The organism is Leptospira yanagawae serovar Saopaulo str. Sao Paulo = ATCC 700523 (assembly GCF_000332475.2).
Classification (GTDB): Bacteria; Spirochaetota; Leptospiria; order Leptospirales; family Leptospiraceae; genus Leptospira_A; species Leptospira_A yanagawae.
Map to the genome: position 1 here is coordinate 1 of NZ_AOGX02000024.1, position 230,686 is coordinate 230,686.

Sequence of the window (230,686 nt, forward strand, 5' to 3'; positions counted from 1 at the left end):
ATTCCAAAAGGATTACAATGAAGAACGTCTCCATTCCTCTTTAAATTATTTGACTCCTTTAGAGTTCAAAGCGAAGTATGGAAATTGAGTTATGAGGATTTTACTAACTTAAGATTTGGTCCAACAAACGGGGGCAGGTCAGTAGCATCAACAATTACCTTTGAATTTTCAGGTAATGACCATAAAGTATCTTTGATGGATGCTTTATTCAAAAACGAAACTTGGTTAGGAAGTTCGATCCGTATGGTTTCGCCAATGTTTAAGTTTTCAGTTTCTACGGAAAAAGGATTTTTATAATTATTCTTTAAAATAAATATAAAACTAACACATAAACCAATTAAAACTCCGGTAAGCAAATCAGTAAAAATAATTGCTAAGATGGTTACAATAAATGGTAAAAATTGATAAAACCCTTTTTTGTAAATGGATTTGTAAACCGCGATATTTGTTAATTTAAATCCTGTTACAATCAAAATAACAGCTAATGAAGATAAGGGGATAAGATTAAAAGACGAACTTAAAAATACTACGCTGGAACCTAGTAGGATTCCATGAAAAATCGTTGAAATTTTCGTTTTTGCTCCTGCATAGATATTCACTGAACTTCTTACGATGACGGAAGTAATCGGAAGTCCTCCAATTAAACCTGATAAGGAATTTCCAATTCCTTGGGCGACGAGTTCTCTGTTGGGAGAGGCAAGTCTTTTGTGTGGGTCTATCCTTTCTACTGCATCTAAATTGAGTAAAGTTTCCAAAGTGGCAAAGGCAGCAATGGTAAAAGCATAATACCAGACATTTGAATTCACAATTTTTGAAAAATTTGGAAACACAAATATGGATTCCCAGTTTTGAATGTTGGGGATTGAAACCAAATGTTTTTCAGAAAGATACATTCCTGGAAAAAACAACAAAAAACCATGGTTCAGTAACACTCCGATTACGATGACAAGGATGGGGGAAGGTATGAACTTTAATCCCTTCCATTTCAATTTGTCATAAGTAACCATTAAAGTTAGAGAAACAAATGAAATGGTCAAAGCACCCCATGAAAAGTATTTATTCATATTCAAAAGTTCAGAAAATGTATTTTCGCCGTCTCGTTGGAAAAAAATAAAATCTTCTTCTGGGTCTATATCAAAACCCACTGCATGTGGGATTTGTTTTAAGATTAAGATGATTCCAATGGAGGCAAGTAATCCTTGGATCACATTGGAAGGAATGTAATTGGCAATGAATCCAGCTCTAAGGAATCCGAGTCCAATTTGGATGATACCAGATAAAAACACGGCTAATAAAAATGTTCTGTAGTCTCCTAATGCAGCCAAAGCCGCAAGAACCAATGTAACAAGTCCAGCTGCAGGCCCACTTACACTTGTATTGGAATGACTGATGGTTCCAACAACAATACCACCGATCACACCAGAGATCACTCCTGATAACAAAGGTGCGCCACTTGCAAGTGCGACTCCTAAACACAATGGAAGTGCGACTAAAAATACAACGAGGCCAGATGGAATGTCATTTCTGAGATTGGAAAACATATAAGTCAGGAAATCATAAATGTTTGGGAACTAGCTGTCAACACGAATGAATGGAATATTTGGTAAATGGTACAAATTGTCCAGCTCACTCTTTTGGTTTTTAGTTTTTTATAACCAAAGGATGACTTCATTGAGGTCTTCTTCATCAATCACATGACGAACTTGGTCTTCTGTTGTGAATGAAATCGATTGGACCTGAATTGAATTCCATAATTGGGAGAAAACGAATGGTCCAACCAAACATTTGTAAATCGAATTGGGTTGGATTTTTCTTTGAATGGAGCAAATAAGTTCTGGTGTTTTACTTTCATCAGGAATGAGCAATTGACGATTCGTGTCACTGGCAAAAAACAAAATTTGGAATTTTGATATATTACTGTTTGTTAGGTTTTCTGTTTTGATGAAAAGTTGTAATTCTTTTTTATCTTTGTTATGCCTAGGTTGAATGGAAACAAGAATCGGTAATCCCGCAGCTTTTAGATATTGCTTTCGTTCTTCCTGATTGGTCTTTGGATAGGAACTCCCACAGTTTCCGAAGGAAATACAGAAGGAAATACAGAACAGCCAATGAAAAAATGTGGAGAACGAATTTTGAAAATATCCTGTTTTGAGAATTGGATGCAAACTGGATTCAGAATTTCGATACCTGGATGGGACTCAATCCCTTTTTTCAGCACCCTTCTCTTCTCTCGTCTATTGAGAAACAAACTCAAAATCTCATTTTGGCCCTCCCAAGATTTATGAATTTACGGAAAGTGGAATCTGTCTAAATTTGGACGTAATAGAAAAATTTACACCTACACTCTAACAGGAGCTCTTCAATGACGTTGAGTCTAGACTTCTTTCGTTCCTCAATTGGAAAGAAGATCATAATGGCCATTACCGGATTTATCTGGTTTGGATTCGTGATCCTTCATATGGTCGGAAACCTTCAAGTTTTCCAAGGACCAGAAAAATTAAACACCTACGCAAAGTTTCTCAAAGATTTAGGTCCCCTTCTCTGGGTGGCGCGGATTGGACTCATCGTGGCCTTTATGGGTCATGTTTGCACTGCGATCCTCCTAAAATTGGAAAATAACTCTGCTAGACCCGTCTCTTATGCAAAGAACTCCACCATCCAAGCATCACTCGCATCGCGAACGATGGCTTACAGTGGATTGTTACTCTTAACCTTTCTCATTTACCATTTAGCACATTTCACGTTGGGGTATACCAACCCAGACCATTACTCTCACGAGTACATCTTAAAAAATGGAGATGTGGTGCATGATGTGTATGCGATGGTGATTCTTGGATTCCAAGACCCAACCATTTCCATATCCTACATCGTGTTTATGGTTTTCCTTGCCCTACATTTTTCCCATGCATTGGGTTCCATGTTACAAACGTTAGGCATCCTTGCACCAAAACACAATCCCACCATTCAAAAGATTTCCACAGGACTTGGTCTCCTCGTTTTTATTGGAAATTGTTCCATGCCACTCTCGATTTTACTCGGGTATGTGCGTTAAGGGGTTTTAGGAGAGAATATGAAATTAGATTCAAAAATACCATCGGGCCCATTGGAACAAAAATGGGACAAACACAAACAAGATATCAAATTAGTTAACCCAGCAAACAAACGGAAATACAAAGTGATCATTGTTGGAACGGGACTTGCGGGAGCTTCTGCTGCAGCCACTCTATCCGAACTTGGTTACCAAGTATCTGTATTCTGTTTCCAAGATAGCCCAAGACGCGCTCACTCGATTGCTGCCCAAGGTGGTATCAACGCAGCAAAGAACTACCAAAATGATGGTGACTCTGTTTACCGATTGTTTTATGATACGGTAAAAGGTGGAGACTTCCGAGCAAGAGAAGCAAACGTATATCGTTTGGCACAGGTTTCTACCAATATCATTGACCAATGCGTGGCACAAGGGGTTCCATTTGCTCGTGAGTATGGTGGAACTTTATCCAACCGTTCCTTCGGTGGTGCCCAAGTATCTCGTACATTTTATGCAAAAGGACAAACAGGACAACAGTTACTCCTTGGTGCTTACTCAGCCCTAGAAAAACAAATCTCTCGTGGTGCCGTAAAAATGTACCCAAGGACAGAGATGCTAGAGTTGGTCCTTGTGGATGGCCATGCAAAAGGAATCGTTGTCCGTGACTTAGTGACAGGTGAGATTTCTTCTCACGCAGGTGATGCAGTGATTTTGGCTTCTGGTGGGTACGGAAACGTTTTTTACCTTTCCACAAATGCAAAAGGATCCAATGTAACTGCTACTTACCGTGCTTACAAAAAAGGGGCAGCATTTGCAAACCCATGTTATACGCAAATCCACCCGACATGTATCCCTCAATCTGGTGACTACCAATCCAAACTGACACTGATGTCGGAATCCCTCCGAAATGATGGTCGGGTTTGGGTGCCAAAGAAAAAGGATGACCTTCGTGCTCCGCACGAAATCCCAGAAGACGAAAGAGATTATTACTTAGAAAGAAAATACCCTTCTTATGGAAACCTTGCCCCACGTGATATCTCCTCTCGTTCTGCCAAAGAAGCCTGCGACAATGGCCTTGGAGTTGGACCAAAAGTGGGAGACAAACGATTGGGTGTGTATCTGGACTTTTCAGATTCCATCAAACGATTGGGAGAAAAGGTAGTTGCGGACCGTTATGACAACCTCTTCCAAATGTATGAAAGGATCACGGGTGAGAACCCTTACAAAGTTCCAATGCGAATTTACCCTGCGGTTCACTATACGATGGGTGGACTTTGGGTGGATTACAATCTAATGTCGAATATCCCTGGCCTCCATGTCCTTGGGGAAGCAAACTTCTCTGACCATGGTGCGAATCGTTTAGGTGCTTCTGCCCTCATGCAAGGGCTTGCGGATGGTTATTTTGTGATCCCTTACACCATTGGTGATTATTTTGCCAAAGAAGGTGCAAAGAATATTTCTACTGACCGACCTGAGTTCAAAGAAGCAGAAGCCCGTGTTCGTGAAATGACAAACAAACTTCTAAACATCAATGGGAAAAAAACACCAGATGATTTCCATAGGGCACTTGGAAAGATCATGTGGGACCAGTGTGGTATGGCACGTAATGAAAAAGGCCTAAAGGATGCTTTGAAGAAAATCCCTGAACTCCGTGAAGAATTCTGGAAAAATGTAAAAGTAGCAGGCAAAGGGGAAGAACTCAACCAAGAGTTAGAAAAAGCCGGACGTGTTGCCGACTTTTTAGAGTTTGGCGAACTCATGTGCCTGGATGCCCTCACAAGGGAAGAATCTTGTGGTGGTCACTTCCGAGAAGAACACCAAACGGAAGATGGCGAAGCAAAACGGAACGATGAAAAATTCTGCCACGTATCAGCTTGGGAATACCAAGGAGAAGGAAAAACTCCTGTAGAACACCGAGAAAAACTTGAATACGAAAACATCCACCTAGCCGTAAGGAGCTACAAATAATGGATAATATGAAGTTACACCTTAAAGTTTGGAGACAAAAAGACAAAAACGACAAAGGTCGTATGGTCAGTTACGAAGCAAACAACGTGAATGAGCATATGTCTTTTTTAGAAATGCTCGACGTTGTCAATGATGACCTCATCAAAAAAGGGGAAGATCCGATTGCTTTCGATCATGACTGTCGGGAAGGGATTTGTGGATCATGTTCTATGGTGATCAATGGTGTTCCACATGGTCCTGAAAAAGGAACCACAACTTGCCAATTGCATATGCGTAAGTTCAAAGACGGTGATACTGTTGTGATTGAACCATGGCGAGCAAAAGCCTTTCCCGTGACAAAGGATTTGGTTGTGGACCGCTCGGCATTTGATCGTATCATCCAAGCAGGTGGTTACATTAATGTAAACACTGGGGGGGCACCGGACGGAAACGCACTTCCAATTCCAAAGGTAGATGCTGACCTGGCTATGGACGCTGCCACTTGTATTGGATGTGGGGCATGTGTCGCTGCGTGTAAAAATGCATCAGCGATGTTATTTGTTTCAGCGAAAGTATCCCACTTGGCTCTTTTACCACAAGGTGTGGTAGAGAAAAAAGAAAGGGTACGTAAAATGGTAAGTGCGATGGACAAGGAAGGATTTGGTAATTGTACAAACCAATACGAATGTGAAGCCGCATGTCCAAAAGAAATTTCGGTGAACTTCATCACTCGCCTTAACAGAGAATACATTTCGAGTTAAACCACGAAGTTTATTTTCAAAAATGAAAAACCCGGATGACTTCCGGGTTTTTTTTACTTATATTTGGAAAAGTTGGTTTTTCGTTTTTTGAAATGCCTTCATTGTTTCCAGTTCCTTGCTAAACAATTTTAAAACATATTCGGCTCGTTCTTTGTCTTCCCCTTTAAGTTGGTTTAAATAAAGGTTGGATTTTCCTTTGATTTCTTCAGCTGATAAAAAGTTTCGTTGGATGAGTGCCAATTGACCTTTCGTTAAAAAAGCATAAAATTTTTCAAGGGGGTGTTTTGATTCGTCTTTTAAGATTTTATCTAAAAGAGGTTCCACCAAATCATCATTATTTGGGTCTTCATCCATTAAATATAAATTTGCAAGACTTAAAAGTTTGCCTTCTTCTTTGTATTCTGCTACTTTTTTATCGGAATACAAATCTTCAAAATAAACAAATCGATTGGATTTCACTTGGCAAATGGTTGCCAATTGTTTTTGGAAATCACTGGTATCTATTTTGTTTTTTTCGACGTTAAAATTTGTGACCACTAGGAAAAGTAAATCGCCATCTTTTTCTATGTATCGAAAACCTATGATGAGTTCTTCCTCTTTATCATATCCTGGCAAATAAATTTGATTTGGATGGTCTTTGGATGCATGTGTGATCATAAAATCGACTACTGCTTCCATCTCACTAGGTGAAAAATCTAAGTTCAAATGGCGAAAGATTCTCACTTCCAGAATATGACTTAAGTAATAGGGATTTGTTTTTGTGGGATAAGGCACATTGTTAACGGAGACACGAAAACGAATGTCATGCCCTGGATTTTCCTGCGAAACAATGGGAAATGCAAAACTAATCGCAAAAAAAATAAGAGATAACAAAAAGAAACGATTCATAGGACCTCAAATTGTATCCATTAGAATAAGGAGTCATCGAGCAAAGTCAACAATTCCTTTTGGGGAATTGGAAGGTTTTCTAAAAGTTGAGTTTTGAATCGCACTAAAAATTGAACTTCCTTCCCACGTTTCTCCCTCCCGAAGAGTAAGGTCTCCAATCGAGTGAGAATCGCATTCTGCAAAAGGATTTGTTCCAGAGGACTCACAACAATGGGAATCGTTGTATCTAACTTTTTTGTCTTTGGATGAGCCGAATCTAATACCATTTCATTTCTTATGGATAACAAAGAATACAATCGAAATCGTTCGATGGCTTGGTATTGCATCGACAATTGGTCGTCATGGCCACCGAAACGTGTGAGGAGATTTTCTTCCAACAATCCAATAGAAAAACCAGAAAGTAAAATACGATTCCATAAATCATAATCTTCACAAGTTTTCAATTCTTCTCGAAACAATCCAATGTTTGCCAAAGTTTCCTTATGAGCAATGAAACTCGAACAAGTGACCATACACAGTTCCAGTGATTGTTCTAAAAACCTACCTTGTAGTTTTTTGTATTTTCCTTTGGGTTCGAGTAAGTTTCCTTTTTTATTCCAAATTTCATTGGTTTGTGAAAAGAAGAGTTTTGGATGATCCAAGTGGTATTGGATTTGTTTTTTAAGTTTTTCTTTGCACCATTCATCATCGGAATCGATAAAACAAATCCATTCCCCTTCACTCTTTTGGATTCCAAAATTCCGAGCTGCACTCACTCCCCTATGTTCTGTTTGGTGGATTTGGATGGATTTTTTGTATCTCCCAAAGGATATCATTTGGCGTTTCCAACTGGGAAGATTCGTCAGAAGATAAGTCCATGTTTCGTCTGTTGAGCCATCATCGATGACGTGAAGTTCCCAGTGGGGATAGGTTTGGTTTATCACTGATTGGAGGGAGCGATCTAACAAATGGCGTCTGTTATGCGTAGGAAGTACAATGGATACTAGTGGTAAATTCGGATTCATCATTCGAGTGAGTTCATTAAGACAAAATCTAAGTGTTGGATTTGGCCTCCTTGGTGGAGGTAAAAAAGAGGTAGGTTTTGGTATAAAATTGGCAAGTAGTCATTTTGGATTTGAAAAAAAGAATTTTTTAGGGCTGTATCTCCATTGTTTCGATCCTGCATCAAATTGGAGATCGATTTGGCACTATAAATGGGTTCAAGAATGATATCCGTTTTTTGATAAAATTCTCGGATCCAGTTTATGTGATCTTTGGATGTTTTAGCAAACCTTACACCCTTTAAAGTTCCAAAGTTCGAGTTTGCAGTTCCAAATTGGTTCCGATTTGCATTTTGGGAAGAAGTGTCTTTCGGGAATTCTAATATACTTTCTTTGGGGATCTTTTGGATTTTCGAATGGAGTTCCTTTTGTAGGGTTTCGATTTTCGAGATCCAAGAGGACTTACTTTCGCCGACCATCACACCAAGTACGAGAATGGACGAATCGTAAAAATAATCAAAGGCAGATACAAAACTTGCCCCCGATCCAATTTCTAAAACTAAAGTTGCCACCTTCGCATGACTATTGTTAACGTGATTGGATCGTTTATCTGCTTTTAATCCTGTATGAGTAACTTTTAAAATTTTATGGATCTCCGATTCTAATTCTTGCCAGAATGATCGAAGTCCAGTTGATTGCGCTGGGTGGATTCCAAATTCTTGTAAACAGAGTCCATCAAACGTTTTTGATCTTTTGAAAAATGATTCTTCTGCCTCTTTTCGATTCGCATAACAATGCATTGTATGGGAATGGAGATTCACCAATCTTTCGTTATAAGTCTTTAGCTTCGTATCTTTGGTATAGGAGATGGTTTCCATCTGAAAACCAAAATAGCGGAGAATGGTGGTAAAACTGGCTAAGTAATTCCCATGGATCGCACCCCAAAGGAGTACCTTTTTGATTTGATTCTTTTGTAAGGTTTCTACAATGCCAAGGACTTTCCTCCATTTGGTTCCAAATCCAAATGGAAGTAAGTCATCCCGAACCATCCAAATTTCAGAAAGTTTTGTGATCCGAATTGGTAAATTGGGAAATACGGGTGTTGGAATTGGTTAGTCCCCGGTTTTCAAAATGGAAAGGAAGGCCTCTTGTGGGATTTCGACGTTTCCAATTTGTTTCATTCGTTTTTTCCCTTCTTTTTGTTTTTCGAGGAGTTTTTTCTTTCGGGAAATATCTCCCCCATAACACTTCGCTGTTACGTTTTTACGTAGCGCTGAAATACTTTCACGAGCCACAACTTTGGATCCAATCGCTGCCTGCAATGGGATCATAAACTGGTGGCGTGGGATGAGGTCCTTTAGTTTTTCGATGATGACTCGACCCCTCTCCTCTGCTTTGGACTTGTGTACAATAGAGGAAAGGGCATCCACTGGTTCCCCATTGACAAGGATATCCATTCGTACAAGTTTTGAATCTCTATACCCTACTTCTTCATAGTCGAGAGACGCATAACCTTTGGTATACGATTTGAGTTTGTCATAAAATTCAAAAATCAATTCCGCAAGTGGAAGTTCATACGTTAACTGGAGTTTGTCTTTGGATAGGTAAACTGTATCCATATGGATCCCACGTTTCTCAATCACAAGAGACATGATATTTCCGACATAGGATTCTGGGGCAATGATGGTGGCTTTGACAAAAGGTTCTTCCGATTTTCCAATGAGGATGGGGTCAGGCCACTTACTTGGGTTATCCACTTCGATGAGATCCCCTTTGGTCGTGGTGATGCGAAATTTTACGGAAGGTGCTGTCGTAATGAGTGCTAAATTAAATTCGCGTTCCAAACGTTCCTGAACAATTTCCATATGGAGGAGACCAAGGTAACCCACACGAAATCCAAATCCAAGTGCTGCTGAATTTTCTCTCTCAAAGGTAAGTGCCGAATCGTTTAATTTTAGTTTTTCAATGGCATCCACTAAGGCATCAAAGTCTTCTCCGTTAATGGGAAAAAGACCAGCAAATACCATTGGTTTTGCATCCTTAAACCCTTTGACATCTTCTGCCGTTTGGCGGTTGGCATGAGTGATGGTATCCCCTGTTTTGGCATCACCCATCTTTTTCATACCGGCAACAACATACCCAACATCACCAGCCTGTATTTCTTCGCAAGCCACCATGGAAAGCCGGTTGATCCCAACTTCAGTCACAGTAAACTGGCGGCCAATGTTCATCATATGGATCACTTCCCCTTTGCGAAGCTTCCCATCGTATAACCTCACTTTGGCGACGACCCCCATATAGGTATCAAAAAAAGAATCATAGATAAGGGCTTTGAGTGGTGCCTCTACATCCCCTTTGGGAGGTGGCAATAGATAACAAATGGCTTCGAGTACTTCTTGAACATTTAGACCTGTTTTTGCCGAGATCGGAATGGCTTCTTCAGGATTGAGACCGAGAGATTCCTCAATCATCAATTTGCATTTATCGATGTCGGCTGATGGTAGATCAATTTTATTGATGACGGGGATGATCCGTAAGTCGAGGTCCATTGCCAGGTATAGGTTTGCTAACGTTTGTGCTTCTACCCCTTGGCTTGCATCGACGATTAGGAGGACCCCTTCACAGGCGGCAAGAGAACGGGACACTTCGTACGTAAAGTCCACGTGGCCCGGGGTATCAATTAAATTCAGGTGATAAATATTTCCGTCTTTGGCATGGTAATCAAAGGATGCATTATTTGCTTTGATGGTGATCCCACGTTCCCTTTCAATGTCCATGGAATCGAGGATTTGGTCTTTTTTGGTACGTTGGTCTGTCACAAGACCAATCTCAAGCAAACGATCCGCCAGAGTGGACTTCCCGTGGTCGACATGGGCAATGATGGAAAAATTGCGGGTGAATTTTTGGCGTTCGTTCACGGTTCCCTCTTCTTTTTAAGTCATTTTCCTGGAACGAGGCTCTTTGTCGAAAAAGTTTATTGTCAGAGGCTTAAATTTCCTAAGACTGGAAGGAAATTATCCCTTAGGAGAAACAATTCCCGATGTCCCAAAAAGATAGCATTCGTTCCGTCAGAGCCCGTGAAATAATGGATTCCAGAGGAAATCCAACCGTTGAAGTGGATGTCACTTTAGAAGACGGTTCTTTTGGTCGTGCGGCGGTTCCCTCTGGGGCATCCACTGGAGAACACGAAGCTGTGGAACTTCGTGATGGTGATAAAAAAAGATACTCTGGAAAAGGGGTACTCAAAGCTGTAGAAAATGTAAATTCCAAAATTTCGAAATCCATTCTAGGCCTTTCAGCAACGAACCAACTCCTCATCGATGGAACTATGATTTCCCTTGATGGAACTGCCAACAAATCAAAATTAGGTGCCAATGCACTTCTTGGGGTTTCCATGGCAGTGGCAAAAGCGGCAGCTGCCCATACTGGACTTCCACTTTACCGATATATCGGTGGGACTTTCGCTCGCGAACTACCAGTTCCCATGATGAACATCATCAATGGTGGGGCTCACGCGGACAATAACATCGATTTCCAAGAATTTATGATCCTCCCAGTTTCCGCTCCGAATTTCCGCGAAGCCCTTCGTATGGGTGCCGAAGTTTTCCATAGCTTAAAATCAGTATTAAAGGGCAAAGGCCTAAATACGGCTGTGGGTGACGAAGGTGGATTTGCTCCCAACCTAACAAGTAACAGTGAAGCAATTGAAGTTATCCTCACTGCCATTGAAAAAGCTGGTTATAAACCAGACCTTGATATCAAAATTGGTCTCGATTGTGCTGCCTCTGAATTCTATGATGAGAAAAAGAAAAAGTATGTTCTCAAAGCAGAGAAAAAACCAGAAAAGACTGCTGAAGAACTGGTAGAATACTACTCAAATTTAGTGTCCAAGTATCCGATCATTACCATGGAAGACGGTCTGGATGAAAACGATTGGACAGGCTGGAAAAAACTTTCCGAAAAACTAGGGAAAAAGATCCAACTTGTGGGGGATGATTTGTTCGTTACCAATATCAAAAAACTCGCACAAGGGATTGAAAAAGGAATCGGTAACTCCATCCTCATCAAAGTGAACCAAATTGGAACCCTGACAGAAACTCTCAGTGCCATCGAAATGGCGAAAAAAGCGCAGTACACGGCTGTTGTGTCCCACAGGTCTGGGGAAACAGAAGATGCGACCATTTCTCATATCGCGGTTGCGACCAATTCGGGTCAGATCAAAACGGGATCCTTAAGTAGAACGGATCGAATTGCAAAATACAACGAACTGCTTCGTATCGAAGAAGAACTTGGGAAAAATGCGACGTACAGTGGAGTGGGAACGTTTTACAACCTAAGATAATATGACAGCAACCAAAGCCTCTCTTCTCTTAACCTACGTATGTGCTTGCCTCTACCTTGGACTTTTGTCTGAGTCAGGGATGGCAGAGCGATTGCGTTTGGAAAAAGAACTCGTCACTCTCAATGCTGAGGTGGAGAGGCTTGTTGTCGAGAATCAGGGACTCGAAGAAAAGGAAAGGCGTCTGAAAAATGATGCCTATGCCTTGGAACAAGAAGCTCGTAAATACTACTTACTCTCCGAAACTGCCCATGTCTTAAAGTTTGAAGAGTTTCCAGAAAAAACTGTAACCAAACCGAAGGCAATTCCAACGTCCATCCGTGCAGCAGGCTTTGGAGGAGAGTGGAAAGAACCCCCGCTCTTTTTACTCCGTTTCTTTTTTATTTCTTTCAGTGTTTTCCTGATTCTAGGTGTGTACTACAAGCTGAAACGCTTGCCTCATACGTCTAACCAGAAAAGACTGAACTAATATGCCAGAAGAAGAAACACCAGAAAAAGAAATCACCGAAACCATCCAAGACCTCATTAGCGATAAAAACATGGGAAAGAAGTTCCTGGAAAAACGGAAAATCTTTCTCTGGGGTCCTGTGACTGACGAATCCTCCAAAGATCTTACAGCCAAACTCATGTATTTGGAAATGGTAGATCCAGGAAAACCAATTACCTTTTATATCAATAGCCCGGGTGGTGTCGTCACTTCAGGACTTGTTGTTTATGACACCATGCAAATGATCACTTCGCCTGTGCATACGGTTTGTATGGGAATGGCAGCGTCCATGGGTTCCATTTTACTCATTGGTGGGAAAAAAGGAAATCGATACATTTGGCCAAACGGTCGAGTGATGATCCACCAACCTTCCATCGGAGGGCAAATCCAAGCTCCTGCAACGGATTTACTCATCCATGCTCAGGATATTGTCAAAACAAAAGAAAAACTCAATCAGATGTTAGCTGACGCTTGTGGTAAAACCTACGAACAATTGGTGGAAGACACCGATCGAGATTATTATATGGATGCCGAACAAGCTCTTGCTTATGGCATCGTTGATAAAATCGTAAACAAAATTGACGTCGTCTAACAAAGAATTTAAACCAAGAAGATTTTTAGAAGGTCGTCACCTTCAAACTGTCTACAATGTGCTATTTCCTCCGGACAATGCTTTGGAGGATGAGTACTTTTCAGAAAGCATCCTCATTCCCACAAATGATGGGTCTGGGGATTTGCTTTGGTTAGAGCACAACCCTCCTCTCTCCCAAGTTCGTAAAAAAGTTACTCCCTGGAATGGATACTACATCATGCTTGTCCATGGAATGGAAGGAAGTTCCGAATCCCATTATATGGTCAGTGTTGGAAAAGAAGCACTTAACCGTGGTTATGGAGTCATTCGTATGAATTTACGTAACTGTGGTCGTGGTTTAGGTCTTGCAAAAAAGCCATATAATGCAGGTCAGTCGGAAGACATTGACGTAGTTTTGAAGTACATTTACAAACATTTTACAAAATCTATATTTGTCTCTGGTTTCTCTTTATCTGCAAATATCGTATTAAAATTTTTTGGTGAAAAAAGAGAACATTATGCGAAAGCATTTACAGCCACTTCCCCACCTCTCGACTTAAAACGAAGTTGCGATTTTATCGATTCTCGGGCAGGCAATTTTTACAGAGACCATTTTTTAGATACTATGAAAGAAAAGGTAACACTTGGAATTTATGATATCACAGAAAAACGAAAGGAACAGGTCTTAAAAAGTAAGTCCTTTTTTGATTTTGACGATTTTTTTACAGCACCTGTTTCTGGTTATGCGAATGTTCTTGAATATTATAATATTTGTTCGAGTGTTAAATATTTGTCTGGGATTAAAATTCCAGGACTGATTGTCCATGCGGATGATGATCCTGTTGTGCCTTCAGAAGTTTGGCATGAAATTCGATGGAAGTCTTATCCATTGATTCAAACAGTCCTTACCGAAAAAGGAGGGCATGTAGGATTTATCAGTGACCCTTCTCCAGAGAATCCTGAAGGAAGATGGTTACCGACAATCCTACTCGATTTTTTTGATTCCAAAATCAAATCCCATTCATAATTTAAATTAAATTTCAAGGACGGTGTGTGATGCGTGACCTATTAAAAGAATGTTTAGCGGAAGAATCGGGGTTTGTTGAATTACGTTACCACCACAAAGAAAGCCGTTCCTTTTTTGCAGAACGAGGACGAGTGGAATCCACTGCCCTTAGAAAACGTACAGGTGTTGGGGTTCGTGTCCTTGAGTCGGGAACATGGGGTTTTGCCTCTACAAGTGAAATCTCAAAGGCTTCGATCCAAAATGCCATTCACATTGCCAAGAAAGCTGCCAGGTTATCTTCTGCACTCCGTAAGGACAAAATTCCAAACCTTCCGAAAGCCAATTTTGCCGTAGGTGATTTTATAGGCAAAGGCATCGAAGACTTTCGTGGCCGATCTGTGGATGAAAAACTAAAAATGGTCCTTGATATTCAAAATGAAGCCAGTAAACAATCTACCAAATTACAATCAGTGGGTTGCGGGTATTCCGAAATTTATGAAGAAAAAGCCATTGTGACAACTGACGGAGCTGATAGTTTTTTTAGTTTGGTACGACCAGAGTTTCGTGTCTCTGCCGTAGCCAAAGACGAAGGGAAATTGGAATCTGGTTCCCATTCCATTGGGGTCACAGGTGGGTGGGATTGTCTCTTTCGAGCACAAACAGCCACTCAAATTTCGGAGGAAGCATGTAAAACGGCAGTCGATTTACTTTCGAGTGAATTGCCAGATGGTGGACTTTCTACTGTGATCCTTTCTCCATCCATTGTAGGACTTCTCGTTCATGAAGCCATCGGCCATACAGTAGAAGCTGATTTTGTTTTATCTGGTTCTGTCGCACAGGGAAAAATTGGGCACCGCGTTGGTTCCGACTTAGTGACATTATGCGATTCAGGATTTTCAGAATACTATGAAGGTGCGGGTGGAACAATTCCTGTCGACGATGAAGGAGTGATTCCAACAAATACCGTGATCATCAAAAACGGAATTTTAACTTCCTATTTACACAACAGAGAAACTGCCGAACGGTTTGGAGTGGCACCAACGGGTTCCGCAAGGGCTTGGGAGTATGGTGATGTTCCACTGATTCGCATGCGAAATACCTTTTTATTACCTGGAAATTCTAGTTTGGATGAGATGATCGCAAACACGAAAGACGGATACTATTTAGATGGGGCAAAAAATGGGCAAGCCGATGCGACAGGTGAATTTATGTTTGCCGTCCAAAAAGCCTACCGCATCCAAAATGGAAAAATCACCCATTTGCTAAAAGGAGTAACCGTTTCTGGGTTAGCCTTTGATGTATTACAAAATGTGGATATGGTTTCCAAAGAATTCAAATGGGATTTGGGTTCCGGGCACTGTGGGAAAGGACAACCGGCAAAAGTGGATGCGGGTGGACCATATGTTCGAACTAAAGTATTGCTCGGTGGTAAATAAATGGATCGTGGTGCGATAGAAAAACGTTTAAACGACCAAAAAGATTTACTTTCAAATTTAATCCAAAAGGCAAAGTCAAATGGTATCGAACAGGTAGAAATCTATTCGAGTTATGGATTTTCGGAAGATGTGAGTTTAGAAAAAAACGATTTAAATAACTGCACAGCAACGGAAGAAAATATGTTTGGGATCCGAGTGATCCATGAAGGAAACCAAGGGTTTCTCATTTCAAATCACATTCCAAGTTTGTATACTTCCATTGAAGAAGCCTTTCAATTGGCAAAAAGCCAATCCACTCCCGATCTTGATCTAAGCCTACCCGAAGCACGTCCGATACCAAACCAGTTTGACACCTATGATCCATCACTTGATTCTATGGGCATTGAAGATTTGGTTTCCTATGCAAAAGAGGCTCTTGGTTGGCGCAATGATCTTTATGGAAAAGTGAATATTGATTCAGGTGATTTTTCGTTAAGCAAAGGTTATAAGTTGATCGTTTCTTCAAAAGGAGTGATGGCCCATGAACTTGGGGCAGAACTCTCGGCATCTGTCATGGGTATGGGTGTTGATGGAGACCTAGTGGGAAGTTTTGATTATGATTCTGCAAGTGGATTCAACAAAGACCAATTCCAAACCCTTTGGAAAAAAGCTTTTTACAATTTTGGCGACAAATGTATGGGTGCCTTGTATGCAAAACCGACATCTAGTTTCCAAGGAAAGGTCCTCCTTCCACCTGATGCTGTGTATTCTTTTTTCCTTGGACTTTTTGTCGGTTCTTTAAACGGAACAAGCCTTCGAAAAGGGAAATCAAAAATGGAAGGGAAGTTAGGCGAAAAAGTGGCATCTTCCCTTCTCTCGATATTTGATGATCCAACTAATGTTGGTTTTATGGGTTCGACTGGTTTTGACCGAGAAGGAATGCCAACGAGTTATAAAAAAGTTCTAAGTGAAGGGGTTTTGGAATCCTATTTTTATAATACATACGAAGCAAAAAAAGCGGGCCTTCCTATATCGAATGGCTGTGCCACAGGTGGAGCACAAAGCCTTCCTGGTTGTGGACCAAAACAATTACAAATTGCACCCGGTACCTCTTCCAAGGACGAGTTTTTCAAACAACCAGGGAAAACATTATTTGTGAATCGAATTTCGGGGACAAAGGATGGAGCCTCTGGTGATTTTTCTGGAGTGGTCAAAGGTGGTTACTTGTTGGAAGGGGGAGAAAAAATCCCAGTTCGAGAAGTGCAAATCGTGGGCAATGCCTTTGACGCCTTACACCAAATCGAAGCCATTTCCAAGGAAGGTGAACTACTGGGTGAGTCTTCGTTTGTGCCGTACATGTTACTCGATGGATTTACCGTCACTGGGGTCACGGAAGATTAGATGCCACAAGAAATTTTAGAAAGACCTGCGGGTGCGTCCTTTTTTCTCATCCTTTCCTATGAGAATGAAGATACTTTTTTTGAACTGAAGAACCTCGCCGAAAAACGTTTTTCCAAGATTATGTATGAATCTGTGATACTGCCGAAATGGGTTTCTGATGAAACGGAACGAGAGTTTAGTTATCCAGGTCGTTACACCAAAGTATTGTCTTTCAAACAAAGAATCCACAGGGAAGAAATTGTAGAGAAAAAAAAGGAATGTTTGGAATTCCAATCTTTATTACAAAAAAAAGATTTGAGCACCCTTTTGATTCCTGGGTATGTAACTTCGCATAACATTGTCATTGCGAAATCAAAAGACGATTTCCATCGAATGTATTTATTCCAAGGTGTGTATGCGGAAACAGTTTACTACTTTTCCCGCGGGCAATTGACTCCCCTTCCCTATGCACAAAGTTATTTTAAAGAAAAAGATGTAATTTATTTTTTTAATACCTTACGAGAATCTTATGAGTTTAATAAATTTAAGTCTTAATCGGCTGAATTCTTGTAAACTGGGTATAACTTACTTCTTTGGTATTTTCATATTCTTTCACTTTAATGTTTTCCAATGCAAAGAAAAAGAATCTGTGAGTTTTCAATTTTGTGATAATTTTAACGAAGCCCTCGACTGCACGGAACCCAAAACCGAAAACGATATTGTGTTTTTAGACCAATCCAAGTTCAAAAAGGAAAATCCAAGTTTCGAAGATTTTGGTAATTTTTTATACTTCACTGCCAGGGAAACACCTGGAGTCCATTTGGAGTTTTCCACTCCTTGGAACGGGATGAAAGCAGATCTGTTCAAATCTGACTACCGTGCTTATTTGCTTTATGGCAGTTCCAAAGAGAAAATGGAAGGCAATCATCTAATGCCAAGTAAGGTGGTTTCGTTCCATTATTTAGGTGCCCTTTTGAAAGAGGAATTCCGCCATACCGGGATTGCATCCAAACCATTTCAAATCGACAAATTGGGTGAGATTAGACTTACGTATATCATTGAAATTCCTGGACAGAAACCCGTAGTAAAAGAAAGAACCTTACGTTTAAAATGGAAACCATAAACCTGGGTCCAAAGGTTTCCAGCGATTTTACCCGTTTACGATCAGAGTTAACTTCCAATCAAAGTCAAAATTAACAATCTACTTTTGAATGTACAAAGCATTTGGATCAAAGAAAAAATCCATTGGTGTGTAATCCAAATATAAAAGAGATAAAACTGAAAGTGAAATGGCACCAATCACAGGGATGAGAAGGTTGTCATCAATCAGACCTTTTGCCGTAGTATTGGAAAAAAATTCAGTGGCACAAGAAACAAGGACGGAAACAAACACAATGGCGATGGGAGTCCAAGTAAACCCGTGGTGGTCGTAAAGGGATAAAAAACTTTCGGGGTGTGACTTGGTGATGAGATAGAGGACAAGGACGGAAAACAAAAACGCAGGGATTAAAAAACCCAATACTCCTTCTAACGATTTTCCATTATAAAAACGATGTTTGCCATAACGACTGCCCACATAAGCCGCAAAAGGATCTCCAATCACCAAAAAAAGAATCGATAAAATCGCCACTTCCGCGGGAAAAAAACAAACAACAATTAGGTTTGCTAAAAAATAAGGAACTGTGCCGTTAAACCTTTGGCGTTCTGATTCCTTCATAAGAAATCCAAAATACCGATAAAAAAAAGCCTCAAATCCACTATGAGTGAGCCTCACAATTTCTAATAGAATCAAACAAATTAAAAAGATCCCGAGTGATGTGACGAGGATTGCCCTCGTGGCATATGCGAGTTCAAATGCTCCGTTAAAGGGATCCAAATACAAAGTTATGGGAATGATAAGGCCAAGGACATGCCAAATTTTGCGAAAAAAATTAAATCCTGAATTCATATTCTATTACCTACTGGGTCTTGATGCCATTTTAAATGCGGCTTCTTCATTATTTGCGATGGGGAATAAATTGCGAACACCGGCCATCAGAAAGGCTTGGCGAACACTTAACGGAAGATTGATGAGAATGATTTTGTGTTTTTGCAAAAAGGCTTCTTCGTTTAAGGTTTTAAAGGCGACGATTCCTTGGGTGGTGACCATATTCAGTTCTTCCAAATCTAAAATGACAGAACCATGTTTTAAGGAATTGGTGACCGATTTGATGCATTTTTCAGCGGTGAAGTTGTTTAGATTTCCCTGTAATTTGGTTACATAAACCGTATCAATTTTTTCAGTGGAAACTACTAAATCGTCTAAACTCATAAATTTTTCTAATTTTCTTATTTCATTCTTGCACTCTATTGCAAGTAAATAAAAGTTTTGGAAGGAAGTGCGATTTGAAGGTAACTGTTGCTCATCTTTACAAAAAACTGGAAGAACTCGACCGAGATGTGGTGGAATTAAAAAAACTCACAGATAGGTTAGCTACTGACAGAGAATATTCTCCCATTCTAAAAGAAACATTTTTATCTGAAATGACAAAATTGGAAGACCAAAAATCAGAAATTTTAGGACTTCGGGTAGAAAAAGCCACTGCAACTTCCAAACCTGGAAAATCGAATGCTGCTGTTATGGCACAAACTCCAAACGAAAAAACAAAACTGGAACCTCAGGTCCATGAGGAACCTAAAAAACCAGAACGCCCCGTTCGCAAATACTAATCAATTTTAAAGACTGTAAAAGACAAGGAACCCCAATGATTCGAAACAACCATATACACCGAGTGATATTACTTGGTTTGATTCTCCTACCCCTTCTCAATTGTTCCAAGGATTCAGAAATCCTTGCAACTTACGATGGTGGTACGGTGACACGAAGAGAGATGAATTTTGTAATTGAAGCCTCTAAACGTGGAAACTCGGAACCACAACCGATCAGTGCTGACATCCAAGCAAAAATTTTAGAAAGTATCGCTTTGGAAAAAATCCTCTTAAAAGATGCAATTTCTTCAAAAAAAGTAACCGAGGCTGATGTTGCAAAGATTGAATCCCTTGTGAAAGATTTTTTAAAACTCAATGTTTATATGCGTGAGTATGTTAAAAATGGATTAAAACAAAAACCTTTAGAATTTATCAACCTCCAACTAGCGCTTGTTCGCGGAGAAGATGAGACAGAAAATCTGAAAAATGCAAAAGATTTGGCGGATCGTCTGAATGGAATGTCAGACAAGGAAATTATTTCCGAAATTGCCAAAACAACTGATGATATGACAAGAAAACCAATTGGTGGAAAATTAGAACCGTTTTGTACAAACTGTGCAGAAACTCCATTGGAAGATATCCTAAATGAAGTGAGAATTGTGAAAGAAGGTAAGTTTATCGCCTATGCAAAAAAAGGTGAAGGTAGAGTGGCTTACGTTGTTCGTTCTCTTGGAACGGAAAAAGTACATCCAGAAAGACTTGGAAAATATTTTACCTCAGTATTTGATGCATTCAAATCGGAAGCAATTGAATATGGAAAAACTCATGATGATGCGGAAACAAAAGCTAGCATTGCCTATTTTACGGAAGGTGAATCAGCTGACAAAGCAAATCAATTTGCTTCCCATACCATGAAAGAATATGAACAAGGACTGTACCAAAAAGAACTGAAAAAAATCACAGAAGAAAGTGGAATCACTGTTGCAAATCTTCCTAGATTCACAGGTCCAGATGACGTTGATCCAAAACTGTTTACACCTGATTATGCATTATTTTCTTACAAAGATGGAAAGTCTTACACTTGGAAAGACCTAACTGCCGATTTTGAAGCAATTCCGTTCCAACTCAAACAAGAATACAAAACAGAAAAAGCAAAAACTTGGGATATGTTAAACCTATTCCAATCTACCATCCTCCAAGGGAAAATTGCAGAAACTTCAAAACGTGTCCAAGGAATTGAATCTGAAATTGGATACCTCATGCAATTGGATAAAATGAAGGTGAGTTTGGCATTAAAATCGCTACAAGATGAAATCAAAGCAATTCCTGTGACGGTAACTGAATCACAGATGCGTGATGCTTACGAAGCTGGCAAATTGTATGCCTACTCTGACCAAGACCCCAAAAATCCTCAAAACCGAATTCCTAAACCTTACGCCGCAGTTCGGGAAAGGATTAAATCGGAAATGGAAGGTGCACAACGAAATTCTTTCATTGAACAAAAGGTTTCAGGTCTCAAAACAACTTATAATTTAGTGATCGCTAGTGATCGACTAAAAGAAGTTACACTATAACCACCTCCAAGATTTGGAATAAGGCAAAATTTTTTTATTGAATTTTGCCATATTTGACATATTTTGACTGTCAGGGGGGATAAATGAACAATCACATTTATATGCTTCGAAAGAAGAGAGGCATCAAACAGTACGATATGGCAAGGGCTTTGGGGGTATCTCCGAGTTATCTTTCCAAAATTGAGACTGGTGCCCAAGATCCGACTGAAAAATTTAAGTCGTCTTGTGCCAAGTATCTCAAAACGTCCGTTGACAAACTCTTCAACGAAAGCGCTGTGGAAGACATCTACCCTGAGTTTTCCAATGGATTGAAAAACAAACTTTGGGCAGTCCGACGTGAGTTAGGAATCAAACAATATGATTTCGCAAAGAAATTAAAAGTTTCGACTCCGTTTCTGTCAAAAGTGGAACTTGGACTTTTAGAACCACCAGAAGATTTTAAGAATCTGGTATCAAAAGTTCTCAAAATGGAAAAAAACGAGCTTTTTTTAGGCTAAATTGAAAATAAACAAAGCAAGGTCCTAAGACCTTGCTTTTTCTCACCTCTACGGCAAAAAGATTTTGTCACATAATTCCAAAACCATTCAATAGTCCCAGATGAAAGAGAGACAAGCGGAACACCAAGAAGGTTGGGCCAGTCGAGTCGGTTTGATTTTAGCGGTAGCGAGTGGTGCCATTGGCCTTGGAAATTTTTTGCGTTTTCCAGGACAAGCGGCACAGAATGGTGGCGGAGCATTTATGGTTCCCTACATCATCAGTTTCCTCCTCCTTGGAATCCCCGTTTGTTTGGCAGAATGGACCATGGGAAGGATGGGTGGAAAACATGGCCACAGCACCCCTTTTATCTTCCGTGAATACTTAAAAGGATTTCCTCTCAAACTATCAGGTGCCATCGGTGTGATGATTCCTGTGATGATCTATGTATACTATGTATTCATCGAATCTTGGTGTTTGGCATATGCGTATTATTTTTTAACAGGCCAAATGTCTTTATCTGCTACCACAAGGGATGGTATGACAGAGATCGCTTCTCAATTTTTTATAACACTAACGGGAGCTGGACAAAACGGATCTAGTTTCCATTCGCCTATCATCATCTTCTTTTTGTTTTGTGTATTGTTCAATTTTTTACTAGTGTATCGCGGTTTGTCAAAGGGTTTAGAGACTTTTGCAAAGTTTGCAATGCCACTTATGGGGATTTGTGCCACCATCATTTTGGTCCGTGTCCTCACCATTCCTGGGATCGAGTCAGGACTTGCTGTGATGTGGAATCCTGATTGGACAAAACTTACGGAACCCAAGGTTTGGATAAGTGCAGCAGGACAAATTTTCTTTTCCTTATCCACAGGATTTGGAATTGCACTTGTGTTTTCGAGTTTTTTAAAGAAAAAAAATGATGTTGTTTTATCAAGTTTGTCTTCTGCATCACTCAATGAATTCGCAGAAGTCGTGTTTGGTGGTATGATTACCATTCCGGTTGCTTTTCTATTTTTGGGAATGCAGGTAACATCCTTTGGAACTTTTGGAATGGGATTTATCGCTTTGCCTTCTGTATTTGGAATGATGCCTGGTGGGAATTTTTTTGGTGGGCTATGGTTTTTGGTATTGTTCCTAGCTGCCATCACCTCTTCCGTTACAATGTTACAACCTGGGATTTTATTTTTAGAAGAAGGATTTCGTATTGGAAGGCGAAAGTCTTCTTTATTATTGTTTTTATTTACCTTTGTATTGTGTTTGCCAATTATTTACTTTAATAAGGATTTTGCGGCACTAGACATTGCCGATTTTTATATTGGAACCATTATGATTTACATATTGGCATCCATACAAATTTTTATTTTTGTTTTTAAGATTGGAGTGGAACGTGGGGCAACAGATGCAAATGAAGGAAGCCTAATCCCCTTCCCCAAACTCATCCAATTTGTTTTAAAATACATCACTCCTTGGTTTTTACTATTTATCTTTGTTTCATTCTGTTATATGAACCTACCGGAATATTTAGACAAAATGAATCCAGAGGTTATGGGTTTGCTTGCCGAAAACCAAGGGAAAAATGTAGACGATGCCAAAACAAAAGCAGTGGTTGCGAGGTCTGTAGTCATTTCTCTTTTTTTGATTTACGGATTTATCTATTTTCTTGTCGCAAAAGCACTTAAGAACCGCAAAGAAAAGGGAGCTCTCACCTAATGCCTACTTCTGAACTCAATTGGCAAGGAATTCTAATCATGTCAGTTTCTTTACTTTCGGTCACTAGCTTAACAGTTGTTTGTATCATACTTCTGTTTCGAAATAGGCATTAAATTTTGGACGTAAAAACAGTTTTTACCAAACAACTTCCAAAACTTTGGAAGGACTATGAAGTTCGTCGGGAACAGATGGAAATGTCCGAGTCCATCGAATCTGCTTTTCATACTGGGACCAATTGGGTGATTGAAGCAGGAACAGGTGTTGGAAAGTCACTTGCCTACCTCATTCCGAGTGCCCTATTTTCATTAGAAAACGAATGCACTGTTGTTGTTTCCACTGAAACAAAATCCCTACAAGACCAATTGCTCTACAAGGACATCCCTCTTGTTTCGGAAGCACTTGGGGTTCCGATCAATGCGATGGTAGCACTTGGTGCTAGTAATTACCTCTGCAAACGGAAATACAATCGAGTGATGGAACGAGGGGATTTTGGACCTGAAATGGAGTCTTCATTATCCTACTTTGTCAATTGGGAAAAACAAACGGAAAGTGGGATTCGTGCCGAGTTTGATGGATATCTTTCCAACTCGTTTTGGTCTTCCGTGGCTAGAGAGTCTGACAACTGTTTGGGGAGAAATTGTCCCAATTTCAGTTCTTCTTATTATTTTTTAGAAAAGGAAAAATGGAAAAAAGCGAATATCCTCATCGTCAACCACCATCTCCTTGCCAGTCACTTAGCCGGTGATTTTAAATTATTACCAACGTTTTCGCAACTTGTCATTGATGAAGCCCATGTATTTCCCGAAATTGTGGGAAAAGCATTTGGATCTGAAATTCGATATGAATTCATTTTAAATTTATTACATTACCTCTACTTCCCTGAAAAACGAACCGGACTTGTTTTGAAAATCAACTCTAATGATAAAATAATCAAGTTGGTTGAGGCAAGCATTGGTTATGCGAATGATTTCTTTCGGATGTTACTTTCTGCCATTCCACTCCAATTCAATCAATTTGCCAGTCGTCATACCGAACGGATCAAATTGGACAACGGTGCTTTGGAAGATACATTAGGAGATTTGGCTTCCGTATTAGAAGGATTATTGTCCAAATACAAAAAAGATAGTGAAGACCTGGAAGAAAAGGAATTGGCAATGGGACTTGAGATGGTCTCTGGGAATCTAAAAAAAGTTTCTTCATTCCTCAATGACTTTCGTTTGAAGTCCAATCCCAATTTGGTATTTTGGATCGAACCTCCACCACAATCGGTAAAAGATCCATTTTATTATTTATTTTCCCAACCGAAAAACACAGATGAAATTTTAGCCAATACTTTGTTTCCCAATATGGATTCGGTAGTCTTAACGTCTGCTACCCTTTCACCAACTGCTGGGAATTTCCAATACTTCCTAAAAGAAGTAGGGACAACGGAAGTAAAAACAAAAACTCTCCACTCCCCTTTCCAATACAATACCCATTCCCTACTGTTTGTGCCAAAACAAATTGCCGATCCAGTCTCTGATCCAAAACGAAATAAAACGGATCTCTCTTATTGGATCACAAGGTTATTAAAATTATCCGAAGGGGATGCTTTTGTATTATTCACCTCAAATAAATTACTTTCTGAATTGTATGAAGAAATTCGGAATTTAGTTCCTTATCCCATATTTGCACAAACAGAAATGGGACCTATCGCCGCCAAACGAGAGTTTCTTGCCAATGAGAACAGTGTATTATTTGGTGTTTCCAGTTTTTGGCAAGGTGTGGATATCAAAGGTGATAAACTAAGAAACGTGATTGTGACAAAACTACCCTTCCAAGTGCCAACAGAACCCGTTCTCCAGGCAAAAATGGAAGATATGGAAAAAAAAGGAAAAAGCCCTTTTTGGGAAATGCAGGTTCCTAAAACCTGTTTACTCCTAAGGCAAGGATTTGGACGTCTCATCCGATCTCAGACGGATACGGGAATGGTGAGTATCCTTGATCCTCGCATTCATACAAAATCCTACGGAAAAAACGTCTTGCAAAGTTTACCGAAAGGAGTTCCTCTCATAACGGAATTTAATGAATTAGAAAGAAAATTCCATTTATTGCCGAAATGAAAGGTATGAAACGTATTTCCCAGATCTCCATTCTCTTATCCCTCGTCGCATTCAGTGTTTCACTGGGATCCAAACCAATTGAAGATAAGGACATTTATGCATCAGTTGTCAATTGGACAGACCAGGTGATCGTTTCAAATGTAAAAGAAACCATTCCCAAAATTGTATTTGATGAAGATGATCCTGAATTTTCTGGAAAAAACACTGCCACGAGCCAAGGCAAAGCCCATTCGATGGCGAGGAAAAAAGCCAAGGAAAAGCTAAAAATAAGGCTTAGCCAGAGGTTAGAATCCATTCTCTTTAATGCTGATTATACGATGTTTGAATACACCCAAGTCAACCAACAAGCCCGCCTAAGACTCAATTCTTACATTGGTGCGGAAAAAGAAGAATATGATTTTCAGTTTGTGAAAAATGTTTTAGAAGCGAAAGCAAGCCTTCCCATCAAAGGTAAAGATGGAATCCTTGCTCACATTCCAATGGAATATGGTACAGAACGTGTTCCTGAATTCAGCGAAGAAGTGATCCCAGTAGAATTTTCTGGCCTTGTGGTAGATGCAAGGCATCTTTCCGTAAAACGTGCGTTATTTCCGAAAATCCAAACGGATCGTGGTTTAGATGTATATTCCCCACTTTATGTGAAGGATGCCTATGCGATTGAAACAGGTTATATTGTTTACCGTGCCGACCAAAATGGAAAAGCTTATGAAACCAAGGTTGGTAAAAATCCTTATTTCGTTTTGGCACTTTCCACAGCAGGCAAAAACCAAACCGATTTGATCATCCCAACTGATGAGGCAGCTAAATTTCTTAGCCACCCCGAGTCGAGAAAGAACATCACACGGTGCAGAGTTTTGATTTTAGTTTCTCAGTAAGAGATAAAAACATTTTTTCAGCTTTGCCATACTCACCATTGAATAAATACGCAAAACCCATATCTTCTAAATCTTTATGAGCAAGAGAACTGGATTTTTTTTCTAACTCAGCAATATTACGATACACTGAATCATACATTTTCCGTTTTTCTTCGAAACTAGGAAGATTTAATTTATTAGGAATATTCTCAAAAATAAGATTGGCTTCTTTATGGCGGTCCAAAAAGAGTAAAGCCATTCCCACCAGTTTGTGGATATCAGAATCATTCAAAAGTTTCATATTCTCACGAAACAGTTTGATCACTTCATCGTAACGTTTTAGGTAATAACTGCAAATTAATTCTTCTTTGAGAAAGGAAAGATCATTCCATTGTTTTTTATAACGAGAGAGGATGTTTTTGGCATCTTCATACGCTTCTTGTCGGAAATAAATTTTAATCGCAGTTTGGATGATTGAAAAACAAAGAGGATTTGATTGTGTTTGGAAGTATAAGTTTAAATTTTGTTTGGCTTCGCTGGATTTTCCCAATTCAAAATTTTGGATGGCATCCACAAGTGGAGCTAAATTGGAAATTCCTTTAGGTGCTTGGATGGTGGCGCGACCAGTGAGTTCGTAAAGAGCAAGATAACTTAAGTGTTGTACATAAAAATTGTCCGGATGGCGTTTGGCGAGGACCACAACATCTTCGTTGGAACCTACCTCGTATAAATCCCAAGCTTCTTTTTCGATGGATGTAGTGAATACTTGGGTTGCTTGTTGTGCCATAAGGTACCTCTCTTTCTTTAAAAGGATCGGTCTTATGGCATTTTTTCCCTAAAAAAAAATTAAGGTGTCAGGCGGTAAATCATCCTTGGGAAAGGGATGCATTCACGGATATGTGGCAAACCACATACCCAAGCAATCACTCGTTCTAAACCCATACCAAAGCCCGCATGTGGGACCGATCCATACTTTCTTAGGTCCAAATACCAAGAATAATCTTCTGGAGGGAGGCCTTCTTCTTGCAAACGTTCTACGATTTTTTCATAGGATTCTTCTCTTTCTGACCCACCAATGATTTCACCAATTCCATCAGGGGCAATTAGGTCAGCGGACAAAACTGTTTTTGGGTCGTTTGGGTTTTGTTTCATGTAAAAGGCTTTGATGGCCCTTGGGAAATTTTGAATGAAGATGGCAGTTCCATAATGGTTTGTGAGGATTTGTTCTCGTTCTGCATTGATGTCTTCGCCCCAGGTGATTGCCTCTCCCGCACTCTGCAGGATGTTGATGGCTTCCTTGTAGTCCACACGCGGGAATGGTTTTTCTAGGTAGTTCAGCAGGGGTTGTGGATCACGATCCAGAGTTTTTAGGTCTTCTCTTGTGCGCTCAATTGTGGTTTTGAGGACCGATTTCACAAATCGTTCTTGTAGGTCTAAATTTCCTTCTTGGCCAAGGAATGCGGTTTCTGCTTCTAACATCCAAAATTCAGTCAGGTGGCGTTTGGTTTTACTTTTTTCGGCCCGGAACGTGGGGCCAAAACAATACACTTTGGAATGCGCAAATGCTGCCGTTTCCAAATACAGCTGACCCGTTTGGGCAAGATACGCTTGTCCTAAGTCAAAGTATTCTGTGGAAAAAAGAGTCCCTGCCGATTCCCCGATGGAACCTGTTAAGATCGGTGTGTCGATCAGGGTATAACCATCGTTACGAAAGAATTCCCTGATGGCAAAGGACAATTCGGAGCGAACCCTTTGGATGGCAAGTTGTCGTTTGGAACGTAACCACAAATGCCGATGGTTGTGTAAAAAATCAGGGCCATGTTCTTTGGGAGTAATGGGATAATCTGAAGAACTTCCCACGATCTCGAAGGAAATGAGAAGTAGTTCTTTGCCACTGGGGGCCTTGGGGTTATCTTGCCAAGTTCCAGTGACAACCAAAGAGGTTTCTTGAGGGAGAGATTTGATTTGTTTGAACATCTCCTCACCTAATTTCTCTTTTTCACACACAACTTGGAAGATTTCCCCGTTGGTGCGAAGTTGTAAAAATTGGACATGGTTATTGCCGCGTAGGCCTTGGACCCAACCTTGTAAAGGAAGGGTTACTTTTGCGTCGGAGGTTTTGGTCTCTTTTGGATCTAAACTTGGAATCATGGATGGTTTTTTCTGTTTGCCAGTTCAATTTTCTCTGAAATTTTGAACTTACAGAATGAAATCTAGCATCCTATTAGACGGTAAAGCGATTTCCGAAAAAATCCGAAATCGAATCCAAGAAACATTAGCAAAAGCAAAAGCAGATGGTAAGGGAATTCCTACCCTTGCAACCATCCTTGTTGGGAATAACCCTGCTTCCGAAACCTACGTCAACATGAAGGTGAAAGCCTGTGAAAAAGTAGGAATGAATTCAAGATACATCCGCTTAAAAGAAGAAACAACAACGGAAGAACTATTAACGGAAATTCGAAAATTGAATGCCGATCCGTCCATCAATGGAATTTTATTACAACACCCTGTTCCTCACCAAATTGATGAAAGGAAAGCTTTTGATGAAATCGCATTAGAAAAAGATGTCGATGGTGTGACAACGATCTCATTTGGAAAATTGTCGATGGATAGCGAGGCATACTATCCGTGCACTCCGTACGGAATGGTTTTACTTTTGCAAGAATATGGAATTGATGTGACCGGAAAACATGCAGTGGTTGTCGGAAGGTCCCCTATTCTTGGAAAACCAATGGCCATCATGTTAACCAATTTGAATGCAACTGTCACACTTTGCCATTCTAAAACAAAAAACTTATCCGAACTCGTGAAACAAGCAGATATTGTTGTGGGAGCTGTTGGCAAACCAGAATTCATCCAAGCAGATTGGATAAAAGACGGTGCCATTATTTTGGATGCTGGTTATAATGTAGGGAATGTCGGTGACATTGAAGTTTCAAAAGCCAAGGATAAGTCTTCTTATTACACTCCAGTGCCAGGTGGTGTGGGGCCGATGACAATTTCAGTTTTACTTTTACAAACCATGTATAGTTTTTTAGGTCAATTTTCTCCGAAGTTGGATTCTCATGCCTCAAATCGTTAGTTTTGACGAATGTTTTCAAACAGTTCCAAAACTGGACCCACCCAGTGATTTAGATACATTTTGGAAAACTGGAATTACGGAACTTAAAAAAATTCCAATCAAAGCCACTTACAAAACAGTTTTGAAAGGGAGTTTTATCTGGGAATCGTTGAATGATATAAGTTTTCAAAGTATCGACAATCATGTGTTACATGGCAAACTTGCGATTCCTAGAAAACGTGGTGATAGGCCAGTTGTCGTTTATTTCCACGACTATCTTGCAACACCAGAAGAAATCCAAAAAGGCTATTCTGATTTGGGTGTGGCACAGCTTCACATCACCTTACGGGGTCATGGTGAAGAGATGGTCCAAATGCCGGTGGATCCTGTTACAGGAAAATCACCGATTGGATGGACTCCAAATTATTTTGCACATGGACTCGACCAAAAAGAAGAGTTTTATATGCGAAAATTGTATTTGGATGTAATTCGGACCATTGAGTTTTTAAGGTTAACAGATGGAATTGATGGTGATCAAATTATTTTACATGGAAAATCATTAGGTTCCGCATTGGCAGTGTTTGGTGCTGCATATTCGGATCGTATTAAAGGTCTTATCCTTGAGACTGCTTCATTTTGTTACATTGATAAAGAACAAATGGCACTCAAAGGTAACCCTTGGGTGCGAGAACTCACACCTTTTTTTGAAAAACGTGCGACAAAAAAAATCGATTATAAAAAAGAATTATCCTATTTTGATGCAATGAACTTTGCAAAAAAAATCAAAATCCCTGCCCTCTTTTCCTGTGGTATGGAAGACCAAATGTCTCATCCAAAATCTACTTTTGCATTGTTTAATCATATGAATTGTGATAAGCGGATGCAGTTGTACCCAACAGAGGGAAACGAAGCGGGAAAAGAGAAACAACCACAAGCAAACTTAGAGTTTGTGAAAGAAATTTTTGCATTATGACAACAATTCCTTTTTTCTTTCAGAATACGAAATCCGGAAAAAAAGAACCATTCCAACCGAAAGATGTGAATTATGTGACGATTTATTCTTGTGGACCAACGGTTTACAATTTTGCTCACATTGGAAACATAAGATCATTTTTGTTTGTCGATATTTTGCGGAGGTCTTTACTTCTCGGTGGTTACAAATTGAACCAATCGATGAACATTACTGACATCGATGATAAAATTATCGCGGAGTCAATCAAACGTAATATCAGCGTAGAAGAATTTACAAAACCTTGGACAGAAGCTTTTTTTCAAGACCTAGAAACATTAAATGTCCAAAAATTAGAACATTATCCGAAAGCAACTGAATCCATCGATGATATGGTTTCCCTTGTCGAAACATTACAATCCAATGGACTTGCTTACGAAAAAGAAGGAAATGTTTATTTTTCCATTCAGAAGTTTGAGAGATACGGTGAATTATCTAAAATAGATGTTTCAGGCATGAAATCTGGTGTCCGTTACGATGCAGATGAATACGAAAAGGATGATGTTCGAGATTTTGTTTTATGGAAAAATCAAAAATCTGAATCTGAAAAATGTTGGCATACAAAAATTGGTAACGGCCGACCTGGTTGGCATTTAGAATGTTCTGCCATGATTCGCAAAATTTATGGTTCAGGCATTGATATCCATACGGGTGGAATTGATTTACTTTTCCCACACCATGAAAACGAATTTGCCCAAACAACGGGTGCGTATCCCAAGGAAGAGTTTGTTGGGACTTGGCTTCATTGCGAACATTTGTTAGTTGATGGTGAAAAGATGTCAAAAAGTAAGGGTAATTTTTATACCTTACGGGATATCTTAGAAAAAGGATTTGAACCTCGGGTGATTCGATTCCATTTAATTTCAGCTCATTACCGAAGTAAATTGAACTTTTCTTTGGCAAAATTGGGCGAATCTAAAGTTGCCTTAGACAGAATCCAAAATACAATTTATCGAATATTGGAAACGTATTCCTTTTGGGATGAAATCCCTCCTACTTTTGAAGGAATCAATTTTTTGATTCCAGAAATCCAAAAATTGGACTTGGATTTTTTAAATGCACTTGCTGATGATTTAAATTTACCAAAGGCACTTGCGACTGTGTTTGAACTAGTTCGGATTGTGAACCAATCTTTGGACCAAACGAATTCAGAAAAACCAATCGCATTTTACAAGGAATGTCTTTCCCTTTTTGTAAAGATGAATGTACTGTTTGCGATTTTCCAATTTCAAAAACCGGAAGCGAAACCTTTGGATGGAATTTCTGAAGATTGGATATTAGAACAAATTGAGAAACGAAAATTGGCAAAACAAAACAAAGATTTTGCGATGGCAGATTCAATCCGAAAAGAGTTGGAAAACAAAGGTATCCTTCTCGCTGATACAAAAGAAGGAAAAACAACATGGAAAAAAGCCCAGTAGAAATACTTTTTGGGAAACGTAATTTTTTTGAATTTTTAGAATCCTTAGAACAAATGTCGCCCGAACGAGGGATTAAGACCATTCGAGAAGTGATTGTAAAAGATGGGATTGGTAATGAAGAAAAACAAAGGATCAAATCCTATTTACCAAATTCCATTAAGTTTACAACTGTTTCCAGTCGTGAATTGGGCAGAATCGCCCACGATAAAAACCACCAAGGTTATGTGATCATTCGAACAAAACAAAAGTCTTTTTCCTCTCTTGGTTTTGAACAATTCAAACAAAATATCAATCCAAATGAAGGTCCAATTCTTATTTTAGATCGTATCCAAGATCCTGGAAATATGGGAAATTTATTGCGAACAGCGGAATGTATGGGTGTAAAACACGTGTTAATGTCTGATCGCGACACGTCTCCGATTACACCAGTTGTTGAAAAAGTTTCGGCAGGGGCCATTCATCACATCCAAATTTACCGAGTTGCCAATTTGAAACATGGGATTGAATTCCTAAAAAAAAATGACTATTGGATTCTTGCAACAGACGAAGAAGGAGATGAGGATATTTGGGATACACTTCCCGACATTTCACAAATGGCTGTGATTATGGGAAATGAAGGTGAAGGTGTGAAACGAATTTTACTTGAAGATGCTGATTATGTTGCTAGAATTCCATTGTATGGAGCTGTTACCTCACTGAATGTTGTGGTAGCTTGCGGGATTACTTTGGATAGGCTACATCATGTTTCGCAATAAGCGATTCTGCATATTTCCAATCAATTTAATTGTTTTTTCTTTTGTTTTTCAAACTTGTATTTACGATTTTTACCGAAAAGAATTTGTTTCGGAAAAACAAAAAAATGATGAAGTTCTTTTATTAGCATTACTTGGTATCCTTCCCAACCCGAATCAAAAACTATTTGGATTTATTCCTGGAACTTCTAGAAATCTTTCCAATGCTCAATTTTTAAATGCAGAATGGTTTCCAAAATCAAACAAAAAGAAATTAGTTTTTGTCCATGGATGGAATCCTGCGGAACGTGATTCTGATCCCATTACCAATGACGAAAAAAAAATTCAAAATATTAAAAATACATTCTCCAACGGACTGGTTCACTTCCAAGAAGGAAGGGATTCTGCAAACTCTGAATTTGATTTATACCTTTATACCTATAGAACATCGAATAGCATTCTCGTGAATGGCAAGCAGTTCCATTCAACTTTACGATCCAATTTTTCTGACGCGGATTCTGTAACAATCGTTGCCCATTCGATGGGAGGTTTAGTCACACGTGTGGCTCTCGCAAAAGAAACTGGAACACTACCTTTTGTACGTTTGGTGGTCACACTGGCAAGCCCACAGTTCGGATCCCCATTTGCTTCTAAAAGTTTTTTGAATGCAAATGGTTTTGTGAATGAATTGGGCTCTTACCTAGTGGATACCCAAGGTGGACAAGAACTTGCATACACAAACAACGGCAATTTGCAAACGAATTTGTCAGGAGCAAGTAATGAGGTGTTGGATCTTCTCAATGAATCCTATTTAAATTCTGGACTGAATGTAAGGTTTATAAGTTTTGCGGGGATTTTATCCAATTGCACTGTAGGTGAAACTTTTTATTATAATACAGGTTGTACTTTATTAACCAATGCGGGATTTACAAGTTCAGATGGAATTGTGACAGCCAATAGCGCGAGGCTTGGAAATTTAAGTTACAAACAAATTAATGTAAATGACTGCGATCATTCAATGATGGCATTTCAGACTTTAAGTGTAGACGATATAAAAAGTAGGAATTTGTTTTCGTCAGTCATTTCTGAGATCCGAAACTTTCCTTAAGTTAGGATTTATTTTGAAATTCGATTTGATTCTGATTTTTGAATTGCAAAATACAAACCGAAAAGACCAATAAAAAAGAATAAAATTCCCCATAACAAATTTCCTTCTTTCCACAATAGACATTGGACCGAATACAAACCACCAAAAACAAATGATAAACCAGCTAGAGTCCCAAATAGTGATACAATCAATTGGTTATGGTAAATGGTTTGTTTGTAATTTGGATACTTTGCGAAAAAACCTTTCCATAAATAATATGGAGGTTTCGTCTTTTCATAAAAAGTAAAAAGGATATCAGGTTTTGTTTCTGGAAGTATATAACTGGATACAATGAGAACAAACGCAGAACTTATTGATGTATAAAGAATAGAATACGGAAAAGGAATTTGTAAATAATGTGAAAAAAAGAGATAAAAAATAGGAGATAAAATTAAGGCTAAAATTTCTGTCCAAGCTGAGATCCGCCAAAAAAACCAACGAAAGATCAATACAAATCCGATTCCGGAAGATGCTTCCAGTAAAAACACCCAAGCACCTTTGATTGTTTCCAAACCATAGACAGCCAAGATAAAGGAACATGCTGCTGTTAACAATTGGATGAAATAAGATAATTTGATCAAATGAGAATCCGATTGATTTTGCTTTTGCAATGGTTTATACAAATCGTTTACTAGATACGAAGCACCCCAATTCAAATGTGTTGCTAATGTAGATAAATAAGCAGCAAGGAATGCACTGAGCATAAGTCCCATCATACCACTTGGCATACCTTCCTTTAAAACCATTAAAAACCCTTTACCACTTTCTACATCTGTTAGATTTGGGTATAACACAAGTGATACGAGAGCAACTAAAATCCAAGGCCAAGGCCTTACGAAATAATGGGCAATCACAAACCACAAACTACCTTTAAGCGCTGCATTCTCATTTTTGGTAGCCAATATCCTTTGAGCGATATAACCTCCGCCACCAGGCTCTGAACCTGGATACCAACTAGACCACCATAAGACAGTTAGTAGGATTAAAAAATGATCCCAAGGTAAGGAACCATTTTCTCCTGTAGGAAAAAATAGAATTTTGTTTTCAGGTAATTTGTTTTTTAAAAGTTCCAAACTTCCAATTGCAGGAAGTTTGATTGCAAAATAGGCAAATAAAATACATCCAAACCAAGCTAGGAAAAATTGAAAGACATCGATATAAGAAATCCCTCGTAAACCAGCAATTGCAGTGTAAAACACACCAAAAACAAGTAAGGAGATGAGTATGTGTGATGCGTCATATCCTGGAAAAAAAACAGGGATAATTTTAAGCATCGCTAAGTTTACCCAACCAAGGATCACTAAGTTTAACAAAAAGCCGATAACGAAGGCTTTGAATCCTCTTAAAAAATTTGCTTCCTTTCCACTATAACGAATTTGAATTAATTCTAAGTCGGTACTGGCACCTGAACGTTTCCATAATTTGGAAAAGAAAAAAACCGTCACAAAACCACCAACAGCCATATACCACCAAATCCAATTTCCTGAAATTCCTTGGTTGCGTATAATTTCTGTTACAGCAAGGGGGGTGTCTGCGGCAAATGTTGTGGCAACCATTGCCGTGCTAGCAACAAACCAACTCAAACTCCCTTCTGCTTGGAAATACTCTTTTGTGGTTTGGTGTTTTGAACGAAACCGAATTAAAATGATAAAAATGACAAAGAATGGAAGGAGAAAAAAAACATAATCGAGTGGATGAAAGGAATTCATAATCTCACTTTGATTCCCATCTCTTTCATTGTTTGTTTTGTTTCTTGGATAGAAAATTCACCAAAATGAAAAATTGAAGCAGCAAGGACTGCATCAGCACCTCCACGTAAAATCACTTCTGCCATATGTTCCGGATTTCCCGCTCCACCAGATGCAATGATAGGAATCGATAAATGAGAAGTAAAAGCCTTCATTAAGTTGATATCAAATCCATCTTTTGTACCATCTTTGTCCATAGAGGTTAGTAAAATTTCTCCAGCACCCATTTCATAGGCTTCTCTTCCCCAATCCAATGCTTCTCTACCAGTTTCCTTTCTACCACCATTGAGATACACTTCGTATCGTTTTCGCTCTGGATGGAATTTCACATCGATCGCGCAAACAATGCATTGTGAGCCATAAATCTCGCTTGCATCTTTTAATAATTGAGGATTTTGAAATGCGCTAGTGTTAATGGAAACTTTATCAGCACCTTTGTTAAGGACCGCTTTGACATCCTCAATCGTTCGAATCCCGCCACCAACAGTAAAAGGGATAAAGAGTTTGTTAGCCACTTCTTCCACTAAATGCAAAAGGATGTCTCGTTTGTCAGAGGAAGCAGTGATGTCTAAAAAACAAAGTTCGTCCGCTTTATTTTCCTCATAGGCGATGGCACAAGAAACAGGATCTCCCGCATCGATAAGGTTTACAAACTGTACTCCTTTGACAACCCTTCCCCCTTTGATATCCAAACAAGGAATGACTCTTTTGGTCAATTCATCCATATTAGGAAATCTCTTTGGGTAACGGGGTTTTGCAAATTTCTAGTTTCGCAATTGATTTTGCAAAACTGAGAAGTGTCACTTCATCGAAGTGGGAAGTTGTCAACTGGATCCCAATTGGTAAACCATTGCTGTCGAGGCCTGCAGGGCAACTAATCGCGGGTACTCCACTTAAATTAACAGATGTTGTTAAGATATCTGCTTGGTACATTTGGATTGGGTCCTTTGTTTTTTCGCCAACCTTAAATGCTGTCGTAGGAGAAGTTGGTTGCAAAATAACATCCACTGATTTAAAAAATTCAGCATATTGTTTTCGAATGAGAACCCTTGCTTTTTGAGCCTTTCCATAATAGGCATCATAATAACCTGAACTGAGTGAAAATGTTCCAAGTAAAATTCTACGTTTCACTTCATTTCCAAATCCTGCGGTTCTAGAATCCGCATAGAGATCGTCCAATTTTCCAGACCCTTCTTTTCTTAATCCATATCGAATTCCATCAAAACGACTTAGGTTAGAGGAACATTCTGCTGTTGCAATGAGATAGTACACTGGAATTGCATACTTTAACAAAGAAAAGTCTAAGGGAACAAGTGTTGCGCCTTTTTCTTCCAATGATTTTAAAATCTCCAAATAACGTTTGTTAATATCATCTGAGAAATTAAAATCTTCGGTTTTCATAACTCCAATTTTTTTCCCTTTCCAATCCATTTCGGATACTAACTTTGATTCAAAAGGATTTACTTTAGCTGTGGTTTGGTCTTTTGGATCAAGACCAGAAAGAATTTCAAGTAAGTCAGAAATCCCGTCCATATCATTGGAAAATGGTCCAATTTGGTCCAAACTGGAGGCATAGGCAACAAGACCATAACGGCTCACTCTACCGTAGGTTGGTTTTAATCCCCATATTCCACAAAGCGAAGCAGGTTGGCGGATTGATCCTCCTGTATCAGAACCTAAGGAAACAGGTAACATGGATGCAGCAACGGCTGCCGCCGAACCACCGCTAGAGCCACCAGGGATCCTTTCTGGATCAAATGGATTTTTAGAAGTTTGGAAAGCACTGTTTTCCGTAGAGGAACCCATTGCAAATTCATCCATATTGAGTCTTGGAAAGAAAATAAAACCCTTTTGTTTTAGTTTTGAGATAACTGTCGCATCATATGGCGAAACAAAATTTTCTAAAATCTTTGATGAACAAGAGGTGATTTCACCTCTGATACAGATATTGTCTTTAATGCCAATAGGTATTCCATCAAATAGAGAGAGTTGTTTTCCTTCTTTTCTTCTATTGTCACTCTCTTCTGCTTGTCGTAAAATTTTAGTTTTGTCTACTGCAAGAAACGCTTTAATTTTTGAATCGGTATCTTCTATACGTTTGATGTATGCAGATACTAAATTTTTCGATGTCAGTGAACCATCATTTAATTTTTTTTTGATTTCAGAATACGTTAAATAAATTAAATCTTTCATGTTTCAATTACCTTGGGAACAACCACATAACCATTTTCATACGATGGTGCAATTTTGGCCAAATCATCTCGTTTGAGACCGTTTTCACTTTCATCTTTTCTTAGTTCGTAAAAAATTTGTTCGTAAATTTCATCATCACCCACATTGGAAGTGTCCAGGTTTTTGATTTCATCCACGTATTGCACAATACGAGAGAAGTCATTTAACATTCCTGAAATTTCGGATTCGTTAATATTGAGTTTTGCCAAATTCGCAATGTTTTTTAATTCTTTTTCATCCATATTGTTTCCTAATACGCATTCCTATCTATGATTGCTTTCAGTGGTGTGAGTAAAATGATTTTGATATCAAGTAATAACGACCAATTTTCTATATAAAAGATATCAGCCTCGATTCGTTTTTCTATCGAGGTATCACCGCGAAATCCTTGGACTTGTGCCCAACCTGTAATTCCTGCTTTTGCGGCATGCCTTCGCATGTATTGGTGGTGTTCGTTTCGAAATTTCTCTACATAAAATGGTCTTTCTGGTCGTGGACCAACAACAGACATATCACCAATTAAAACATTAAAAAATTGAGGTGTTTCATCTAACGAAAGTTTGCGAAGAATGGCTCCAATGGTTGTAACCCTTGGATCATCTTTAACAGTCCACAGTGTATCGGACTTTTCTTTTGCCTGCACTACCATAGAACGAAATTTAATCATTCCAAATACTTTGTTATCCAAGCCTACTCTTTCTTGTTTGTAAAAGACTGGACCTTTACTTGTTATTTTAACAAGTATCGCTATCAAAAGGTAAAATGGACTGAACAACAGAATAAAAACTAATGAAAATATTATATCAAAAATTCGTTTTAAAACTAAATTGTAACCCAATCGGAGTGGTATATTACGAATGGAGATGATAGGTATTCCATCTAATACTTCCACCCTACCCTTCGCAGTAACAATCTCTTCATAACTAGGAATAACCTTTAAATCGATTCCATGGAAGTCGGCAATATCGATTACATCTTTTAAAGAATCCCCCTCTTCGTGGGACAAAGCATATACAATCAAATCAATTTGGTTGTTTTCAACATAAGATTCCAATTGTTTCGTTGTTGTTACTGATTGTATCGATTTAGGAGATAAATTCTTTTTACCTGAAACAAAACCTTTTACTGTATATCCGTAAATGGAATGTTTACCAAGAGTTTTAGAAAAATTAATCGCTGATTTTCCAGTTCCAATGATCAATACCGATTTAAGATTGTATCCTTTGCTACGTAAGTATTGCATAAAGGTTCTTAAAACAAAATGTGATAATGAAGTGAGAACAACTGTGCAGACAGCAAAATAACCAATGACAAGCCGTGAAAAACTTTCTCCACGAAAGAAAAATAGTAAAGATAAAACGATTAGTAAATTTAGTATTACACCTGATATGATGGCAAAGAGTTCATCTGAAAAGGATAACCCTCTCCTCGGATGGTACAAATCAATGGATAAAAATGATAACACTTGCGAAAACCCAAGTACGATTCCTAAAATCAAATAGTTGATGGGTTCAATGGTTTGGATTTGGAAACTAGAGTCTGGTGATAGATAATACCGAATGATATAAGCGACTAAAAAACTAGTTAAACCGATAAAAAAGTCAGTAACCAGAAACAAAAGTTTGAAGGATTGGCTTCTTTCTTTTAACATAAATTATTCCGTAAGGTCAGTGGTTGTCCCATCCAATGGACGTTTTCTAAAGCGATACAAACGTACTCTTGTCGCTTGCGCAGAAGGTGAATCGCCAAAACTGAAATTGGTAAGATTAACCGATAAATAAACTGATTGGTCATAAAATGTGAGTTGGTTGTTTAATGTCAAACCACCAGGCAAAGCCCGTAAATTCATGCTATATCCCAATCGGTATTCCCAATTGTGAAGGTCCATCTTTAGAGTCATCATAAACCGATTGATATTGAAAACAGTTTTTTGCCTTTCATTTTGGCCTTGTGCCCCAGTACCCGCAGCAAGGTCTTCCCAAATCGTTGTTTGGTCATAGTTTGTTCCAGTTTGAGAAGTATACAACTCTGGGCTCGTATTCATTGCATAAAATTGACCTTGTGCTAAAGCCGTTAATCTCCAAGGTTCAGTGACCCGAGAATCTAATTCAAGTTCTACACCAGTATATCTTGTTACCTTTACATCTGTTTTAAAGAAAAATCGGTAACTGTCTAAAAAGCTATCTTTATAAACATGATACCATGTAGATCCGATTTCTAAACTTCGGAAAGCACGAATGATTGGCCAAGAAAATCCACCCATTTTATATGAAAGAGTTAAGTTGTTTGATAAAGAACGATTTTGAGGTGTATGATGCACATAATCATTGTTAATAAATAGACCTGAATAGAAATTTCGTTTTCTTTCAAGTAAACTAGGCCTTCTTGTTGTAAATCCATCAACAAAATCAAAGAATCCACCCACTCGAACCACAGTATAATACCAACGTTGCATATTGGTAAGTCCAGGGTTATAAGTAGAGGAAAATTGACGTAAATCTCGAATGGTGCGAACAGAAATGTCCCAGTCATTTAAAGCATAACTTTCTAATGAAACTTCTGCTTCATGTTGGCGTAAGTTTCCTAAAATAGGATCTTTTGCTTCTGCTTTGTCTGCATCTAATCTACGATAGGTGGTAGACAGGAATATTTCCGGAATACCCATTCTGACGGTATGTGATTGGCGTACATATTGGTAAGATTGTTGTTTGAGAAGTGTCGCATACGCTCGGTTCACGTCTCGGTCTGGTCCGTTTAATTCACTTCCTGAACCAGGAAATTCAACAGTTTGTTTTGTGGCTCCCATATAAACGGAAGGAGTAAACGAAACATATGTTCCCATGGCAATGGGAGAACGAAGCCCAGTTTCCCCGATCACATTTGTTTGGGATCGTAATACATAATCCTGAAACTGGCTACGCGGATCCACAATCCCGTTGATTGGATTAACTTTCTGTTGTGGTGGACCATAAATACGATTGATATTGGTTTGGAATAACATATCCCAATAAATTGGACTTGCCGTCCCTGGAACAAGGCCGATGTTACTAGAATTTCTGATCGTAACCGCAGGTAAGGTATCTTGGGCTGCAAAGTACTGGTTTGCTTGGATTTGATAGATTAAAGTTCTACTCATGGAAATTCCAACACTCAAATCTCCACGGTTTTCCGTATAATTGAAGTTCCAGTTGAGTAGGTTTCGGATCAAACCAAATCGAACATCTCGAAACGTATATAGAGATTGTAAGGAATTAGAAGGTTGGTATCGATTTCCAAATTCGTAATCAAACAATCGATTGCTATAATTTTCATACTGTACTTGAAAGTTTCTAGTATAGTCTTTTGAAAAATCATTAAATTTTGCATTTAAACGAAGGTCAGCTTTCCACCAAGGATCATAGTTAACGCCTGTGTTACGATAAGGCAAACCTGAATTCGGAAATAATTCTCCTCTATCAACATTATTGGTGACGGCAACATTCCCAATTCCTAAATTTTTAAAACGATCTTCGTAAACAGGAGTTATGGCATTGTTTTTATAATTCGCATAACCTAAATTAATATTGTAGTTGATGATAGGAGAGAGTTTCCACATCTCCAATTGTGTTGCTTGGCCAGTTTTTTCATACACATCAAAACGAAACTTATATCCATTTGCTAAAAATAAACTATTGGGATAAGAGTCAGACCATTGGTATGAGTTTTGCCAAAAATAGCCTTGGGAATTATTTTTACCAAACTGAGTTGTGACACCGTTTCCAGATTCTGAATTGTAAAGAATCGGAAACATAAAAAGTGTTGTGCCCCCAACTTTATAAGATACCCACTGTGCTACAACGGTTCTATCATCATGAATGATGATTCGTTTTGCTTGGAATGATTCATGTGGTAGTTCCGCATTACAAGCTGTGAAGTAACCCATTTCCAAAAGGTAACGTTTCTCATCCAAACGTTTGATTTTCTGACCGATGAAATGGGAAGGAAACATACTCAATTTAGAATTATAAACAACACCTTGGTTTAACTTTAGATCATAGATCATCCGATCTCCTATGACCTTTGCGTTTCCATCTTTGTATTCTACTCCACCCTCGGCATATATTTCTTGCCTGGTGGCATCGATGGAAACGGAATCCGCAACAAGTTCTCCTGCTTTGATTTTGACTCGCACCTTCCCACGTAAAACAAGGACTCCACCTTTGGTTTTATCGATATTTAGAAGTTGCCCTTCCGCAGCATTTTGGATTTGAATGGGTGGGCCTTTTTTTTGTTGGGAACTGAGAAGGCTTTCTGGTGTTAACGGTTGTTCTTCGGGTGGCACTAAAGCTTCCCTTAGTCTTTCCCTTTTGCTATAAATGGTTCCTGTTGGATTTAGTCCTAGGTTGCGAAGGTTGTCTTCTACTTCCCGATCTGTCATCGCGTCCACGGATTTTCGCACAATTCCACGTTGGATTTGTGTTGTGGTTTGTTTTCTTTCTTCTTCTTGTTGGTTTTTTGCGGGCAAATTTTGGTCAGGAAAGAGTAATTTTAACCCATTGGTATCTTGTGCCAGAATTTCCATTCCGATGAGCAAAGAACAAATGGGGATGAGAAAACGTATGGATTTTTGCACAGCGGGCTTCGGAAGTATAGAACGAGAGTTTTACACCTATCGAAAAAATCAATGGAAAACCAGGGAGAAATTCGGGGCAGTTTCTCCGGTATTCTTTTAAAAAAAGAGGTTGCATAAGTGACTTGGGAATGGACATAATCAAATGGCTCGAATCTGTGGGCATAGGTGAGTTTTGAATGGCGAAAACCTACTCTGGAGAAAGGATCCCCGGTACTTTGCGTTACACTCTAAAAATTAGAGAGGGAATCGAAGAACATTCTGTCCAAGTCCCCGAGCCCTCAATCCAAATCCTCACGGATGGATTTGGTCCAGAGGAAAGTGCGAACCGACTGGCATTAGCGCTTCTGCTTGATTTTACGAAAAACCCTCAAATTTCATTTGCCCATTACAAAGACTTTAATTTTTTTCTAGCAGGTCTTTTATCAGAAGACAATTGGATGTTACATTCCAATCGCATTGAACTCTTTTTTAAGATGATCGAGTTACCCAAACAGGAAAAAAAGACAGTATTATCTGGCAAACTGTAACGAATCGTAGGGATTAGGAGACTGGTTTGACGATAGGCAAGGTAAAGATCCAAGCCGATTGGGAGTCGTCTCTCCTTAAATTTCCTTTGTGTTCTGCAATGATACTCCTAGTCACGTCCAATGAATTCATTTGAGAGATACCCATCATCATATCTTCTCCCCCATTGTCTTTGATTTTGATTTCCACAAATTCATTTCCGTTTTCTTCTTTCATGGAAAGGGTCAATGCAATTTTTCGTCCGATGGAATCTTCTCTTGTATTCACACGAAGCCTTGCATCTTGGATGAGATTCAGTAACACCTGTTTGATCTTTTGTGGTTGGCAATAGACATGAGGGATGTCTCCCGTTTCCAATTCGCATTGGATGCCTTCTTTTAAAAAGTATTGGTGTAAGAAAGAACGAGTATCACTTAAGATGCTGATCAAATTGGAATAAGTCCACTGGGAATTGGTCGATTGGGAATACGATACTAAATTTTTTACAATTTTGGCAATGCGTTCCGATTCTTCTGAAATTTTGTCTGCTTTTTCTTTTAAAGAATGATTTGCCGTTTTTTTGGCTTCTAAAGCAATCAGATCAGCAAGATTTAAAATCGAAGTCAGTGGGTTATTCACTTCATGAGAAATCCCTGAAGCAACAAGGGCAATGGTTTCCCATTTTTGATTTTCAGCAAGCCTGCTTTCGACAACGCGAATGTGTTTTTGCACTTGAGATTTGTAAATGGCCATTTCGACTGAGATGTACAAATCCCGACTGTTAAATGGTTTGATTAAATATCCAAATGGTTCTGTAGTTTTGGCGCGGTTGATTGTGGCTTCGTCGGAATACGCTGTGAGGTAAATGACTGGGATTTCTTTTGTTCGTTTGATCCTACCTGCGATTTCAATCCCATCCATCGGACCATTGAGCATGATGTCCATCAATACCAAATCAAAATGTTCGGATTCAATTTGTTCCAAGGCATCATTTGCTTCCGACACGTAACTTGCTTGGTAACCATATTGTTTTAACGTGGAACAAATATTAATGGCAATGATCCTCTCATCTTCAACGACGAGGATTTTTTTTACATCCGTTTCTTTTTCTGTTCCAACCATTGTTGTCATTGTTTTAGATTACCAGTCCTAACAATCAAACAGAATAATTTCAGTTTGTCAACAGAATCCAGACAACAAATCTCTGTCTTGTGACAGTGGATTTAAATGAAGCTCAAAAGGAAGTGGTACTCACGAAAGATGGACCCATTTTAGTCGTGGCTGGAGCAGGAACTGGGAAAACCAATACTCTTGTACACAAATTAGCCCACCTCGTCAAAACAGGTACAAATCCTGAATCCATTCTCCTGCTTACCTTCACAAGAAGGGCTGCAAAGGAAATGCTTGGAAGAGCTTCCGGGATCCTAGACCAAAGGATGATGTCTGTTAAAGGGGGAACCTTCCATTCCTTTTGCCAACTGTTTCTGCGTCGGTATGGGAATTCAGCATCAATCCTTCCAAATTTTTCCATATTAGATGAAGAAGACACAATCGGTTTTGTTGGCATGGCAAGAGACCAAGTGGTCACACCAAATACAAAACTTCGATTTCCCAAAAAAGAAACATTGGCAGAAATGTTTTCTTCTAGTTTTAACCTACAAATTTCCTTGGAGAAATTCATCCAAAAAGAATACCCAATGTTCATTGGGCAAACCAAAGAAATCCAAGAAATCAAAAACAAGTTTAACGAACTCAAACGTAAACATAATGCACTCGACTTTGATGATTTGCTTGAAGTAACGAGATCAATTTTGATGTCAGATGAAGTCATTCGTGAAAAAATGGCATCCCTTTACCAATACATTTTAGTTGATGAGTACCAAGATACAAATCGTATCCAAGCACATATCGCTTGTTTGCTTGCAAGTAAACACCAAAATATCCTCGTTGTGGGAGATGATGCTCAATGCATTTATGGGTTTCGTGGTGCCAATGTTAGGAATATGTTGGATTTTCCGAAAATTTTTCCGAAAACGAAAATCATTCAGCTAACAGAAAACTATCGAAGTGTACAACCTATATTGGATGTAGCCAATTCGGTTTTAGCAGGCAGTAAGGAGAACTATAAAAAAAATCTTTTTTCTATCAAAACTAAAACTCTTGAAAAACCGTTTTTGGTGAAATTAGAAAACTTGGAAGAAGAAGCGGAATGGATTTCTTCGCTGTTTTTAGAATTGTATGAAAATGGAAATTCATTTTCCGAAATGGCAGCTTTATTTCGTGCGGGATATTCCTCCCATCTCTTAGAAATGCAATTGACGGCAAAAAAAATCCCTTACCGCAAATATGGGGGAAAACGATTTTTAGACTTAGCCCATGTAAAAGATACAATCGCTTATCTAAAGGTGATAGAAAATCCAAATGATATATTGTCTTGGAATCGTATTTTATTATTAGAAGACCATATTGGAAAAAAATATGCCAACCTCTTATACAAACAATTGGAAACCAATTCATTTGACTGGCAAACGGATCCTCAGTTCTTTTTAGGAATCCCAGAATCAACCAAACTTTCGTTTCTAAAATTATTAGAATGTTTAGAAATATGTCGGTTTGGTCAAAAAACTCCAAGTCAAATCTTAGAACAAATTTTGGCGCATTACCTTCCCATCCTTACATCCAATTACGATGATGCAGAAAAACGAAAACCAGATTTGGAAGCTCTCGTTTATCTTGCCAAAAAAGAAACCAACGTAACCGAATACCTCTCACAACTCGTTTTAAATCCTGTTGAAGGTAAGGAAATTGGATCCGACGAAGATTCTGAAAATGAATTTGTGACCCTTTCCACAATCCACTCTGCCAAAGGACTGGAATGGAAATTTGTAGTGAATATGCAGATTGTCGAAGGTGTATTACCCAATCACAGGATCAAAACCGTAGAAGAATTAGAGGAAGAACGTAGGTTATTTTACGTTGCCATAACAAGGGCAAAAAATTCACTTTATCTAACCAATCCTTTGACAAATGAGAAAAACCGATATACTTCTGTTAGTCGTTTTATTTCGGATTTACCGAATGAAGGAGAATTGTTTACAAAACTTTGTCCAATACAAAACCAAAACGTAATCAAAGAAGGAAACGAGCGAGAAAAAGATGGAGGAACTGATCCTTTTCAATCCATACAAAATTACTTTTTGAATTGATTTATTTTTTTATGTCTGTCCAATAGAGACGGATTTGGAGTATTTATGAAATTTCACTGGCAATCAATCCTTTTAGGATTCCTACTCGCAACCATCTCTATGAATTGCGCTTCGAATGATACAAAAGAATCGGCAGATTCCAAAGGCCAAGAACCAAAATCAAATTCGAGAAGTGCCAATTTAGAAGACCCTGAAAAAGGTGGGAAGAAGTTTGGCTGCATTGAAGGCAATTGTGTGAATGGTGTTGGTAAGTATGTTTATGACAATGGAGACATCTACACAGGATCCTTTAAAAATGATGTGAGAGATGGTGCTGGAAATTTTTTATATGCCGATGGTGAAAAGTTCAACGGAACCTATACCGAAGATAAAAAACAAGGTCCAGGTGAATATCACTTCAAAAACGGTGATAAATACGTTGGTGAATTTCAAAATGGCCAAATCAATGGAAAAGGAACATATACATTTAAAGATGGCAAATCCGTATCAGGCGATTTTAGTTCGGATGGCCAAGAAGGCATTGGGGTTTTATTAGAAGAAGGAAAATCCCGAAACTGTAAAATTTCGGGAAGAAAACTTCTCTGCGAATGAAAGACCGTTTATAAATGGCAGTTTGGTTTTTTACCAGACTGCAAAGCCGTTTCATACAAAGCCATTGCTTTTGGCATGGCTTCATTCAACTGTTTCATTCTTGTTTCATCCGAAGGGTGTGTGGACAAAAGTTCATTCGGTTTGCCAGAACTAATGGCACTCATGTTTTTCCAAAGATTGACACTTTCTCTTGGATCAAATCCTGATTTAGCCATAATTTCCAATCCAATTAAGTCTGCTTCTGTTTCGTGTTTTCTCGAAAAAGGTAATAAAACACCAAACTTCGCACCCATTCCAAGAGCTCCCGCAACAGCAGGTTTTCCCATTGATTCTAACACTTTGAGACCACCGGAAGTGAGTTGGTTTTGGGACACCCTTTCATTTCCATGGCGGGCAATGACATGTCCAATTTCATGACCAATCACAGCAGCTAACTGGTCTTTGTTTTTTGCCACAGAAAACATACCCGTAAAAACTCCAATTTTTCCACCAGGTAAAGCAAAGGCATTGGGTGTATTGTCTTTGAAGACAACCACTTCCCATTTAGTGACACCCGTTGTGTCAGTTGTCACTTGCAATTGCGAATCCACTATGCAATTCACATAGGCATTCGTATTGGATCGGTTATCAATTGGAGTTTTGGATTTCATATCCACAAATGCTTCGTTACCCATTTCATTCATTTGATCATCTTTTAACAGAATGATTTGTTTTCTGCCAGTTGGTGACGTACTACAATGGTAGAAGAAAGTGAAAGTCAATAAAAGAATCAAACTTCGATTCATGAGGTTTCCTTTTGGTAAAATTGGTCTAAAAATGGAATTATATCGGGAAAAGGGATTGGTTTCGATAACCAATAGCCTTGGATTTCATCACATTGGTAGGATTGTAAAAGCTCAAGTTGCTCTAACTCTTCCACACCTTCAGCCACAACCGAGTATCCTAAATCATGTGCCATATTGATGATGGAGACCAGTAAAAAACTTTCTTTTGATCCAACATGGACATTGTTTAAAAATGACTTATCAATTTTAAGTATGGATAATGGTAATTTTTCTAAATAAGATAACGAAGAAAATCCTGTACCAAAATCATCCAAGGCAACCTTAACTCCAATATCAATTAAGTTGGATAAAATTGGTACTGTTTCAGAAAGGTTTTTCATCGCTAAACTTTCTGTTATTTCTACTTGTAAAGAAGCATACGGGATATTCCTTCTTTTGTGTAAATCTACAATCCAATGGAAAATATTTTGGTCGTAAAATACTTGCGGGCTCAGGTTTACGGCGATGGAAATCGGGTATCCTTTTTTGATTTGTACCTCTTCTATGACATTGGCTGTTTGTTCTAAAACAAATCTAGTGATTGGAACAATTAAACCTGAGTCTTCTGCAAGTGGTATGAATTCAGCCGGAGAAACCATACCCCTCTGTGGATGCCTCCACCTAACAAGCGCTTCCCAGTGACCAATTTGATTGGACTTTAGATCAAGAATGGGTTGAAAAAAAACAGATATTTCATTTTGATTGAGAGCTTTTTTTAAATCATTTTGGATTTCCAATTGGAAATGAATTTTTTCCTGCATGGCTTGGTTAAATACTGCCACCGTCCCTACTTTTTGGGATTTTGCATGGAACATAGCAATCTCTGCATTCCGCAGTAGAACATCTGCTTCTTTTCCACCGAGTCCAAATGCCGAGATCCCACAAGAGGCAGTTAAATAAATTTCGTATCCTGCAAGAGGGATTGGGTCTCCTAAATATTCAAACAATCGATAAGCATAATCAACAGCTTCCTCTATCGATAAAAGATGATTCATTAGAATGGAAAAATTATCAGCACCTAACCTAGTTATGATGGCATCTTTATCAGAGAATTGTTTTAACTTTTCAGCGAAAATGATTAATATTTGATCACCCGCTTCATTACCCAAAGAATGGTTGATCCTTTTAAAATTGTCTATATTGATGCAAAATACAATCGGATATCCGTCTTTTTTGATATTATAAGTGAAAATTTTTTGTTCGATTCGAGCAAGATACAATGCTCTGTTAGGTAAACCTGTTAGATTATCGTAAAATGCATCATGTGTTAACTGTTCTTCTGCTAACTTACGATCTGTGATATCGTGGTGGATGGCAATGTATTGGAATACAGATCCATCAGTACCAATAAAGGGAACAATGGTAGTATCCACCCAAAAAATACTTCCGTCTTTTTTCGTATTAAGGATTTCTCCACGCCAAACATTCCCCTTGTGAATGGTTTCCCAAATCTTTTCCCATTCCTCTTTGGATTTATTTTGACTCTTGAGAATTCGATGGTTTTGTCCAAGTAACTCAAAACTTTGGTATCCCGTGGCTTTTGCAAATGCATCATTTACATAGGTGATGATGCCATTTGCATCGGTGATGGATACTTTGTTTGCTTGGTCTAAAGCAAATTTTTGTAACTGGATTTCTTTGAGAGATTGGTATAAAAAAGTTTCTGTTGTGTTTTTTTCTTTTCTATAGACAAGTTCCCTTCTTTCCCTTTCCAATACTTCCGTTAAACGCAAAAGAGTTTTTCTATCGATGATATCGTTTACACCTGACTTCATGTATGTTAGGTTTTTATGAAAGTCCTCAGGTTCGCTTAATAATATCACAGGGATGTCTAAATTTTTTTCATTTAGAAACTTTAGATAATGAGGAATTTCTAATTGAAAGGGAGCGTGGGTGCTACAGATAATGGCATCCCAATCTTCCTCTAAAACGGTAAGTTCAAAATTCTGTAATGACTCTACCACTCTGTATAGAGGACTGAGACCATTGGCCTTCATCTCCCGTACTAAATCAAAAACGCTACTTGAGTCGTCTTCTAAAATTAAAACACTGATTGGACTTGCCATTATGAATGCCGGACCGGCTTTGTTTCCTAGAAAACTGTAAGGAAAAAACTAAAAATCTCAACCGAAAAAAGATTCAAAATTTTCCTTTAATTTCGTCAAATTGGTCAGTGCACCCGAAGGTTTTTGAAACAAGTTATATCCGTAAGGAATACTTAGAACAAGAGTTACGTAAACTCCTTCTAGGAATGAGTGACTTAGAATACAAAGATTTAAATGACTATGATAAAGGTGGATATGATGGATTCAACCAGGCAATCACCTTAGTCTTAAAAAAACTACAAAACTAGGGTTTTTTCTAGTAAATTTGTCTTCCTGACTCCCAAGGGAGGAGTTTCTACAAAAATTCTTTACAAAATTAGATGAAAAACAGATAGTATACGTGCCAGTAGGAAGTTCAATGAATTTCACAACAAAACAAGTTAAAAATCATACAGTTGTTACCTTAGAGGGTTCCCTCGATATTTATTCTGCACCCGCACTCAAAAAAGAGCTTCATAAAATTATAGATGATGGAGCAGAATCCGTTGCAATTGATATGATCAATATTAAGTTATTGGATTCTTCCGGAATCGCCTTACTTGCCAATTTGCAAAAGAAACTCAAGTCTGAAGAAGGTCAATTTTTCCTTTTGAATGTGAGCCAAGATGTGATGGTAATCTTAAAACTTTCCAGTTTGGACAAATTTTTCACGATTTTAGGCAGCGAAGGCGAACTTCCTTAAACATTTCCATTTCCATTAGAGCCGAAAGAATTTCACTTCGGCTCGGGCCACTGGATTCTCCTCTGCCGATGGAAATACCCAATCTCCACTCTGATTTTGGTTCCATTGGTTTGACTCACCCGCAATGCCACTTCCTATTCCCAATTTGATTTTCCCTTTTTTGGGATTGGTAGACCGCACGGATACAATCAAGTCGTAGGGAACATTGAGTCCAAAACTACCCAATTTGAGATTGGCAAGTTTTCCTTCGATGAGAACCTCTTCACAGACAACTTCCCTCCCATCTCTCAGTTTCACTTTCAATTTGATCGGAAGGTTGTTTTCTTGTTTTTCCGCGATTGGGCGTTTGTTTTGGGTTGCCACTTTGGTTTCTTCCGCCACTGGTGTTTCCGGTAGGAGTGGTATTTTTTCTTCCGAAACAACTGCAGCTAAGTTTTTGGTTTCTTCTTTCGAATCCTCTAATGAGAGTTTGATTTCATCTTTGATTTGATTTAATTCTTTTGTTTCTTCTGTCGTTAAATTGCCGGTGGATTCGGTTTTGAGAATTTTTTCGATGATAACAGGTTTTAGAACTAAGGTTTTTCCTTCTTCGATATTTTCAGCCGCTTTTGCATCCCCTAATTTATTTGCTTCTTCTTTAGAAAAGGCAACAAGGGATTTGTTTTCTTGGTAAAAATTTCCAATGAGTAACAATCGTCTATTGGCTCGAATTGCGACTTCTTTATTTTCCTTTTGTTTTACGAGTTGAATGTATTCTTTTACGGCGTTGGAAGTTTTACCAAGTTCCTCCATAGACCTTGCTTTGATATAAGATTGATCATTGGTAAGTACTGGTAAACTTTCTAATGTGCGAAGTGTTTCTTCGTAATCTCCACTTTGGAAAAGTGAATAAGCCAATTCTTCCGGTGATTTCTTTTTAGATTTTAATTCTTCTTTTTTCTTTTCGCCATCCTCTAAAAAACTAATCAGGAGCGAAGCATTTTCGGAATAATGTGAACCAGGGAATAAATCGATGGCTTTGTTTAACTTAACAAAAGCCTTCTCTCGTTCCCCCGTCATCACAAGGCAATAACCATGATGTAATAATGTGAAAGCCATCTCATCGGATAAGGTGGATGTGATTGACTCTTCCAATTCTTGGTATTTTTTTGCAGCGATTGGATATTTCCTAGTTCTTTCCATGTAAAAAGCGAACTGCAAACGAATGATTGTTTTTTGTTGTTCTTCTAACTCGAGTGGTGACTTTAAATTGAGAAATCGAACCGTATTGATCACAAAAAGTCCAAAACGATCTTTCCAACTCATTTTTAAATCCATACCTTCAGTTTCGGAATTCATAATTCCAGATTCCAAGATATTCACTTTCACTTCTGTCATGTAATCATCTTTCGATAAAAACATTTGTTTCAAACGTTCTCGCAAAGTTTGCGAAGAAAGTTCATAATTCATCAGTTGGTCACGCAAAATTCCAAATCGTAGTTCCTGGAGTTTTACGCTGACGATGGCATCAGAGGCCAAGGCAAAAAAACAAAATAGGAAGCCAAAAATTGAGAATAAAAAAAACTTTTTCATTCCGGTACATCAAGGACAAGCATTGTTACATCATCCTTATATTCTTCATGTTTTTCATCCAAAACTGCCATAGCTTTTTCAACGATTTCTGCGTTTGTCAAATGGATGTTTTCTAATACAATTTCTGTAAACCTCTCTAAACCAAAAAGTCCACCTTCTTTGATCGGGGTTTCCACAACACCATCTGTGTATAAAATGATTTTATCTCCTGGAAGTACAGGAAAGGATTCTAAGGTATATTGGATATCATCTCCCATTCCAAGTGGTGGCCCAGAACTATCGATAAAACGCACTTCCTTTGTGGAAGGTCGAATGATAAATGGTGCATTGTGGCCAGCATTTACAAACTTCACCACACCAGGTTCATCAAAAATAACAAATACACCTGTTGCAAAAAAGGATGCTTGTAACCTATTGGCTATTACCTCTCCCAATGAATTGATTGCGTGAATGGGAGCTGGGTTTTCTTTCATGATCGATTGTAAAGACATCGCCATAACAACCGTTACAAGTGCAGCAGAAACTCCATGACCAGAAGCATCTGCTAAGAAAAATCCATAAAAATTTTGTTCAGGGACATGGAAGTATTGGTATAAATCCCCTGATACTTCTCTCATGGGTCTGTATAATTTACCAATGTTAAACTTTTTATACTTTTTAACTGATGGTAAAAAAAGTTCTTGTACTTCCTTACCAATTTGAAGTTCTTGGTTGATTTCTTGGTTTAGTCGTGTAATCGTTGTTACTTTGTTCTGGATTTCCTCTGCCATGAGGTTAAAGGAGTTTCCTAAACTATCTAACTCATCATTACTTTTAAAATTCCAATTCACCCTTGACTCTAAATTACCGGTTGCCATTTCTTTAGAAGCGACTTCCAATGCGCCAACACGTTTAAAGATGGCACGATAAACCAATATAGCAAATATGATATGGAAAAAAACTCCCCAAATCACAGCATAACCCACTTGTATGTACAATTGTTTTAATCTGTCTTGGATGGATGAAATATTAAAATGAGTGAATAAAAAAACTTCCCTACCATCGGACAATCGAATTGGTAATAAAAAGTTTACTGTGAAATCAGATTCATTTAAATCCAAACTGTAACGAGCTTTGAATAAATTGCCTTCTTTATCGGAAGATACTTCTTTTGTTTTTTTTAAAACAGTTTCAGGTATGGAAATTTTTGAAAGATCAGATTCAGGTTCCGATTGGATTGCCTTTCCTTCTGTATCAAAAAAAGAAAATTCTGTGATTTCGTAAAGTTTGAGTGTTTTTCTGAATACCTCAAAACTTTCGTCTCTTTCACCAGTGAGTCCAATCGTTTGGATGTCGGTGAGGATGGTATTTGCCAAATTTTCCGATTGGAATTGGAAGTTCTTTAAAAGCAAATCGGACTGATTTTCAAATATCATCACGGTAAAAAAGATGATATTTAAGAAGGCTAAGAGAGAATAAAAGAGTCCAATCTTAAAGCGTAAGGAATTCGTCGTTTTGGTTTTGCTTTTGTTCACGGCAATTACTAGTATTGTCGATAATCAAGTGATAGAAATCTATCACAAATTTGAGATTTTCCATTGGTTTTAAAGATCCACATAGCAAAGATTTATGAGTTTGGACTCCCGATTTTCCTCAGCGGAATGTTATTAGTTTTTCAGTCCCTCTCTGCTGATAAAATACGATTGAAATCGGGGGAAGTACTGAATGGAAAGGTACAAAATGTGACCCCGACCCACGTCGAATGGGTGGACCAAGGGAAAAAATACAAATTTCTCAACGAAGAGGTTTTGGGAATCGATGTGGGGTATGATGGATTGCCAACTTGTGCCGATTATAAAACCTTCGGAGTCGAAGACTGTGATTTGATCCTCACACGTCTCAACAAAACCAATGCCAGTTTTTCCAAAAAAAGTAGCCCGTTAGAACTGGAAACTGTTCCCTTAAAAAAAATTTCAAACCTAAAGGTCACTGCAGAATCAGGCCTTCCCGTGGACCGTTACATCCAAATTGGTGTTAGGGGAAAATGGAATTTTAAATCCAAAGAAGTTTCAGGACTATATAAGTCTCTGGATCGGGGAAAGATGACGATTGAGACCGAGGATAAACGATTAGAGACTGCCGATATTTTGGAATTTGTTTCCTATGAATACCAAAACAAATCAATCATTGCCAAAGTAATCAAAGAAGAGACACCAAAAGTGATTCCTGGTTACACTTCCATTTCAGAAAAACGATATGGGAAAGCTATTTTTCTATTTGGAACAGCCCTTGTCTCGGGATTCGGGATGGCATATGAGTACAATATGTCCGTAAAAGCAATCAACCAAGACGTTGAATACATACCCACTGGTGACGGGCGCGTTTTTTTAGTTTCGAATACACTTGGAAATGATCGTTATGATTTTCATAGACAAAGATTTACGATGTATGCCGCTGTGTTTGCATCTGTTTTAGCATATAGTTTCCTCGATAGTTTTTACTTAGGCCAAAGGGATTCAGGGAAAGAAAATTCCCAAGCAGTCTATATGAAACCAATTTTGGATTGGAGAACCAACTCTTATTCCATCTTTACAACAAAAACACAGTCTTATCCGAATGAATCTCTTCATTATGGTTTGAGTTTTGAAACTTCATTTTAATTGCACATGGAATGAGTTAAACTTGCACTTTTCTTAAAAATAAATTTTTTAAATTTTGTTTGAATCGTAAAAAATTCCATTGCAAAAGGAATAAAAAAGGAATTGATTCCAGTTGGCACATCACTCCACAATTCCCCTCTTCGTTTTCCCGACTCCATAAAATTTTGCCTGGAAGTCCCGAAAAACAATTAAGTCCAATCCATAAATCAAAAATGGCCTCTGTATTTTTAGGAAAATTTTGAGAGGTAGGGAGATAAAACATATTCGCTGTGATGTGAAAAATCGCTGAGTTTTCTTCTTTTTCACCTACATGCATATCCACTGAACTAAATAATGGAACCGCAAGCATCCGATCCCTAAAAAAATACGGATTGAGAATCCCAACAAAAAAGAACATCAATGATAATACAATTGGATACATCACAAATAATGCAAAATAATCTTGTAAGATAAGATCTGGAAACTTTCTAGAAATCCATTCCGGTGATTCATACAAAAGGTAAATTGATAATATTCCTGGTATCAAAAAAAATATTGTTAAGATCGTATGACGTAAGTTAGGGTACTGGAATAACCGAATTCCTGATGTGGAAATATGTTTTTGTACATTTTGAATCCAACCTTCATGTCGGTTGTGCCGACTCAAAATTTCATACTCCTCCATACTCATATCCATCAGTTTAAGGATCTGACCTGGGACAAGGATTCTCGATTTGGCAATCGTAAGTTCCAACATAAAAAACAAGGTGAGGATACAAATGGGTAAAATGACAAGTAGGTCAATTTCTTGGAACAATGAAAGGTTATAAAGACCGTGGATGAAAACACAGACAAAAAATCCGGTGATTAAATTTCCCCATTTGAATACAGGGTTTTTGTGAAACAAAAACATCATCGTAAATGCACCCACAAGTCCCCCATTCATCATATGGATGGGCAGGGCTGTGATGGAACGTAATACTTGGGACCATAAACCAGTATTGATAAAATACAAAATGTTTTCCACAAGCCCAAATCCTCCACCAAGGACAAGGCCATAAAAGATGCCATCGGTTACGGTGAACTCATCTTGGTTTTTACTAAAGAATAAATAGATCCCGAGTAATTTTGCAAATTCTTCAACGAAGGAAGAAAGAAAAAATGAATTCCAAAGAACACCAACGTTTGGTAGGAAATGTAAAAAAAGAGCTTGGATTGCAATGGCAAATCCTGCGCTGAACAAAGAGAACGCAAGCGCCGTGTATTGTAAAAATCCTTCCGTAAATCGGTAAAAATGAAAGCGATAAAAGGAATAATAAAATGCCAAGGTACAGATATTGATTAGGAAAATGACCAGACTTGGAATGGATATTTGTATGGACATTTACTTAATTAACGACAAGTCAAATTCGGAAAATGAATCAAAACAACTGATTTTAGTGCACTAAACCAATCGTTTGACTGCTTTTCGTAAACCTTCGATCGTGAGGGGAAACATTGGTACGACATCTTCAATCGCTTCAATGGTAAGTGCTCCCCAAAATCGTTTTGGTTCTGGGTTTAACCAAATCGAATCAGGAAAATAACCCACAAGTTCTTTCAAACATTCCAAACCACTTTTGGCTTTTTTCTCCTTCTCTTCCTTGGTATGGGAATGGTAGGCATAGATATTGTATGGAGTTCCCAAAAGTTCGTAGGGGGCCATATAGGCATCACCCACAAAAATGAGTTTTGTGTTTTTGCGAAATTTTTCTTCAAAATGTTTTAAGGAAATTCTGGATTGAAACTCATGATTTTCATAAAGGTATTCATGAAAGATATTATGAAAGTAATAGTGGTGCACTTCCTTAAAATGATACAAACCCCGACTGGCACTGAATAGTTGGCTCACCCTGTCAGAGTGAGGTGTCATACTGCCTCCGATATCCATGACAAGAACCAATCGTAATGAGTTTTTCCTTTCCCTTTCTTCAACGAGCTCAATTTCACCGCCATTCTCACAAGTTTTATCGATGGTTTTGTCAACATGTAACTCGCGTTTGCCTTCTTTTTTCAAAAATCGAAGTTCTTTTAACGCCACTTGGATGGAACGTGTGTCTAAAATTTCATCTTCTCGGTACGCTTTGTATTTCCTTTCATTCCAAATACTTACCCCAGAACGATTGCCTTGCCCTTCTGTATTCCCACCAATGGAGAGGCCATTCGGATTGAATCCTGAGTTTCCAAAGGGACTTGTTCCTCCGGTCCCTACCCATTTACTGCCGCCATCATGACGTTCTTTTTGTTCCTTAAGGCGTTTTTTTAATTCCTCAATCACCTCATCCATACTCATGTTAGGTGCATTATCTTTTTGTTCAGGAGACAGATCTTTAGGGACGTTTTCTTCTAACCATTCAAATAATAAGTCACGAAACTCGATCCTTTGTTCTTTCCAACTCCCAAAGGTTTTTCCAAAAGCAAGGTCATAGGCATCATAATGTTTTAAATCTTTTGCAAAATTGAGTCGTCCCACACGGTACAATTGGTCTAAACTGATGTAACCAGTTGGATCGGTGAGTTTTCTGATTGTTTCTAAAAACGCGATGAGTTCCCCTGTGGAACAAGGAACTGTTTCTTTTCGCAGGTTGTAAAAAAAATCCAAAAACATTTTAGTTTAAGTACACTCTGTAATCTTCTTCTGATTTAAATAAAGTGCCTGCAAATGGGATTTTACTTGATTCCAATGTCTCACCAGAAACCAGCAAAACTTGGATCCAATCCAGTAATTCACTTGTAGACGGTTTTTTTCTAAGGCTCTCAATTTTACGAATGGAATAAAACATGGCGAGCGCTTTTTCCATAAACTCCGTTTCGATGGATGGGTAATGGGCTTTTATAATTTCTTTCATGGATTCACGTTTGGGAAACTCAATGTAATGGAAAATACAACGCCTTAGAAACGCATCTGGTAACTCTTTTTCATTATTGGAAGTGATGATGACAATGGGTCTTTCTTTTGCTACTATGTGTTCCTTTGTTTCTGGGATAAAAAATTCCATTTTGTCTAATTCGAGTAAAAGGTCATTGGGAAACTCAATGTCCGCCTTATCGATTTCATCGATGAGTACCACTGATTTGTTGGGTTGTAAAAATGCTTCTCCGAGGGCACCTAACCGAATGTAGTTTTTAACATCACGTACACGGTGCATTGCTTCTTCCTCGGGAAACCTTGAGTCATTTAGCCTGGAAACAGCATCATAAAAGTACAATCCTTCCTTTGCTAGGCTTGTGGATTTGATATGCCATCGGTAAAAAGGCAGTTTTTTGGATTCGGCAAGGAAACTTGCAAGGAGAGTTTTACCGGTGCCTGGTTCCCCTTTCAAAAGGAGTGGGCGTTTTGTGATCTCTGCCACTTGAACCGCTTCTTTTAAGTCTTCTGATAGGATATAATCTGCCATGTCTTTTCCTTTTGGACTCCAATCTTTTTCGAAAAACGGGGGAATCTACTAAAAATTGCTTTTTGAAAGAAACTTCTCTTCCTATAGTGAGAAATTGGAACGATAATAAAACTATGGGCGATTTCGATAATACCAAACGAGCCATTGGCGTTGGCAAACTGGACGATTCTCAAAGAAAGGATATGTTCAATAAGTTTAAAAGCGCAGGTGGCGAAGTCATCAAAGAGAAAACTCCTGCTAAGGAAGATGACGGAAGGAAAAGTCGACCTGAGCCAAAGGTCAGACAAGGCACCGTTTCCCGAGGTGGGGATGAAAGTCGTTCTGGAAGTCGAGGGGCGGGTTCTGCAGCAGGAAGGAGTCCTTCTAAAGATGATGCCAATGCTACAAAATCACAAATTGATTCCAAAGCCCAATATGAAAAAGAGATCAGTAGCTTTACCGCTCGTTTTTCCATCAAACTTAAATGTTGGTTAGCCCGAGTCACACCATTTGGATCCAGTGATCTCACCCCTAAGTTCATGCATGATTTTTCCATTCGTGCCAAACAAGCCCTTATCGAATTACAATACAGTGGCAATGAGTTACTCGCAAACCAACAGTATTCACCTCAACTCAGTAAAGCACTCGATCGCATCAATCCCCTTCTCGTTGAATTACTTGCTATGGGTCAAAAACTATACAATGGCCCTGAGTTAACAGACATTACAGAGCCCATCATGACCGCACCTGAGTCTCCTGTGGCAATTGAAAGGGTAAAAAACCAGATTTATTCTTTGTTTAAAAGGATGTACATCCTTTATCCATACCAAGAAACATTAAAAAAATCTTTTTCTCAGGCCTATGACGAATTACAGAAGTTAGAGGGGAAACCTGCCCTCATTTATGCCAATAAAAAACGTAAAGTATTACAGGAAATTGATACTTTGTTTGATGGTTTTTTTGATCGGTTGTATCTTGTGGTCATAAGGGCTGAAAACAAAAATATCCCACTTATTTCTCGTTATATGGAAAACCTATTGGGTATTACACCTGAAGAAAAACCGGGGCAACGTAAATCTGGCGAAAATGTTCCTGGTGGCAAACAGGTAGAAACCAAAGAAGAAAAAGAAGCAGAGAAAGCCGCCAAGGATGAAGAAAAAAAGGAAGAAGAAATACCTTTATCCAAAGAACAAGCTTACGGATTACGTTTGATGCAGATGTATTCCATTCCTAAGTTACGTAAAAAATTTGATCCAAAAAATGAATATGCAAATATTCCAGATGCGGACAAAGCCTTACTTTCTCTATTTTATTTTTATGAATTTGATGATGAATACTCTTTTGTAATGACCACAAAAAAAATCGATATCAAACCTGGTTCGATTAACGGTGTAAAAGTGGACTATAGGCAAAAGATGTTAGATATATATGAAAGTACTCGCACCATCATTGACCAATTTCGCATTTACCATGATATTTTAAGGGAATTAGAAAAACATAAAGCAAACCCTGGTGCCAACTACATCGAAGCTTCCAAAAAACTGACTGGGATTGAACAGAAAAGGACAGGACAATCTAGGACAGTTCGTATGGCCATTAAAGACTTTAGTTTGAAATCGAGAGATGCGCTCCTTACCCTCATCAAAGATATGAAGGGTAAAAAGGAAATTGTCGCGAACATGAACGATGTTTTAACTTTGGATTCCATGGAGTCGAGGAAGCGACTGAATAAGAAACCAGTGAAACAATGCATTATGGAAGCATATTGTTACCTACTTGCCCTCCATGACAGAATTGAAACCGGCGACCTTTTTGGTGGACTTGTGGAACTCACACCTGAACAGATGAAATCATCCTTTGGGGTTGATATAGAAACTGCAAAAGAATCAGATTCTCCCGATGCATCTGAACTGGATGGAGATCCAAAATTGGAAACTTCTGCTGAAGAAAACAAATCGGCGGCTCCAATGGCAACGGATGAGAGTTCTTCTTTGGAAGAGCAAACAAATGACAGTTTGGATGATCTTTCTGATGATGACATACTACCCACAGGAAATCCTTTTTAATGGCAGTCATCAAAATCGCAATTTACCAAAAGAACCTTCACAAACGATTCACTCCTGACGAAATTTCTAAAATCCAACAAAGTAAGGCTCATTTTTTACTGCTTCCGGAAGGGTATCCCCATTTTTTCCAAAGTGCCAATCCTTCCGATGCCTCAAAACACGAAAAGGAATACCAAGACCACCTTTTAGAAATCTCAGAAAAGTTTTCAGGTGTGATCCTTGGTGGTAGCCACTACCGAACGAATGAGGAAGGAAAATTGGTTTCTGCCCTTCCCATTGTACAATCGTTAGTTCTTGTTGATTTTTATGAGAAAAAGACACCAAATCCAGAACTTGATTTAGGTACCAAACCTGGAACAACGGAGTCCATATTCATTATGGGTGGTTTACGATTTGGAGTGTTACTCGGAGACGATTTAAATAATCAATCCATTTGGGAAGAATTCCAAAAAGAGAATATCGAAATTATTTTCCATCTGGATACCTCTCGCAATGAGAGAACCTATGAAGATGACCTAAATTTTTACGAAACTTTGGCAAAAACAAAAAACATCCACCTAATTAGGGTATGCGGACCTTCTGATAGCATTCCTGCACGAAGTTTGTATGCTTCTCCTTCTGGGATCAATTGGAAGGTAGGTAAAGTGGAAGAAGACAAAGATGTTTTCAAAACACTTTCCGTTAATGTGATGAGAAGTTATTTACTTTAGAAAAAATTTTTACTTAGATTTTTACTGGTTTGAAAGTTAAATACAATATTTAGAAGTATCATTGTAGTTTTAAATGCAAACCAATGCAGGTTTCCCTTTGGTAAGAACTCCAATGCCAAAGGGACGAAAGGGAAAGGTGTAACTGAGTAAATTCGTTTCTTTGGTTATTTTTTATCCATCTCTTTCCAGTCCATGGTAAAGAGTAAAATAACAATTCCAATTGAAACACAAGAGTCTGCGACATTAAATGCAGGCCACCTGGTAAAGAGTAAGAAGTTTGGCCAATCAAAATCCAAAAAGTCAACAACTCCTATGAATTCTATCCCTGGTTTTTCCGGTGTGAATCCAAAACGAAATCCACTCCCAGGGATTTTCACAAAAAACTTATCAATAAAATTTCCGAAGGCACCAGCCATTACAAAATTCCATCCCCATACATTCCCTAAATCTGAGTTTTGCCATCTGTAAAAGATCAAAAATACAATCGCAAATCCTGTCGCAAAGAGTGAAGGTAAAGCATTGTCTTGGAAGAGTCCGAAAACAAAACCTGTGTTAAATGTAAGAGAAAGTCGAAAGAAGTCACCAAGGACTGGGATACTTTCGTCTGCAGACATTTTTATAATGATGATGTATTTTGTAAGTAAGTCTAAAAATAGCCCAAAAGCAACAAATGCCAAATAACCAGGCTTAAATACTGAAAAAAAGGGAGTGTTTGGTAATTTCATAAAGATGGTGTTTGAATTTTTCCGTTTATTTTTGTTTCCAATAACTTAGACTCGATTTGGCAAGTGACCAAAAACTAAGTCCTGATAGTATATAAAATATTATGCTTGGTTCTTTCCAGAATTTTTCCGCATAATACATTCCAAAAAAGAAAAATAATGACCCGAGCACACCAAAAGTGAAAATTTCTTTCAATCTAAGTTCATCAGTTTTTATGAGGTCCTGGTTTGTAAATTCGCCTCGGTTCCATTTGTAGAGGAACTCATTTAGTTCTTTTGGCAAAGAAAATAAACTGGTTAAAAATTCTTCCCCTTCATCCTTCCAAAGGCGTTTGAAGCTACTACCTTTTAATACAATTTGGGAAAAAGGTTTTTCCGCGTATTCAATCATGGAACGGGATGGATCTAAATAAGAGGAGTTTCCAAGTAATAAGGCGAGCACTCGGTGCAAACTTAGAAAATTTGGTGGGAGTTTTAAACTTGATAAAAGTCGTTTCAAACTGACTTGAATTTCTTTTAAAAATCGTAAGTCTTCACCAGGTTTTAAGGTATCAAAACTTAAGTTTCGGAAGTGATTGGTATCGGCTAGTATTCGGTTTAATTTTTCTAGGGAATACTTTACAATTTGTGTTAATTCTTCTTTGGACAAGGAACCTGTTACGGCACCTAGTGCTACCAATGATTCCGATACGAGATGGTAGTCTTTGCGCATGGCTCCTACTAAAATTCGTTCCAAAATTTGAGTTTCTTCTTCTGAAATGGATTGAACAGCTCCAAAATCAATCAAACAGAGTTCTCCCGTTTCCATAAATATCAAATTGCCAGGATGTGGGTCAGCGTGAAAAAAACGATACTCAAAGATCATTAGGATATAGGCTCTGATCAATTTTTCCAACTGAGGACTTCGTTTCGTTGGTGTTAAATCTAACTCCAGTTCGTAAATTTTTTTCCCTTCCACAAACTCAGTCACAAGTGTATGGCGGTTGCAATATTCTTCTACGGGATTAGGAATGTAAAAATCTTTTTCAAGTGCAAACAATTGTTTTAGGATTTTTAAATTTTTAAGTTCGGATCTTAAGTCAAGTTCCGCATGGATCATCGATTGTAATTGTTCAACTACTTCTTTACCTGAAATTTTTACAACAAATCGATCCACAAACCAAATCACTTTTGATATCGTCTTTAAATCGGATTTTGCTGTTTCCTCGATGCCAGGGTAAAGAGTTTTGATGGCTACTTTTTTTTCTTGGTAATAACCAATATGGACTTGTGCTGTTGAGGCGCTGGCATAAGAATTTGTATCTAAAGAATCAAAAATTTGGTGTAACGATTTACCATAATCTTTTTCCCACCTAGCATTGATTTCATTAAAATCTCTTGGAGGGATTTTATCCTGTAAATCTTGTAACTCCCATAAGTATTCTTCTGGAAGGATGTGGAATAAATTGCTAAGGAATTGACCAATTTTGATGTAAACACCACCTAATTGGAAAAAAAGATGTTTGGTTTCGATCCCTTTCTTTTTTAGAAACTGGATTCTTTTTAATTGGTAGTTTTCTTTTGATAGAATACGTTTTGAAATTTTTGATAAAACGAAGTATTGAAAATAGGTTTTGATTACAAAAGAATAAATGGAAATCGAACGATTTTGTTGTGTCTTCATTTCGAAAACCTATAAATGGATTCAATACTTTCTAATATTTGCACATTATCTCCGATGGTTCCTTCCATATGTTCTGACTCACCTTGGATCACACTCACAATTTCAGAATAAATACCTAAAAAGGCATTGGAAACTTCTGGTTTAGGAAATCCTTTTGGAACAAAAGACTTCAAACTGTGAAAACCTTTGTACAATCGAGAAGGCATGGCTTGAAAGAATTGGAACCCATCATTGGAACAAATGATACGATGAGAATCGGTATGAAGATCAAGTTCAAATTGGAAGTAATCACGCCCACCTGATACATCCAAACAGATTTCCACTTGGTTTTGTGTTCTAAAATTTGCAAAAGCTCTTGTTTCCACGATTCCTTTTTTAGGACGTTCCAAGGAAGAATGGATGAGTTTGGGTTTTCCAACTAACCAGTGGATTAAATCGACAGCATGTGTTCCGTCATGCAATAATGGTCCGCCACCAAACTTAGAAAATGCGATGCCCGGGTTTTTCGCTGAGGTAAAAACCGAAGCTCTGATTGATTTCAAATCTCCAAAACTTCCTTTTTCCAATTCCTTTTTGACAAATAAATAACTGGGATGGTATCTCCTCTCGTGGTTGATCCAAAGTTTGCATCCTTTTGCTTTTGCCATTTTTTCTAACGATTTTGCTTGTTTTGCATCCATTGCCACAGGTTTTTCGATGAGTATATGTTTGATTCCAGATTCCATACATTGTTTTGCAAGAAATGGATGAGTTGGACTGGGAGTGGCTACAATCGCTAGGTCCACTTTCGGAAATTCAAATCCAGGAGGTAGTTCCGTTGGCAATCGATTTGTTTTTACCTTCCAAGTATTTGCAAATTCATCACAGACATCGGACTTTGTATCATATCCAGATACAAAGTTGAAATTCTTTTTCCCCCAATGGGAAGAAATCACTCCCATATGAGTGCATGGTTTTTTTCGGTATGGATCTTTTTCTAGTTTAGAGGCAATCCTTCCTAAGCCGATGAGAATCACATTGATTTTGCGAGGTTTCATGTAAGTTTTTCTTTAAAATCTATCTTTCATCCGAAAATCTGGCTTAGAAGCTATGATCGCACCATTTGAATATTCCCTGTCAACTATTCTAAGTTTGTTTTCCTCGAAACCTGATTGGGAAAATCCTTCGAACCCAAAATTCCAATGGATTTCCACCTCTTCAAGAGAGATCAAAAAAAATACAGTTTTTGTCCCCTTACGTGGAGAACGAGATGGTCATGAGTTTATTTTGGATGCTTTAAAAAACGGTGCCACAGGTTTTTTATGTGAACCCAATCACCCCATCCTTAAGGATTTACCCATAACTGAACATAAAAAAGCCATCTTTGTGAAAGATACTCTGCAAGCATTAGGAACTCTAGCAAACTACCACAGAAATCGTTTTTCACCTGTTCTCATTGCCATCACCGGCTCTTCTGGAAAGACCACAACCAAGGATTTGTTAGGTGGGCTTTTTGGTTTTTTAAATCCAAAATCACTTGTTGTTACGGAAAAAAACTATAATAATGAAATTGGGGTTCCGTTCACTTTGTTTCGGATCACGGAAAACACCCGAGTTGTCATTTGTGAAATGGGAATGAACCACAGAGGCGAAATCAAAAAACTTTCGCAAATTGCGGAACCTACCCATGCTCTCATTACCAATATTGGATCTGCTCATATTGAAAACCTGAAATCCAGGAAGAATATTGCGGAAGAAAAAATTGATATCATCTCATGCCTTAGAACCGGAGGCGTTCTTTTTGTACCTGACGATTTAGAATTTTTAGAACGTGCCAAGGTAAGGACAAAACAATCCAAACGAAACCTTGTGATCTGGAAACATTCCAAACAACCTGAACTGAAAGTGAATTCTGTTAAAAAAAATGGATTCATCCTTTCTTGGAACAATGAATTGATCCCATGGAATATCCCAGGACAAAAATTGTTGAGCAATGTGAGAGGAATGCTTGCGGTCGGAAACTATTTTGCCATTCCTAAAATCCATATCTTAAAAACAATTACTTCCTACAAAAGTCCAAATAAACGTTTAAATATCTTAAAAGGATATTATACCATCATTGATGATTGTTATAATGCGAATCCAGAATCTATGTCTTCGAGCATAGATGCCTGTTTACAATTTGCAGAGAAGAAAGAGATTGTATGGGTTCTTGGAACCATGAAGGAATTAGGTACATTTTCAAAGTACTACCACGAAAAGATTGGAAAGGAACTAAATCAAATTGGAAAAGGAATTTTACTTGGATTAGGTGAAGAAACTCTTCCGATGGTAAAACAAGTTAGGGGAAGTAAACATTTTTTGGAAAAAAATGCGCTCATTCATTATATCAAAACAGAAATTCCAAAACAGAGTGTCATCCTCGTAAAGGGTTCACGTTCGATGAAAATGGAAGAAATCGTATCAGAACTCCAAACATTTAAAGGTTGAAAGGGAGAGAGGCTTTTTTAGATTCAACGTATGACAAACCAAATACCAAAAGTTGCCGTGATTATGGGCTCCTATTCTGATTGGGATACCATGAAAGAAACATGTGAGATCTTAACTGAATTTGGTATTCCATTTGAGAAAGAAATTGTCTCGGCTCACCGTTCACCCGAACGGATGTTTGAGTTTGCAAAAAATGCAAAAAACAATGGATTTGGAGTTATCATTGCTGGAGCGGGAGGTGCTGCCCACCTACCGGGAATGACAGCATCACTTACCACCTTGCCAGTATTAGGTGTTCCAGTGCTGTCGAAATCTTTAAATGGAATGGATAGTTTACTTTCTATTGTCCAAATGCCAAAAGGTGTTCCTGTTGGTACACTTGCGATTGGCACCAGTGGCGCTGCCAATGCAGGCCTTCTGGCTGTAAGAATTCTTTCGATCACTCATCCTAACTTAACGAAAAAACTGGAAGAGTATGCAAATTCCAACCGAATTGCAGCACTTTCCAAAAATGACCAATTGATTATGGAATCCAAATGAAAATCGGTGTTTTGGGATCTGGCCAACTTGGCCAAATGATGTGTTTGGAGGCCATTCCACTTGGGTATGGATTTTATAGTTTTTCTCCCGATTCCAATTCTCCATCGGAAAAAGTGGGAGCAAAAGTGACGATTGCACCTTACGAATCTCATAAAGAACTCAAAACATTTTTAGACAAAGTGGATGTCCTTAGTTTTGAATTTGAGAACATACCAAAAACGACATTGGAATACTTAGGGGAACAAACCGTAGTTAAGGTGTTCCCTCCGCCAAAGGCATTGATCATTGCTCAAGACCGGTATTTAGAAAAATCCCATTTCCGGAAATTAGGGTTTCGTACAGCAGAATTCTTTCATCTTACAAAAAAAACCTCGCAAATTGAAGTGGCGATTGAATTCCCTTGGATCATCAAAACATTACGTTTTGGTTATGATGGCAAAGGCCAAGTCAAAATCAAAAATAAATCGGAATACGAAACATTTTTAACATCAGCGTTTCCATCCGAAGCTTCTGAATACTTAATTGAGGAAGTGATTCCTTTTCAAAAAGAAATCAGCATCATCCTCACTCGTTTCCAAAATGGTGACATTGTTTGTTACGGAGCAGTTGAAAACGAACATAAAGATCATATATTAGATCTTTCTATTTTTCCTGCACGAATTCCAGTCAGTTTAAATTTGGAAGCAATTGAAATGGCATCCAAACTTGCTGAATCATTGCATTATGTTGGAACAATGGGAGTTGAGTTCTTTTTAAAAGACAATACATTGTATTTGAATGAGTTTGCGCCAAGACCTCATAATACAGGTCATTACACACAAGATTGTCAAAGTTTTTCACAGTTTTATTTGCATGTACAAGCCATTACAGGAAAACTTCCTCCAACAGATGTTCGGCCAAAACCCACTCTGATGAAAAACATACTGGGCAATGCCTATGAAGAAAGTCTAAACAATGCAAATGAATTATTAAAAGATGATCGCTACCGGCTCCATTTGTATGCGAAAGAGGATGCAAAACCAGGTAGAAAAATGGGCCATATGAACTTTAAAGGAAATTTAGAAGAAGTAAATCCCCTCTTTCATGAACTTTAAACCGAGTGGAATGACTTTCAAACACGATTGTTGATTAAACTCACACCCCAGTCCCTCACATTCCCTGCCCCTAAACACAAAAGGATATCCCCTGGTTTAAGATTTCGTTTTATTGTTTCTAAATCTGAATTTAAATCACCACTTAACATTGTTGGAGGATTCAAATTCAAAAAAGGCAAAAAACTCATCGAACTAATTCCAGGTATTGGAGTTTCTCCTGCCGAATAAATTGGTAGTAAATATAAAAAGTCTGCATTTAACAAAGATGTTGCGAGATCTTCTAATAATAATTTAGTTCTCGTAAAACGATGGGGTTGGAAGAGCACATGGAGATTACCCTTTTCTCCTTGTTTTTCCTTCAAGGAATTGATGACCATTTTGATTTCCGTTGGATGGTGGCCATAATCATCTATCACGGTCACTTCCGTCCATTTGCCTAAAATTTCCTGACGTCGTTTCACTCCAATGTAACGAGAAAGGATTTGTATGGAATCAGAAGGATTGATACCTATCCTAAAAGCACAAGTCACTGCCACAAGTCCATTAGTAAGGTAATGCACTCCTGGGTATGGCAATGTTAAACGATAGGTTTTATTCGCTAATTGAAAATTGATTTCGTCTTTTCCCAATTGATAGAGAACTGTTGTGATTTGATTTTTCCATTTATTTTGCAAATTTTGAAACCAATCTTCTTTTACGATTTCATCCGAAACTAAGAGACTTAAATGGAACTCAGGATGGAACGACAAAGCATCGTGTTTGGTTTGCAATACGGATTGAATCCCTGGGTCACCACAAAAGAGAATGGTATCACCTGGTGATTGAAATCCCATGTACGCAAAAAATGCTTCTTCTAATCTTTCTCGAGTTTGGTAATAGTCAAGATGGTCATTGTCAATATTGGTAAGTAGTCTATAAAAAGCCTTATGCCCAAGAAAGGTTCCATCCGATTCATCCGATTCATAAACAGCATAATTTCCGGAACCGATTTTCCCCCCACGTTTTTGTAGTAAACTGGTATCACCACCAATCATGATGGTCGGATCAAATCCCTTCTCTGTTAGAATTTGGGAAACCATAGTAGTTGTGGATGTTTTTCCATGGCTACCGGCAACAGAAATGGATTTTTGCCTAGAGACAAGTAAATGCATAAACTCAGATCGATGTTGTAAAGGAATGCCGAGTCCTTTGATCGTAGCAAAAACATCTTTGTGTTTATCATTGATCGCTGAACTATACACTACCATTTCGATACCTTCCAAAGGGATTTCTGCAACTGAATGGTAAATGGTACAACCACGTTCTTTTAAAAAATCAGTTGTTTCTGAACTTTTTTTGTCATAACCGATGACTGGAATGTGTAAGTCGATGCTCATATGGGCAAGACTTGACATCCCACTTCCGCCGATTCCTAAAAATAAAATGGGGCCTTTCACTCGTTACAAGTTCCTATTTTGGATCAGAAAAGAAATAGGAAACGGTTTGGTAAGCGGCATTCACATTTGACAAAGCCAAACTTACATGTCCCATTTCTCGTAACACTTCTGAATTATCTTTCCAAGATAATAAATACTTCACGAGAGGCGTTGGATCATCACTTGTAGAGTGGATGGTTACTGCAGCCCCTTCTTTTTCTAAATAATTGGCATTCGCCTTTTGGTGGTTATCTGCTGCAAAAGGATAAGGGATAAGAATCATCGGTAACCCAAATACCAAACATTCCGCAATAACACCTGCACCAGACCTTGCCACAACTAAGTTTGCCCATTCGTAATTGGGTTTCATATCATTTGCATAGGAAATAATTTCCGCTCCATCACTGGCCCTACTTTTTGTTTCTTCGTAAAGATTTGTGCCTGTTAATAAACGAAATTTATATTTTGAGGCAATTTCTGGGTTTTCCATTGTCTTTAAAATCATTTGGTTTAACTGACGTGCTCCTTGAGAACCACCTAACACGAGAACATTTATTGTATTCTTTTTACCTTCATGCAGATTTTCGTTTTGCCTAATATTTAAATGTTCCGGAATCACACGGCCACGAATCGGATTTCCGATCGTTTTTCCTGGGATTTGGTATCCTTCTGCTAGTGGAAAACTAAAGGCAATTTTTTTGGCAAATCTGGAGAAGACTCTCGTGATTTTTCCGGGAACACAATTTTGTTCACATAAATACAAGGGTTTACGAAATAAAATTGCATATAGAATTGCAGGTAAACTTGAATATCCACCCATACCGATGACTGCATTCACTCGCAGTTTTCGAAAACGTAGGATGGTTTTTATAAATGGAATGATAAATAAAATTGGATAGAAGATTGTTTTTAGGCCTCCAACTTGGGGTACATTGTGCCATAAAACTTCACAAGGAGGTTGTAAAAGATCTGGGTTATTCTTATTTCTAACCAGAGAATGGATGTAAACCGTATCAAATCCAAACACATTTGCTTTTTCACTTAAGATTTCGGCAAGAGCCACACCTGGAGAGATATGACCTCCTGTCCCACCTGCTGCTATCACGACAGATCCATTCATACGACCAAATTCTCTTTACTCGTAATGTTGGCAAGAATTCCGAAGAGGATAAAAATTGTGAGGAGTGATGAACCACCATAACTCATAAATGGAAGAGAGATCCCTGTCACAGGTACAATCCCAGTGATTACAAATAAGTTCAAAATCGTTTGAAAACCGAATAAAATGAGAATCCCTGATCCCAAAAAAAATCCTAATTTATCTTTTGTGCGCTCTAATAACATAAAGATTCGTACCATAAGGAATAGTACAACTACGATAAAAAATAAAAAACCAAGGAATCCAAAATCTTCTACAAAAGAAGATAAAACAAAGTCAGTATGGCTATAGGCTAAATACCTGTGCGCATAACCTGTTCCTACAGCTTTTCCTGTTGTAGCCCCATCAAAAAACGCACGAAAACTAGTGACCAATTGGTGGCCTTCATCAAAACGAAATTTGTAAGGATCAAGCCAAATTTCCAAACGTTTTTTTCTGTAACCAACTTGTGTGACAAGAACCACAAGCAGTGGAATGACAGAGGCTCCCAAAATAAAAAGGCGTTTCATAGGGAAACCAGCAAGTAAAACAAAGAAAAATAAAACTAAAAGTAATTCAACTGTGGTACCAAACGCAGGTTCGATGACGATCAGCAAAAGGGTTAAAAATATAACAACAATAGAAATAATTTTTTTCCTATCCCATTTGATTTTCATAAAATCAAAATTGTAAAAAAAATAAGAGGAGAAAAGTAAAATGCTGATTTTGGCAAATTCAGAAGGTTGGATTTGGAAACCAGCTATTTGGATCCAACGATTAAAACTTCTACCATAACTTGTTCCCACAGATTTTCCTAATCCTGGTATAAATACGGCGACGAGTAGTAACAAACTAAATAGGGAAAATACAAAGGACCATTTTACCAAAAACTGATATGGAATTTGGCAAAAAATTAGGAATAAAAATATACCAATCCCACCCCATAACAATTGTTTTTTTAGGTAATAATATGAATCTGAAAACTCTCGTTCCGCAGGAATGACTGATGCACTAAACATCACAATGATTCCCATGCCAAATAATAAAAACATCGAAAAAAGCAAAGGTCCATCAAACCTTGATGAACCAATTCTTAAAATCGATTTTATGGAACGGATCAATTCCATTATTGAATTTTTAATGTAGATAAAGTGATGATGGCAAGGATGATACCAATGATCCAAAATCGGATCACTACTTTTTCTTCTGACCAACCCGATAGTTCAAAATGATGGTGGAGAGGAGCCATTTTAAAAATACGTTTTCCAGTGAGTTTAAAGGATCCAACTTGTAAAATCACACTCACTGCTTCCGCTACAAAAATCCCACCAAGTATTACTAGTAAAATTTCTTTTTTCAACATGATGGCAACTAAACCAAGTGTAGAACCTAAAAAGAGTGAGCCTGTGTCTCCCATAAACACTTGAGCCGGATGGCAATTGAACCATAAAAAACCAAGTAAGGCACCAGATAAACCTGCAAGAAAAACAGAATACTCATGGGAACCAGGAAGGTAAGGAATGTGTAAATAATTCGCGGCGGAAGGTGTGCCAGAAACATAAGAGATCAATGCAAACGTTGCCGTGGAAATGACAACGGTGCCCGAAGCCAATCCATCTAGTCCATCCGTTAAATTCACAGCATGTGAACTGCCAATTAACACAAGTATGGCGAATGGTACTGCCAGTAATCCTAAATTCCAAACTGGTCCCTTTACAAATGGTAAAAATAAATCAGTAATTGTAAAAACAATTCCTTTGTTCCCATTGGTATTGGATTTTCCGGTGTAATAAAAATACAAAGTGGTGATTGTCACGGCAAAGAGAATGGTCACAATGAATTTTGTACGAGCTCTCATCCCTCCTTTGATTTTTTTCACTGATTTCATATAATCATCTGTAAATCCAAGACCTGCAAAAAGGATTGCAGAAACTAAAAGTAAAATCACATTCAAATTGGATAAATTTCCCCATAACAGTGTAGAAATGGTAAGGGATAAAATCATGATAAGCCCACCCATCGTCGGCGTTCCCGATTTGGTAGCATGAGATTGTGGGCCATCATTTCGTACGGACTCTCGAAATTTTAATGATAACAAAAAGGAAATCAAAGATTTTCCGAAGATAAAAGTGATGAACATGGATGTGAGACCTGCCATCATTGCGCGGAGTGTTACATAACTAAACACTCTTAAAAAACCATAATCATTACCAAATGTTTCATAAATCCATTGGAACATACTGTATCCTCTATCTTCCGCTACTTAAATTTAAAAAAGCTTTCTCTAATTCTTCAAAATCTACAAATTTAGTTTTTTCTTTTCCGATAATTTGGTAGGTTTCATGGCCTTTGCCAGCAACCACCAAAATTCCATCTCGATCGAGAAGGGCAACGGCTCTGTTGATTGCCTGTTTTCTATCAGTAATCTTTTCATATCGTTTGAATCCTCTGGAAAACCCAGCTTCTATTTCATCCAATATGGTATCTGGATTTTCAGTTCTTGGATTGTCAGAAGTAAGGATCACATAATCCGCGTAAGTTTCCGAAATTTTCGCCATTTGTGGTCGTTTCGTTCGATCCCTGTCCCCACCACAACCAAACAAACAAATGAGTTGTTTTGGAGCAATTTCCACACAACTTTTTAGAATATTCTCAAGGGCATCTGGTGTATGTGCGTAATCAACAACAGCGATCCGAGAACGATCAGGATAAGGAACCACTTGGAAACGTCCTGGAACCGTTGGAATGGATTCAACTGCAGAAACAACTTCTTCCCATGGAAACCCTAACTCATAGGCAATCGATAAAGCGAATGCAGTATTAAAAACATTAAAATTACCAAGTAAATTCGTGCGAATGCTTCTTACTTCAATAAAAGGAAGATTTTTTTCTTTTTTATGAAAACGATATTCACTTCCAAGTAAAGATAGTTTGGTGTTACTATAATGGAACTCACCTGACTTACCTAATATATAAATAGGTGATTTGAGTTTGGTTTCTCTGATTTTTTGGATCATTCGTTCCCCAAAAGAAACATCTCCAGCCACAAGTCCAAATTTGTTTTTTACAGATGATTGTTCGAGGAGTTGGAAAATTTTAAACTTACTTTCAAAATAATCTTCCATACTTTCATGGAAATCTAAGTGGTCTTGTGTTAGATTCGTAAATCCCGCACATGTAATTTCAATGCCAGCCACTCTGCCTAATTTTAAACCATGGCTACTCATTTCCATAAATACATATTCCACACCTTCTTCTAACATCTCTTTTAGTAACAAGTTAAGAGAAGAGGCATCGGGTGTCGTATATCCAGATTCTAAAATTCGATCCAAAATTTGGATTTGGACAGTTCCAATGAGTGCTGCCTTTTTTCCAAGTTTCTTTGCGATATGAAATAAGATAAACGTTAAGGATGTTTTTCCATTGGTTCCCGTAATCCCGATGATCTTTAGTTTTTTTGAAGGTGACCCTGCTAATAACGATGCAATTTTTCCATGGAGGTCACCTAACGGGTCTTCTGATTCGAGAATTGTTGTAAATGATTGTAATCCTTTTAGTTTCAATTGGCGTTTGGATACCAAAATCACTTGGCAACCTTTTTCCCTAGCCATTTGGATGTAAGATTCTAAGACCTCATCCTTCCCTTCAGGCAAAACGAATAAATCGGAATTGGTTAACTTACGGCTGTCTGCCCAAACGTAGTGAATGTCTAGGTTTGGTTCACCTTGGATGAGTTTGATTTCGGGAATTTTTTTGATGATATCTGTGAGTTTCATGGTTTCACTTTAGATGGTGACTCTGGAATGGGTGGGAGTTCAATGGTGACGGTTCGGTTGCCTAAACTAATCGGTAAAAATTGATAGGTCCTTCGGTACAGAGTTTCGATTCGTTCGGCTGAAGTGTAGGATACGATTCCAATTTTGAGTTCGTCATTTTTTCTTTTTAACTCTTCTTTGGTGGCACTCCTTTCATGGATTGTCCTTTGCAGTTTTGCCTTCTCTAATCCTTGCCAAACATGAAAGAAAAAAAAACCAAGAAATGGGAAAAGGACCACAAAAGGTTGGATTGGTTCAAAAAAATCAAAAACCAATCCAGGCATTGATTTGATTGATTGTGTCATTTTTCCCATCTATTTTCTTTTATCGGATGTATTTTCATAAGTCCTCTTAATTTTGCCGATCGAGATGCTCTGTTTTCTTTGATTTCCTGGTCTGTCGGTAAAATGGGTTTTTTCGTAAGGATTTCAAAATGGTCAGTTGCTTTTAGATCCCGAAAGGTCCATTTGACGATTCGGTCTTCTAGAGAATGGAAGGAAATACAAGTAAGAACACCTCCAATCTTTAAAACCTTTGCGAGGGCTCGAATGCCTTTGTCAGCATGCAATAATTCTTCGTTCACTTCAATTCGTAGAGCCTGGAATATCCTGGTGGCGGGGTGGGATTCTTTTGGCCAAAATTTTCTGGGAATGGATGCTTCTACTAGTTTTGCAAGGTCTGTACTCGTTTCAAATTTCTTTTTGTGTCTCGTCTGTACGATGTTATTTGCAATTTTTAGCGCCCATCTTTCTTCTCCATATTCCCAAAATACTTTTTTTAAATGGAGGATGGAACTATAGTTCACGACATCGGCTGCCGTTTTCATCCCGACCTGTGGTTCGAGTCGCATATCCAAAGGTTCTTCATTTTTAAACGTAAATCCCCTCCCTGAATGGAGGAAATGGAAAAGGGATACTCCAAGATCCACGAGCGCCCCATCAAGACCTTCACAACCAACTTCCGAAAGGATCGATTCATCCACTTCTGAAAAATTCATTTGAAATGCATGGACTCTCTCGAGGGATCCAAGCTCTCTTAAGATTTCTTTTTTTGCCCGTTCCAACATCACTGCATCACGGTCGATTAAGATTAAATTTGCTTCGGGAAAGGTTTTTAAGATGAGTTTGGAATGACCACCTTCTCCTGCCGTTCCATCTAAAAACCATTTTGGATTTGGGCTTTTTGTCTGTTGTAGGAGGGCAATGACTTCACTCGGAAGGACGGGTATGTGAGGAGATTCTAACACTGTTACTTTCTTACTGTATTCCTGTCAAAATCCTTGCAATCCTTTAATCCTTTCCTGAGATTGAAAGTATCGATGAGTTCCTTTGAAGAGCATTCCATTCGTAAAAACTTATTTAGTGTTGGTAAATTGGGATATGCCAAAGGGGACAGACCCAATGTGGAATGTATCCTTTGTGGGGTCCGGGATCGAAATGAAATTGTCCCGAATCTCACCATTGCGGAAACGAAACTTTCCATTGTTTCGATTAATTTATTTCCTTACAACCCAGGGCACATCATCATTTTCCCGAAACGCCATATCATCAGTTATTTGGAACTTTCGGATGAAGAGGCTTTGGACATCCACCAGTTAACTCAAAAAACCATGCGGATTTTAGAGAAACAATGGAAGGTGCAAGGGTTCAATACGGGTTATAATCTTGGCAAAAACAGTGGTGGTTCCATCCCTCATATACATGAACACATTGTCCCTAGGTTTCCCAATGAGGCAGGATTTCTCGACGTTTTATCCAATACAAGGATCGTCATCTATGAACCTTACCAAATGTGGGAAGACCTAAAAAAACTTTGGGTGCTGGAAGAGGACTAATTCCATTACACTTTCTTTTGGTAAATGGTATGCCCAAGGAACTTAAATTGGTCTGAGATTCCAAACATGGTCTCCGAATGGCCAAGGATCAAATACCCTTTGGGTTTTAAACTCACTTCAAAATTTTGAAATAAGGTCTTTTGTGTGGGCTTATCAAAGTAAATCACCACGTTCCTACAAAATATCAAATCGAGTTTGTCTGTGATCGGAAATGGAAAGTGTAACAAATTGATTTGGCGAAAGTCAACGAGGGCCTTGAGGTGAGGTTTTACTTCAAAATAAACATGGTCTTTCTCTTTGAATTCGTTGAAGTGTTTTTTCTTTAAGGCCTCGGAGACTGGTTCTAACCTATCATCCCGATACACTCCTTTTTTTGCCGTCATTAGGACTTGTGTATCAATGTCTGATGCATAAATCTTACAATTCCAACCAGGCTTATTTTGGAAATAATCATACACTGTGATGGCAATCGAATACGGCTCTTCTCCAGTGGATGAAGCCGAACACCATATCCGTAATGTTTTTGGGGCTCCTGTTTCACTTGCGAGTTTTTCCAATTGAGGGAAATAATCATTTTTAAGAAATTCAAAGTGATGGTTTTCGCGGAAAAAATCAGTTTTATTCGTTGTTATGCGATTGATGAGTTCTTGCATCTCTTGGGTCGCAAAATTTTGATCTAGTTTTAATTTTGCCACATAGTCTTCAAAACTAGGGATCCCAAGTGTACGTAACCTTGCATTCAGCCTGGATTGCACCATGATCTTTTTGTGCGGAGCTAGGAAAATTCCAGCTTGTTTGTACACTAAATTTTTGATGAATTCAAACTCGGCATCACCGATTGTGTTTAAAGATGTTCGAAAGTCCAATTTGCCCTCACGAAGATTCAACAGAGTTTTTTCCATCTGACAAGTTGTTTTTTCTAATAAAGGTTCATTCATGAAGATTGGCATCGTAAAACACCTAAATGCGCGTCCCCTCACCCTCTATTTTGAAAGGTCGCCTGCGTTTATTCCCGTGTATGAGAACCCAAGTGTTCTCATTGAACTCCTAAAAAAGGGAGAACTTGACTGTGCGCTCGTCTCTTCGATCGAATGTGTCCGCAACGAGGATCAGTTCGACCATACCAAAATTGTAGGAGTATGTGCAAGGGATATCGTTCGGTCTGTTTTATATTTCCAAAATGAAACGGAATCAGGGGTTCCCAAACAAGTTTTTACCGACAAAGGCTCTCGGTCCAGTGTTTGCCTCCTCCAATGTTTATTCCACTTGGAATATGGAAAAATGGTGGAAGTGATTCCAACTGATGCAAAAGAGATTTCATTGATGATGGAAGAAGGAAAAGGTTCTCATTTGTTATTTGGTGACCATGCCCTTTTGCAAACTCCTGTCCCCGGTTACCAAGTTGTGGACTTGGCGGAATGGTGGAACCGGATCACCGGGCTCTATTTCTGTTTTGCGTTTTGGGCTTACCCAAAAGGAAAACAATGGGACAATCAAATTTTTTTGACAGCTTTGGAATATGGTTTAAAAGAACTTCCAAACATCATCAGTGAGGAAAAACGACTTCCCATTGCCATCACAGATCGTTACCTAAAACAAGAGTTACACTTTATCCCCGAAAAAAAGAATTTGGAGGGGTTCTCTCTTTTCATCCAAACGGCTAAAGAATTGAAATTACTTTAAAATTAAAAAAATCGGATTTTGTATTCCCAAGATTTTGATTCCGGATTTTCTAAAGTATCTTGCAAGGGAATTTGGTAAATCAAATTCCCAAGTCCAATAAAACCTCTGTTAGAACTGCATTCGGAATCTTTTGGAAATAAAACTTTAAATTGGATTTTTCCTTCTCTTAGCAAACGAGAAGTCTCTGAAATGATTTTTTTTTCACCAGCACTCGAATCTAAAATCGCATTGTCTGTGAGATTGGGAAAATCTCGTTTAACCGATAGGGAGCGAGGTTTTGTTTTGATTGTAAAGGTTCCGATGAGAACACCTTCTAAGTGGGTTGGGTCTTCAAAGTCTAACTTGTAAGATACCTTACCTTTGCGTTTGAAATACATATCGGTGGTTTCAGATTTTTCTAATTCACGAAAAGTAAAATCCCTTACTTGTAAATTATTGTTTGATTTCTTCTTAACAGATGTTAGGATTTCTTCTTTTGATGTTGGTAAAAATTTTACAAGGGATTCGTTTGAATCTTTTTTGAGAGGGACAGTGTATGAGATTTCGACCGTCCCGGAACTCAATTTGCGAAAGAGAATGGTCTCTTCGTATTCAAAACATCCATAACAAAAAACGAGTAAAAATAAAACAAAACGGAACACACCCTAGACTTCCCCATAGAGAAAATCTAGGGTCAAGGACTATTTCGAAACAGGATAGGCTTCGTTCCCGTGTTCGAGGATATCCAAACCTAACAGTTCTTCTTCTTCCGAAACACGAAGTCCTACAGTTTTTTTAATGAGGTAAAACATAAGTAAACTTACTGGGAATGCCCAAAAGAATGCTGTGGCCACTCCAATGGCTTGTGCAGCAAATTGTGCAAAACCGGCTCCATAAAAGAGTCCCGTATCCAAACTAAACAATCCATAGGCCAATGTGCCCCAGGCCCCACACACTCCATGCACGGAAACCGCACCCACAGGATCGTCGATTTTCCGATTGTCCAAAAAGAGAACTGAGATGATGACAAGAATCCCTGCAACCAGTCCAATGATGACAGAACCGAGAATGCTCACGTTATCACAAGGGGCAGTGATGGCCACAAGTCCCGCAAGGCCACCATTCAGCGTGAGTCCAATTTCAGGTTTTTTGAAAAGATACCAAGTGAGCGCCATAGCACTGAGGGCTCCCGCACAAGCTGCCATATGGGTAACCACTGCAATTTTAGCAAAACTTCCTCCCTCGATGGATGTCGTTGAACCTGGGTTAAATCCAAACCAACCAAACCATAAAATGAAAACACCTAGGGCTGCCATCGACATGTTATGACCTAAGATCGGATATACCCTCCCATCAGTTTGGAATTTCCCCATCCTAGGACCTACAACGATTGCACCAGCAAGACCTGCCCAAGCACCGATGCTATGCACCACTGTGGAACCTGCAAAATCATGAAACCCTACACCTTCTCCGCCCCCAAGACCAAGTGTTTCTAAAAATCCAGTCGAAATTCCAAGTAAACTTCCCCAAGCAAGGGAACCAAATACAGGATAAATGAAGGCAGTGATGATCACGGAAAAAATTAGGTAAGCAGAAAACTTAGTTCGTTCCGCCATGGCTCCCGAAACAATGGTGGCCGCTGTGGCAGCAAAAACAATTTGGAAGATAAAAAACGTATATTTGCCTGGGTCCATACTCCCATCTTCCGCATTGATGAGAGATTCTGCAAACGAAGGAACCCCAATTCCAAATCCATCCAATACTTGTGGACCAAACATAATCGAAAATCCAATGAGCCAATAGGCGATTGCACCAACGGTTAAGTCGGAGAAGTTTTTCATAAGGATGTTCACGGCATTTTTTGCTCTCGTAAAACCAGCTTCCACATAGGCAAAACCAGCTTGCATAAAAAAAACTAAAAACGCAGCAATACATGTCCAAACCCAATTGGCTTCTTGTTTTGTCGTTTCAAGTGCCAACTTAGTTTCGGCAAGAGAGGTTTTGATATCCGCTAAATCTTTTGCCAAAGATTCAAGGCTTTCTTTTTCACCAACTGCCACGGTTTCAGCACTCAAACTGCTAAAGAATAAAAGGGCAATAATTGTAAAATATACTCCGAAATGTTTCATATAACTTTCCTTAACTGGCTTTTTGGGTATGTGACTCTAATCTCAGAAGTGAAGATTTTAATTCTAAACTTTGAGGTGTGTTTTTTACGCCTTGTTGCAATACCTTGATTGCTTTTGGTTTCGCATTTTCTTTCAAATAACATTGAGCAAGTAAAATACTTGCTTTGGCAAAACTATGATCACTCGAAAGAGCCATCTTTAGGGCACGTTTTGCCTCTGATATCATTCCTGCTTTGTAATAAGCTCTCCCCATCATAAAATGGGAAGCAGCAGTATTATCACCTGAGGTTCGTAAGTATTCCTCTAAATACCGAATCGCCTCTTTGTATTTGCCATCGCGGTAATACATTTTGCCAAGAAAAACCAAAATTTCTTTTAAAGAAGAATCAATGCTAAATGCTTTGAGCGCTTGTGCATATGCTTCTTCCATTTTCATTTTGGAATTGGATTGTTTCGCTAATTGGATGTAATGCGAAGCTTCAGGAATCGAATCTCCACAATATAAAAAGAGGAAACTCAAATCGTCTCCATTTGGAACTTCCCCTTGGTAAGCCCGAAAACGTTTGATAAAGGAAGCAGATAGTTTTTTTAAATCAACTTTTCCCCTACCTTCGATCACAAGTTTTTCTCGTTCATCATGCAACCAGGATTGGATCCTTTCCACACCCACTTCGTCTTTTAAGTGGTTCCTTTGTTCGCTAAACCCATCAGAGATTAATAATAGAAAGTCTCCTGGTTCAAGTTTCCCTTGTTTTTCCTCATAATCAGCTTTCCGAACAGGTAAAATTCCAAGGGGGACCCCTTTGGTATCATATTGTATGAAGGTATCATCAGATGCCTTGTAATGTAACATCCTTTGGTGGCCCGCGTTTACATACCCAAAGGTATAATCACTAAAAATCCGTACCATAAAGGCTGTGAAGTATGTGGATTCCGGGAGTTGCTCCCGTAATTTTTCACCTAATTCTTCCATGATTTCGGTAAGTCCAAGACCTGCCATAACCGACCGTCTGAATTGGTGGTGGATTGCCATCGTAACAAGGGCTGCGGGAATTCCATGCCCTGATACATCGATGTTAATCGCTGTTAACGAGTGGCCTTGTCTGACAATGTCTACTAAATCTCCACTCACTTCTGCCATTGGTTCATAGTGACTTGCAAAATAGATTCCATTCCATGCACTTAAGTCTTGAGGTAAGATTTGACTTTGGACATTGCGACCCATTTTCAAATCCCATTCTAATTGGTTGAGGATGGCAGCTTCTCTTGCCCTTGCTGTCACAAGCCCTTCAATGAGGCGTACCCCATAAAGAGCAAGTGCGAGTTGGGAAGTTAATGCTTCTAGAATTTCTAAATCATCGATGATGTAAAAGTTTTCCCTTTCACTTTCCACAGCAAGAGTACCTAATATCTCTTCCTTTTGCATGATGGGAACACACATTACTGATTTCGTTTTTTCCCCCTCATCAAAGTAATGCGCTGAACGTGAAAGATCATTGACGAGCATTGGTTCTTTCGTTTCAAAAACGGTTCCCGAATACCCTTCTCCACTCGTTAAATTCCTGCGTGGAGGTTCCGTTTCTTTCACAAACTTTACTGGGACTAAAAATTCACCATCCCATAAGCGGAGTGTCGTGTTATCTGATTCGAAAATCTCCTGACAAATCAGGATGACCTTGGAAAAGAGTTGGTCTTCTCTATCTAAGTTGGCAAATTCTTTGGAGATATAAAGGAGGATTGCAATTTTATCTTTGTCTGTTAATCCTCCCACAACTTTGTTCTGTCCGCGGAAGTTGACGAGCATTCGTTTGGAAACTTTGAAATCAACCATATTGGATACCTTTCTCCTTTAGATGCAAGTATCGTACCGACGATGCATCTCGCCTAAAGAAGTAAAATTATCCTATATTTCTCTACAAACTGGAGAGATTCCGTACAAATCGTCTGGACTGTGTTTATGGAAATCAACCAATTTGCTTATATTATAAGCAAATGATGTTCGTAATTAGAACTGGACCTGGAGTTGGGCTGCCATTCTGGTTTCCGCACCTTCCCTTTCTGGCACACTGATCCCTGATCTTTGGATGGAAACTGCATAGAGATAGCCTTCCCCAAACCAATTGGGAAATAATGAACCAGCAACTCCCAAAGAAGCTGTATAAAATCCACGTAATTCTGTTTCCATTCGAATTTCTTTTCCGACACCAGTTAAAAACTGAAACCCTTCTGGTTTTCCAATCGCCAAACTTACATTACCCGAATACATCGTTCGGATTGGATATGCAATGTATTGGTTTGAATTATTTAAACTCACGCTGGTTTGTTCGTAAAATTTTCTAGACAACTCTAATTGCAAAAAAATCCAATCACTCCATAGGTATCCAAAGCCAACTAATGCCCGTTCGGGGAGTTTTTCTTTAAGCCTTTCAGATCCTAAGTATTCATCAAAACGATATTTGCCCGGTGATTCGAAAAGGAATCCAAAACGAAAGTTCTCATATTGAATGGCTGTGGAAATAGATACATTCCAAGAATAAGAACTATATCCACCCAATCGCCCTGATACACTTGGGCCAATTTGCAGACCAAAACTAATGTATGGATTTAATTTCCAGTTGGCAAAGGTTTGGAAGGCATAATTGGAATAACGTTCATCAGATGGGAAAGAACGTAAATAAACTGGTTTTCCCCGGAGTCCAAATCCCAAGGATTCAGAAAATGAATAGTACCCTGCACCCGATAAGTACAATGGCGAAATTTTTCCATTCGCATGACTACCGTTTACCGAAACATCTAAAATATGTTTCGATTGGTAGGACAAAAAAGCAGTATTTCCATATAAACTTCCCATTTGGTTGTTACTGACAACACCTTGGGATGATAAACCTAACAAATAGGCTGAAGGATAGGTTACATCGAAACCTGAAATTTGAGCGAATATCGAAGAAAAGGGAAATGTGGAGAGAGAAAAAAGGAAAATCACTCCTACCCATTTTGATTTGAAAATCATTTACTGCCATTCCTTCATAGATTTACTGGAAAGAAAAGGGATTTCTCATGACAAAACCAATGTACAAACAATTTCGTTCCCCGCAAGGTTGGTATTCCTTTCTGTTTCCAGTTTCTTGGGAACATATGGTTGTGGAAGAGATTCCCGCTTTTTTTCACCCAGATGGTGGTGGTGCCTTACAAGTTTACGCTTTTGAATCCAAAGCCGAATATTTCGACATTGATAAAGAACTAGAAAACTATTTAAAAATACATGAAATTGATTATGACCCGGAAAAGGTAGCCGTATTTGAAAACAACGAAGGTTCATCCATCCGTGCTTGTGAATTTATGAGGGAAGATCGAGTTTGGATGGTGTATATGGTAGCCAATAAAGAAAGGATGATTTTACTCACTTACAATTCCGACGAAGAAGTGGGGGATGAACTTTTCCAACAATTAACAAATATCATTAGTTCTGTCAGATTTTTAAACTAAATTCTACTTTACAGATTCCTAAATCTCTATATGTTCTAGTCCACCGTTTTAGTTGGAATTAGGAGTCACCATGAAAAAAATAGGTTATGGAATTGGAGCATTTTTTGGCGCAATTCTTCTAATCATTATCATCGCATTTGTTTTAGCTGGGAGTATCATCACTCCAAGTTTTCTGGTAAAACAAATCGAATCATCCTTAAACGTTCGTGCCCATGTCGAAAAAGTAAATATCAATCTTTTTAATGTTTTATCGGGGATAGAAATTGAAGGTATCGTCCTTGCACCAAGAGATGAAGTCGCAAACAAAGGAACTCCACTGGACGAAAGAAAATCGAAACCAAAAGGAACGATCCAATTTGGCAAAGTAGATGTAAAAATATCTTTCCTTGCCTTGTTAACCAAAACGATTAAGGTCAACAAATTGGTGTTAAAACAACCAGAAATTTCCCTCACCATGAATGAAGATGGAGGAAATAATTTAACATCCCTTTTCAAAACTCCTAAAATTGTGGATGGGGAAAAAAATCCAGCTCTCTCTCCCGAAGCCTTAGCGGAAAAAAAAGCTGCCGAGGAAGAAGAAGCAAAAGAAAAAGCGAGTGCCCCCCCTTCGGGTCCCTTTTCCATCAAAGATGTTCCCATTGCCATCAAAATGGGACTTGTTGGCATCCAAGAAGGGAACATACAAGTTAACATGCGTAAAACGGGCCAACAAATTCTCGTTCAAAAATTAGATTTGGAAATTACTGATATTGATATCGATGGCAGTGATCTCGCTTCGCATAACAGTTTAGATGTGAATTTTGATGCCGATGTCACAATCATTGGAAGGAACAAAAAAGAAGCGGCAAAATTTTTACTCGAAACAGGTGGAAAGGTCACTCCTTTTGTTGTTAAAACTGGACTTGTGAATCCAAAGGTGATTTATGAAGTCACCATGAAAGAAGATTCGTTTCTTTCTGGATTTGCTGCCTTTGATGCAATCGCTGGTGAGTTACCTGCGTTGAACCAAGCAGGTCTCAAACTTGACAAACTCAAAGAAAAAGCAGAACTAAAAAAAGATGTCAGTTTTAAAGTAGAATATAGCAACGGTAAGGTTACCTTCCTTGACGAACCTACATTCCCTACAAAAAATTATGACTTGCAAATCACGAAAGGTTCATACATCGTAACAACTACCAATTACCATGAAATGAGAATGGGAATGTTGTATGATGAAGATGAGTCTAAAAAATCCCTCGCATCAGTGGATGAAAAAATCAAACAAGCCACAAAAGGCCAAGGGGACCCAAAAGCACTCCGCAATAAAATTGTTGGGAATTTAGTAAAGGATGACCGTTTGTTCATACCGTTTCGCACCTACGGCGATATCCGTAATCCAAATGTAGAACTGGGAGTGGGACTTGGCACTCTCACAGATCTCGTCGGTGGAGCCGTAAAAGAAGTGATCAAAGGGAAAGCTGGTGATGCTTTGAAAAAAATCCCTGGTGCAGGTGATGCCTTAAAGGGATTAGGATTTTAATCGTATTGGGATAAAACCGAAACGGCATATCTAGGTACAAAAAAGGGACCGGCGAGTAAGTTCGTTTCGGTCCCTTTTGGATTAGATACCAAAACGCTGATCGAAAGGCTCTTTCAGCATCTTGGGTTTGTTTTTTAAAGAACCGATCCTTATTTATTAGATCTTTTTCTCATATTGGAATCCAACACTTTTTTACGGAGTCGCAAGCTTTGTGGAGTGACTTCTAACAATTCATCATCATCCAAAAATTCAATCGATTGTTCCAAGGTGAGTTTCTTTGGTGGCACAAGGCGGATGGCCTCATCAGAACCAGAAGCCCTTACGTTTGTGAGTTTTTTCTCACGCACTGGGTTCACTTCCAAATCAGAATCCCTGCTGTTCATTCCAAGGATCATACCAGGGTAAACGGCAACTTGTGGTTCAATGAAAAGGTCTCCACGTTCCTGTACCTTCCAGAGTGCATACGCTGTTGATTCACCTGAGTCCATAGAGATAAGAGCTCCGTTTTTACGACCAGGAATCTCACCTTTGTATTTATCAAAACGAAGGAAACGGCTAGACATCACCCCTTCTCCTCGAGTTTCCGAAATGAAGTGGCCTCTAAATCCAATGATCCCTCTTGTTGGGATGATGTATTCCACGCGTGTGATCCCTGAAGTATGGGCATCCATTCCTGTGAGTTCCCCCTTACGGCGGTTTAACTCTTGGATGACTGCACCTGTGTACTGGTCAGGTAAGTCCATCACGAGGGTTTCATACGGTTCGATTTTTTCACCAGCTTCGTTGTGTTTGATGATCACTTCTGGTCTGGAAACTTGGAGTTCGTAACCTTCTCGTCTCATGTTTTCTATGAGGATGGACAAGTGGAGTTCTCCACGTCCTAAAATTTTAAAACGATCTTTGTCTTCTGTTTCTTCCAAACGAAGTGCTACGTTGGTTTCGAGCTCTCGATCCAAACGTTCGCGGAGGTTACGTGTTGTGACAAACTTTCCTTCTTTACCAGCAAACGGAGAGTTGTTGACCATAAAGAACATGGATACAGTAGGCTCTTCTACTTGGATGGCAGGAAGTGGGAGTGGATTTCCTAAATCACAAACGGTATCCCCAATGAATACGTCCGGGATCCCAGCCATTGCTACGATATCTCCAGAACCTGCTTCATCGATTTCATAACGAGTGAGTCCTTCATATCCATACAATTTTGTAATTTTATAATTTGCAGTGGTTCCATTGGTTTTTGCAAGGGTAACGTCTGCACCTTTTTTCATGGTTCCTTGGTAGATTTTACCAATGGCGATACGACCTACATATTCATTATAATCCAAAGCTGTGACTTGGAATTGGAGTGCTTTGTCACTGTCTCGTTTTACAGGAGGAACGTGGGCAAGAACTTTATCAAGGATTGGTTCAATGTTCACACCAGGAACTTCTGAAAGATCATTCACTGCCCAACCTTGTTTCGCCGAGGCATACACAATTGGGAAGTCTAACTGCTCTTCGGTGGCACCTAAATCACTAAACAAATCAAATACTTTGTCTACTGAATACCCTGGCCTTGCCCCCTCACGGTCAACTTTGTTCACAACAACGATTGGTTTATGTCCAAGTTGGAGTGATTTTCCCAAAACGAATCGAGTTTGTGGCATCGGTCCGTCGAAAGCATCGACAAGAAGTAATGTACAGTCTGTCATGGACAGAACTCGTTCCACTTCTCCTCCGAAGTCAGCATGGCCTGGAGTGTCTACGATATTAATGCGTGTGCCTTTGTACTTTACCGAAGTGTTCTTGGCAAGGATGGTGATCCCTTTTTCTTGTTCCAATGCATTGGAATCCATGATTCTTTCTCGGTCTTCTTTTGCGGTTACGGCGCCCGTATGGCGAAGGATACAATCTGTGAGTGTCGTCTTACCGTGGTCGACGTGTGCGATGATGGCGATGTTGCGAATTTCCATTGTTTTTACCAGAAATTCCAATCCACTTTGGCTGTAAATGGGGATTTCAGTTTGACAAGAGGTGCCTGTCAGAAATCCTGGTAAGAACTACATTCGAGAAAGAGATTAGGATAGTTATATGTTCGCCATCATTGAACTTGGAGCCAAACAATTTAAAGTGTCTCCTGACCAGGTATTCGTCGCAGAAAAAACAGGAAACACGGTTGGAAGCACAGTAGAAACGAAAGTCCTACTCCTTTCCGATAATAACAAAGTGAACATCGGTTCCCCAGCATTGTCTGGCGCCAAAGTTACTTTAAAGGTATTGGAAGACTGTAAGGGTGAAAAAATCCACGGTTTCAAATACAAAAAAAGAAAGAACTACAAGAAGTCTTGGGGCCACAGACAACAACTCCAAAAACTACAAGTGGTTTCGATCAGCGGTTAATTGATTTATAGTACAATTTTTAAAGATTTAGGAGGGAAAATCGCAGGAATCCAACTGGAAGGGCATTCTCCAACGGACTTAGGTTCGAAAGGCGAAAATCTTTTGTGTGCAGGGGTCTCCACTCTCGTTCAGAGTGCTCACTCGTTTTTAGCATCACAAGGCAGTTTGGAATCGGAAACAAAAAGAGACGGTTATCTATCGTTTTTAGTCAAACCGGACAAAAGGGATGGTTTCCAAAACCTACTTTCGATGGTGGAATTTGGACTAAAAAGTTTAGAACACTCTCATGCATCTGCGATTTCCATCCACGACGAACTAATAAAGGGGTAAACAATGGCTACAAAAAAAGGTGGGGGATCCACAAAGAACGGTCGTGATTCGGTATCGAAAAGACTTGGTGTAAAAGTTTACGGTGGCCAACAAGCAATTGCTGGAAACATCATCGTTCGCCAAAGAGGAACTGAATACAAACCTGGAAAAAACGTAGGGATTGGTCGTGACCATACTCTGTATGCACTCGTTGACGGGGTTGTGACTTTCGAACATGTAACCAAAGAAAGACAACAAATCTCCGTTTACCCGAAAGCTTAATTCCTCTCTCACAAAAGAGAGGACAAAACCCGTTTTAGGATTCCCTTTAACGGGTTTTTTTTTGACCAAAGGACATTATGAGCGGATTTATCGACGAAGTACCCATCCATATTCGAGCCGGACACGGAGGGGCAGGTTCTGTCCATTTCCATAAAGAGAAATTTGTTGAATTTGGAGGACCTGATGGTGGTGACGGAGGCAAAGGCGGTGATGTGATCTTCGTTGCGGAAGGTCGGATGATGACCTTGGAAAATTACCTGCCTGATCGAATGTATGCGGCAGAAGATGGTGAACCAGGGCTTGGTCAAAACCGAAATGGAAAAAATGGAGAGGACCTCATCCTAAAAGTTCCCATTGGTACCCAGATCATCGATGCCGTAACCATGGAGCTTATCTACGACTTTAATCATGATGGTGAAAGTTTTACAATTGCTACCGGAGGTCGAGGTGGCAAAGGGAATACTTTTTTTAAAACTTCTGTCCAACAAGCGCCTCGCTATAGCCAACCTGGAGAAGATGGTGGCGCATTTTCCTTACGTTTAGAATTAAAATTATTAGCCGATATTGGAATTGTTGGCCTTCCTAACGCTGGTAAGTCGACCCTACTCGCCAAAATTACCCATGCCCATCCCAAAATTGCCGGTTATGCGTTCACTACCCTTTCCCCTAACCTTGGTGTGGTGCATAGACATGAAGACTTATTCCGTTATACAGTAGCTGATATTCCGGGAATCATCGAAGGGGCATCCAAAGGTGTTGGCCTTGGGATCAGTTTTCTCAAACACATTGAAAGAGTGCAAGGGATCTTATTCCTTTTTGATGGTGGGAATTTACAACTAGAAGAAGAATTGGAAATGCTACGAAGTGAATTAGGAAATTATAATGATTCCCTACTCCAAAAAAAATTCCTGCTTGTGATCAACAAAATGGACATTTGGGATAATGATCCTAGTTTTACCGAAGAAATACAAAAAAAGTATTCCCATTTAGGGGAAATCATTTGTATTTCCGCAGACAAAGAATTCAATTTAGATTATTTACTCGAGCGGATTGATAAAGTATTTTTTCCCGAAAAAGCAAAGTTAGTTTATGAAAACACGTAAGGATTTTTTAGATTCCATAAAGAAAGCAAAACTCATTGTTATTAAAATAGGAAGCGCACGTGTATCTGGCGAAGAATCAAAAATTAATGATTTTTTATATGATTTAGTTGGCGACATTCGGTCTCTTCGCGACCAAGGGAAAGAAGTGATCCTTGTTTCTTCTGGGGCAATTGCCCAAGGGAAAAAACTTTTAGCTGAAGAAAACGGACGAGAAACAATTCCAAATGGAAAAACAACATTAGCTGAAAAACAAGCCCTTGCTGCCATGGGCCAAAATAAACTTCTCAATCTATACGAAAGTTTTTTCAGTCGCGTGAACATTCCGATTGCCCAAATCCTTTTTGGCAGAAAAGACTTAAACGAAGAAAAAAGTTTTTCTAACCTCAAACAAACTTTTCGCCAACTTCTCGATTGGGGAATTTTACCCATCGTCAATGAAAACGATTCTGTCTCTACCGAAGAAATCAATTTAGGAGATAACGATATCCTTTCTGCCATTGTAGCTTCCATCGTGGGAGCTGACCTACTCCTTATCCTCACAGGTGTGGATGGATTTTTAAATGGGAAAGAAAAAATCGATTTATTCACAGAGATATCCAAGGAAACCGAGTCACTAGCAACGGGACCATCAGGACCAGGAACAGGTGGTATGTTTACGAAAATCAATGCCGCAAAACTATTGTTACCATTCGGAATCAAAACTGGCATTGTAAATGGTGAAAAGAAACACGCAATTGCAGAATTTTTTACAAAGGAAACTTTTGGAACGCTGATAGGCAATGGAAATTATCCACATCGCATCCCCACAGCGTCTGAAATCCAATCTCACTTCTTTTCTTTTTCTACGGAGTAAATTATGGCTGAAGACTACAATACTTATGCAAAAACCATTGCCACGAATGCGAAAGAGGCTAGCCGTGCTTTAAAACAACTCACCACCATACAAAAAAATGCGGTATTGCATAAAATGGAAGGTCTCTTGCTTGCAAACGAATCGCAAATCATAGAAAAAAACCAAATAGACTTACAAAATGGAAAAGAGAAACATTTATCTTCCTCCATGATGGACCGCCTCTTACTCGATTCCAAACGAATCAGAGCTATGGCAAAAAGCATCGAAGAGATACGAAACTTACCAGATCCCGTGGGTGAAGTCGTTCGTGGTACCATCCTTCCCAATGGTTTGGAACTCCTCACAAAACGAGTTCCCATCGGTGTTGTCATGACCATTTTTGAATCTAGACCAAATGTCATCGTGGACATTGCCTCATTGTCTTTTAAATCAGGAAATGCATGTATTTTACGTGGTGGAAGTGAAGCCTTCCATTCCAATTTGATCCTTTCTTCCTTATTCCACAAGGCCATTGAAGAATCAAATTTGCAAGGTATCTCCAAGGAAGTGGTAAGTTTTGTTGAAAATACAAATCGAGAAGTAATGATTCCCTTTTTCCAACTGGAAGAACTAATTGATGTAATTGTCCCACGTGGAGGTGAGGCACTCATTCGTTTTGTATCAGAAAATAGTAAAATTCCTGTCATCAAACACGACAAAGGTGTTACCAATTTATATGTATCAAACGAAGCAAATCCAGAAATCGTTCTTCCAATTCTAATCAATTCGAAAGTACAAAGACCCGGTGTTTGTAATGCTTTAGAAAATTTATTCATTCATAAAGATTTTCCAAATCTAAAACAATTATTGATTGATTTAGAGAATGCGGGAATACAAATTTTAGGTGATTTATCAATTACCAAAATATTCCCAAGCGCAAAACAAGCGTCAGAGGAAGATTTTTATACAGAATTTTTAGATACTAGACTTAGTATAAAGCTTGTAGATTCCGTAACAGAAGCGATAAAAAATATCCAAAAATACAGTTCGGGTCATACGGAATGCATTGTTTCGGAAAATGTTTCTGAAATCCAAACATTTCAACAAGGATTGGACAGTGCAGCTATCTTTGTAAATTGTTCCACTCGTTTTCATGACGGTGGTGAATATGGACTTGGAGCAGAGGTAGGAATTTCTACCGGTAAACTTCATGTACGTGGGCCTATGGGACTTATCCACCTAACGACGACTACGACATACGTAACAGGAAAAGGTCAAGTCCGAGGGTAAAATGGATGTGATATTGTTTGGTGGAAGTTTTTATCCTCCTCACGTCGGGCACAGGCATGTGATTACCATCTTACAAAAAGAATTTCCAAAGGCAAAAATATACATTTGCCCCAATTCCATTTCGCCATTCAAACAAAATGTAAAAAAGTTTTCAACGGAAGAAATTTGGAATTTATGCAAAACTGAATTTGAATCGATCTTATCGAAAGATGTAATCCTTTGGGATGAAGAGATTCGAAAAGCTGAGATCAGTTATACCATTGATACTTTGAAGGCACTGCAAAGAATAGAGCCAAACAAAAGGATATCCTTAGTCGTAGGAGAAGACAATTTACCCACCTTTGAAAAATGGAAATCGTATGAAGAAATTTTAAATTTAACCCAATTTTTAATTGTGGTAAGGCGTTATACGAATCCTCCATTACCAATTCAAATGCCGAAATACCTAGAGATCAGTAAACTTTTGGTTTTGGACAATCCTATACATGTTATGAGTAGTAGTGAATTGAGAGAAAAACCTCCATTCGAATGGGGAACGGATGCAGTAAAACCAAAAACAAAGGTTCTGTATGATTCCTATTTACTTCAAAAGAATTCTAAGGATTCCCAGGGATGATGAGTCGTTTTGTCACAAAAACAACAGACGAATGGATTCATTTTTTTGAATCGGAAGTGCCAAACCATGTAACGGATACCAGGTGGGAGCATATCAAAAGAGTGGCAAAATTTGCAGAGCAATTGGCTAAATTCCATTTTTTCCCAGATCCTAAAAGAGCCTATTTGGCAGGTTTGGTTCACGACACCACCAAACAAAAAAAATGGGAAATACATGAATCTTTATTCTCCGAATTTTCGCTGAATGTAGACAGTATTCCTAAACAAGCCTACCATGCTTATTCAGCTCCTTTGTTTTTACAGAGAGAATTTGGATTTTATGACAAAGAAATCCATTCTGCCATCCAAAACCATACCTTGGGCAGCTTAAGTCCCACACTCCTCGACCAAATCGTGTATGCAGCCGATTTTTTAGGATCTGATTTTTGCCAAAAACAATCCGAGTTACCAAATTGGATTCAAAAAACTGAGGAAAACTTATATTTTGGAATTTTTATGAAAGCATTTCAAACAATCTCCTTTCTTATGGAAAAAAAAGAAGTCATCCATCCAAATACATTTTTTACTTACAACCATGCATTACAATCCCTAAAGGAAACCAAATAGATGTTACGCGAAGCCCCCAAAAAACAAACCATCCCTGCCAAAACACTCCTGATAGCAGCTGGTTCATTTTTTTTATTTGCATTACTTTTTTTAGTCCTAAAATCGAAGACAGGGTTTTCACTAGATCAGAAATTTGCGCAAAGCAAACGAATGCCCATTCTATTCTCCGTACTCGGTGATAAAGAAGAATATTTATTTTCCATGTATGCTGAGTTTTATCCAAATGAGAAGAAAGCAGCACTTTTTTTCGTAAATCCTAAAACTAGTTTTGATGACGGAGAAAAATCTTTAAAGGAAAAAGGAAATGGAGCTCCATCTTACGTAGAGTCAGTACTAGAAGATACTCTAGATTCCAATATTCCATATAAGATTGTTTGGACCAAAGAACAGTTTCAAAATTGGGTCAATCTACTCGGTGGCTTACATTTATTTTTTGAACCTAAGTCATTACACATGACACAAAACTATTCTAGAAACAAAGAATCGTATCTTTTGGATGGCCAAGATTGTTTTGATTGGATGAGTTCTTTGGCTGATGATTCCATTTTATCTTACTTTCGTAGATTAGAAATTCAAGAAACGGTTATGTTAACCCTTTTGGAAACAATTCATGAAAAGAGAGATTTAATCGGAAAACAGAAACTGATTTACCTACATAGCCAAATGACAACGAACATGTCACAAAAAGAATGGGAAACCTTTTTCGATTTCTTAAAAAAAGAAAAATTACAATTTGGTGTTTCCGAAGTTCCAGGAGAACCTGTGGCACGATTGAAGTCCAAGGATCAAGTCATCAAGGCCAATGAAGAAACAATCAAAGTTGCTTTTTTTAAATTTTCAAGTGATTTGCGTTCCCCAGCCTTTGCGGAAGGAGAACGAGCTAGGATTGAGGTCCTTAACGGAACATCTAAAAATGGGCTTGCCAAATATGGAAAAGTATTACTCACTGATAAGGGTCTGAAAGTACTCACCGTTGAAAACGCATGGGATTCAAATTTTAAATCCACAGTCATTTTAAATCGCTCCGGAAATACACATTATACAGATATGATCTCAGATACATTCCAAGGTAGAAAGGTATTCTTTTCCTTAAGGAAAGATTTAGGCCTAGATGCTACTGTCATTGTCGGGGAAGACTTTCAAAATTCTAAGGATTAAAATGCCAAACATAAGCAACGAAACATTAGAACATCTAAAAAAAATCAAACAAACATTAGTTGAAAAAAAATGTGAAAACATTCAATTCCTCGACCTAAAAGATGTTCATTCCTATTTATCAATATTTGTCATCGCTTCTGTCAAAACAGAAACACAAGGTAGGTCTTGTGCCAAAGATATCGATAAATACATGAAACCCTTAAAACTAGCAGTCAAACGTCAAAATTTTGCCGATTTACCAAAAGATGCAACTGGTTGGATTTTACTCGATTACGGTGAAATTTGTGTCCATATCATGACAGACGAAATGAGGACCTATTATTCCCTAGACCGACTTTGGGGAGACGCTACTTCTATTTCTGTATAAGGGCAAACGTTTCTTCCCATGTTTCTGTGGGAAGTTCACAACGAAAGTTTTGGCATACATAATAACGGATTCCATTCCCTGCGTTTCTTTCTTTTAAGATTTCCAATTCCTCTTCTAAAGACTGGGCAACAGTTTCTTCTAAAACCAACCAAACAAATCCTGGAATGAGGATTTTTCTTAAATTTTTGTATATCCTTTGGATTGTCTCTTCGGACTGGTTTCGATAAACAACGATTACTTCTTTAGAAGCAGATTGGAATTTCTGTAAAGCGGAAATCATGGATGGATAACTGAGAGAATTTTTGCTCATTTCGGGAAAGAAGTAGGAAAAGATTTCATTTGCTTTTTTTTCTAAACTGTATTTGGAATATCCCAGTGTATGTAAAAAATAAATGATATGGAGCAACGTTGAGTTTCCTGACGGTTCTACTCCATCATAACCTTCGATTGTCCTTACAATTAAATCTACATTTTCATCACTTGCTTCAAAATAAGGTCCCATATTGGAACTGAATTTTTTTTGGATCGTCTCGAATAACAAACAGGCAGTTTTGTAATAGGAAGCCTCTCCGGTTTCTTGGAACAATCGAAGTGATACCCAAACAAATTCTGCGTAATCGGGTAAGGTTCCAAGATTCTTGGCTTCACCATCCCGATACCTTCGTAAAACAGTTCCATCTTCTTTGATTAGATGTTGTAAAAGGAATTGGTAAATGCGTTTGGTTTGCTCTAAATAGGTTATATTCTCCGTTGCGTCATAACTTTTTAGTAAGGCTCTCATCCAAAGTGCATTCCAGGAAGTTAACACCTTGTCATCACGCAAAGGGCGAATCCGTTTGTTTCTTACATTTAACAAAGTGACTTTCGCTTTTTGTAACCGTTCCTTAAAACCTGGTTTCCATTGGATCCCGTCTTGGAATGGATTTTTTCCCTGCCAATACACATGCAGTATATTTTTGTGTTCAAAATTCCCCTCTTCCGTTACATTCCAAAAACCTAATACCTCGCTGTCTGAAATATGGGAAAGAATTTCCGTTTCCTTCCAGAGGTAAAATTTTCCTTCTTCCCCTTCAGAATCTGCATCTTCCGCACTGGCAATCCCACCAGATTCTAAACTCAAATCCCGTTCGACATAGGATATGATTTCTTCCAATGTATCTAAAAAGAAACTTTCACCTGTGATTTGGTAGAGATTTGCAAGAGTTTCTACAAATAATGCATTATCATACAACATCTTTTCAAAATGAGGGACAAGCCATTCATGGTCAGTGGAATACCGGCATATGCCTCCTCCGATTTGGTCATAGATCCCTCCCGATTTCATCGCATAGGCTGTATTAAATGCCATTTCTAAAGCACGATTGTCCTTCTCAATTAAGTAATAATCTAACAAAAATGAAAGTGCCATACTGGGTGGAAATTTATTGATTGAATTTGTTTTGAATCCAAAAAATTCTTTGTCATAGACTTCCACATAACGCTTAAAATTTTCTTTGATTGTAAGCGAATTGGGGATAGTAGTTGGATCCGTTTTTCTTTCATTATCATTAAGATAAATCGTTAATTCAGACGCAGCTTGTAATAGTTCTTCTTTTTGGTGTTTCCATGCCTCGGAAACCAATCGTAATACCTCTCTAAAACTCTTTTTTCCGTAGCGATTTTCAGGGGGGAAATACGTACCACCTAAAATTGGTTCTCTTTTGGGGGTGAGGAACATGTTAAGTGGCCAACCACCTTGAGTCCCCATGGCATGCAGGGCATCCATATAAATTTTATCTATGTCAGGGCGTTCTTCTCTGTCTAACTTGATGCATACGAAGTCGCGGTTTAATAGTTCTGCAGTGGATACGTCTTCAAAGGATTCTCTTTCCATTACATGACACCAGTGACAGGTTGAATATCCAATGGATAAAAGGATGATTTTATCTTCCTTTTCGGCTATTTCAAAAGCTTCGTTTCCCCAGGGAAACCAATCTACCGGGTTATGTGCATGTTGTAACAAATAAGGACTTTTTTCATGGACCAATCGATTCGGTTTTTTAGACAAATTTGCCACAATGTTCTCCTAGAAAATAGGTTTTCCCAACCAAGCTTTTTGCATTTTCGGTTGATTGACAAGATTGATTTTTTCATCTTGTTCTGGTAAGGGGTTTAAACGGTTTCCATTGAAAGTGTATCAATTTTTTTCCCCGCCATTTTTCACAGATTCTCGAAAGTTGACCAGCTGGTTAATATCTTTTAGCCTCATCAGTTTGCCTATTTTTGCGGAAACCGATTTTGATGATGAAATCAAAAGGATGCAACTCGCCCAATGGGAAAATGGAGAGGTGGTGCCAACAGAGTTACAAGGTCCAGGCCCCAAAAAACTTCGGTTATCGATTTCCCAGGCCATTGAACAAGTCATCGAAAACAATACCATTGTCCAAAATGCCAAACTAGAAATTGTCAAAGCAGATAGTCCAGAATGGAAAAACCAATCACAATATTCATGGAAAGCTCTCGCAAGCATCCAATCGGCAAAACAATTATTTCCAAATAATCGAAACAACGTCTTTGCCGGAACTATCAGGTCCCAAGACCGAATTGCGGCAGGGGTGGAAAAACAATTCAAAACTGGCACTTATTTCAAAACTGAAATCAGCACAGTTCGATATGATGTAAACGCATTTGAAAATCCAGATCCGGCTACAGCAGGTTTTGCGAGCCTACTTGCGGCTCCTCCCATGTATACAGGTGCCCTTTCTGTCACCCTCTCCCAAGAACTACTCAAGTATGGATTTGGGAAAACAGAAGAAGACAAAGAAAAATTACTGAAGAACCAAACTCTACTTGTTCGTGAAAATTACATCAATATCCTCACGCAACTAGTGGTAAAAATTTTAGTCGATTATTGGTCGTTAAGCATTGTAGATTCTAGGATTGCCACTTACGAAAAAGTTTCCAAAAACACAGAAGAAATACGGCGTTTGACTTTAAGGAAAACGGGACTCGGACTTTCGGAAGGCTTTGAAGTTAACCAATGGAACCAAGCATACCTGAAAACCCAATCACTTCTTGAAAAAGCAAAAGTTGATCGAATTGAAGCAGAACGGAATTTGATTCGAATTTTGAATGTAGATACGGCTTCCTCAATTGAAGGGGTTACAGATTTAAGTGAAACCTTACCCACAGGAATCAATCTTAAAAATGATAAAGAATATGCACTATCTCATCGAACCGATTATCTAATATTAAAACGAGAAAGAGAGATCGCGAAACTGGCGTTAAAAACAGCACTTGCAGAGGATGACCCATCTTTACTTGCAACTGTTTCTTACAGTTCCATTGGCCAAAACTTTTTATCACCTCAAGAAAACTTCATTGCAAGGCAACGTGGGGTCACTTCCTTCCTTTATCCCCAGATCAATGCCGAATTAAAAATGTCCTACCCTTTGTGGGATTTAGGAATCAAGGCTGGCATTCGGGATGCAGAAACAAATCTTAAAGTAAATGAACTTAAAATCCAAAACTTGGAACAAGAAATTGAACAGGAAATAGAAATTCGCCATGAAGCTCTGATTGCAAGTCATGCACTTTTAAAAGATTTGCTAAAAACAAAACGTGAAACAGAAATTTTTTATAATGGGCTTATGGAACGTTTCAAACAAGGACGTTATACAGCTGTCAATGTTAAAAATGCATTGGATAGTTTGGCGAATACGGAGCTTGCAGTCACCCAAGCCAAAATCAATTTTAATATCAATTTGGTTCGTTATGAGTTGGCGAAAAATTCACTTTTTGAAAAGTATGGACTAGACCTCTATTCCATTTTGGAAGAAGTCGAAAAACGCGCAAAACTTGAAACAGACAAATTATGAAACCCTTTCCCACTCATAGAAAAGACGAAATGGTTCGTTATAGACGAACCTTCCATGCAAACCCAGAACTCAAATACGAAGAGAGGGAAACTGCAAATTTTGCAAAAACACATTTAGAATCTTTAGGTTTTCAAGTGGAAGATGGAATTGCTGAAACGGGTCTTGTTGCCCTATTTGATTCTGGAAAACCGGGAAAAACGATATTGGTGCGTGCCGATATGGATGCCCTTCCCATTCATGAAGAAAATACCCACTCCTACAAAAGTAAAAATGAAGGGAAAATGCATGCTTGTGGGCATGACGGTCATACAAGCATCTTACTTGCGTTATCCTCTGACTTAAAAAAAGATTTCCAAAGTTTTGTTCCAAAAGGTAGAGTTTTGCTTTGTTTCCAACCTGCTGAAGAAGGTGGATCTGGAGCTGACCGAATGATAGCTTCCGGAATTTTAGATCGTTATAAAGTGGATGCAGTTTTTGCACTTCATGTTTGGAATCATATTGATTTAGGAAAAGTGGGAGTTGTGAACGGAACCATGATGGCATCCGTTGATGAATTTAAAATCACCGTAAACGGAACATCTGGGCATGGAGCCATGCCACAACACACAGTAGATCCAATTGTTGTGGGTAGTCATCTAGTTACCGCATTACAAACATTAGTTTCAAGAAATGTTGATCCTTTAGAACCTTGTGTTGTTACGGTTGGTTCGTTTCATGCAGGCAATGCCTTTAACGTAATTCCCGAAACGGCAGTTTTACATGGTACCGTCAGAACTTATTCAAAGTCTGTTTACGAAATGATCCCCAATAAAATGAAACAATTGGTAGAACAGATTGGTTTGGGATTTGGGGCCAAAATTGATTTGGAATACAAACGGATCGATAAACCAACCATCAACGACCCAGAAATGGCTGAAATTGTGAGAAAAGCGGCAAAATCCGTCCTTGGGGAGGATTGCCTCACGGAAGAAAATACAAGGACCATGGGTGGTGAAGATTTTTCTGCGTTTCTCATGGAGAGACCAGGTTGTTATTTTTTTATTGGCTCTCGAAATGAAGGTAAAGGATTCATCCACCCCCACCACAGTTCATTTTTTGATTTTGACGAAGACTCACTTCCCATCGGACTTTCAGTGATGAAAGAAGTGATCCATACTTACCTATCCGAATTTTAAAAAAATTTCCTTGCCGAGAAAGTGATTTATTTTATTAGTTAGATATCTAACCAAATCGAGGGAATTATGATCAGTTTCGAACTAAATGATGGGGTTGGGATAATCCAAATTGCCATCAATGATAAAAACAGTTTCTCCAATGATTCTTTTTTGGCCTTAAAAAAAGCAATCCAATCTGCCAAAGAATCCAATGCGAAAGTAGTTGTGGTGAGAAGTGCCGCCAATGGTTCTTTTTCGCTTGGACTTGATTTAACGACTGTCAGCACGATGGATATGACAAAAGATTTGGCACCATTTTTAGAGTTATTTTATCACAATTTAACGGAACTCTACCAACTTCCTATGCCTACCATAGCAGAAATTTCAGGTCATGCGCTTGGTTACGGAGCAATGCTTGCACTCGTATGTGATTACCGTTATGCGACTTCCGATATACGATTTGGTTTACCAGAAGTTAAAATTGGAATCCAAGTACCATCCTTTGTATATGCTCTTCTTGGAGAAGCAGTTGGTTATGACGTTGCCAAAAGGCATGTATTACTAGGTGATGCCTTTAAAGCAAAAGAGATGCCTAACCTTTTCGAAGAAATTTCAGATACAGAAGAAGACTTAAAGAAAAAATCCAAGTCTTTACAAACAAAGTTGAAAAAGAACTCCAATTCTGCCATGAAAGATACAAAAAAAGGAATTTTACAAGTTCATAAACCTCTAATTGACCTGGCGAAAGAAGACATCAAAAATACAATCTCAAGTATCCAATCTCCAGATGCAAAAGAAGGAATCACAGCTTCCGTTGAAGTAAGAAGGCCAGTCTTTACCTCATAATCGTTCAAACGAAACTTTTGCGGTTTCGGATGTGTTTATAAATTTCATCGAGGATAGGGTATAAAATATCCTCGTTTTCTTTTGAGATCCCCCAGGTTTGTAATGAAAGAAGTTTTGCTGATATGGTGACGATTTTTTTGCGAATCTTTTTTCCTTCTTTCGATAAAAGGATCGCCCATTCCCTTCCATCGCTTGGCGATGGATTTCGGTCCACCAATCCCTCTTTTACCAATCGATTCACTAAAACCGTACATGTTGGTTTGGTTTTTTCAATGGTTTTGGCAATTTGTGTCATGTTGATCGGTTTTGACGTCCGAATTAAAAACGTTAAAATTTCAAAGTGGGATGTAGTTAGGCCTGGGTAACCTAGTTTTTCCATCTCATCCCGAACAATGTCGGCTATTTCGGAACTGATACGGTCAAAATACCGGACAGATCGAAACCTTCTTGGGAGTTCTCTTGCCATAAACTAAAATCCGATTCCTATGATTTTAACGCTTCGATCTCCGAAATTTCTTTGGGAATGGATTCTGTTAAATTGATTGGTTCTTTACCATGAATGAGGATGTCATCTTCGATGCGAATTCCAATCCCTCGATATTCTTTTGGGATAGAATCATCTGTTGGATCAAAATAAAGACCAGGTTCCACAGTCACCACCTGCCCATCTTTTAAAGGTCTAGACTTTCCATCTAAATAATACCGTCCTACATCGTGAACGTCCATCCCAAGATAATGTCCTGTTCTATGCATATAAAACTTTTTATAGGTTTCTTTTTCCAAAATCTCGTCGAGACTTCCTTTTAAAAATCCCATCTCACGTAAACAATCAGCAAGGAACCTAACAGTTTTTTCATGTACTTCGTTAAAAGGAACCCCAACAACCGAATGTCGGATGGCATTTTTTTGGGCATACAATACCACCTCATAAATCGTTTTTTGGGGTTCTGTGAAACGTTTTCCAACTGGAAATACTCGAGTTACATCGGCAGTATAATATTTCCACTCGGCTCCAGAATCCACGAGCACTAGTTCACCATCCAACAGTTGATCGTCGTTATTTACATAATGTAATATACAAGCATTTTTACCCGATGCGACGATATGCCCATACCCTCCACCTATTGATCCATATTTCAAATACTCTTGTTCAAGCAAAGCTTCCAATTCATATTCGTACATTCCAGGTTTACTTTCTCGCATGATTCGCATATGACCAAACTTTGTGATCTCAGCTGCATTCTTTAGGATTTGAATTTCATCCTTTGACTTAATTAATCTTTCTTCATGTAAAAAATAAGGGTGTTCGATGCGGTGAGGGCCAAACTTCCCTTCTCTTGCTCTCTCAGATAAAGTTTTGCATTCTGTAAGGAGTTCACGGTCTCTATCTGGATTTTCTCCAAAAAAGTAATATAATGTATGATTTCCGATTAAAATTGCAGATTTTTGTTTGTCCCAATCAGTTAAATCATAAGTAAAATCTAAACCTAACATCGATTTAATTTTTTCTTTACCTAACCGAATGCCAGTCCAAATTTCTTTTTCTTTGTCTTTGGGTAAACAAAACATCCCAACTGTATCGGATGTGAGGATAAAAATTGCGTCCTCTTCGGTGATACCTGTTAGGTAATAAAAATCAGAATTTTGTCTAAATTTATATTCTACGTCCCGATTTCGAATCTTATGATTGGCAGCAAATAGGAGGAGGATTTCTCCCTTACTCAGTTTCTTTTGGATTTTTTGAATCCGCTTTCGAAAGATTTCAGAATCATATTCTTTCGTTTTTAAAGTAGGTTGTTTCATGATTTTATAACTTCCTCAAGTGATTCAAAAATGCGAACTGGATTTTGATCCAACATACAACGAAAATGGCCTTCTGGACAAACCCTTCCCCCGTGGATTCCACAAGGACGGCATCCAAGTCCATTTACTTCCAAGATCCTATGTTTATCCGATAAACTGCTATATCCAAATGCAGGGATTGTTGCACCATAGACCATCACAGTAGGCGTATTGAATGCGGAGGCAAAATGAATGGGGCTTGAGTCATTGGAAATTAGAGCCTTTGCATTTTGGATCCAAACCATAAGTTCTTTTAAACTTGTTTGTCCTACAAGAGATAACAATCGTTCCCTCTCTTTTAATTCAAGTGGTTCTGTTTTCATCAGCCGAAAGATATGGTTTTGAATCGAGGTGTCTGCTTTACTTCCAATGAGGATCACAGTTTCTTCGCGTTTTCGTAAAATTTGTGTGATAACACTTACAAACTTTTCTTCAGGCATTCGTTTGGTTTCCCATAACGAAGAGGGAGCAATCAAAATGTAACCGAATTCATTTTTAAGCAGTTTTGCCTTTTTCGTTTCGAAACTAGATTCCTCTTCTTTGGTTGGAAATAAATATGGCCTTCTTTCACGACCTGTTGGAAAATCATAGGGTTCAAATAGTAAGGCAAATAGTTTTTCGACTTCATGAGGCCCTTGTTTTGGCCTCGGAACTAATTTCGTATGGAGGAAGGAAAACCCAGATTCTTTGTAACCAATGCGAATTTTTGCCCGAGTGAAAAAAGATATCAAACTGGTCCTATAGGAAAAATGGGGAGCATATACCTTATCAAATTTTTCCATTTTCAACTTTTTAATAAAATGGAAAAAAGCAAAGGGATTTTTTTTAATTCTCTTTTTATCCAAACACCAAACCTTTGTTATGTCTGGATTATTGTCTAATACAGATTCTGTTCCGAGGTTCACAACCACGTGGACTTCACTTTCTTTGTGCTCCATTTTGACTGCATGAAAAAAGGAAGTTGAAAGTACCAAATCCCCCAGGAATGCAGTTTGGATGATGAGTATTTTTTCTGGCATCAGACTCTTTCTAATATCGAAACAAAGTTGTTTGTAGCTAGTCCACCTATACTTTGCGCTATTGCCAATCGCTTTTCAGGCCATTCAGAAAAGAAGCGACAAAGTTCCACGATTTGGGCAAGGCCAGAAGCTCCTACGGGATGGCCCCTCGATTTGAGGCCCCCGGAGGCATTGATGGGTAGTTTCCCTTTTGGATGGGTGAGACCGGCCTTCACTTGGAAAAGGGCCTCCCCTCGTTTGAAAAAACCAGCATCTTCGGCTCCTACTAACTCAAATGGTGTGAAAGCATCATGTAATTCCGCAAAATGGATGTCTCTTGGTCCGACCCCAGCCTCCTCGTACGCTTTGGAAAATGCAATGCGATTGGCCAAAAAACTTGGTTCTGCCGACGCGAGGAATGGAGCTAAACCCGATCCCATTCCACGCACAGCCACAGCACTAGGGTCCTTGGAAAGGATAAGAGCACAAGACCCATCCGAAAGTGGTGAAATGTCATAGAGACCTAGAGGACTTGCGATTTTCGGTTGGGATTTGTATTCCTCAAACGATAGATTTTTTTTAATATGTGCGTTTGGATTTTCCAGTCCATTGTCATGGAGTTTTTTGGCGATGGCAAATAAGTCTTCCGCCTTATATCCATAATCATAGAGATACCGATTCGTGATCATAGCACCACCTTGTGCCATAGACATTCCTAATTTTCTTTGTGAATCCGAAAGAACAGAACCTAACAACAAATTGCTTTCTTCACGATTCAGTTGAGACATGAGTTCAGTCGCAATCACAAGTCCATGCTCAAACCTTCCACTGAGAATCAAATTCACTCCCAATTGAAACGCGGATGCCCCTGAGGATGATGCAGTTTCCATACGTATGGAATACACATCTTTTAATCCTAATTTTGCTGCTATCTTTGCGGAGAGATGGTATTCCTTTGTATAAGAATCTGGAGAAAAACTTGCATAGATGATGAATTGAATTTTGTGAGATTGAAACTCATGTACAGATTGTTTTGCGGTCGCAAAGGACAAGTCAAGTTGAGAACCTTTGTGTTTACCGAATACACTCATGGAAGGATTGTGAATGTAAACTTTCTTCATTCGAATATAGTTTCCGCTTGCCTATTCTATGAAAACCAATTATCTTTCCATTTGAACCGAGATTTTTAAGGATACCCATATGAAGGGAAAAAAAGAAGTAATCGACATCCTAGCAGAAGTTCTTTCCGCAGAACTCACAGCCATCAATCAGTATTTCATTCATGCCAAACTCTGTAAAAACTGGGGTTATCTGGAACTAGCAGACTATCTCAGAAAAGAGTCCATTGAAGAGATGAAACATGCGGATGAAATTATGGAACGTATCTTGTATTTTGATGGAATTCCAGACTTACAAAAATACATGAAAATTAATGTAGGGCAAACCGTTCCTGAAATGCTCCAACACGATTTACAATTAGAATACAATGCTGTAGAACGATTGAACCGAGGCATTGATGTTTGTGTCGCAGCAAAAGACAATGGAACTCGTGAATTATTGGAGAAAATCCTTGTTTCGGAAGAAGAACACATCGATTGGATTGAAACACAGCAATCTCTCATCGAGTCCATTGGTTTACAAAACTACCTGGCACAAAAATTAGGAGATTCGGAATAAAACCAACTCATCCCACCTATCATGCCATATGCGGAGAAGGACTTTCTCCGCTCTTGGAAAAAGAGATCGAATCCTTTCATCTAAAAATTAACAACACAAACCGTGGTGGTGTTTTTTTCTCAGGGAAAAAAGAGGATGTGATCCAATTTGCCATCCATACCAAATTTGCTTCTCGTGTGAATTTACAACTTTTACATGATAACGCACTCAATTATGATGAATTTTATACCAAAGCAACAGACTTACCTTGGGAAAGATACATTGGCCCCAATGTAAGTTTTCGTATCGATGCAGAAACAAAAGACAAATTAAAAAATTCTGAATTTACCATGCACCGAATGAAGGATGCAATTCTTGATCGTTTGCGAAGCAAAAAAGTCCCTCTTCCTGAAATCGAAAAACGGATGGCTGACATTACAATTGTAGTAAGATCTCATACCGATCGATTCAGTATTGAACTATCGTTATCTGGTGATGCAGTAGGAAGACGAGGTTACAGACTTCATGCAGGAAGTGCACCTGTTCGAGAACCGATAGCACAGGCCATGTTAGAAATGTCTGATTGGAAGGAAGGGGAAACCCTTGTAGATCCAATGTGTGGATCTGGAACCGTTCTCATTGAGGCAGCGCTAAGAGAACGGTTGTATGGCGAAATCAACCGTTTCCTTTTTGCAGAATCACCAGTGTTTCAAATTTTATTTCCGACTTATGTTTTTTCAGAGCGTAAAAAAGAAAATCCAACAACACCACATTTATTCGGTTTTGATATTGATCCAGAAGCGATTCGTATCGCCAAAGAAAATGCTTATGAAGCAGGTGTAGAAGATTTTATCAAATTTGAAGTCGGAAATTGTTTGGAATTAAAAAATTCTTTTGGTTCCAAAGGACATCTTGTGACAAACCCTCCTTATGGAGAGCGTATAGGCAAACCAATCGACGATTTACGAGAAATGTACTTCCAATTTGGTCGAATTTTGAAAAACGAATTTGGAGGATGGAAATTTACAGTTTTATGTGCTGATTTTTCTCTACTGGGAAAATTTGGTTTAAAAGAAAACAAACACATTAGCCTAAAACATGCCAATCTCAAAGCAAAAATTGTGGATTACGAACTTAAGAGCAGGTAAATGAAATCAAAGGACATTTTAAGTCGTGTATTTGAAATTACAAGAGACCAAAGGGATGGCCTCCTCTTTTTAAAAGAATTCCAATCCCTTTCCCCCGAATCCTTTGCCATTCTTTATGCTGATTCTGAAACGATTTTTGAAAGTTCAGAAGCTTTATTTTCTGATTTAAAACTCCTCTACCAATTGGATTTATTTCCTTTTGTTGTATTAGAAGAAGATAGTTTTCAATATTTAAAAGTTTTTTTTCCTCTCGAACAATTAAACCCAAATCATTCGGACGATAGATCCTTAGGTTTTTCTTATGAAATCATTGCAAGAGATAAACCATTAAAGGAAACAGTAAAATCAACCATTGCAAAGAAAAAAATTCCTATTTTGTTATGGAATGATGAAACTGAAAAATTGGAATCAGTACTTGATCGTTGTCGTTCGATTCTCAATTCTACTAAGGTAATTTATGTTTCGATTGATGGTCCTTTAAAAGATCCAAATTCTGGTAAGGTAAAATCCATTTTGCAAATGGAACATCAGTTTTCCATTCCCAATGACATTACCATTACGGAAAGCCAAAAGGAATTCGTACAACTCTCCGAAGCTCTAGTATCTAAAATTGAAGACCCAAAATTTAGCATTGTTCTCACTTCCCCATTCACTCTACTAACCGAGTTATTCACTGTTAAGGGAAGTGGTACCCTAGTAAAACGAAAGAATCGAATTCATAAGTTTACATCCTCTGAAGGTGTAGATATGGTAAAACTATTTCGGTTGATAGAAGAATCATTTGGTAAAAAATTAAAACAAAATTTTTTCGAAACTAAGTTTGATGTTTTATTTTTAGAAGAATCATACCGTGCTTGTGCATGGATACAAAAAACAGAATTCGGGTATCTACTTTCAAAATTTGCTGTCAATGGTGTCGCTCGAGGGGCTGGAGTGGGACGGGATATCTGGGACCAAATTTTGGAACATTGTAATCCGCTTTTTTGGCGAAGTAAACCCGACAATACCATCAATAAATGGTATATGTCCATTGCCCAAGGAATCGAAAAAGACCCATTTTGGTATTATTACTGGTTAGGTGTGGACCGCTCCCAGATTCCAGGAATTGTTTCTCTTTTACAATCACAACCTGAAGATTTTGAATCGCCAAAACCGTGAACAATACTGCTAAAAACCTATTAATCTATGATGGGAACTGTGGTTTCTGCACTGGTTTGGCACAATCCTTAAAAAAAAATTCAGTAAAGCCGATTGAAATCCTTTCTTTCCATACACTTTCTGAATTGGATTTAAAAAAAATTCATAACCAACTGACAATAGAAATATGCAAAGGTGAAGTACAGTGGATCCAAAATGGAAACCGTTACCCTGGATTTTTTGGAGTACGTGTTTTACTTTGGAATATAAAATTTTTCCGTTATTTTGTATGGATCCTTTATTTGCCACTCGTTCCTTTTTTGGGAATGTTTGCACTATATGTATTAAAAAAAATTAGGATACGGCTTTCTTAAGTTTTGTTTCATCCAACCGAGAAAGTCCCAAATAAAAATCCTTTCTCGCCTCCAATGCCAAACGATTTCCTTCTATCACCTGGTCTTTAGAATCTTCTGTATGTGCTACTTCTTCGATCAATTCAAACATTCGTTTGCTATGACCCTCATCCGCATCCAAATTCACTTGGAAAAATTTCCCTTCTGGTAAATTGTATTCCAATTTTAATTTTTGGTAAGCATCTGCAATTTGAGAATATTCTAATTTTAATAAGTATTCGTTGGCAGGACCGAGGGCTCCAAGTCCATAATAAAATCCTAAGTCGATCACAGATTTCATTTTTTCCAAATAGGTTTTCGTTTCTGGAAGGATCTCGTGGGTAGAAAAATCAAATTTGAGTTGGTTTAAAAAATCAGTGAGAATGGATACATGGGTGTCTTCTATCTTTCCTTCTCCTAACTCTTCCCAAATATTTTCAACTAAGACAATTTTAGCTTTCTGGTCGCGAGTTTTAGCTGCCACTAGTAAAAACCAATCCACAAATCCAATGGATACAAAGTATTCTTGGCTAAGCCATAAAACTAAGTCTGAAAATGTTAGGGTTTCTTTTCGTTCCAAAAGCCATTTGGACCTTAAAACAGAATGGGTCTCTACTTCCGATTTTAATTGTCTGATAAAATGATTCATAATTGGTCCTTTCCATATTGGAAACGTTTGTGTTTTGTATATTCCTCGAACCCTAGTTCCAAACAAGTTTGTAACAATTCAGAATATGATTTCCCGGTTTTTTCCCATAACATTGGCAAGGTGGAATATATTGGTGAAAAACCCGGCGTTGCATTCACCTCCAGGAGGTATGGAATGCCTTTTTCTAGTTTATAATCGATTCGAATGTACCCAGAAATACGTAGGTGTTTTGCAATCGCAATCGACATGGTTTCTAATGATTCTTTTAAGGATTGGCTAACTCCAAAATCCAAAGATTCTAAAAATTCCGACTTGGACTTAATCCCTTCGTGGTAAAACCCATTCGGTGTATCCACATAAGCAATGGGTAAAACTTGGTAAGATCCATAATTTCCAATTACAGCGACAGTCAATTCCCTACCGCTAAGGTAAGGTTCGGCTAAAATCTCGGGATACTCCAACAATCGATATGGGACTTGAACATTCCATTCTTCCATAGAATTGATGAGATTCTTTTCCGAAATTCCAAGACTGGAACCTTCCCCATTGGGTTTAATGAATACGGGAAATACAAGGTCTGGTTTTGCATCCATTTCCCGTATCAATTGGGAATCTGTTGTGGGGATTCCAAATGATTGTAAAAATAATTTTGTTTTTAGTTTATCCAAAGTAAGTGTTTGGACAGATGCATCACTGCCAGTATGAGGGATTGCTAAATATTCGCATAACGCTGGTATGTATGCCTCTCTCGAGGACGAAAGATAACCTTCAATTAAATTCCATACAATCCAATCACCTCGATTTGCTTTCGGAATTCCACTTAATGCCGAAGTGATTTCTGTCGCATCACTTAGAGTCACAACGTCATAACCCAATGCTTCAATGGTATTTGCCATTACCTGGATTGTTTCTTCAGACTCCCACTCTTGGGAAAGTTTCGGAGTTTTGGGATTGTGTATATCACAAGCAAGGAGAACCGTTTTCATTGATTTTGGAATTTCTCCCATTCGGAATCCGAAATGATTGGATAATAGGATTCTCGATTGGAACCAACGGGTTCAAATGAGAAATGGATTCTTTTTGTAACAGCAGACCTGAAAGCATGTTGCCTTGTTTTTGGATGATAACCCAAATACCAATTGGCACCTATAGTGATTTTGCCACCACCACCCGGAAGGTCATTTACAAAATGAGGAATCCCCATTCCGCCAATCTTACCACGCATGTATTCCACAATTTCTATCCCACGTGCAAGTGGTGTTCGAAAACCCCTGGAACCTGGGATGAGTTCTGGGTCATATAGATAGTACGCTCGCACTCGCATTTCGAGTAATTTTTTATGAAGGTCAAGCATGATCTCTTCATCATCATTGATACCTTTTAATAAAACGGCTTGGTTCCCAACAGAAACACCCACTCTTAATAATCTTAAAATAGCATCTTTAGCTTCCTTTGTACATTCTCTCGGATGATTGAATTGGGTATTACAGAATATGGATAAATTGTCATCGTTGAAACGTTCGATCACTTTACATATCTCATTTGTTATGCGAAATGGGAGGGTAACAGGATTTCTTGTTCCCAATCGACAGATTTTTACATTTGGAATTTCGTTTAATTCTTTTAGAATCCATTCCAGGCGTGAGTCAGCCAAATTCAATGGATCTCCCCCGCTAACCACAACATCGTCTACTTCCGGATGTTTGCGAATGTAATCAAAGGCATTTTCCAAATCTGCCTTCTCCATCCTTTCATCACTGGATGATACCTTTCTCCCTCGCATACAATGACGACAGTATACACTACAGGAATGGTTTGAAAAAAGTAAAACTCGATTCGGGTACATATGAGTGAGCCCACGAACAGGGCTTAGTCGCTCCTCTTCCAGTGGATCAGGGCTTTCCTCTTCGGAAAAGATAGATTCATCTGATGTCGGAACAATCATCCTTCGGATCGGACAATTAGGATCACTTGGATCCGAAAGAGATAGGTAATAGGGTGTAGTGGAAACAAGCAATCGAATCGTGTTTTGGATTCCCAGTATCTCTGATTCAGTCAGCAAAAAATAGCGAGCCAACTCTTCCCCTTTCACGCGGTTTTGCAACTGCGATGTGGGATCGGTCCAATTTGTCTTGGAAAACAATTCTTCTCTGGCACGAAGAACTTCTGATAAACTGTTTTGCACGAGCATAAGATTTTATTCCTTACTTGCCAACAGACCACCAAATTCTTTTCTGGTGGTAATGCAAGAAAACCGCTTGGGGGAAATCCGCATGGTCGCCTTCGATGTCGACGGGACCTTATTTTCCTCAGAATCCATAATCTTTAAGACGTATGTGCAGGCAATCGAAGAGTTTGCCCAGAAAACAGGAAAAATCACGTCCTTACCATCACACGATCAGATTATGAATGAAATTGGAAAACCAGTGCGTACCATTTTTGCAAACCTTCTCCCTACCTTACCGGAACCAGAGAGGGACACCATTTCGTCACGGGTTTTGGATTTACTATGTGATGCAATTCGCAGTGGAGGTGGTGATTTTTATGCTGGGGTTGGTTCCACCATCCATTACCTCAAGGAGAAAGGATACACCATCACCTGTGCATCCAATGGTAGGAAACCTTACATTGAAACCGTACTCGATACAGCCGGTGTGTTACAATACTTCGAACCAATCGTTGTGATCAACCAAGAGACCATCCACACAAAAGGAGAAATCCTCGCGGAGTATGTAAGAAAGTACAATTTAGAACCCAATTCCATTGCCATGATTGGGGACAGATTCAGTGATTGGGAAGCTGCAAGGCAAAATGGATGCCCCTTTGGATTTTGTACCTATGGCCATGGTGTGCCAGGAGAAATTCCTAACTTTGATTGGAAATTTGAAGATTTAACATCCTTAAAAGATTTTTTTTAAATTTAAAAAACCTAGCTTTTCCGACAGTACTAATGTGGCGGTACTTCCCCAAATCCAAGAGGACAAATGGAAATCATTACGGTATTTCCTAGGTGGGATTTTCTTTGTACTTGTCCTCATTGAAAAATCAATGGGTTTTGACCCAAAGGCTGCTGGAAATATATTTCCCAAACAAGGATTTCGAAACCTAGGAAAACAAACTTCCATTCCAAAATTTGCAGAGCCGACGGACCCCTTCCAAACCGATGGCTTTGAAGATGATTTAAATTGGGAAGAAGAAGTTTTCAATCATACCTACCCCCCTAGTTCTACTAAAACGCAGTCAAAAAAAATCGTAGATGATACGATTCCAGAGATTACTCTTCCCGAAGATCGATTTCCAGGTGCTGGGAAACGGATCACGGCAGAGCCAGGATACCTTCCTGTTTACTTTCTAAAATTTTATGGGACTGGGAAGAATAGCCAATCCCAACTCGTGAAACTCACACGTGAATTCCCTGGTGGAGACCCGATTCTCTTTTTATTCCAAGAATTGACAAAAGGTCCTAATACCGATGAAAAAACCAAAGGGGTACTCTCTGCACTGACAAAAAAAGTACGGTTAGAGCCAAACTACCGTTTGGAAAATGGAGTGTTGCACCTTTCGGTATCCGAAGACCTCAATTATGGTGGGAGCATCGAAATCCTAAAGGATCGTTTGGACCAAATCACCTTTACCTATGTGGGAAATTTTGGAATCCAAGGAGTTGTACTATATAGCAATGGAGAAAGGATTCGTTCTCTCGGAAGTGATGGATTGTCTTTACCGGATGTTCTCGCCAAGTCCCAAAGAAAAGTGATCCTCTTTTAAACTCACGAAATGGTTTACTTCCAAAGGGCCTATGTTAGTCTAAATCCTGGTTTCCAAGATGCGTAGGTATACTTTCAAACGATATGGATTTGTTTTACGTAAATTATTTTTACGGTCCTACCATCCAAGTTTTATCACCAATAATTTAGACGATATTGCCTCTTCCTTACAAATTTTTAGCGTGATGACTGCTGTCACATCCATCATTTCCTTACTCTTTGTGGATTCGCTTGTTAGGACAAAGGAAGCTGGTTTTTGGATCGCTTTTTTCCGTATCTCATCCCTTGCCATATGTTTTATGGTGTATTTACTTGCGAAACGAGGGATCAAACGTTATCAAAAAAATATTCTAAACATCACCAGTTTGGTTTTAGTAGGACTTGTCACTTTGTACATTCCTATGATGGTTTTTGACAATCCAAACCATGCATATTACCTTTTTGGTTCAGCCATTGTGATTGCGGGTGCTTCCATCTTACTTTGGTTAGAACCCATTCGAATCTGTATTTTGTCTTTGATTTATATCTCTGTCTTTATCCCTCTTCATTTAAATTTTTCTAGAATCCAAGGGTTTGATCGCTACTTTTTTTACCAAGATGTGCTCATGGTAACCTTTTTATTGGCATTCGGAATCGTTGCAAATTTTCTGATCAATTATTGGCGATTCGAGGAATACCGAGTCAAAGAAAAACTTCACATAACAGTGGGTAAGTTACTTCGCATCAACCAAAAAATAGAAGATCTGTCCCGTGTGGATTCAATGACAGAACTTTTCAACCGAAGGCATCTCTTAGAACAATTTGATCTGTATAAAAAAAGGGCACATAGAGAAGGCTTTTTAATTGGACTTGTTATTTTGGATTTGGACCGTTTGAAAACAATTAATGACCGTTATGGGCACAAACAAGGTGACCTTGCCATCCAAGCCTTTGCCAAAACGTTAAAATCAAGGACAAGGATTACCGACATTGCGGCAAGGATTGGTGGAGATGAATTTTGTTTGCTTGTTTCTCCAATCGATAAACTGGGCTTTCAAACACTAACGGAATCCATTCGGGAAAAAATGGAGGAATTGCAAATCCCCATTTATAAGGCACCAAACGAATCCCTCACTCTGACCGTTTCGATTGGAGGAACTCTCTTCCATCCAGAAGACGATCCAAGTTTTGATGAACTCTACCATAAAATCGACACGGCACTCTACACCTCGAAACACGAAGGTAGGAACCGAATCACATTACTCGAAATGTAAAAAAAATGATCGACGGATTCTTAGTTTGCATTTCTCCTTGTAAATGAGACTGATTCTCAGTTTATGTCCATAACGGATAAGGTGTAAAACTTATGAGATGGGGAAAACTCCCCCATCTTTTTTTTCCCACGAACTAAAATAGCTTGGGTTGTTTTTCGATGGCCTCATTCAGAGCGGAGTGAGAAACATCGAAAAAGGTTTTTTCCGTTGTTCCGTTCAATCCAAAAAACGGCATGAGTGGTATCGTCAAAATCCCGATCCAAGTATTGAAGTGAACTTGCCGAACCAAAGTGGTTTGTGTTTTACTCTTTTCATTTGCAAATTGAAACGTAATCGTACTATCTTGCACTACATCCATCGGAAGTGCAGTTAGGGTAAGATACGAAATTCCTGTGAGGATCATACCCAAAGTACTGGAATAGAAACTCACTTGGGATTCCAAATTGATATCAAGTTTTAGATCATATTTTGCTTGTGGATCGGTCACAACAGACAAAACGTTTGGATGGCTTTGCAAGGCACGAACAAACCTTTCTTCTGATTGCTTTCGATTCGATTCATCAGCTACTTTTCGTTCCCTGTCACCTACAGTGGCTGCTTGGCTATAGGTGAGGAAAATAATCTTTTTTTCTACATTTGTTTTTTCTGGGAGTTTGGTTTCTGGTAAGTTGTACTTGGCAAAACTGATGCACTGGGAAAAAACAAAAAACACCGAAAGGGTAACTAAATTCAACTGTTTCATAAGGACAAATTTTCCGTTCGTTTTACTAATTTGTCTACTGATATCGAAACATTGAATTTAGAAAAAAGGTAACTTTAAGCCATTTCGAGATTGGAATCTACTTCTTCGTAATTGAGGTTACGCCTAACAGGACGAAAACCACCTTCCATAAGAAATTTTCTCGCTTCTTTTTCCGTTTTCAATCCAAACGAACGGAGCACATTTTCTTCAATCACGACGGAGGAAATATCATCGGCTCCTGAATACAGAGCCAGTTGACCAACCCCTTTTCCAAGTACCATCACGGACGTTTCAATGTGTTTGATATTATCTAAAAAAATACGGCAGATTCCAAGAACTTTTAAGTATTCATGTGTTGGGACGGGCCTCACTTTGAAACGTTTGGTTTGCGGTTGGAAGGTCCAAGGGATAAAGGATAAAAATCCACCAGTTCGGTCTTGTAAGTCCCGAACCACTTGTAAGTGTTCGATCACTTCTTCCTCTGTTTCTTCTGATCCAAACACAATATTGGCAGATCCTTTGAGTCCCACCTCATGGCAGGTTTCCATGGCACGAACCCATTCTGCAACCGATGCTTTTTTGGGAGAGATGATTTGGCGCATCCTTTCCGTTAGAATTTCCGCACCAGCACCAGGGACTGAATCAAGCCCTGCTTCTTTGAGAATCAGTAACACTTCACGGAGGGGTTTTCCGGTGATGGTTTCCAAATTGATCACTTCCACTGGAGAAAAGGCTCGGATGTGCATCCTTGGGTATTTAGCCTTTATCGTTTTGATGACATCCAGATAGTAGTCGAAGGGAAGTTCTGGGTACACCCCACCTTGCAAAAACATTTGGTCTGCCCCTTCTTCCATGGCATAGTCCATCTTTTGTAAGATGTCTTCTTTTGAGAGCACATACCCCTTTCCATTCCCTATCTCATCCATAAAGGAACAAAAATTACACTCTACATTGCAGTAGTTCGTGTAATTCACCACCCGAAACATGGTATAACTTGCTTCCGTATGAGGCCTCACCTTTTCCCGTAAATACCGGGCCACCATCTGGATTTTTAGAAAATCACCTTCTTTGTAGAGAATGAGGGCTTCACTTGGAGAGATCCGTTTGCCTTCCACAGCTTTGAGTAGGACGACATCGGCAGGGTCATTTTGGTTCAGGGAAAAGGAGGTTACGTTCATATCTCTACCTACTTGGACAGGAAATCTTCTGACATATCCCTGTAAAAACCGAATTTTCCTGGACATTGATTTTTCTATAGAAATCCTAGGAAATACCAAACACCTTAAGGGCATAAATATAAATGGATATCGGAAGAATTCTCTTTCACCTATTATTCACAGCTTTTTTCGTCGTGGCAAACGTAGTGTTTGTCCGCGCTATCCTTTACAGGCTCGGATTGATCTTCAATGGTCGTCCTGCATTTTTTAATGAAGATGCAAAAAAGAACCTGAACATCGGATTCCGTTTAAAAAGTTTTTTTATAAACGTAATCTTACAAAAGAAAAACTTCCGTGAACCAGTTCGTGGGATCATGCACGCTTTTGTTTTTTATGGATTTATCGTGTATACAATCCATACAACAAGCCAAATGATCGCCAGTGTCTTTGGTTATGCCATGGAAGACCCTTACCAATTTGCATTGCCAAATTTTTTATTCGGCGAATCAGCAAACCATCTCTACGAACAAACTGTAAACTATGTTTCCATTTTAGTATTAACTGGTCTCGGTTTTTTTGCTTGGAGACGTTGGATCAAAAAAGCAAAAGGGTTAGATGTTCATTCACCTGCTTCTGCCATTGTCATCAGTATGATTGCAACCCTGATGGTTACAACCTTACTCGGAAATGGTGCGAAAACTGTTGCAGCCACTTATTACACTCATGCAGGTTTCATCGACGGAGCCATTGGAAAACTTTGGGAATCTGTGGGAGTGGCAAACTCTACAGCAGATATCGTTTTTCAAATCATGTGGTGGGGCCATATCATCACTGTATTTTCGTTCATGTTATATGTTCCGACATCCAAACATGCTCACTTAATCTTTGCTCCATTTAACTACTTCCTTGCCACAGACACTCCGAAAGGGCAACTCTCCAAACTCAATTTGGATGATGAAAATGCAGTTTGGGGATCGAATCGTGTGGAAGATTTCCCTTGGCCAAATTTACTCGATGGTATGTCTTGCATTGAATGTGGTCGTTGCCAAGTAGAATGCCCAGCAAACAGAACTGGTAAAGTTTTAAATCCAAAGGCCATCATTGTAGAACTCAAACACCAAATGTTAGAGAAGATGCCAGAAGTGGCGGCGGCTCGTGCTGGCAAAACGCCTGAAGAAGCAGCTGAAGCAGTAGCGGCTCTTGAAACTGGTGTCATCAACTCTCATGAAGGCCTAAGTGAAGAAGCCCTTTGGGGATGTACGACTTGTTATGCGTGTGTGGAAGCATGCCCTGTTGGAAACAACCAAGTAAACGCCATCATTGAAATGCGCCGTCATTTAGTTCTTGCTGAGTCTAAAATGAGTCCAGAACTCCAAAAAGCTTTCACCAATATGGAAAACAATTCGAATCCATGGGGTGTTGGTGCGCACACTCGTGCAGACTGGGCGGAAGGTTTGAACGTAAAAGTTCTCTCAGAAGCAGAAGACAAAAACGTAGACGTACTCTATTGGGTAGGTTGCGCAGGTGCTTTTGATGAAAGGAACAAAAAGATCTCACGTGATTTCGTGAAAATCATGCAAAAAGCAGATGTAAACTTTGGGATTCTTGGAACTGAAGAAGGATGTTCGGGAGATTCTGCAAGACGTGGAGGTAATGAATACCTCTACCAAACACTCGCACAAACCAACGTAGACACGATCAACGGTTACGGAATCAAAAAAATCGTAACTGCTTGCCCTCACTGCTACAACACCATCAAAAACGAATACCCACAATTTGGTGGTAACTTCGAAGTCATCCACCACTCCGAGTACATCAACCAACTTTCGAAAGAAGGTAAAATTGATGTGAAAGTGGCTGATGACGCAAACACTGGAAAGTATACATACCACGACTCTTGTTACATCGGTCGATATAACAATAATTACGATAACCCTCGTGATGTTGTAAAAAAAGTATCTGGTGGTAAAATTGAAGAAGCCGTTGACCACCATTCCAAAGGACTTTGTTGTGGTGCGGGTGGTGCACAGTACTGGATGGAAGAACATGTTGATGAATCCAATCCAGAAAGTATGCGCGTCAATAGCAAACGTACAGGTCAACTCCTTGATACTGGTGCCACTACCATTGCAACTGCTTGTCCATTCTGTATCACGATGATCACAGATGGTGTCAAAGCTGCGGAAAAAATTGATTCTGTAAAAGTAAAAGATATCGCGGAACTTGTAGCCGAAAACATCGACTAACAAAACGCAAGTTTTGAGGAAATTATGAAAATTCAAAATCTCCTCAAAACTTGTTCTCGGTTTCTAAATATGAGGTGGAAGGTTCCTTCCACCTTTTTTGTTTTTGATAGAAAATACTTTTTTTATTTTAAACCTTGTATTCTTCTGATTTTATTAATCCAACTAACAGCCGTATACGCTGATTCCAAAAAAAACATCCAACCCCCCGAAGGCGATGGGATCACCATCATTGTCGAAAAAGGACAAACCTTAAGCATCATATCGAAAACTTATTTGGATGATCCTCGGAAATGGAAGGAACTTCTTAAATCCAACCAAATTGATAACCCAAACCTCATCATTCCCGGTATGAAATTATGGATTCCCAAAAGTTTGGGAAAAAAACCACTCGCAGACTTACAACGATTTACTGGCGTTACTGAAGTTTTAAAAATTTCCCAAAAACAAAACGATTGGGCAAAAGCGACAAACGGGGAAGGACTTTATGCGAAAGATGAAGTGAGAACATTAAAGGATTCTGAAGCACAGTTTCTTTTCCTTTCAGGTTCCCGTTTTGAAATCACTGAAAATAGCCATGTCATTATGGAGCGTGGCAAAACAGATACCGAACCGGATGAATTATTTTTAAGGAAAGGGAGAATTCGTTCCCTCATTCCCAAAACAAAATCACCAAACCAAAAGATGTTTTTACTCAAAACAGAATCAGCTGAGTCCGTGGTCAAAGGTACTGACTTTCTGACAGAAGTGGATGGAAGTGGGAATACAACTCTGAGTTGTTATGACGGCGCTGTTTCTGTCACAGCGGAGAAAGTCACAGTGCAAGTAAACGCTGGTTTTGCTACCTATTTGGAAAAAGGAAAAGCCCCTTTGCAACCCTTTCCTGTTCCAAACCCTCCCATTCCTGAAAACAAATGAATGTTAGGTCCCATAAACTCATTATTTTTATTTTTTTGATCCTAGCCATCGGGATTTCCCAGCCTTTGTTTTCCAAACAAATCCAATTTTCATTAGTCCCTGACCGAAACGACATCATCCAATATGAATTGGAACTTTGGAAAACGGAGAACCTAGAACAAGAGATTCCGTTTCGCGTTTTGTCAAACCCTGGACCAATCAATTTATACATCCCTGATGGTTATGAATACTTTCGGATACGAGCAGTGGCAAAACGAAAGGTGAGAGGGTATTGGACTGAGTTGTATGCAGTCGATACCTTTGGAAAAAAACCGAAACCCAAGGAAACAGCCATCGCGAAGGTCCCGGTGAAAACAGATGTCCTAGTTCCCATCCAAACAAAAGATGGAACATCTGAATTATTTTTAACTTCCAAACAAATCACGATCGTTCCCGTAACAATTACAAAACATTTTAAAGTACGTTACCGAGTGAATGGTAGCAATTGGCAAACCACTCACTCTCCCCAATTGGATTTTCCAAAGGATGGAAATTACCGCCTAGAATATAAAGTCACAAATGAATTGGGAGTTTCAGATGGAATGCAAATTTGGGAATTTCAAGTGGACCAAACTCCACCAGAATCAAAACTTTTTTTCCAGTCCCCTCCTTTTACAACTCAAAAAGCCAGTTTTATATCTCCAAAGAATCGATTGATCATCCAATCCAAAGATTTAGGTTCCGGTATTGGTTCCATCCGGTTTCGCTACCGTTGTGATGGCGGAAGTTTATCTGAGTATTTGATTTGGAATGAGGAAATCTACCAGGACATTGATTCCATTTGCCCTGGAGATTTTCAATTGCAAGTGAGTGCCATTGACCGTTTGGGTAACGAAGAAATTCCCAAAACAATTGATTTCAAAAGAAAATCGAAAGGCCCGTAAGATGGCTTCGTATTTGAAGAAATTCCAATATTTACTTTCTAATTTTCTTTTCGTTGTAAGATCCAAATCATTTTTAAAATTATTTTTCTCCCTCTTTTTATTTCTGATCTTACCTTATAGTTTGATTGTAGGGAGGATGATTTATAGAGAGTATAGAGATGCATTGGATTGGAATCAGAGATTCCAATTGGTCCGAATCCAATTACTTGCCATTGACATTGAAAACCAAATACGAGAAACATTGGAAACCGAAGTTCCCAATGGAAAGCAAACCTCTATTTACCTACATAACATTTCGGATCTCCAAAGTTTCTGCCCCAACTTCTCACCTCAAAATGATCATCCACTTCCATTCCAAATCCTCCAATGCAATCAGGATGAAAATCTTAGATCTTATTTTTTAGTCTCAGAAGGCAATCGATTTCGATTGCACCCTAGTTCGTTTCTGGAAGACGCCCTCCTACTTTCCTCGTTCAGTGATCCGAACGAAGGATTATTTTTACTCAACCAAGCCGGTGATTATGGAATCTCTGGATTTATCGAAGACCAATTCCTTGTATCCGAAGAATGGAAAGAGAAAGCTAAACCTTCCTTACAAAGGAATTCCAATGTTCCAACTTTAAAACAAGTAGAAAAGCAGGGTTTAGATTATTTTCTTGTGGGCATTCCCCTTTATGGTTTACCAGTCCATCTTTTTGTTGTGAGTCCCATTCATTTGGTACTCCAACCAATCCTTGATTCACTACAAGCAAACCTCACTACCCTTGTTTTATTATTAATGTTTACTTTTTTCATTTCGATTCTGATCTCTATAAGAGAAATTGAATCAAAACAAAAATTAACTCTTATTTTAAATGAATTCCCCCACGCCGCCATTTTATATGATTCCACAGGAGAAGTAATTTTAGAGAATCCCAAAATTGAACCAAAACTTAGCCTAACAGACGTATATTTATACCAAGAACCATTAAAAACATGGCTTAAAAAAGAAGTGATTTTATTTCTAAAAGAAATCAAGGGACAAACGAATTCGGATCACAAGTTGAATCCAACTGGACAAAATGTAAAAAAAGATGAATTTGAAGTATTTACTGAAAATGGAGAAGTTCTATTATTAGAAATCATTTACCAAATTTGGTACTTTGAAACAAAAAATAAATATGCAAGTGGTGCTTTACTTTTAGTTCAAAATGTAACAAAAAAACGTTTAGAATTTGAAAGGGAAATGGATTACGCCAAGGACCTACAAAAAAAATACTTACCAAATCAAAACCAATTATTCCCAAGATTTGATTATGAAATTTTATACCGTCCTCTGATCCAAGTTGGAGGTGATTATTATGATTATATCGACTTAGGAAACAATCGAACCATTTTTGCAATTGGAGACGTCATAGGACATGGGGTGAAAGCTGCGATGATGATGACGGTATTAAAAGTGCTTTTTCATCAAATCACACGAACGGAAACAAGTCCCGAAATGATATTACTGAAAATGAATGAAGGGATTACACGTCATTTCCCTGACCCTTATGCCTTTGTTCCTTTTCTATTTTTACTTTTTGATTTGAATCAAAATTATGTTTATTATGGAAATGCGGGCCACCCTGGTATGGTCCATTTCACAAAAACTGGACCAAATTGTTATGAAAAATTAAATCCTATGTTTGGCATGTTACCGAAATTTGAACCGAAGGTTTTACAATTTCCCATCCAAACAGGAGATCGTTTTCATTTATTTACAGATGGATTAAAAGACGTAGAGAATTCGAAAAAAGAAAAAATTTGGGAAACTGAACTTATGACTTTTTTTGAACAAATGAAGGACAATCATATTTCCCTAGTCAAACAAGAGTTAGATTTCAAAATTCGTTCCTTTTCAGAAGGAAAAGATTTACTCGATGACATCACTTGGATAGGCATCGATATCATCTAATCATTCCTCAAGCGGAGGATTGTCTAACAACTCGATCCCTTCATTATTTTTATGAAAATAATTCATATCCCATTCGGTATCAAATAATAAAGCCATGTTTCCAAATAAATCTTCCACCAAATTTGCATTTGATGGGATCTTTGTCCGATCTTCCTTTTTCACCCAACGAGAAATTCCGTAAGGCAAAATATGGATAGAGGTTTCGGCGCCATATTCATCTTTTAAACGGCGTTGGAAAACTTCAAATTGAAGTTTACCCATGGCTCCAATGATGGGAACACCTCCACCTATAGTTCGTGAGGTAAAGAGGTGTAAAATCCCTTCTTCCGCCAATTGGTCCAATCCTTTCTTAAAGGATTTTAATTGCAGGGTGTCTTTACACGAGATCGTTGCAAATAATTCAGGGGCAAAACTAGGAAGTGGACGAAGTGGTGGAGTGTTTCCTGTCGAAAGCACATCTCCAATTTTGAAAGTTCCAGGATTTACGAGTCCAATGATATCCCCAGGAAATGCTAAATCTACCGTGTTTCTGTCCTGTCCAAAAAAGGCAAAACTAGAGGACAACTTAACTGGTTTGTCCAATCGGTTATGATTTACGTTTAATCCTCTTTCAAAAACTCCTGAACAAATTCTTAAAAATGCAATCCTATCTCTATGCGCCTTATTCATGTTTGCTTGCACTTTAAAAACAAATGCACTGAAAGGGGCATTCACTGGATCTAAATAATTCCCATCCCGAAGTGGTATATGATCAGGACCAGGTGCAAGTTCTAAAAATTTATTTAAAAAAAGTTCGATCCCAAAATTATTTACCGCCGAACCAAAGTAAACTGGTGTTTCTTTTCCTAATAAAAAAGAATTTTTGTCTACCCCACCAATTCCATTTTGCACCAAATCAATCTGTTCTCGGAATGCCTTTACAATTTCTTCATCAAATTGTTCGTCGAGACTTGTGTCACTAGGACCTGCTACCCGAAACCCAGCTTTTTGTTTTCCACCTGGTGTGCGGTCAAACAAATACAATTGTTCGTCTCGCAAATCGTACACCCCTTTGAAATCAAAACCAGTGCCGAGAGGCCAAACGTCAGGAACAGCTTTGATGCCCAATACCTTTTCGATTTCATCAAGAAGAGCATACAGGTCCTTTGTGGGCCTATCCATTTTATTGATAAAGGTAATGATGGGAATACCGCGGTCACGACAAACCCGAAACAATTTGATGGTTTGCGGCTCCACCCCTTTACCAGCATCCAAAACCATTACCGCTGTATCTGCAGCCATGAGAGTCCGGTAGGTATCTTCGGAAAAGTCTTCGTGACCAGGAGTGTCGAGTAAATTGAGTATGTTATTTTTGTATTCGAACTGTAAAGCAGCGGAAGTGATGGAAATTCCCCTTTCTTTTTCCATCGCCATCCAGTCTGAAGTCGCTGATTTACCCTCTTTCTTCGCTTTTACTGCCCCCGCTAGTTGGATGGCACCCCCATACAATAGGAGTTTTTCGGTAAGCGTTGTTTTACCTGCATCGGGATGGGCGATGATCGCAAAGGTTTTCCGGCGATTGACTTCTTTTTCTATGGTATCAGGGGACATAATGACAATTCCATCTTAGCCAAATTGGCGAATCTGTCGAGAATAAAGAAGGTCAAGTTTCCCCGAACCAAAAGGAAGGGGTTGACTTGTGGATTATGTCCCATTAAATTGGGGGACAGAGGGAGAGTTTTTTTTGCGAAAGTTTGTATCCATCATCTTTCTTTTGGTCTGCACCCAAATCTTTCCTCTAGACTTTCCCAATTTTTCCTTAGGGGAAGAGAATGCCAAGGAAGAATTCAAACGGGGATTAACTTATAAAAACCAAAGAGAATACTCTGCCGCGAAAGAACGTTTCCAAAAGGCAGTGAATCTAAAAAAAGATTTCCATTTAGCCAGACTAGAATTGGCCAACAACTACTACCTATTAGGCGAATGGGAAGAGGCATTAGATGAATTGGAAATTTTATCTACAAAAGCCAAAAATGATTTACTCATCACAACTAAAATTGAGAGCCTTCGCCTAGCAATTGCAGGTGGTGTGACTGAAAAAGAAAAAATCTATTTTAAAACCATTGAAGGTGATTCTATCCGTGGATACAGGTTTCGTAATCCAACTGATATCACCTTCGACGAGGATGGAAATTTTTACGTTGCTGGATTTGATACATCAAATGTTATTAAATTTAATGCCGCAGGGAATCCTATTGCCAATTGGCGAGGTGGTCTCACAAGGAAACTAGATCGTCCTGTTTCTTTGGTTTATCATAATCAAAAAATTTACATCTCTGATTTTGCACGTGATGAAGTATTAGCATTTGACCTAACTGGAAGTTTTTTGTTTTCAATTGGAGGCCCTGGCAAAGGGCAAGGCCAATTTCGTGGCCCCTCCTCTATTTGTTTTGATAAACTTGGAAATCTTTATGTAGCTGATTCTGGAAATGGAAGAATCCAGAAATTTAACACAAAACAACAGTTTGTATTAGAAATCACAGGACTTGGTAATTCCAAATTAATCAATCCTTCTGGCATTACAATTGAAAACCAAAATCTATATGTGGTGGACAAAGATAAACTTCAAGTAATTGTCTTTGATGCTGATGGAAATACATTAGAGACAATTTCTAAACCCGAATGGAAAAAACCTCGTAACATTCGTATATTAGAGAATCAGATTTTTTTAACAGATGAAATAACCGGAATTTGGACTTACTCATTAAATAATGGAGAGTGGAACCAATTACCGAAGTTTCGAGACAAAAAAGGTGTGTATCGAGTTTTGTTTCGACCATTTGCAACAAATATGGATTCTACAGGTAGTTTTTATTTTGTTGATTTTGGAAAACATCGAATTGATATTTTTTCCCAAAAAAATAATTTATTATCAAACCTTGACTTGAAAATTGAATCCATTGATACTTCAGATTTTCCTAATATTCATATCTATACAAGGGTAAAAAATCGAGCGGGGAAAGAAATCGTAGGAATTGACCGACTCAGTTTTCGAATATTCGAAAATGACAATATGACACCCTTATTCTCCTTAGCGAGCAAAAACAAAATTAATGATAAATTACAAATCGCGATGGTTTATGAAAATAGCGAATCCTTAAAAAAAGCTAAACTAAATTTTGAAGATGGATTGTTTCCTCTATTTCGATCTTTACACGAAACGGATTCAGTGAGCTTATACCGAGCCGGAAAGGACAGCCAACTCATTCTTCCGCAAACAGTTTCCTTACGAGATATTTTGGCCAAAATTCGTGATAGTAAACCGGAAGAAAAGTTTAACTTCGGGAAAGCAAGTATAGCCGCGATCAAAAAATTATCAATGGAAACTGGTCCAAAAATTCTAGTGTATTTAGTATCAAAAGAAGCAAAAGAAGATGGTTTTTTACAATACCAAAAATCAAGGATTGTTTCGTATGCGAAGGCACATTCGATTCCCATTTACGTACTAACAACAAACCCAAATCCTAACCTAGAAGAATCTTGGTCTGATCTGACAAGTCCAACAAATGGAAAATACATCCTCTTAGATGGCGAAGGGGAAGAAAGAGAATTGTACAAAGAATTTAAATCGCAACTAGATTATCGTTATATTTTATCCTATAAAACCGATACAAATCCAGAACTTATCAACCGTTACATTAAAATTGGAATTGGAGTGGACCATAGAGGTGTAAAAGGAAGAGATGAAGGAGGTTATTTTGTTCCAGAACCTCGTTAAACGAAAAATCACCTATTTGGCTATTTTCATTTTGTTTGTAAGTACAAATATACTTTGGGGTGAATCGACTGCACTAGAAGACATTGCTGAAGGGAAAAATTTCCAATTGGGTGGAAATTGTAGAAAAGCAATTTCTTATTTCCAATCGGCTTTACAAAAAAATAAAAATTCTATCGAAGCCAAATTAGGAATTGCGGATTGCAGTTTTAAACTAGGATCCTTTAAAGAGAGTAAAAAATTTTATTTAGATATATTACAAAGGGATTCTAAATACATCCCGGCAGTCACGGGATTATCTGAAATCTATTTATTGGATGAAGACTATAAATCGATATCGGACCTGATCCAACCTTTGCTTACCGAATACCCCAATCACACTGGACTAAGAATTGCCGAAGCAAAATCTTTAGTAAAACAAGGAAAATTAGATTCAGCATTATACAAAATTAAAAATTTATCACAGAAATTAGATGAGCCAGCTGATTTATTATGGATGTTAGGTGAAATATACTTCACGAAAAAACAATATGAAAATGCACTGATTGCTGTAGATTCATATACAAAAAAGGAACCAAACGATCCGGAAGGATTTGCATACAAAGCAAAAATTTTGTTATACGAACATTATTTTCAGCCAAGTTTGTTACTCTCTGTCTTACCTCAAGTTAAAGAAGCGATAGAAAATGCTTTGAATTTGGATAACAAAAATGAAACAGCAAGGTTTTACTTAGTTTATCATGATTTGATTTTAGGAAATGCCAACCAGGAAAAAGAACTAAAAAAGAAAGCATTTAAAACAATTTATGAACTTGCTCGCGAATTTCCTGAAAACCAACTCTATCATAGTTTGGAGGCAAATCTTGCTTGGGAATTAGGAGAGACAAAATTTGCATCTTTTCATTATAGAAGGGCCTTGGCATTAAATGATTTGGATGAAGTGCTTCGTTATGAAGCAGAAGAGTATGTTATCGAATTTGAAAAAGAAGAATCGAAATTGAGAAGAGAATTAGGGGATTATAGAAGGGATCGATATTATTCCGAAAAACATTCCTTATATCACAAAAGCAGTTTATTTCATCTTTTCCGTGCGAGAGATTTGAGTGCACAAACACCTATCGTCAGGAAGGAATTACTCGAATTTTATAATTTATCAGGTGATGCAGTCAGATATACCAATTTGTTATTACGACTTCGAGAAGAAGATCCAAATTCGTTTAAACTCCAAAACAAATTAGAATTCGTTTTAAAAAATTTAAAGGAATCTATCGAATTCAAAGAAGGATACATCCAAATCGAACCAAATTCCGTTTTGGATTCACCAATCCGTTTCAGCCCAGAAGTTTATGTTTTTGATTTAGAATCCAATTCCGCATTCCCTGACCATCTACAAGCTGGAAGGCTTTTTGCAGACGGATTACGGTATCAATTAAAAAACATGTTATCTGTTAGAGTGATCGAAGGTTCTGAATTCAAACACATTCGGAATCTATTAAAAGAATCAAATTTCCATCCATTTTCTCAAACCATACCCTTTTCAATTGATAATCTACATCATTTAGATTCTAAACGGAAAAATGCAACTAAGGTTCGTTATGTAGTTCATGGAAAGTACCAAATCCAAAATGGCGACATTAAATTTGATATCTCAGTTTATGATAGGAATCAATTAAAAGACATTGCCAATTGGAAAACGAACCAAAGAGGTAGAGATAGTTTACCAACGATTTTACACCGAATCAGCGAGAGAATCAAACAACTGTTACCAGTTGAGGGAAAAATCTTAAAAGTCAAAAAAGATGAAGTAATTGTTTCCATAGGAAAGGATGATGGAATCCAAAAAAACTCCCTTGTCTCATTTGAACGCCAAGGAAAGGTATTATTTGATGGAGAAATCCTCACTCTTGGTAAATCAATTGCTAGCGTAAAACCAAAAATGAGAGGTTGGGAAAAAGAGCTCGCTACCGGGGACTCTGTGGTTTTGAAAAAGCACTAAGGTAAAAAGAAGAACAAAAGTTAAGAAGTGATTCCGATATTCTTGATTCCTTTTCAGAATCCAAATCACTTATCTCCAACTGACAAACATTCCTGTTCAGATAAACGGATTCTATATTTTCTTTTCGAAAACATTCGGCCAATTCAGGTTGAAGATTTGGATAGTCTTTTGGTTCCAAATACATTTCCACATTAGAAAAATCGTAATTGGAAACAATTTTATGAATGTTTTTTTTTGGAGTTGGTTTCCATTCAAGATCAACATTTGGGTAAAAATATAAAATGCCTTCGTGGAGTTTAAATTCACCTTTATTTAACTGAGACTTTATTTCATCAGACTCATAACGGATCAAATCTTTGTCCGAAAAAATCCGATCTTGGAATCCAACAAGAACTTCTCCCCTACCACTTACTTTTCGTTTGATCGTGACATACAAAACTTGTTGTTTTCCTAGTTTTTTTGATTCCTCCTCAATTCTATTGATGGTATCGATATCCAACCTGGAACTTTCTATCTTTTTTTTCTTAAAAAACCAAGTCATAGTTTTAAAATCTTCCTTCTAATGTACATGAATACTTTCATTTTCCGATCCAAATTCCCGGTTTCAAAAGCACAATTGTTCCAATTTCACGAAGAACCAATTGGCTTTTCCACATTGATGCAAGCAAATCCAGGGATAAAAATCATTCAGAAACCCAAATCCTTACAGGTTGGTGAAGTTGCTATATTAAAAGTACCTATGATACCTTTTGTATATACAACTTGGATCGCAAAACATACGCTATATGAAAAAAATCAAATATTCCAAGACAACCAGGAAAAAGGTCCATTCCGAAAGTTTTTACATTCCCATCGTTTTTTAGACGTGGATGGAAACCCAAATGAATCCATCCTTTCAGACGAAGTGGAAGTTTCCTTTTTTTTATGGCCCATATCAAAATATTTTATATTTCCAATTTTATATTATTTATTTAGGAAAAGGCATCAGTTAACAGCCCACCACTTTAAAACAAATTATCGTTTAATTTTTAGCGGGTATTCTTGAACCATAATCAATGAGTTGCCGATTGTATTCTTTTTCCATGAGAGGTGAAGAGATTAAAAAATCGGCACTGGAACGATTGCACGCCATGGGTATATTGTACAATACAGCGATCCTAAGAAGGGCTTTTACATCTGGATCGTGAGGTTGCGCAGAGAGGGGATCCCAGAAGAATACCATAAAATCAATGGAGTCTTCCACGATTTTTGCTCCTATTTGTTGGTCACCACCTAGCGGACCAGAAATGAAGCGAAATACGGGAAGTCCAATTTGTTCGTGAATCAGTTTACCCGTTGTGCCCGTAGCAGACAAATGGTGTTTGCTTAAGGTTCCTTTATTGTATTTCACCCAATCTAAAAGATCCTCTTTTCTGTTATCATGAGCGATGAGAACAATCTTTTTAGTGGTTTCCATTTTTCTTTGTATTAGTACCATAAATTGATAGTTCTTGCCAATTTCCAGGATTCAAGGAAAGTTTCCCTGAAATGGTAATGCAAAACCGATTTTTTTGGATCCTCCTGGTATTCTTATCTCTTTCTCCATTATTTGCCAAGGATTCGAATCCAACGGGAGATTCACGTGTAGAATCCATCCTGCCGACAAAACCGGAATCAGGTTCGCCTTGGGGGGAAAACGCACTCGATGTAGAAACCATTCCCGTCCTTAACTTAGTGGATGAAAAAAATTCCCAAAAACGTTGGAGTGATGCCAGTAAAGAATTTTCTCTTGCCATTGATGGCTTTGAATCCGGAAGAAAAAATCTCGAAAAACGACGGGAAGATTTTAAAAAGGAAGTCTTTTATGAAGATCGGTATGAATGGCAAAAAGTAGCAAGACGAGAAAACAAAGAAAAAGAATTCCAAAAACAATTGTATGACCTTCGGTCACAAACAACCTTGCGCTTAGTGAAGGCGATGAATCTACTTGATAAAATCGAAAACCCTAAGGTAAAAGAAAGTCCCTCTTACATTGACCTTAAATCGGGAATTTACCGAGAGTACATCAAACACCAAGAATCATTTAAAAATTACCTACAGGTAATCGATTTCACCACTAGATATATTGAGATTTCGTCAAAAAATGAAATGGAAGCAGAACCTCACAGACTACTTGCACTCTCTTATGAAAAAATGGAACAAAACGCGTTTCGCAATAAAAACCAAGAACTCTATTATGAGTTTAAGGAATTAAAGAAAAAACATTTGTTACGCTTTGCTGAACTCCATTATGGTCGTGAATCAAAGGAGTTTGCCACCATCGAAGAAAAAGTGGGAAAAGATTTTTAATCGTTACATCATCCCTAATTTCTTTTTTAAGGCACGATTCTCTTCCACTAACTCTTTAATTTCTTGTTCCGTGTATTCGAACAATCGATCTTGTGCTCGTAGAATTTTGTCTAAGTTCATTTCTTCGATTCGGGAATAATTGAGCACTTGTTCGGTTGCCTTTTGCAATTCTAATGCTTGTTTCAATTCTTTTTCCCGTAATTCATCCAATTGTTGGCTAGCTTTCACTCGTTCATGCAACTCAATCAGTTCCTGATTTTTCATATCATTTACTTTTTCAAGGGCATTATTGATCCCTGCTTGGGAACGTTTGACCAGTTCCTCATATTGGAGAATGGAACGAAGGGCCTCGTTTTCTTTTTTCGATTCTTCGTATTCCTGATGCGCCAAAGAAAACACACCTTCAAAGAAACCAACATTTTCTAAACAAGAGTTGCCGATATCTAAGGCGGCTGCTTTGTAAGATTCAGACTGGATGGTTCGGTCTAAGATCATCCTGAGTTCTCTTACATGTAATGGGTTTTCCAAAACCAAATATTTAGGTTGTGATTGCACCATCTCTTGGATTTGGTTTGCTCCATCTTCTGAGGAAATGAGAATCAAAGAAACAAAAGGACTCCCTTCAAAAATCGTAGTGACTTTCGATTGGATTTCTTGCCACTCCTTCAGTGTCACTTGGATGAATACAATATGAATATCGTTCGGTGTGATTGAAATTTGATCCAATTCTTTTAAACCAATTTGGTTTACTTGGATTTTGATTTTTGAATGTTTCCAAAGCTCCACCGGAAACGGACGGCCTTGGGAAAGATTCCAAATGTAAGAAGTTTTCAAACCCGATCTCCTAAACTACAACTAGTCTCTATGGAACCGTAGATAGAGGAATTTTCTAGCAAATTTTGTCTCATTTTTTCTTAGGAATTCGATTTTTTACCGATTCCCAAAGGATTTCGATTCGGTCTCTTGTGCGGAAATAAAATCCTAATTTAGTACGAATGGAGTCCGGTAATTTGGCATCCGTTCGGGAAATCATAATGTAGATCGAAAGAGTGGCGATGACAATATTCGCTGACCATGGACCCACCCAATCAGGCACGTTTTCTTTATAGGAAATACCGGATCCAAAAATAAAAAATGTATAATAGATAAGCAAAAAAATGACAGCTAATGTGAAACTCATCCCTTTTCCGGATCGTTTGACAACTAGACCCAATGGGAAAGATAAAAAGAAGAAGATTTGGCAAGAAAGTGGTGTGGCAAATCGTTTATGGATTTCCACGTTAAAACCAGTGAGTGTTTTTTTGGATTCATTTAAAAGTTCTGATAATTGCGAGTAAAGTGTGAATTTTTGTGCGACATCTTCTTGGTTTCCAGAACTTGCACCCATGATGATCTCATACTTAAATTGTTCGACCATCTGTTTCAATCCTCCCACACCTTTGATGGAAAGACCATACTCTTTTAAAATTTCTAATCCAGGAATTTTTTCCAAACCATCGGATTCTATCGCATTTCGAATTTCGATTAACATAGGTAAGGAAAATGTATCAGGTTTTACGTTGATACTCATAGTTTTGGTATCTTTTTTTGCTGGTGTGTTATAATCCATTTCACCATTCATAAAATTGGTGATACCAATTGCATTTGTCTCCGGATCCCATTCAATCACATAACCTTTTTTCAACCGAACCGATTTTTCAAATTCCCCAGAAGAATTCTTTTTTTCGACTAATAATCCTTCTTTGGCATTGATGATTTGTAACATCTTTGACCCACCCATTGGTACGGCCAAATTATTCACCATGATAAAGTCTGTTCCATCGGCAGAAATTGCCCATTCACGGATTTGGACATTGCTTAAGTTTCCATCTTCATCGACTCCACCGGAGTACATTGTTCTTCCTTTCTCCGAAAAGAAATCTTGGGTTTTGTCTCCAGAAAATTGGCCTGGTTGGATGGCAAGTAATGGATTGTAAGTTGCGATCCAATTATCAAAATCTTTCATCTTACGGGTGTTTTCTGGTCCAAGATAAAAATTAAGGTAACCGACTAGTAAGGTCATTACAAAACCAAACAACAAAAAATTACTGTAAATATAGGGAAACGAAACTCCGGAAGCTCGCATGGCAGTAATTTCTGAATCTCCAGACAACCTTCCCGCAGCCATGATCCCTGACATAAGGCAAGCCATCGGTATGGTCATAGGTAAGGTATTCCCAAATACATAACCCATATAATCTAATAAACGGAAAAAATCGACTCCCTTACCCACAAAGAGTCCAATCATTTTTTGGATGGCCACTGCCATGTAGATCATCGTAAAAAAGGAAAGAGCGACTAAAAAGGGACTTAAAATTTCCTTAAGGATATAAATTCTTAATATGGAAGGTTTGAACCGTTTCCATTTTCCCATACGATCTGTATCCACCATAAACCCAGGAGGCAGATCATCTTTGGAAAAAACACGAACAGTTCGTAAGTCAACTTGTTTACTCACACAAGTTTTCCCTTTAACGTTGCACTTGTAGCTTGTTCAATCAATACATTGACTGTTTTTCCAATCCAATCCGATAATTCTAAGGATTGGCCTTCTGGAATCGGAAAAACTACCATACGCCCACAATGGGATCGGCCACATAACTCTTGTTTTGATTTCTTCGAAGTATTTTCAATTAAAATTGAAAATGTTTTTCCGATTTTTGAAAGATTTTTTTCTAAGGAGATTTTGGTTTGTAATTCAACAAGTTCAATCAATCGTCTACTTTTTGTCTCTTCCGGTACATCATCGATAAACTTACGTTTTGCTATTGTACCTTCACGTTCAGAATACTTAAACATGTAAGACATATCAAATTTTACTTTGTTTACCACCTCTAAAGTTTCCTGAAACTCTTCTTCCGTTTCTCCAGGAAAACCTACAATGATATCAGAAGTGATTCCGATATCAGGAATCACCGACTGAATTCTAGTTACAAGTTCCAAATACTCCTCTTTAGTGTAACTTCGTTTCATATCACGAAGCACTTTGGAACTTCCCGCTTGTAAAGGCATATGGATTTGCGAAGAAAAACGTTCCTCTTTCGCCATAAGTGAGATTAGGTGGTCAGGAAAGTCTTTCGGATGTGGGCTTGTAAATCGTATCCGTTCAATCGTTGTTTCTTTTAAAATGGATTCGACCAGAGCACAGAAATCATAACTTTCATAGGCATAACTGTTAACATTCTGTCCAAGTAAGGTGACTTGTTTGACACCCATTGATTCCAATTCTTTGATTTCTCGAATGATGGATTGCGGTTCTCGGCTCCTTTCGCGCCCTCTTGTGTAAGGAACCACACAGAAAGTACAAAAATTATTGCAACCTCGCATGATTGTTACAAATGCTTGGATGCCATTCACAACTTTAGGTTCTAATTCATCATACGTTTCGGTTCGGGAAAGCCTAGTGAGTTGGACATCCCTTTCGCCAGCACGGATATTTTGAATGAGTTCAGGAAGGGTTCTGTAATTATCTGGCCCCACAATTAAATCAAGAGGCAATTCTTGGTTGAAAAGGTCTTCTCCCAAGTTTTGTGCCATACACCCAAGGACACCAATGACAAGATTGGGATTTTTCTTTTTGAGGTAACCGAGGGATTGTAACCTTCCATAAATTTTTGCATGGGCATTTTCGCGCACAGCGCAGGTATTGAGAAAGATGATATCGCTGTCTTCCACCGAATTTGTGGTTTCGTAATGCTCCTTACGGAACAATTCTTTGACAATGCCTGAATCGTATTCATTCATTTGGCAACCATAGGTTTCCACATAGACCTTTCCCAATTGGATGGAAGGGAGAGTTTCCTGGCTTTCTGTGACGGTAGGGTTCATATTGGTATCATTTCCCAGGAAAATTCCTTGTAAAGCAAAGAAGAAACGTAACTAAAGGGTATATGGCTTGGGTGAAACGGGAAACCTACTACGAAATTTTGGGCATTCCGAGACATGCCTCGCGGGAAATGATTGAGGAAGTGTTTACTTCAGAAATTGCCTTTTGGAAATTACTGAACGCAAGTGGTAGCATCGAAGCCAAGGAAAAAATTTTAGAACTCACAAAAGCCTACCTAACCCTATCCGACCCAGAAGGGAGAAAACGTTACGACAAAGAACTAGACTTTACTTTTGTTTTGTTGGATGGAAAAGCCAAGGACCCAGAAATCGAAGAAGCCTACGACGTGTATCGCCTCGCCCATAAAAAATCCTACCAAGAGATCCTAAGTGAATTCAGCAAATTCCGAGAAGAAATGGGGGAAACACTTTGGATTTTGAAAAAGACAACCATTTATTTGGTGGGTAACCTTTTGTTGTACTCAGGCATTGTGTTGTATCGGTCCTTTGTGGTCCAACCAAGTGTAGGTGGAGCTAGTATGACAGCCACTGACCAATCTTCTTTTGATTCCCTTTCTCTTTTCTTTTTAGTTTTGAGTTTTTTAGGGTACTTGATTTTCCGTTTTCAGTATTTACCCAAACAACTGGAAAAAAGACGCCTTCAAAAACCAGTTTAAATAGACTTAGGGAATAAAATTGGCAAAAGGTTTGGAAAACATGCCCCACTCAAATGGAGAGAATCCACAAAGTCTTTACACTTCCAATTGGAATCTAAACTTGGATCCACAACTTTAAACTTTGAATTGGGAGTTTTGGATACCAATTCCACTTCCTTCCGTACCTCAGAATTGAATTTTTCGAGTAAACCATCTGATGCCAACCGTTTCCGTAGAGGTTCTGAAACCACAGGAAAATAAACGATTACCGGAATTCCGGTTCCTTGTAACCGCTGTAACATTCGTTTAAAAAAATAAACTTGAGTGGGAGATAAACTTTGGCCTTTCAAATACTGATTGTACATGGCCTCTGCATCTCGTTCTAAAAATACATCCATATTGGCAAATTTGATTTCATTGGGAAGGGCTCCAAACTTCACTCGATTTACCAATTTGATTTTATCGATGTAACCCCGTTTGTGTTCTTTTCCTGTAATGCCAGCAGTCATACCTGGGAAAAAACCGATTTCAATTTCTTTGTTATTGGCTTTTATCGCAGTGGGATCGAGTGGATACTTGTATAACGCAAATAATTTTTTTAGAAAATATACTTCTGCTTCATCTACAGAAAATCCACTAGCATTTGTTTGCCAAGGATCCTTAGATCTGGATCGGAAAAAATCTATATTTTCAAGGACGTAACTCGGATCATAGGAACCATTGAGTGAATAATCAATTGAGGCTCTCGCAAATAAAAGTGGATCCACTTCGATTAACACATAACGAATCGGTAAATTTGTTTCTAAAACTCGCTCCAGCCAATAGGCTTGGAAACTCGGTGGACCAAAGGGGGCTGCATAATTAAATGAATTCGTATTTGGAAAATATGATTCCAACATTACTGAATCAAACTCACCAGAACGAGAACTACCGAGAATCAAACCAATTTGTTTGTTTGGATTTTTTTTAGCTTCAGAAAGCATAACCTCAAACAAATCTTCTTTCAGTTCATAAAACTTACGTTCAATCTTCTTCCAACTATAGGTATTTTCCACTACAATGGGCAGAAAAAACAATTTATCGATGCAAAACAGTAAAAACGCTAATACCAAAGGATACAACACAACAGGAAAAGTTTTTTTCATATTAAAATTGGAAGTAAATGAACTCCGTTCCTCCCGGTGCTAAGTAACCTAATAAAATGGTAATGATAAAAGAAAAAATCAGTAAAAAAGTAAAACTTTTAGCTGTAGACCAATTTTCTCTTGGGAAACTTGGTTTTGTTTGTAAGTAGTTTAAAATAAAAGTTAATAATAAGGAATAAATGATTTTTTCCATTTTATTTGTTCGTTCTCCACTTGCATTGGAAAAAGAACGAATGTACATGGAAATCGCATTGTGAACGCTTGGCGCACTGAAAAAAGGAACTGATAAAACAAAAAAAGAAAATGTATATAGAAATCCGGTGACCTTCTTCCAAACTTTAGGTTTTTCATCTTTTCCTTTTGGAAAAATCAAATCAAATTTCCTTTCTATACTCAACATCAGTCCATGTAAAAAACCCCAAATGATAAAAGTGAAACTTGCTCCATGCCAAAACCCTGCCAAAGTAAAGGTAATCACTAAATTAAAATACCCTCTATACTCCGTTACTCGTGATCCACCTAGCGGAAAATAGATGTAATCCTTAATCCAAGTGGCAAGAGTCATATGCCATCTTGTCCATAATTCTCTTACCGATTTTGATAAATAAGGAGCATGGAAGTTTTCTGGTAAATTGATCCCTAACAATTTACCTAATCCGCGGGCAAGGTCCGTGTAACCACTAAAATCACAAAAAACTCTTGCAGCATAACCAAACATCGCTGCCAAATTGGAAACACCATCATAGGCATCCGGATTCATAAAAATGGGATCAATAACAGAAGAGAGATTGTCCGCGATCACAACCTTTTTGAATAATCCTAAAAAGACTAAATAATACCCTTCAAACAATTGTTCCTTTTTAGCATTCCAAACCTCAAGTTGGTAAAAGAATTCTCCATGTCGGACAATGGGCCCAGCGACGAGTTGTGGAAAAAAGAATATGAAAAGACTAAATTGTAAAAGGTTGGGATTTTCATTTGCATTACCTCGTTTTACATCAATGGTATAGGCAACCATTTGAAATGTATAAAAACTTATCGCAAGAGGTAAGGTAATGGAATCAAAACCAAACTGTGATTGGAAAAAAGTTTGAACCGCTTCCTGAGAAAAAAAGACACTACCTGTCATCTCAAATAAAATCGACCAAAGAAAGTAAAAGTATTTAAATAAAAACAAATTTCCAAAATTGATACATAAGGAAACAGGATACCAAAAACTCAATTTGTCCTTTAGTATCTTTTTGTTCATCCAATGGTTGAGACACACTAAAAACAAAAAATGAAATGCAAACGGAATCGACCAAGCGGCATAAAATAGAAAGGATGCGAGAAATAAAAATACCAAACGGTATTGACCTCTGACCACCCAATGGATTCCATAAACGACCAAAAAGAACAATAGAAAACTAAGCGATGTAAATTTCATTCTAAGATTTCACCAATATTTTCCTTTATATTTCTCCATCAACCTGAATCACAAGTCCTTTTAGGTATTCACCTTCCGGATGGTAAATGGAATATGCATGGTCTGGACTTTGGCTTAATTGGTGCAAAACTCGAACCTTTTTTTTGGCATCTTTTGCAGCGCCGAACACAATTTTTTTAAATAAATCTGAAGAAATATGTTGGGAACATGAGAAGGTAAACACGATTCCCCCCTCTTTCACTTTTGAAATTGCTTTCATATTGATCTCTTTGTATCCCCTACTTGCTTGCATCACAGTGGAAACATTTTTTGTAAACGCAGGTGGGTCTAAAATGATCAGGTCGTAAAAACCCGAATCCATGTTTTTAAGATAAACAAAGGAATCCATTTCCAAAGATTTGTGTTTACCTGTTTCAATTTCTTGGAATAAACCATTGAGTTTTAAATTTTTTTCACAAATATCCAATGCTTGTTTTGAAATATCTAAACTATGAACAAGTTTCGCACCATTTAGCAAGGCATAAACGGAAAATGCCCCTGTATAAGCAAACGTGTTTAAGATTGTTTTATTTTTTGCATAATTCTTCAGTAATAGACGATTGTCTCTTTGGTCTAAAAAAAATCCAGTTTTTTGGCCATAAGGAAGATCTGCTAAGAATTGGATTCCATGTTCAATGAATTTGGTTTCCGAAAGAGTTCCCTTTAAAACCGTATAACTTTCCTGTTTTTGGTCTTCTTTTTTATCACGTTTCTCGATGATGGTATCCATACCAAAACTTTCAAGGAACTGAACTAAATCCTCTCGTAAACGAATCATTCCGGACGTTTTTAACTGCAAAACGGCAGTTTTGTCATAAACATCAACAACAAGTCCTGGTACCCCATCCCCTTCGGAATGAAACAATCGAAACCCATTTGTTCCTTTGGGTAAAACTCTCTGTTTGGATTGTAATATGGCATTCCATTTTTGAAACCAGTAATCCTTGTTTTTTCCATCATCTTGTTTGTGATACGAAAACAAACGAATCCGAATTTGGCTTCCCGGTTCAAAAAAACCCCAAGCCAAAAAAGATCCATCATTTGCTTGTACTTCCACAATATCACCAGATTTTGTTCCCGACGCGACGGATTCGATGGCACCTGAAAACACCCAAGGATGAAAATTTAATACTGCCTTTTCTTTATTCTTCTTTAAACGAATGACCATTTTTCATCCAATTGCATTTACGAATTGTTCTCTAGAGAAATTATCCCCTCGATATTATGATAAAAAAGTTACTCATCCTTCTTGTCGTTTCTTTTTCCCAAATCGAAGCGAAACCCGTTTTGGATTTTAGCATTCAATATGATCCAAACCACAATGTATCTCTCGACTCTATTTCATCCGACCAAAGTTCTTATTGGTACGTTTTGGAAAACGAAATCACTGAAGAAAATATCCCAAATCTAAACGAAGAGAATTTTTTTGATTATCATTGGAAACGGATTAAAATTCCTGGGAATCTCCCACCAAACGAAAAAAAAGATACAACTCAAAGGACTGTTTTCCTTGCCAAATGGATCGAGTTCCATGAAAACCCAAGTGAACAATACAGCTTTCGTCTTGGTATCATCAATGATAGAGATAGAACTTATTTAAACGGAAAGTTAATTGGCAAAACAGGTGAATGGAATTCTCCATTACCACAATACTATGATAAGGTGAGAATTTACCCCATTCCTCAATCATTAATCCAATCAGGTAAAAAAAATCTACTTTTAATTCAAGTTCAACTTTACTTCCAAAAATCTGGAGGAATTGAACAGGATAAAATCCTACTTGGACCATCAAACATAATCCAATCCCAATTTTTTAAAGATGAATTCATTAAATTAATCTTCTTAACTATCTATATAACAGTTGGAAGTTATTTTCTATTTTTATACTTTCGAAGGAGAAAAAACAGAGAGAATTTATTTTTTGCTCTCTTTGCCTTTTCTTTTGTTTTGTATAATTTTTTAAGAAATCAATTGAAATACGAATTCGGATTCTCTTTTTTAACCATGAAAAAATGCGAATATATGGTGATTCTGTTACTTGTCCCTTTGATGTATCATTTTTTAAGAAACCTATTTCGAGAAAGGTATGGAAAAATCGGGAAAATTTTGGATGGAATCCAATCGTTATTTTTTGTATTCTTTTTAATTCAAAATGAAATTCAAACTTCTAATTTTGTTTTGACTAATATTGTCCAACCAACCTGGCTCATTTACGTCACTTTGATTTTTTTGATTTTATTTCGTAATTGGAAGAAAAAAGAAAAAAAAGCAATTTATATTACCTTTGGACTCATGATTGTACTCATCGCTGCAATCATTGACACTGCCACAAATCGAAACTTTTGGGTTTTTCCTCGTATCATGGGATATGCTTTTTTCTTTTTCAATGTTTCTCTTGCGATCATTCTCGCAAATTCGTTTGTCAAATTAAACGAACAAGTTGAAGATCTCAATCGAAACTTAGAGAAAAAAGTAGAAGATAGAACCTTGGCACTCCACGATTCTTTATTCCAATTACAAAACCTAAAGGAAAAACAAGATGGCGATTATTTTTTAACATCACTTCTCATCCAACCTTTGGCAAGGATCGAAAATAAAATTCCGGAACTGAGTTTTGAGTCATATGTCAATCAATTTAAGAAATTCCTTTTTCGTGGCAAAACTGGAGAGATAGGTGGTGACATCTGCATCGTAGGAAATATCCAACTGGAATCAGGTGAGTATACAGTATTTGCCAATGCCGATGCCATGGGAAAATCAATCCAAGGTGCAGGAGGTGCCCTTGTATTAGGTGTGGTATTCCAAGCTGTTTTATCAAGGTCTAAATCGAGTTATACGAAGAAACGACCGCCGGAATTATGGCTTAAAGATTTATATGTAGAATTGCAAGCTGTATTCGCAAGTTTTGATGGCTCCATGTTATCAAGTGTTGTACTTGGAATGGTTGGAAAAGACGGATTTCTGTACTATATAAACGCTGAACACCCTTGGAGTATCCTTTACCGAGATGGTGTTGCTTCCTTCATTGAAACAGAATTATCAATGAGGAAATTAGGATTTCCAAAAAACAATTCTCAGTTTCAAATCAAAACCTTTTCTCTATTGGATGGAGATGTTTTATTCATTGGATCAGATGGTCGCGATGATATCAGCATCAATCAATCTTCAGAGGAACGATACATCAATGAGGACGAAACCTTAATTTTACGATTTGTAGAAAGGGCTTGTGGGAATTTACTGCCTCTTATCTCTGAAATTAATGCGAATGGTGAGTTAACGGATGACATATCATTTATTAGAATTGGGTATCAAAAAAAAATCGATAAAAAGGCCATTTCTGAAGAGATCAGAAACCAATTTATCGAAATCCAATCTAAGGCCAAACAAGGTCATTTGGATTCTGCCTTAAATGAACTATTGCTTTTGGTAGAGAAGTGCTCTCATCCCAATTTTCATTCTTTACTGGGAAAGATCTATTTCCAAAAAAAACTTTGGATGGAATCACTTACCCATCTTAAAATTGCCGTCACTGATGCTCCATCCAAGGAAACTTTGTTTTATATGATTGCAAAATCGGAATTCCAAATGGGAAATTTACAAGAAGCAATCCTTTGGAGCGAACGTTACTTTCTACGTAACAAAGAAAACAAACGAAATACAAAACTGTTTTTCCATCTTTTGGATTTAAACCAAAATCAGGATAAAAAAAGTTTTTACTTAGAATTTCTTAACCCCGTAGAAAATAAAGAATTACTAAAATCCCTATTGCAATCCGATACACACCAAACGAAATAAAACTCCTTCTTCTAATAAAGGCCATAAACAGTTTGATGATAAAAAAACAAATGATAAAGGATACGATACTTCCGAAAAGTAGTAATCCAATGGTTTCCGAATTTAAGATAGCCCGATGTTTGTACAATTTATAAAGTCCAGCTAATGTCAAAACAGGTATCGCTAGGAAAAAAGAAAATTCAGCACTGTCTTTTTTGGAAATGCCTAAGGTTCTTGCAGAGATAATAGTTGCAGCTGATCGTGAAACACCAGGGATCAAAGCAAAACATTGTAAACATCCAACAATCAATGATTCTTTCCAACCAATGGTTTGACCATGGCTATCATCTAAATGTTTTTTTTCGACAACTACCATCAAAAGTCCACCGACTAACCAGGAACCACCGAGAATCAAAAGAAGGTCTGGTCTCATCTTCACATTGTCTAACCATGATTTAAACACGAATCCAAGGATTAAAATTGGTAAAATTCCAATTAGCAAATTGAGATAAAAACGAAAACCGGTTCCATCATCATTTTTCTTAGAAATGTATAAAACTGCAGATCTTAAATGGTTCCATAAGGTTTTGTAATATAAGGCAACAACGGAAAAAATGGCACCAGATTGAATGAAGATATCAAACAAATCTTCGAACGCCTCATGAGGAACAGAGAGATTTTCAAACGGGAAAAAATAACTAAATAAAAATAAATGGCCAGTGGATGACACTGGCAAAAATTCCGTGGCAGCTTCAATGATGCCACGTAAAAACGCGTTTAATGTATTATCCATTGAAACTTAGTTATTTGGAGTTGGTGCGGGTGCCTGTTCTTCCGTTTTTTTCTTAGGAGCAAGGTATGCATCTAAATCAAATTTTTCATTTCGTTTGATGCTCACTTCTTCTTTGATTCTTTCTACAACCAAAGGAAGGTATTCTCTCGTTTGCATTTGTTTTAGATTTGCTTTTGCAAACGTTTTACATTTGTCGATAGTAAGATTTAAGTTACGATCAATTTTTCTCATTCTCTCACATTCAGCAAGAGCCTGCTCATCTGTGATTTGAATTTTTTTCTCCACTTGTTCAGAGACATACATCTGAGCAATGGTTTGCATTTCCACTTGTTTGATCACTTCAGCGACATCTGGCCTTGAGATGTATCCATTTTTCTCAGCAACCAAACGAGTCATGATCATTTGCCTATAAGTTTGGTAGAAGTTTTTCTTTTGGAGTTGGTAGTTAAGGTCTTGGAAGTTTGGCGGAACTTCGTTGATGTCTTTTTCTATGAATTCCAAAAGTGTTTTTTTCTCGATGTTTTGCAAACGGCTGATGGAATCAAGAGCGGTATCGTAAGCTGCTTCAAAATCTTTTACTGTGATTTTGTGATTGTCTAAGGTTTCGATGACCGGGGAAGAGTCGGAACACTGTACAAAGGCAAAGGATGCCAGAAAAACAAACAATGGGAGGATTTTTTTCATATTATTTTAGTGCCAAAATAGATTTGAGATGATGGTTTCGCCAATTCGCTCAATGTCCATCCTTTTTTGAGAGTATGGGATTGATTCCTATGCTTAAAAATTAAGCGGCAAGGAATTCCAAAATACCTAGTAGTTTTTTGATTTTTTTAAGATCGTCTTTTTCTATATTCGTATAACGTAATACAGATGGTTCAGAAGGAGCAATGATTAGACCCTTAAATTGACCCATTGCTTGGATGACCCGATCTGGGTTTCCACGGAAGTACGTTCCGCACTTAAATAAAATCTCATCAGTTTTTTCCGTCACAAATTCGAAACCCAAGTTAGAAGATAAAGTTCGAATTTTTTCCAATTCCACGAAGGTTTTTGCAATTTGTGGTAATTCTCCAAATCGGTCTTCCATTTCCATGGAAAGTTCTTCAATTTCATCCAAATTTGCTGAGCCCTCAAATCGTTTGTAAAATTCAATTTTTTGTTTGGTGTCTGGTATGTAATCATCTGGAAGATAAAAATTCGTTTTTAAGTTGACCGCAGTTCTTACTTCCACACGGACTTCTTCCCCTTTGATTCGTGAAATTGCTTCTTCTAACATTTTCACATAGAGATCAAATCCAACCTCCATGATGTCACCAGACTGTTCTTTCCCAAGTAAGTTCCCAGCTCCCCTAATTTCAAGATCCCGCATGGCAACTTTAAAACCAGAACCTAACTCTTGGTATTCGAAGATCGTGTTCAACCTTTTTTCAGCAAGTTCAGTCATGAGCTTCTTTGAAGGATAAAACATATACGCATATGCCTTTCTATCGGAACGACCCACCCGACCACGGATCTGGTAAAGTTGTGAAAGACCAAACATATCGGCCCTTTTTACAATCAATGTATTCACATTAGGCATATCAATGCCGGATTCGATGATGGTTGTAGTCACAAGGATATCGTATTTCCGTTCATAAAAGTCCACCAAAGTTTCTTCGATTTCGTCCTCTGTCAATTGCCCATGTAGGATACCAACAGAAACTTCTGGCACAAGACTCCGCACATAGGATGCTTCTTCTTCAATTGACTCAACCCGGTTGTACAAATAAAATACTTGTCCACCCCTTTCGATTTCCTTACGAATCGCTTCTTGGATGAGGGTATCATCTTCCTCTAATACATAGGTTTCTACACTTTGTCTATTTTTAGGAGCAGTTGAAATGATTGATAATTCTCTAATTCCAGTGAGAGCCATATGTAAGGTTCTTGGAATGGGTGTGGCTGTTAATGTTAAAACATCCACCAAGTTCTTAAATTTTTTGATGGATTCTTTATGTGTCACACCAAACTTCTGTTCTTCGTCGATAATGAGTAATCCTAAATTTTTTGGTTTCACCTTCGAGGACAAAATAGCATGTGTTCCGATGAGCATGTCAATTTTGCCTTCTGAAAAATTTTTTAAGTCTTCTTTGATTTCTGAGGGAGTTCGGAACCTCGAAACAAAGGCAATCTTAATTGGATAATTTTCATAACGTTGTTTGAAAGTATTAAAATGTTGTAGTGAAAGAATCGTGGTCGGAGTGAGTAACATCACTTGTTTTCCAGCCATAATCACTTTAAAGGCAGCGCGGATCGCTACTTCCGTTTTCCCGTATCCAACATCCCCACAAACAAGTCTGTCCATGGGCCTTTGTGACTCTAAGTCTTGCTTTACAGCTTCAATGGCTGAAATTTGGTCAGGAGTTTCTTCAAATTCGAAAGCAGCTTCAAACTCTTCTTGCCAAATGGTATCAGGAGGAAACGCAAAACCATTTAACTTCATTCGATTCGAATACAGTAACACCAGTTCTTCGGCTAGTTTATCAACTGATTCTTGGACTCGTTCTTTTGCTTTTTTCCAGGAATTTTTACCTAAGGTGTCAAGTTTGGGTGAATCGGTTCCCCCTATGTACTTCTGGACAAGTGAAATCTGATCAAGAGGGACAAATAAACTATCCCCACCCGCATATTCTAACTTTAAAAAATCTCTTTCCTTTCCATCTGCTTTGGTTCGTTCCATTTTGATAAAACGGCCCACACCATGGTTCACATGCACGATGTAATCTCCTTCTTTTAAATCAATGAAGGATTCAATCATTTGTGAAGATTGTTTTTTATAACGGGTTTTGCGTTTGTATTGTCGACCAAACAAATCGTTGTCAGTAAAAACAAAAATTCCCTTTTCGACTAACTGAAATCCACGTTTTAATTCAGATACAATCAAATGGATTCCAGGTTTGACCGTTGCGAAAGGAAACGGAATCGGTTCTTCTGCATTTTCCCCAATCGTTGTCACTTCCGTTTCGGAAAACAAACTTTTTAACCTCATCATTTGTGCAGAAAAAGAAGAAGTGATAAAAATGGTATAACCGGGATTTTCAGATAGTAATTCTAAAAAATATTCCTTTGCTTCACGGATTTTTCCGCGAAATCCTTTTACTTCCGTGATGGGAGCATACGAAAAATTATGTTCAAGACTAGGCAATAGAGAAAACTGAATCCCTGGTGTTTCTTCAGACGTTAAAGACTTCCATTCCCTTCCGAAGGACAATAACTCCTCTGGTGGTAAACAGAGTGATTCATCCTTTTTCTTTTCAAATAGAGTTTTGTATTCTCTCTCCATTCCGAAACAACGTTCTTTTGTTTCTTGGAATTTGGGAAAAATCAAAATCGGATCTTCCTTAAAAAACTCTAAAATACCTTCTTGCTTTCTGATGAGAGGTAAATGTTCTTCTATAATTTCTGTTTCTTGGTCAATGGGAAGTCGTTTATCAGTATATTCTTTAATACGATTTTTATAATTTTCAATTTCATTTTTTGAAACAATTGTTTCATTGGCTGCGGTGATCACAACCTCTTCAATCTTTGTGATTGATTTCTGTGTATTGGGATCAAAAGTTCGAATTTCATCAACTGTATCACCAAAAAAATCGATTCTCACTGGGTTAGTTAAAAAAGGAGTGTAGATATCTAAAATTCCTCCTTTTAAACTAAAGTGCCCAAATTGTTCACAAACTTCCTCTCTGTGATAACCAAGTTGCACCAGTTCCGATAATAATAATTCTAATGGAAAATCTACACCTAACTTTAACGATACGGATTTTCCTTGTAAACTTTGTTTTTCAGGTAATTTTCTTAGGAAAGCGGCAACAGATGTGACAACAAGGCTACGATTCCCTGCTAATATCCGATTGATTGTTAGAATTCGATCTCGTTTCCATTCCGCTTGCCATTTTGTATATTCATACGGAATATTTTCAGGTCCTGGGAAAAAATATATTTCCTCTTTATCTAAAAAACTGAGAAGTTCCCGAGAAAAACTTTCTGCCTCTTGGTTTGTTGGTAATACGATTACAAATGTTTTATTAGGATTTGTTGTTTGGTAGAGTTCACTGACTACGTATGAAAAAGCAGACTCAGGGATGCCACTTATGTTGACCAAATGTTGTTTTGCTTCGGAGAAAACGAGTTTCGGTTGGTAAGGTCGAATTTGGAGATCTTTGGACATTTTTTATTTTGATGGACAAGTTAAAATTTCATTGTCGATGAGTCGAACTTCACCAACAAAAACGGCGGTCGCAAGCAATACATTTCCTGTAAGATTGTTTACAGGTTGTAGAGTCATTGGATCAACCACTTCCAAATAATCAATTTTCACATTCATCCCGGTAAGTAAAAAGTCTGTCAGGATTTCTTTCCAAACCTTCAAATCCCTTTCTCCACCTAATAAGGTTTTTTTTGCTAATTGGAACATCCTTGGAATCAGGGTAGCTGTTTCTCTGTCTTTTGGAGTTAACCTAAGATTTCGTGAACTCATGGCAAGTCCATCTGATTCGCGTTTGGTTGGGACACCAATCACTTGGATGGGAAAGTTTAATTCTGCAACCATAGCAGAAATAACACGGAATTGTTGGTAATCCTTTAAACCAAAAAAAGCAAAATGAGGTTCTGTAAGGTGGAAGAGTTTAGAAACAATTTGTAATACACCTTCAAAATGACCAGGTCTCGTTCGGCCACATAAAGTTGTTTGTAAGTTAGGAATGCTCATTTGGATCGGTGTAGATGATTTCGGATACATTACGTCCACGCTTGGCAAAAATACCAAATCCACACCGCTTTCTTCGCATAACTTTAAATCAGCGTCAGTATTCTTTGGATACGCAGCAAAGTCTTTCGGGTCATTGAATTGGGTTGGATTGATAAAAATAGAAACAATTGTTTTCGAACATTGTTTTTTCGAATTTTCCACCAGGTCCATATGGCCCGCATGTAAGGTTCCCATGGTTGGGCAAAAACCAATGGTATCCCCATTTTGTTTCCAACCGGAAATCACCTGTTTTAATTCTAAAATCTCACTGAGAACGATCATTGATGGTCCTTGGTTCTCACTTTAACGCTCGTTCCATGTTCTTCATCTAGACCTTCCAATTCCGACATGAGTTTGACAAATGGGTATAAGGTTTCTAACGATTCTTTTGTAACTTCTTGAAAGGTCACTCGTTTGAGAAAGGTATCAACTCCAAGGGAGGAATAAATCCGGCTTCCCCGAGCGGTGGGAAGGATATGATTGGTTCCGGAAATGTAATCTCCCATTGCAACGGGTGAATACGGGCCGAGGAATACACTCCCTGCATGTTCAATTTTAGAAAATATGGCTTCGTTATTTTGGGTTTGGATTTCTAAATGTTCTGGTGCAAGTTCATTCGAAAACCAAATGCAATCTTCCATCGAAGGAAAAACAAGGATACCTGAGTTTTCATAAATAGCTTTTCGTTTCATCTCCAAACGTTTGGTACGTTCTATCAATGCAATTTCCAATTCTTCCTGCACTCGTTTGGCTAAAGTTTCATCCGTTGTAAGCAAAATCGCTGAAGAATCTTCCCCATGTTCTGCTTGGGATAACATATCACAGGCGATCCATTTTGGATTTGCCTCTCTGTCTGCAATGATACAAACTTCACTGGGTCCCGCCGGGCTATCAATTCCAATCAAACCCTGACCACTTAAATAGGATTTGGCGGCTGCTACATAGGCATTCCCAGGACCTACTATGAACTCTGATTTGGGAACAGATTCTGTTCCATATGCACAGGCAGCAATTCCTTGCGCCCCACCAACCGTGACAATTCGATCAATTTCTAAAATCTGTGCCAACCAAATCAAAATCTCAGGGATCCCCTCTTTTTGTGGAGGTGTGATGAGTTGGATCCTAGGAACCCCGGCGATTTTTGCTGGAATGATTCCCATAAGAACACTGGAAGGATACAAAGCCTTTCCACCGGGTGCATACACAGCTAGAGAAGGTATTGGCGTGTATTTCACACCCAAACGATTTCCATCGATGACCTTAGACCAAGTCTCTCGTTTTTGTTCGTTGTGGAAAGCCTCAATATTTGCCTTGGCACGTAAAAATGCTTCTTTGGTTTTTAGATCAATATTGGTTTTGTTGGACTTGGGATCGATGGTAAGTCCTTTCAGTTTGATCCCATCAAATGTTTCGGTATAGGAGTATAAAGCTGAATCGCCTTTGGTTCGCACCGCTTCTAAAATCGGCAAAATACGATTGGTGGCAGTGGTAAGATCTTCCCTTGCCCCTTGGAGGAAACGTGAGGTTAACTCTTTGGAACTTCGATCACAATAGAGTATGGGAATTGGCATAATTTCAGCATGGTAGGAAGTGCCTTCCTAAACAAGCTTTTTGTCAAAAACGAGATGAGAATTCGATTTGGTATCTTGAACCAATTTCTATCCCTGGCCTTGATTGTGAGAAACCTGATTCTTGCGTGAGGGATGCAAATACTCTTTGGTTTTCACCACCGAATTGAAATCCAGGTTCCTTTATGGCAACATTACGTTTTGCGGAAAAATAAGAATCTACCAAATTATACACCAAAAAGGCGCCAAGGATACCGGCACCTACCTGGATCACACCTAACTCTGATTTTGCGCGATTAAAACTGGATTCCGCATTACTTCGATTTAGAAACCAAATTGTTTGTGTATCTGGATTTTCAGCAAGGATCGCTCCTAATAATACAGCCGATTGGTAATCAGACCTAGCTGCTAAAAATCGGTTATACGAATTGGCATATACTCCTAAGGCAGAAAGTGCCACAACCGGGTATACATATAGTTTCCAATTTTTTCCATCGATGTACTTTTGACCCCAACCTGGCAATACAGACGAACGCCAAAGAGTTGACCAATACGGTGTTTCATAATAGTCTTCGGGAATTTCTTTTCTGATAATGCGTTCTTGGCGTTTGGCGAAATTAGTTGCTCTCTCTTTCGAATCTGACAAAACTACACGTTGTTTTACAGTTAAGGATTTGTTTCGAGGGTTTTCTAAAACGAGATCATAAATTCCTGTATCAGAATCGGGGTCAACAGCAAACGTTGCTTTGGCGACAGAATCAGATTCAATGACAACTTTTTTAGCAGCGATCCGTTTGCCACCCGTAACCATGTACACCTTCATAGGATGGATGAAGTCTTTGCCTTCTAGTAAAAACACTTTTTCTTTTTCTTCCTTTGAGACAGAATATACAGAATCCTTTGTAAGGGTAGGTACACGTGAGACAACAACTTCAAATTTTACCCAATCAGAATAACTTCCAACTTTACCTAATTTATTGATCACTGCGACACGGTGTTCATACACTCCTGAGGTATAATTCACTAAATCATAGGTGGTTCCTTTTACTTTTTCAGATAATACGAGGTAACCACTGGAATTTTTGATTTCCAAAACATAACCCGTTGCCCCTTCAACCTCCATCCAACGTAACTGGTGTTGTGTGGACTCTTCTTCTTCCGTTTCAGAAAACAAATTCGTTGTAAAACAGAATACAATGACGATAAAGATTAAAATTTTATTCCACATAGATAGTTCCTGGCGTTAGAATTTTTGGAACTTTTAGTTCAGGAACCGAAATGAAAAAATCTTGTTTGTTTGCGGCAGATTCACGTTCCGATCCATCCGACATTTTATAAAGTGAACTCACTTCCCAACGAAAGCGACCCACATTTAATTTTTGGATTTCATTCATTTGGAATTTGTTTGCACTTGTCCGTTCATTCAGAATGATTTTTTCACGGATTCCAGATACATCAATGAGCTTCAGTCGATAGGCAGTCACTTTTTCCACTGGTTTCCAAGAGAAACTAATGGAATTTTTCGTAAACAAGTCGATTGTTTCATTTCGCAAAGGAGATACCAAATTTGGTGGTTCCACGTTGGACACCATTTGAAAATTCCGAGTCACACTCACATTGGATTCATCACCCAAGGCCTTCACTCGCCAATAAAATTTCCCTAGTTCCTTTGATTTGAATTCAAAATAATTTCCAACCACAGTTTCTTTCACAATGGTTTGCGAAAAATCAGCCTGTTTTGCGATTTCAATTTCATAATTTGACTTTGTGCTGAGTTTTTTCCATTTGAGTACAACAAGATTTCGTTCATCGACTTCGATTTCAGCACCCTGATTTGGACTCACGAGTTCCATCTCTTCCTTTGCGATGACAACAAGGGGAAATGGTTTGGAATCGAAACTCGTTCCCCCATTTCCAATCCCCTTCACTCGCCAGAAATAGGTACCTACCTTTAGTCCACTCGTCAATTTATAGAAATTATTTTTTACCTTTTCAGAATCGATGATATTGGAAAAATTTTGGTCATTCGAAATTTCCCAAAGGTAAAACTCAAAATCTTTGTCATCTTTCCAAGAAAAAAACAATTGAGATTTTGTAAGTTCTTCTGCAATCACCTTTCCTCTACTAGGTTCCAGCAATTCAGGAGGAGTCGTATTAGTTTTCTTTTGGATTTGAAACGAGGTTACGGATGTAAATTTCTCAGCAATTCCTGGCAGGTTTGACTTTGCTTGGACTTTTGCGTAGTAAGTTCCTTCTTTTAGGTTATCAAACGCTAATGATTGGTTTTGTGTTTGTTTTGTTGCCACAATATCAAAAAAGTTACTGTCCCGTGCAATGGTAACTGTATAGGAAGAATACAATTCCAATTGATTCCAAACAAATCGGATGATAGGAATTTCATTTGAATAAGAGACTAACTCTCCATTTTTTGGAGACAAAATTTTTAAAGAAGGATCATTTAAAATTCGGAACTGATACACTTCAGTGACTGCTTTCGATTGGTTCGTAGGATCCGTATAGGATACCCTCCAATAATAAGAGCCTGATTCTAATTTTTTCGTAATGTTAGCTGATGTTAACTTTTCCTTAATCAATGATTTTGAGAAGTCAGGAAAAAAGGAAATTTCAAGCATTGGATTAGCTTTTTTTTGAGAGTCACTGTTCCAACCGGCGAGGGAAAAATTGACCTTTTCAGATCCAGAATCTGACAAAATATTTTTTCTATCTTCAGGACTTACCAAACGAAACAATTGTTTGGCAACTTTTACACCAGACTCAGATACATTGGCAATTTGGTCCTTCCCAATTGTTTCTTCTTTCCCATTGGAAGTGAGTTTCGCTTCGCCTTGGTCAACTTTGATATTCAACTCTGTTTTCGTTTTGTCTAGTTTGATATCGCCTTTAGAAACCTCTACCGTTTTGTCACCAGCTGTGATGTTCATCTTAATTTCGCCAGAAGAACTTGCTTCTCTCGCTGCTTCAAAGGAACCATAAGCAAAGTTAATGTTGATATTTTTATCGGAAATATCCAATAATATCATCGAATTTTCGGAGATATTGATTTTTGTGCCATCATTCAAAGTTAAAATGGCATCAGACAATCCTTCCGTACGAATTGTATCACGGTTTTTCACTTCCGTTCTCGATTCAATCAAATCCCAAACGACTGCATCATTGTACTTCCTCAGTACAGTTTTATTTTTAAATGTAATGACTCCAATCGTAGGCTCTGTCGAATCATTGGCCCTAAAATTGAGATTCCGATACAATAATATCGAAAATAACAGGATGAGAAGCAAAAGTCCCGTTACAACAAATTTTGTATCATTTAACAAACGCATGGTGGTTACTTATGAGTCCTTGTGAAAACTCCATCCCAATTTTTTCCAGGGGAATTCAAATTGTATTCTTCGCATCTTTCAATCAGCATATGGCTTGCTTTGTCTTTTACACCTTTCGCCTTTTCTGAATCTTGGAAGTATTGGATTGCTTTTTTCCAATTCTGTTTGAGGTATTCATCAAAACCGGATTCATACAATGCAGCAGCTTCGACCAAATTTGATTGTGCGTCCGAACGGTAACCGATGAGTTCATGGATCCGAACAGGTTCATTTTTTCCCTTCACTCGCACCAAATCCACGAAACGTGTGAGCATCTCATCTTTGATTTTATCTCGAATTGGATCCGTAATGAGAATATTCACACCATAGTCTTTTCCAGCAGCTTCAAGTCTTGCCGCTAAGTTGACTGTGTCTCCCATCATGGTATAAGATGCAAGAGCGTCGGTTCCCATAAAACCAACCTTCGCTGGTCCTGAATTGAGACCAATCCTTGCATCCATCACTTGCGCTTCTTTTGAATATAAATTATTTTTTGTCCAATATTCTCTGAGTTCTTTTAGTTTTAATACCATATCCACACTGGCTCTAGCAGCTTTTAATTCGTGGTCTAAAACTGGAACTGGGGCATTAAAGATTCCGACAATGGCATCCCCAATGTATTTATCCAAAACACCTTCATGTTTTTTTAGGATGATCGTCATGGCAGAAAGGTATTCATTGAGCAGTGAAGCAAGGTCCGCACTCTTCAGCTGTTCTGAAATCGTGGAAAAACTAGCGACATCTGAGAAAAAAGCGGTGATATGAGTTTCGGATCCTCGTTTTAAAGCCGCAAGATCTACCATGGCTTCTTGGACAACCACTGGATCAATCATACTTCCTAAGATGTTTTTTACCTTTTCCCTTTCTTCCAAACCCTGTCCCATATCAATGAAGTATTTGGTAAGTAATCCTACCTCATCTTGGGTTGTGGGTTTGATACCGATTTTAAAATTCCCTTTTGCAATTTCAAGAGTAGCACTTAACAGCTGTAATACAGGTTTCGTAATTGTTTTGGAAAAGAAAAATACAAATATGAGAGCAGAACACAATCCGATCCCAGCGATATAAAGATTTGTTTTTTGGCTTTTGTACACATCGGCAAATGCTTTCTCTTCCGAAACAATGGTGATGACACCCGCATCCGCAAAACCAATCTTTTGAAAAGAACCTAAATAATTCCCACCCAATTCATCATCCAAATAACTCATCTGAAATTTACTTTGAGGATTGGTGAGCATTGATTTGACGATGGGCATACCGGTTAGGTCTGTGGCCGCTAATACCAAATCTTCTTTCGGATGCGCAAGGACTGTTCCCGATCCATTCACCATAAAGGTAGTTTCAATTCCTTTTTTGGAGAAGGCACCGATGATCTTTTCTAATTTCACAATGATCACAAGAGCATTGTCTAGTTCCCCATTTTCTGCCGTTGGGATGGCAATGGCAAAGGAAGGTTCCACAAACCCTGGACTCGAATTGAGGAGAACGGTTTGCCCATTAAAGGCTTCTACCAAGGCGTCACGATTCCTTTCCACAACAGCATGAAAGTCATCTTCCGTAACGGAACTTTTTTTCAGTTCTTCTTCGTTGAATACCTCTCGTTTTATCACAAGAGTATTCCCTCGCCTTTCAAAAATTCCTAAATAAATGAATTCTTTATCATTTTTGAAAAACGTTTTGAGTAAAAGTTTCCTGTCATCTTCAGGAAGACCTTGTGTTGTAAGAGTGATTGCAATTTGTCTACCTTTTTCGACAACACCCAAAATATCAGATCGAACTTTTGATCCGATGATCTCCGCCATTCGAATATTATTATCACGTAACTGAAGTTCTATGGATCGTTTAAAATGAAAGGATGCAAAGATAATAATGGATGATACCGATAAGATAAAGAGTAAACTAATTACCCCCATCATTTTCAACTGCAAAGAAAATTTAGTACCAACAGTAGAATCAATGTTCAAAGAACTAGCATTTTCTTCTTTGGATTCTTTTTCCGGTGGAGTTGTAACAATTGTTTTTGATTGATCTTCTTTTTGAGAAAGTACCGAAGATTTTTCACCATTCACCTGATGCCCATTAGTATAGTTAGATTCATCACTAGAGGCAAAGGATGATTCGATCATATCATAGGGATGGTTTGGGTCTTCTTCTTTACCCAAATCCAACGAACCATTTTCCAAATCCTCTTTTGATTGGATTTTTGGTATTTCGATATGTTGGTCTTGGACCTTAGGATCATTTTCAGTGGAAATGGAAACCAATTCCATTTGGCGGCGTTTGGTTTTTCCACTTACACCTATGAGTTCCAATGGGGGGTATGATAAACTTTTGGTTTCAATTTCTTTCGTTTTTCCAACTGTTTCCGGTATGGAACTAGTTTTTCCTGTCAGACCAAATCTATGGGTGATGCGGTCTGGAGAAATCCTGTCATCATATAGGTATTCGAGCCGAGCAAAAACAGATCGTACTTCTACCTCTACGTTTTTCGGATACAAAACATATAAATTTTTACCTTCGCTTGCTTGTGTAAGTTCTTTCGCCAAATGTTTGTTTGCCGAAATATGATGGATGGATAAAAACGGATATTCGAAATGATCGTTTTGAAACGAAATCCCCCATGGTGGAGGCCCAAATCGGAACTCAAGTTCCCTTGTCCTTCTCGTTTGGAAAAATATAGTGATGCCATCATCCCCTTTCCAAGATTCCAAACTAGGAAGGGACTCATCCCAAGCCAGTAAGATGAGTTTGGACGTTTTTAAGAAGGGAATTTCGGCAGAAATTTCTAACATGCTGTTTTTAGTATCGACTTAAAATGACTTTGAATCGATCTGATTTCTAGATGAAAATCATCACGTTAAATTGCAACGGAATTCGTTCCAGTCTCAGCAAAGGTTTACTCGAATTTATACGTCACGAAAATCCTGACATTATCTGTTTCCAAGAAACGAAGGCTCCCGCGAAAGAAATTGACAAAGAGGACTTCCACAAACTGGGATATGAAGTCCATTTCTGTTTGGCTGAAAAAGCTGGGTACAGTGGGACTGCTGTCCTTACGAAAATCAAACCGAAAGAAGTAAAGATTGGCTACGGAGCTGGGATTTTTGCAACAGAAGGACGGTCCGTTTTCCTTGAGTTTCCCGATTTTTTCCTGTGGAATTTGTATTTCCCTTCGGGAACCAGTGGCGAGGAACGCCAAAAGGTCAAATACCAGTTTTTGGATGAATTTACCGAACTGACAAAACCATTTTTAAAGAAGAAAAAACCCCTCCTTATCTGCGGGGATGTCAACATTGCCCATACAGAATGGGACATCCACAACCCAAAAGGAAATGAAAAGAACTCAGGGTTTTTGCCAGAAGAACGGAAATGGTTAACAAAGTTTTTGGATTTAGGTTTTTTTGACTGCTTTCGGACTGTCCACCCTAACGTAAGAGATGAGTATTCGTGGTGGACCTATCGGTTCCAAGCGCGTAAAAACAATAAAGGTTGGAGGATCGATTATTTTTTTGTGACCAAATCCAAAACCGTTAGTCTTCAGAATGCAAAAATTGCCAAAGAGCCGGTATTGTCCGACCATGCCCCGGTGGTCCTCGAAATCCAATTCTCTTGACAGATACCTTTTTCTCCGATCAATTCTTCTCTCATGAGTCGTTTCCTTTTCCTACTAGCCCTTAGCGTATCCTTTCAGTGTTCTGTCCTTGGCGTTTTACGAGACAAAATCCCAACTCCAGAATTTTCCTTCGAATCCCTCCATATCAAACAAATTACATTTACAGACATCACACTCGGTGTCGAAACTTCGTTTTCCAATCCATATCCCGTTTCCCTTCCCAGTTCGCTTTTGGATATGGATATCAAAATTGAAGGAATGAAATTGTCCCATATCAAAACAGATTTGGGAGTGATCGAAGCGAAAAAAACCAAATCCTTGCCACTTGATGTGAAACTAAAGTATACCGACTTATTACAATTGTATAAAAAATTTCCAACAAAACCTTTGTTAGAGGTGAGTGCAGAAGGAAATATGAAAGTTCCCATCCCCAAACAATGGCAATTACTTGGAAAGGATTCTTTAACCTTCCCTTTTGTCCAAAAAAAAGAAATTCCAGCTGTTTTACCTGATGTGGAAATTCGAAATTTTAAAATCCTTATGCCAACGGAATCGGAAATTCTAAGTGTTTCCAATACCGAATCACTGGCAGGTACCACAACTAATTTTCTAAAGGGATTACTCGGTGGTTCAAAAACTCCTGTTACCTCTGCCGCCAAAGCAGGGTTAACGGGTCTAAATCTCAATTTAAAAACCGAATTTGATTTTGTTTTCACAAACCAAGCAGCGTCTTCGTTAGGACTTACCGATTTGAAATACAATTTACAACTAGCAGGTGAAAATTTTTTAAATGGAACTCCAAAGGAAATTGTGAATGGAGGAAAGGAATCAACTGTAAAAGTAGAAAACCAATTCCCATTGGCATCCATTGGAACTTCTCTTTACAAAACAATCCAATCCAAAGAAGCCCTTTACCAATTACAAGGTGATTCAGGACTTATGGTGCCAAATTTACAAGAGAACATTCCTTTTTCCTATGAGAAAAAAGGAAAATTCCAATGGCAATGAAAGATATGTTTTAAACAACCTAGATGTTACAGAAGAAAATTAAATTATTTTTTCTTCTGTAACATTTGTTTGATTTCATCCCGTGTTTTACCTGGATACAATCTGATTTGGTAGGTCACAAGAAACCTTGTGATGAGTGGACTTCCATCTTTTGAAGAATGTTCATAATTGAAACGAGAAGCATCATTTTGGATGATTTTTGCGATGTCATTGATGCGCGGGACCCTTCTATCAAAGGCAATAGATTCCAATTTCCCAGTGACAGTGTTTAACCCAATGGAAATGATCCCATCATCCACAAAACTAAGTAGGTCAAACTTTTTCATTTCCTCTTTGGAAAGTTCGTCTCCACCAGCGTCTGGTTTTCTACGGATTTTATCGGTATGGCGGATTTGCCTCACCATATACGAATCTGAGGCGAGATAAACTCGAAACACTTCTTGGGGAAGGTCACTTTTCTTTTGGAAAAAGGGAATTTCGCCGGTATGGTTTTGTACCTCTTCCCCTTTTTCATTTAGGATGATTTCCCCTTCACCACCTGGTGGTGGGAGAATGTCTTTTGGGACAAGGGTCTCGGTCTTTGTTTCGTCCGAAGTGCTGGTTGAAGATTCTTTAGTGGTTTGGCAAGAAACAAAGGAAATTAGGAAAACGAATAGGACCGAGTGAAACAAAAATTTCATTTGGTCATCAGTATTTGGTGGTTTCCTCCAATGGCAAGAAATTTAACGAAAAATGGACATTGCCTAAACCAAATATTTAGCAAAGACCGTGGCAAGACCTAAGAAAAAGAAAAATCCACAAACATCTGTTGTGGCTGTGACAAAAATGGAGGAAGCAATGGCTGGGTCAATTTTCATCCCTTTTAAGACAATGGGAACAAGTGATCCTACAAGGGAAGCTACGATCATATTCACAAACATCGCCGTTCCCACGACAAGCCCTAAGGTTAGGTTTCCTTTTACTAAATAAATCATTGTGAAGGTAACAGTTCCAAGAGCAAGTCCGTTAATGACACCAATGGTAAATTCCTTACGAACAGCATCCCACCAATTGGAAAAGGATAGGTCCCCAGTTGCAATGTTACGGATGACAACCGTTACAGATTGTGTGCCAGCATTTCCCCCTAGACCGGCTACAATTGGCATAAGAGTTGCGAGCACAACAATTTGAGAAATGGTATCTTCAAAAAAAGCAACTACAGTAGAACTTACAAATGCTGTGAGTAAATTTACATTGAGCCAAATGATCCTACGTTTGACTGACTGTAAAATGGGTGTGGATAATCTTTCATCTTCTGATACCCCCGCCATGAGGAGGATGTCTTCCGATGCTTCCTCTTCCACAATTTCTAACACATCATCCACTGTAATGCGACCAATGATTCGGCCTAAATCATCTGTGACAGCAGCACTCACTAAATCGTATTTTTTAAATGTATTGGCTACCTCTTCTTGGTCTACGTCATAGTGGAAGGCAATGATGGAGAAATTGGTAATCTTGGCAATTTTTGTATTGATGGGCGTGAGAAACAAATCTTTTAAAGGGATAAAACCTTCTAAAACACCGTCTTCATTGGTTACATACACTTGGTAGATGTCTTCAATTTCTTTGGCTTTTTTTCGGACATTGATGATCCCTTTTCGAACATTATCCGTGATGGTGACAGTGGCAAAGTCTTTGGACATGAGTCGTCCCGCAGAGTATTCACGAAATCCAAGTTGGGATCTGATTTCAAAACTATCTGTTTTACTTAAGTTGGCAAGGACAAGTTCCCTTTTTGCACTGGGCAAATAGGAAAGCAGGTATGTAGTCTCATCCGTTTCAATATGGCCAATGGTTTTTGAGATCTCATCGACAGATAGCTCCTCCAAAAAGGACTCGAGAGTCTCCTCTTCCATTTTGATGAGGGAGTATGCTTGGTCTTCATAGGAAAGAAGTCGGAAAAGGTAAAGTTCCTCTTCTCTTTCTAGGTCTTTGAATAAGGTGACAACGTCTGCGGGGTGCGCGCCAGCAAGCATTGCTTTAAGACTTGTTTGGTCTTTTGCGGCGATGGAAGTTTTGATGAGGTCGACAAACTCTTCATAGGAATCACTGTCTCTATCGATTTTGATTCGGAATTCGGACTCTTTCTTTCTTTCTTCTTCCATAAATCAGCGGATTTCCTGAATTTTCCAATTGACGGTTATGTCACGTGAACCATAGGCTATATCCTATGTCGGCACGAGTTCCTTTTTTGAAAACGAATCTTTTTCTTCTGCTTGTTTTTTCACAATGTGTTCTCTTTGAACCAAAAATCAGCAAAGTCCCTGATGCCTATGTGCGTGAAGAAGTGATGAATTCGGAGCAAAAAAATGCAACGAAGGTCCTTACAGAAAAAATCATCAAATTGAATAATGAAGTTGCAAACCAAAGAAAGGCAAATGCTCTCACAAGCCAGGCCATCAAAATTTCATCAGCCAAAATTAACAAACATGCTGCCGAAAGGGATTTGAAACGCACCAAGGAATCCTACTTCACATTAAAAGAAGATCAAATTTCTGCCAAACGATACTTAGAAGAAAGCCAAACCGTTGAATTGGAAAGAGCCAAAGAAGAAACCAGATACAAAACATGGGTGCAAAAAGAAAAGGAAGACAGAGCCTATTTGGAAATGAAAGAGGCGTCTTTGGGTGAACTCATCGCGGAACTAGAGTTAGTACGATCGGAAATCGCAGTGAAATTCCAAGAATCCCAAGGAAAAACTCCTGCAGATCCCGAATACATCAAAAAAGAAATTTATGAAACCCAATATGCTGAAAAAAAATCGGATGCAAGAAGGCGTCTTTCCGACTGGGAACGTGTGAAATCGGAAGCACCGAGTCTACCGAAAGTCAATTTAGAGGACAGTTTTGATGACTCCAAATAAATTTCTTTTCCACCTCGTAACCACAACTTTCCTCCTTCTCATTGGTTTTATTTCCCCTAGCCCTCTTCTTGCGGACTGGGTTTACTTTCCTTATGAATACAACCAAATTTACAAAGAAAAATATGCTTTGGAATTGGAACTTGCAGACATTCGCAAACAACACCAAAACGAACTGAATCGTTTAGAAGAAGAAAAAAAAGACCTGCAATCCCAAATCCGTAATCTCACCGAAGATTTAGAACTCGAAAAACGAAACCGTTCCAAAGAACAAGATGAGTATTCTGATAAACTCAGAGATTACGATATGCGACTCCGTAGTCTTGAAAAAAAAGGCACCGATAAAGAACGAACGCTTGCAGAAGAAAACAGAAAACGAGAAGAAAAAGACCGAGCGGAAATTGACAGTTTAAAACGAAAACTAGAAGAAAAAGAAAGGGAGTGTTTGCAGAAAGAACAAAAACTCCGCGAAACGTATGAATCCAAAATCGATGAATTGAAAGAAAGGATTCGGAACTTAGAAGAAGAACTGGCAAATCTACGTAAGCTCACCAAAGAACAAAAACGAGAACTCGAAAGATTATCCGAACAAACCAAAGAGTTTGAAGAGAAACTCGCAAAGGAAATCACATCAGGCCAAATCCGTCTGAAACGATTCCATAACAAACTCATCATCAACATTGATGATAAAATTTCGTTTGATAGTGGCTCTTCGGAATTGAAACCAGCCATCCTACCTGCGATCGAAAAAATTCGGGATATTTTAGCATCATACCCAGAGAACTACATCGTCGTTGAAGGGCATACGGACAATGTCCCAATCAAAACAAAGTTTAGGAACAACTGGCATCTTTCCAGCGAACGGGCATTAGCGGTTCTTGAATTTATCTTACAAAACAAAAGTTTAAATCCAAAAAACTTTTCCAGTGCGGGTTATGGGGAATACCAACCCATTGTACCCAATAGCACCAAAGAAAACAAAGCGCTAAACCGAAGAGTAGACATTGTTGTGATTCCAAGAGGGGCAAATTCTCTCGGTAATAACCATGAGTAACAATCGTCCCAAACGTAAAAAACTGATTTTTTACTTAAGTCTTTCGGGACTGCTTTCCATTATGATATTTTTTATCGAATGGGTGGGTTCGAAAGAAAGTGGAAGTTTAGCTTTGTTTGCCGATGCAGGGCATATCTTTGCAGATATCTTTGCACATATCATATCCCTTTTTGCCCTGGTCATTGCGTCCAAAAAACCCAATGCAAAGTACCCTTTTGGGTTCCATCGTTTTGAAGTGATTGCTGCTTTTTTAAATGGACTGCTTCTCATTGCCATTTCCATTTTTATTTTATATGAAAGTTATCTGCGTTATTATGGAAATGCGGATGTGGAAGCAGAGACGATGCTTGTGTATTCCCTCATTGGATTTGGGATCAATTTGATTTCCGCCGGTCTTCTAGTGGGAGTGAGTAAAACAAGCCTCAATTTAAAATCGGCATACCTCCATGTTCTCAGTGATTTACTCGGTACCTTGGCTGTGATTTTTGGAGCTTTGCTCATTCGTTTCACAGGAATCAAACAAGTGGATAGTATCCTTAGTATCTTACTTGGACTTTTTATCCTAAAAACTTCCTATGGTATTGTAAAAGAATCGATTCAAATTCTCATTGAGGCAGATACCAGCGAGTTTGACAAAGATCATTTACTCGCACATATCAAAGTTTTGAATGGAATCCAATCCGTTCCCAAAATCATCGTTCGCAAACTGACCTCAGGCATATTTTCTGTAGAAATCCAAGTGGCCGCAAAAGAGAATGCAAACCGAGACAAAATTACATTCGAAATCCATAAAGTGCTAAAAGAAGAATTTGGTGTCCCATTTGTATCGGTAGAAATCATATCCGCTGCGATTTTGCAAAAATTAGATTCCCTTACCATCCGAGAATCAGAACGTGAATTTGGACACCATGGCCATGAACATGGTCATGCCCATGACCACAAAGGAAAACCGATCCACAACCATTCCCATTGATATCCTTTGGCTTTTGTCCACCATCAAAGGAAAGTGGTAGGATATGAATCAAAAATAGTTCACCTTTCCGTTTTTATAGAAATTGTTAGGATTCAAGGTTCAAATCGATTGGAGTGTTTCGTTTTTTCTTATGGAGTAAGTATTTGGTCAAATGATCTTCCCAAAGGAATAATTGCCAGTCGGGATCGATGGATTTTAAATCCTCTTGTGAGGCCAAACCATAATGTTTTGTCACCTCTTGGATGAGCGGTATAATGGGATACGGAACCGCTTCGAGTAACAGTTCTTTTGTGGGATTGCCTTTCAGACTTTCCAAAAACTCTTTTTGCCAATTCACTAATACCGTCCGTTCTCGGTAAATTCCAGCATGCAAATCACTGAGAGATTTTGTTTTGCCGATGAGTAAGGAAACTAAGGAACACAACTCTTTTAATCGGAGTTCGAGTCCCAATTCTCCGTAATTTTCGATGACTAGATTCTCTGGAGGTATTGGAAATTCATTAAGTCCAATTCGTAAGTGGCTCACCTGCGGTGTAAAATCGGTATGGAAAATTTTTTTCTCAGTGACATGGGGATGATGAGGTTCCCGTGGATTCGATACGAAATAAACGGGATAATTTTCCTCTGATTTTGTGACCCAAAAAATGAAATCGGCCTCACCTCCATTGGTGATAAAAGATTTAATTCCTGTTAACTTATCCTCATTGACACTTGATTGGAGTTTTTTTAATTTTCCGTCAAACCCTGGTTCGCTCACACCAGCTGCAAGGATGATGAATGGTTCTTTTCCTGAAAACGCATTCCATAAAAAATGAGAGCCAGGTTCCTGGAACCTTGACGCGTTAAGGATTCCGCCCGCCACATTCACTTCCACCATACAAGAAAGTGCTAAGGAAACTCCGAGTGGTTCTTCGGCTAAGGACGAAAGTTTTTTTTGAAATTCGAAATAGGACTCTTTTCCTAAAATGAAATCATAAAAACCAGCGGAATACAAATAGGGTTTCCAACTGCGGTAAAAGTTTGTACCTGTCGGGACTATATCGTTTTCTAGATAATCTTTGGGGAAAATCGAATCGTTGTCACCCCATTTGGAAAACAAATGGAATGGGGAAGGATCGTTTGTTTCATTCACAAACGTTATTTTCCCTTTCGTTTCGCCATTTTGGCATCCAATTCTTTTTCCTCTTGTAGAACTTTCTTCAAGTATTGTCCCGTAAATGATGCCTTCACAGAGGCGACTTCTTCTGGAGTTCCAGTCGCAATGACTTCTCCCCCTCCATCTCCCCCTTCCGGTCCAATGTCGATGATATAATCGGCAGCTTTGATCACGTCTAAATTATGTTCAATGATTACCATTGAATTTCCTTTATCAACTAACACCTGCAAAACGGATAGTAACTTTTCAATGTCTTCAAAATGGAGTCCTGTCGTAGGTTCATCCAATATATAAAGTGTTTTTCCGGTGGGTCGTTTGGAAAGCTCCGTGGAGAGTTTGATCCTTTGGGCTTCACCACCAGAAAAGGTTGTAGCTGCTTGTCCCAGTTTGATATACCCAAGGCCTACATCCATCAAGGTATCCAGTTTCCGTTTGAGGTTGGGGATATTTTCAAAGAACACAACAGCTTCTTCCACGGTCATCCCGAGTACATCGGATATATTTTTCCCTTTGTATTTCACTTCTAGGGTCTCACGGTTGTACCGTTTGCCTTTACAGACCTCACACTCCACATAGATGTCCGGTAAAAAATGCATTTCGATTTTTAAAATCCCATCACCTTCACATTTTTCACACCTTCCACCAGCCACGTTGAAACTAAAACGCCCGGGCCCATACCCACGCACTTTTGCTTCTTCTAGACCACTATAAAGATCACGCACAAAGGTAAATAAACCAGTGTAAGTGGCTGGGTTCGACCGAGGGGTCCTTCCGATGGCAGATTGGTCAATATTGATGACCTTATCGATTTGGTCTTTTCCTAGGATTTTTTTGTGTTTGCCGGGAACCAGTTTCATTCCCATCACGGAACTTGCTAGTTCCTTATAAAGGATTTCATTGATTAAGGTTGATTTACCAGAACCAGATACTCCTGTAACTACCGTTAATGTTCCAAGAGGGATAGAAACATCAACATTCTTAAGGTTGTTATGCGTTGCTCCCGTGATTTTTAAAAACTTACCATTCCCCACTCTCCTTGTTTCCGGTTTGGAAATTCGTTTTTCTCCAGAGAGAAACTTACCAGTTACAGAGTGTTTGTCTTTTTTGATTTGTTCAGGGGTTCCAAAGGCTACAATTTCGCCGCCATGGACACCAGCGCCAGGCCCCATATCCACAATATAATCCGCTTCTTCCATGGTCTCTTTGTCATGTTCCACAACAAGGACAGTATTTCCTAAATTTCGTAAGCCCTTTAAGGTTTGCACGAGCTTCGTATTGTCCCTTTGGTGGAGACCAATGGATGGTTCATCTAAGATATAAAGGACTCCCATTAACCTAGATCCAATTTGAGTGGCAAGTCTGATCCGTTGCATCTCCCCACCAGAAAGTGTTCCTGCAGAACGACTTAAATTCAAATACCCAACTCCCACATCATTTAAGAAGTGGAGCCTTTGTAAGATCTCTTTCAGAATGGGTTTGGAAATAGTATCTTCTGCCCCTTTGTATTCAGATTTTTTGGTAAATTCTAAGGCCTTTTCAATGGAGAAACCAGTATAGGCATCAATTCCAATGCCTTGGACTTTGACTGCCAGTGCTTCCTTTCGCAAACGTTTTCCATGGCATTCATCACAATCATGGTTTGTCATAAATGACTCAAACCATTGGCGCATCGAATCTGATTTGGTTTCCTTATAACGACGTTTTAGATTGGGAATCACACCTTCGTAATTTTTCGAAAATTCATAATGAGAATTGGCTCCTCTAAAATCATAATCGATATGGATGGAAGCATCACCGTGTAAAATCGTGTTTCGAATTTTTTCTGGTAAATCCTTCCAAGCTGTATTTAAGTTAAACTTCAATTTTTTAGATAACGCTTGTATGGTGGCCATATACCAATAGGAATTGGATTTGGATCCTCCCCATGCTTCGATACAACCTTCTGCAAGAGATGCCTCTCGATCTGTCACAAGAAGTGCCTCATCAAACTCAAGGAGTGCACCAAGCCCATCACATTGGGAACAGGCACCAAAGGGAGAGTTAAAGGAAAAAAGTCTCGGCGTGAGTTCAGGGATACTCACATCATCACATTTGGGACAAGATAGTTTTTGGGAAAACAGATGGTCTTTTTCCCCATCTTCTACGACAACGATCCCATCTGCTGTTTTTAAAGCGGTTTCCACAGAGTCGGACAGCCGAGACTGGATTCCCGGTTTCATCACGATCCGGTCTACAACGATATCGATATCTGCTTTGAAGTTTTTCTTTAAGGGGATTTCGTCTTCTAGAGAATACACTTCCCCATTCACACGCACTCGGTTGAAACCCTCTTTTTTATATCGTTCGAGAACCTCTCGATGTTCCCCTTTTTTCCCCTGGATGACAGGGGCTAGGATTTGTAACTTGGTCCCTTCTGGAAAAATATTGATCCTGTCTGTGATTTGGTCGACGGATAAACTGGAAATCGGTGTTCCACACTTTGGGCAATGTGGTTTCCCCACACGAGCGTATAACAAACGCAAGTAGTCATAAATTTCTGTGACAGTTCCTACTGTCGAACGTGGGTTCCGGTGTGTGGTTTTTTGTTCTATGGAAATTGCAGGACTTAATCCTTCGATTTGGTCCACATCGGGTTTTTCCATTTGGCCAAGGAATTGCCTAGCATAACTGGAAAGGGACTCCACATACCGCCTTTGCCCTTCGGCATAAATGGTATCAAAGGCAAGCGAAGACTTTCCAGAACCAGAAAGTCCAGTGATGACCACTAGTTTGTCTCTTGGAATGTCAAGGTTTAGGTTTTTTAGGTTATGTTCACGGGCGCCACGAATACGAATAAAGGAATCCACATCGGATAGGTTGTTTTCCTCTTTCATTCTGGAAAGAATTTTAAGGAATGGAGGGAAGAGGACTCACCGTGTTTCGAATTCTTTTTTTCCTTCTTTTTTTGCCGTTTCGAGTTTTGTACCTGATTTACCTACGTCTAAGCCTCTTTCTCCAACGAGGGAAAGAGACATACGAATTGGAAATGCCACCTGTCTTTGAAGATTCATACAAATCCTTTTTCGTCAAAAAACTCCAAGGCAAAGAAGAAACGATCACTCGACTGGAACTCCTTGTTTTACTCAAAACCATTGAGAAAAATCCCAAAATCAAAACTGTCGATATCAGTTTACCTCCCTTAGAATGGACGCTATCGGAATTTTATGAAATCAGAAACGAGCTAATAGCAATACGAGAATCAGGGAAAACCATTCGCATGTTTGCCAAAGAAGGGGGACTCGGAAGTTTACTCTTACTCACGGCTGCCAGTGAAACCTACCTTGCTCCAGAATCAGAATTTATGGTTTTACTCCCGAGCGCCGAACCTATGTTTTTTGGTAAGTTCTTAAAAACTTGGGGGATTGAAGTACAAGCCTTTGCTTCTGGCCCATACAAATCATTCGCTGAAAGTTTCACCCGTGGGGAATTCTCAAGAGAAGCGAGAAAAAATTTAGAATCACTCGTGATTGACCTTCGCAACGTGATCCTTTCTGCACTTACCAATGGGAATCAAAACCTAGAACCAGTTTTTTACAAACCCATGTTATCTGCTGAGGAATTGCTAACTGCAGGTGTGGTACATGGCATCAAAACAGAAACGGAATTTTTTTCCTCTGATCGAAAACTATTTTCGCCGTCTTACCCAACACTTTACCAAACCAGTAAGGAATTTTCCCTATTTCCCAAACGCAAACAAGAAGTGGTCATCCTTCCCATCGATGGTGGGATTACGGGTGGGGATTACCTCCATAAAAACAGAGAAAACGGGAAAATAGAAGCCTTCTCCCTCATTCCCACATTAAAGGCATTAGGTGAAGATAAAAAAATCAAAGCGGTGATCCTTGAAATTTCTTCCCCAGGTGGCTCTGCTTTTTATTCGGAACAAATCCACCAAGAAATTTTAGAATTAAAAAAATCAAAATTGGTCACAGCTTATTTTAAAGACACGGTCGCCAGTGGTGGGTATTACATTGCCACTGCGGCAGACTATATCACTGCCTCCCCTGTTTGCATCACAGGTTCAATTGGAGCTGTCAGCATCCGCGCAAACTTACAAAAACTTTATAAAAAATTCCATTTGAATAAAGAAGCAGTCGGTTTTTATCCCTTTCGGGACATCCATTCCGAGTTCCAACCCCTCTCCAAACAAAGTGTCAAGTATCTAGAATCCCAAATCAAAAAGATTGAGGCATTGTTTTACAAACGAGTGTCCGAAGGCCGAAATATCCCTTTATCAGAACTTCCCAAAATTGGGATGGGACGCGTTTATCTCCCAACAACAGAGAATCAAATTGTCGATTCTCTTGGTGGACTTCTCGATGCCATAAGCTTCGTCAAAGAGAAATTAGGTGGAAAAGCCATTTACTTAACAGAAGAACTCCCATCCTACAATCTCAAAAATAAAATTCCCCTCCTCGGTGGACTTTTATCGGAATTACAATTATTGGAATCCTTAGGGGAAGTATCCCTCCTCTCCCATACCAAACTGCGATGGAAAAATAGGTAGTGGATTGGAAAGGGAACGAGTGATGTGAGACAATGCGGAGGGTTTTTTGCCTTCCGATTCTCCGAGCTAACGTAAGAGTTATCGGATGGAACTTTCGTTCATTTGGATTCGGAAGCCTTTTCCAATCGGTTGAGAAGTGCTTCCCTCCCTTCGCCTAAGGCCGGTTCCTCGCAGTAAATTGTATCGATTCCCTTTACGTCACATTGCTCAAAAAAAGCATACAATATAGAACTATACTCCTGATTGGAAGATACAGGTTTGATTCGTTCTGAATGATCCAAACCTGATTCCCATCCATCCTTTCCCAAGTCCATTCCAGGGAATGAAAATCCAATCCAAGCATGATTGGAAAGGTCCCTTTCCTTTTGGAATCGAGATTGAAATTCCGCAGGTTGGCAAAGGATTACCTTGGCCTTAGGAGCATAGTGTTTGTACTTCATCCCAGGACTTTCAGGAATGGCTTCTCCCTTTACCTGAAACGAATCAGGAACCATTAAATTGGGTAAAAACTGACGTAAATCCTTTGATTCAATGGAGCCTGGACGAAGTAGAACCGGTGGGTCTAGGTGCATTCCCACAACCGTTGATTCAATTCCAATACTTGGTTCCAGAGCAAGAAAGATCCCATCTACAATTCCATCGAAATATCGCACAACATCTGTCATGCGAGTAAGTGATGGCCTTCCCGAGAGATTGGCAGATGGGGCAGAAATGGGACTACCGCAAGCTTCAATCCACTGTCGCAAAATTGGGTTTTTGGGGATACGAACTGCAAGTGTACTGATCTCTTTTGGAAAGATAGATCCATCCAGTTTTGGGAGGACTAAGGTCAAAGGACCAGGAGAGAACTCCTGTAACAATCGTTTGGCTAAATCATTTACGACACAAACTTTTTCAATGGACTCAATGGAATCAAAATGTGCGATAAGGGGGTTATCACTTGGTCTACCTTTGATTTGGTAAATTCGTTTGCAAGCCTCTTCGTTTGTACTCGAAGCTCCAATCCCATATACAGTTTCTGTCGGAAATACAACCACCCCACCTTTTCGGATGAGGTCCGCAAGCAAACGAACATCCGAAGAGATCAGGGTTTTCATATTAGAACTGTTTGGTTTTTGAATTGGATTTTTGTTTTGATTTCGAAAGAGAAACTTTCAGCGTTTCTTTTGATTCTAAATTTTGAATCGTTGTTTCTTCTTTTGGTTCTTCTTCCTCTTTTGCTTTTTCTACGGGAGGAATTTTCCCTTGGACAAGTTTACTGAGGTAAACATTGATTTCAGGGTCATTGTCTGTGACAAGTTGCCAAAAAGAAAAACCACCCAAGTCATATTTTCGTAAAAGGTTCATTTTCTCTTCAAAGGCACGTCTGTTCATATAAAACGCAACACGGTCACAACCACCACTGGTGTACCATAAAGAAGGGTCTTCGTATGCTCGGTTTTTATGGATGTCGGAAAACTTAGAAAGATTTTTCCAATTTGCTACCTTGTTCTCTTCATTTAAGATGCGGTTGATATCGGTGGGCTGGCGATTTTTATGAGTGCCTGCTTTGATCCTTTGTGCATCGGAATGGTAAATGGCTTTAGCCGAAGCCTTACAATTAAGAGCCCAGTCATAACCATAGGTCGGAATCGCCATGTAGAGTTTTTGTGTGGGAACTCTTTTTTTGGCATAGGTGATAATATCCTTTAACCAAACATTTGGTGCTTGTGGACCAGGTCCTGGGTTGTGGTATTTCCTTGGGTGGAGTTCATAGGCCATGATTTTCACACGGTCAGCATGTTTGGCGAGGAATTCATAATCATGAGTGGTTGGCCCTCTCCAATTTTCACGAAAATCCAATTGGATGGGTTTCGAAAGGCCACGGCATTGCAATTCTTTCTTTTTTGATTTCTCTGCTGGGGTTTTTGGATGGACGGCAACAGAAATGAGTTTTCCTTTTTTATGCACTTCTTTGGCAAGTAGTGCAAAAAATTCCTCAAACTTTTCTTTTTTATCGCAAGACATCCCTTCGTAATCGATGTCAATCCCATCATACCCATAGGTCATGATTTCGTTTACAATCACCTGGATGTGGTGGTCACGGATATCATTTCTCCCACCCATTCCAATGTTTTCTTGGATCTTTTCTTTTGGATTTTCCCAACGAAAGATCGTAGGGATGATTTTCACTTTTGGGTTGAGGGCACGGAGTTCTTGGACTCGCTCCTTTCTGGATGTGGAAGACCAACTCGAAATGAGTTCCCCATTATTTGAAAGTCCACCTTTCATCGTATAGATAAACGGATGGATTTCATTGTACAAATGGACTGTCTTTTTCATCGCCGTCCAATCGGTTGACCATGCGGAAGACCGGAAACTCACATTCTCATCTGGTAAAAAGTTTGGGGTTTCTATTGCTTCTTCTTCGACAGACGTTGTTGGTTTCGATTGCGTTTGGTCCGAAGTCTCCATCTCAGATGGAGTTCCAAGCGATGGAGTGGATGCTTCCACAACACTTGGGTTTGTATTTCCTGTTTTTGGGAGGTCTTTTAACACCAAAGTGGATCCCGAATTTTGCATGAGATTCATTCCCAAATAAAACGAAATAGCGGATAAAAAGAACCAAGAGGCAAATAATAACGAATACTTCGCCACGTTCGAAAGTGGGCGTTTTGGTGGATTAGGGGATTGTGATTCAGACATATACGTTTCTTCTAGATTGATTATCGAACTTGTGAGAAAAAAAGAGTAGAGAATAATCAAATCCCACCCTATCTATCTGTTACCCATGATTTTTTAGGAGGGATTCTCTCCTAGTGAAAATTGGAATGGGAGGAAAAGAAATCCATGAATGCTTTAAAACAAAAACCTGTGATCCTGTATACAGTCCTACTCAGTTTTTTCCTAACGTTTTTACTGCTTGCGGAACTCACTGGTAGTAAATTATTTTTTGCCTTCGGATTTACCATGACCATGGGGGTCATCCCTTTCCCAGTTACCTTTATCATCACTGATTTACTCAACGAATACTTTGGAAGGAAAGTGGTCCGCGCCACAACCTTTCTTGGAATGGTGATGATTGGATTTGCTTACCTCCTCATTGTCATCGACATCCAAATTCCGGCAAGCCCTGATTCTCCCATTGATGACGCCTCTTTCGAAAGGGTTTTCGCCAATTCAGGCCTAGTGATCCTTGGTTCCATCATCGCGTATGTGATTTGGCAGATGATTGACCTACATACCTTCCATTTCCTACGAAAAAAAACGAAAGGAAAACATATCTGGTTACGTGCCACAGGTTCCACTGTCATCTCCCAGCTGATTGATTCCTTTGTGGTGATCTTCATTGCCCTTGGAAAATACCACCCAGTTCCAAAACTTGTCTCTATCGCGAGTACCAATTTTTTATACAAAATGGGAGTTGCGATTCTCATTACCCCACTTCTCTATGCAATCCATATCTACATCGATCGTTACTTAGGTGAAACGTTAAAACAACAGATGTTCAAACAGGCGATGGAAGAAGAAGGATATGAATCCACCATCCAACCAGGGTAAACCCATGTGGAAACCAAGGACTGAAAGGTTACAAACTCTTCTCGGAAAAATTCCCGCAAACATTGGGCACCGAGGCGCAAGAGGCCTTGCCCCAGAAAACACACTTGTGTCCTTTCTTGTGGGATCGGAATCCACCCATTACTTTGAACTTGATACCATGTTATGCGGTTCAGGAGATCTTGTTGTGATCCATGACTTTACAGTTGATAGAACGACCGATGGGAAGGGGAAGGTATCTGATTTCACCTATCGGAAATTAGCCGAACTCGATGCAGGTAGTTTTTTTGGTGAGGCATTTGAAGGGGAACAGATTCCCACTCTATCGCAAGTGGTGCAAACCCTTCCCGAAACCACAGTGTTTGACATTGAACTCAAAAGTGAAGGAAAAACCAAAGAGAGGGAATCACTAGCCAAAGCCGTTGTCAAACTCATTCGGAAATACAAATTACAAAACCGGATTTGGGTGAGTAGTTTTGATTGGGACCTTGTGGACCTTGTTCGAAAGGAAGAATCAGAAGTACTTCGGGGGCTACTCATCGAAAAAGGAGATACGCTAAACGAAGGTTACATGCAATATGAACCCGATTTGATTTTACCTCATTACTCACTCTGTACAAAAGAGTTTGTAGCAAAGTGCCAATCGGAGGGTTTACTTGTGATTCCATACACTCCCAATACGGAAGAGGAATGGAAGTCATTATTGGAAGTTGGAGTTTCTGGACTCATCACCGACTACCCAGACAGGCTCCTTCATTATTTGGAAAAATAAACCCATACCCAGTTCCCCCAAGGGTCTTCATAGAGGGAATAGGCTTTTGTTGGGTGCGATTGGAGGATTTTGAATTTTTGCAGTTTGGGGTCGTTTTCTTTTCCTTTTTCCCATTCCAACGTGATGGTTCCGGGCCGCACAGGGCATCCTTCCGTTTGTTTTGAAAATACCATCCGTAAGGTTCCAAAGACTAGGAGTTCTGCATGGCCAAAACTTTCTTTCAGAACTTCACCCCCTACAATGGATTGGTAGAAGTGAAGTGGTTCGGAACAATTTTCCCCTCCTTCCAAATTGACGGAGTAAAAAGAAAGTGATCTTTCCCCATTGGGATTTCGTTCCAACATAGGTTTCATCTTGTGATGTTAGACAGATTTTTCCAATCAAATTTTTTTGCAAAACGATTCAGTTTAGAAAAACACCCAAAGTTTCCAATGTTGGTCTTTCTTACCCTAACAAGTATCACCAACTTTTTGTTATGCGAAACGATTTACTTCCGAATTTTACATTCCGCAGACCAACTCTATAGCCCTTTGGTGATTTTAGATGCATTCACTGGAAAAGGCATAACTCACTGGTATTTTCCACCTTCTCCTTATTTTTTCCCAGACCTTGTACTCATGTCGGTTTTGTATTGTTTTGTTCCTTTTTTGTATTTACCAACGATGTATGGAGTGGTCCAAATGGGTTTTGTTACGCTTGGCATCTACTGGGTGTTAAACGAATTCTTATCAAAATCCCAATCCTTATTGTTTTTGTTTTATTTCCAAACCCTCATCATTATTTTTTCTTTTTTGGGTGTTGTCCTGAAGGACAACCCTTTGCCCTTTGTGTATTTTTTTACTAATGCTCACCACAGTACAGGATTCTTTTTTAGTTTCTTCCTTGTGAGTGTTCTTGGATTCAATCTTAGAAAACAAAACTGGGGTGAACATGGTAACAAACGAAATCTGATCCTTCGGTTGTTTCTCTATTGGATTGGGTTTAGCCTACTGTACCTTTCCGACAGGTATTCCTTTTGCATTGGTTTTCTTTGTTTTATGACCATTTACCACTTTGAAATCCGTAAGAAAAACGGGAATCGGCTTCCGAAACTTCCTGGATGGAAACTCAATTTTCTCATCCTTATTTTTCTTTTGTTGAATGAACTCAGTTTTTACGGAATCAAACAAACACTCCAGATTCCCAATAGTTTTGGGATTTTATTGAAATCCATTTCCGATAAATCAGTGGATCGAATTTTGTTTTTGTCATATACCTATCTTTTCGATGGATCCAAACACCTCTTTTACCAAAATGGATCCTTACTTCTTTTGATTTCGTTTTGCCTTTTCACGGTTTCCAAATTTCCGTTTCGCATTCGGATTTTACTCCTAACTTTGATTCCAGTACTTCTTCTATTACTCATTATTGTGGGACGATTCACCTACCTTCACCCGTATCCCATCCGCTATTTGTTCCCCATTTGGTTTTTTTGTTTCCTAGGACTTAGTTGGTTTTTCCAAACGGTTTGCAACCGGTTTCCCATTTCTCTCATCTTTGCCTCATTTGCCCTTTGGATCCTACTCCTTTCTTCATTCCCAAATCCAAGACAAGCCGTGGCAGAGAGTTTCCTTAAAGTAACCAAACAGGAAGTTTCCTATGACTTTGAAAAACCCATTCGCTTTTGGTCTGAAGGGAAAAAAGAACCAATCCCGATCGACAATCTAGGGAAACCATACCGCTGGATCACAGGTGCTTTCCATACTCCTTGACAGACTTCGGGGAAACTATGATCTGGAAGGAGATGGAAGATTACGTTCGGATTTTTGATACCACTTTACGAGACGGAGAGCAGTGCCCTGGTGCTGCAATGAGTGAGGATGAAAAGGTAGAAATTGCCGGCCACCTCGCTCGGATGAGAGTTGACATCATTGAAGCAGGTTTCCCTGTATCCTCTCCCGTTCAGTTCAAAGCGGTGGAAAGGATTGCCCGTGAAATCGAAGGCCCCACCATTTGTGGTTTAGCCCGTGCCCTTAGGCCCGATTTAGAGGCAGCAAGAGATGCGCTTAAACCCGCAAAATCCAAACGCATCCATACCTTCATTGCTTCCTCTCCCATCCACATGAAACACAAGTTGGGAAAGTCGCCAAAAGAAGTCCTCGAGATGGCAAGGATTGCGGTTCGGATGGCAAAAGACTTTGTTCCTGATGTAGAGTTTTCACCAGAAGATGCCACTCGTTCGGAATGGGAATTCTTACGAGAGTTAGTTGAAGCCGTCATCGAAGAAGGAGCGACAACCATCAATATTCCCGATACCGTTGGATACACTACCCCTCAAGAATACATGGATCTCTTTCGTTTTTTAAAAGAAAAAGTAAAGGGTGCAGACAAAGTCATTTTTTCTGCCCATTGCCATAATGACCTAGGTCTTGCCGTTGCCAATTCCCTTGCCACAGTACTTGCCGGTGGACGTCAAATTGAATGTACCATCAACGGGATTGGGGAACGAGCAGGGAATACCGCCATGGAAGAAGTGGTGATGGCTCTTAAAACAAGAAAAGATACCTTTGGAGTGGAAACAAAGATTGATTCTACCCTCATCACACGTGGGTCTCATTTGGTAAAAACCATTACGGGAATGGTTGTACAACCTAACAAAGCAATTGTGGGTGCCAATGCCTTCGCTCATGAATCAGGGATCCACCAAGATGGTGTGATTAAAAATCGCCAAACCTATGAAATCATGACCCCAGAATCGGTAGGATTAAAATCCAATCGTATGGTTCTTGGTCGCCACTCGGGAAGAGCTGGATTCAAAGATCGAATCATCCGTATGGGATTTGATCCAAAACCTGAAGAAATTGATAATGCATACAATCGGTTTTTGGAAATTGCAGACAAAAAAAAGGAAGTGTTTGATGAAGACATCGCTGCCCTCTTCCAATCCGAAATCAGCCGTTCCCAAGTCGATGAAACCTACAAACTTTTATCCTTTGAACAAAATACTGGCTCTGACAAAACTCCATTTGCAAAAGTCAGCTTACAAAGCAAAGGTGAAATTAAAACGGGAGAAGCCAAAGGAGATGGTCCTGTTGATAGTATCTTCAAAGCAATTAGTTCGGTGACTGGTCTTTCTCCCTTATTGTCCCGGCTTGTGATTTCACCGGTCACAGAAGGAACGGATGCAATGGCAGAGGCATCTGTCACGCTAGAAGAAGGGGAAAGGCGAGTTGTGGGAAAAGGTGATTCTACCGATATCATTGAGGCATGTGCCAAAGCATACATCAATGCACTGAACCGGTTGTGATGTATGGAACCAAAAAAAAACAACTTCAATCCTGAGCATTTCATCCGTAAGGAACTTAAAATCTTTTTACCTTACACTCCTGGCGAACAACCAGGGCTCACCACTTCTACCATCAAATTGAATACGAATGAAAATCCGTATCCCCCTTCCCCAAAAATAGGACAGGCAGTTGAGGAAGTCCTAGAGAAAGGATTACTTCGTAAGTATCCCAATTACCATTCGCGTCAATTACAGGAACTCGTTGCCAAAGATTATGATTTAGACCCAAACCAAATCCTTGTGACCAATGGATCGGACGAAGCCTTACGATTGTTATTCCAAACCTTTGTTGGTCCAGGGGATGTGGTAGTGGCACCCGATCCCACATATTCCTACTATCCGGTCCTTACGGAACAAATGATGGTAGGAGCTAGGTATGAAGCAGTGCCTGTTTTGGAAAATCTACATTTTGATTTTGCAGCTTTAAAGAATCGCAAAGGGAAATTGCTTTGTTTTGCTCATCCCAATGCGCCAACAGGGATTGAGGAACCAAAAGACGATCTACTAACACTTGTAAGTTCCTTCCCAGGCCTTGTACTTTCTGATGAAGCATACATTGATTTTGCAGGGTCCGATGCAAGTTTGATTCCTCAGATCAAAGACCATCCCAATCTTCTGGTTTCCCGAACCTTCTCTAAGTCGTATGCCCTTGCAGGACTCCGAGTGGGTTACATTGTTGGATCTTTGGAAACCATATCTTGGATGCGAAAACTCAAAGACTCATACAATGTTGGAATCCTCGACCAAGTGATTGCAGTAACTTCTTATGCTGACAAGGAATACTTTCAGGAAAAACGAAATCTTGTAGTCCAAGAAAGGTCCCGATTGAAATCCAATTTGGAATCTCTTGGCTTTACGATTCCAAATTCCTCAACGAATTTTTTATTTTGCAAACCGAAACCCGGAGTGTCTCCAGAACATTTATACCTATCTTTAAAGGAAAAAAACATCCTCATTCGGTATTTTTCTTATGGAATTTGTAAGGAATACATCCGGATTACCATCGGTACAAAAGAGGAAAACGATACACTCTTCCAAACCATCCAAACATTTCTCTAAAATAAAGCCCAAGAAAACGATTGTTCTCTTGGGCCTTTGGATTTAGGTTCATAGCTGTTATTATATATTTTAAAACATCTTTCGTTTCAATTTTCTCACTCTTTTCTTACCAAGAATTAAGAATTTCGAATTTCGATTTTTGTTTTTTTCGGTTCAATTTTCGGAAGGGTTAGTTCCAGAATTCCATTTTTGATTTTTGCTATGGCATTGTCTGAATCTACCGCTTTGCCGATTGTAAACCTTCTTAGGTAATTCCCTTCCCTGTATTCTGCCAATCGAACCTGCCCTCTTTCCACTGTTGGGATTTGGAACTTTCCTTCGAGAAGCAATTGGTCTTTTTCTATGGTGATTCCGACTGAGGTTTCATCCACACCAGGCATTTCCGCTCGGAAGAGTAACGAGTTTTCCGTTTCGTATACGTCCACATTTGGCGAATATACTTTTACTTGTGGTTTCACTTCCGTTACTTCTTTTTTTCCATCTAATTCTTGTTTGGTTTCTTTAGTTAATGTATTCATATCGATTCTCCTTATCCTAAGCTGATGGAAACTTTTTTCGGTTTGTCTTCTTCTCTTCTTGGTAAGTGGATGTTCAAAACTCCATTCACATACTTAGCTGAAACTTGGTCTTGGTTCACACGGAATGGCAGTTCTAATCTTCTATGGAATTCACCGTGGAAAATTTCCCTTCTATGAACTTCTGTTCCTTCTGCTAGTTCTTCCATTTTTTTCTTACCATGAATGGATAAGATATGGTCTTTCACATTGATATCAATTTGGTCTGTGTCGACTCCTGGCAAAAGGCAAGTTACGAGAGCTTCATCTTCTTTCGTATACACATTCACAGGAGGAAAATGCGAAGAACTTCCGAATTGGTCATCCAAGATGGATCGAGTCAACTCATCGTTCAAACGGTCAAAGTCTCTCCAAAACTGGTTTGCTTTCGTTTGTGGGTCTAAAATTCGAAATAACATGCAAAATCTCCTTTTGGCACTCTTGTTCGTAGCCTGCTATTTTCATTAGCACTCTACATCTTTGACTGCCAATTGTCAATTCGAAATTGGTTTTTTTCCTGTTTGAAAAAAAAATTTTGTCTCCAAGGGGTGGAATCCATAGTTTGGATGGCAATGGCCATCACTGAACAATTGAATGCACTCGGGATCCAGATCCCTCCAGTTCCCCAAGCCCTAGCGGCCTATATCCCTTCCAAACGCTCCGGGAACTTGATTTTTACCTCAGGACAATTGCCTCTAGTGGCAGGAAAATTATCCAAAACAGGGAAAGTTGGAAAAAACATCACTCTCCCAGAAGCACAAGCAGAAGCAAAACAATGCCTTCTCAATGCACTTGCCACCCTCCTCTTACACATCAATTCTCTAGACCAAGTGATATCGGTTGTGAAACTGGGAGTCTATGTAGCTTGCGATGAATCGTTCACAGAACAGCATTTAGTTGCCAATGGAGCTTCGGAACTTGTGGTTCAAATTTTTGGAGAAAAGGGAAAACATGCCAGGTTTGCGATTGGAGTCAGTTCACTCCCCTTAGATGCTTGTGTCGAATTAGATATGACTGTGGAAGTAGAATGACAGTTTCCCTTTTCCATTTGATCCAAGAAACTTTTTTATTTTGTAAAGAAACAATCAAACTGATTCCTGATCTTATCAAAGTTTGGTGGTATTTGGGCCAAAAGATATTTTTATCCTTATATCGGTATTGGAATACAAAACTATTGTTTGATAAAATCTTTTTTATCTTTTTGTTTTTGCAGTTATTATTTTCTGTATTGCCTTGGTTCCATTATGAAATTAGTTTTTTTGAAGGAAAGGAATCTGTTTCATTAAGCCCCAAACTCAATTCCATTTTCATTCTGATTAGTTTGCTCAACTTTTTCTTTTTAGGATTTTGGAAATCCACTTGGACAAGGATTTGGTTTTTTGCGACAGAAATGATTTGCCTCATCATTGTCCTTTCGGGGTATTTAGATCCAAAACGTACGTATTATGACTTTGTGAATGCAAAAGAAGTGGAAACCCAAATCACATATTATTTGTTTCTTATTACTTTGGGTTTTTCATTTGTTTTTGGATACCTAAGTTTTAAAAAAGAAGACGAAGTTTTTTTGCAAAACCCTTAGTCATCCCTTTTCAAAAAATTCATTCGATTCATTTATCATCAAAATGGGAAAACCGAAATTACAATTCAAGTATTTCCAATTTGGTTTTTCCATCCGTTTCAATTGTGTCAACCAAGTAGGATTTAACCTTTTCTTTGTGGAAAAGAATCTTTTTTGAAAGTGGTTTTCCTATTTCCGAATTGATAATCCTTTGGATGGGTCTTGCTCCCATTGACCGGTCATAACCTGTTTCCGCTAGATACCTCACCGCTTTTTCAGAAATCTCCAATTGGATTCCCTTTTCTTTTGCTTTCCCTTGTAATGTTTTAAACATTCGTTTCACTACTTGTTTTACAATGGCAACTGACAATGGATTAAATTCTATAACAGCTGTTAATCGATTTCTAAATTCAGGTGTGAAGGTTCGTTCAATTGCTTTTAACGAGCGATCATCATACCGATCCGTATCAAAACCAAGCAGAGGTTTAGCACTCTCCTGGGCTCCCGTGTTTGTTGTGAGGATTAAAATCACATTTTTAAAATCGGCTTTTTTTCCTGTACTATCAGTGAGGGTAGCATGGTCCATCACTTGCAATAGGATATTGTAAATGTCTTCATGTGCCTTTTCGATTTCATCAAAAAGTAAAACACAATGTGGTGATTTTGCGATGGCGTCTGTGAGTTGTCCACCTTGGTCATATCCAACATAACCTGGAGGACTACCAATCAAACGGGAAACGGAATGTTTCTCCATGTATTCACTCATATCGAAACGTAAAAACTCAATTCCCATCTTTTCAGCGAGAGTTTTTGCCACTTCTGTTTTTCCCACACCTGTTGGTCCCACAAATAAAAAACTGCCAATGGGTTTCCCTTCATCGCCAAGTCCAGACCGAGAATAGTGAATGGCATCCACAATTTGGTCAATGGCATGATTTTGGCCGAAAACAACGGACTTAATCTCTGCATCCAAAGTTTCTAATTTCTTTTTATCATCAGCCTTTACTGTTTTTTCTGGGATCTTCGCAATTTTTGCCACAAGAGTTTCAATTTCCAAAATCCCAACAAATTTTTTCGCTTTCTCTTTGTTTTCATCTCTTAACTTAACAAACGCACCTGCTTCGTCCATTAGATCAATGGCTTTGTCAGGCAAAAATCGATCCCTTAAATGCAAACTCGAAAGATCGACACAGGCCTCAATTGCCTTTGTGCTATAGGTGACACCATGAAAGGATTCATATTTAGGCTTTAGACCATTTAATATCTGTATGGCGTCCTCTCTACTCGGCTCTGTGACTTCAATTTTTTGAAATCTCCTGGAAAGAGCATGGTCTTTTTCAAATATGGATTTGTATTCTTTGTAGGTTGTCGTTCCAATGCACTTAAGTTCTCCATTGGCAAGTGCAGGTTTCATTAAGTTGGAAGCATCAAGACTTCCACCAGACACAGCTCCCGCACCAACGATGGTATGGATCTCATCTATGAAAATAACCTTTTCTGGTTTACCGACTAATTCCTGTAATATGGATTTTAGGCGTTCTTCAAACTCTCCTCGAAATTTAGTTCCTGCCATCACAAGACCCATATCCAAAGAGTAAATCTCAAGTCCTAACAAACTTTTGGGAACCTTTCCTTTGACCACTCGTTCGGCAATGCCTTCCACAATTGAAGTTTTTCCGACTCCTGCTTCCCCAACAAAAATTGGGTTATTTTTCCTACGCCTAGACAAGATATGGATCGTTCTTTGGATTTCCGTATCTCTTCCGATACAAGGATCTAATTTTCCCAATTTTGCTTTTTCCGTAAGGTTTACACAAAATTTCTCTAATGCAGATTGTTTAGAACGATCTTCATTTTCCTCATCCAATTCTTCGGTGGATTCAGAATATTCAAAGTCAGATTCGTCTTTTTCCTTTTTGACTCCATGAGAGATGTATTTGATGACATCTAGTCGTTTGATATCCTGTTTTGCTAGAAGGTAACACGCTTGGCTGTCTTCCTCTCGAAATAATGCAACAAGTACGTTATTTCCATCAACTTCTTCTTTACCTGAGTTTTGAACATGAAATGCAGCAAACTGAATGACAAATTGAACCCCAACTGTATACTTCGGTTGGACTTTTAAATTCGGGACTGCAATGGATGATAAATCATCTTCAAAATAATCCAAAAGTTCTTCGCGGAGTAATTCCAAATCACAACCAACATTGATTAAAACATCTTTTGTTTTCTCGTTGAAAGTTAGGCCATATAACAAATGTTCTAAAGTGATAAATTCGTGATGGAATTTAGTAGCTTCTGTTTGTGCGAGCTCCAAAGTTTTTTCTAAATCTGATGAAAAATTCATATCATTCTTCCTTCGCCAATTGGCATTGTAATGGATGGCCCGCCTCATCGGCTAAACGATGTACATCCTGCACCTTGGTTCTTGCGATGTCTAAAGAATACACGCCACAAACAGCAGAACCTTCTGTGTGTGCTTTCCACATAATTTGACGAGATTCTTCCATTGATTTTCGAAATACAATGGCAAGTACATAAACAACAAACTCTTGGGGAGTATAATCATCATTGATGAGTATGACTTGGTAACGGTTTGGTTTTTTTACCTGTTTTTTTTGTTTTTCCTTTTCTAAAAGTTCTACATTAAAATCGGTATATGATTTACGTTTTGTTTCTGACATTAGCCCTCCCTTAAAGATTTGATGGGAGAGTGTGAGTTGTAAGCTGCAATGTTTTCTCTCTCCATTTGGATTTCTTTTTCAAGATAGGATGTAATCACATGCCTACCTTGTTCGTGATAGATATAATGGGAACTGTACATCGGCACTGTTTCATAACCTCGAAGGAATTTATGTTCCCCTTGGGCACCTGCCTCCACTCTTTCCATTTTATGTTCAATTGCATAATCAATCAATCGGTAATAACAACATTCAAAATGCAAATTGGGAACGTATTCTGTGGCTCCCCAATACCGACCAAATAAAAATCCATCTCGGAAAAAATTCCAACTTCCTCCAAGGGGATCTCCATTGGGTTTCAACGCCAGGACCAAAAGCAAACGGTGTTTGAATGTCTCTACCATCTGCTCGAAAAACCGACGATTGAGATAGGCTTGGCCCCATTTTTTAGTATGGGTGTCCTGATAAAACTCATAAAATATAGATGCGTGTTTCTCTTCGATGAGGTCACCCGTGAGTGTTTGGATTCTTAGTCCTGTTTCCCCTATTTTTTTCCTTTCACTGCGAATTGATTTTCGTCTTTCTTTTACCAATGTGGTGAGGAAGTCTTCAAAACTCTGAAAGCCTTTATTGAACCAGTGGTATTGGTGGGAAAGTCTGGGAGCAAATCCACTCGATTCACTCAAACGTTGTTCCTCTTCTTTACAAAAAAGGATGTGAACAGAAGATACATTTTCCTTTTCCCCAAATTCTTTTAATTTTGCGAGCAAACTCTCACCTAATAGATGTTTTTCGTGATTTGTCAAACTAGGGTCAAATAGAAAACGAGAACCTGTCACGGGGGTAAAGGGAACAGCCACTGTCAGTTTCGGGTAATACGGAATTCCTGCTCTATGGAATGCATTGGCCCATTGGAAATCAAAAATATATTCCCCGTAGGAATCTTTACGCAAATATGCAGGTAAAATTCCAACAAGAGTATCATCTTTTTTTGCGGTCACGATGACAGGAACCCAATCCGATTTTGCGATACAACCTGTTTCTTCGAGACCAGCCAAAAACTGATGTTCTTGGAAAAGGGAATCAGAAGGGACAAGACGATTCCACTCTTCTGGGTCCCACTCTAAAAAACTATGGGAGATCTCTATTTTACGATTGGGTTCCACTCACAACCTTAGACTCTAACGAGTTTCTTCTTGTTTGATTTGTTTTTTACGAATGTGTTCGATCAGGCGTATCAAACTTGGATTTTCAGGATCCAACTCACTGGCAGAACTCAATATATTTTCAGCACGTGCATAATTTTTATCGGCCAAGTAGGTTTGTCCTAAATTGATAAGGTTTTTCACATGGTTTGGATCTCGTAACCTCACCCGTTCCCCAAAGTCAATGGCGGTTTTGATATCGGCGACTTTCCTTGCACAGAAAGCGGTGATGTACATAATTTCTGTATCCATAGGCCGAAGCGCACTATAGTCTTTTGCCATTTTTTTAGCTTTGCCATAGTCTTTCAGTTTCAAATACAATTGAATGAATTTCTTTTTGATCTCTGGAATGTTTTCTTCTAACGAATGAGCTTTTTCTAAATAGGTAACCGCTTCCTGTAAATCAGACGAATCACTTGCTTCCTTCGCTTTCGCAAGTAAGGATTGGATTTCCCTTAGTTTATCTTTTTCAATTTTATATTTTTCTTTTTCTTCAATGAAAGAAACACGTAATAATGACAAGTCGTCGGTTAATGCCCCAAATTTAGACATCTCATCATAAATGGAATCGAGTTCTCCTTTACCGGCTTCGACCATCTTCAGAAATAACCGTTCGTCTTCATTGATGACACGTTTTCCATCTTCTGTATGGGAAATGAGTAAATCATCTCGACCATCAGATCCTGCGATTAAAATATCACCTGCTTCCAATTGGAAGGTTTTGATGTACAAATTCCCTTGGACACCTGAAGTTCCTAACTTACGAAACATCAATTCGTTTTCGATAAAACTTGCAATTCCATCACGATACAACACAATCCATGGATGTTCAGCATTGATGAAATAAAGTAAACCCGTTTCATTGTCGATGACACCGAGAACCAAAGACACAAGCATGGAACCATCAAAACCTTCAAAAATTTTATGAAGTTCCAAAAAGGTATTTTTGATCCAACGTTCAGGATATGTATTCCTTGCTTCACTCAGTAACTGTGTCCTAGTGATGATTGATTCAAAAACTGATCCAAGTACGAGTGCTCCGCCAGCCCCTTGCATCGATTTACCCATAGCGTCTGCATTTAAAAACACAGTATAGGATCTGTTGTTTAATACAATTTGGTTTGCAATATTTAAATCTCCACCAATTTCTTTTTCATATTGTTTAAAGGTAAATTTTTTCTTCTGTTCTAATAAGAAATCAACATGTACATTTTCATGCATCGCATGATTGACATTAAATGGTTGTAACAGCAACGATGTCAAAAAATAGTCCCCGTCCTGTTGGTGTTTTAAAGATTGGACTTCTTTTAACGTGTTTTCCAATTCCTTTGTTCGTTCTTGAACCTTTTCCTCTAATTGTTCTGCATACTGTTGCAATTTTTTCCTTGCTGCTTGGATGGAGCGAACCATTCGGTTAAAGGAACGAGCCATAAATCCAATATCATCTTCTACATTTACCGTTAGGCGGTGTTCCAAATTACCTGAATTTACTTCCGTGAGTCCTTCAATGATCTGTTCAATTGGTCGAATGAGAGCAATTAGGAAAAACAAACGATAACCAAAAATCACAAGGATGGCTAAAGCCAAAAGACCGATGATCCAAGGCAACGTGACTTCGTGTTGGAATTCCCGGTAGTCTACATAAGGATAACCTATCTCATGTACAATTCCATTTTTTTTATCAACAATTAGGTAACTGACAAAAAACGAATGTTCAGGTAGGTTTGTTTCAAACTTAACTTGCCCCCTATAATTTCGTTCTCCATGATTCGGCATAGGCGAAAAAAGTTTTTCCAAAGTTTCCCATTTTTCTCCTTCAGACAAACTGGAATTTAATACACTCCGTGCTTCCGCATAAAAACCAGACAAAGCCCCTTCTTCTTTTTTCACAAGACCCAATGCTTTTTCTTGGAAACCAAGAACAGGAATCTCCCTCAATTTATTTCGTGTGTATAAAATTTTTCTTTTTTCAGATTCAAGACTTGCGATTAATTCTTTTGGACTCTCCACTTTCACTTCAGTTGTTAACCTGAGTATTTCTTTTGCATAACCGCGGCTTGTTGCCGGTAAGGAATTCACCAAATTGATCGTTTTAGTTTTCCAATTGGGGTCATTTTCAAAAGAGAGTATCATCTCCAATGTCCACACATTCCAAAACTCAGCTTCATAGGACTTTGGTTCAATTTTAGTATCTTCTTTTCCTAAATGGTGGGTAAAGGTTCTCTCCTTAGTATCATAGGAAAAATGAAAACTTGGAACTTGGTCTGTTTCTAAACCCGCAATGAAGTTTTTTGCCCTAGCTGTATGCACCATGTCATAATTGGATTCTGTTTGTTGGATTACTGAATAAGCAACGAGTTGTAAAATGAGTAAAAACGAAGCTAAGGAAATGCCAATGATCCTAGAGATGATTGTTGTTTTGTCCTTTGTATTATTGATGTATACAACGTTTGCAACAAACAAACCAACTACCAAAATTAAATCCGTGATGGTTTGGTACAATCCCCTTCCAATTGCTCCATCCCTAGAAAGTACATTTAAAAAACCAGGGATCATCGTGATGAGAACAAAGGAAATTAAAATACTGATGATCGTGAATTTTGATTCCTTGGGAATCTTAAACAACTGAACGATAGCGACAACTGTAAATGAAACAAAAAAGACTAAAACAATAATGGCATAGGCTTTATAAAAAACAGGAAGTGGGAAATCCCAATAATGCCCACTGAAAAAAAACAAACGCCCCGCACTTAAGCTAATGAAAACAAAATAGGCAGTCACAAAGACTACAACTGCACTTAAAATTCGAAAAATGATTTTCTTTAACCTAGGAAAATAAACTTCTGGGTAACTTAGGAAAAATCCAGTGAGATAAACTGAACCAGCCATAGCGCCTATGATGACAAACCATCTCATATAAGCAGACGCAGGTCCCATAAAGGAAAAGTTAATTAGGTATCCAAAATGAAAAAGTCCAAGCCATAGTGTAGCCATTCCTAAATTATAGGTGGCTTCGGACTTTTCTTTCACTGTTAAGAATAATTGTGCATTGTAAAAAGTGAAAATCACTCCTACTAAAGATCCAAAAGTATAAAAATCAAACGCTATCTTTCCCCAAGATTCCATGGATGAAAACCCTAACAGATATCCAAATCATGTCAACTTCGTATTTCGTTTCTTTATGATTTGGTAGATTAAGTATCCAAATACAACGAGAAGTATGACTCCAATGGTCCGATTGTAGTAAGATAATATAACAATGATTTGGTTCCAATTGGATCCAACGAAAGAACCAGCAGATAAAAGTATTCCACACCAAAGCGAGATGGCAATGGAATAAAGAACTACAAATTTAATGATGTTCATTTTGGACATTCCCGCCACAATCGAGACAAAAAACCGAATGCCAGCGGAAAACCTTGAAACCAAAACCACTACAATTTCAAATTTACGAAACCAACCCAAGGTCTTGCGTAGATTTTCTTCGTGGTATAAGTTTGACAAAAAGGGAATCTTGGTTTGCTTCAAAAAAAGTAAAAACCTTTCCCCAAAATAATACATGGTAAGGGCTCCAAGGAGATTGTCAAGATAGGTCGCAAGTACAACGGAGAAAAATGAAAGTGGTGAATTTTCACTCGATGAGATAAAACCAGAAAAAACAGTCACCGTATCCCCAGGCCAAGGAGGGAAAATATTCTCTAAAAAATTGGAAAAACAAAAAAACGCCCAAAGTACGAGCGGAGGTAATTCCAAAATACGATTCAGAATCGTTTCAAATGGGATGGAATCCAACACAGAGACAGAATATACCTTTCTCCAGCTAAGCAACTAAGAATTTAAAAAATGAATGGAAGGAATCCCCAGTAGGACATTTGCTTTCCCTAATGCTTCGATTTTCGATTTTACTGTTCCTTCTTTTTTGGCAATGCCAACCCAGTCAAATCCCGGAAACCTACCGGTTTGACCCTATCACTGTCATCCAGTTTCCAGCCAATGCGCCACCTGCATTTCCACAGTCATTTTTCCCCGAAACCTCAAAATTCATCCAATCAAGCGAATTTAAAACCAGCCACATCCACACCAAAGAAGCATTTTTACTATTGGAAACGGAAGAGTCGTTTGCGGATATCCAAAAGAGAATTGAATTACGAGCAAGCCAAGGTGACTGGAAACTCATCGAAAAAAACACAAAGGATTTAGAAGTATTTTATCTTTTAGAAGGTTATATCAAAAAATCACTTTCGATTTCATTGACGAGTCACGGTAAAACAAACCAAATGCGGTTTTATTTCAAAAAACACAGTACATATTAAACATGAATTGGATTAAAAATAAAAACGAAACGATCGTATATATTTTGTTAGCAGGAATATTCCTTGCAACATGTTTTACTTTGTTTTTTGTATTCAAACCATTTTTATGGGCAAGTTTTTTATCTTTATTATTTTATTTAACCACACGCAAACTCCACAAACGTTTAAAAAATTTTTTGGGTGTGAAGTTCCACGGCCTTTCCCCTTACATCATGGTCATTTTAATGTTGGCATGTGTATTTATACCTTCCTATCTCATTGTCTCTACATTAATTCGTGAATCATTAAACTTAGTCAGTTATGTGAGAAACCAACTCACAGAAGAATCTATTGTTTCCCTTTTACTCAATAGTCCAATGTTAACTGACTTTTTTACGGAAAATGAATTTTTTTGGATCAAACTTCCAATCCTCTACCGCGAGTATGTGGGCCAACACATGGACATCCTCAATTTAGATTCCATTTACAGTTTGTTAAAAAATTCTTCAGGATTTTTAATTGGAAGTTTTGAAGTACCAGGTGCCATTATCTTCAATGGATTTTTTACATTTATCTTACTTTTTTTCCTCTATAAGGAAGGGAGTAGAATGGAACATGCATTATTTTTGCTTTTACCATTCCCTACTGAAATTGAAGAACGACTTGGGCGTAGGATAGAAGAAGCGATTCGCACCGTGATGATGGGGAATTTATTTATTTCACTACTCCAAGGAGCTCTTATTTACGTACTATTACTTTTTACATCTGTCTCCAATAAGTTTTTACTTTCAAGTATCGCGACTATTTTTTCACTCATTCCTGTGGTTGGCACTTCTGTTGTTTGGCTTCCGATTGGATTGTACATTGGCCTTGTACAAGAAAATTGGACAGGTAGTATTTTATTTATGATCGCAGGTGGAGCCAGTTACCTAATTTTAGAAAATTTTGTGAAACCAAAAATCTTAGATAAAAAACTCAAAACCCATCCTTTTTTAATTTTTCTTTCGCTCATTGGCGGATTACAAGAGTTTGGTGTTGCAGGGATCATCATTGGGCCAATGGCATTAACGCTTGTCATCATCCTCTGGGACTTTTGGAAAATTTTTAGGGAAACTCGATTCCAAACGACGTAAATGGAAACAGTTGACTCTTCCCTTACAGTAAGCGAAGTCAATCGCCGTATCAAAGCGAAACTCCAAGATTCCCCCGAATTTAAAAATTTTTGGGTTCGAGGTGAAATTTCCAATTTTAGCCAAACCAATAGCTCTGGTCATATGTACTTTTCCTTAAAGGATACCGCAAGTGTTATCAAATGTGCTTTTTTTTCCTTTCAGGCGAAGAATTACAGAGGAACACCATTACGAAATGGAATGGAAATCCTTGTTTATGGTTCCGTTTCTGTTTATGAACCAGGTGGTTATTATAGTTTAACCGTCCAAAAGATCGAAGAACTTGGTGAAGGTGACATTCTACTAAAAATAGAAAAATTAAAAAAACAGTTAGCAGAAAAAGGAATTTTTGACCCAAACCACAAACGACCGTTACCTAAATTTCCGAAACGGTTAGGCATTGTTACCTCCCCAAAAGGGGCCGCAGTGGAAGATATCATCCGAATTGCTACAGACCTTAATCCTTCGATCCAAATTTTAGTTTCTCCTTGTCTCGTCCAAGGAGATGGAGCAGAAAATTCTATCATCGAAGCCATAAGAGAAATCAATGACCCTAAATGGGAAGTTGACGTGATCATTGCTGGGCGTGGTGGTGGGTCGTTTGAAGACCTAATGGCGTTTAACCAAGAATCGGTGGTGATGGCTTACTACCAATCTAGAATTCCCATTATTTCAGCTGTAGGTCATGAAATTGATAGAGTGCTCACTGATTTAGCAGCGGATGCGACAACACCCACTCCCACTGCCGCCGCAAAATTAGCGATTCCGAATGTATCCGATACCCTAATCCGTTTAGATGAAATGGAGGATCGGCTTCGCTCTGCCCTGACTGGTGTGATCCGCATTGGAAAGGAAAAATGGACAGGCGTTACAACACGCATTGTCTTTCAAAACCCAAAATCAATTTTAGAACCAAGGCAAAACCATTTTGATGAATTGATGACAAAAATCTCTTTACTTGGAAAAAACTACCTTGTCAAAAAACAAAGTGAATTTCAAAAAATTGATACTTTGTCAACCAATTGGAAATCTTATTTAGAAAGAATCCAAAACAAATTCAAACTCGCAGAACAAAGATTACATCATTTTTCGCCGCTTGGGACATTAAAACGCGGGTTTTCCGTTTTACGAAATGCAAACAAACAAGTAATTTCTTCAGTAAATCAAATTAAGGAAAAAGAAACTTTGGAAGTATTTTTATTCGATGGAAAACTCCAAGTTGAAGTGAAAGAAAAAGGTTAGGAATATACTATGGTAGAAAAAAAATCGATTAGTTTTGAAGAGGCAATTCGCGAATTAGAAGACATTGCTGAAAAATTAGAACGTGGCACCTTATCTCTAGAAGATTCCATCAAAGCCTATGAAAGGGGAATGGAATTAAAAAAGATCTGTTCAGAACGACTTGTGGATGCAGAAGCAAAAATTGAATTTTTAACGAAGGCACCAAGTGGAGAAGTTGTGAAATCTACGGTGAAAAAAAAGAAGGAAGAAACAACTTCGAAACCATTGGAAGAAGATTTATTTTAAAGAATGAATTTCCAAGCCGTCTTCATACTCGGTTATTTACTCATCACGATTGCCATTGGAATTTATGCGGCTAAAAAAGTTAAAAATTCTAAAGACTTCATTTTAGCTGGTAGAAGTTTACCCCTCCCCATTTCCACTGCTGCATTATTTGCCACTTGGTTTGGTAGCGAAACCATTTTAGGTTCTTCAGTAGAATTTGCAAAAGGTGGATTTTTAGCTGTCATCCAAGATCCGTTTGGTGGTGCACTTTGTCTTTTTTTATTAGGTCTTGTTTTCGCAAAATACTTGTACCGAATGCAAATCCTCACCTTCGGTGATTTTTACAAAAATCGATACGGTAAAAAAATGGAGTTTATCGCAGGGATTTGCCTGATCTTTTCCTACTTCGGATGGGTAGCAGCCCAGTTTGTGGCCCTAGGAATTATGGTACAAATTCTATTTGGAATCAACCAATTTACCGCCATTGTGATTGGTGCTTGCCTCGTGGTTTTTTATACATATTTAGGTGGGATGTGGTCAGTTTCTCTCACTGATTTTTTCCAATCCATATCCATCATCGTTGGCCTTGTTGTAGTCATCATTGAACTAAATGGGATAAAACCCATTTGGGAATCCATTGCGGAAAAACCAGACGGATTTTTTTCCTTTTTTCCAGAATCCAATTACCATGCTTGGACTCTTTACCTTTCAGCATGGATGGTTGTTGGATTTGGTTCTTTGCCACAACAAGATATCTTCCAAAGGGTGATGTCTGCCAAGTCCGAAAAAGTTGCCATCAGAAGAGCATCATACATCTCTTCCATTTTGTATTTGTTATTTGCGATGATCCCTTTGTTTTTGGGTCTCCATGCCAAAAGTTTAATCCCCAATTTCGATTTGGATTCTGAAACTGGCCAACTGTTAATCCCAACCATGATCTCTAAATTTTCGAGTCCGTGGATCCAAGTTTTATTTTTTTCTGCATTGATATCCGCTATATTATCTACGGCTTCAGGAGCCATCCTTGCGCCCTCCTCCATATTATCTGAGAATATACTAAAATACGCATTTAAGGATATGAATGATAAAAAATTATTACTCCTTTCAAGAGTCTCTGTTCTCATCATTGCAGGTATATCGTTTATACTTGCCGTGGGCAAACCTTCTATTTATGCTCTTGTTGAAGATTCTGGTGGAATTTCCCTTGTGACTTTGTTTATCCCAATGGTGTTTGGACTTATGACGAAACGTGCCGATGAAAGGTCTGCCTTATTTTCGTTGTTAGTGGGTATTGGGACATGGCTTGTTTTAGAAGTGTATGGTGATGATATGACAAGCCACTTCTATGGAACCATCGCAAGTTTGATTGCAATCCTGATTGGAATGCATTTTTTTCCTAAGAAAGAGAGATCTCAAGTAACCACGTAAATACGTCTTTCATATCAATGCCCAGTGCCTTTGCTTGTTGTGGGATGAGGCTTGTGCCTGTCATTCCTGGTAAGGTATTCGTTTCCAATACATAAGGAATTCCATCGGAAATGATAAAATCAGTCCGAGAATACCCTTTACAACCAAGGATCTGATGGCAAGACAAACTATATTTTTGTAAGGTCTTTGTGATTTCATCTCCAACTGGTGCGGGAGTGATTTCTTCACTGCCACCTTTTGTATACTTGGCTTCAAAATCAAAAAATTCCGATTTCGGACGGATTTCTGTTGGAACAAGGGCAAATGGATTTCGTTTTTTCCCTTCTGGTTTTTCTAATACTCCAATTGATACTTCTGTTCCTGTTACCAATTTTTGTACAAGGACTCTGTCTTCGGAAACAAAGATTTTATCCACTAATGTCATTGCTTCTTCCGGAGTTTTTGCCATTCCGGTGTTCACGCTTGAGCCACCTAATGTAGGTTTTATGAAAACGGGAAATGTGAAAGGTAAGTTGAGTAAAGTTTTTCTTGGATCATGTTTACCTCTTTCCAATTCAAAAAAAGGTGCTACTGGAATCCCAATGGTTTGGAACAAAAGATTGGCTCTGTACTTATCCATTGCAAGTGCTGAAGCAAGAACACCAGATCCCGTATGTGGGATCCCTAAAATGTCTAAAAATCCTTGGATCCTTCCATCTTCTCCTGAGCCACCGTGTAATCCGAGAAAGGCGGCAGAAATACCTAAATTCCCAATTTCCCCAGGAAAACTTGGTGAGGTAATGCCATTCGAAGTATTAAATTCCTGTGAAAATTCGATTTCATTTTTTCCCGATGGATCAGGAAAAATCGGAACTTGGTTTTTGGGGATCCAAAATTTCCCGTTGGGATCGATATAGATGGGACAAACATCGTATTTTTCCCTGTCGATCGTCGCAAAAATAAAAGATGAGGAACGAACAGAGATGATATGTTCTCCGGAGACTCCTCCGAAAAGCAATGCTATTTTGGTTTTGGGCATGAAATCACTTGATTCCTTTTCGTGAAAGTGAACGATATTGAAATTACGTGGATTCCCGCTTTAAAATTCAATTCGGAATTGTTTTTTCTTTCCTCTTTCTCTGTTCCTCATTACAGGCAAAAATTCCTAATTCATTTACGGAAGATACCAAATCCAAATATTCTCAATTTTGGTTTTTGTATGAAAGAGAATCACGTGGGCGACAAAACTTTTTTGCCTTTCGTCCATTTTATATGAGTTTTTCCGATCGGACATACGCCTTTCAATTTCGGAGTTATCTCTCACCCATTTATTACAAAGAAGAAACCAATTATTGGTACACTTGGTCTTCCTTATTTTTTTTCAGTGGCACTGGATTCAAACACGAGGAAGGGGATGAAGACGAAGACATACTTTTCACGCCTCTCTTTTTGTGGGGAAAAGGGGAATCACAACGAGAAAATTATTATAGTATCTTTCCTATTTATGGCAAAATCCGAAACAAACTTTCCTACCAAGAACTAAATTACGTACTCTTTCCGATTTATTCAGAATGGAAATACAAAACGTACAAAGCTAAGTCCATTCTCTGGCCATTTGTGATGTGGGGTGGATCGGAAACAAGAGATGATATAAGGGTGTTTCCCTTTTACTCCAAAAAAGAGCATGAAGGGAAGTACAAACGTTATTCGGTCTTATGGCCTTTTTTCCAATGGGGAGAAGAACGTTTGGATAAAAAAGAACCTACGACCTACCAAATTTATTTTCCGTTTTATAACCAAAAAGACTCCCTTGATGGGAATATGAAAAGTAGAGCCTTCCTTTGGTTCCCTTTGATCAATTCCCTATTTTCCTATGGTTATGACAAAAAAACAGGGCAAACCAACTACACTGCCTTATTCATTTTATTTCAATACACAACTTCTACAAAAAAAGATACGGAAAAACTTGTATTTTTTCCTTTGTATGGGTATTCCTATTTTGCCAATAAAGAAGCTGAGTTCATCACACCGTTTTACATCCGTTTATCGCAAAATACTTCCCATTTAAAATCTACATCCCATTTCATTTTGCCATTTTATTCTCATATGAAAAATGAGTATCTCCAAACCGGACGAGAAGATTATTATTGGAAACTTTGGCCACTATTTCGTTACCATAAAGACCCAGAAGGAAATTTTGGATGGAATACACTTGCCATCATTCCCGTTCGCTTTGAAGTGATGGAGGATGTTTGGGAACCAATCTTTTCTCTTATTGAATACAAAAGGTCATCTAATGGAGAAAAACGATTGCACCTAATCACAAGACTTTATACACAAAGATGGACAGAGGATGAAACTCATATCCACATCCCAATTCTAATGGAATATTCTAAATCAAAATCAGGTTTTCGTTATGAGTTTGCGTATGGTTTACTCGGAATTGATACTAGAGAGGACATAAACCATTACAAATTCTTATGGTGGAAAATATGATCCGATTGTATCGAAAAACCATTGAACCATTGCTCTATGCCATTGGGTATACAGTATTGTTACTGTTTCGCGCGATTGGTCAATCCCACCATTTGTATTTCAAACGGCGTGAAATCTTAGAACAGATGTTTATCGCTGGTGTTGGTTCATTATTTGTTGTATCGATCGTTTCTATATTTACGGGTATGATCTTAGGATTGAATACAGGACTCGGGTTAAGAGACTTTGGAGCGGAAGGACAAATTGGGTTGTTACTCACCATCACTCTCACAAGAGAGATGTCACCATTTATGACCTCTCTGATCCTTGCTGCCTCAGTTGGGTCCGCTATGGCCGCTGAAATTGGAACCATGAAAGTATCAGAAGAAATTGATGCGTTAGAAGTCATGTCCATTAGCCCCGTAAGGTATCTTGTGATGCCTCGTATTGTGGGTTTTTCCATTATGGTCCCTGTTCTTTGTGTGTATTCTGCGGCATTAGGAATCTTAGGTGGCGGGATCGTTGGCCACTTCCAATTGGGAATTGATATGATCAGTTATTTCCAAGACGTGTATTACCGCATCTCTTCTGTCCCTGGGCTTAAGGATCTTTACGTTGGTTTACTCAAAGGGTATGTATTTGGAGTATCGATTGCGACCATATCGTGTAGCCAAGGACTTAGAACAGAAGGTGGAGCCATCGGTGTGGGACAAACCACAAGAAAGGCTGTTGTGACCTCATTCCTTATGGTCATTTTTTCTGGTTATGTGCTCACTGCACTCTTTTACAAATAAAGGACAATATGGAACCATTTGCCATTGAAATGAAAAATGTTCACAAAGCCTTCGGCAAACGTAAGATCTTACGTGGCATGAACTTACAAGTGAAACAAGGGGAAACTATGGTCATCCTCGGACCTTCAGGAACCGGAAAATCGGTGAGTCTCAAACACATCACTGGCCTTCTCGACCCTGACGAAGGAGATTGTTTTATTTTTGGAGAATCCATTGTCCATGCGAATGAAAGGAAAAGAGAAGAATTGCGATCGAAGTTAGGTGTGCTGTTCCAATCAGGGGCCCTGATCAATTGGCTCACTGTGTATGAAAATGTAGCCCTACCACTCAGGGAGCATAAAATTGCCCATGGGACCGAACTCGATCGCATCGTAATGGAAAAATTACAGTGGTTAGACTTAGTACCAGCCAAAGACACACTTCCCAGTAATATCTCAGGGGGAATGAAAAAACGTGTGGGCCTTGCCCGTGCCCTCACGTCTCAGCCCAAAATCGTCATGTACGATGAGCCAACCTCAGGCCTTGACCCTGTTATGTCCAATGTCATCAATGACCTTGTGATCCGATTGCAAAAGGAACTTGGTCTAACTTCTATCGTGGTCACACATGATATGAATTCTGCCTACCGGATCGCTGATCGGATTAGTTTTTTGTATGAAGGTCGTGTGCAGTTTTGTGGCACTCCAGACGAAATCCAATCTTCCAAGGATCCTGTCATCCAACAGTTCATCCATGGAAATACAGTAGGCCCGATGATCCTAGACCACTCGGAATTAAAAAAAGGAAAATCCAATTGACTTTGTTCACAACTCAAAGGAGATTTTAGGGAATGCCTACCGCAGGTCGCGCTCTCATCGTCGGTTTATTATTCATTTTCTCTCTCGTAGCGGTTGGGTATTTCACCATTGTTACGGAAGGTGGACCATTCCAAAAGTCTGGTTACCAACTCCCCGTTTACTTTCCTGATGCTGAAGGGATTAAAATTGGAAACAAGGTCACCATTCATGGTGTACCGTTTGGGTATGTTTCTAAAATCCGTTTGGTGCAAATTGATGAAATGGGAAATCTATTACCGGATGGCGAAACGGGAATTGGGACGAAAGTGGAACTTACCTTACTCCTCAAAGGCAAAGTACAACTTTTTTCGAATTACGAAATCACCATCAAAAACGAAAGTTTGTTATCTGGTCGTGTGGTGGCACTCGATCCTGGGTCCAAATTCCCTGTAGATCCCAAAACAAAAGAATACCTGATGACCGAGACCCCGATGAGCCAAATTGAAATTGCTCCAAGGTCAGGAAAACTCCTCCCCATCCAAGGGAAGGTCACCCAAGACCCACTCGTCTCCTTGTCTGAACTCATTGCAGAGAACCGCTCCGATATTCGTAAAACGGTACAAAACATAGCAAACATCACAGGGAAAATCAATGAAGGCCAAGGAACCCTTGGAAAACTCATCAATGAAAGTGATGTTCATAAATCTGTGAATACCACTCTCGGGGATGCACAAGTGGTCTTAAAAGAGCTCCGAGAAGGTCTGGAAGATACCAGAGAACAAGCACCTGTGACCAGTTTCATACGCTCTGCGTTAAGTGCATTTTAGGTGCTAACACGGAGAATACGGTCCAATTTGTAGCGAAATTTCGGAAAATTCCCGATTTTTCGGTCCGTCACAATTCCACCACACTGTTGTAAAAAAGAGACATTTTTTTGGTTTCTGGTTTCGGTTTTGGAATTGTCCGAGGGCCGAATCCTACGAGTTTGTAAGTAGGAATTGATTATGCAAACGGTGATCCATCGAAAAACGATCCAAAATTCTATCACTTTGAAGGGAATTGGCGTACATTCTGGGAAAGTGGTGACTCTCCGCCTCCATCCAGCCGAGGCAAATACTGGTCTTATCTTCTATCTATACAAAGGCATCCAAAAAATCCGAATTCCTGTCTCTCTTGACCATGTGGTCGACACAAGCAATGCGACAACCATCGGCGATGGGGGCTCCAACCGGGTCCAAACGATCGAACATTTGTTGGCAGCAGTGCATACCTTAGGGATTACCGATTGTATCTTTGAAATTGATTCAGTAGAGGTCCCCATTATGGATGGATCCTCTCTTCCGTTTTGGGAAGGGATTCGTTCTGCAGGCATTCGAGTTCTAAACGAAACCATTGAACCCATCACCATCACCAACCCAATTTGGGTCGTAGACGGTGACAAATACCTAGTCATGCTCCCTTCCGATGAGCTAAAAGTAACTTACAGCATTGATTTTAATCACCCTCTCCTTCGGGGACAATCTTACACCACAACACTCGATGAATCCATCCTAGGCACTGACATCCTTCCTGCGAGAACCTTTGGGTTTTTAAAAGATGTGGAAGCCCTGCAGGCCCGTGGGCTTGCAATGGGAGGTTCCCTCGACAATGCGGTGGTTCTCACGGACGATGGCTATCTAAACGACCACCTACGGTATGACAATGAATGTGTCCGCCATAAGATCCTAGACTTAGTGGGTGACCTGGCTGTGATGGGACGTCCCTTCCGAGGCCATCTCATTGCCTCCAAAGCTGGCCATGCCCTGGACATTTCCCTTGCGAAATGCATCATGAGCCAGTTTACGGGAAATGAACTCACCCAATACAAAAGCAAACGGATCCCACTTTTTTCCAAAAAAGAAGCCGCTAAGTAAACAAAACCGTTTTTTACTTTCCAAACCAGGCCAAAACAAAAGTATTTTTGGCATAGGTTCGGATGGAAGAAAAAACCACATTTAAAGGCATTTCTGCTTACCCAGGAACAGTGTACGGTAAAGTATTCCGTTGGAAACAAACCAAACGGAAACGGGAGGATCGTACAGACCTTAGCCCAGAGGAAATCAAAGAGGAAGTGGACCTTTTAAAAAAAGGCCTACAAAAAACAGAAGATGATTTGGCAGATCTGGTCCAAAAATCGAAACAAAACGAAGAACTCTCAGGAATTTTAGAATCCCAAATTGTATTCCTAAATGACCCTCTCTTTCGTGCGAGAGTCTTTGAACGCATCGCGCAAAACAAGGAATCGGCGGGACTTGCTTTGGAAACGGCTGTGAGTTCTCTTTACGATGAATTCCAGTCCATCCCCGATGAATTTTTCCGAGAACGAGCCGACCATATCCTCGACATTGGCAAACGGATCGAATCCAATTTGTACCCAGAAAAGGGTACGGAACCCACCATCATCCCAGAAGATGTCATCTTAATCGCAAAAGAAATCACCCCTTCCGAAATGATCCAATTGGGAAAATCAAAACTAAGGGGAATCGCTACGGACTTTGGTGGGAAAACGGGACACACAGCCATCATTGCAAGGAATTATGGGATCCCAACCATTGTTGGATTGAAAAACATCACCTCACACGTAGAAGATGATGATTACATCTTACTCGATGCCACAAAGGGAATTCTCAACCGATCGCCAGGGATTGATGAAATCAAACTCGCCGGCATCAAAAGTGAGATCAAAAAAGCCGTTCCCCTCCGAGAGATCAGTGATGGTCCAAAGGAACTGAAAACCAAAGATGGGAAAACTTTTTCTTTACGTGCCAATATTGATTCCGAAGAGGAAGTGGACACAGCCTTTTTGCAAGGAGCCGATGGAATTGGTCTTGTCCGTACAGAAATTCTTTTCATTCGTTATGTCGAATTCAAACCAACCGAAGAAGAACAGTTGGCTGTTTACAAACGAATTTTACTAAAAATGGTGGGCCGACCAGTCACCTTCCGTGTATGGGACATCGGTGCTGATAAAATGGAAAATGGATATGAAGAAGAAAATCCATTCCTTGGGAACCGTGGCATTCGTTACCTTCTCAGACACCCACATTTTTTTAAGGAACAACTTAGGGCATTACTCCGTGCCAGTGAATATGGAACCATGAGGATCATGCTTCCCATGATCACAACAAGGTCAGAAATCCTACAAACCAAAGTCCTCATTCAGGAATGTTTAGAAGAGTTAAAAACGCAAGGGTTAGTCATCACCAAAAAAATTCCTCTGGGAATTATGGTGGAAACTCCTGCCTGTGCTTTGAATTTACCCTTCCTCGGAAACCATGTGGATTTTTATAGCATTGGAACCAATGACTTATTACAATACTTACTCGCAGTGGAACGAAACAACCATTTGGTGGGCGACCTTTACAATCCTTGGCAAGTTGTGTTTTTGTTATTACTAAAAAACATTGTAGAAGTTGCAAACTCCCAAAAAAAACCAATCAGTATTTGTGGTGAAATCGGAAGTGATCCAATGTTTACCGCGGTTCTCATCGGTCTTGGGATTCGAGATCTGAGTTCTGCCCTACCTCTCATGAAAGACGTTGCGGAAAAAGTGACAGAAATTTCCACTTGGAAAGCAAAATTACTCGCCGAACAAGTGATCAGTTTGGCTGGAGAAGAAAAGTTTGAGGAAATCGAAAAACTTGTGTTAGAAACAAAAGGTTAGTATCCTTGATATTTCATTTTTTATTTTTTTAGGAAAAAACGTACACTCTGTAACCATTGCCAAAATCAATTAGTTTCCAATGGAATTGAAATCCACTTAGCGAAGATTTCCTCACCATCTACTCTGTTTTAAAATGAAACATTTCCCAAATGAATCAATTCTGCTTGTAACGTTCCTTGTACATTCATAAGCCTTCAAGATGTTTCATTTAATAGGCGTTTTATGTGATTTTGTTTCCATAAATAAATTAAATACAGGAGGAATGCAGCAGACCAAGACACAAGAACAAATAAAGCATAAAAATGCACCATACTTCCCCATTCCCTTTGGTAACCAGAGAGGATTCCTGCTACATAATGACCAATCGCTGCCGATAAAAACCAAACTCCCATCAGTAGCGATGCAAACCTAACAGGTGCCATTCGACTTACAAAAGAAAGTCCAACGGGAGATAAACATAACTCACTGAGAGTGTTCCAAAAATACACAGACACCAAAAACAGTATGGATACTGACATTCCCGTTTCCGCTTCCCTAGCAGCAAATACCATTACCAAAAATCCAATCCCAAGTAAAACCAAACCGATTACAAATTTCAAAATCGGATTTGGATTGTTTTTTGTTTCGGCAAGTTTCAACCAAATTCCGGAAACCATCGGCCCAAACACGAGGATCATTAAAGGATTTAAAGACTGTAAAAGAGAGGCTGGAACTTCGAATCCAAATAGCGAACGGTCTGTATGGCGAAGGGCAAATAAGTTCAAAGAAGATCCCATTTGTTCGAAAGCCATCCAGAAAAAAATGCTAAAAAATGATAAAAGTCCAATCAAACCGACTTTTGCAAACATCTCTTGGTTAAGATTCGCATTCCCGTATGTGGGAGTCGATTGATTCGAACCATTGGAAGGAAGGGAAACCGAAACATCACTGGTTTGTTTTTTTTTGTCTTTTGATTCTTTTTTCCAAACAAAATTGGGAAGGGACTGACTTCCGAAATAAAATACAAGGATGCCAATCGCCATGCCAACACCTGCCGATAAAAATCCCAGATGCCAATCAACCTTTTCGCCTAAACTCCCCGCGATGATGGGACCAAGTAACCCACCTAAATTGATGCCCATATAAAAAATGGTAAACCCACTGTCACGAAGGTTTGGCTTTTCTAAATACAACCTGCCAAAGATTGTTGAAATCGTGGGCTTAAAAAATCCATTCCCAACGGCAATGAGAAAGAGTCCTAAATAAAAAAATTCGTATCGAGGTATCGCAAGAGAAAAGTGGCCAAATAACATAAGCACACTTCCTAAATAAATCGCAGACCGATAACTGAGAAACCGATCGGTGAGATAACCCCCTATGACAGGCGTTAGGTAGACAAAACTTGTATAATATCCATAAATGATCCCCGCGTCCTTGTCTGTCATTCCCAAGGAACTCACCAAGTACAAAACGAGGATGGCACGCATTCCGTAAAAACTAAGCCTCTCCCACATCTCAGTGAGAAACAAAGCGGAAATGCCTTTTGGGTGGTCTTTTAATTTGATTTGGTGCGACTCTGCCAAATGGTCTCCTCTTGTCCTACGGAAAAATTCACAAACCGTGCCGCTGTGAATAAATAGTCAGACAACCGATTCAGGTAAATGCGTAGGTCTTTGTGAATCTCACCTCCATTTTCTACATAAACCAAAAGATCTCGTTCTAACCTCCGGCAAACAGTGCGAGAGATATGTAAGGCACTCGCCATTTCCGTTCCCCCTGGCAAAATGAAAAACTTGATTTCGGGAAGAAACTCCATCAATCGATCGATTTCCCTTTCAATGGATTCCACATCAGCGGCATTCACAACCGTACCGTCTTTGGCATCTTTTGGAACGTAACCAGCAAGTTCCGAACCAATTTCAAAAAGGAAACTTTGGATGCTTTGCAGATAGAGTAAAAACGGCTTTTCAATGGAATGTTTTTTTCCTAACGAAAGAGCAAGTCCGATGGTGCTATTCAATTCATCACAAGTACCATACAGATCCACCCTTCTGTCGGTTTTTGCCACTTTTTTCCCTGATGCTAAATAGGTTTGTCCGCCGTCGCCAAATTTGGTGTAGATTTTCAAAATCTTAAGTCCTTTGCCGTAAATTTCCTTTACAGTCCTTAGTTTTTTGGTATAGAATCATCTGGAAAGGAAAAATTCACGGGAGAACCAAGGGCAGGCAACCCCTTCTCTCCTCGAAGGAATGGATTTCTGGAAACATGAGTTTCTCCTTTCTCCGCCTGTAGGGAAACAAGCGGGTCATGGACACACAGGAGGGTGTGACAATGATTATCAATCACAACATCAGTGCACTCGTTGCAAAACGGGCGCTCACAAACACCAGTCGTGACATGGACAAATCCATGGAACACCTAGCAACGGGTATGCGAATCAACAGACCAGGGGATGATTCCTTGGGGTTCTCCGTATCCGAAAAACTTAGATCCCAAATCCGAGCTTTAGGCCAAGCAGAACGAAATACTCAGGATGGTATGTCGTTTTTGCAAGTGACGGAAGGATCTTTGGACCAAGTAAACTCCATTTTACAGAGGTTACGTGAACTTTCCGTCCAATCTGCAAACGGGATTTATTCGAATGAGGACAGAAAACTTGTCCAATTGGAAGTATCTCAACTTGTCGAGGAAGTCGAAAGGATCGGAACATCTGCCGAGTTTAACAAAGTCAAACCACTGGATGGTCGCTTCTCACGAGCTTCCAAAAATCCAATGACCTTACAAGTGGGTACAAACGGATCAGAAAAAATTGAAGTCTACATCAATACGATGACAAGTTCTTCTTTGAAACTGAAACAAGCTGGAAACAAATTAACACTTTCCACTCCGAACAAAGCTACCGACTCACTTCAGGTCTTGGATGATGCCATCTCAAAGGTCAACCGGCTCAGGTCTGACTTAGGCGCCTACTACAACCGATTGGATTTAACCTTAAAATCACTTAGCAATAACTATGTGAACATGGTTTCTTCTGAATCACAAGTAAGGGACGCAGATATGGCAACGGAAATGGTGGAATATTCAAAAAACCAAATCCTAACCAAATCGGGTGTGGCCATGCTTGCCCAAGCAAATCTCAGACCAGAATCCGTAGTAAAACTCCTCACGGACAGATACTAGGGAATTTTAAGAGATGGAAATCCTCCTTGCAAACAAGGAGGATTTCTTTAAACTTTGTCCGAAACCTTCATTTCAAATGTTAGCGAGGACAATCACTTTGAAACAAATCATCTCAGGAATTTTATCCCTATCTTTACTTACCACAATTTCTTGTGGACTATCAGACAACACAAAACGACTCATCCTAAGTACATCCATTGGATGTGGGGTTGGTTTAGCGTTAGGTGCTGTTTACGATGAGTCACAAAGAAAAAAAGATACAAAAGACAAAAAGAATAATTTCCAAAGACAAATCAAAGAATCTTTGGCATTAGAAAAAAAGAAGCCACAAAACAAAGGTAAAATTATCGGTTTAGGAGCAGGATGCCTTGCAGGACTTGGAACTGGTTTTTATCTCAACACCATGTATGATAACATGGCAGAAGAGATGAAAAAACAAGGGATCAAACTTGAAAAAGTAGAACGTGGAGGAGACACGGTTGCTCTCACTGCTTCCATGGACGGAGGGATTGCCTTCGAAGATGGCAAAGCGGACCTTAAAGGGAAAGGAAAAGAAAACATTGATAAGTTAGCTGAAGCACTTGCAGCTTACCCAGAAACAAAAATCAATATTTCTGGTCACGCCAACAGAACAGGAGCAGAAGACCTAAACATCCGACTCTCCCAAGACAGAGCCGTTACTGCAAAAGATGCCATCATCGAAAATGGTGTTGAAGGGAAACGTATTGGAACAGTCCAAGGTCTTGGTTCTTCGACACCACTCAAAAATGTAGATCCAAAAGATGGATCCAACAGACGTGTGGAAGTGGAAATCATTCCAGCAAGTTAAACCTTTCCAAAACTTTTTAGGGAACCATTCCCAACAAAAAAGCCTACAATTTCATTGTAGGCTTTTTCTTTTGAAACCAGATTGGAATCTTAAAATCAGTTTTGTTTTACATTCCAAGGCCAGGGAATCCACCCATGGCTTGCATTTGCTTTGCGGCACCAGCTTGTGCATCCTGTAATGCTTTCGTATAAGCTTCCTGGATCGAACGTTCGAGTAAGTTTTTATCCTTTTTTTCTAGGAGTTCATCTTCAATTTGGATCGATTTCATTTGGAATTTTCCATCCAAAGTAACGGAAAGAAGTTTATTTTTTGAAATTCCTACAAAATTTAAGCCAGCAAGTTCCTTTTCCATGGTTTTCATTTGCGAGCGCATCTTTTTCATCTGTTTGAGCATATCAAACTTATTTCCACCAGCTCCACCGAACATAATCACCTCTTCTACATTTCAGGATTTTTTTTCCAAGAAAGAACGCAAATATAAAACTTTCGTTGTCGATACTAAGTACATGCTCCATCCCAATTCAGCATTCAAACGAATCTGGGACCTTTTCGTTTTTGGATGTATCACCTACTTTGCAATTGAAGTACCCCTTCGTTTGGTATTCCAACACAAATTATCAGCAGGTGTTACCGTCTGGGAGAGGTTCATCCAAATTGTATTTGGAATTGATTTGGTGCTTAATTTTTTCACGGCGATCATTAAAGACAGACTCCTCATCCAAAATCGAAAAATAGTGGCCAAAACCTATTTGAAATCCTGGTTTCTCATCGATTTTTTATCTGCATTTCCTTTTGATTTGTTTGGTAACTTTTTTTTCCAATACTTTGGAGTGACAGATAGCTTAAAAATTTTACGATTATTAAGATCGGTTCGGGTATTTGAACTATTTAAATCCCTTCGCATGCTTGCATTAGGTGCAGATTCCGAAGATCGATTCAAACTTGTCGAAGTGATCAATCCTATGACCTTTCGATTAATATTTTTTGTGTATTGGACCACTCTTTTTGCCCATTGGGTTGCCTGTGGTTGGATCCACCTAAGCCCTGAATTTTTAATCGATAAAGATATGACAACACGTTATATCCGTTCCTTATATTGGTCTGTCACAACACTTACCACCATCGGTTATGGAGACATCACACCCACTACGAACAAACAAACAATTTACACAATGGGTGTCATGATTTTAGGTGTGGGTATTTATGGGTATGTGATTGGTAATATTGCCACTCTATTATCTAATCTGGATATTTCCCGTGTTACCTTCCAAGAAAAATTAAATACCATCAATTCCTTTATTAAATATAAAAAACTTCCACCGCACTTGGCTAATCGAATCCGATCGTATTACATCAATTTATGGGAAAACAAACATGGGATTGATGAATCGGAAATCTGGAGCCAACTCCCTTCTGGAATTAAAATCGATGTTTCGATGTTCTTACACAACCATCTCATCTCAGTGGTTCCGTTTTTTAAACATGCACCTGAAGAATTAAAACGAGAAGTTGTGTTAGAATTAAAACCTGCTTACTATATGAAAGGAGATGTGATCTTTCGAGAAGGTGATGTTCCTCATAATATGTACTTTTTATCAAAAGGACATGTAGAAGTGATCAAAGAAAAATCTGGTGAACTCCTCGCCACTCTCAACTCAGGTTCCTTTTTTGGAGAGATGAGTTTGATAGATGATTCCTTACGCACTGCGACGATCAAAGCAGGATCCTATTGTGATGTGTATACGCTCAGCCGCGACGCATTCCAAGAAATTTTAAAACACCACCCTAGTTTCGCCAAACACATACAAGAAATTGCCAAAGAACGTAAGGTCCACCAATCCAGTTTTAAATCCTCCGAATGAAGGAAGTAACCTAATCCACGTTATAGATGAGGGGATACAAATCTGACCTGTTTCCCCATCACAAACGAAGGTTTGTGATCGAATGTTCAGGGTCTACGATGGCAATGGTTTCATCCGCAAGCCTATCAAACGCATACCAAGCATTGGTATCTTTTTTTAAGGATTCTTGTTTTTCCGTTTTGACTTTGATGGATTCTGATTTTGGAATTTCACCGAGGGTCGGAATCTCTTCAATGGCTTTTAACCTTTCCAGTAACTCCCGGTGTTTTTTTGAAGTACCAAACCAAGAAGGAACAAAGGCAATTTTTTTCTTTTGGCTGAAAACAGTTTCTGTTTGTGCAATTTCATCCAAAAGGAGGTTCACAGCACGAATGGTCCATTTGCTTGGAGTGACGGGAACTAGGATAAGTTCGGAATTGTAAATGGCTGTTGTCAATTCGTGTTTCGCGGACCCGGGAGTGTCAATCACCACAAATTGGTAGTCCTTACGGATTTCTTCTAAGGCTCGTTTGAACTGAAGGCATAAACTAGTGGAATCAGGATTGTACTTTGTGAGTTTTGCAAGGCTTAAGGTGGATGGTAACACATCAAATTGTTTTGTTTTCCGAATACAATCTGTGATTTTTTTCATTCCGAGTAAAACACTCATCACATTGGCTTCTTCCAAAACATTGAGGTCTATGTCAGGCATCGAAAAATCAGTGAGATCACCCTGCATGTCCATATCTACCACAAGTGTTTTCCCTCGTCTCGCCAATGCACAGGCCAAATGGGCGGCGGTTGTCGACTTTCCACTCCCACCTTTTATGTTTGAAACCGAAATCACCTTCATGGGGCAAAGAATTTCCCCATTTCTATCATTGACCACTGATTTTTTTTTGAATTTTCCTTGGAAAGGACTCTCACCAACTTAAATTGGTTCCAGTTATGGCATTCACGATTCGTTTCCGAGTTTGGGACAAACAAGAAAAAGAATTTTCACAAAAAGGTTTTAGTTTAACCTTAGATGGCAAACTGTTAAAGTTTGGGCAACCTGTCTCTAATGAAGACAATTTTGTTGTGAATAGTTTCACGGGTCTTAAAGACAAATACGACAAAGAGTTGTACGAAGAAGATATCATCGAACATACTGTTGCCAAAGAGGGAAACCTCACGCAACATACAGGCATTATACGATACAATAATGAACATGGGGCATTTTACTTAGAAAATGGACCTCCACTTTTACAATTGTTTTCCATCCGCAAAGTGGGAAATCCTTATGAAAATCCCATCCTTTATGATTTGTATTTAAAAAGTAAGTCTTGATTTTTTTTCGATTCATTTGTTTTTTTATTTTCCTCAGTTCAATTCCTCTAGATGCAAGTCCTATCCTAGAAGAATACTGGGAAGCCATTCAAAAATCAAAAGACAAATATGAATTAGATGATTTAAGTCCAAAACGATTTCGATTTGGTTTTGATTCGAATGCACCAGCGACAATTTATAAAGAATCACTCAATCATGAAGTTTTTTGGTTTTGCCAAAAGTATTTAGCGAAGTACCATACAAATTTTCCATACCCTCGACTAAAAGACGACATTCGCTCTCACCTAACCGATTTATATGGTGATTTATCTCAGAATTTTTTGAGTGGCAAAACGAGTTTCACTTGTTACTCGGGATGGAAAACGGGAAGTGCTTTACTCAAAATCCATTTTTTCTTAAACGAAGATGAATTTTTTCCCTATCGTTATGACCATTACAACCAAAATGGTTTCCTTTACCTCACCGAAGAAGATGAAACAAAAAACGGTAAAAAAGACAGTTTTACCTATTATGCAAGCTCAGGTTGCCCAAAAGAAATCACAAAGGACAAAAATGATTTTGGAGGGATCGATGAATGGTGGTACTTTCAAAACTGCAAACTCACCCGAATCGAATATGATGCCAACGAAAATGGATTTAAAGAAAGAATTTGTTATTACGAAAACAACAAAGAAACGTATTGTGAAGGAGTGGGAGAAAAAGAAGAAAGAGAAGCAATCCTTTTAGAAACGAAGGAAAGATGGAAAGAGGCCCTCAAATCCTATCGAAAGTCACTTGTTGAATACAAAAAAGAAGTTCCCAATGGAACTCTAAGGACCTGTTCCTTACTCAAAAAAATTGCAAACATTGAATACAATGAAAAGGAATTTTCCTCATTCACCAAAACCTTAGATGAATTTTTTTCCTATAGGGTCTGCGAATCTGATTCTTTGGATGTATTATTGTACAAATCTTATTATTACTTATATGTACTAAACGATTACCAGTCAGCAAAAGAAAGTTATAAAAAAACGGCTGAAATTTACCGAAAGGTTCATGGAGAAATTAGCCCCGAAATTTCCTTAAACTTGGCTTATGCTTACCTAATGGTAAAAGAACCTAAAGCCTGTTTAGCGAGCATGGAAAAACTCAATGCCCGAAGGTTAATGCCCTACCCACGATTCTTTTTATTTTATTACCGTGGGTCTTGTGAACTCAGTTTGGGAAATTATGAAGATTCCTATACCAATCTCAAACGAGCTCAAATCTTAGGTGGTGAAAAGGTATTTTTGCCCATTGTGTATTATAAATTGGCACGCGCTTCTTACGCAACCAAACGAGACAACGAAGGTAAACTTTGGGCAGACCAAGCCCTTTTCATCGATTTAGATTTGTTCCAGAAAATGGAATCAGATCCGATCTTTTCCAGTTTTTTAGAGACTCAATCAGGGATATCCTATAAACGAAAATATTACTTGAATAAAGTACAAAAGCCATGAGAGTTTAGCTCCTACGGAGACAGATTCGATTCATGAAAAATTTTACGACACTGAATGATGTATTTTATTATGCCAAACGAACCTATGGTTCTAAGGAGATGTTCTTTGCAAAAGATGCTAACAAAAATTTCAAAGGACGCACATTTTCTGACATCTTTCAAGAAGCTGAAAATTTAGCTTTATCCCTTTTGCAATTGGGACTCCAACCTGGAGACCGCATTGGCCTTATGGCAGACAACCGAACGGAATGGGCGATAGCCGATATCGCCACTTTGTTAAACGGTGCAGTCAACGTTCCAAGAGGTTCCGATTCCACTCCTCAAGAAATTGAATACATCCTAACTCATTCGGAAAGTAAGTATTGTTTTGTGGAACATGAAAAATTGTACGATAGTTTGAAACCCATTTTTGGAAATACAAAGGTTGAAAAAGTCATCATATTAGATCCTAACTTTGTATCCAAAGATCCTATGGTGGTCAATTTATCAACACTAGTAAAAGATGGGGAATCTCTTAGAAAAAACCTACCTTCTTTGGAACTCAGGTCCAAACAAGTAAAACCAGATGATCTTTTTACCATCATTTATACATCGGGTACCACTGGTATGCCCAAGGGTGTTATGTTAACCCACCAAAATATGGTGTACAATGTGGTGAAAGTTCCTCCAAGAGTTGGCCTCAAATCTTCAGACAGAACCCTTTCCATCCTCCCTGTTTGGCATATCTTTGAGCGAGCGATTGATTATGCAATCATTGCGGAAGGTGCATCCATTGCCTATACGAATATCCGAGACCTTCGCGATGACTTTCAAAAAATCAAACCAAGTTTTATGGCATCGGCTCCAAGACTTTGGGAAAATCTATATCTCGGCATCAAACAAAAGTTAGAGAAAGCTCCTGAAAACAAAAAGAAACTTTTTGATTTTGCTTATGACATTTGTAAAAAATTTAAAGATGGTCAGGATTATTTAGCAGGTAATAAATTACTCACTAAGGAAGAGTCTCCTTTTGAAAGGATGAAAAACACAACGATTAGCATCGGGTATGTTTTAAACTTATTTTTATTAGCCAAAGTACTTGACGGACTTGTGTTTTCTAAAATCAGAGATGTGTTAGGTGGTCAATTGACAGGGACCATTTCCGGTGGAGGTGCTTTACCGGCACACGTAGATGAGTTTTTTAATGTGATCGGAATTCCCGTTTACGAAGGGTATGGCATGACAGAATGTGCACCAATCATTTCTGTTCGTTCCGTTGGTCATGTCGTACAAGGTTCCGTTGGAAAATGGCCAGAAGGGACCGTCGTAAAGATCGTCAACGATCAAGGGGAATCCGTGGCGAAAGGGAAAATGGGTGTCATTCATATCAAAGGCCCTCAAGTCATGAAAGGTTATTATAAAAACGAAGAAGCAACAAAGAAGGCAGTCGTAGATGGTTGGATGAATACAGGGGACCTAGGGTTTATTTCCTTTAACGATACACTTTCCGTGCGCGGTCGTGTGAAGGATACAATCGTTCTCCTTGGTGGGGAAAATGTGGAACCTGTCCCTATCGAAAACTTACTCTTAGAAAATGCGATGATCAACCAAGTGATCGTGGTAGGACAAGACCAAAAATCCTTAACAGCACTTGTTTGGCCTGACAAAGACAGAATGAAAGAGGCTGGATTGCAGTGGAAAGAAGGTGAAGACTTAAACCAAAACAAAGATGTTAGACAGTATTACCAAAATATCATCAAAAAACAAATTTCATCGGAAAATGGATTCAAATCCTTTGAAAAACTTTCGGACTTTCGTTTTTTACCAAAAGCTATGGAAGTTGGCGATGAACTCACCAACCTCTTTAAAATGAAACGAAATGTCATCCATGATAAATACAAAGATTTAATCAAATCGATGTACAGTTAAAGTGATTGGATGATTTTTCCCACAACTTCTCCCAAATCCTTTGAAATTTGGGGGAGGTTTTGAATTCCTTCTAACTCACGTTTTGCGATTTTTGGCAAATCCCCTTTTTGTTTAGGGGTTTGTGCAAATAGTTTCGCAAGTCCTGCGGCAATTTGCGGATTGATTCCATTCAGTTGTTTGATTCTTTCTGCGATCAATTTATATCCAGAACCATTTTCCTCATGAAAGGACAAAGGGTTTCTCGCAAAACTAAAGTATAAAGAACGCACTTTATTGGGATTTTTTTGTGTGAATTTAACATGAGATTCTAAATTTTCGACAACTGAATTTTTCCTTTCCCCCGAACTCACCTGTGCGGCAAACCAAACATCCAAAACCAATGCATCAGATTTCCACCGGTCGTAAAATAGTGATATCACATTTTCTTTTTCTTTCGAATCGATCTCAATTAAATATCGTAAGGGAGAAATTTCTTCGCTCATATGTTTGGCTTCTCGTTGTTGTGAAACGGCAAGTTGTTCGAAACTACGGTTTGGATCGTGTAACAAATAGTATAAGGCAATATTCTTTAACCTACGTTTGCCAATCTCTTCTTTTGTCTGCATAGGAATCGTTTTTCGATTTTCTTCATACAAAAATTGGAATTCTTTTGTAAAGGATTTGGAAATGGTTTTTAGTGCCTCGTTTCGCAATTGATTTAATTTTATAAAATCAAACACCTGTAAGTGTTCACTGATTTGACTGAGAGTGGGAAAACTAAGATAAAAACTGAAATAGGTTTTATCCCAATTTTTCCGAAAACTTGAACTTAGGATCTCTAAGATATCCGACAAATTCTCGTTTGTATTTTGCCCAAGAGCCGATGCAAACCAAGAGAAAATAAGGTTTTGGAAGGCGAAAAACCGAGATACACCATCTGGTTCCGTTTCTGCTAAAATTTTGATCTCATCTTTTGAGAGATTGGATTGGATTTGGATCGGACTCGAAAGGGAGCGAAACCAGGAAAGAATGGGTTTACCCCCTTCCTTCGTTTGCAAAACACGGACCCGATCAACATGTCCATATTGGATTCGTTTTCCCACGTCCAAAATATTTCCTTTGTGATCAAAGGCAGCATAAGAATTTACAAACACCAGAGGTTGGTTTTCCCCTTCTGGATCCGAAATGGTAAATACCCATTCGTTTGTTTTCGCATCAAACTCGTCCGTGATCTTAATCTCTGGAGTTCCACTTCGGTGGTACCAACCTCGTATGTAAGGAATCGGATTTCCATATGCCTCTTCCATGGACGAAATAAATTCCTCAAAGGTAACCCCTTGCCCATCATATTTGCTTAAATACAACGTTAGTCCTTTTTTGAATTTTTCACGCCCGATAATCTCGGAAAGTAAACGAATCACCTCCGCCCCTTTTTCATACACTGTGACGGTATAAAAATTATTCATCTCCGTGTAGGATTTTGGGAGGATGGGATGTGACATGGGTCCTTGGTCTTCGGGAAATTGGTATTCCTTTAAAAAGAGAATGTCTTTGATTCGTTTGACATGAGGGTCTGTCATATCCTCAGTAAACCATTGGTCACGAAATACTGTTAACCCTTCTTTTAAGGTTAAGTTAAACCAGTTACGTAATGTCACACGGTTTCCAGTATAATTGTGAAAGTATTCATGACCAATCACTGCCATTATCGATTCAAACGTTTCATCCGTGGCAGATTTTTTATCAGCTAATACAAGTTTTGCGTTAAATAAATTTAAACCTTTATTTTCCATAGCACCCATATTAAAATCTTCAACGGCCACGATCATAAACAGGTCTAAATCATATTCCAAACCAAAGGTGTCTTCATCCCATTTCATGGCTTTTTTTAGGGAATCAAAAGCAAAAACCACTTTTCCTTCATTTCCCTTTTCTACATAAATTTTTAGAGTTACATTTCGACCAGATTTGGTTACGAAGTGATCTTTTGTTTCCACAAGTTCCCCTGCGACTAGGGCAAAAAGATAACTTGGTTTTGGGAACGGATCCTCCCAAACCACTTCTTTTTTCCCTTCCACTGGTAATCCTTCACTGACTAAATTTCCATTGGATAACATCACGGGAAAATAAGTGGGATCCCCTGAAATGGTGACCGTAAAACGCATCATATTATCGGGGCGATCAATTGAGTATACGATCTTACGAAATCCTTCTGGTTCGTTTTGCGTACACAACATGGAACCAGATTGGTACAAACCTTCTAACGAAGTATTTTGGTTTGGACAAATTCGATTTTCAACAGTGAGTTGGAATGATTCCCCTGGTGGTTGGAAGATCTCCAATCCCAAGTCCGTAACTCGGTAATCATTGGGGTCAGCGACCGCTCCATTCAACCGAAGGGATAAAAATTCTAAATTTTCACCATGTAAAAACAAAGGACCAGGCACATTGCCATTTAATTGTACATCATAATCGGCTCTGACAACTGTGAGGTGGGGGTCTAAATCGAACCGCAAATGCACCTTTGGAGTGACCCAAAGGTTTGGTGAGTAATCTTCTATTGAATGAACAGGAGATGGAGAGGATGAAGTCATCCTCCTTCTTTATTGGGTGTGATTCTTACGAAAAGTGAATTTTAATTCTGTTTCTCTTTTCTTTTGTCTTCCGCAAATGTTACTTTTAGGTTCCTACCGTCGACAGGCTGGCCATTCATCTGTGCGACAGCCTCTTCTGCTTCACTAGGACTTGCATACGTGATAAAAGCAAAACCTCTAAAATTACCCGTTTCACGGTCGTGGATCATTTTCAAATCTTGGATCACTCCATACACTGAAAAAATTTGACGGATATTCTCTTCCTTTAGGGAAAATTTCAAATTCCCTACATAAATTTTATTTGAAACCATTCCTGTCCTCTTAAAAAGAAATGCATGCTCCAAAGTCATTGGAACGGCTTGATTAGAACGAAGTGAGAGAAATTGTCAACAGTAAATAATTCTTGCATATTCTGTATCTTCCGATTCATTTGAGAGGCTTTTTAGGTACCCCTTTGAACGAAAAACCTTACATACTTTGCATTGATGATGAATTCTTTATCCTTTGGAACTTAAAGGAGCAGTTAAAAAAAGTATTTGGTTCTAGTTTCACGATTGAAACAGCAGAAAGTGCTGAATCTGCAAAAGAAATCATGAAAGAAATAGAATCTGTGGGTGCGGACCTTGCCGTCGTGATCTGTGACCATGTGATGCCGGGTCAAAAAGGGGATGAGTTTCTCATAGAAATGCAAAAAACCCATCCACGTACCAAAAAAATCATGTTAACGGGTCAAGCGCCTGCCCAGGCCATTGGAAATGCACTCAATCATGGTTGCCTGTACCGGTATTTATCCAAACCTTGGGACGCACATGATTTGGAACTCACCATCAAACAGGCCATCGACGCCTACTTCCAAGAAAAGTCCTTGGAAGAAAAAAATAAAGAATTAGCGGATTCCCTATACTTTCACCGTGACACAAAATACCCTAATTTCGAATCCCTTGTCAAAGAATTAAAACAAAACAATCTTTCCAATACATCCCAATCCATTTTACTCATTAAAATTGTAAACTTTCCCACCATCATCAAAACCTTTGGGATCGAAGTGTATCGGAAAATCCTAAGCAAATTTTTACAACTCCTCACAGTCCATTTACAAAATGAACACAAAGTATTCCATTTGTATTCCGATGAAATTGCAATTCTTGCCAATCTCTCCGAACAAACATTAGTTGATATCTTGCGAAGTTTTCGTATGATGTTAAAGTCAGATGAATTTTTTCTGGATGGAGTTGGATTCCATTTGGATTGTCGTTATGCGTCAGCAAATGGACAAGAGGACTGTTATTACAAAGCAAAACTAGCCCTCTTCCAAGCTGAATTACAAAACTCAACAGATTTTGTATCGTATTCAGAAGATCTATCAACAGACCACCATTTACAAAATTTCCAACTCAGTCAAAAAATCCATACCGCCATCACAAACAAACAAATAGTTCCTTTTTTCCAAGGCATCTTGAACAACCAAACCAAAGAAATTACAAAATTTGAATGTTTGGCAAGAATCAAAGATCGAGACACAATTTTAACACCAGATGTTTTTTTAAAATTGGCAAAGGTGACTGGAAGCATACGGATGATCGGCTTACAAATGATCGATGAGAGTATGCAATATTTTTCCAACTTTCCTTATGACTTTTCAATCAACCTGACAGAATCCGAATTGGAATACAAAAGTTTTAGCAAATGGGTTGAATCCAGACTTTCCCAATATAAAATAGAACCAAAACGTGTTACCTTTGAAATTTTAGAGGATATAAGTTTTTCTGAACACAAACATAGTTTGTCTACAATCAAAGACCTAAAAACCATTGGTTGCCAAATTGCGATTGATGATTTTGGTGTGCAGTATTCAAACCTTGCTCGTTTACTGGAATTCAACCCCGATTATTTAAAAATTGATGGTAAGTTCATCAAAAACCTACCAGAGAATAAAACAGCATATTTACTCGTACAGGGGATTGTGGAATTGGCGCGTGGTATAGGTGCCCAAGTGGTGGCAGAATTTGTAGATCGACCCGCCATACAAGACTTAGTGGAATCATTAGGGATTGATTATTCACAAGGGTTTTTGTTTATGAAACCTCAAGCAAGCATTCCCGAGGCGACTCATTTGAAGTTATGAAAGGAAAACCAAATCCAACATTGCTTGATGATGGTAATTTGGATTGGGAAAAAGTGAAAGGATATGTATGGAAAAAGAAATAAGATGGTCTGATCATAAATCGACAAATTTCAAATCTGTCCGATGGTTTCTCATTGCATTTGAGGTTCTTACTTTTGGAGTATTGGCTTTCTCCTTTTCTTTTACAGAATTCAACGAAGATGATATGATCACTCTTGCCATCATCTCATGTTTTATGGTGGTATTTTTTGCCTTACCTCATATCATTCTGGCAGTCACTTCCAATCCAAAGGAAACAGTTTTCAATTTTGAAACCAAATCCATCCTTTGGCTCCAGAAAAATAAGGAAGTGAAAAGATTACCATTTCATAGTTTAAAACGAATTACCTATTCAGATTATTCATATACGGTAAAAACTAAAAATGGATCGCGAACGGTCACAGTTTACACGGTCATGGGACATACCGACACGGAAAATTTCCAACTCATCGAAAGTACTAATTTTTCCAAACTACGTTTTGATGGAGAACTGATTTGCAAACACTTAGCAATCCCTTTACAGACTGCAAATGGAATCCTCGTTCAACCCAAAGACCTCGATTTACCCATCCATAAACGAAAACTTCCCACAAATGTCCTCGAAACAAACATTTCCTTTTCCCCAAACTCAGGATTATCTGTAGAAAAATCGAGTGAAGGCACCACCCTCAAATCCCAATACAAATCCAAAGTGATTCTTTTTGTTTCTGTGTTTTTAAGTATCGCCTTTTCTTTGTTTCTGCATTTCGCCTTTGGAGATATATTCGGAGTATCTGTTGCATATTGGGATACGTTTCCTCCATCTCTAACACAGATCATTTTTTTATTTGGTTCTCTTTCCCTTGGTCTCATCCCTCTTTTGTATAGCTTTTACCAACAGAACAGAAAAAAGGAAATCAAACTTACCAAAACTTCGATGATATGGAATGGGAAAACCTACCCATATGACAACTGGGAAGATCTGATTCAAATGGATCAAAAACTCTGTTTGGTGAATGATTCGAAAATGGAATCTTTTTCTTTGTACTTTTTTTGTGAACTATCGGATGTAACCAATGTAAAACATTGGATTTTAAAAACTATTTTTGAACAAGCCGGTGGAGATTTAGATTTAGCGCGGTTCGAATGAGGGAATCGAAATCACCATGGTAATCAGATACCATGGTTTGATTTCACTGCTAGTTTTTTTATTGGCCCGGGAGGGCTGTTGGATCCTTTTTCTTTTTATCCTTTGACATCATACTTTTCAGTTTCTCTTGGGTCTCCGGATCTTGGAGTTTTTCTTTACCCATTTTGATCGCCTTTTGGCCTTCTTCCGAACTTGCCTTTTCGATTAACTTGTTCATAAGACCTGGTTCTTCCGAGTTTCTTTCCGTAGATTCCGAACTCGCACAAGCAACTACAAATAGTAGAGTGATTCCTAACAAAATACTTTTTTTCATCAATGTTTCCTGTAGGCTCAATATACTAAACAACCAAATTCTTTCGTCAATGGAAAAACAAAATCGTTTGAAGAAAACCAGCACGCAGATAATAAAGGTGGAAGTTATGTTGGATGAAAACAGGTATTGAAATGGATCAAAAAACCCTAGACCATGATGCAGAACAACTGAAGAGCCTTGGCCTCAATTCTGAATTTGATCGGAGTATGAGTTTTTGGGAAAATTTCTCTTTAGGATTTACTTACTTATCCCCTGTCGTTGGCGTTTATTCTGTTTTTGCATTGGCCATCCAAGCTGGCGGTCCACCTATGATTTGGAATTATTTTTTCGTAGGACTTGGGCAATTTTTGGTTTGTTTGGTATTTGGAGAAGTAGTTTCTCAATACCCAATCTCGGGTGGAATTTACCCTTGGTCCCTTCGGCTTGTTGGGGAACGATTTGCTTGGATGTCCGCTTGGGTTTATGCCTGGGCGCTTTTTACCTCGGTTGCGGCAGTAGCGGTAGGAGGGGCACCTTTTTTGAATAACCTTTTAGGAATAGAACTTGGTAATACTGGTTTTATTTGGATTGCCATTGGGATGATCCTCATCTCCACCTTACTCAATTTAAGTGGGACAAAGTTATTGGCACAAGTTGCTTTTTTTGGTTTTGCATGTGAACTTGTGGGCGCCATCCTTGTGGGTGGATATCTTTTATTTTTTGCCAAAGTAAATTCTATCAATATTTTATGGGATACTTTTACCTTCGGAGATGGAATGAGTTATTTCCCAGCATTCCTAGCTTCATCCGTCGCTGCCATGTTTTGTTATTATGGCTTTGAAGCTTGTGGAGATGTCGCAGAAGAAACACCAAATGCAAGTTCAGCGATCCCAAAATCCATGCGAATGACAATTTACATCGGTGGTGGTGCTGCCATCTTTATCTGTTTGGCATTATTGTTAGCATTACCTAATGTCGATAAAGCAATATCTGGGGAAGATGCTGATCCGGTCACAACTACATTGACATCAGCAATGGGAATCACAGGTTACCGAATGGTAATTGTTGTTGTCATGATTTCCTTTTTGTCTTGTTTACTTAGTTTGCAAGCAGCCGCAAGCAGGCTTCTTTTTTCCTTTGCGAGAGATGGAATGATATTTGGAAGCCAATACCTAAATCATTTATCCAAAAAAGGAAAAGTTCCTACAAAAGCTCTACTTGTTACAGGGATCATCCCCATTGTCATCACTGGTATCGGCCACTGGTTACAAGATACTGTCACAACAATCATTAGTTTTGCCTCATGTGGGATCTATGTGGCATTCCAAATGGTTGTGTTTGGAGCTTTGTATGCCCGCCTAAAAGGATGGAAACCTGCAGGTTCCTTTACTCTAGGGCGATATGGTTTTCTCATCAACGTTTTGGCTTTTATTTACGGAATTGCAGCTGTATCCAATATGGTTTGGCCAAGGTCACCCGACGAACCTTGGTTTATCAATTATGGAATGATTTTTACCTCCCTCGTTGTTGTATCCACTGGATTTTTTTATCTTTTATTCGCAAAACCTCATTTACGAAAAAAATACGCAAAAACAATCCACTAACAAATATCAGATGGGAAAGAGAATTAATTTATACTCTTTCCCATACCATCCATTCTCCTAAATCTAAATTTACTTTCTTGTGGACTTTATAACCAGGTAAAACTGAGCCACCAAAACCATGATAGGTGATAAGTTTTGTACCTTTCGGACAAAAATACAGAAGTTCCTTCAGAGTCTGTAAATTGTGAAGGAAAAGATTTGCTGACTTTAATTTTGAATCATCAATCGAATGTGATCCTTTCATCGTTTCATAGAGAGGGTTAAAGAGATAATAATGCGAGTGACCATATGGAAATGATTTAAGGAAATTTTGTGATTTAAAAGTAACATTCGCCAAATTTAAATTCGTTTTCAGTGTGAGTGCTACTTCCAAAAGTTCGATTCTATCCTCCACGCCGTATATCGGAAATTTATTTTTTGTATATTGTGATAAGATAAGACAAAACTTTCCAACACCAGAACCTAAGTCCATGATGGAACTCACACTCTCTTCTTTTAAATAATTCCAGGTATATTGGATGACAAGTTCAGGTGTCCACTGGTAAGGAGATAAGGTTTGTAAGGAAACAGGCAATAAGGAATCAAATTGGAAATCTGTCATAGGTTTCCCTACGCCATCTTTCCCAATGAAACGTAAAAATTGGTTTTTCATTTGTTCCAACTTGTGTTACAAATTAGAGCAATGGACCAAAAAATACAGTATTTAAACCAAATGATCGAGATCATTGATACGAAAGTCTCTATCTTTAAAAAAAATAAGTCCAAACTCCCCCAAGCTGCCTACCAAGCTGAAAAACAAGTCCTCACAAGAACCATCCAAGATACCATTCAATTGGCTGAGGAAATCAAACCCCCTCCCTTTTCTCTCATCAATGATCTAAAAACATTGATCAAACAATTGTAGTTATCTTTGCAAAACCTGTCTAACCCTTTGTGAAGAATGAAGGTGTAACTTCAAAAACGAAGACAATCGTTGTCGGTGCTGGTCTCACTGGGGCTGCCATTGCCATGGTGAAACCATTTGTTTCCTTGTATGACAAAGCACACAAACCTGGGGGAAGGGTTTCTACCAAAACAAGTCGCCTGACTGGCGAACGGTTTGATATAGGCGCTACCATGTTCCGTGACCATTTAGAAGTGGATTGGATGGGAAAAATTTCAAGTTACAATGTATTTAAAATATGGAAAACCAATGGAATCAAACTGGAAACAAAACCAATTTATGATTCAGAAAATTTTTATCCCCTGTTAGGAATGGAATCTATCGTAGAATCCATGTTAAACGGTAATCCAACGAACCAAAGTATGACATTAAAATCAATATCACGATCGGGAGATGGTATTTGGAACCTAAGTTTCCATTCACATTTGGAAAACCAAACCAAAGTTTTTATGGCAGATCACGTAATCCTGACCTTACCAATTCCACAAATGGTAGATATATTGAATCGATCAGAAAAAAATTCGGATTTGGATCGATGGACAAAGTTTTTGGAACCTTATAATGATTACCGAAAAACATTAGTAAGCTTTTTCTCTTGGAAAAACTGGAGTCCAAACCTGAGTGCCCATGGTTTCAACAATTCCGATGGAATTCCGGTCTCTACCATTCTCAACCGAGGTGACGATTGGGAATACCAAAGTTGGGAACACATCAAATACCCAAATTCTAATTCGAATGGGAAAAGTTCCAGTTTACTTGTTCAATTTTCCTCCCTTTTTTCTGAGACCCATTTTGAAACATGGATGGATTCTGATAAACAACCAAATGCGTTTTACAAAGAGTTATTGATCGAAGGATTAAAAGAAAAATGGTTAGCTCCTCCACCCGATGAAATTTGGAACCATCGATGGAAATTTGCACAATCACAAATGCCATTACTCGGTCGCGAAGGAGCACTGAAACTCGACTCAGACGAATTTTCAGAGTGGAGGGAGTTATGTAAAAGTACGGGTATCACCATGTTAGGTGATTGGTTTTTTGGTTCTAAATTGGAACGAATTGTTGGTGGAGTCTATTTTCTAAACCATAATGGATTGTTATGAGCCATCTTCGTTTAAGATTTCACGAAATCGGTTCACTCGCCTTCGATTTGCAAAAACATCCCAGAGCCCAATCATGGATTGAGAACGCACTTGCACTTCGTTTTTAGATTCGGGAAAGTAAACTTCAACTCTATCAGGAAATCGAAAAACCTTTGTAAAGAAAATAATCCGAATGTATTCACCTTCCTTTTCCTCACTGATATAAATATTTTCAGATTCATGAAAATACTTGGCGATTCTTTGGAATGCAATTTCCCTTGAAGTCGTATAGGAAATTGGATCAACTTTATGGATAAAATTGTATTTCATACTTTGCGATGAGACACAGTTAGGTGAAGGAGGACATCCACGAAGTTCCCCCTCATCTACTCCAGAAAAGGGACTGAGAACACTCATACAACAAATAAAAAAAATACCTAGGGCAGCTTCCATACATCCAGAAACCAAGTGATCTGTTTTTTTACTTGCAGTTTTTTTCTTACCGAGTAAATTCCATAACCTATGCAACGAACGTTTAAACTCACTTCCATCGTTTTGTTTTTTAGTCTCATCCTAGTTTTCGCAGTGGCTTATTACTTTTCCGGGCTTGTCATGTATCCCAAAGTTCGTTGTAACCCTGACCACCATGTCTTTTGCACAGGTCCGAATGAATTGGGTTTGGAGTTTGAGGAAGTGGCAATCACCACGGAAGACAAATTGAACCTTGTTAGTTACTGGATACCCGCCAAACAAAAGAAAGGTTCTATTTTAATGGTGCATGGTCATGGAGGCCAAAGGAATGAAGGTCTTCGTTTTGCCAAAAGTTTACAGGAAGCAGGTTTCAATTTACTTTTGCTAAGCCTTCGCAGAAACCATGATGGATATGCAACTATGGGTGGACTGGAACAAAAAGATGTGGATGCAGCACTTCAGTTTTTAAAAGAAAAAGGGGAGACAAAAATAGGAATTTTTGGTTTTTCTATGGGATCGGCAACTAGCATCATTGCTATGGCAAACCATTCAGAAATCAAAGCAGGTCTTTTTAGCAGTGGTTACACGAAGGCCATGGATGTACTCATTGAATCTGCAAAACGTGATTTTGGAATTCCTTATTACCCTCTCCTTCCTGTTGTGAAAATGGTTTTGGATTATCGCACAGGTATCGATATGGATTCGGTTCGTCCCATTGATTCCATTGCTAACATCCACCCAAGGCCCATCGCCATCTTCCATTGTAAGAAAGATGATTATGTGGATTACCACCACGCAGAAGATCTTTATGCAAAAGCTGGGGAACCCAAAAGTTTATGGGCACCTGAGTGCAATCGACATGAAAGGATTTGGAATTTTTCTCCCAAAGAAGCAGAATCGAGAGCGGTAGGCTTTTTTAAAACGAATTTAAAGTAGAAATCGATTTCGAAATAGGAAGGCAAGAATCAACAATGGATGAGATTTGAATCTTTTAGCATCAAGCGATTCCGAATTGTTGTTTCTTGTTTCCACGAAAATGGCCTTTTGCTTTTTCCATTTAGATTGGACATTACGTCCACCTATCCTTAAGATGATCTAGAATTACCGAGCCAACCAGAAACATCGAAACCTGTACCCCAATTTTCAATCGCCAACACTGAATCAGAAACAATTTAAGATTGGCTGAATAGCATTGAAGCATTTGGATCATTGGCGGAAGTGATACTCAAACAATCGTGTTTTTAAGTTGGAAAACTACCAATTCCTAGCGATGAAAATCAATTTAACAAAGCCAATTGTTAAGGAATTAGTTCAAATCTCATGGAATGCTAACTATGGTTACTGAAATGAGTTTCAATCACCAAAGAGACATACCTTTCAAAGTTTTTTTTCACAAAGCAGACACTGATTTTACTAAATTAGAGAATGATAATTCTATTGATATCTGAAGGGCACAAGTCAATATTTAGAAAATGATCCTTTAACAAGGAAATATGATAAAAAATTGAAATGCCTTTGGAATGCTTAAAAAATTCAAATTCAAACGATTTCACAAAGTAGTAACATAACAAAAGAAATTAAATATCTCGGAGAACCAATATTATGAAACAATCGATTCTTATTCTTTTGATATCATTTACAAGCTACTCATGTACAGGACTCACAAGACTTTTGGACAATGATGACAATAATACTGATCAATATATTGCTTTTGCATTATATCAATATCTCCTATCTGCACCTGGAATTTGTCCAACAGTAGATTTAACGTTAGAAAAGGGAACAAATTACCCTTTAACGCTATCTACATCGAGTTCGGTAATTTTTAATATTTCATCTACCAATAATTTACCTCCACCCAATCAGAGCAGAAGTTATTTTCTTGTAGTAACAAAAGATGCAACTACAAGTATTGAGTTTTCAACATTTAGACTTTGTGATGTAAACCGAAGGGGTCCAACCCTTTCCTCACCAGAAACATCAACGGCAACTGAATTACGATATCGCCTTGAAATGAATGATGTTAGAACCTTAACAAATGCTTTTTACCTGAAATTGATCTCTGGAGATGCATCCATTTCCATTCGGCAGGAATAATCATGAAAAAATCTTTATTGATAATCAATTTGTCTTACTTTCCAAATCATACCAGTCAATGCGAAAGGAATCCCTTGCAGGTGAATTGCAAATGAGAAAGACAAAACTTTTTTGCCTTTCTTTGGTTCCGCACCAGGCTATATAGAAGAAACCATCCCAAAGAATGTAACCCTTTTTACAGACGAGGGATACAAATTTATATGGGATAGACCTAACCATAAATCTGTGAATCATTCGAAGAAAAGTAATGACCCCAGATACAATATGAGCCGTGAACGTTGGGTAAGTAAGGATGGTGTGAGTTCCAATGGTGCGGAAGCTAGGAACAACATATTGAAGCAGAGTTTCCGTTCGTATGGATACATCTCTCCGAAGTGGAGTCAACTGGCATTGAATGAGTTAAGTTTTCTTGGGAATGTAAGGTTTGTGCCAGAACTGAAGGATTTACTGACTTTTGGGGGTTCTAAAACTGTTGGCTTTGGTGATTTCCTCTGCTCGAAGGGGGACTCGCCCTCTCCGCTGCCTTTCCATCCTGGCTAGGCATCGCTCCGAGGCACGGTTTTCCTCGTCGCCTCCCATCCAGGTCGGCTCTTTCGTATAATTGCTCTCTATGGGTCGCAACTATACGACTCGGTAAACTGTTCGAGTTGAAAGATCTTTTTCTAATGATTGTTTTGTGGGGATAATTTCTGCTCGAAGGGAACCTATCACCAAAGACCCCAATCCTTCATATAGAAACTCACAATTCTTCTTCTCTCCCTTCCTTCCTAAGTTCACTAGAACTACTTATACAAAACCTACTAAGAACCTCTCTCCTCTAGACAATGAACAGATCAAAAGAGAATACACTCTTAGAACTCTCTCTATCCTGAGCACAATCTATCCCAAAAGATGCCACTGCCCTAAGTCCCTAGAGAACCCTACCCTCAACTTCTTAAGACTAAAAGGGAAAGAATCCATAGCTAGATGTTCTCACTGCCACAAACAAATCAGCATCACAGCAAACACACCCTTCCAAAACATCAAGTTACCCCTTGCCTATATCTCCTACACAATCCAAGACCAAATCTTACAATACCCAAAGACTATGACCTCCAAAGAGATCGCAAGAAAACTTGGACTTCCATATAAGACAGCTTACTACTTACGCAAGAGAATCCAGGTATTCTTCTCACATCTCAATGAAACACTCAGGGAACAATTATACAAAGAACTAGAAGAATCCTCTAAAAACTTCAGACTACCAAAGGAAGGTGACCTCAAGGAAACCCTTAAAAATCAGCCTGTTGCAGTCGCTGACTCAGTGGTGTTATACTCCTCAAGCCTTAGAGCCAACAAACATAGATCCAGAAGATTCAAGGGAGGAACTGCATCCATCTATGCTTCGAATTCCATAGGAGGACACCAGATCGGAACCCTTGTTCATACGATTGGCATCAACGGCGGTATGACTTTCTACAAATCGATTCCTTTGAATAACCAACACTACCTTGAAAAGGACTTAGAAGAAACCATCCCAAAGAATGTAACACTTTTTACAGATGAAGGGTATGGATTCCTATGGGATAGACCCAACCATAAGTCAGTGAATCACTCGAAGAAATCAAATGATCCTAGATACAATATGAGTCGTGAACGTTGGGTAAGTAAGGAAGGAGTGAGTTCCAATGGTGCGGAGGCAAGGAACAATATTTTGAAGCAAAATTTCCGTTCGTATGGATATATCTCTCCGAAGTGGAGTCAACTGGCTCTGAATGAGTTAAGTTTTCTAGGAAATGTAAGGTTTGTGCCTGAACTGAAGGATTTACTGACTTTGGCGGGATCTAAAACTGTGAGCTTGGGTGATTTCCACTGCTCGAAGGGGGACTCGAACCCCCACACCTTGCGGCACTACCACCTCAAAGTAGCGTGTCTACCAATTCCACCATCCGAGCGGGTGTGTATGTAGGACAGGTTAGGAAAACGGGTTCTTTCGTCAAGGACATGAATTTTCTCTTGTCACTGCGACTCTAAATTCGGTAGGTTGTAGGGGCAAGTATGCAAGTATCCGATCTTACATTTCGATTCAAATTACTTTTTCTAGGGTTCTTATCCCCAGTCTTCATAACGTTAGGACTGCTATTTTCTGCACCATATTGGCTTAGTTCTAGTGAACCTTACCATAAATCAGATGTTGCCGTCCTTGAAATCACTGACAACCCTCCCACAATCAAAAATTTAAAAGCAATTGCATCCTTATATACAAAATCTGATTTCAAGAAACTAATCCTTGTTAGCAAGGAAGATAAAACACAAAACCAATTGATTGGCCCCTTTGAAATGGATAAAAAAACCAAAGAAATCCTGATTTCCAATGGAATTCCTGGGTCCCAAATTGCAACGGTTTTGATCCCCATATCCAAAATGGGTGACACGGACGAGGCATCGAAAAACCTATTAAAAATAGCTGTTTCTGACAACTTAGGGTCAATTTTACTTCTGACACGAGAGTTCGAAAAACGTCGTGTTCTGAATATATACAAAAAAACACTAACCAGTTTGCCCGTGAAGGTCACAGCGTACAGTTTTCCCTCTGAAGTTTCTCATTCGAATTGGTTTTTGTCGGAATCGGGTGTAAAAGAAATTTCAATCGAATTCGTACGTTATATTTATTCTTACATTAGAGGTATCCTATAACATGGATGAAATCAAAGATTCAAACGAACTCATAGAACAACGAATTCAAAAAATAAACGATTTAAAAACAAAAGGAATCAATCCATACCCTCTCCGTTTTTTTCCAGATTCTAATTCAAAACAACTCCTCGAAAGTTTTGATCCAAACAATGCTGAAAAAAAATCGTTTAAACTTGGTGGCCGTTTGCATGCCAAACGTGTGATGGGGAAAGCAAGTTTTGCACATTTAAAAGATGCAGAAGGTCTCATCCAATTGTATGCAACTCGTGATGACTTGGGAGAAGAAAATTACTCAGTTTTCAAATCTCTTGACCTCGGCGATTGGATTGGAATTGAAGGTTGGCTTTTCCAAACACAGAAAGGAGAGACCACACTCCACTTAACGAACGTTCAATTGCTTGCTAAATGTATCCGACCCCTTCCCGTAGTCAAAGAAAAAGACGGTGTTGTTTATGATGCATTTTCAGATGTTGAACAAAGATATCGGATGCGATATGTAGACCTCGTTGTAAATGAAAACGTTCGTGAAACATTTAAGATGCGTTCACGGATCATTTCTGAAATTCGTAAGTTTTTAACGAATGAAGGTTTTTTGGAAGTAGAAACTCCGATGATGCAACCCATCGCAGGTGGTGCTGCCGCAAGGCCTTTTGTGACCCACCACAACACACTTGATATGGAACTTTTTTTACGAATTGCTCCAGAACTCTATCTGAAACGCCTCATTGTAGGTGGAATGGACCGAGTGTTTGAGCTAAATCGAAACTTTCGAAATGAAGGAATCTCCACAAAACACAATCCAGAATTTACGATGATGGAAGCCTATATGGCGTTTGGTGATATGGAGACAATGTTATCACTTACAGAAAGGATGATTGTTTCCGTAGCCAGTGCCATTGGCAAAGGATTGAAGTTTGCATATGGAAAAGACCAAATTGACCTCACTCCTCCATGGAAACGTGTGAAATACATCGATATTATCAAAGAATATTCCGGAATCGATTTTAGCCAAATGACTGATGTCAAAGAAGCTATTGAAAAGGCAAAAACCAAAGGTGTGGATTCATCTGATTCTGTTTCCATTTGGAAAGTATGTGATGATGTTTTTAGTTCTCTCGTAGAACCTCATCTCATCCAACCAATCTTTATCACTGATTTTCCAAAGGAACTATCCCCTCTTGCAAAATCCAGGGAAGACGATCCAAAATACGTGGAACGATTTGAACCCTATGTCGCAGGACGTGAGATCGGAAACGCCTTTACTGAGTTAAACGATCCATTTGACCAAAGGGAACGTTTTGAAGAACAAGTGAAACAAAGGGAAGCTGGGGATGATGAAGCCTTTATGATGGACGATGATTACATCCGTGCATTAGAATATGGTTTACCTCCAACCGGTGGTCTTGGGATTGGAATTGATCGACTTGTGATGTTACTGACAGATTCTCATTCCATCCGTGATACAATTCTATTCCCACTGATGAGACCTGAATAATTTCCCATCAAATCTTATGACATGAACAAAAGACCTCTCCCAACCAAATGATTACGGAGAGGTTTTTTGATTTTGAAATGGATTGCCTTTCTGAAAGATTACTACGAGCGAAGTGAATCTTTCCGCGGAATTTGAAAGAATGTAAATTCCACGGTAAAAAAAGCTTATCGTTTGTTGATATTCAATTTAGGTTCGGATTCAATCACACGAATGAGTTTCGACAAATTTGTCTGAAATGCTGCAGTTTGGCTACTTGACAATTGGTAATTGATGGTTTCCTTTCTGTTTGTGTAACTGATTGTGATACTTTGGTTTTCCCCAATTTTTGGTAATATCTCTTGGGTAAGTGCAGAAGTCACAACGATCGTGTCCGAATAATCAGTGTTTGTTTTTTTAAGGTTGTACCAGGTATCACCTAACTTAAGTGAAACTCCGATTGGAATGTCCACATCAAAAGTCCCAATTTCATAAAGGAGAAAATACGTTACAGCACCAGTGCCATTGTCCCTTTCTGCTTTGAAGTAAACACAAGGCCTTTTTCCTGGAAATACCCAAAGGTATTTTTGCATACAAATGTCTTTTGAAATTGCCGTTTGTTGCTCCAAAGTCGGTTCCGGGGTCACGACAAAGGCCTTTGTTCCAGAACAGGAAACGAGGGCCAAAAAAAGGAGGAAAATGGAGGAAATTCGGGTCAAAGAGAAGATTCTTTCCATGATACACCCAACCTTTTTCGAGATGCAAGGTTTGGCAAAGGAAAAAATCCTGTTCCTATGGTATCTTATCCCAAAGGAAAAATAAAAGTCCTACTTCTGGAAAACATCCACAAGGATGCTTACGAACTTTTCCACCGAGATGGTTTTGATGTGACTCTCGTCAAGGATGCAATGGAAGAAGACGAACTCGTTGCCAAAATTGGTGATGTCCATGTCCTCGGAATCCGTAGTAAAACCAATGTCTCAAAGAAAGCTCTGGAACACGCGAAAAAATTAATGACAATCGGATGTTTCTGCATTGGAACCAACCAAGTAGAATTGGAAGAAGCAGAGAAAAAAGCAGTCCCTGTTTTCAATGCTCCTTATAGCAATACAAGGTCAGTCGCCGAACTTGTGATTGCTGAAATCATTATGCTTGCACGTAAGGCATCCGACCAATCGAGAGATGTCCATCTAGGCAAATGGAATAAAATTGCAAAAGGATGTTTTGAAGTCAGAGGCAAAACATTGGGTATCATCGGATATGGTCATATCGGAACCCAAGTATCAGTACTTGCTGAATCCATGGGGATGCGAGTGGTGTTCTACGATATCATCTCCAAATTACCTTTGGGCAATGCTACGGCTGCCCCAAGTTACGAAGACCTATTAAAACAGTCCGATTTTATCTCCTTCCATGTTCCTGAAACGGATGAAACCAAAAATCTATTCCGGAAAGAACACTTGAACCTCCTAAAAAATGGTGCCTATGTCCTGAATTTATCTCGTGGTAAGGTATTGGAAATTGATGCACTTGTGGAAGGAATTAAGTCCGGTAAAATTGCTGGTGCCGGTGTGGACGTTTTTCCTGAGGAACCAAAATCCAATGATGATCCATTTCTCAGTCCTCTGCAAGGTCTTCCCAATGTGATCCTCACACCTCATATAGGTGGTTCCACAGAAGAAGCTCAAAAAAACATTGGAACAGAAGTTGCTGAAAAACTTTTAAAATTCATTAACAATGGATCCACTACGTTTTCTGTTAACTTTCCCAATATTGAACTTGGTAGTTTGAAGTCTGGTTACCACCGTATTTTGAATATCCACCAAAACCAACCGGGTTTCCTTCGAGATATCAACTCCATCATTTCCGATATGGGGGGAAATATCCTAACTCAAAACTTAAGTACATCATCTAATATTGGTTACTTAAGCATGGAAATCGATAAAAACTTGGGTGATGAATTGAAAAACAAAATCAAAGCCCATAAACATTCGATTCGCACTCGAATCCTCTACTAAGAAAACGGGAAGGATAAAATCCTTATGATTGAAGTCCTTCCCATTTTTACAAACTCTCCCCTTCGCAATTACAGTTATCTGATTTACTCCCAAAGAACCGGTGAAGTGTATTGTGTTGATCCGTATAACGCACCTCTGATCATCACCCATATCAAAAAATTTGGATTAAAATTAAAAGGAATCTTCAATACCCATGAACATAGGGACCATACAGAAGGGAATTTAGAGTTAAAAGAAGAAACCAAATGCCTTGTGTATGGACATAAAAATGCAAAAGGGAAAATCCCAGGCCTCGACAAAACTTTAGAAGAAGGAGATATTTGTTTCTCTGTGGAAGGGGAATCCATTGAAGTTTGGGATACACCTGGCCATACCTTTTCACATCTAAGTTTTGTTCATAAAAATCCCAAAACCGTATTAGGGATTTTTTCAGGAGATACCTTGTTCAATGCCGGTGTCGGAAATTGTTTCCGAGGTGGGGATGCAAATGTTTTGTATGATACGATGGAATCAAAGTACGTAAATCTTCCGGATTCATGCCTTCTCTATCCAGGTCATGATTATTGGGAAAACAATTTGGCATTTGCAGCCCATGTAGAACCAAACCATACATTTCGAGAAACATTTCAAAAAACAAGGAAAGACCATCTTATATCTACAATTGGATGGGAAAGGCAACTCAGTCCTTTTTTTAGGCGTGATTCCATATCCTTAAAGAACCGACTAACAGAATTAGGTGAAACAATCACAGATGACCGTTCGGTATTTTTAACGTTACGAAAACTAAGAGACCGTTGGTAAAATTTTCATTTTACAAATAGGGAATCATCTCATATCGTTTCGGTTATGACGTTACTCATCATCACAATGTTGGTTTCCATTTTCCAAATTTATTTTGCAAAAGCCTTTGTTGCTCTTGCGATGGCACGCCAAGAAAAAGGGTACGACAACCACCACCCAAGTATGCAACAATCCAAACTAACCGGTTGGGGGGCGAGAGCCTATGCTGCACACCTGAATGGATTTGAGGCGTTTCCAATCTTTGCCATCGGTATTTTACTCAATATGGTTCTCAAAACTGACTTATACTTTGTAGAAATTTTAGCGTTTAGTTTTATTTCCCTTCGTTTTTTCTATATCTTTTTTTATATCGCCGATTACTCTTATCTTCGTTCAACGATTTGGACAATTGCTTTTCTCTGTAATATGGGAATGTATTTGTTACCTTTTCTGTATTAGAGGATTTTTCTTTTGCGAACCTTATTCATCTCATTCATTTTAGTTTCAGTCCTATTTTTAGCGATTGCTACCTTTTCACAAAATCAAGAAAGGGAAACAATTGACAAAAATCGAATCACCGACTTTCACAAAGCCAAACGAGTGTTAAAACGCTTTTACAAACAAGTTGGAAAGGATTTTTATTGCGGATGTGAATTTGAAAAAGATGATGAAGAACTTGGTCGATTTAAAATCAAACACGAGTCATGTGGTTTGGAGGCGAGAAGAGATTCAAAACGCCAAACTTGGATTGAATGGGAACACATCGTTCCCGCACATAGTTTTGGGAAAAATCGTGAATGTTGGACGAGAGCAAACTGTGAAGTGAAATCAAAAATCCTCAAAGGTAGAAAATGTTGTACTGCCACCGATCCTGAATTCAATCTCATCGAAGCAGACTTACACAATATTGTCCCCGTCCCAGGGGAAATCAATGCAGATCGGGGCATCTATCCCTTTGGCGAGATCGAAGGTGAAGCCAGGGCTTATGGTTCCTGCGATTTTGAAGTGAACTTCAAAGATTCAATCGCAGAACCAAAACCAGAAATCAGAGGGGATATCGCTCGTATCTATTTTTACATGGAATGGCGTTACCAAATCCCAATCCCGAAAGGAAAACGAGAACTCTACTTGACCTGGCACAAACTAGACCCACCCGATAGCTTTGAAATTCGCAAAAATGAAATTGTGGAACGAATCCAAAAAATCAAAAATCCATTTGTAGAAGGAGAAATCCCACTCCCATAAGGCCTTTTCGGGAAGCCCAAAGGGAAAAAATCAATTTCTAAAATTGCCAAAACAAAGATAGCTTCATTTACAGAATTAGGCTAATTGTGAGGCTGGAACCATTATGATGGAATATGACATCTTGGTGATTGGGGCAGGTGCCGGGACAAAACTTGTCACTCCTCCCTCCCAAATTGGCAAACGAGTCGCCGTGTTCGAAAAGGAAACTCCTGGGGGAACTTGCCTCAACCGAGGTTGTATCCCATCCAAAATGGTAATTTATCCTTCGGAACTACTTCGATTGGGGGAAGAATCCGAACGATTTGGAATCCAATGGAAAGACAAACCTAACTTTGATGTAAGTTCAATCTTCCAAAGGGTAAATGAAACGGTAAAATTAGATTCAGATTCCATACCCGTGGCATATGACAAAAATCCCAATATTGATTATTATCCAAAAAAGGTTTGGTTTAAAGCACCGAAAATCATTACAGATGGTGAAAATGATTATACCGCCAAACACATATTTGTTGTTACTGGCACAAGACCAAAATTACCAAAAATTCCAGGGTTATTAGAAACTCCCTTTTGGACATCAAGAGAAGCTCTTTCACCAAAAACATTTCCAAAATCACTTCTCATCATTGGAGCAGGCTTCATCTCACTAGAATTAGGTGCTGCATATTCAGCTTATGGATGTGAAGTCATCGGGTTAACTCGAGGCGAAGTGCTCACACATGCTGACATTGATATTAAAAATGAATTAAAGACCCACCTCCCGTTTCCCATTCACACAGGATTAACCTTTTCCTCCGTAACCTTCCAAAATAACAAATTTCAAGTTCTTGTCAAAAATCAAGATGGGAAAGAACATCAATTGGAAGCAGAACAATTACTCATCGCTACAGGAATCACTCCAAATACAGAAGACTTACACTTAGAAAACACGAAAATCAAATGTAATTCAAATGGATTTATCCTTGTTGACGAAACCTTACAAACCAATGAACCGGGAGTTTATGCCTTTGGAGATGTGATCGGTAGGTATTTTTTTCGTCATAGTGCCAACTTTGAAGGAGAATACCTTTTCGAACATTTATATGGGGAAAATCGAAAAGGACCCATCGAATACCCACCGATGCCGGAAGCGATTTTCACTTCCCCTCAAATTGCAAGTGTTGGTAAAACAGAAGAGGATCTGATCAAAGAAAAGATTCCTTATTACAAAGGCATCAACCCATACCGGGCAAGCGCGACGGGCATGGCGCGTTTATCGGAATCTGGTTTTGTGAAGGTTCTTGTATCCAAAGAATCAGAAAGGGTACTTGGCGCCCATATCATCGGTGATGAGGCTGCAAACCTCATCCACCAAATCGTGATGGGAATGTATTTAAATGCAAAACTCGATGATTATTTAGGTATGATCTACATCCATCCTGCCATTTCAGAAATTACAAGGAATGCGTTTCGAAAAGTTCGGGAACAAAAATTAAAAGAAGGAAAATCATGAAAAAGTTTTTATTCAATCGATATGATAAAGATACACTGATAAAAAAAGTAAACGCAGACAAACGCGAAAGGCGAGTGATTTCTTTTTATCGGTATGTAAAAATCGATGATCCAATCGAATTTCGAAATCGTTTGTATGATACGTTTGATGACTTAGGGATTTTAGGTAGAATTTATTTAGCAAACGAAGGCATCAATGCACAATTTTCCATACCAGTGGAAAACTATGAAAGTCTACGCAATTTTGTTGATACCATCCCCGAATTAAAAGGTATCTACTTCAATGATGCCGTGGAAGACAAAAAAGAAAGTTTTATCAAACTGGCAATCAAAGTGCGTAGAAAAATCGTAGCCGATGGATTGGATGATTCAAAATTCGACCCCTCCGATGTTGGAACACATCTATCTCCTCTTGAATTTCACAAAACATTGGAAGAAGAAGGTGTGATTGTTGTGGACCTTCGTAATAATTACGAATCAGAAGTAGGCCATTTCGAAAATGCAATTTTACCTGATGTCGGAACCTTCCGCGAAGAACTTCCACTCGTGGAAAAAATATTAGAAAATGACAAAGATAAAAAAATCCTTCTCTATTGCACTGGTGGAATTCGCTGCGAAAAAGCAAGTGCCTACTTAAAATACAAAGGTTTTGAAAAGGTTCACCAATTGCGCGGTGGGATCATCAATTATGCCAAAGAGATCTCAGACCATGGACTCAAATCCAAATTCAAAGGCAAAAACTTTGTTTTTGATGACCGATTGGGCGAAAGGATCACAGATGATATTCTTACCGTTTGTTATACTTGTGGAAAACCATCTGACAGGCATACTAATTGTGCTAATTTAGGATGCCATGTTCTCATTGTTCAATGTGAGTCCTGTTCCGAATCCCTTCTTGGTTGTTGTTCTCTAGAATGTAAAGACATAGTAAGTTTACCAGAAGAAACTCAAAAAAAACTGAGACAAGAACTTAGGAAACAACACAAATACCCAACACACCACCTAACAAGAAAAATGGTAGGAAAATAAATGACATCATATGCAATCCAATTAGAAGGACTCGAAAAAACCTACAAAAATGGCGTCAACGCACTTCGTTCCATTGATTTAAAAGTAGAAGCCGGTGATTTTTTTGCTCTCTTAGGTCCAAACGGAGCTGGCAAATCCACAACCATTGGAATCCTTAGTTCCCTTGTAAACAAAACAGGTGGGAAAGTCAAAATCTTCGGTGTGAACATTGATGAAAATCCAAACTTAGCCAAAACATTTTTGGGAATTGTTCCACAAGAATTTAATTTTGGAATCTTTGAAGCAGTGGAACAAATTCTAATCAACCAAGCTGGATTTTACGGCATACCTCTAAAGGACGCAAAAGAACGAGTAAAGTATTATTTGGATAAATTATCACTCTATGACAAACGTAAATCTGCAGCGGGAACTTTGAGTGGTGGTATGAAACGAAGGTTAATGATTGCGAGAGCTCTCATTCACGATCCAAAACTTCTGATCTTGGACGAACCAACAGCAGGTGTTGACATTGAAATCAGAAGGTCTATGTGGGAATTTCTAAAAGAATTAAACAAAGAAGGAAAAACTATCATCCTTACAACCCACTACCTGGAAGAAGCAGAATCCCTTTGTAAAAATATAGCCATCATTGATAAGGGTGAAATCATCGAAAACACTTCCATGAAGAAATTATTACAAAGATTGGACAAAGAAACGTTTATCATTGATTTAAAAAAATCATACAAAACGAAACCCAATTCTAAAACTTTTCAATGGATTTGGTTGGATGACCATAGTTTAGAAGTACAATTGGACAAAAATACTTCGGTGAATCTTTTGTTTGCAGAGCTTACAAAACATAAAATGGATGTTTTGAGCCTCCGAAACAAATCAAATCGACTAGAAGAATTGTTTTTATCACTAACAGGAAAACATTGATTATGTGGAAAAAAAATCTAACTGCTTTACAAACGATTATCAGAAGAGAATGGATACGTATCATCCGCATTTGGGTACAAACTCTGATCCCACCAGTGATCACCATGGCACTATACTTTTTAATTTTTGGGGAACTTGTTGGACGCCAAATCGGAAAAATTGGGAATTTCACTTACATTGAGTTTATTGTCCCAGGTCTTATTATGATGAGTGTCATCACAAATTCTTATAACAATGTAGTTTCTTCCTTTTTTTCTAGTAAATTCCAGAAAAACATAGAAGAACTTTTAGTATCACCAACTTCTCCATACACCATTGTGTTAGGTTATAGTTTTGGTGGAGTTGTCAGAGGTCTTTTTGTTGGAATTTTGGTAACACTCACTTCTTTGTTTTTCACAAACCTACAGTTCCAACATCCATTTATTATTTTCATCACAGTGATTTTAACTTCGATCCTCTTTTCTTTAGGTGGATTTTTTAATGCTTTGTTTGCCAAAAAGTTTGATGATGTGACAATTATCCCTACATTCATTTTAACTCCTCTCACCTATCTGGGTGGAGTGTTTTATTCTGTAAAAAATCTTCCTGAATTCTGGCAAACCATCTCATATTTAAATCCAATCCTTTATATGGTAAATCTTTTCCGTTATGGTTTCATTGGAATCTCCGATGTGAATTTATTTTTTTCTTTAGGGTTTATCTTAATCCTCTCAGTATTACTCTTTTTACTCAATGTTAGGTTAATGAAAATTGGTTATGGAATTAGAAACTAAACAAACTAGAAAAGTTCGTATGGAAACTATATTACGAGAGACATTTCTGCCTAAAGAACTGCTTGTATTAGATGTATCATTAGAACATGCCGGCCACCCTGGAATGACTAAGGATTCCAAAGAAACCCATTTTAGAATCAAAATGAGTTCAGATTCATTCCAAGGCAAATCTACCGTGGAACAACACCGAGCTGTCTATGAAGTACTTGGCCCAGAATTCAAAAAAGGGCTCCATGCCCTAGAAATGGACCTTTCTTCTCCATAATTAGGAGTCTAAATAGTATGACAAAACCGACCCTGATAAGTTTC

General features: G+C 38.7%; 209 protein-coding genes and 1 tRNA gene (1 of these 210 cut by a window edge). 117 read left to right on the forward strand and 93 right to left on the reverse strand.

All coding sequences use genetic code 11. The features are described from left to right. On the forward strand, positions 1-88 hold an 88-nt coding region (locus LEP1GSC202_RS20505; protein ID WP_083930020.1), incomplete at its 5' end, for an integrase core domain-containing protein. A 1-nt stretch (position 89) separates the two neighbouring features. Here LEP1GSC202_RS20505 and LEP1GSC202_RS11670 read toward each other — a convergent pair. Continuing rightward, a complete protein-coding gene (locus tag LEP1GSC202_RS11670) occupies positions 90-1,541 on the reverse strand; it encodes a SulP family inorganic anion transporter (protein WP_015678017.1) in 1,452 nt (483 codons plus the stop codon). A 108-nt stretch (positions 1,542-1,649) separates the two neighbouring features. Next, entirely contained in the window at positions 1,650-2,165 is a 516-nt protein-coding gene (locus LEP1GSC202_RS11675) for a hypothetical protein (RefSeq protein WP_015678124.1), read from the reverse strand. Positions 2,166-2,362: 197 nt separating this feature from the next. Between LEP1GSC202_RS11675 and LEP1GSC202_RS11680 the strand changes: the two genes are divergently transcribed. From LEP1GSC202_RS11680 to LEP1GSC202_RS11690, 3 genes are read left to right on the forward strand one after another with little or no spacing between them, the layout of a single operon-like run. Continuing rightward, positions 2,363-3,052, forward strand: a complete 690-nt coding sequence (locus LEP1GSC202_RS11680; protein ID WP_039928960.1) for a succinate dehydrogenase cytochrome b subunit — start codon at positions 2,363-2,365, stop codon at positions 3,050-3,052. 18 nt (positions 3,053-3,070) lie between these two features. Then, complete coding sequence (locus LEP1GSC202_RS11685; RefSeq protein ID WP_015678389.1) at positions 3,071-4,996, forward strand: fumarate reductase/succinate dehydrogenase flavoprotein subunit; 1,926 nt, start codon at positions 3,071-3,073, stop codon at positions 4,994-4,996. Positions 4,997-5,004: 8 nt separating this feature from the next. Then, positions 5,005-5,736: a succinate dehydrogenase/fumarate reductase iron-sulfur subunit gene (locus tag LEP1GSC202_RS11690; RefSeq protein WP_039929027.1), complete on the forward strand. Its 732-nt coding sequence runs from the start codon at positions 5,005-5,007 to the stop codon at positions 5,734-5,736. Positions 5,737-5,793: 57 nt separating this feature from the next. On the opposite strand, the gene LEP1GSC202_RS11695 is transcribed toward LEP1GSC202_RS11690, so the two are convergent. The 4 genes from LEP1GSC202_RS11695 to lepA all read right to left on the reverse strand — a co-directional run bounded on the left by LEP1GSC202_RS11695 (position 5,794) and on the right by lepA (position 10,522). After that, a complete protein-coding gene (locus LEP1GSC202_RS11695) occupies positions 5,794-6,624 on the reverse strand; it encodes a hypothetical protein (RefSeq protein WP_015678377.1) in 831 nt (276 codons plus the stop codon). Positions 6,625-6,644: 20 nt separating this feature from the next. Then, on the reverse strand, positions 6,645-7,631 hold the full coding sequence (locus LEP1GSC202_RS11700; protein WP_015678170.1) for a glycosyltransferase family 2 protein: 987 nt from the start codon (positions 7,629-7,631) through the stop codon (positions 6,645-6,647). Next, positions 7,628-8,653 (reverse strand): hypothetical protein, encoded by a 1,026-nt coding sequence (locus LEP1GSC202_RS11705; RefSeq protein ID WP_015677984.1) that lies wholly within the window; start codon positions 8,651-8,653, stop codon positions 7,628-7,630. Before LEP1GSC202_RS11705 ends, LEP1GSC202_RS11700 begins: the two co-directional genes overlap by 4 nt. Before the next feature lie 63 nt (positions 8,654-8,716). Then, complete coding sequence (gene lepA / locus LEP1GSC202_RS11710; protein ID WP_015678312.1) at positions 8,717-10,522, reverse strand: translation elongation factor 4; 1,806 nt, start codon at positions 10,520-10,522, stop codon at positions 8,717-8,719. A gap of 122 nt (positions 10,523-10,644) precedes the next feature. On the opposite strand from lepA, the gene eno reads away from it, so the two are divergent. The 8 genes from eno (at position 10,645) to LEP1GSC202_RS11750 (ending at position 17,925) form a co-directional block, all read left to right on the forward strand. Beyond that, on the forward strand, positions 10,645-11,946 hold the full coding sequence (eno, locus tag LEP1GSC202_RS11715; protein WP_015678184.1) for a phosphopyruvate hydratase: 1,302 nt from the start codon (positions 10,645-10,647) through the stop codon (positions 11,944-11,946). Between the two features lies 1 nt (position 11,947). After that, entirely contained in the window at positions 11,948-12,412 is a 465-nt protein-coding gene (locus tag LEP1GSC202_RS11720) for an FtsB family cell division protein (RefSeq protein ID WP_015678334.1), read from the forward strand. Between the two features lies 1 nt (position 12,413). Further along, positions 12,414-13,022 carry a ClpP family protease gene (locus LEP1GSC202_RS11725; RefSeq protein WP_015678321.1) on the forward strand — a complete coding sequence of 203 codons (609 nt, stop codon included), beginning with the start codon at positions 12,414-12,416 and terminating at the stop codon, positions 13,020-13,022. Continuing rightward, entirely contained in the window at positions 13,009-14,028 is a 1,020-nt protein-coding gene (locus LEP1GSC202_RS11730) for a YheT family hydrolase (protein ID WP_015678222.1), read from the forward strand. The genes LEP1GSC202_RS11725 and LEP1GSC202_RS11730 overlap by 14 nt, the downstream gene beginning before the upstream one ends. 29 nt (positions 14,029-14,057) lie before the next feature. Next, complete coding sequence (locus LEP1GSC202_RS11735) at positions 14,058-15,443, forward strand: TldD/PmbA family protein (protein WP_015678112.1); 1,386 nt, start codon at positions 14,058-14,060, stop codon at positions 15,441-15,443. Next, entirely contained in the window at positions 15,444-16,823 is a 1,380-nt protein-coding gene (locus LEP1GSC202_RS11740) for a TldD/PmbA family protein (RefSeq protein ID WP_015678183.1), read from the forward strand. It abuts the gene before it with no gap. Continuing rightward, positions 16,824-17,357 carry a DUF4416 family protein gene (locus LEP1GSC202_RS11745; protein WP_015678102.1) on the forward strand — a complete coding sequence of 178 codons (534 nt, stop codon included), beginning with the start codon at positions 16,824-16,826 and terminating at the stop codon, positions 17,355-17,357. A gap of 94 nt (positions 17,358-17,451) precedes the next feature. Continuing rightward, on the forward strand, positions 17,452-17,925 hold the full coding sequence (locus LEP1GSC202_RS11750) for a hypothetical protein (RefSeq protein WP_015678066.1): 474 nt from the start codon (positions 17,452-17,454) through the stop codon (positions 17,923-17,925). A 78-nt stretch (positions 17,926-18,003) separates the two neighbouring features. Here the strand turns inward: LEP1GSC202_RS11750 and LEP1GSC202_RS11755 are convergent, their stop codons facing one another. Together LEP1GSC202_RS11755 and LEP1GSC202_RS11760 are read right to left on the reverse strand one after the other, a co-directional pair. Continuing rightward, complete coding sequence (locus LEP1GSC202_RS11755; RefSeq protein WP_015678314.1) at positions 18,004-18,750, reverse strand: diacylglycerol/polyprenol kinase family protein; 747 nt, start codon at positions 18,748-18,750, stop codon at positions 18,004-18,006. A 6-nt stretch (positions 18,751-18,756) separates the two neighbouring features. Next, positions 18,757-19,113, reverse strand: coding sequence for an STAS domain-containing protein (locus tag LEP1GSC202_RS11760; RefSeq protein WP_015678196.1), 357 nt, complete (start codon positions 19,111-19,113; stop codon positions 18,757-18,759). A gap of 74 nt (positions 19,114-19,187) precedes the next feature. Here LEP1GSC202_RS11760 and LEP1GSC202_RS11765 point away from each other — a divergent pair, with 74 nt between their 5' ends. The 6 genes from LEP1GSC202_RS11765 (at position 19,188) to LEP1GSC202_RS11790 (ending at position 26,228) form a co-directional block, all read left to right on the forward strand. Beyond that, on the forward strand, positions 19,188-19,511 hold the full coding sequence (locus tag LEP1GSC202_RS11765; RefSeq protein WP_015678107.1) for a hypothetical protein: 324 nt from the start codon (positions 19,188-19,190) through the stop codon (positions 19,509-19,511). A gap of 35 nt (positions 19,512-19,546) precedes the next feature. Further along, entirely contained in the window at positions 19,547-21,064 is a 1,518-nt protein-coding gene (locus LEP1GSC202_RS11770) for an LIC12015 family putative lipoprotein (protein ID WP_015677965.1), read from the forward strand. Positions 21,065-21,165: 101 nt separating this feature from the next. Further along, on the forward strand, positions 21,166-21,561 hold the full coding sequence (locus LEP1GSC202_RS11775; protein WP_015678327.1) for a helix-turn-helix domain-containing protein: 396 nt from the start codon (positions 21,166-21,168) through the stop codon (positions 21,559-21,561). Between the two features lie 100 nt (positions 21,562-21,661). After that, positions 21,662-23,251: a sodium:neurotransmitter symporter family protein gene (locus LEP1GSC202_RS11780; RefSeq protein WP_015678242.1), complete on the forward strand. Its 1,590-nt coding sequence runs from the start codon at positions 21,662-21,664 to the stop codon at positions 23,249-23,251. Positions 23,252-23,367: 116 nt separating this feature from the next. After that, positions 23,368-25,353, forward strand: coding sequence for an ATP-dependent DNA helicase (locus LEP1GSC202_RS11785; protein ID WP_015678244.1), 1,986 nt, complete (start codon positions 23,368-23,370; stop codon positions 25,351-25,353). A gap of 5 nt (positions 25,354-25,358) precedes the next feature. Continuing rightward, on the forward strand, positions 25,359-26,228 hold the full coding sequence (locus LEP1GSC202_RS11790) for a hypothetical protein (RefSeq protein WP_015678012.1): 870 nt from the start codon (positions 25,359-25,361) through the stop codon (positions 26,226-26,228). On the opposite strand, the gene LEP1GSC202_RS11795 is transcribed toward LEP1GSC202_RS11790, so the two are convergent. After that, entirely contained in the window at positions 26,191-26,994 is an 804-nt protein-coding gene (locus tag LEP1GSC202_RS11795) for a hypothetical protein (RefSeq protein WP_015678317.1), read from the reverse strand. The genes LEP1GSC202_RS11790 and LEP1GSC202_RS11795 overlap by 38 nt on opposite strands. 59 nt (positions 26,995-27,053) lie before the next feature. Next, a complete protein-coding gene (asnS, locus tag LEP1GSC202_RS11800) occupies positions 27,054-28,358 on the reverse strand; it encodes an asparagine--tRNA ligase (protein WP_015678101.1) in 1,305 nt (434 codons plus the stop codon). Positions 28,359-28,413: 55 nt separating this feature from the next. On the opposite strand from asnS, the gene folD reads away from it, so the two are divergent. From folD to LEP1GSC202_RS11825, 5 genes are read left to right on the forward strand one after another with little or no spacing between them, the layout of a single operon-like run. After that, the gene (folD, locus tag LEP1GSC202_RS11805) at positions 28,414-29,289 is read left to right on the forward strand and encodes a bifunctional methylenetetrahydrofolate dehydrogenase/methenyltetrahydrofolate cyclohydrolase FolD (RefSeq protein ID WP_015678287.1); all 876 of its coding nucleotides are present in this window, start codon (positions 28,414-28,416) and stop codon (positions 29,287-29,289) included. Then, on the forward strand, positions 29,273-30,241 hold the full coding sequence (locus LEP1GSC202_RS11810; RefSeq protein ID WP_015678319.1) for an acetylxylan esterase: 969 nt from the start codon (positions 29,273-29,275) through the stop codon (positions 30,239-30,241). Before folD ends, LEP1GSC202_RS11810 begins: the two co-directional genes overlap by 17 nt. Beyond that, entirely contained in the window at positions 30,238-31,698 is a 1,461-nt protein-coding gene (cysS, locus tag LEP1GSC202_RS11815; RefSeq protein WP_015677978.1) for a cysteine--tRNA ligase, read from the forward strand. The genes LEP1GSC202_RS11810 and cysS overlap by 4 nt, the downstream gene beginning before the upstream one ends. Continuing rightward, positions 31,680-32,453: a 23S rRNA (guanosine(2251)-2'-O)-methyltransferase RlmB gene (gene rlmB / locus LEP1GSC202_RS11820; RefSeq protein WP_015678081.1), complete on the forward strand. Its 774-nt coding sequence runs from the start codon at positions 31,680-31,682 to the stop codon at positions 32,451-32,453. Before cysS ends, rlmB begins: the two co-directional genes overlap by 19 nt. Next, positions 32,440-33,537: an alpha/beta hydrolase gene (locus LEP1GSC202_RS11825; RefSeq protein ID WP_015678397.1), complete on the forward strand. Its 1,098-nt coding sequence runs from the start codon at positions 32,440-32,442 to the stop codon at positions 33,535-33,537. Before rlmB ends, LEP1GSC202_RS11825 begins: the two co-directional genes overlap by 14 nt. An 8-nt stretch (positions 33,538-33,545) precedes the next feature. Here LEP1GSC202_RS11825 and LEP1GSC202_RS11830 read toward each other — a convergent pair whose 3' ends face one another. Genes LEP1GSC202_RS11830 through LEP1GSC202_RS11855 form a run of 6 tightly spaced genes read right to left on the reverse strand, consistent with a single transcriptional unit; the run spans position 33,546 to position 42,117 of the window. Continuing rightward, positions 33,546-35,285: a sodium:solute symporter family protein gene (locus LEP1GSC202_RS11830; RefSeq protein WP_015678337.1), complete on the reverse strand. Its 1,740-nt coding sequence runs from the start codon at positions 35,283-35,285 to the stop codon at positions 33,546-33,548. After that, positions 35,282-36,049, reverse strand: a complete 768-nt coding sequence (hisF, locus tag LEP1GSC202_RS11835; RefSeq protein WP_015678035.1) for an imidazole glycerol phosphate synthase subunit HisF — start codon at positions 36,047-36,049, stop codon at positions 35,282-35,284. Before hisF ends, LEP1GSC202_RS11830 begins: the two co-directional genes overlap by 4 nt. Before the next feature lies 1 nt (position 36,050). Beyond that, positions 36,051-37,517, reverse strand: a complete 1,467-nt coding sequence (gatA, locus tag LEP1GSC202_RS11840) for an Asp-tRNA(Asn)/Glu-tRNA(Gln) amidotransferase subunit GatA (protein WP_015678142.1) — start codon at positions 37,515-37,517, stop codon at positions 36,051-36,053. Continuing rightward, a complete protein-coding gene (gene gatC, locus LEP1GSC202_RS11845) occupies positions 37,514-37,798 on the reverse strand; it encodes an Asp-tRNA(Asn)/Glu-tRNA(Gln) amidotransferase subunit GatC (RefSeq protein WP_015678179.1) in 285 nt (94 codons plus the stop codon). Before gatC ends, gatA begins: the two co-directional genes overlap by 4 nt. 8 nt (positions 37,799-37,806) lie before the next feature. Beyond that, positions 37,807-39,207, reverse strand: coding sequence for an undecaprenyl-phosphate glucose phosphotransferase (locus LEP1GSC202_RS11850; RefSeq protein ID WP_015678073.1), 1,401 nt, complete (start codon positions 39,205-39,207; stop codon positions 37,807-37,809). 3 nt (positions 39,208-39,210) lie between these two features. Then, positions 39,211-42,117 carry an LPS-assembly protein LptD gene (locus LEP1GSC202_RS11855; RefSeq protein ID WP_083930028.1) on the reverse strand — a complete coding sequence of 969 codons (2,907 nt, stop codon included), beginning with the start codon at positions 42,115-42,117 and terminating at the stop codon, positions 39,211-39,213. A gap of 227 nt (positions 42,118-42,344) precedes the next feature. Here LEP1GSC202_RS11855 and LEP1GSC202_RS11860 point away from each other — a divergent pair, with 227 nt between their 5' ends. After that, entirely contained in the window at positions 42,345-42,695 is a 351-nt protein-coding gene (locus LEP1GSC202_RS11860; RefSeq protein WP_015678169.1) for a hypothetical protein, read from the forward strand. 13 nt (positions 42,696-42,708) lie between these two features. On the opposite strand, the gene LEP1GSC202_RS11865 is transcribed toward LEP1GSC202_RS11860, so the two are convergent. Beyond that, positions 42,709-43,803: a response regulator gene (locus LEP1GSC202_RS11865; RefSeq protein ID WP_015678316.1), complete on the reverse strand. Its 1,095-nt coding sequence runs from the start codon at positions 43,801-43,803 to the stop codon at positions 42,709-42,711. A gap of 80 nt (positions 43,804-43,883) precedes the next feature. On the opposite strand from LEP1GSC202_RS11865, the gene LEP1GSC202_RS11870 reads away from it, so the two are divergent. Together LEP1GSC202_RS11870 and LEP1GSC202_RS11875 are read left to right on the forward strand one after the other, a co-directional pair. Beyond that, the gene (locus tag LEP1GSC202_RS11870; RefSeq protein ID WP_015678000.1) at positions 43,884-45,878 is read left to right on the forward strand and encodes an ATP-dependent helicase; all 1,995 of its coding nucleotides are present in this window, start codon (positions 43,884-43,886) and stop codon (positions 45,876-45,878) included. 45 nt (positions 45,879-45,923) lie between these two features. Beyond that, positions 45,924-46,469 carry an MORN repeat-containing protein gene (locus tag LEP1GSC202_RS11875; protein WP_015678129.1) on the forward strand — a complete coding sequence of 182 codons (546 nt, stop codon included), beginning with the start codon at positions 45,924-45,926 and terminating at the stop codon, positions 46,467-46,469. 8 nt (positions 46,470-46,477) lie between these two features. Here the strand turns inward: LEP1GSC202_RS11875 and LEP1GSC202_RS11880 are convergent, their stop codons facing one another. Both LEP1GSC202_RS11880 and LEP1GSC202_RS11885 read right to left on the reverse strand, forming a co-directional pair. Beyond that, positions 46,478-47,254, reverse strand: a complete 777-nt coding sequence (locus LEP1GSC202_RS11880; RefSeq protein ID WP_015678297.1) for a M48 family metallopeptidase — start codon at positions 47,252-47,254, stop codon at positions 46,478-46,480. Beyond that, a complete protein-coding gene (locus LEP1GSC202_RS11885) occupies positions 47,251-49,359 on the reverse strand; it encodes a GGDEF domain-containing phosphodiesterase (RefSeq protein WP_015677990.1) in 2,109 nt (702 codons plus the stop codon). Before LEP1GSC202_RS11885 ends, LEP1GSC202_RS11880 begins: the two co-directional genes overlap by 4 nt. Before the next feature lie 107 nt (positions 49,360-49,466). Between LEP1GSC202_RS11885 and LEP1GSC202_RS11890 the strand changes: the two genes are divergently transcribed. Continuing rightward, entirely contained in the window at positions 49,467-49,646 is a 180-nt protein-coding gene (locus tag LEP1GSC202_RS11890; RefSeq protein WP_039929030.1) for a hypothetical protein, read from the forward strand. A 110-nt stretch (positions 49,647-49,756) separates the two neighbouring features. Next, positions 49,757-50,080, forward strand: coding sequence for an STAS domain-containing protein (locus LEP1GSC202_RS11895; RefSeq protein ID WP_015678390.1), 324 nt, complete (start codon positions 49,757-49,759; stop codon positions 50,078-50,080). A gap of 15 nt (positions 50,081-50,095) precedes the next feature. On the opposite strand, the gene LEP1GSC202_RS11900 is transcribed toward LEP1GSC202_RS11895, so the two are convergent. Then, on the reverse strand, positions 50,096-51,652 hold the full coding sequence (locus tag LEP1GSC202_RS11900; RefSeq protein ID WP_015678103.1) for a tetratricopeptide repeat protein: 1,557 nt from the start codon (positions 51,650-51,652) through the stop codon (positions 50,096-50,098). After that, complete coding sequence (locus LEP1GSC202_RS11905; RefSeq protein ID WP_015678349.1) at positions 51,649-53,166, reverse strand: SpoIIE family protein phosphatase; 1,518 nt, start codon at positions 53,164-53,166, stop codon at positions 51,649-51,651. Before LEP1GSC202_RS11905 ends, LEP1GSC202_RS11900 begins: the two co-directional genes overlap by 4 nt. Before the next feature lie 126 nt (positions 53,167-53,292). On the opposite strand from LEP1GSC202_RS11905, the gene LEP1GSC202_RS11910 reads away from it, so the two are divergent. Then, positions 53,293-54,291 carry an LB_137 family protein gene (locus tag LEP1GSC202_RS11910; protein ID WP_015678339.1) on the forward strand — a complete coding sequence of 333 codons (999 nt, stop codon included), beginning with the start codon at positions 53,293-53,295 and terminating at the stop codon, positions 54,289-54,291. 16 nt (positions 54,292-54,307) lie between these two features. Here LEP1GSC202_RS11910 and LEP1GSC202_RS11915 read toward each other — a convergent pair whose 3' ends face one another. The 3 genes from LEP1GSC202_RS11915 to LEP1GSC202_RS11925 are packed head-to-tail and all read right to left on the reverse strand — an operon-like array spanning position 54,308 to position 57,707. Beyond that, complete coding sequence (locus LEP1GSC202_RS11915; protein WP_015678400.1) at positions 54,308-55,654, reverse strand: PrsW family glutamic-type intramembrane protease; 1,347 nt, start codon at positions 55,652-55,654, stop codon at positions 54,308-54,310. A 60-nt stretch (positions 55,655-55,714) separates the two neighbouring features. Continuing rightward, positions 55,715-56,917 (reverse strand): vWA domain-containing protein, encoded by a 1,203-nt coding sequence (locus LEP1GSC202_RS11920; protein WP_015678409.1) that lies wholly within the window; start codon positions 56,915-56,917, stop codon positions 55,715-55,717. 1 nt (position 56,918) lies between these two features. Continuing rightward, entirely contained in the window at positions 56,919-57,707 is a 789-nt protein-coding gene (locus tag LEP1GSC202_RS11925) for an AAA family ATPase (RefSeq protein ID WP_015678032.1), read from the reverse strand. Between the two features lie 113 nt (positions 57,708-57,820). Between LEP1GSC202_RS11925 and LEP1GSC202_RS11930 the strand changes: the two genes are divergently transcribed. Together LEP1GSC202_RS11930 and LEP1GSC202_RS11935 are read left to right on the forward strand one after the other, a co-directional pair. Further along, the gene (locus LEP1GSC202_RS11930; RefSeq protein WP_015678162.1) at positions 57,821-59,752 is read left to right on the forward strand and encodes a hypothetical protein; all 1,932 of its coding nucleotides are present in this window, start codon (positions 57,821-57,823) and stop codon (positions 59,750-59,752) included. After that, positions 59,752-60,462 (forward strand): carbon-nitrogen hydrolase family protein, encoded by a 711-nt coding sequence (locus LEP1GSC202_RS11935; protein ID WP_015678324.1) that lies wholly within the window; start codon positions 59,752-59,754, stop codon positions 60,460-60,462. The genes LEP1GSC202_RS11930 and LEP1GSC202_RS11935 overlap by 1 nt, the downstream gene beginning before the upstream one ends. Positions 60,463-60,626: 164 nt before the next feature. Here the strand turns inward: LEP1GSC202_RS11935 and LEP1GSC202_RS11940 are convergent, their stop codons facing one another. The 3 genes from LEP1GSC202_RS11940 to LEP1GSC202_RS11950 are packed head-to-tail and all read right to left on the reverse strand — an operon-like array spanning position 60,627 to position 63,884. After that, positions 60,627-61,187: a lipoprotein signal peptidase gene (locus LEP1GSC202_RS11940; protein WP_015678144.1), complete on the reverse strand. Its 561-nt coding sequence runs from the start codon at positions 61,185-61,187 to the stop codon at positions 60,627-60,629. 25 nt (positions 61,188-61,212) lie between these two features. Beyond that, a complete protein-coding gene (locus LEP1GSC202_RS11945; protein WP_015678250.1) occupies positions 61,213-62,847 on the reverse strand; it encodes an ABC1 kinase family protein in 1,635 nt (544 codons plus the stop codon). After that, positions 62,844-63,884, reverse strand: a complete 1,041-nt coding sequence (locus LEP1GSC202_RS11950) for a Gfo/Idh/MocA family oxidoreductase (protein WP_015678329.1) — start codon at positions 63,882-63,884, stop codon at positions 62,844-62,846. The genes LEP1GSC202_RS11945 and LEP1GSC202_RS11950 overlap by 4 nt, the downstream gene beginning before the upstream one ends. A gap of 94 nt (positions 63,885-63,978) precedes the next feature. Between LEP1GSC202_RS11950 and LEP1GSC202_RS11955 the strand changes: the two genes are divergently transcribed. Genes LEP1GSC202_RS11955 through LEP1GSC202_RS11965 form a run of 3 tightly spaced genes read left to right on the forward strand, consistent with a single transcriptional unit; the run spans position 63,979 to position 66,950 of the window. Next, positions 63,979-65,316: a UDP-N-acetylmuramoyl-tripeptide--D-alanyl-D-alanine ligase gene (locus LEP1GSC202_RS11955; RefSeq protein ID WP_244147720.1), complete on the forward strand. Its 1,338-nt coding sequence runs from the start codon at positions 63,979-63,981 to the stop codon at positions 65,314-65,316. A 30-nt stretch (positions 65,317-65,346) separates the two neighbouring features. Next, positions 65,347-65,856 carry a 5-(carboxyamino)imidazole ribonucleotide mutase gene (purE, locus tag LEP1GSC202_RS11960; protein WP_015678055.1) on the forward strand — a complete coding sequence of 170 codons (510 nt, stop codon included), beginning with the start codon at positions 65,347-65,349 and terminating at the stop codon, positions 65,854-65,856. Beyond that, positions 65,853-66,950 carry a 5-(carboxyamino)imidazole ribonucleotide synthase gene (locus LEP1GSC202_RS11965; RefSeq protein ID WP_015678399.1) on the forward strand — a complete coding sequence of 366 codons (1,098 nt, stop codon included), beginning with the start codon at positions 65,853-65,855 and terminating at the stop codon, positions 66,948-66,950. The genes purE and LEP1GSC202_RS11965 overlap by 4 nt, the downstream gene beginning before the upstream one ends. Positions 66,951-66,967: 17 nt before the next feature. Here the strand turns inward: LEP1GSC202_RS11965 and murC are convergent, their stop codons facing one another. Genes murC through rsmH form a run of 7 tightly spaced genes read right to left on the reverse strand, consistent with a single transcriptional unit; the run spans position 66,968 to position 74,564 of the window. Beyond that, complete coding sequence (gene murC / locus LEP1GSC202_RS11970; protein WP_015678198.1) at positions 66,968-68,386, reverse strand: UDP-N-acetylmuramate--L-alanine ligase; 1,419 nt, start codon at positions 68,384-68,386, stop codon at positions 66,968-66,970. 13 nt (positions 68,387-68,399) lie between these two features. After that, positions 68,400-69,485, reverse strand: coding sequence for a UDP-N-acetylglucosamine--N-acetylmuramyl-(pentapeptide) pyrophosphoryl-undecaprenol N-acetylglucosamine transferase (locus LEP1GSC202_RS11975; protein ID WP_015678110.1), 1,086 nt, complete (start codon positions 69,483-69,485; stop codon positions 68,400-68,402). Continuing rightward, a complete protein-coding gene (locus LEP1GSC202_RS11980; RefSeq protein WP_039928968.1) occupies positions 69,482-70,630 on the reverse strand; it encodes an FtsW/RodA/SpoVE family cell cycle protein in 1,149 nt (382 codons plus the stop codon). Before LEP1GSC202_RS11980 ends, LEP1GSC202_RS11975 begins: the two co-directional genes overlap by 4 nt. Then, positions 70,630-71,742: a phospho-N-acetylmuramoyl-pentapeptide-transferase gene (gene mraY / locus LEP1GSC202_RS11985; protein ID WP_015678059.1), complete on the reverse strand. Its 1,113-nt coding sequence runs from the start codon at positions 71,740-71,742 to the stop codon at positions 70,630-70,632. Before mraY ends, LEP1GSC202_RS11980 begins: the two co-directional genes overlap by 1 nt. Before the next feature lie 10 nt (positions 71,743-71,752). Next, positions 71,753-73,279 (reverse strand): UDP-N-acetylmuramoyl-L-alanyl-D-glutamate--2,6-diaminopimelate ligase, encoded by a 1,527-nt coding sequence (locus tag LEP1GSC202_RS11990; RefSeq protein WP_015677967.1) that lies wholly within the window; start codon positions 73,277-73,279, stop codon positions 71,753-71,755. Continuing rightward, complete coding sequence (locus LEP1GSC202_RS11995) at positions 73,276-73,632, reverse strand: hypothetical protein (RefSeq protein ID WP_015678007.1); 357 nt, start codon at positions 73,630-73,632, stop codon at positions 73,276-73,278. The genes LEP1GSC202_RS11990 and LEP1GSC202_RS11995 overlap by 4 nt, the downstream gene beginning before the upstream one ends. Next, complete coding sequence (gene rsmH, locus LEP1GSC202_RS12000; RefSeq protein WP_015678046.1) at positions 73,620-74,564, reverse strand: 16S rRNA (cytosine(1402)-N(4))-methyltransferase RsmH; 945 nt, start codon at positions 74,562-74,564, stop codon at positions 73,620-73,622. The genes LEP1GSC202_RS11995 and rsmH overlap by 13 nt, the downstream gene beginning before the upstream one ends. Before the next feature lie 72 nt (positions 74,565-74,636). Here rsmH and LEP1GSC202_RS12005 point away from each other — a divergent pair, with 72 nt between their 5' ends. After that, the gene (locus LEP1GSC202_RS12005) at positions 74,637-75,152 is read left to right on the forward strand and encodes an HIT family protein (RefSeq protein ID WP_015678125.1); all 516 of its coding nucleotides are present in this window, start codon (positions 74,637-74,639) and stop codon (positions 75,150-75,152) included. A gap of 5 nt (positions 75,153-75,157) precedes the next feature. Here LEP1GSC202_RS12005 and LEP1GSC202_RS12010 read toward each other — a convergent pair whose 3' ends face one another. Beyond that, entirely contained in the window at positions 75,158-76,054 is an 897-nt protein-coding gene (locus LEP1GSC202_RS12010; RefSeq protein ID WP_051125360.1) for a CheR family methyltransferase, read from the reverse strand. Positions 76,055-76,088: 34 nt separating this feature from the next. On the opposite strand from LEP1GSC202_RS12010, the gene LEP1GSC202_RS12015 reads away from it, so the two are divergent. Then, a complete protein-coding gene (locus LEP1GSC202_RS12015) occupies positions 76,089-76,835 on the forward strand; it encodes a menaquinone biosynthetic enzyme MqnA/MqnD family protein (RefSeq protein ID WP_015678251.1) in 747 nt (248 codons plus the stop codon). 2 nt (positions 76,836-76,837) lie between these two features. On the opposite strand, the gene LEP1GSC202_RS12020 is transcribed toward LEP1GSC202_RS12015, so the two are convergent. The 4 genes from LEP1GSC202_RS12020 to LEP1GSC202_RS12035 form a co-directional block, all read right to left on the reverse strand. Continuing rightward, on the reverse strand, positions 76,838-77,476 hold the full coding sequence (locus LEP1GSC202_RS12020) for an LIC11874 family lipoprotein (protein ID WP_015677959.1): 639 nt from the start codon (positions 77,474-77,476) through the stop codon (positions 76,838-76,840). Between the two features lie 39 nt (positions 77,477-77,515). Continuing rightward, on the reverse strand, positions 77,516-78,943 hold the full coding sequence (locus tag LEP1GSC202_RS12025) for an ammonium transporter (protein ID WP_015678359.1): 1,428 nt from the start codon (positions 78,941-78,943) through the stop codon (positions 77,516-77,518). A gap of 10 nt (positions 78,944-78,953) precedes the next feature. After that, entirely contained in the window at positions 78,954-80,774 is a 1,821-nt protein-coding gene (locus LEP1GSC202_RS12030) for a GAF domain-containing SpoIIE family protein phosphatase (RefSeq protein ID WP_015678245.1), read from the reverse strand. 174 nt (positions 80,775-80,948) lie between these two features. After that, positions 80,949-81,953 (reverse strand): hypothetical protein, encoded by a 1,005-nt coding sequence (locus LEP1GSC202_RS12035; RefSeq protein WP_015678095.1) that lies wholly within the window; start codon positions 81,951-81,953, stop codon positions 80,949-80,951. A gap of 47 nt (positions 81,954-82,000) precedes the next feature. On the opposite strand from LEP1GSC202_RS12035, the gene LEP1GSC202_RS12040 reads away from it, so the two are divergent. After that, positions 82,001-82,429 carry a hypothetical protein gene (locus LEP1GSC202_RS12040; RefSeq protein ID WP_015678230.1) on the forward strand — a complete coding sequence of 143 codons (429 nt, stop codon included), beginning with the start codon at positions 82,001-82,003 and terminating at the stop codon, positions 82,427-82,429. A 70-nt stretch (positions 82,430-82,499) separates the two neighbouring features. Beyond that, the gene (locus tag LEP1GSC202_RS12045; protein WP_015678260.1) at positions 82,500-83,948 is read left to right on the forward strand and encodes an AsmA family protein; all 1,449 of its coding nucleotides are present in this window, start codon (positions 82,500-82,502) and stop codon (positions 83,946-83,948) included. Positions 83,949-84,097: 149 nt separating this feature from the next. On the opposite strand, the gene typA is transcribed toward LEP1GSC202_RS12045, so the two are convergent. Further along, entirely contained in the window at positions 84,098-85,900 is a 1,803-nt protein-coding gene (gene typA / locus LEP1GSC202_RS12050; protein WP_039928969.1) for a translational GTPase TypA, read from the reverse strand. Between the two features lie 118 nt (positions 85,901-86,018). On the opposite strand from typA, the gene rplU reads away from it, so the two are divergent. The 10 genes from rplU to rsfS all read left to right on the forward strand — a co-directional run bounded on the left by rplU (position 86,019) and on the right by rsfS (position 92,889). Beyond that, the gene (gene rplU, locus LEP1GSC202_RS12055) at positions 86,019-86,327 is read left to right on the forward strand and encodes a 50S ribosomal protein L21 (RefSeq protein WP_012388757.1); all 309 of its coding nucleotides are present in this window, start codon (positions 86,019-86,021) and stop codon (positions 86,325-86,327) included. Then, a complete protein-coding gene (locus tag LEP1GSC202_RS12060; protein ID WP_015678163.1) occupies positions 86,328-86,657 on the forward strand; it encodes a ribosomal-processing cysteine protease Prp in 330 nt (109 codons plus the stop codon). 3 nt (positions 86,658-86,660) lie between these two features. Beyond that, complete coding sequence (gene rpmA / locus LEP1GSC202_RS12065; protein WP_015678054.1) at positions 86,661-86,918, forward strand: 50S ribosomal protein L27; 258 nt, start codon at positions 86,661-86,663, stop codon at positions 86,916-86,918. Positions 86,919-86,995: 77 nt separating this feature from the next. Next, on the forward strand, positions 86,996-88,021 hold the full coding sequence (obgE, locus tag LEP1GSC202_RS12070; RefSeq protein WP_015678199.1) for a GTPase ObgE: 1,026 nt from the start codon (positions 86,996-86,998) through the stop codon (positions 88,019-88,021). Beyond that, positions 88,008-88,874, forward strand: coding sequence for a glutamate 5-kinase (proB, locus tag LEP1GSC202_RS12075; protein WP_015678157.1), 867 nt, complete (start codon positions 88,008-88,010; stop codon positions 88,872-88,874). Before obgE ends, proB begins: the two co-directional genes overlap by 14 nt. Before the next feature lie 3 nt (positions 88,875-88,877). Continuing rightward, the gene (locus LEP1GSC202_RS12080) at positions 88,878-90,143 is read left to right on the forward strand and encodes a glutamate-5-semialdehyde dehydrogenase (protein ID WP_015678108.1); all 1,266 of its coding nucleotides are present in this window, start codon (positions 88,878-88,880) and stop codon (positions 90,141-90,143) included. Position 90,144: 1 nt separating this feature from the next. Then, positions 90,145-90,759: a nicotinate-nicotinamide nucleotide adenylyltransferase gene (locus tag LEP1GSC202_RS12085; RefSeq protein ID WP_015678289.1), complete on the forward strand. Its 615-nt coding sequence runs from the start codon at positions 90,145-90,147 to the stop codon at positions 90,757-90,759. Next, a complete protein-coding gene (yqeK, locus tag LEP1GSC202_RS12090; RefSeq protein WP_135636853.1) occupies positions 90,759-91,364 on the forward strand; it encodes a bis(5'-nucleosyl)-tetraphosphatase (symmetrical) YqeK in 606 nt (201 codons plus the stop codon). The genes LEP1GSC202_RS12085 and yqeK overlap by 1 nt, the downstream gene beginning before the upstream one ends. Continuing rightward, entirely contained in the window at positions 91,365-92,522 is a 1,158-nt protein-coding gene (locus tag LEP1GSC202_RS12095) for a LytR C-terminal domain-containing protein (protein WP_015678042.1), read from the forward strand. A 1-nt stretch (position 92,523) separates the two neighbouring features. Further along, positions 92,524-92,889: a ribosome silencing factor gene (gene rsfS, locus LEP1GSC202_RS12100; RefSeq protein WP_015678139.1), complete on the forward strand. Its 366-nt coding sequence runs from the start codon at positions 92,524-92,526 to the stop codon at positions 92,887-92,889. On the opposite strand, the gene LEP1GSC202_RS12105 is transcribed toward rsfS, so the two are convergent. After that, the gene (locus tag LEP1GSC202_RS12105; RefSeq protein WP_015678231.1) at positions 92,876-94,945 is read right to left on the reverse strand and encodes a thioredoxin domain-containing protein; all 2,070 of its coding nucleotides are present in this window, start codon (positions 94,943-94,945) and stop codon (positions 92,876-92,878) included. The genes rsfS and LEP1GSC202_RS12105 overlap by 14 nt on opposite strands. Positions 94,946-95,186: 241 nt before the next feature. Here LEP1GSC202_RS12105 and LEP1GSC202_RS12110 point away from each other — a divergent pair, with 241 nt between their 5' ends. The 3 genes from LEP1GSC202_RS12110 (at position 95,187) to LEP1GSC202_RS12120 (ending at position 98,746) form a co-directional block, all read left to right on the forward strand. Then, complete coding sequence (locus LEP1GSC202_RS12110; protein WP_039929033.1) at positions 95,187-96,746, forward strand: TolC family protein; 1,560 nt, start codon at positions 95,187-95,189, stop codon at positions 96,744-96,746. Beyond that, on the forward strand, positions 96,743-97,921 hold the full coding sequence (locus LEP1GSC202_RS12115; protein WP_015678366.1) for a M20 metallopeptidase family protein: 1,179 nt from the start codon (positions 96,743-96,745) through the stop codon (positions 97,919-97,921). Before LEP1GSC202_RS12110 ends, LEP1GSC202_RS12115 begins: the two co-directional genes overlap by 4 nt. A gap of 66 nt (positions 97,922-97,987) precedes the next feature. Continuing rightward, a complete protein-coding gene (locus tag LEP1GSC202_RS12120; RefSeq protein ID WP_015678187.1) occupies positions 97,988-98,746 on the forward strand; it encodes an enoyl-CoA hydratase/isomerase family protein in 759 nt (252 codons plus the stop codon). A 4-nt stretch (positions 98,747-98,750) separates the two neighbouring features. Here LEP1GSC202_RS12120 and LEP1GSC202_RS12125 read toward each other — a convergent pair whose 3' ends face one another. The 4 genes from LEP1GSC202_RS12125 to LEP1GSC202_RS12140 are packed head-to-tail and all read right to left on the reverse strand — an operon-like array spanning position 98,751 to position 102,707. Continuing rightward, positions 98,751-99,212 (reverse strand): MarR family winged helix-turn-helix transcriptional regulator, encoded by a 462-nt coding sequence (locus tag LEP1GSC202_RS12125; RefSeq protein WP_015678164.1) that lies wholly within the window; start codon positions 99,210-99,212, stop codon positions 98,751-98,753. A gap of 17 nt (positions 99,213-99,229) precedes the next feature. After that, positions 99,230-100,549, reverse strand: coding sequence for an aminopeptidase P N-terminal domain-containing protein (locus LEP1GSC202_RS12130; protein WP_015678302.1), 1,320 nt, complete (start codon positions 100,547-100,549; stop codon positions 99,230-99,232). After that, a complete protein-coding gene (waaF, locus tag LEP1GSC202_RS12135; protein ID WP_015677964.1) occupies positions 100,546-101,607 on the reverse strand; it encodes a lipopolysaccharide heptosyltransferase II in 1,062 nt (353 codons plus the stop codon). The genes LEP1GSC202_RS12130 and waaF overlap by 4 nt, the downstream gene beginning before the upstream one ends. Beyond that, positions 101,607-102,707, reverse strand: a complete 1,101-nt coding sequence (locus LEP1GSC202_RS12140; RefSeq protein WP_039928973.1) for a thiolase family protein — start codon at positions 102,705-102,707, stop codon at positions 101,607-101,609. Before LEP1GSC202_RS12140 ends, waaF begins: the two co-directional genes overlap by 1 nt. 79 nt (positions 102,708-102,786) lie before the next feature. Here LEP1GSC202_RS12140 and bfr point away from each other — a divergent pair, with 79 nt between their 5' ends. From bfr to LEP1GSC202_RS12160, 4 genes are read left to right on the forward strand one after another with little or no spacing between them, the layout of a single operon-like run. Next, on the forward strand, positions 102,787-103,263 hold the full coding sequence (bfr, locus tag LEP1GSC202_RS12145; protein ID WP_015678408.1) for a bacterioferritin: 477 nt from the start codon (positions 102,787-102,789) through the stop codon (positions 103,261-103,263). A gap of 26 nt (positions 103,264-103,289) precedes the next feature. Continuing rightward, on the forward strand, positions 103,290-104,390 hold the full coding sequence (locus LEP1GSC202_RS12150) for a THUMP domain-containing class I SAM-dependent RNA methyltransferase (protein ID WP_425256024.1): 1,101 nt from the start codon (positions 103,290-103,292) through the stop codon (positions 104,388-104,390). Then, positions 104,391-105,548: a hypothetical protein gene (locus LEP1GSC202_RS12155; protein ID WP_015677988.1), complete on the forward strand. Its 1,158-nt coding sequence runs from the start codon at positions 104,391-104,393 to the stop codon at positions 105,546-105,548. After that, a complete protein-coding gene (locus LEP1GSC202_RS12160) occupies positions 105,545-105,901 on the forward strand; it encodes a DCC1-like thiol-disulfide oxidoreductase family protein (protein WP_039928974.1) in 357 nt (118 codons plus the stop codon). Before LEP1GSC202_RS12155 ends, LEP1GSC202_RS12160 begins: the two co-directional genes overlap by 4 nt. Here the strand turns inward: LEP1GSC202_RS12160 and LEP1GSC202_RS12165 are convergent. Genes LEP1GSC202_RS12165 through LEP1GSC202_RS12175 form a run of 3 tightly spaced genes read right to left on the reverse strand, consistent with a single transcriptional unit; the run spans position 105,882 to position 108,759 of the window. Further along, entirely contained in the window at positions 105,882-106,568 is a 687-nt protein-coding gene (locus LEP1GSC202_RS12165) for an iron-containing redox enzyme family protein (protein WP_015678261.1), read from the reverse strand. The genes LEP1GSC202_RS12160 and LEP1GSC202_RS12165 overlap by 20 nt on opposite strands. Continuing rightward, positions 106,565-107,554 carry a D-alanine--D-alanine ligase family protein gene (locus LEP1GSC202_RS12170; RefSeq protein ID WP_015677994.1) on the reverse strand — a complete coding sequence of 330 codons (990 nt, stop codon included), beginning with the start codon at positions 107,552-107,554 and terminating at the stop codon, positions 106,565-106,567. Before LEP1GSC202_RS12170 ends, LEP1GSC202_RS12165 begins: the two co-directional genes overlap by 4 nt. After that, positions 107,551-108,759, reverse strand: a complete 1,209-nt coding sequence (locus LEP1GSC202_RS12175) for a KamA family radical SAM protein (protein WP_015678266.1) — start codon at positions 108,757-108,759, stop codon at positions 107,551-107,553. The genes LEP1GSC202_RS12170 and LEP1GSC202_RS12175 overlap by 4 nt, the downstream gene beginning before the upstream one ends. A gap of 82 nt (positions 108,760-108,841) precedes the next feature. Between LEP1GSC202_RS12175 and LEP1GSC202_RS12180 the strand changes: the two genes are divergently transcribed. From LEP1GSC202_RS12180 to LEP1GSC202_RS12190, 3 genes are read left to right on the forward strand one after another with little or no spacing between them, the layout of a single operon-like run. Continuing rightward, positions 108,842-109,486, forward strand: a complete 645-nt coding sequence (locus tag LEP1GSC202_RS12180) for an HAD family hydrolase (protein WP_015678150.1) — start codon at positions 108,842-108,844, stop codon at positions 109,484-109,486. Positions 109,487-109,520: 34 nt separating this feature from the next. Beyond that, positions 109,521-110,336 (forward strand): GerMN domain-containing protein, encoded by an 816-nt coding sequence (locus LEP1GSC202_RS12185; protein WP_015678027.1) that lies wholly within the window; start codon positions 109,521-109,523, stop codon positions 110,334-110,336. 58 nt (positions 110,337-110,394) lie between these two features. Next, positions 110,395-111,588 (forward strand): GGDEF domain-containing protein, encoded by a 1,194-nt coding sequence (locus tag LEP1GSC202_RS12190; protein ID WP_015678338.1) that lies wholly within the window; start codon positions 110,395-110,397, stop codon positions 111,586-111,588. 133 nt (positions 111,589-111,721) lie between these two features. Here the strand turns inward: LEP1GSC202_RS12190 and LEP1GSC202_RS12195 are convergent, their stop codons facing one another. Next, on the reverse strand, positions 111,722-112,330 hold the full coding sequence (locus tag LEP1GSC202_RS12195; protein ID WP_015678216.1) for a hypothetical protein: 609 nt from the start codon (positions 112,328-112,330) through the stop codon (positions 111,722-111,724). A 74-nt stretch (positions 112,331-112,404) separates the two neighbouring features. Beyond that, positions 112,405-113,508, reverse strand: coding sequence for a cyclic dehypoxanthinyl futalosine synthase (mqnC, locus tag LEP1GSC202_RS12200; RefSeq protein WP_015678113.1), 1,104 nt, complete (start codon positions 113,506-113,508; stop codon positions 112,405-112,407). A gap of 122 nt (positions 113,509-113,630) precedes the next feature. Between mqnC and LEP1GSC202_RS12205 the strand changes: the two genes are divergently transcribed. The 4 genes from LEP1GSC202_RS12205 to LEP1GSC202_RS12220 are packed head-to-tail and all read left to right on the forward strand — an operon-like array spanning position 113,631 to position 119,507. Beyond that, positions 113,631-115,733 (forward strand): (Fe-S)-binding protein, encoded by a 2,103-nt coding sequence (locus LEP1GSC202_RS12205; RefSeq protein WP_039928976.1) that lies wholly within the window; start codon positions 113,631-113,633, stop codon positions 115,731-115,733. Positions 115,734-115,757: 24 nt separating this feature from the next. After that, on the forward strand, positions 115,758-116,648 hold the full coding sequence (locus LEP1GSC202_RS12210) for a FecR family protein (protein WP_015678056.1): 891 nt from the start codon (positions 115,758-115,760) through the stop codon (positions 116,646-116,648). Further along, positions 116,645-117,571: an LBF_2017 N-terminal domain-containing protein gene (locus LEP1GSC202_RS12215; RefSeq protein ID WP_015678406.1), complete on the forward strand. Its 927-nt coding sequence runs from the start codon at positions 116,645-116,647 to the stop codon at positions 117,569-117,571. Before LEP1GSC202_RS12210 ends, LEP1GSC202_RS12215 begins: the two co-directional genes overlap by 4 nt. A gap of 1 nt (position 117,572) precedes the next feature. Beyond that, on the forward strand, positions 117,573-119,507 hold the full coding sequence (locus LEP1GSC202_RS12220) for a PP2C family protein-serine/threonine phosphatase (protein ID WP_015678404.1): 1,935 nt from the start codon (positions 117,573-117,575) through the stop codon (positions 119,505-119,507). On the opposite strand, the gene LEP1GSC202_RS12225 is transcribed toward LEP1GSC202_RS12220, so the two are convergent. Then, positions 119,508-121,097, reverse strand: a complete 1,590-nt coding sequence (locus LEP1GSC202_RS12225) for a peptide chain release factor 3 (RefSeq protein WP_015678257.1) — start codon at positions 121,095-121,097, stop codon at positions 119,508-119,510. It abuts the gene before it with no gap. 133 nt (positions 121,098-121,230) lie between these two features. Between LEP1GSC202_RS12225 and LEP1GSC202_RS12230 the strand changes: the two genes are divergently transcribed. Beyond that, a complete protein-coding gene (locus tag LEP1GSC202_RS12230) occupies positions 121,231-123,264 on the forward strand; it encodes a 6-bladed beta-propeller (protein ID WP_039929034.1) in 2,034 nt (677 codons plus the stop codon). Then, positions 123,245-125,257, forward strand: coding sequence for a tetratricopeptide repeat protein (locus LEP1GSC202_RS12235; protein ID WP_015678158.1), 2,013 nt, complete (start codon positions 123,245-123,247; stop codon positions 125,255-125,257). Before LEP1GSC202_RS12230 ends, LEP1GSC202_RS12235 begins: the two co-directional genes overlap by 20 nt. Here LEP1GSC202_RS12235 and LEP1GSC202_RS12240 read toward each other — a convergent pair. Further along, complete coding sequence (locus LEP1GSC202_RS12240) at positions 125,223-125,798, reverse strand: hypothetical protein (RefSeq protein ID WP_015678217.1); 576 nt, start codon at positions 125,796-125,798, stop codon at positions 125,223-125,225. The genes LEP1GSC202_RS12235 and LEP1GSC202_RS12240 overlap by 35 nt on opposite strands. Positions 125,799-125,825: 27 nt before the next feature. Between LEP1GSC202_RS12240 and LEP1GSC202_RS12245 the strand changes: the two genes are divergently transcribed. Next, entirely contained in the window at positions 125,826-126,302 is a 477-nt protein-coding gene (locus tag LEP1GSC202_RS12245; RefSeq protein WP_015678403.1) for an SRPBCC family protein, read from the forward strand. Here LEP1GSC202_RS12245 and LEP1GSC202_RS12250 read toward each other — a convergent pair. Next, positions 126,279-126,734 (reverse strand): methylglyoxal synthase, encoded by a 456-nt coding sequence (locus LEP1GSC202_RS12250; protein ID WP_015678014.1) that lies wholly within the window; start codon positions 126,732-126,734, stop codon positions 126,279-126,281. The genes LEP1GSC202_RS12245 and LEP1GSC202_RS12250 overlap by 24 nt on opposite strands. Positions 126,735-126,784: 50 nt before the next feature. On the opposite strand from LEP1GSC202_RS12250, the gene LEP1GSC202_RS12255 reads away from it, so the two are divergent. Continuing rightward, entirely contained in the window at positions 126,785-127,585 is an 801-nt protein-coding gene (locus tag LEP1GSC202_RS12255; protein WP_015678037.1) for an FcpA-related putative periplasmic flagellar protein, read from the forward strand. A gap of 3 nt (positions 127,586-127,588) precedes the next feature. On the opposite strand, the gene LEP1GSC202_RS12260 is transcribed toward LEP1GSC202_RS12255, so the two are convergent. From LEP1GSC202_RS12260 to miaB, 3 genes are all read right to left on the reverse strand, one after another. Beyond that, positions 127,589-128,419, reverse strand: a complete 831-nt coding sequence (locus LEP1GSC202_RS12260; RefSeq protein ID WP_015678171.1) for a hypothetical protein — start codon at positions 128,417-128,419, stop codon at positions 127,589-127,591. 70 nt (positions 128,420-128,489) lie between these two features. Further along, positions 128,490-130,082: an LptF/LptG family permease gene (locus tag LEP1GSC202_RS12265; protein ID WP_015678253.1), complete on the reverse strand. Its 1,593-nt coding sequence runs from the start codon at positions 130,080-130,082 to the stop codon at positions 128,490-128,492. Beyond that, on the reverse strand, positions 130,079-131,452 hold the full coding sequence (miaB, locus tag LEP1GSC202_RS12270) for a tRNA (N6-isopentenyl adenosine(37)-C2)-methylthiotransferase MiaB (RefSeq protein WP_015678211.1): 1,374 nt from the start codon (positions 131,450-131,452) through the stop codon (positions 130,079-130,081). Before miaB ends, LEP1GSC202_RS12265 begins: the two co-directional genes overlap by 4 nt. Positions 131,453-131,514: 62 nt before the next feature. Here miaB and LEP1GSC202_RS12275 point away from each other — a divergent pair, with 62 nt between their 5' ends. Beyond that, positions 131,515-132,126 carry a J domain-containing protein gene (locus LEP1GSC202_RS12275; protein WP_015678084.1) on the forward strand — a complete coding sequence of 204 codons (612 nt, stop codon included), beginning with the start codon at positions 131,515-131,517 and terminating at the stop codon, positions 132,124-132,126. On the opposite strand, the gene LEP1GSC202_RS12280 is transcribed toward LEP1GSC202_RS12275, so the two are convergent. From LEP1GSC202_RS12280 to LEP1GSC202_RS12290, 3 genes are read right to left on the reverse strand one after another with little or no spacing between them, the layout of a single operon-like run. After that, entirely contained in the window at positions 132,123-133,250 is a 1,128-nt protein-coding gene (locus LEP1GSC202_RS12280) for a DUF1574 domain-containing protein (protein WP_015678058.1), read from the reverse strand. The two genes, LEP1GSC202_RS12275 and LEP1GSC202_RS12280, sit on opposite strands and share 4 nt — an antisense overlap. A gap of 1 nt (position 133,251) precedes the next feature. Then, positions 133,252-134,676: an MBOAT family O-acyltransferase gene (locus LEP1GSC202_RS12285; RefSeq protein WP_015678053.1), complete on the reverse strand. Its 1,425-nt coding sequence runs from the start codon at positions 134,674-134,676 to the stop codon at positions 133,252-133,254. Between the two features lie 25 nt (positions 134,677-134,701). Beyond that, entirely contained in the window at positions 134,702-135,883 is a 1,182-nt protein-coding gene (locus LEP1GSC202_RS12290; RefSeq protein ID WP_015678336.1) for a class I SAM-dependent rRNA methyltransferase, read from the reverse strand. A gap of 56 nt (positions 135,884-135,939) precedes the next feature. Between LEP1GSC202_RS12290 and LEP1GSC202_RS12295 the strand changes: the two genes are divergently transcribed. After that, positions 135,940-138,510, forward strand: coding sequence for a SpoIIE family protein phosphatase (locus LEP1GSC202_RS12295; RefSeq protein ID WP_015678212.1), 2,571 nt, complete (start codon positions 135,940-135,942; stop codon positions 138,508-138,510). On the opposite strand, the gene LEP1GSC202_RS12300 is transcribed toward LEP1GSC202_RS12295, so the two are convergent. From LEP1GSC202_RS12300 to LEP1GSC202_RS12335, 8 genes are all read right to left on the reverse strand, one after another. Further along, a complete protein-coding gene (locus LEP1GSC202_RS12300) occupies positions 138,443-139,282 on the reverse strand; it encodes an undecaprenyl-diphosphate phosphatase (RefSeq protein ID WP_039928978.1) in 840 nt (279 codons plus the stop codon). The two genes, LEP1GSC202_RS12295 and LEP1GSC202_RS12300, sit on opposite strands and share 68 nt — an antisense overlap. A 6-nt stretch (positions 139,283-139,288) precedes the next feature. Beyond that, positions 139,289-139,966, reverse strand: coding sequence for a lipoprotein LipL31 (locus LEP1GSC202_RS12305; protein WP_015678200.1), 678 nt, complete (start codon positions 139,964-139,966; stop codon positions 139,289-139,291). 100 nt (positions 139,967-140,066) lie between these two features. Continuing rightward, complete coding sequence (gene mfd, locus LEP1GSC202_RS12310; protein ID WP_015678335.1) at positions 140,067-143,489, reverse strand: transcription-repair coupling factor; 3,423 nt, start codon at positions 143,487-143,489, stop codon at positions 140,067-140,069. Between the two features lie 3 nt (positions 143,490-143,492). After that, entirely contained in the window at positions 143,493-144,350 is an 858-nt protein-coding gene (gene panC / locus LEP1GSC202_RS19910; protein ID WP_015677983.1) for a pantoate--beta-alanine ligase, read from the reverse strand. Next, positions 144,347-145,639 carry a histidinol dehydrogenase gene (gene hisD, locus LEP1GSC202_RS12320; RefSeq protein ID WP_015678357.1) on the reverse strand — a complete coding sequence of 431 codons (1,293 nt, stop codon included), beginning with the start codon at positions 145,637-145,639 and terminating at the stop codon, positions 144,347-144,349. The genes panC and hisD overlap by 4 nt, the downstream gene beginning before the upstream one ends. 43 nt (positions 145,640-145,682) lie before the next feature. Next, positions 145,683-146,864, reverse strand: a complete 1,182-nt coding sequence (locus tag LEP1GSC202_RS12325; RefSeq protein ID WP_015678204.1) for an LIC11435 family protein — start codon at positions 146,862-146,864, stop codon at positions 145,683-145,685. Continuing rightward, positions 146,854-148,977, reverse strand: coding sequence for a FecR domain-containing protein (locus LEP1GSC202_RS12330; RefSeq protein WP_015678197.1), 2,124 nt, complete (start codon positions 148,975-148,977; stop codon positions 146,854-146,856). Before LEP1GSC202_RS12330 ends, LEP1GSC202_RS12325 begins: the two co-directional genes overlap by 11 nt. Positions 148,978-148,982: 5 nt before the next feature. Further along, positions 148,983-151,808 (reverse strand): adenylate/guanylate cyclase domain-containing protein, encoded by a 2,826-nt coding sequence (locus LEP1GSC202_RS12335; RefSeq protein ID WP_015678071.1) that lies wholly within the window; start codon positions 151,806-151,808, stop codon positions 148,983-148,985. A gap of 50 nt (positions 151,809-151,858) precedes the next feature. Here LEP1GSC202_RS12335 and LEP1GSC202_RS12340 point away from each other — a divergent pair, with 50 nt between their 5' ends. Next, positions 151,859-152,629: an exodeoxyribonuclease III gene (locus tag LEP1GSC202_RS12340; RefSeq protein WP_015678343.1), complete on the forward strand. Its 771-nt coding sequence runs from the start codon at positions 151,859-151,861 to the stop codon at positions 152,627-152,629. 33 nt (positions 152,630-152,662) lie between these two features. Then, the gene (locus LEP1GSC202_RS12345) at positions 152,663-153,637 is read left to right on the forward strand and encodes an LEA/WHy family protein (RefSeq protein ID WP_015678034.1); all 975 of its coding nucleotides are present in this window, start codon (positions 152,663-152,665) and stop codon (positions 153,635-153,637) included. Positions 153,638-153,681: 44 nt separating this feature from the next. Here the strand turns inward: LEP1GSC202_RS12345 and LEP1GSC202_RS12350 are convergent, their stop codons facing one another. Both LEP1GSC202_RS12350 and mgtE read right to left on the reverse strand, forming a co-directional pair. Continuing rightward, positions 153,682-154,317, reverse strand: a complete 636-nt coding sequence (locus LEP1GSC202_RS12350) for an LA_2219 family laminin/E-cadherin/plasminogen-binding protein (RefSeq protein ID WP_015678048.1) — start codon at positions 154,315-154,317, stop codon at positions 153,682-153,684. Positions 154,318-154,380: 63 nt separating this feature from the next. Then, positions 154,381-155,784, reverse strand: coding sequence for a magnesium transporter (gene mgtE / locus LEP1GSC202_RS12355; protein ID WP_015678138.1), 1,404 nt, complete (start codon positions 155,782-155,784; stop codon positions 154,381-154,383). A gap of 86 nt (positions 155,785-155,870) precedes the next feature. On the opposite strand from mgtE, the gene LEP1GSC202_RS12360 reads away from it, so the two are divergent. The 3 genes from LEP1GSC202_RS12360 to LEP1GSC202_RS12370 are packed head-to-tail and all read left to right on the forward strand — an operon-like array spanning position 155,871 to position 158,566. Next, positions 155,871-156,542, forward strand: a complete 672-nt coding sequence (locus LEP1GSC202_RS12360) for a hypothetical protein (RefSeq protein WP_244147722.1) — start codon at positions 155,871-155,873, stop codon at positions 156,540-156,542. Continuing rightward, positions 156,529-157,593, forward strand: coding sequence for an OmpA family protein (locus tag LEP1GSC202_RS12365; RefSeq protein ID WP_015678193.1), 1,065 nt, complete (start codon positions 156,529-156,531; stop codon positions 157,591-157,593). The genes LEP1GSC202_RS12360 and LEP1GSC202_RS12365 overlap by 14 nt, the downstream gene beginning before the upstream one ends. After that, positions 157,586-158,566, forward strand: coding sequence for a cation diffusion facilitator family transporter (locus LEP1GSC202_RS12370; RefSeq protein ID WP_015678223.1), 981 nt, complete (start codon positions 157,586-157,588; stop codon positions 158,564-158,566). Before LEP1GSC202_RS12365 ends, LEP1GSC202_RS12370 begins: the two co-directional genes overlap by 8 nt. 85 nt (positions 158,567-158,651) lie before the next feature. Here LEP1GSC202_RS12370 and LEP1GSC202_RS12375 read toward each other — a convergent pair whose 3' ends face one another. Both LEP1GSC202_RS12375 and uvrA read right to left on the reverse strand, forming a co-directional pair. Then, positions 158,652-159,698: a hypothetical protein gene (locus LEP1GSC202_RS12375; protein ID WP_015678087.1), complete on the reverse strand. Its 1,047-nt coding sequence runs from the start codon at positions 159,696-159,698 to the stop codon at positions 158,652-158,654. Between the two features lie 5 nt (positions 159,699-159,703). Next, on the reverse strand, positions 159,704-162,595 hold the full coding sequence (gene uvrA, locus LEP1GSC202_RS12380) for an excinuclease ABC subunit UvrA (RefSeq protein ID WP_015678126.1): 2,892 nt from the start codon (positions 162,593-162,595) through the stop codon (positions 159,704-159,706). 41 nt (positions 162,596-162,636) lie between these two features. On the opposite strand from uvrA, the gene LEP1GSC202_RS12385 reads away from it, so the two are divergent. Continuing rightward, positions 162,637-164,268 carry a S49 family peptidase gene (locus LEP1GSC202_RS12385; protein WP_039929035.1) on the forward strand — a complete coding sequence of 544 codons (1,632 nt, stop codon included), beginning with the start codon at positions 162,637-162,639 and terminating at the stop codon, positions 164,266-164,268. A 98-nt stretch (positions 164,269-164,366) separates the two neighbouring features. Here the strand turns inward: LEP1GSC202_RS12385 and LEP1GSC202_RS12390 are convergent, their stop codons facing one another. Both LEP1GSC202_RS12390 and LEP1GSC202_RS12395 read right to left on the reverse strand, forming a co-directional pair. Continuing rightward, positions 164,367-165,365 carry an L-threonylcarbamoyladenylate synthase gene (locus LEP1GSC202_RS12390; protein ID WP_015678052.1) on the reverse strand — a complete coding sequence of 333 codons (999 nt, stop codon included), beginning with the start codon at positions 165,363-165,365 and terminating at the stop codon, positions 164,367-164,369. A 1-nt stretch (position 165,366) separates the two neighbouring features. Next, the gene (locus tag LEP1GSC202_RS12395; RefSeq protein WP_015678371.1) at positions 165,367-166,953 is read right to left on the reverse strand and encodes a glycosyl hydrolase family 18 protein; all 1,587 of its coding nucleotides are present in this window, start codon (positions 166,951-166,953) and stop codon (positions 165,367-165,369) included. Positions 166,954-167,097: 144 nt separating this feature from the next. On the opposite strand from LEP1GSC202_RS12395, the gene LEP1GSC202_RS12400 reads away from it, so the two are divergent. Together LEP1GSC202_RS12400 and LEP1GSC202_RS12405 are read left to right on the forward strand one after the other, a co-directional pair. Beyond that, on the forward strand, positions 167,098-167,808 hold the full coding sequence (locus LEP1GSC202_RS12400) for a queuosine precursor transporter (RefSeq protein WP_015678286.1): 711 nt from the start codon (positions 167,098-167,100) through the stop codon (positions 167,806-167,808). Positions 167,809-167,812: 4 nt separating this feature from the next. Beyond that, complete coding sequence (locus LEP1GSC202_RS12405; protein ID WP_015678315.1) at positions 167,813-168,577, forward strand: glycerophosphodiester phosphodiesterase; 765 nt, start codon at positions 167,813-167,815, stop codon at positions 168,575-168,577. Here the strand turns inward: LEP1GSC202_RS12405 and LEP1GSC202_RS12410 are convergent. Continuing rightward, complete coding sequence (locus tag LEP1GSC202_RS12410) at positions 168,562-168,930, reverse strand: VOC family protein (protein WP_135636108.1); 369 nt, start codon at positions 168,928-168,930, stop codon at positions 168,562-168,564. The genes LEP1GSC202_RS12405 and LEP1GSC202_RS12410 overlap by 16 nt on opposite strands. A gap of 6 nt (positions 168,931-168,936) precedes the next feature. Here LEP1GSC202_RS12410 and LEP1GSC202_RS12415 point away from each other — a divergent pair, with 6 nt between their 5' ends. From LEP1GSC202_RS12415 to hisC, 3 genes are read left to right on the forward strand one after another with little or no spacing between them, the layout of a single operon-like run. Further along, positions 168,937-170,328, forward strand: a complete 1,392-nt coding sequence (locus tag LEP1GSC202_RS12415; protein ID WP_015678119.1) for a hypothetical protein — start codon at positions 168,937-168,939, stop codon at positions 170,326-170,328. Positions 170,329-170,345: 17 nt separating this feature from the next. Continuing rightward, entirely contained in the window at positions 170,346-171,863 is a 1,518-nt protein-coding gene (locus tag LEP1GSC202_RS12420) for a 2-isopropylmalate synthase (RefSeq protein WP_015678021.1), read from the forward strand. 3 nt (positions 171,864-171,866) lie between these two features. Next, positions 171,867-172,961, forward strand: coding sequence for a histidinol-phosphate transaminase (gene hisC / locus LEP1GSC202_RS12425; protein WP_015677999.1), 1,095 nt, complete (start codon positions 171,867-171,869; stop codon positions 172,959-172,961). Between the two features lie 116 nt (positions 172,962-173,077). On the opposite strand, the gene LEP1GSC202_RS12430 is transcribed toward hisC, so the two are convergent. Continuing rightward, a complete protein-coding gene (locus tag LEP1GSC202_RS12430) occupies positions 173,078-173,479 on the reverse strand; it encodes an Hsp20/alpha crystallin family protein (RefSeq protein WP_015678083.1) in 402 nt (133 codons plus the stop codon). Between the two features lie 11 nt (positions 173,480-173,490). Next, positions 173,491-173,934, reverse strand: a complete 444-nt coding sequence (locus LEP1GSC202_RS12435) for an Hsp20/alpha crystallin family protein (RefSeq protein ID WP_015678281.1) — start codon at positions 173,932-173,934, stop codon at positions 173,491-173,493. A gap of 153 nt (positions 173,935-174,087) precedes the next feature. Here LEP1GSC202_RS12435 and LEP1GSC202_RS12440 point away from each other — a divergent pair, with 153 nt between their 5' ends. Beyond that, positions 174,088-174,546: a RidA family protein gene (locus LEP1GSC202_RS12440; protein ID WP_039929036.1), complete on the forward strand. Its 459-nt coding sequence runs from the start codon at positions 174,088-174,090 to the stop codon at positions 174,544-174,546. Further along, entirely contained in the window at positions 174,543-175,094 is a 552-nt protein-coding gene (locus LEP1GSC202_RS12445; RefSeq protein ID WP_015678004.1) for a hypothetical protein, read from the forward strand. The genes LEP1GSC202_RS12440 and LEP1GSC202_RS12445 overlap by 4 nt, the downstream gene beginning before the upstream one ends. A 58-nt stretch (positions 175,095-175,152) precedes the next feature. On the opposite strand, the gene clpA is transcribed toward LEP1GSC202_RS12445, so the two are convergent. From clpA to LEP1GSC202_RS12470, 5 genes are read right to left on the reverse strand one after another with little or no spacing between them, the layout of a single operon-like run. Further along, positions 175,153-177,420, reverse strand: coding sequence for an ATP-dependent Clp protease ATP-binding subunit ClpA (clpA, locus tag LEP1GSC202_RS12450; protein WP_015678041.1), 2,268 nt, complete (start codon positions 177,418-177,420; stop codon positions 175,153-175,155). A gap of 1 nt (position 177,421) precedes the next feature. Beyond that, positions 177,422-177,757: an ATP-dependent Clp protease adapter ClpS gene (gene clpS / locus LEP1GSC202_RS12455; RefSeq protein ID WP_015678154.1), complete on the reverse strand. Its 336-nt coding sequence runs from the start codon at positions 177,755-177,757 to the stop codon at positions 177,422-177,424. Continuing rightward, positions 177,757-178,920: a GNAT family N-acetyltransferase gene (locus tag LEP1GSC202_RS12460; protein WP_015678333.1), complete on the reverse strand. Its 1,164-nt coding sequence runs from the start codon at positions 178,918-178,920 to the stop codon at positions 177,757-177,759. Before LEP1GSC202_RS12460 ends, clpS begins: the two co-directional genes overlap by 1 nt. Before the next feature lie 15 nt (positions 178,921-178,935). After that, positions 178,936-182,085 carry a SpoIIE family protein phosphatase gene (locus tag LEP1GSC202_RS12465; RefSeq protein WP_015678304.1) on the reverse strand — a complete coding sequence of 1,050 codons (3,150 nt, stop codon included), beginning with the start codon at positions 182,083-182,085 and terminating at the stop codon, positions 178,936-178,938. A gap of 27 nt (positions 182,086-182,112) precedes the next feature. Beyond that, positions 182,113-182,754 (reverse strand): DedA family protein, encoded by a 642-nt coding sequence (locus tag LEP1GSC202_RS12470; protein WP_015678215.1) that lies wholly within the window; start codon positions 182,752-182,754, stop codon positions 182,113-182,115. An 89-nt stretch (positions 182,755-182,843) separates the two neighbouring features. Here LEP1GSC202_RS12470 and LEP1GSC202_RS12475 point away from each other — a divergent pair, with 89 nt between their 5' ends. From LEP1GSC202_RS12475 to LEP1GSC202_RS12495, 5 genes are read left to right on the forward strand one after another with little or no spacing between them, the layout of a single operon-like run. Then, positions 182,844-183,272: a hypothetical protein gene (locus tag LEP1GSC202_RS12475; RefSeq protein WP_015678132.1), complete on the forward strand. Its 429-nt coding sequence runs from the start codon at positions 182,844-182,846 to the stop codon at positions 183,270-183,272. A gap of 2 nt (positions 183,273-183,274) precedes the next feature. Further along, positions 183,275-184,384, forward strand: a complete 1,110-nt coding sequence (locus LEP1GSC202_RS12480; RefSeq protein ID WP_015678022.1) for an AI-2E family transporter — start codon at positions 183,275-183,277, stop codon at positions 184,382-184,384. Continuing rightward, a complete protein-coding gene (xseA, locus tag LEP1GSC202_RS12485; RefSeq protein ID WP_015678301.1) occupies positions 184,385-185,662 on the forward strand; it encodes an exodeoxyribonuclease VII large subunit in 1,278 nt (425 codons plus the stop codon). Positions 185,663-185,671: 9 nt separating this feature from the next. Continuing rightward, a complete protein-coding gene (locus LEP1GSC202_RS12490) occupies positions 185,672-185,947 on the forward strand; it encodes an exodeoxyribonuclease VII small subunit (protein ID WP_015678213.1) in 276 nt (91 codons plus the stop codon). Between the two features lie 3 nt (positions 185,948-185,950). Further along, positions 185,951-187,354: a high affinity choline transporter 1 gene (locus LEP1GSC202_RS12495; RefSeq protein ID WP_015678267.1), complete on the forward strand. Its 1,404-nt coding sequence runs from the start codon at positions 185,951-185,953 to the stop codon at positions 187,352-187,354. Here LEP1GSC202_RS12495 and LEP1GSC202_RS12500 read toward each other — a convergent pair. After that, complete coding sequence (locus tag LEP1GSC202_RS12500) at positions 187,323-188,372, reverse strand: D-alanine--D-alanine ligase (RefSeq protein WP_015678168.1); 1,050 nt, start codon at positions 188,370-188,372, stop codon at positions 187,323-187,325. The genes LEP1GSC202_RS12495 and LEP1GSC202_RS12500 overlap by 32 nt on opposite strands. A 47-nt stretch (positions 188,373-188,419) precedes the next feature. Between LEP1GSC202_RS12500 and LEP1GSC202_RS12505 the strand changes: the two genes are divergently transcribed. The 6 genes from LEP1GSC202_RS12505 (at position 188,420) to ptsP (ending at position 195,081) form a co-directional block, all read left to right on the forward strand. After that, positions 188,420-189,829 carry a hypothetical protein gene (locus LEP1GSC202_RS12505; protein WP_015678205.1) on the forward strand — a complete coding sequence of 470 codons (1,410 nt, stop codon included), beginning with the start codon at positions 188,420-188,422 and terminating at the stop codon, positions 189,827-189,829. Further along, positions 189,826-190,602 (forward strand): MlaE family ABC transporter permease, encoded by a 777-nt coding sequence (locus LEP1GSC202_RS12510; RefSeq protein WP_015678308.1) that lies wholly within the window; start codon positions 189,826-189,828, stop codon positions 190,600-190,602. The genes LEP1GSC202_RS12505 and LEP1GSC202_RS12510 overlap by 4 nt, the downstream gene beginning before the upstream one ends. A gap of 8 nt (positions 190,603-190,610) precedes the next feature. Further along, the gene (locus LEP1GSC202_RS12515) at positions 190,611-191,399 is read left to right on the forward strand and encodes an ABC transporter ATP-binding protein (protein WP_015678051.1); all 789 of its coding nucleotides are present in this window, start codon (positions 190,611-190,613) and stop codon (positions 191,397-191,399) included. Positions 191,400-191,431: 32 nt separating this feature from the next. Beyond that, entirely contained in the window at positions 191,432-192,205 is a 774-nt protein-coding gene (gene mce, locus LEP1GSC202_RS12520) for a mammalian cell entry protein Mce (protein WP_015678136.1), read from the forward strand. Between the two features lie 177 nt (positions 192,206-192,382). Further along, positions 192,383-193,291, forward strand: coding sequence for a UDP-3-O-acyl-N-acetylglucosamine deacetylase (gene lpxC / locus LEP1GSC202_RS12530; protein ID WP_015678194.1), 909 nt, complete (start codon positions 192,383-192,385; stop codon positions 193,289-193,291). Positions 193,292-193,353: 62 nt separating this feature from the next. Further along, entirely contained in the window at positions 193,354-195,081 is a 1,728-nt protein-coding gene (ptsP, locus tag LEP1GSC202_RS12535; protein ID WP_015678325.1) for a phosphoenolpyruvate--protein phosphotransferase, read from the forward strand. A gap of 194 nt (positions 195,082-195,275) precedes the next feature. Here ptsP and LEP1GSC202_RS12540 read toward each other — a convergent pair whose 3' ends face one another. Together LEP1GSC202_RS12540 and LEP1GSC202_RS12545 are read right to left on the reverse strand one after the other, a co-directional pair. Further along, the gene (locus LEP1GSC202_RS12540; protein ID WP_015677987.1) at positions 195,276-196,643 is read right to left on the reverse strand and encodes a peptide MFS transporter; all 1,368 of its coding nucleotides are present in this window, start codon (positions 196,641-196,643) and stop codon (positions 195,276-195,278) included. After that, positions 196,616-197,188, reverse strand: coding sequence for a cob(I)yrinic acid a,c-diamide adenosyltransferase (locus LEP1GSC202_RS12545; RefSeq protein WP_015678031.1), 573 nt, complete (start codon positions 197,186-197,188; stop codon positions 196,616-196,618). Before LEP1GSC202_RS12545 ends, LEP1GSC202_RS12540 begins: the two co-directional genes overlap by 28 nt. A gap of 203 nt (positions 197,189-197,391) precedes the next feature. Here LEP1GSC202_RS12545 and LEP1GSC202_RS12550 point away from each other — a divergent pair, with 203 nt between their 5' ends. Both LEP1GSC202_RS12550 and LEP1GSC202_RS12555 read left to right on the forward strand, forming a co-directional pair. Continuing rightward, the gene (locus LEP1GSC202_RS12550; protein WP_039929039.1) at positions 197,392-198,240 is read left to right on the forward strand and encodes a flagellin N-terminal helical domain-containing protein; all 849 of its coding nucleotides are present in this window, start codon (positions 197,392-197,394) and stop codon (positions 198,238-198,240) included. A gap of 97 nt (positions 198,241-198,337) precedes the next feature. Beyond that, a complete protein-coding gene (locus LEP1GSC202_RS12555; protein WP_039929040.1) occupies positions 198,338-199,069 on the forward strand; it encodes an OmpA family protein in 732 nt (243 codons plus the stop codon). Between the two features lie 106 nt (positions 199,070-199,175). Here LEP1GSC202_RS12555 and LEP1GSC202_RS12560 read toward each other — a convergent pair whose 3' ends face one another. Continuing rightward, positions 199,176-199,496 carry a YbaB/EbfC family nucleoid-associated protein gene (locus LEP1GSC202_RS12560; RefSeq protein WP_039928984.1) on the reverse strand — a complete coding sequence of 107 codons (321 nt, stop codon included), beginning with the start codon at positions 199,494-199,496 and terminating at the stop codon, positions 199,176-199,178. 79 nt (positions 199,497-199,575) lie between these two features. Here LEP1GSC202_RS12560 and LEP1GSC202_RS12565 point away from each other — a divergent pair, with 79 nt between their 5' ends. Beyond that, entirely contained in the window at positions 199,576-200,931 is a 1,356-nt protein-coding gene (locus tag LEP1GSC202_RS12565) for a cyclic nucleotide-binding domain-containing protein (protein ID WP_015678294.1), read from the forward strand. 58 nt (positions 200,932-200,989) lie between these two features. On the opposite strand, the gene LEP1GSC202_RS12570 is transcribed toward LEP1GSC202_RS12565, so the two are convergent. Further along, positions 200,990-201,763, reverse strand: coding sequence for a ParA family protein (locus LEP1GSC202_RS12570; protein WP_015678026.1), 774 nt, complete (start codon positions 201,761-201,763; stop codon positions 200,990-200,992). 95 nt (positions 201,764-201,858) lie between these two features. Between LEP1GSC202_RS12570 and LEP1GSC202_RS12575 the strand changes: the two genes are divergently transcribed. The 3 genes from LEP1GSC202_RS12575 to LEP1GSC202_RS12585 are packed head-to-tail and all read left to right on the forward strand — an operon-like array spanning position 201,859 to position 205,624. Beyond that, positions 201,859-202,239 carry a YopX family protein gene (locus tag LEP1GSC202_RS12575; RefSeq protein ID WP_015678372.1) on the forward strand — a complete coding sequence of 127 codons (381 nt, stop codon included), beginning with the start codon at positions 201,859-201,861 and terminating at the stop codon, positions 202,237-202,239. After that, on the forward strand, positions 202,236-203,717 hold the full coding sequence (locus tag LEP1GSC202_RS12580; RefSeq protein WP_015678269.1) for a hypothetical protein: 1,482 nt from the start codon (positions 202,236-202,238) through the stop codon (positions 203,715-203,717). The genes LEP1GSC202_RS12575 and LEP1GSC202_RS12580 overlap by 4 nt, the downstream gene beginning before the upstream one ends. A gap of 32 nt (positions 203,718-203,749) precedes the next feature. Then, a complete protein-coding gene (locus LEP1GSC202_RS12585) occupies positions 203,750-205,624 on the forward strand; it encodes an AMP-dependent synthetase/ligase (protein ID WP_015678005.1) in 1,875 nt (624 codons plus the stop codon). On the opposite strand, the gene pepN is transcribed toward LEP1GSC202_RS12585, so the two are convergent. Then, the gene (pepN, locus tag LEP1GSC202_RS12590; protein ID WP_015678134.1) at positions 205,621-208,197 is read right to left on the reverse strand and encodes an aminopeptidase N; all 2,577 of its coding nucleotides are present in this window, start codon (positions 208,195-208,197) and stop codon (positions 205,621-205,623) included. The genes LEP1GSC202_RS12585 and pepN overlap by 4 nt on opposite strands. Before the next feature lie 41 nt (positions 208,198-208,238). Then, positions 208,239-208,508 carry an RNA recognition motif domain-containing protein gene (locus LEP1GSC202_RS12595; protein ID WP_015678318.1) on the reverse strand — a complete coding sequence of 90 codons (270 nt, stop codon included), beginning with the start codon at positions 208,506-208,508 and terminating at the stop codon, positions 208,239-208,241. A 143-nt stretch (positions 208,509-208,651) separates the two neighbouring features. Here LEP1GSC202_RS12595 and LEP1GSC202_RS12600 point away from each other — a divergent pair, with 143 nt between their 5' ends. Beyond that, entirely contained in the window at positions 208,652-210,322 is a 1,671-nt protein-coding gene (locus tag LEP1GSC202_RS12600; protein WP_015678057.1) for an EAL domain-containing response regulator, read from the forward strand. 67 nt (positions 210,323-210,389) lie between these two features. Next, positions 210,390-211,490 (forward strand): hypothetical protein, encoded by a 1,101-nt coding sequence (locus tag LEP1GSC202_RS12605; RefSeq protein WP_015678367.1) that lies wholly within the window; start codon positions 210,390-210,392, stop codon positions 211,488-211,490. Positions 211,491-211,548: 58 nt separating this feature from the next. Here LEP1GSC202_RS12605 and LEP1GSC202_RS12610 read toward each other — a convergent pair whose 3' ends face one another. Further along, positions 211,549-211,803: a lipoprotein gene (locus LEP1GSC202_RS12610; protein ID WP_015678274.1), complete on the reverse strand. Its 255-nt coding sequence runs from the start codon at positions 211,801-211,803 to the stop codon at positions 211,549-211,551. A 131-nt stretch (positions 211,804-211,934) separates the two neighbouring features. On the opposite strand from LEP1GSC202_RS12610, the gene LEP1GSC202_RS12615 reads away from it, so the two are divergent. Continuing rightward, positions 211,935-213,386 (forward strand): amino acid permease, encoded by a 1,452-nt coding sequence (locus tag LEP1GSC202_RS12615; RefSeq protein WP_039929041.1) that lies wholly within the window; start codon positions 211,935-211,937, stop codon positions 213,384-213,386. A gap of 28 nt (positions 213,387-213,414) precedes the next feature. Here LEP1GSC202_RS12615 and LEP1GSC202_RS12620 read toward each other — a convergent pair whose 3' ends face one another. Next, on the reverse strand, positions 213,415-214,038 hold the full coding sequence (locus tag LEP1GSC202_RS12620; protein ID WP_015678050.1) for a methyltransferase domain-containing protein: 624 nt from the start codon (positions 214,036-214,038) through the stop codon (positions 213,415-213,417). 30 nt (positions 214,039-214,068) lie between these two features. Here LEP1GSC202_RS12620 and LEP1GSC202_RS12625 point away from each other — a divergent pair, with 30 nt between their 5' ends. Next, positions 214,069-214,290 (forward strand): hypothetical protein, encoded by a 222-nt coding sequence (locus LEP1GSC202_RS12625; protein ID WP_039929042.1) that lies wholly within the window; start codon positions 214,069-214,071, stop codon positions 214,288-214,290. A gap of 29 nt (positions 214,291-214,319) precedes the next feature. After that, positions 214,320-215,432, forward strand: coding sequence for an NAD(P)-binding protein (locus LEP1GSC202_RS12630; protein ID WP_015677971.1), 1,113 nt, complete (start codon positions 214,320-214,322; stop codon positions 215,430-215,432). Here the strand turns inward: LEP1GSC202_RS12630 and LEP1GSC202_RS12635 are convergent. After that, positions 215,427-215,939, reverse strand: coding sequence for a DUF1499 domain-containing protein (locus tag LEP1GSC202_RS12635; RefSeq protein WP_015678117.1), 513 nt, complete (start codon positions 215,937-215,939; stop codon positions 215,427-215,429). The two genes, LEP1GSC202_RS12630 and LEP1GSC202_RS12635, sit on opposite strands and share 6 nt — an antisense overlap. Between LEP1GSC202_RS12635 and LEP1GSC202_RS12640 the strand changes: the two genes are divergently transcribed. Then, complete coding sequence (locus LEP1GSC202_RS12640) at positions 215,934-216,818, forward strand: alpha/beta hydrolase (RefSeq protein WP_015678364.1); 885 nt, start codon at positions 215,934-215,936, stop codon at positions 216,816-216,818. The two genes, LEP1GSC202_RS12635 and LEP1GSC202_RS12640, sit on opposite strands and share 6 nt — an antisense overlap. A gap of 666 nt (positions 216,819-217,484) precedes the next feature. Continuing rightward, entirely contained in the window at positions 217,485-217,979 is a 495-nt protein-coding gene (locus LEP1GSC202_RS12645) for a hypothetical protein (RefSeq protein WP_039928985.1), read from the forward strand. A gap of 1,852 nt (positions 217,980-219,831) precedes the next feature. Here LEP1GSC202_RS12645 and LEP1GSC202_RS12655 read toward each other — a convergent pair. Next, positions 219,832-219,913, reverse strand: a tRNA-Leu gene (locus LEP1GSC202_RS12655). A gap of 103 nt (positions 219,914-220,016) precedes the next feature. Here LEP1GSC202_RS12655 and LEP1GSC202_RS12660 point away from each other — a divergent pair. Further along, positions 220,017-220,655 (forward strand): hypothetical protein, encoded by a 639-nt coding sequence (locus LEP1GSC202_RS12660; protein WP_015678155.1) that lies wholly within the window; start codon positions 220,017-220,019, stop codon positions 220,653-220,655. A gap of 10 nt (positions 220,656-220,665) precedes the next feature. Continuing rightward, positions 220,666-222,150: a lysine--tRNA ligase gene (lysS, locus tag LEP1GSC202_RS12665; RefSeq protein WP_208597408.1), complete on the forward strand. Its 1,485-nt coding sequence runs from the start codon at positions 220,666-220,668 to the stop codon at positions 222,148-222,150. 164 nt (positions 222,151-222,314) lie between these two features. Here lysS and LEP1GSC202_RS12670 read toward each other — a convergent pair whose 3' ends face one another. Continuing rightward, on the reverse strand, positions 222,315-222,863 hold the full coding sequence (locus LEP1GSC202_RS12670; RefSeq protein ID WP_039928986.1) for a hypothetical protein: 549 nt from the start codon (positions 222,861-222,863) through the stop codon (positions 222,315-222,317). Positions 222,864-222,920: 57 nt separating this feature from the next. Between LEP1GSC202_RS12670 and serA the strand changes: the two genes are divergently transcribed. The 10 genes from serA to LEP1GSC202_RS12720 all read left to right on the forward strand — a co-directional run. Continuing rightward, positions 222,921-224,144 carry a phosphoglycerate dehydrogenase gene (serA, locus tag LEP1GSC202_RS12675; protein WP_015678094.1) on the forward strand — a complete coding sequence of 408 codons (1,224 nt, stop codon included), beginning with the start codon at positions 222,921-222,923 and terminating at the stop codon, positions 224,142-224,144. 24 nt (positions 224,145-224,168) lie between these two features. Further along, a complete protein-coding gene (locus tag LEP1GSC202_RS12680) occupies positions 224,169-224,945 on the forward strand; it encodes an MBL fold metallo-hydrolase (protein ID WP_015678209.1) in 777 nt (258 codons plus the stop codon). A 45-nt stretch (positions 224,946-224,990) separates the two neighbouring features. Next, positions 224,991-225,383 carry an MAPEG family protein gene (locus LEP1GSC202_RS12685; RefSeq protein WP_015678284.1) on the forward strand — a complete coding sequence of 131 codons (393 nt, stop codon included), beginning with the start codon at positions 224,991-224,993 and terminating at the stop codon, positions 225,381-225,383. Between the two features lie 12 nt (positions 225,384-225,395). Then, positions 225,396-226,169 carry an endonuclease gene (locus tag LEP1GSC202_RS12690; protein WP_015678161.1) on the forward strand — a complete coding sequence of 258 codons (774 nt, stop codon included), beginning with the start codon at positions 225,396-225,398 and terminating at the stop codon, positions 226,167-226,169. Between the two features lie 103 nt (positions 226,170-226,272). Then, a complete protein-coding gene (locus LEP1GSC202_RS12695) occupies positions 226,273-227,658 on the forward strand; it encodes a dihydrolipoyl dehydrogenase (protein WP_039928988.1) in 1,386 nt (461 codons plus the stop codon). Beyond that, entirely contained in the window at positions 227,655-228,686 is a 1,032-nt protein-coding gene (gene trhO / locus LEP1GSC202_RS12700) for an oxygen-dependent tRNA uridine(34) hydroxylase TrhO (protein ID WP_015678313.1), read from the forward strand. The genes LEP1GSC202_RS12695 and trhO overlap by 4 nt, the downstream gene beginning before the upstream one ends. Further along, entirely contained in the window at positions 228,687-229,604 is a 918-nt protein-coding gene (locus LEP1GSC202_RS12705; protein WP_015678290.1) for an ABC transporter ATP-binding protein, read from the forward strand. It begins immediately after the preceding gene. A gap of 2 nt (positions 229,605-229,606) precedes the next feature. After that, complete coding sequence (locus LEP1GSC202_RS12710) at positions 229,607-230,377, forward strand: ABC transporter permease (RefSeq protein ID WP_015678378.1); 771 nt, start codon at positions 229,607-229,609, stop codon at positions 230,375-230,377. Then, on the forward strand, positions 230,361-230,642 hold the full coding sequence (locus tag LEP1GSC202_RS12715) for a BolA family protein (protein ID WP_039928989.1): 282 nt from the start codon (positions 230,361-230,363) through the stop codon (positions 230,640-230,642). The genes LEP1GSC202_RS12710 and LEP1GSC202_RS12715 overlap by 17 nt, the downstream gene beginning before the upstream one ends. A gap of 17 nt (positions 230,643-230,659) precedes the next feature. Beyond that, a protein-coding gene (locus tag LEP1GSC202_RS12720; RefSeq protein ID WP_015678009.1) for a glutathione S-transferase family protein crosses the window boundary here: on the forward strand, positions 230,660-230,686 show its beginning. Its footprint extends 645 nt past the window's final position; the window shows 27 of its 672 coding nt (coding positions 1-27); it begins with the start codon at positions 230,660-230,662; the stop codon falls past the right edge of the window.

What these genes read in the sequence shown, in the direction of transcription:
- LEP1GSC202_RS12595 (WP_015678318.1), bottom strand. Translation starts at nt 208,508, where the DNA reads ATGGTTTCAAATAAAATTTATGTAGGGAATTTGAAATTTTCCCTAAAG.
- LEP1GSC202_RS12410 (WP_135636108.1), bottom strand. Translation starts at nt 168,930, where the DNA reads ATGAAACCTATGTTGGAACGAAATCCCAATGGGGAAAGATCACTTTCT.
- LEP1GSC202_RS12615 (WP_039929041.1), top strand. Translation starts at nt 211,935, where the DNA reads ATGGATCAAAAAACCCTAGACCATGATGCAGAACAACTGAAGAGCCTT.
- LEP1GSC202_RS12045 (WP_015678260.1), top strand. Translation starts at nt 82,500, where the DNA reads ATGAAAAAAATAGGTTATGGAATTGGAGCATTTTTTGGCGCAATTCTT.
- LEP1GSC202_RS12670 (WP_039928986.1), bottom strand. Translation starts at nt 222,863, where the DNA reads ATGGAAAGAATCTTCTCTTTGACCCGAATTTCCTCCATTTTCCTCCTT.
- LEP1GSC202_RS12165 (WP_015678261.1), bottom strand. Translation starts at nt 106,568, where the DNA reads ATGAATCATTTTATCAGACAATTAAAATCGGAAGTAGAGACCCATTCT.
- clpS (WP_015678154.1), bottom strand. Translation starts at nt 177,757, where the DNA reads ATGTCAGAAACAAAACGTAAATCATATACCGATTTTAATGTAGAACTT.
- typA (WP_039928969.1), bottom strand. Translation starts at nt 85,900, where the DNA reads ATGGAAATTCGCAACATCGCCATCATCGCACACGTCGACCACGGTAAG.
- LEP1GSC202_RS12240 (WP_015678217.1), bottom strand. Translation starts at nt 125,798, where the DNA reads ATGACTTGGTTTTTTAAGAAAAAAAAGATAGAAAGTTCCAGGTTGGAT.
- LEP1GSC202_RS12440 (WP_039929036.1), top strand. Translation starts at nt 174,088, where the DNA reads ATGGCCATCACTGAACAATTGAATGCACTCGGGATCCAGATCCCTCCA.
- LEP1GSC202_RS12705 (WP_015678290.1), top strand. Translation starts at nt 228,687, where the DNA reads ATGACATCATATGCAATCCAATTAGAAGGACTCGAAAAAACCTACAAA.
- mfd (WP_015678335.1), bottom strand. Translation starts at nt 143,489, where the DNA reads ATGTCCAAAGATCTCCAAATTCGACCTTACCAACCGAAACTCGTTTTC.
- LEP1GSC202_RS12715 (WP_039928989.1), top strand. Translation starts at nt 230,361, where the DNA reads ATGGAATTAGAAACTAAACAAACTAGAAAAGTTCGTATGGAAACTATA.
- LEP1GSC202_RS11680 (WP_039928960.1), top strand. Translation starts at nt 2,363, where the DNA reads ATGACGTTGAGTCTAGACTTCTTTCGTTCCTCAATTGGAAAGAAGATC.
- LEP1GSC202_RS12695 (WP_039928988.1), top strand. Translation starts at nt 226,273, where the DNA reads ATGATGGAATATGACATCTTGGTGATTGGGGCAGGTGCCGGGACAAAA.
- LEP1GSC202_RS11910 (WP_015678339.1), top strand. Translation starts at nt 53,293, where the DNA reads ATGTTATTAGTTTTTCAGTCCCTCTCTGCTGATAAAATACGATTGAAA.
- LEP1GSC202_RS12280 (WP_015678058.1), bottom strand. Translation starts at nt 133,250, where the DNA reads ATGAAAAAAACTTTTCCTGTTGTGTTGTATCCTTTGGTATTAGCGTTT.
- LEP1GSC202_RS12095 (WP_015678042.1), top strand. Translation starts at nt 91,365, where the DNA reads ATGTTACGCGAAGCCCCCAAAAAACAAACCATCCCTGCCAAAACACTC.
- LEP1GSC202_RS12275 (WP_015678084.1), top strand. Translation starts at nt 131,515, where the DNA reads ATGGCTTGGGTGAAACGGGAAACCTACTACGAAATTTTGGGCATTCCG.
- LEP1GSC202_RS11925 (WP_015678032.1), bottom strand. Translation starts at nt 57,707, where the DNA reads ATGGCAGATTATATCCTATCAGAAGACTTAAAAGAAGCGGTTCAAGTG.
- purE (WP_015678055.1), top strand. Translation starts at nt 65,347, where the DNA reads ATGACAAACCAAATACCAAAAGTTGCCGTGATTATGGGCTCCTATTCT.
- LEP1GSC202_RS12345 (WP_015678034.1), top strand. Translation starts at nt 152,663, where the DNA reads ATGAGTCGTTTCCTTTTCCTACTAGCCCTTAGCGTATCCTTTCAGTGT.
- proB (WP_015678157.1), top strand. Translation starts at nt 88,008, where the DNA reads ATGAAAACACGTAAGGATTTTTTAGATTCCATAAAGAAAGCAAAACTC.
- LEP1GSC202_RS12030 (WP_015678245.1), bottom strand. Translation starts at nt 80,774, where the DNA reads ATGGTTGATTTCAAAGTTTCCAAACGAATGCTCGTCAACTTCCGCGGA.
- LEP1GSC202_RS12605 (WP_015678367.1), top strand. Translation starts at nt 210,390, where the DNA reads ATGGAAAAAGAAATAAGATGGTCTGATCATAAATCGACAAATTTCAAA.
- LEP1GSC202_RS11790 (WP_015678012.1), top strand. Translation starts at nt 25,359, where the DNA reads ATGAAACGTATTTCCCAGATCTCCATTCTCTTATCCCTCGTCGCATTC.
- hisD (WP_015678357.1), bottom strand. Translation starts at nt 145,639, where the DNA reads ATGCCAATTCCCATACTCTATTGTGATCGAAGTTCCAAAGAGTTAACC.
- LEP1GSC202_RS11700 (WP_015678170.1), bottom strand. Translation starts at nt 7,631, where the DNA reads ATGATGAATCCGAATTTACCACTAGTATCCATTGTACTTCCTACGCAT.
- LEP1GSC202_RS12110 (WP_039929033.1), top strand. Translation starts at nt 95,187, where the DNA reads ATGCAACTCGCCCAATGGGAAAATGGAGAGGTGGTGCCAACAGAGTTA.
- LEP1GSC202_RS12250 (WP_015678014.1), bottom strand. Translation starts at nt 126,734, where the DNA reads ATGGTACTAATACAAAGAAAAATGGAAACCACTAAAAAGATTGTTCTC.
- LEP1GSC202_RS11880 (WP_015678297.1), bottom strand. Translation starts at nt 47,254, where the DNA reads ATGAATCGAAGTTTGATTCTTTTATTGACTTTCACTTTCTTCTACCAT.
- LEP1GSC202_RS12220 (WP_015678404.1), top strand. Translation starts at nt 117,573, where the DNA reads ATGGCTTCGTATTTGAAGAAATTCCAATATTTACTTTCTAATTTTCTT.
- LEP1GSC202_RS11950 (WP_015678329.1), bottom strand. Translation starts at nt 63,884, where the DNA reads ATGAAACCTCGCAAAATCAATGTGATTCTCATCGGCTTAGGAAGGATT.
- LEP1GSC202_RS11990 (WP_015677967.1), bottom strand. Translation starts at nt 73,279, where the DNA reads ATGAAACTCACAGATATCATCAAAAAAATTCCCGAAATCAAACTCATC.
- LEP1GSC202_RS12610 (WP_015678274.1), bottom strand. Translation starts at nt 211,803, where the DNA reads ATGAAAAAAAGTATTTTGTTAGGAATCACTCTACTATTTGTAGTTGCT.
- LEP1GSC202_RS12510 (WP_015678308.1), top strand. Translation starts at nt 189,826, where the DNA reads ATGATCCGATTGTATCGAAAAACCATTGAACCATTGCTCTATGCCATT.
- LEP1GSC202_RS12395 (WP_015678371.1), bottom strand. Translation starts at nt 166,953, where the DNA reads ATGTCTGAATCACAATCCCCTAATCCACCAAAACGCCCACTTTCGAAC.
- LEP1GSC202_RS12550 (WP_039929039.1), top strand. Translation starts at nt 197,392, where the DNA reads ATGATTATCAATCACAACATCAGTGCACTCGTTGCAAAACGGGCGCTC.
- LEP1GSC202_RS12130 (WP_015678302.1), bottom strand. Translation starts at nt 100,549, where the DNA reads ATGAAACAACCTACTTTAAAAACGAAAGAATATGATTCTGAAATCTTT.
- gatA (WP_015678142.1), bottom strand. Translation starts at nt 37,517, where the DNA reads ATGAAAGATTTAATTTATTTAACGTATTCTGAAATCAAAAAAAAATTA.
- LEP1GSC202_RS11940 (WP_015678144.1), bottom strand. Translation starts at nt 61,187, where the DNA reads ATGAAATTACCAAACACTCCCTTTTTTTCAGTATTTAAGCCTGGTTAT.
- LEP1GSC202_RS12420 (WP_015678021.1), top strand. Translation starts at nt 170,346, where the DNA reads ATGATCTGGAAGGAGATGGAAGATTACGTTCGGATTTTTGATACCACT.
- LEP1GSC202_RS11965 (WP_015678399.1), top strand. Translation starts at nt 65,853, where the DNA reads ATGAAAATCGGTGTTTTGGGATCTGGCCAACTTGGCCAAATGATGTGT.
- cysS (WP_015677978.1), top strand. Translation starts at nt 30,238, where the DNA reads ATGACAACAATTCCTTTTTTCTTTCAGAATACGAAATCCGGAAAAAAA.
- LEP1GSC202_RS12335 (WP_015678071.1), bottom strand. Translation starts at nt 151,808, where the DNA reads ATGTTAGAAATTTCTGCCGAAATTCCCTTCTTAAAAACGTCCAAACTC.
- LEP1GSC202_RS11735 (WP_015678112.1), top strand. Translation starts at nt 14,058, where the DNA reads ATGCGTGACCTATTAAAAGAATGTTTAGCGGAAGAATCGGGGTTTGTT.
- LEP1GSC202_RS11745 (WP_015678102.1), top strand. Translation starts at nt 16,824, where the DNA reads ATGCCACAAGAAATTTTAGAAAGACCTGCGGGTGCGTCCTTTTTTCTC.
- obgE (WP_015678199.1), top strand. Translation starts at nt 86,996, where the DNA reads ATGAGCGGATTTATCGACGAAGTACCCATCCATATTCGAGCCGGACAC.
- LEP1GSC202_RS11720 (WP_015678334.1), top strand. Translation starts at nt 11,948, where the DNA reads ATGACAGCAACCAAAGCCTCTCTTCTCTTAACCTACGTATGTGCTTGC.
- panC (WP_015677983.1), bottom strand. Translation starts at nt 144,350, where the DNA reads ATGATCGTTCTCAGTGAGATTTTAGAATTAAAACAGGTGATTTCCGGT.
- LEP1GSC202_RS12305 (WP_015678200.1), bottom strand. Translation starts at nt 139,966, where the DNA reads ATGAAAAAAATCCTCCCATTGTTTGTTTTTCTGGCATCCTTTGCCTTT.
- LEP1GSC202_RS11725 (WP_015678321.1), top strand. Translation starts at nt 12,414, where the DNA reads ATGCCAGAAGAAGAAACACCAGAAAAAGAAATCACCGAAACCATCCAA.
- LEP1GSC202_RS12500 (WP_015678168.1), bottom strand. Translation starts at nt 188,372, where the DNA reads ATGCCCAAAACCAAAATAGCATTGCTTTTCGGAGGAGTCTCCGGAGAA.
- mraY (WP_015678059.1), bottom strand. Translation starts at nt 71,742, where the DNA reads ATGTTCCAATGGATTTATGAAACATTTGGTAATGATTATGGTTTTTTA.
- LEP1GSC202_RS12620 (WP_015678050.1), bottom strand. Translation starts at nt 214,038, where the DNA reads ATGAAAAACCAATTTTTACGTTTCATTGGGAAAGATGGCGTAGGGAAA.
- LEP1GSC202_RS11885 (WP_015677990.1), bottom strand. Translation starts at nt 49,359, where the DNA reads ATGGCAAGTCCAATCAGTGTTTTAATTTTAGAAGACGACTCAAGTAGC.
- LEP1GSC202_RS12300 (WP_039928978.1), bottom strand. Translation starts at nt 139,282, where the DNA reads ATGGATAATACATTAAACGCGTTTTTACGTGGCATCATTGAAGCTGCC.
- LEP1GSC202_RS12040 (WP_015678230.1), top strand. Translation starts at nt 82,001, where the DNA reads ATGACAAAACCAATGTACAAACAATTTCGTTCCCCGCAAGGTTGGTAT.
- LEP1GSC202_RS12290 (WP_015678336.1), bottom strand. Translation starts at nt 135,883, where the DNA reads ATGGTCATTCGTTTAAAGAAGAATAAAGAAAAGGCAGTATTAAATTTT.
- LEP1GSC202_RS12445 (WP_015678004.1), top strand. Translation starts at nt 174,543, where the DNA reads ATGACAGTTTCCCTTTTCCATTTGATCCAAGAAACTTTTTTATTTTGT.
- LEP1GSC202_RS12180 (WP_015678150.1), top strand. Translation starts at nt 108,842, where the DNA reads ATGGTCGCCTTCGATGTCGACGGGACCTTATTTTCCTCAGAATCCATA.
- LEP1GSC202_RS12475 (WP_015678132.1), top strand. Translation starts at nt 182,844, where the DNA reads ATGCTTCGATTTTCGATTTTACTGTTCCTTCTTTTTTGGCAATGCCAA.
- LEP1GSC202_RS12685 (WP_015678284.1), top strand. Translation starts at nt 224,991, where the DNA reads ATGACGTTACTCATCATCACAATGTTGGTTTCCATTTTCCAAATTTAT.
- LEP1GSC202_RS11920 (WP_015678409.1), bottom strand. Translation starts at nt 56,917, where the DNA reads ATGTTTTTGGATTTTTTTTACAACCTGCGAAAAGAAACAGTTCCTTGT.
- LEP1GSC202_RS12370 (WP_015678223.1), top strand. Translation starts at nt 157,586, where the DNA reads ATGAGTAACAATCGTCCCAAACGTAAAAAACTGATTTTTTACTTAAGT.
- LEP1GSC202_RS11825 (WP_015678397.1), top strand. Translation starts at nt 32,440, where the DNA reads ATGTTTCGCAATAAGCGATTCTGCATATTTCCAATCAATTTAATTGTT.
- LEP1GSC202_RS12645 (WP_039928985.1), top strand. Translation starts at nt 217,485, where the DNA reads ATGAAACAATCGATTCTTATTCTTTTGATATCATTTACAAGCTACTCA.
- LEP1GSC202_RS12295 (WP_015678212.1), top strand. Translation starts at nt 135,940, where the DNA reads ATGATAAAAAAGTTACTCATCCTTCTTGTCGTTTCTTTTTCCCAAATC.
- LEP1GSC202_RS11875 (WP_015678129.1), top strand. Translation starts at nt 45,924, where the DNA reads ATGAAATTTCACTGGCAATCAATCCTTTTAGGATTCCTACTCGCAACC.
- LEP1GSC202_RS11810 (WP_015678319.1), top strand. Translation starts at nt 29,273, where the DNA reads ATGCCTCAAATCGTTAGTTTTGACGAATGTTTTCAAACAGTTCCAAAA.
- LEP1GSC202_RS12435 (WP_015678281.1), bottom strand. Translation starts at nt 173,934, where the DNA reads ATGTTATTTCGAATTTTAGACCCACAAACGAAAGCAAACCAGTTTTGG.
- hisC (WP_015677999.1), top strand. Translation starts at nt 171,867, where the DNA reads ATGGAACCAAAAAAAAACAACTTCAATCCTGAGCATTTCATCCGTAAG.
- LEP1GSC202_RS12490 (WP_015678213.1), top strand. Translation starts at nt 185,672, where the DNA reads ATGGTAGAAAAAAAATCGATTAGTTTTGAAGAGGCAATTCGCGAATTA.
- folD (WP_015678287.1), top strand. Translation starts at nt 28,414, where the DNA reads ATGAAATCTAGCATCCTATTAGACGGTAAAGCGATTTCCGAAAAAATC.
- LEP1GSC202_RS11900 (WP_015678103.1), bottom strand. Translation starts at nt 51,652, where the DNA reads ATGAAAAAGTTTTTTTTATTCTCAATTTTTGGCTTCCTATTTTGTTTT.
- LEP1GSC202_RS12140 (WP_039928973.1), bottom strand. Translation starts at nt 102,707, where the DNA reads ATGAAGAAAGTTTACATTCACAATCCTTCCATGAGTGTATTCGGTAAA.
- rpmA (WP_015678054.1), top strand. Translation starts at nt 86,661, where the DNA reads ATGGCTACAAAAAAAGGTGGGGGATCCACAAAGAACGGTCGTGATTCG.
- LEP1GSC202_RS12515 (WP_015678051.1), top strand. Translation starts at nt 190,611, where the DNA reads ATGGAACCATTTGCCATTGAAATGAAAAATGTTCACAAAGCCTTCGGC.
- LEP1GSC202_RS12560 (WP_039928984.1), bottom strand. Translation starts at nt 199,496, where the DNA reads ATGTTCGGTGGAGCTGGTGGAAATAAGTTTGATATGCTCAAACAGATG.
- LEP1GSC202_RS12225 (WP_015678257.1), bottom strand. Translation starts at nt 121,097, where the DNA reads ATGTCCCCTGATACCATAGAAAAAGAAGTCAATCGCCGGAAAACCTTT.
- LEP1GSC202_RS12365 (WP_015678193.1), top strand. Translation starts at nt 156,529, where the DNA reads ATGACTCCAAATAAATTTCTTTTCCACCTCGTAACCACAACTTTCCTC.
- LEP1GSC202_RS12565 (WP_015678294.1), top strand. Translation starts at nt 199,576, where the DNA reads ATGCTCCATCCCAATTCAGCATTCAAACGAATCTGGGACCTTTTCGTT.
- LEP1GSC202_RS11915 (WP_015678400.1), bottom strand. Translation starts at nt 55,654, where the DNA reads ATGTCCATACAAATATCCATTCCAAGTCTGGTCATTTTCCTAATCAAT.
- uvrA (WP_015678126.1), bottom strand. Translation starts at nt 162,595, where the DNA reads ATGAAAGAGGAAAACAACCTATCCGATGTGGATTCCTTTATTCGTATT.
- clpA (WP_015678041.1), bottom strand. Translation starts at nt 177,420, where the DNA reads ATGAATTTTTCATCAGATTTAGAAAAAACTTTGGAGCTCGCACAAACA.
- LEP1GSC202_RS11860 (WP_015678169.1), top strand. Translation starts at nt 42,345, where the DNA reads ATGGCGAAAACCTACTCTGGAGAAAGGATCCCCGGTACTTTGCGTTAC.
- LEP1GSC202_RS11980 (WP_039928968.1), bottom strand. Translation starts at nt 70,630, where the DNA reads ATGGAATTGATCCGTTCCATAAAATCGATTTTAAGAATTGGTTCATCA.
- LEP1GSC202_RS12035 (WP_015678095.1), bottom strand. Translation starts at nt 81,953, where the DNA reads ATGATTTTCAAATCAAAATGGGTAGGAGTGATTTTCCTTTTTTCTCTC.
- LEP1GSC202_RS12115 (WP_015678366.1), top strand. Translation starts at nt 96,743, where the DNA reads ATGAAACCCTTTCCCACTCATAGAAAAGACGAAATGGTTCGTTATAGA.
- LEP1GSC202_RS12405 (WP_015678315.1), top strand. Translation starts at nt 167,813, where the DNA reads ATGTGGAAACCAAGGACTGAAAGGTTACAAACTCTTCTCGGAAAAATT.
- LEP1GSC202_RS11945 (WP_015678250.1), bottom strand. Translation starts at nt 62,847, where the DNA reads ATGAAGACACAACAAAATCGTTCGATTTCCATTTATTCTTTTGTAATC.
- LEP1GSC202_RS11795 (WP_015678317.1), bottom strand. Translation starts at nt 26,994, where the DNA reads ATGGCACAACAAGCAACCCAAGTATTCACTACATCCATCGAAAAAGAA.
- LEP1GSC202_RS12625 (WP_039929042.1), top strand. Translation starts at nt 214,069, where the DNA reads ATGGACCAAAAAATACAGTATTTAAACCAAATGATCGAGATCATTGAT.
- LEP1GSC202_RS12575 (WP_015678372.1), top strand. Translation starts at nt 201,859, where the DNA reads ATGGCATTCACGATTCGTTTCCGAGTTTGGGACAAACAAGAAAAAGAA.
- LEP1GSC202_RS12085 (WP_015678289.1), top strand. Translation starts at nt 90,145, where the DNA reads ATGGATGTGATATTGTTTGGTGGAAGTTTTTATCCTCCTCACGTCGGG.
- LEP1GSC202_RS12245 (WP_015678403.1), top strand. Translation starts at nt 125,826, where the DNA reads ATGAATACTTTCATTTTCCGATCCAAATTCCCGGTTTCAAAAGCACAA.
- serA (WP_015678094.1), top strand. Translation starts at nt 222,921, where the DNA reads ATGGTATCTTATCCCAAAGGAAAAATAAAAGTCCTACTTCTGGAAAAC.
- LEP1GSC202_RS12415 (WP_015678119.1), top strand. Translation starts at nt 168,937, where the DNA reads ATGTTAGACAGATTTTTCCAATCAAATTTTTTTGCAAAACGATTCAGT.
- LEP1GSC202_RS12350 (WP_015678048.1), bottom strand. Translation starts at nt 154,317, where the DNA reads ATGAAATTTTTGTTTCACTCGGTCCTATTCGTTTTCCTAATTTCCTTT.
- mgtE (WP_015678138.1), bottom strand. Translation starts at nt 155,784, where the DNA reads ATGGAAGAAGAAAGAAAGAAAGAGTCCGAATTCCGAATCAAAATCGAT.
- LEP1GSC202_RS11685 (WP_015678389.1), top strand. Translation starts at nt 3,071, where the DNA reads ATGAAATTAGATTCAAAAATACCATCGGGCCCATTGGAACAAAAATGG.
- LEP1GSC202_RS12480 (WP_015678022.1), top strand. Translation starts at nt 183,275, where the DNA reads ATGAATTGGATTAAAAATAAAAACGAAACGATCGTATATATTTTGTTA.
- LEP1GSC202_RS11705 (WP_015677984.1), bottom strand. Translation starts at nt 8,653, where the DNA reads ATGGTTCGGGATGACTTACTTCCATTTGGATTTGGAACCAAATGGAGG.
- lpxC (WP_015678194.1), top strand. Translation starts at nt 192,383, where the DNA reads ATGCAAACGGTGATCCATCGAAAAACGATCCAAAATTCTATCACTTTG.
- LEP1GSC202_RS11830 (WP_015678337.1), bottom strand. Translation starts at nt 35,285, where the DNA reads ATGAATTCCTTTCATCCACTCGATTATGTTTTTTTTCTCCTTCCATTC.
- LEP1GSC202_RS12195 (WP_015678216.1), bottom strand. Translation starts at nt 112,330, where the DNA reads ATGAAACAGTTGAATTTAGTTACCCTTTCGGTGTTTTTTGTTTTTTCC.
- trhO (WP_015678313.1), top strand. Translation starts at nt 227,655, where the DNA reads ATGAAAAAGTTTTTATTCAATCGATATGATAAAGATACACTGATAAAA.
- LEP1GSC202_RS11895 (WP_015678390.1), top strand. Translation starts at nt 49,757, where the DNA reads ATGAATTTCACAACAAAACAAGTTAAAAATCATACAGTTGTTACCTTA.
- LEP1GSC202_RS12025 (WP_015678359.1), bottom strand. Translation starts at nt 78,943, where the DNA reads ATGAAACATTTCGGAGTATATTTTACAATTATTGCCCTTTTATTCTTT.
- xseA (WP_015678301.1), top strand. Translation starts at nt 184,385, where the DNA reads ATGGAAACAGTTGACTCTTCCCTTACAGTAAGCGAAGTCAATCGCCGT.
- LEP1GSC202_RS12430 (WP_015678083.1), bottom strand. Translation starts at nt 173,479, where the DNA reads ATGAATACATTAACTAAAGAAACCAAACAAGAATTAGATGGAAAAAAA.
- LEP1GSC202_RS11930 (WP_015678162.1), top strand. Translation starts at nt 57,821, where the DNA reads ATGGGCGATTTCGATAATACCAAACGAGCCATTGGCGTTGGCAAACTG.
- yqeK (WP_135636853.1), top strand. Translation starts at nt 90,759, where the DNA reads ATGAGTCGTTTTGTCACAAAAACAACAGACGAATGGATTCATTTTTTT.
- LEP1GSC202_RS11670 (WP_015678017.1), bottom strand. Translation starts at nt 1,541, where the DNA reads ATGTTTTCCAATCTCAGAAATGACATTCCATCTGGCCTCGTTGTATTT.
- mqnC (WP_015678113.1), bottom strand. Translation starts at nt 113,508, where the DNA reads ATGAACGTAACCTCCTTTTCCCTGAACCAAAATGACCCTGCCGATGTC.
- LEP1GSC202_RS12570 (WP_015678026.1), bottom strand. Translation starts at nt 201,763, where the DNA reads ATGAAGGTGATTTCGGTTTCAAACATAAAAGGTGGGAGTGGAAAGTCG.
- bfr (WP_015678408.1), top strand. Translation starts at nt 102,787, where the DNA reads ATGAAGGGAAAAAAAGAAGTAATCGACATCCTAGCAGAAGTTCTTTCC.
- pepN (WP_015678134.1), bottom strand. Translation starts at nt 208,197, where the DNA reads ATGACTTCATCCTCTCCATCTCCTGTTCATTCAATAGAAGATTACTCA.
- LEP1GSC202_RS12325 (WP_015678204.1), bottom strand. Translation starts at nt 146,864, where the DNA reads ATGTGGAATAAAATTTTAATCTTTATCGTCATTGTATTCTGTTTTACA.
- rsfS (WP_015678139.1), top strand. Translation starts at nt 92,524, where the DNA reads ATGCCAAACATAAGCAACGAAACATTAGAACATCTAAAAAAAATCAAA.
- LEP1GSC202_RS12125 (WP_015678164.1), bottom strand. Translation starts at nt 99,212, where the DNA reads ATGGCAAGAGAACTCCCAAGAAGGTTTCGATCTGTCCGGTATTTTGAC.
- LEP1GSC202_RS11850 (WP_015678073.1), bottom strand. Translation starts at nt 39,207, where the DNA reads ATGTTAAAAGAAAGAAGCCAATCCTTCAAACTTTTGTTTCTGGTTACT.
- LEP1GSC202_RS12015 (WP_015678251.1), top strand. Translation starts at nt 76,089, where the DNA reads ATGAAGATTGGCATCGTAAAACACCTAAATGCGCGTCCCCTCACCCTC.
- LEP1GSC202_RS12465 (WP_015678304.1), bottom strand. Translation starts at nt 182,085, where the DNA reads ATGGAATCTTGGGGAAAGATAGCGTTTGATTTTTATACTTTTGGATCT.
- LEP1GSC202_RS12390 (WP_015678052.1), bottom strand. Translation starts at nt 165,365, where the DNA reads ATGAAAACCCTGATCTCTTCGGATGTTCGTTTGCTTGCGGACCTCATC.
- LEP1GSC202_RS12190 (WP_015678338.1), top strand. Translation starts at nt 110,395, where the DNA reads ATGCGTAGGTATACTTTCAAACGATATGGATTTGTTTTACGTAAATTA.
- rplU (WP_012388757.1), top strand. Translation starts at nt 86,019, where the DNA reads ATGTTCGCCATCATTGAACTTGGAGCCAAACAATTTAAAGTGTCTCCT.
- LEP1GSC202_RS12710 (WP_015678378.1), top strand. Translation starts at nt 229,607, where the DNA reads ATGTGGAAAAAAAATCTAACTGCTTTACAAACGATTATCAGAAGAGAA.
- LEP1GSC202_RS12495 (WP_015678267.1), top strand. Translation starts at nt 185,951, where the DNA reads ATGAATTTCCAAGCCGTCTTCATACTCGGTTATTTACTCATCACGATT.
- LEP1GSC202_RS11690 (WP_039929027.1), top strand. Translation starts at nt 5,005, where the DNA reads ATGAAGTTACACCTTAAAGTTTGGAGACAAAAAGACAAAAACGACAAA.
- LEP1GSC202_RS12340 (WP_015678343.1), top strand. Translation starts at nt 151,859, where the DNA reads ATGAAAATCATCACGTTAAATTGCAACGGAATTCGTTCCAGTCTCAGC.
- gatC (WP_015678179.1), bottom strand. Translation starts at nt 37,798, where the DNA reads ATGGATGAAAAAGAATTAAAAAACATTGCGAATTTGGCAAAACTCAAT.
- LEP1GSC202_RS11995 (WP_015678007.1), bottom strand. Translation starts at nt 73,632, where the DNA reads ATGGGAAAAATGACACAATCAATCAAATCAATGCCTGGATTGGTTTTT.
- hisF (WP_015678035.1), bottom strand. Translation starts at nt 36,049, where the DNA reads ATGGATGAATTGACCAAAAGAGTCATTCCTTGTTTGGATATCAAAGGG.
- LEP1GSC202_RS11760 (WP_015678196.1), bottom strand. Translation starts at nt 19,113, where the DNA reads ATGAGTTTAGACGATTTAGTAGTTTCCACTGAAAAAATTGATACGGTT.
- LEP1GSC202_RS12285 (WP_015678053.1), bottom strand. Translation starts at nt 134,676, where the DNA reads ATGAAATTTACATCGCTTAGTTTTCTATTGTTCTTTTTGGTCGTTTAT.
- LEP1GSC202_RS11935 (WP_015678324.1), top strand. Translation starts at nt 59,752, where the DNA reads ATGGCAGTCATCAAAATCGCAATTTACCAAAAGAACCTTCACAAACGA.
- LEP1GSC202_RS12330 (WP_015678197.1), bottom strand. Translation starts at nt 148,977, where the DNA reads ATGCGTTTGTTAAATGATACAAAATTTGTTGTAACGGGACTTTTGCTT.
- LEP1GSC202_RS12400 (WP_015678286.1), top strand. Translation starts at nt 167,098, where the DNA reads ATGAATGCTTTAAAACAAAAACCTGTGATCCTGTATACAGTCCTACTC.
- LEP1GSC202_RS12155 (WP_015677988.1), top strand. Translation starts at nt 104,391, where the DNA reads ATGAAATCAAAGGACATTTTAAGTCGTGTATTTGAAATTACAAGAGAC.
- waaF (WP_015677964.1), bottom strand. Translation starts at nt 101,607, where the DNA reads ATGCCAGAAAAAATACTCATCATCCAAACTGCATTCCTGGGGGATTTG.
- LEP1GSC202_RS11740 (WP_015678183.1), top strand. Translation starts at nt 15,444, where the DNA reads ATGGATCGTGGTGCGATAGAAAAACGTTTAAACGACCAAAAAGATTTA.
- LEP1GSC202_RS11775 (WP_015678327.1), top strand. Translation starts at nt 21,166, where the DNA reads ATGCTTCGAAAGAAGAGAGGCATCAAACAGTACGATATGGCAAGGGCT.
- LEP1GSC202_RS12120 (WP_015678187.1), top strand. Translation starts at nt 97,988, where the DNA reads ATGATCAGTTTCGAACTAAATGATGGGGTTGGGATAATCCAAATTGCC.
- miaB (WP_015678211.1), bottom strand. Translation starts at nt 131,452, where the DNA reads ATGAACCCTACCGTCACAGAAAGCCAGGAAACTCTCCCTTCCATCCAA.
- LEP1GSC202_RS11855 (WP_083930028.1), bottom strand. Translation starts at nt 42,117, where the DNA reads ATGGAAATTCTGGCACAAGATACCAATGGGTTAAAATTACTCTTTCCT.
- LEP1GSC202_RS12175 (WP_015678266.1), bottom strand. Translation starts at nt 108,759, where the DNA reads ATGCTCGTGCAAAACAGTTTATCAGAAGTTCTTCGTGCCAGAGAAGAA.
- LEP1GSC202_RS12640 (WP_015678364.1), top strand. Translation starts at nt 215,934, where the DNA reads ATGCAACGAACGTTTAAACTCACTTCCATCGTTTTGTTTTTTAGTCTC.
- LEP1GSC202_RS12010 (WP_051125360.1), bottom strand. Translation starts at nt 76,054, where the DNA reads ATGGAAAAAACTCTGTTGAATCTTCGTGAGGGCAAATTGGACTTTCGA.
- LEP1GSC202_RS12215 (WP_015678406.1), top strand. Translation starts at nt 116,645, where the DNA reads ATGAATGTTAGGTCCCATAAACTCATTATTTTTATTTTTTTGATCCTA.
- LEP1GSC202_RS12680 (WP_015678209.1), top strand. Translation starts at nt 224,169, where the DNA reads ATGATTGAAGTCCTTCCCATTTTTACAAACTCTCCCCTTCGCAATTAC.
- LEP1GSC202_RS12005 (WP_015678125.1), top strand. Translation starts at nt 74,637, where the DNA reads ATGAGTTCCTTTGAAGAGCATTCCATTCGTAAAAACTTATTTAGTGTT.
- LEP1GSC202_RS11975 (WP_015678110.1), bottom strand. Translation starts at nt 69,485, where the DNA reads ATGAATGGATCTGTCGTGATAGCAGCAGGTGGGACAGGAGGTCATATC.
- LEP1GSC202_RS12255 (WP_015678037.1), top strand. Translation starts at nt 126,785, where the DNA reads ATGGTAATGCAAAACCGATTTTTTTGGATCCTCCTGGTATTCTTATCT.
- ptsP (WP_015678325.1), top strand. Translation starts at nt 193,354, where the DNA reads ATGGAAGAAAAAACCACATTTAAAGGCATTTCTGCTTACCCAGGAACA.
- mce (WP_015678136.1), top strand. Translation starts at nt 191,432, where the DNA reads ATGCCTACCGCAGGTCGCGCTCTCATCGTCGGTTTATTATTCATTTTC.
- asnS (WP_015678101.1), bottom strand. Translation starts at nt 28,358, where the DNA reads ATGATTCCAAGTTTAGATCCAAAAGAGACCAAAACCTCCGACGCAAAA.
- LEP1GSC202_RS12170 (WP_015677994.1), bottom strand. Translation starts at nt 107,554, where the DNA reads ATGAAAACGGTTCTCCTTGCTTGTGATATACACAATCCCAAAACTCCG.
- LEP1GSC202_RS12585 (WP_015678005.1), top strand. Translation starts at nt 203,750, where the DNA reads ATGAAAAATTTTACGACACTGAATGATGTATTTTATTATGCCAAACGA.
- LEP1GSC202_RS12660 (WP_015678155.1), top strand. Translation starts at nt 220,017, where the DNA reads ATGCAAGTATCCGATCTTACATTTCGATTCAAATTACTTTTTCTAGGG.
- rlmB (WP_015678081.1), top strand. Translation starts at nt 31,680, where the DNA reads ATGGAAAAAAGCCCAGTAGAAATACTTTTTGGGAAACGTAATTTTTTT.
- LEP1GSC202_RS12205 (WP_039928976.1), top strand. Translation starts at nt 113,631, where the DNA reads ATGGATATCGGAAGAATTCTCTTTCACCTATTATTCACAGCTTTTTTC.
- LEP1GSC202_RS11865 (WP_015678316.1), bottom strand. Translation starts at nt 43,803, where the DNA reads ATGACAACAATGGTTGGAACAGAAAAAGAAACGGATGTAAAAAAAATC.
- LEP1GSC202_RS12210 (WP_015678056.1), top strand. Translation starts at nt 115,758, where the DNA reads ATGAAAATTCAAAATCTCCTCAAAACTTGTTCTCGGTTTCTAAATATG.
- LEP1GSC202_RS12080 (WP_015678108.1), top strand. Translation starts at nt 88,878, where the DNA reads ATGGCTGAAGACTACAATACTTATGCAAAAACCATTGCCACGAATGCG.
- LEP1GSC202_RS11755 (WP_015678314.1), bottom strand. Translation starts at nt 18,750, where the DNA reads ATGAATTCAGGATTTAATTTTTTTCGCAAAATTTGGCATGTCCTTGGC.
- LEP1GSC202_RS11770 (WP_015677965.1), top strand. Translation starts at nt 19,547, where the DNA reads ATGATTCGAAACAACCATATACACCGAGTGATATTACTTGGTTTGATT.
- eno (WP_015678184.1), top strand. Translation starts at nt 10,645, where the DNA reads ATGTCCCAAAAAGATAGCATTCGTTCCGTCAGAGCCCGTGAAATAATG.
- LEP1GSC202_RS11695 (WP_015678377.1), bottom strand. Translation starts at nt 6,624, where the DNA reads ATGAATCGTTTCTTTTTGTTATCTCTTATTTTTTTTGCGATTAGTTTT.
- LEP1GSC202_RS11780 (WP_015678242.1), top strand. Translation starts at nt 21,662, where the DNA reads ATGAAAGAGAGACAAGCGGAACACCAAGAAGGTTGGGCCAGTCGAGTC.